Raw genomic sequence first — 195,519 nt, forward strand, 5'->3', positions numbered from 1 at the left:
GGGTCACTGACATCACGTATATCTCAACACACGAAGGTTGGCTGTATTTGGCTGTGGTGATTGATTTGTACTCTCGCCAAGTGGTGGGCTGGGCAATGGGCAGCCGCATCGATACGCAGCTTGCGCTCGATGCACTGCATATGGCTGTTTGGCGCAGAAGGCCTAGTGAAACAGTCATTGTTCATTCGGATCAAGGCTGTCAATTTACAAGCCATGAATGGCAGAGCTTTTTAGAGGACCACAACCTGTGCTGCAGTATGAGCAGACGCGGTAACTGCCATGACAACGCAGTGGCAGAAAGCTTCTTCCAATTGCTCAAACGCGAACGCATCCGTAAAAAAACCTATGCCACAAGGCAAGAAGCGCGCAGCGATGTCTTCAACTACATTGAAATGTTCTACAACCCGATTCGCAGGCATTCCTCTGCAGAAGGCCTATCTCCTGTAGAGTTCGAGAGACGCAATTCCATGAGGCTCAAAACTGTCTAGGAAATACTGGTCGATTCACCCGAGAGTCAGGTTGAGATCAATACCTGCTCGGTTTCTATTCAATGGCTTGCTAAACGCAACATCATCCGCCTTTCCATACTAGGCAATCGAAATATTGAGCCCGCCTTGAATCTCTTTTGCATCGCCCAAGCACGTCGCATGGGCAGCACTTTGCGAGCTGGTTATTTGTGTTGCGAGTTATCTCCACAATAGACAGACCAGTGCGTCATCAACGCTCTGCGTCTTTCCACCATGTCGGAACGTTGGTACGCACGCACTGTTTCATCCCCAATGACATGAGACAGAGCGACTTCTAGCATGTCGTGCTCATAGTGCCCCAGTTCTGCTCCCCAGGTGCGAAAGCTGGCCCGAAAGCCATGCATGGTGTAGTTCACTCCCATACGGCGCAACACCTGGGTGAATGTCATATCGCTTAATGGAGCTTTTTTCCTGCTGGGGAAAATTAGACCTGTCAGTTTTTTATCAAATTCGGGGCTCAATGCTTTGGCTTTTTGCAAGATTGCTAATGCCTGTTCTGACAAAGGAATACTATGGCTTCGGTTGGCTTTCATTCGCTCTTTAGGGATGATCCAAGCATTCGTGCGAAAGTCGATTTCCTCCCAGGTCGCTCCACGGGCTTCGCCTGAGCGACAGGCGGTCAAAACAATAAATTCAAAAGCCAGCTTAACTACCTGTGAGGCTGCTCCTTCTTGCACTTTGGTGACTAAGCTTGCTACTTCATGATGTGGGCATGATGCATGGTGAGTGACTTCGCGTTCAACGGTGTTTTTAGGCAGTGCAAGCTTCAATTGTTCCCATTGCTGTGAGTCTAAGCCCGTACAGTAGCCCATGGCTGCGGCGTGATTTATTACCGTACGTATCCGTTGAAGTACGCGAGAGGCCGTTTCAGCCTTTGTTTTCCAGATAGGCAGAAGAACTTCACGAATATGATCGCGGCTAATTTCTGAAACAGGCACCCTGCCTAACTTTGGGAAGGCATAGCTTGCCAATGTATTGATCCATTGAGCCCGATGTTTGACATTCTTCCATTGGGTCTGGTTCACTTCAAAGTACTCAGTTGCGCATTGTTCAAAGGTACGGGACTTGCGGTTTTTTTCTTCTTGCTCAATGCGTACTTGTGCTGCAGTCTCTTTGCGCATTTCAATCGGGTCGATTCCGTCACTGAGTGACTGCCGGAACTTGCGCGCTCTTTCTCGGGCTTCAGCCAAAGACCAATCAGAAATCGACCCTAAACCCATTTCACGGGTTTTCTTGTTGAGGGTGTAACGCAAAATCCACGTTTTACTACCACCCTTCGCAACTTGCAAATACAGCCCAGCGCCGTCATGGTACATGCCTGGCTCTTTGGTGTTTTTAACCGCGAGTGCGGTCAGACGATCACGGGCTTTGCTGATAGCTTGGGGCATGATGAAAAGCCTTCAGTATTTAATTGAATGATTATTTACCCACAATTTTACCATCAATTGTGGGTGCGCTTGCATGCGTTATTTTGATGCCTATTGATAGATTTTGATTGTTTTTAATTTTCATAAATATTTGATTAATAATGAATTAATTTGTTTTTGACAGATTTTGAATGAATTCAATGCGTCGATTTTGGCGGTCACCGCTTCCGCCAGAATCAATCTCGATTGATACCAATAAGCCCCGATCAGTCCCAACTGTCGGGGCTTTTTCTATGGGATTTCTCAATCACCATTGCTTCTAGTCTCATGCCATGTCCGTGCAGGCATCAGACGATCATGGCATCGTACATGGTACGAAAATGAAGCCGTACCATGGCCTTGACTGAGACAAGTGTTCAGGGCGCAAAAACCGCAGGTGACAAAACCATCTGCGGCGAGTTTTTGCTGATGGCGTAGCAAGGGGCGTGTGAGCGACTTTTAATACGACTGGCAGCTAAAGCTGTCGGCCAAGTTGACATCACCACTGCCTTTGTAGCGCGGCCAAGTGGGGTATTCGCACAGCGGTCGGGTGCGGCCAGGCACGCCAGCGGTGTCGCTGACCACCTGAGCGCCAGGGGCGCTGCCGGTAGTGACCCACTGGTCCAGCGCATGCAGCGAATCCCAGTTGGCATTGAATGCGGTACTGGCCGCATGGCCATAACCGGGCACTTCGTAATAACGCGCAAAGCGCTTGACGGCAGGTGCACCCATTGTCTGCTCCAGACGCTGCCAGTATTGCTCAGTTGCGCGGGTGCTGACGAGTACATCGGCCGTGCCGTGCGCCATGAGCAACTTGCCGCCCCGTTGGCTAAAAGCCGTGAGGTCGGTGCTATTGATGTCCTGCAGGCGGGTGAGTTCATTGATGCGCTCCGTCCATACGCCAGGATCTTGCGGGTTGAGTGAGAGCGCGTCGAAGCTGGCATCGCGGGTTACGAAGTAGCGCACCCACTGGTCCCAGAACACAGCCCAGTATGGGGCGGTGAGTGGGGCCGGACTGGCCGGTGGCGTGGTGTTCATCGCGAGCAGGTTGATGGTAGGCTGCAGTGGGCTGCTGCTTTCCTCACCCAACTCTGAGCCCCAGATGTTAAAGCCGGGGTACTGTGTTTCGCCACTGCCTAGTGGGGTGCTGAAGCGGATTGGGCTATTGTAGGTTTGCAGTGCCTCGATCATGGCATCCGACAGGCAGTGATCCTGGCTGGTGCCACCAGCGCAGCGCAGCGGCTGGCCATTGACGCTGGCTGTGGCTGGGTCAAACTGGCTGTTGCAAGCGGCCATGTTGCTGATCACTCCGTCCTGCACACCATCCAATGCATCGCAGGTCTCCAGAGCTGCCTGGCGTAGCAGCTTGCGCTGGCCCAGGCTCGGATATGCGTCTGGCTGGGCAAAGGCACGGCTAATGCGGCCAAACTGCAGATCCAGGCTGGCGGCATTCCAAGCTGGGTACCAGGCGATGACGCCGTCCCAGTCGGAGGGCCATTTCTGGGCCACGGCCAGTGCCTCGCGTCCCCCAGTAGAGCCACCGATGAAGTAGCGTCTGTCAGGCTTTTTGCCGTAGAAATGGGTGACCAGCACATCTGCTACGTCACTGACTTTCTTCAGTGCAGCCCCCGAGAAATTGGTGACCGCTTCGTCGTTCATGCCAAAGCTGCCATCGCGGCTGCCGGCCGCACCTGCCTGATGGCCAGAGTCGCTGCCAAACACCGCATAGCCCTGACTGAGCAGCGGGTAAGCGCCCTGACTGGCAGGCGCTGCTGGATAACTGTAAAGGCTGGGCACCACTCCGTTGTATCCGCCACCACCCACCATCACCACTTTGCCGTTCCACTCCTTGGGTAACAGCAGGCCCATCTTGATGGGGGGTGCGCCAGGGTCTACCGGAGCGATCGAGATATGGGCCAGCACGGATGTCGGAGGCTGCGTGCCAGTGGTGGCGCTTGGCGTTTCTGTCGAGGTCACTGTAGCGCCACTGGTGGGCAAACCAATTTGGCTGGCAGGCACCTGTTGGCGGGCCAACGCTTGGCTGGCATCGTCGAAATTGAAGCTGTGGTTATCGTCATCGCTGCCGCAAGCTGCGAGCGCGAATACTGCGCTGGTGATCGCCGTCAGTGGGATTAAACGCAGCCAAGGGGGAAGGCAGGCTGTTGTCATGGTGTCTCCTGGTTGTAATGGTGGGAACCGAAAGATATCAGTGCAATCCAGCTTGAATTATGGAAGTGAGTCAGCCAGTTAATCACAGGGTTTACGGTTAAGTAGTTCTACATAAGGTCGCGCTGCAATAGCCTATGTGTCCATGCCTTGGCCTCAACACGGTCTCGGGTGATCTGCTGCGTAAATGTTTCGCGCTATGGCTTGAAACAAACGCCTTGCTGCTAAGCTTGCTGCGTACACGTTCATATGGCGAGGGTTTTACAGAGATTCCTAAGAGCCTGTTTACGATTATTTCGCAGACCGCGTTGAAGATGATAAGCAAATACTAAGAACGTAAACACGTTCTAAGAAAGAGACAGCAAGCAATGACTATAAAAGACGCACCAATTCGCCGCTTGAATGTTGTGGGCTGCGGCCGCGTTGGCAAGACACTGGCCAGACTCTGGAGCCAAAGCGGCGCTTTGATGGTCCAGGATGTGCTCAATCCCAGCGCATCCAGCGCGGCCAACGCGGTCGAGTTCATTGGTGCCGGCAGGGCCGTGACCGATATGGCCGATCTCAGGCCTGCAGACACGTATTTGATCGCCGCTCCCGACGCGCTTTTACAGCCCATTGCCACTCAATTGGCCGAGCGTTGTGCGGCTGTGCCGCACGCCATTGCCTTGCATTGCAGTGGAGCGCTTGGCGCAGATGTGCTGGCACCGCTGCGCGCTTGTGGCTGGTCAGTGGCCAGCGCCCATCCGGTCATGAGCTTTGCTGATCCGGCATCGGCAGCCAAACAATTTCAGGGCACGCCATGTGGTGTGGAGGGCGATGCTGAGGCTGTGGCAGAGGCAACAAGAGCGCTTGTACACGTAGGTGCTGAATGCTTTGGCGTTGAGCCTGCGCACAAGCGCCTCTACCATGCGGCTGCTGTCTATTCGAGCAATTTCTTACCGGTGCTGCAGGCTGTCGCGATCGAGCTCTGGGAGCACAGCGGTGTGCCGCCTGAACTCACCAGGCACCTGATGGAGCGCTTGATGCGCAATGCAGTGGATAACATCAGCGCATTTGGCCCCGCTGCGGCTTTGACCGGGCCAGCAGCCCGTGGAGATAGTGCCGTTGTCGCCGCGCAAACCCAGGCGATTCAAGATTGGGACCCGCTGGCAGGCGAGGCTTATGGCGCGCTGAGTGCATTGGCCATGCGGCTTGCCAAGACGGGAAAAGTGGGCACACGCGAAGACACGCAGTGCTGACGCGGTGTGAGCAGCTGATTGGCGGTCTTAAGCACTCCAAACCCCAGCACCCAAAAGAGCCGCACGGCTCAACAAAGCGCATTACTGCGTTGTCCGTGTTGCTCATACAGACGTATACAGGCATATACAGAGGTACGAGCGGCAAAAGGCGCCTTGTACGGCCCCTTTTGGGTGCTTTGCGCGGCTGCGTGGCGATGGTGAGCAGGCTCTTAGCCAGGAATCATGCCCAATAGCTTGAACCAGCCATAGTCCAGAGGCACCAGCACCATCCACGTGATGGCTGCCAATGCTAGGCAGAGTCGGATGCCGTCCTTGGCCCTGACCTGGCCCATGCCCATCGCGACGACAATGGGCGATGCTTGGTAAGGCAGCAACGGGGTGGCATAGCCAATGACTTGCACCATGAGAACGGTGAGCAGAGGCAGACCGGATGCATCGGCTAAGGATTGCGCGAGCGGGGTGAACAAGGCCGGCACGCCATTGGCAGTGACGCTGAAGTTCAATGCACTGGTCAGTGCGACCAAGGCGGCGAAACTGCGCGTTGGACTGCCTGGCTCCAGCGGCAATACCTGTATCAGCCAAGCGCCCATCAGCGCCCCCAGCCCTGAATAGCCCACGAGTGCAGTCAAGCCCAGGATGCCTGCGACGTAGATACAGGTGCGGATGTTGACACCGGTGGCAAATTCATCGCCGCTCAAAAAACCGATGCGGGGCAATAAACAAACGCAGGCCGCACACAGGCCAATCCAGGCTGGCGAGATGCCATGCAGGCCGTCGCTGATCCACAGTGCCAGCGTTGCCAGCAGCAACATGCCCAGGCGTTTTTCAGCCGGGCTGAGCGGTTTGTCAGGCTCTGCGGGCAAGACCTCTTGTGGTTTGGCTGGAAACAGCAGACACAGACAGGCGACCAAGGCCAGTCCTTTGAGCACGCCGAGAATCGGCGCGTGCAGCACCAGGTAAGGCAGATACGACAGATGGATGCCATAGGCGCTCTCAGCTGCACCTGCCATGACCAGGTTGGGCACGTTCGCTGGCAGGATGCTGGCAGAAAGCTGGAAAGTGCCAAAGCCCACAGCCAAGGCCAGGGCAGTGCGGCCGCGGCTGCCTTCGCCCAGTCCGGCGCGTTCAGCCAGCGCCAGGACAATGGGCATGAGCAAGGCGATGCGTCCCATGTTGGACGGCATGACGAAGGCCAGTGCATAGGCCAGCGCCACCACACCCCCGACCAGGCGGGGCCATGAACCAGTCAGGCGGCTGGCCAAACTGCGGGCGATGCGATCGGCCAAACCGACCTTGCGGATCGCAACGCCAAGCACAAAGCCACTGAGCACCAACCAGAATGCCGCAGACGCAAAGCCTGAGAACAGCACTTCGGGTGGGGCCAGATTCAGCATGGCAGCGGCCGCAAAAAACAGCAATGCCACCAGGTACTCTGGCAGTTTGGCAGTCGCCCACAATCCAATCGTTAGAACAACCAGCCCTGCCGCTATCCATACCTCTACTGCCATCGCGCCTCCTGCCTGTTATATATTGCGCCACACTATATCGAATGAATCCTTCCATTCGCATGGTCGCCTTTTAAAAAAGAAGGAGTGAGATGGCCAGGCTTGATCTGGCCGACCTCCGGCTGTTTGTTGTGCCAAATCGCTAAAGCGGGCTCTATCACGGGAGGGGGCTGAGGTTGCGCGGAGATGAGGGGCAGGCTATGCCTCCCCTCATCTCTGATGGCTGTAGGCGCCATCCATGGCATAGGCCTCAGCCTGCACTTGCGCTAGCCTACAACGCCTCGATGACGGTGAACTGCTGCCGAGTCCCACCCACCAGAATCTCAACCTCATCACCGGCGAACTTGCCCAGCAGACTCTGACCTAATGGCGAGCGCGGTGTGATGGTGGTAATTGACTGCCCGTGCAAGTCGAGCTTCAGGCCCGCAGCATCGGGGGCTAGAAACAACCATTGCACGCGCTCTTGGGCGTCTTCCAAACACAGCAAGGCGCCGATTTCAATGCCACGCTGCGCATCGTAGGCGCGTACAACAAGGTTTTGGCAAACCTGCAGCGCTTGGCGAATTTCCTCCATGCGGCGCGCTTGCCCGGCTGCCAGGTAGGAGGCTTCCAGTCCCAAGGTGTCGTATTTGTTCTCGGGGGCACTCTCTTCGTGGGTTGCTGCTTCGTAGGCGGAGTGAACTGCGCGCGCTGTCATAGCCAGATCGGCGCGCAGGGCCTCCAGAATCAGTTGGTGGACTGTATTTTTGTGCATGGTCATGGGCCCATTGGCTGGCCGTCGGCGCGGTTGTACGCGGCTGGCCGGCCATTTTAAGGCAGTGCATGGCTGCTTGGCCGTTGGCCCGACGGCTTCCTATTTGGCTGCAATCATCGCGATGATTCGGTGGGCTTGGGCTGCATGGGAATAAGCATGTGAACCCGTTTGTCGCAGCCTATGCAGCCCAGCAGGCGTGCTGATGCGCTCGTCCATGGCCCTCATCCCAGGGGGGGCGTGAGAGCCTGTTCAAAGTCTCGACGCAGTCGCGCAAGGCACAAAAAAGAGGCAGTGCAAGGCGCTTGTTGCAGCTCATACGTCTGTATGAGCAAAACGGGCAACGCCGCAATGCGCTTTTTTGTGCCTTGCCCTTCGGGTTGGAGCCCAAAAGGCACGCTGCTTTGTTAAAAATCCTCGCCGGGCAGATAGCCCGACTGCGTTTTTTGCCGCGCATCGTATCCTTTTGGGCTCCAACGCGGTCTGCGTGGAGACTTTGAACAGGCTCTGAGAGCCAGTCAAGCACCACACCATGGCGTATTTGCGCTCAATACCAACAAGCATGCGCCCGATAAGTGGGCCAATGCTCTGATTAATGCAGCAGCAATTTGAAGCGCTCAATGCTTTGGGTGATCAGCGCCTGCGCCGCTGGTGACCACCTGCCCATGTCAAAGAAGCCGTGGATCATGCCTGGCCCTTCAATGAGTTCGGCTTGCCCGCCCGCAGCGCGCAGTGCTTGGGCGTAAGCGGCACCTTGGTCGCGCAGCGGGTCGAACTCGGCCGTCAACACCACCGCAGGTGGTAAGTTGGCCAGGCTGGCCGCTTGCAGTGGTGCGTAACGCGGGTCCTTGGTTTGGGCGTTGCTGCCCAGGTAGTGGTTGATGAACCAGGCCATCGTGTCCAGCTCCAGAAAATAGCCTTTGCCGTTTTGATCCATGCTGGGGTAGCTGGCCGCAGAATGGTCCACGGCTGGGTAGATCAGCAGCTGCGCGGCCAAAGGGGTGCCAGCATCGCGCAACTGCTGCGTGACTACCGCTGAGAAATTGCCGCCAGCGCTATCGCCTGCTACCCCCACGGTGCTGTTGCCGCCCAGTTCTTTGGCGTGGGCGACGATCCACTTCGCAGCCGCTACTGCGTCTTCAATGCCTGCGGGAAACGGGTGCTCGGGCGCGAGCCGGTAGTCGACCGAAACCACCACGGCTTGTGTGCCCCGGCAGATTTCGCGGCATATATTCTCGTGTGTCTCCAGGTTGCCAATCACGTAGCCACCGCCGTGGAAATACACCACCGTGGGCACCGGTCCTGCGGCTTCTGGACGGTAGATGCGTGCTGGAATCGCGCCTGCCGGGCCAGGAATCGTGATGTCCTGCGTGCTGGCAACGGGTACGCGTTGGTCGTCTGTGAGCGAGCCAGCGGTCAGTGCCAGATAGCCAGCGCGGCTTTCTGCGGGCGTGCTGTCATGGATGGGTTTGGCGCCAGAGTTGGCCATCATCTGCAAAACGCCGGCGAGGTGGGGGTCAAGTGGCATGGTCAAGGTCTCCTTGTGGTTGTTGTAGAGTCTGTTTGGCTGTCTGTTGGGCATTACAACGCGGTTGCGTCGAGACTATGAACAGACTCTTAGCGGTAGCTCAGGGTCTCATCGGCCTGTGGTTGCAAGGCCGGCAGCTCGGTGCGCTCGGTGCCGTATTCATGCATGTGTTTCCAGGGCGCTTGCCAGGGCGCGCGGCTGCCCTGGCGTGGCAGCTTGTCCTGTGCGCGCATCATGTAGCCGGCGCTGACGGTGTTGGGGTCGGTCCAGGGCTCGCGTGGCATGTCTGCCTCTGCCGCCTCCAGTGTAGGCACAACGACTGCAAGGCCATTGTCCCGCATGTGCGCCAGTACGCGGCAAATCAGGTCGCTGACCAGGTCGGCGCGCAGTGTCCAGCTGTAGCGGAAGTAGCCAATCGTGTGGGCCATATTGGGTATGCCTTGCACCATCAGGCCGCGCCAGGTCATGTGCTGCGTGAAGTCCACCGGCGTGCCGTCCAGACTGAACGGCACGCCGCCCAGGAACTGCATATTAAAGCCGGTGGCAGTGACGATGATGTCGGCATCCAAGTGCTGGCCGCTGTCCAATGTAATGCCTGTGGCGTCAAAGTGCGCGATGGTGTCGGTCACCACCGAGGCCTTGCCGCTGGAGATCGCCGCGAACAAATCGCCATCAGGGATCACTGCGATGCGTTGCTGCCAGGGTCTGTAGCTGGGGTTGAAATGGGTGTCCACGTCGTAGCCTTCGGGCAGTCGGTTGCGGGTTTCCTGCATCAGAAACTCGCGCAGCTCGCCGTTGTGCTCGCGTGCCATGCGCACTACCTCATCGGTCTTGGCGATGAAGGCGCGGCGCATGATCTCGTGCATCCAGTCTTCTGGCAAATTCAGTGGCTGCAGCTGCTCTTGCAGCGGATGGGCCCAGGGCTCACAGGCAAAAAATGTGGGTGAGCGCTGCAGCATGGTGATGTGGGCGGCATCTCTGGCCATATTCGGGATCAGCGTGGCAGCCGTTGCACCCGAGCCGATCACAACCACGCGTTTGTCGCTGTAGTCCAGATCTTTGGGCCAATGCTGTGGGTGCACAATCTGGCCTTCAAAATCCTGCATGCCCGGCCACTGAGGCGTATAGCCCTGGCGGTGGTCGTAGTAGCCAGCGCACATCCACAGAAACTGGGCGCTGTAGCTCAGTGTCTCACCAGTGTCGCCGCGCGTGACTTGCACAGTCCAGCGCTTGTCTTCTGAAGACCAGTTTGCAGATACGACCTGGTGCTGGAAGTGGATATGAGGGGCCAGCTCGTTTTCCGCGATCACCTCGTCCAGGTAGTGGCGGATTTCATCGGCTGTGGCGATGGATTGGCCGCGCCAGGGTTTGAAGCTGTAGCCGTAGGTGAAGAGATCACTGTCCGAGCGCGCGCCTGGATAGCGGTGTGTCCACCAGGTGCCGCCAATGCCGTCCATGGCTTCAAGAATGGCGAACGTGCCATTGGGAAAATTCCTGCGCAGATGGCAGGCCGCGCCTATGCCGGATACGCCGGCGCCGACGATCAAAACGTCCACAAGGTGTGCCATGGGCTTGTCTCCTGGTTGTTGTTAGCCAATTCATGGTAGGTTAAGCCCCCATGGACGACTTGTGTTTGCGCGACATAATTTTGATTCTGTGCGACACCCTAAGGCAAGCCCCTATGCGCGTCGATTCCCCTACAAGCCTGATTCGTGCTGCTGCGCTGGCCCACTACGAGGAGCTGGTGCACTCCTTGGGCGGCGATTCAGCCGCTTTGCTGGCGGACTGTGGCTTGTCACCCAGTGACCTCTGCGATCTGGACTACCAGCTGCCCTACCTTAGTGTGGCGCAGGCTATCGAAGGCGCGCCCAGGGCGCTGGCTGCGCCTGACTTTGGCTTGCGTCTGTGTGCGCTGCAAAGCGTTGAGACACTGGGCTTGATGAGTTTGGCGATTCAGACTGCGCCTACGGTGCGCGAATGCATGCTGCAGGTCGATAAGTACATCCACCTGCACAACCCGGCGCTGACGTTTCGCAACTTTATGGCTGCTGAAGGTGGTATGGAATGCCTGGAAGTGGTGCATCGCATACGGCCGCTGGCCGAGATGCCGCAGATCACTGAAATCTGCGTCTTCTACATGTGCCGGCTGATTGATGTACTGTCAGATGGGGCGCTGCGTCCTGCGGCCATTCATTTGCGCCATGCACCGGTTGGCAGCAGTGCGCAGTACCTGCGCCATCTGGGCCAATTGCCACGTTTTCAGGCCGCATTTGACGGCATCGCTGTGGATGCATTCGCCTGGCGGCGCCCCATGCCGCGCCACAACCGCTTGCTGCAGCAACTGATTGAGCGTTTTTTGCTAGGCCAGGCAGCTGGCGCCAACTTGTCAATGGCCGATCAGGTGCGTGCTGCGCTGGGCAGCTTGATGCGTGTGGGCACGACCGACTTGCATTCTGTGGCCAGGGTGCTGCGCCAACACCCTCGCACGCTGCAACGCCACTTGGCTGCGGAAGGCGTGGCATTTGAAGCATTGCGCGATGGCCTCAGACAAACCTGGGCGCGCGAATTGTTGAGCGGCTCGACCCTGAGCATTGGCGAGATCGCCAATCTGCTCGGCTTTGCGGACCAGTCGGTACTGACGCGGGCATGCCAGCGCTGGTTTGGGGCGACGCCGCGCCAATTGCGGCGTGGTCTGCCTTTTTGAGTCTTGTTGTGTATAAAATTTCTCTAACTGCAGTTAATTGCCGTTAAGTTGTCTTATTCGTGGGTGGTTCGGTCTTTGCCCGCAGGTGCATTCATGTGTGTTAAGCGGCGTTGCTGCATTTATCGCTTAAAAGCGATTATTTTCATTTAAAAGCGCATAAATCGCATTCAACGAAGGTGATATTCTTGCAATCCTGGTTGTATTGAATACTTTTGGTCCGATGGGCTGATCCGGCATTTTTTCGACTGACAATCACCGCAGCGATTGTTTTATGAGGATGCCATTCGTATGCCAACCACCATTTTTTGTGCTGTGGCCCAGCCAAGGGCTTCGACTCCGGGAGTGCCTTTCAGGGGCGCCTCTGCCAAGGGCCTGCCATGTTGAGAGAATCACTGGCTGAGCGCAGCTTGGCGGCGGTATGGCACCCGTGTACCCCAATGAAACGGCACGAGACAGAGCCCTTGCTGGCCGTGCAAAGCGCCCAAGGACCGTGGCTCATCGATACCGATGGCCGCCGTTATCTGGATGCGATCAGCTCCTGGTGGGTCAATCTGTTTGGCCACAGCCATCCGTATATGCGGACTGCGCTTGTCCAGCAACTCGAACAACTCGACCATGTGATGCTGGCCGGTTGCACGCATGAGGCGGTGGTCGAGCTGTCCGAACAGCTGGCCGCATTGACTGGTTTGGGGCATGCCAGCTATGGCAGCGATGGCGCATCAGCGACCGAAATGGCGCTGAAGATGAGTGCGCATTACTGGCGCAATGTGGGTCAGCCTGAAAAAAATGGCTTTGTTGGTTTGGCTGGCGGCTACCACGGTGAAACCGTGGGCGCGCTATCGGTCACTGATGTGCCTGTGTTCCGCAGCGCCTACGCGCCTTTGCTGCGCCTGTCTGCCACCGTGCCCAGCCCCGATGCCCGGCAAGCCCTCGCGGGTGAGTCGGCCGCCGATGTTGCAGGCCGTGCCGCTGCCGCGCTGCAGGCCTGGCTTGCGCAGCACCATGCGCAGACCGCCGCCCTGGTGCTTGAGCCCTTGATTCAATGTGCGGCCGGAATGGTCATGTACGACCCGCTGTATCTCAGGCTGGCACGGGCTTTGTGCGACCGTTACCAGGTGCACCTGATCGTTGATGAAATTGCAACCGGCTTTGGCCGCACCGGCAGTTTGTTTGCGTACCAGCAGGCCGGCATTCGGCCGGATTTTGTCTGCCTCTCCAAAGGCTTGACAGGTGGCACCTTGCCCTTGTCGGCGGTGTTAACGACAGATGCGGTCTACCAGGCCTTTTATGGCACGGACGCAGCGCGGGCGTTTTTGCATTCGCACTCCTACACCGGCAACCCACTGGCCTGCCGTGCAGCACTGGCCACGCTGGAGTTGTTTGAGCAGCTGGACGCTTTGCAGGCCAACCAGCAATTGGCCCAGCAGCTCAGCGCTGCGTTGGCCCCTTTGAATGCCCATACGCGTGTGCGCAACGCACGGCATATGGGCATGGTCTGGGCCTGGGACATTGACACCGCATTACCCGATTTTGCCCAGCGCTATCACGCTGCGGCCAAACAGCGCGGGCTGCTGCTGCGCCCGATTGGCCGCACGCTGTATTGCATGCCGCCGTATGTGCTGACATCGGATGACGTGCAGCACCTGGCTACGCACATGCTGGCCGCGCTGGAGGACTGCTTGCAGCAAGAGGCGCAGCCGCCTGCTGATTTTTCATTCGCTTGAAGGGGCGTTTGCCATGATTGCTTGTTTTGTGACCGGCACCGACACCGGTGTGGGGAAAACCTTGTCCAGTTGCGCTTTGCTGCATGCGCTGGCCCAGCACCACCGACGCGTGGTGGGGATGAAGCCGGTGGCCGCTGGCGCTGAACCGAACGGGCAGGGCGGCTGGACCAATTCCGACAGCCTGGCCCTGCGTGCTGCCAGTGGGCTGGTGGTCGCGCCGGCGCTGGACAACCCGGTCTTGTTGGCAGCGCCTGTGTCGCCGCATATTGCCGCCGCGCGTGAGCATTGCAGTGTGCGTTTGGAGCCGATAGTGGCCGCCTACCAAGCGCTAAGCCAGCAAGCCGATGCCATTGTGGTCGAGGGGGCGGGCGGCTGGCAGGTGCCGCTTTCGAATCATCTGCGCATTGCGGATCTGGCCATTGCGCTGCAGCTGCCGGTGGTGCTGGTTGTGGGTTTGCGTTTGGGCTGCCTCAACCATGCGTTGCTGACGGCCGATGCGATTCGCTCCAGTGGCCTGCCATTGGCTGGCTGGATAGCCAACCGTGTTGATCCGGACATGCTCGAGCCTGAGGCGAATATGGCGTATTTGCGCGAGCACCTTGGCGCGCCCTTGCTGGCTGACATCCCTTGGCAGGCCAGTCCCGATGCGCGCGCAGTCCGCGTCGATTTGCCCAAGGAGTGGCAATGAAAGCGCTGGCAGCCAACTCATGGCTGCAAGCGCTGCCGCAACAAGTGCAGGCGCTGCGGGACCAGCACCTGCTGCGCACACGCAGGCAGGTCGCGCCCCAAACAGGCGCGCACATCACCGTCAATGGCCAGCCCATGCTGCAGTTTTGCAGCAATGATTACCTGGGTTTGAGCCAGCACCCCGCGCTCGTAGCGGCGGCGCGCCACGGTGCGATGGAGCTGGGGGTTGGTGCGGGTGGCTCGCCAATGGTCAATGGCCACAGCACAGCCAATGCCGAGTTGGAAGAGGCCTTGGCTGCTTATTTGCAGCTGCCCCGTGTCTTGTACTTTTATGCCGGCTTTGCGACCAACGTCAGCGTGATTCCAGCACTGGTGGGCGCGGGTGATGCGATTTTCTCCGATGCCTTGAACCACGCCAGTCTGATTGATGGCTGTCGCCTCTCCCGCGCCAGCATCCAGCCCTATGCCCATGCCGATTTGGCCGACTTGGAGCGTTTGCTGGCAGCCAGCACCCAGGCGCGTAAATTGGTTGTTAGTGATGCAGTGTTCAGCATGGACGGCGATAGCGCCGATATCGCGGGCTTGCTGGCGCTGTGTGAGCGCTATGACGCGCTGCTGATGCTGGACGATGCGCATGGCTTTGGCATCTGTGGTCCAGAAGGGCGCGGCAGTTTGGCCGCCGCTGGTTTGACGGGTGCGCATGCCAGCCCACGCGTGCTCTACATGGGCACACTCAGCAAAGCCGCGGGCGTGGCAGGCGGCTTTGTCGCGGGCAGTGAGGCTGTGATTGAGTGGCTGTTGCAGCGGGCACGCAGCTACACATTTGCGACGGCAGCGCCAGGTTTGCTGGCGCGGGCCTTGCTGGCCAGTGTGGCAGTGATGCAGCAGGGCGATGGCTTGCGCGCCCAGTTGCAAGCGCGCATTGCGCAGCTGCGCGCAGGTCTTGCATCGGTGGTGTCTGCGACCGGCTGGCAGCTGCTGCCCTCCGAGACGCCGATTCAGGCTTTGGTGGTCGGGGACAACGAACGCGCACTAGAGCTGATGGCCGCACTCAGCGAACGCGGTATTTGGGTGCCCGCAATTCGGCCACCGACGGTGCCTGCAGGCACCGCCCGTTTACGCATTGCCTTGTCAGCCAGCCATACGGCGGCGGATATCGACCAGCTGATTGCCGCACTACACGCCATTATTTCCATGCGCCAGGGACGCTCTGCATAAGCCTCGCTGCTGGGATGGTGCTGGGATGGGTGTGGTTGCCGAGATGGGCTGCAAGGCGCCATTTGAAGGCCACCGCCATCGCCATCGCGACCGCCATCGCCACCGCTATTGGCGAAGAAAGGCTGCAAAGCCGATCGCATGGCACTGCGCTCATGCCCCAACACCGGGCAGCGCTGCCTATAGGGCCTTTCATCATCTCCACGCAGTTTCGTAAAGCACAAACAAGAGGCATTGCGGCCTTGCCCTTGCAGGTTGGAGTTCACAAGGCACGCTGCTTTGTTAAAAGTCCTCGCCGGGCAAATAGCCTGGCTGCGGGTTTTGCCGCGCATTGCATCTTTTTGGGCTTCAACGTGGTTTGCCCCGAGATGGTGAGCTGGCCTCCTAGGCTTGCTGAGCAAACCCTGCCCAGTTTTTTCGTTGGCTAGTGAAAACCCCATTCCATATTTTTGTATACAAAATCAGAATATCGGTACTGAATGATTTTTTGGATACAAAAATATGGGTTGCATACAAAACATGTATCGCGCATCAGCGCTGGGCCTGGCGGCTCATGCCCATCCACGCACAAAGGTCGCATCATGAATCGCGTATTGGGAGCCTATTGCAAAGCCTTGGAAGCGCTGTGTGGCCTGTTGATGGCTGCAATGGTGGTCTTGGTCTTTGGCAACGTCGTGATGCGTTACTTCTTCAATTCCGGCTGGTTGATTTCGGAAGAAATTTCGCGCTGGATGTTTGTCTGGATGGTGTTTTTGGGTGCCACGGTGGTGATGCGCGAGCGCGGCCATATGGGCACTGACATGGTGGTCGTGCGCTTGCCGGTCTGGGCCCAGCGTGTGTGTCTGGTGGTTGGGCAGCTGGTCATGCTCTACATCACTTGGCTGATGTTGACTGGCAGCTGGACCCAGGTGCTGGTCAACCGTGAGACGCTAGCGCCAGTTAGCGGCTTGTCGGTGTCGCTGTTCTACTTTGCCGGCATGGTGTTTTCGGTCTCGACCTTGCTGATCTTGCTGCAGCAAATGTGGCAGGTAGTTGCGGGCAAGCTCTCGAGCGAGGAGCTGGTGATGGTGCAGGAGTCTGAGGAGATGGCGCGGATTGTGCTGCCGCCCACGGACGATGCACAGCCGCCTTCTGCGAACCCACGCCAATAAGCAACCCCTGAAAAAATTCGGAGACGGACATGACGGTACTCATTTTTGTCGGTGCATTGCTGGGCGCAATGGCCATCGGCATCCCCATCGCTTACGCGCTGCTGTTCTCGGGCCTGGCCCTGATGCTGCATCTTGATTTGTTTGATGCGCAAATTCTGGCGCAAAACGTCATCAACGGTGCCGATAGTTTTCCTTTGCTGGCTGTGCCCTTCTTCATGCTCGCTGGCGAGATCATGAATGTCGGTGGTCTGTCCAAGCGCATTGTGAATCTGGCCATTACCTTGGTTGGCCATTTGCGTGGCGGCCTGGGCTTTGTGGCGATTCTTGCCGCATGCTTGATGGCGGCCTTGTCCGGCTCGGCCGTAGCCGATGCCGCCGCACTGGCGACCTTGCTGCTGCCCATGATGGTCAAGGCCGGTCATGACAAGGCGCGGGCAGGGGGCTTGATTGCATCGGCCAGCATCATCGCGCCGATCATTCCGCCATCGATTGGTTTTGTGGTGTTTGGTGTGGCTGCGAACGTGTCAATTGGCAAGTTGTTCATGGCCGGTATCGCGCCGGGCCTGTTGATGGGTGTTGCCATTGCAACTGCTTGGTGGCTGGTGTCCTCGCGTGAGAAAGTCGAGCTGCCTGCAGCCTCGACGTGGCGCGAGAAGTGGATTGCGCTGCGGGAGTCCTTGTGGGCGCTGGGCCTGCCCGTCATCGTGCTGTTTGGCCTGAAGTTCGGTATTTTTACACCGACCGAAGCGGCCGTGGTCGCTGCCGTCTACGCCTTCTTGGTGTCAAGCCTGGTGTACCGCGAAATCAATCTGCGCCAGATGTACCACGTGTTTGTCTCGGCTTCAAAAATCACCGCCGTCATCATGTTTCTGGTGGCCGCCTCGATGGTTTCGGCCTGGCTCATTACCGTGGCCGATATTCCAGACCAGGTGATTGCGCTGCTGCAGCCCTTTATGGACAACCCGACCTTGCTGCTGATTGCCATCATGGTGCTGGTGATGGTGGTCGGCACGGCGATGGACATGATGCCCACGATCCTGATCCTCACCCCGGTGCTGATGCCGGTGGTCAGAGAGGCAGGCATCGACCCGATCTATTTTGGTGTGCTGTTCATCATGAACAATGCGATCGGCCTGGTGACCCCGCCCGTGGGCTCGGTGCTCAACGTTGTGGCAGGTGTGGGCAAGATGCGCCTGGACGATGTCGCCAAAGGCGTGCTGCCTTTCATGATTGCCCAATTTATCGTCATGTTCTTGCTGGTGCTGTTTCCCTCCATCGTCATGGTGCCGCTGAACTTCCTGACCAAATGATCTCCCCACTACAACTATGAATAACAAGAACGCCTCTAAATCTACCAGCGCCGATGTTTTCGAAGCGGTCAGTGCCCACCTCAATGAGATGCGCTCAGCCATTACCGAGCCGATTCGTGTGCGTGAGGAAGACTTGGCCAACCAACTGGGAGTGAGCCGCACGCCGGTTCGCCAAGCGCTGATCCGGCTTGAGAGCACCGGCATGATCAGCTTGCGCCCAGGGCGCGGCGCGTTGCTAGAGCCCGTCAGTGACCGTGACTATATTGAATGGCTTCAACTGCGCGAGCAGCTCGAAGGATTTGCCGCCCGCGAAGCCACGCTGAATGCCTCGCAGCGCGATGTGATGGGACTGCGCGCGATCTTTGCGCCTTTCGCACAGCCGCATATCGCCGAGTCCAAGGCTGCTGAATATGCACAAGCGAACGTGGCGTTCCATGCGCAAATCATGCGGCTGGCCAACAACAGCCTCCTGGAGCGTGTCTGGGCTTCGTTTGGCCACACCCAAACCAGTTACCGACGCAAAACGATTTCACGCCTGCACCGTAGTGCAGATTCCTTGCGCGAGCATCTGCAAATCATTGATGCCATTGAGCAGCGTGATGCCGACTTGGCCGAGTCTTTGGCGCGCGCCCACGTGCGCGCCTTGCATGTCGCGTTTGAGCAGGCAGACGGCCAGCCGGACGCTTCCATTTCCTTTTCACAGAAATAAGCACCATGAAGTTTCTCAATTTTCTCCATGCCGGCAGTGAGCGCCTCGGGGCACTCGTTGCAGACCAGCATGTGCTGGATTTGACTGCAGCCTGGCCGAGTCAGCCAGCACCCAGCTCGGTGGACGAGTTGATTGCCGGCGGTGCGCATGCGCTGGAGTTGGCGCAGCAGGCCATTGAGCAAGCCCAGCTGGCCTGCGACAAGGGCAGCACCACAGCTTGCCTTGCCTATGACAGCATCACAGTCTTGCCGCCTGTTTCCATGGCTGGGCGCAATATCTTCAATGTGGGCCGCAATTACCGCGACCATATTATTGAGGGCAATTTGGCCAATGGTCGCCCTGCCGATGCGTTTCCCAAGGCGATTGAGTTTTTCACCAAACCCCGTACCAGCCTGGTTGGCCATCGCGGTGAGATACCACGCCACGGCCTGTTGACCAATAGCCTCGATTACGAGGTCGAGCTGGCGATTGTCATTGGCAAAGCCGGCCGAGATATTGCGCCTGAGCACGCCCATGAGCATGTGTTTGGCTACACGATTTTGAACGACATCACTGCCCGTGACTTGCAGCGCCTGCATGGTCAATGGTTCAAAGGCAAAAGCCTGGACGGCAGCTGTCCGTTGGGGCCAGTCGTCGTGCACGCCAGCGCAATTGACAACCCAGACAATTTGCAGCTGAGCCTGGAGATTGACGGTGAAGAGCGCCAAAGTGACAACACCAGCTCAATGATCTTCAATGTCGCCGCCATCATCGCCCAGCTGTCGGCGGGCATGACACTGCTGCCCGGTGACGTAATCGCCACTGGCACACCCAAGGGTGTGGGCTTTGCCCAGCAACCACCGCGCTGCCTGGAGATTGGGCAGACCGTGCGTGCCCGCATTGAAGGGATTGGCGAGCTCAGCAATACCGTGGTGGCTTGAGACCGAGCCAGTTCGCCTCCCGCCCTCACACATTTTGAATCAGCCCCCCTGCACTCACGCACTCACGCACTTTGAAGGAGACAACATGGCATTGATGACCCCTTTTCTGCCCAATGCAGACAAATATGGCCCACTGGATTCGCGCAACGTCGCAGTCGATGAACTTCCCTGGAAGCCGACCCCGACCCCTGGCATTGACATGAAGGTGCTGGTCAAGGACGACGACACGGGCTTGCTGACAGCCTTGTTCCGCTGGCAGCCTGGTTCCACGCTGGCGCTGCACGAGCATGTGGAAATCGAGCAAAGCTATGTGCTTGAAGGTGAGTTTGAAGACGACGACGGCGTCTACAAGGCGGGCAATTTCGCCTGGCGTCCTAAAGGCCACCGCCATGTCGCCCGTTCGCCCAAAGGCGCACTGGTTTTGTGCTTTTTTCTCAAGCCCAACAAATTTTTGGGCGGCGAGCTCGATGGCCAGGAATTGAAGTAATTGACCTTATCGACCCCCGTGCGAACACAACCATTTTGGAGACAAACATGAGCAACACCACCACTTCCCGCAAGCTGTGCAATCTGGCCCTGGCCGCTATCACCGGCCTGATCGCCTTGGGCAGCACCAGCGTGCATGCGCAGGACATCCAGGAGCGCAAAATCAAGTTCAGCTATCCGGTGACCAAAGACAACCCGATGGGCTTGGCGATTGACAAGTTCGCGCAAATCGTCAGCGACAAGACGGCAGGCAAAATGAAGGTCACCGGTTATGCCAACGCCACGCTGGGCAATGAAATCCAGTCGATGTCCAGTGTTCAGGGCGGCATGCTGGAGATGGCAGTCGTGTCCACCGCAGGCGCGGCTGGGAATGTCAAGGAGCTGGCGATCTTTGACTTGCCATTCATTTTCAACAACGAAAAAGAAGCCGATGCGGTGGTAGATGGCGAGGTCGGCCAGGCTTTGCTGGCCAAGTTTGCTGACAAGAATCTGATCGGTCTGTGCTATATGGACTATGGCTTTCGCCAAGTCACCAACAGCAAACACCCGATTACGCGCCTGGAGGACTTCAACGGCCTGAAGCTGCGTACCTTGCAAAACCGGGTTTACATCGACATCTTCACCGCGCTGGGCGCAACCCCGCTGCCACTGCCTTATCCAGAAACCTATACCGCGCTGGAGACCAAGGCAATTGACGGCCAGGAAAGTGCCTACCAGGTCACCAAGTCCAGCTCCTACCAGGACATTCAGCGTTACCTGACTGAAACCCGCCACGTTTACCTGCCAGCGGTGATTCTGGTCAGCAAAAAGCTCTGGGACAAAATGAGCCCCGCCGAGCATGAGGTGCTGCAGTCCTCGTGCAAGGAAGCCCAGACCTACCACCGCGAAGTCAGCCGCAAAATGGAAGCCGAGGTCGTCAACGACTTGGTCAAGGCTGGCATGCAGTTCAACACAATTGAGCCTGCAGAGCACGCGCGCATGGTCGAAGTCACCGCACCTGTGATTGAAAAATACAAGCCTGAGTTGGGTGCCGATCTGGTGAACAAAACCATGGAAACCATCAACCAGGTGCGCAAGTCCGCTCCTTGATTTGGGCTACATGGCTAGCCTGTGCTGCCTGCGCGGCGCAGGCTTTGGCCGATTTGAACCTCACAGCCAAACGGCTGTGAGTGAGCCACTTTTTACAACCCGCATCGCTGATCTGGCTGTTGCAAGCAGGTCGGCTGTGTCTACCTGCGCCTTGCAAACGACCATGCCTGCAAATTCTTCCCTTTTGCCATATGACTTGACAGGACAGCGCGTTCTGATAACCGGTGCTTGCGGGGGCATTGGCCAAGCCGCCGCTCGGCTTTGTGCACGCTTGGGTGCTGAGCTGGTCTTGACCGATTGCGTCGCTGCCCAAGACGACTTTCTGGCCCAGCTCGAAGCCAGTGGCGGCCGCCAGCACCGCATGCTGATGGCCGATGTGCGCAAGCGCGACGAGGTCGAGGCGCTGTGCACCGAGGCCGGTGCCATCGATGCGGCCATTTTGAATGCCGGCATTTATCCGGTGACCGACTGGGACATCGAGGACTGGTCCGAGCAATTCCATCAGGTGATGGACGTCAACCTCGCAGGCCCGGTGCATTTTGCCCGAGCGCTGCTGCCCGGCATGAAAGCGCGTGGCTATGGGCGTTTGGCGGTGGTCGGCTCAGTGGCTGCGCACACCGGTGGCACTTTCAGCCATGCGCCTTTGCATTACGCCGCCTCTAAAGGCGCGGTGCACACCTTTGTGCGCTGGCTGGCCAGGCGTGCCGCACCAGAGGTGATGGTCAACGCCGTTGCTCCCGGCGCGATTGCCACGCCCATGGTTGCGATGGCTGATCCCGCAACCTTGAAAAACGTGCCTGTGCCGCGTTATGGCTTGCCTGATGAAATTGCCTGGCCGCTGGCGTTCCTGTGCTCGCCCGGTGCCAGCTTTGTTTGCGGCGCAACCCTCGATGTCAACGGCGGCTCTTACATGCGTTAAGCCAAGGACAAGGTGAATTCCATGAACCAGCCACTTCAAGCATTGCGCGTCATGGTCAGTGCCGGCGCATCTGGCATCGGCCTGGCGATTGCTCAGGCTTTTGCGCAGGCCGGCGCGCGCGTACACATCAGCGATATTGCAGAGCCTGCGTTGGCCGCTGCACTGCCGAGCTTGCCCGGTGGGGGCGTTTGGCTTGCTGACGCCTCTGACCCTGCCGCCGTCGATGCCTGGTTTGCCCACGCACTCGCGGCGTTGGGCGGGCTCGATGTACTGGTCAATAACGCCGGCATTGCCGGGCCGACCGCCCATATTGAAGACATTGGGCCAGAAGCGTGGGACCAGACGATGGCCGTCAATGTGCGCAGCCAGTACCTGTGCGTGCGCCGTGCCGTACCTGCACTGCGCGCCTCAGCACGAGCCAGCATTATTAACCTGAGCTCGGTCGCTGGCCGCATGGGCTACCCCATGCGCACACCGTATGCCGCCTCCAAATGGGCGGTGATTGGACTGACCCAAAGCCTGGCGATGGAGCTGGGCAGCGATGGCATCACCGTCAATGCGATCTTGCCGGGCATTGTCGATAGCGAACGCTCACGCAGTGTCACCGCGGCCAAAGCGCAGCTGCGCCAGATCAGCGAGCAGGCCATGCTGGACGAAATTTTGCAGAACGTCTCTTTGCACCGCAAAGTCCCGCTGGAGGATGTTGCACAGACCGCGTTATTTCTCGCCTCCTCTGCAGGGCGCAGTTTTACTGGCCAGAGCTTCAATGTGTGCGCTGGCATCCAATCCTTGCGTTGAATTACCCATTTTCCTATGAACAATTATTTTGAACACACTTTTGGCCTAAGAGGCCGCGTTGCTTGCATCACCGGCAGTGCCTCAGGTCTGGGTTTGGCAATTGCCCGCCAGCTTGGTCAGGCTGGCGCGCGCATTGTCATCAACGATCTCGATGCTGGACGTTGCCAAGCGAGCGTGCAGCAGTTGGCCAGTGAAGGCATTGATGCGCGTTATGCGGTGTTCGATGTCTCGCAGGCTGAGGCCGTGGGCAGCGCGATGGAGCAACTGGCCACAGACGGCTGGGCGCCGGACATCCTGGTGAGCAACGCCGGCAACCAGAACCGCAAAGCCGTGACCGAGATGACGCTGGCGCAGTGGCAGTCGCTGTTTAACGTGCATGTCAACGGCGCATTCAACTGCGCGCATGCGGTGCTGCCGCATATGGTGAAAAAGGGCTTTGGCCGCATTATTTTGATGTCTTCGGTGGCTGGGCAGGCCTGTATGCCAGGCATTGCCGCCTATGCATCGGCCAAAGGCGCAGTGGCGGCATTCACGCGTGCGCTGGCGGTCGAATATGGCGCAGCGGGCATTACGAGCAATGCCCTGGCGCCGGGCTTTGTCCGCACGGCCTTTACACAGGGGCTGCAGGAGCGCGATGGTTTTGACAGTTTTTTGGAAACCGCCGTGCCTTTGGGCCGCTGGGCCGAGGCCGATGAAATTGCCCCAGCGGTGGTCTACCTCGCCTCCAAGGCCGGCAGTTTTGTGAATGGCCATGTGCTGGCCATTGATGGCGGCATGCTGGCGCGCATGTAAGCCTGAACCGTTTTGCAAGTCCGACCCACTCTTTAGAAAAAGTACCACGCCATGTATATGCACATCGTCATGATGGAGTTCACTGCCGCAGCAGGCCCTGAGTTTTTCGCGCAAGTGCAAGCCTTTGCCAAGCGGATTTTGCAGGAATGCACTGGCGTTCAGCTCTACCACTTTGGTGCCAATGAAGCAGACCGCTCCAGTGGTTACAGCCACGCGGTGGTGTCGGTGTTTGAGAGCAGCGCCGAGCACGACCGCTACCAGATCAGCCCGGCACACGTGGAGATGAAGGCCTATATGGGGCCTTTTATCCAGCGCATTGCCGTGTATGACGGCGGCGCTTTGTAGGCTTGCTCGGATTGGCTGTGCTGGACTTGATCCAGCCTCTGCGCAAAGAGTTGGGCGGTTTCGGATGCGTCCGGTGTTAGGCCAAAGTAGCAGCGCTCCAGCCACCCTGGGTATTTGATCGTTTGTCGATGGCGTTGCACTGGACGGGCTTTCCTCGTGGGCCTGACTGTGCTGGGCACCATCGCTGGACGCATGGCCGATAGCTGGGGGCCAGAGCGGCTATGGAGCTGCGCCGCAGCCTGTGCGCGGCAGCGCCAATGAACTCACGCATGCAACAGCAAGGAGTGGCCGCCACGCTAGCAAGCAGCCTTATGCGCATGCGCTACAACGCGTGGCCAAGCGCTCGGCTCAATGGGCATGTACAGTCGGGGTCTTGCACAAGGGCCTGCGCTAGGTGGTGCTAGGCCCGCACGGTCATAATAGATTTTTTTGCTGGGAACTGCCTGACATGCCCCTATTCACCAACGATTGCATTGTGCAAGCCGCACAGCGCTTGCAAGACCAGATTGTGCGCACGCCTTTGCTGCAGTCGCCGATGCTCAGTGCCAAGGCTGGCTGCCATTTATGGGTCAAGGCCGAGTCTTTGCAGACCACCGGATCTTTCAAGTTTCGTGGTGCACTCAACAAGGTCTTGCAGTTGGGCGAGCGTGCTTCGGCTGGACTGGTGGCGTTTTCTGCCGGCAACCACGGCCAGGGGGTCGCTGCGGCGGCACGTGCGGCAGGCTACCCTGCGGTGATTGTGATGCCCGAGACGGCCCCGCGCATCAAAATGGACAACTGCCGCTGGTGGGGCGCGCAAGTGCATACCTACAATCCGCACACCGAAGACAGGCAAGTGATTGCCCACCGTTATGTGCAAGAGCGCGGCATGTGCTTGGTACCACCGTTTGATGACCACGACATCATGGCGGGGCAGGGCACTTGTGGCCTGGAAATTGTCGCGCAGCTGCAAGAGCAGGCCGTCGTGCCTGAAGTGCTGGTGCTCAATTGCAGCGGTGGAGGACTGGCGTCTGGCGTGACCGAAGCGCTCAAGCAGGCTTTCCCTGCGGTGCAGGTGGTGATTGTGGAGATTGAGGGCTTTGAAAAAATGGCGCGTTCGTTGGTGGCTGGGGTAGCTTTGGGCAATCCCTCGGTGCCTGTCAGCATCATGGATGGCATTGCCGGGCCTGTAGCCGGTGCCATGCCCTTGGAGGTGCTGCGCCGGCATGGTGTTCAGGCCGTCAGTGTGAGTGATGCCCAGAGCCTGCACGCGATGGCCTGGGCCTTTAATGCCCTCAAACTGGTGATTGAGCCCGCTGGTGCTGCATCGCTGGCGGCCATTCTTGCAGGAAAAATCGATGTGCGTGGCAAGCAGGTGGTCACGGTGGCATCGGGCGGCAACGTGGATGCCGCTATTTTTATGCAGGCGTTAGACATGATGCCCCACCCGTGATGGCAAACGGACTGAGCACCCGCGCTGGCCGCACGCAGGGTGTCTTGGCCCAGCAGCATGAATAGGTCTGCATTGCGAGGCAGTTAATTGGCCGCTTGCAGATGCTGCAGAACGAGGCTTCTGAGCAGGGGGAGTTTGCCTGCGAACAAATGGTCTGAGCCTGGCAGTACAACCACTGGGTGCGCGCGGGGGCGGGCCCAGTCGAGAATATTGGCAAGCGGTACGCTGTCGTCGCGCTCACCATGCACGACCAGTGGCGCGGTGATCGCGTCAGGCGTGTCGTAATGTCGGCCCACGCTGACGGTGCCAGACGGCATGGCAGCCAAAATCACCTTGTCGGCAGGTGTGCCCTGGGCTTGCAGGTAAGCGGCCAATTGCGCTTGCACATAGGCCCCAAACGACACGCCAATCAAGGCCACTGGCTGTTGGTCTGCCAAGGCCTTGGCTGCTGCGTGGAGCACGCGCAAATCCAGGGCTTCGCCATGGCCCTGGTCGTGGCTGCCGGTGCTGTTACCCACGCCGCGAAAGTTCGGTCGTATGCTCGTCCAGCCAGCATCACGCAAGCTATGCGCTAAAAATTGCGGCAGTTTGTGTTTGGCGCTGCCGCCCAGCAAGGGCTGCGGGTGGGCAATGATGGCCAGGCCAAGACGCGCTGATGTGCTGGGCACATCGACGAAGACTTCCATGTGCCCGTCTGGCAATGTGAGTAACTGGGTGGATGTTTCGTCAAGCTGGAGCATGGTCGCGTTGGGGTATGTGAATGAGAAGCGGCGTTTATACCGCAGACTCCGCACGCATTGGGATGCCAGGATCGACCACGCGCTGGACGGGAGCTGTCAGCCTGCGCACGCAGCATGGCCTGCTTGTGTTTGCCCAGCGCCGGCATGGGGTGTGAGGGGGCGGCATAAGTCCGATGTCGCAAACGCTTTATTGGGCTTGCTGTGACCGGGCCGTGTAAGCGGCAATGCTGGCCTTGAAGACCTGTTCTGTATCGGCCAAAAAGCGCTCTGATAGCGTGCTGACGGGCCGGTTGAGCGGCGAGGCGACAAACACCGGAATGCGCAATTGAGGCTCCATGGGCACGATGTCGACCGTGTTGCTGGCCACGTTGGCAGCGGTCAGCTCGTCGACCAGCGCTACGCCAACACCAGCTTCGGCCAGCGAGCAGGCGGTGCGTGCAAAGCGCACTGTGGCCACAGGGCTGACTGGTGGTGTGGCTTTGGCAAGCGCTTGGGCCACCAGATGGCCTTGTGTGGTGTGGGCATCGAAGGCGATAAAGGGCAGTGCGCTGATGTCGTGCATACGCACGCTTGACTTGGCGGCCAGGCCGTAGCGACGCGGCGCGATGCAGACCATGCGCATGTGCCCGATGCGTTGGATGCGCAGCAGCGGGTGCTCGATCACGGCCGCACCCACGCCGACATCGGCGTGGCCCATGACCAGTGCATCGACCAATGCGACCGAGGGCAGGATTTCCAACTCAAAGCGCGCCAGTGGGGTGTGCTCAAGCTGCTTGGCAATCACACGTGGCACGACCTCCAGACTCATGCTGGGGCCGCAGACGACTCTGACGGTGGAGTGCGCGCCGTCGCTCAGCGATTGGGCAAAAGCCTGCACCGTTTGCACGCCCTGGTAGACCAGTTGGATGCGCTCGAACAACTGGCGCGCTTCTTCCGTTGGCAGCAGTCGGCCCTTGAGGCGTTGGAATAAGCGCACGCCCAATTGCTGCTCCAGGTGCTTGACGGCGCGGCTAATGCCCGGCTGCGTGACGTTCAGGGTGCGGGCGGCATCTGACACGCCGCCGCTGAGCATCACAGCGCGAAAGATCTCAATTTGGCGCAGATTCATGGCGCTAGTCCCATAACAAAGAGGCATGTATGTGGATTTTATCGGCAATAGACGTCATGGGTGATTGGCTTAAAAATACGCCTGCAACCCATGCAATGCCCTATGACCACAGTTTTTTCTACAACCGCCGCCGAGCCGCTTGGCGCTCACAACCCCAAGCAGTGCGTAGCCGTGATTGGCTACGGGCTGATTGGCGGCTCCATTGGTTTGGCGTTGCAGGCAACTGGATTGGCACGGCAGATTCGCGTGTGGGACCCGCAAGAAGCGGCCAGGCAGGTCGCGGCCGAGCAACTGGGCGCTGGTTCAGTGGCCGATTCACTGCAGGCTGCGGTTGCAGGCGCTGATCTGGTGCTGATCACCGTGCCTACGATGGCGTTTGCCGCCGTGCTGCAGCAAGTGCTTGCAGCTGCCAAGCCGTCTGCACTGGTCTCCGATGTGGCCAGCGTGAAGGGCGCCATCATGGAGGTGCTGGACCAGCTGCCGCCCGAGCAGCGCGCGCGCGTCGTGCCAGCCCATCCGATTGCAGGCTCTGAGCAGTCGGGCGCAAGCCACGCCAAAGCCGATCTTTTTTGGCAGCGTCAGGTGATTGTCACGCCCAGTGCTGGCACCGCTGCCCAGCATGTCCTGGTGATTGAGCACTTTTGGCAAGCTTTGGGCGCGCGCGTTGTCACGATGACGCCCCAAGCGCACGACGAAGTTTTCAGTGCAGTCAGCCACCTGCCGCACCTGATTGCGTTTGCATACCTGGGCGGCTTGGCCAGCGCCTCCACAGGCCATGACTACACGGCGATGGCCGGCCCCGGCTTTCATGACTTCACGCGTATTGCAGGCGCCAATCCCGCTTTGTGGGCCGATATTTGTGTGGCCAACCAGCAGGCTTTGGTGCGCGACCTGGAAGGCTTTAAGAGCCAGATCGACCAGCTCTCCAAGGCACTGGTGCAGGGTGACCGCAGCGCACTCACCGCGCATTTTGCAGCGGCAAAAACCATGCGATCAGCCTATGAGAGCTGCGTCCATCAGCGCATGCAAGCCAAACCCAACTAAGAGATTCTGAGCAGGTTCTAACGTAAATACGTTCTAAGGGGCCAGCTGGAGCGTCGGTGCCAACGCTTGAAGGGCATGTGCTGCTTGAATTGCAGCCATGCCTGCGTGTGTGAATTGCGTGCTTGAAAGAGTGAGCTTCACAGCCGGTCGATGGCGCAAGCCAGGACAGCCAAGGAGCAGCGCGCATGGAGGCCGCATTCGCAGCTTCGTATTGCCCATTGCACGGCTGTCGATGTCCCAGAATGCTCCTGCTGGTGCAGGGCCCAAGCTGCTGTAGCGCCTCATTGAATGCAGATAATTGTGGCGTCAGTGGCTGGTATGGTGTGTTTTTTGGGGGCTGTGCTGCTACACTTGCGCTGCTGCGCCATACAGGCGTGCGCAAAATCGGGAGAGTGCATGCACGGCAGCGCCGTGTGATGACGCCGAAGGAGCAACCGCCCCGGAATCTCTCAGGCAAAAGGACCGATTTTGCAAAAGCAACTCTGGAGAGGCACCGGTCGAAATCGTCGGACCGGAACACCGTAGGAGCAAACTGGCAGCGCGCGCTGCTTGTGAAATCTCTCAGGTACAGCACAGAGGGGGTGTTAGCCGTCATGGGTGTGACGGCTGGCCATTCAATCCCTCGACGTTGCGGAGAGCCCTCTTGAATCACTCAATTGCAATCATTGGCGGTGGCATCACCGGCATTACCACTGCGTACGCGTTGGCCCAACGCGGCTATGACGTCACGGTCATCGAGCGGCATCGCTATGCGGCCATGGAGACCTCGTATGCCAACGGTGGCCAGTTGTCGGCCTCGAATGCCGAAGTCTGGAACCATACCTCAACCATTTGGAAGGGGATCAAATGGATGCTCAAAAAAGATGCACCATTGCTGGTCAACCCCAAACCCACTTGGCACAAGCTGTCGTGGTTTGCCGAGTTCATTGCCAATATCCGGCACTACGAAAGCAACACCGAAGCCACGGCCCGTCTGGCCATTGCAGCGCGCAAGCATTTGCTGGCTTGGGCTGATCAAGAAGGGATTGATTTCGACCGCAAAGACCGTGGCATCTTGCACATTTACCGCGACAAGCAGTCATTCGAGCATGCGGCCTTTGTCAGCACCATGCTGGCCAAGGGCGGCTTAGAGCGCAGGCCAGTGACGCCGCTGGAGATGAAGCACATCGAGCCGACTCTGGCGGGCAACTACTACGGCGGTTTTTTGACCGAGAGCGATTTCACTGGCGATATCCACCGATACACCACCGGCTTGGCCGCAGCTGCTGTGCGCCTAGGGGTCAAAGTGCTCTACAACCAAGAGGTGGCCAGCGTCAAAGCAGTGCAAGATGGCGTGCGTATCACCACCCGCAGCAATGGCCAGGAGAGTCAAACCCACTATGGCCGTTTGGTGGTTTGTGCAGGCACGGCCAGCCGCAGTCTGGCTGCCCAGCTGGGCGACCGAGTCAATATCTACCCAGTTAAAGGCTATTCGATCACGGTCAACCTCGTCGATGAAGCCAGCCGCAATGCTGCGCCCCAGGTCAGCTTGCTCGATGACCAAACCAAAATTGTCACCAGCCGTTTGGGCGAGAGCCGCTTTCGGGTGGCTGGTACGGCCGAGTTCAATGGCATGGACAGGAATATCCGCGCTGACCGCATCAAGCCTTTGGTGCAATGGGTTGAGCAGTGCTTCCCCGGCGTCAGCACTGAAAGCGTTGTGCCCTGGGCCGGTTTGCGTCCGATGCTGCCCAACATGATGCCGCGCGTGGGTGCAGGGCGTTCGCCTTTTGTGTTCTACAACACCGGCCATGGCCATCTCGGCTGGACCTTGTCGGCCGCCACTGCGGACATGATCGCAACGCTGATTGCTGAGAGCCAATACGGTGCCATCAGCCACCGTGCCAGTGCGCAAATGGCCTGATCCAAGTGGCCCTGTGTGCAGTCGGTGTGATCTGCGCTGCACACTGAAAATTAAACTCTTTTTAAGACGGTGCTGTGAGGTGCCCGGATTGGCTTGGCGCTCTTCGATTAAGCACCGTTTGGCAACAGGCAAGCTGGGCATTGATGATTAAAAATTGCTTATATATAGGGGGCCAAAAGATGCATTGTCATGCCTCTTGCTAGCGCCTACTATCGAGTCCCATGGGCAATGGGTTGAAGTAGGTAAGCACATGGCACTCAGTGTTTTTGACATCTTCAAGATTGGCATTGGGCCGAGCAGCTCGCACACGGTGGGGCCGATGCGGGCTGCACGCATGTTCACGCGCGCGCTGCAAGAGGCTGCGCGTTTGCAAGAGGTGCAGCGCGTGCAGTCAGAGATGTTTGGCTCCTTGGGGGCCACTGGCAAAGGGCATGGCACGGATACGGCTGTGCTGTTAGGCCTGTCGGGCCACGAGCCCGACACGGTCGATGTGGATGCGGTCCCAGACATGCTCAGCCGCATCCGTGCGCAGCAGCACATCGATCTGGCAGGTAGGCACCGCATTGCGCTCAACGAGAAAAAAGACTTGGTCTTGCACGTTCTGAAATCGCTGCCTTTTCATCCCAACGGCATGCAGTTCAGGGCCTTTGATGGCGCAGGCGGTCTGATCCTTGAACGAACCTACTATTCGGTTGGCGGTGGTTTTGTTGTCAGTGGCAGTGTGGCGGCCAATCCTGCGCAGCAGAAAGTGGTCGCGCCCGGCCCGGACGTGCTGCCTATGCCGTTTCATAGTGGCCAAGAGCTGCTGGCGCTGACGAAGCGGCACCAGTGTTCGATGGCCGATGTGATGCGCAACAATGAGCTGCACTGGCGTACAGCGGCCCAAACGCAAGCGGGCTTGCTGCGCATATGGGAGGTGATGCAAGCCTGCGTGCAGCGTGGCATTCGATCACAAGGGCAATTGCCCGGCCCATTCAAAGTGCGCCGACGCGCCCACGATTTGGCACAGCGTCTGGGCAGCCCTACGGCGGCTTTGCAGGACCCGTTGGCGGTGATGGACTGGGTCAATCTGTATGCGATGGCCGTCAATGAAGAAAATGCCGCCGGTGGGCGGGTCGTGACGGCGCCGACCAACGGGGCTGCTGGCATTGTGCCTGCGGTGCTGCATTATTACGTGCGCTTTGTCACAGGCGCCCATACCAAGGGCATTGAGGACTTTTTGCTGACTGCGGCCGCAGTCGGTCTGTTGTACAAGGAGAACGCTTCAATTTCCGGTGCCGAGGTGGGCTGCCAGGGGGAGGTGGGGGTGGCGTGTTCGATGGCTGCAGCCGCTTTGTGCGCGGTCATGGGCGGCACGCCCGAGCAGGTTGAGAATGCGGCTGAAATTGGCATGGAGCACCATCTGGGCCTGACTTGCGATCCAGTTGGCGGACTGGTGCAAATCCCCTGTATTGAGCGCAATGCCGTGGCCGCAGTCAAAGCCATCAATGCGGCCCGGATGGCGTTCTACGGCGATGGGGTACACACCGTCAGCCTGGACCAGGTGATCAAGACCATGCGCGAAACGGGGGCGGACATGCTCACCAAATACAAGGAAACTGCACGCGGTGGGTTGGCCGTCAATATTGTTGAATGCTAAGAAGTCTGCCAACCGTGTGGTCTGCACCTTGCGTCTGATGCCTTGCCACTGGTTGCCGAGCAGCCTTGGCAGGCCGCGCTGACCTGCATTGCCGAGTGCCGCTTGGTGCCGCTTGGTGCCGTTCAGCGTGCAGGGTATTGGTGCAAACCGCCAACCAGCTTGGCCAGCAAGGCGCTGAGGTTGGCTTGCTCCGCCGCATCCAAGCCAGCCAGGGCCTGCTGCTCATTGGCCACATGCAGCGGCAAAATATGCTCGATCAGCGCCAAACCGGGCTCACTCAGGCGCACCAGAATGCTGCGCCTGTCACTGGGCGCAGGGATGCGCTCAATCAATCCTTTTTTCTCTAGCCTGTCCAAGCGGCTGGTCATTGCACCCGAGGACAGCATCAAGCCTTCATGCAGCTCTGTTGGCGTCAGTGCATAGGGCGCGCCTGCACGCCGCAGCGTTGCAATCACATCGAACTCGCCCTGGTGCAGCTCGAACTGCGCAGCCAGTGGACCAAACCAGTGGCGGTCCATCAAGTGGCAGGCTTCCAATAAACGTCCCACCAGCGTCATGACGCTGGCGTCCAGATCGGGGCGCTCCCGAATCCATTCGTCTTGTGCGCGTTGTGCTCGGTCTTTCATAGTGTGCTAGTGAGAAATGACTGGGTATAACGTGCATGATAAATCGGCGCGATCAATTGTTATAGAAATGATTTCATATAATTTGATATCAAGATACTTTATATTGAGATATGGCTGCAGATAAACACACTCCTTTGTTCGTCGTTGTTGCCGTAGTCGCGGTAGCGTTGAACTTGCGACCAGCGTTGGCGGCTATTGGCCCTTTGCTGGACATGCTTGAGTCGGCCACTGGCTTGTCGTCAACCAGCGCCAGTTTGCTGACGACGCTGCCGGTGTTGATGATGGGCGTGTGTGCGCTGGCAGGCGGCACGCTCAGCGCTGCACTTGGCGAGCGGCGCGGCATTGGTTTGGGCCTGGCTCTGATTGCTGTTGCCTGTGCTGCGCGCGCCTTGGCAGGTGTGGCCAGCCTGTTGCTGCTGAGCGCCTTGGTCGCTGGGGTCGGCATTGCTGTGGTGCAGACCTTGATTCCGTCTTTTATTAAACGGCGTTTTGCGGCTCAGGCCGGGCGCGTGTTTGCGCTCTACACCACCGCAATCATGGGCGGCGCTGCGGTGGCTGCGGCAAGCTCTGCGTGGCTGGCCCAGCAGTGGGGCTGGGCCTGGGCTTTGGCGGTCTGGGCACTGCCTGCGGCGCTGGCGTGGCCCATGTGGTTGTGGGCGTCACGCAGCGGCGCTGTGCCAGCTTCTGCTGCTGCACTGCATGGCCAGGCTGCCAAGCAGCCATCGACTGCTTTTTGGCGCAATCGCCGCGCCTGGGCTTTGCTGGTCTTTTTTGGCATTGGCACTGGCGCGTATACGCTGGTGCTCGCATGGCTGCCGCCTTACTACACCGGCTTGGGGTGGCCAGCATCTGAGGCGGGCATCCTGCTCGGTGGCGTGACGCTGGCCGAGGTCCTGGCTGGACTGGTGGTATCGGCCTGGATTGGGCGCTTTCCAGACCGACGCGCTCCATTGCTGCTGGCCTTGCTCTGCGTGATTGCTGGATTGGCGCTTTTAATAGTCGCCCCCTTGTCGATGGCTTTGCCAGCCAGCGGCTTGCTCGGGCTGGGTATTGGTGCGCTGTTTCCGCTGTCGCTGATCGTCACGCTGGACCATATCCAGGAGCCGACACAAGCGGGCCTGCTGGTGGCCTTTGTACAAGGCGGGGGCTACATCATTGCCAGCGGCATGCCGTTACTGGCGGGTGTGCTGCGCGACCATTTTGCCGACCTGAGCCAGGCCTGGGCCATCATGCTGGTTGGGGCGTTCGTGCTGTTGGCGCTGTGCTGGCAATTCTCGCCTGCGTCGTACAAGACAATCAATGTGTCGACGCGCTAGAGAAGCTTTGCGACACGCCCTGTGGTGGCCTGCAAAAGACGATTGGCAGCTGATCTTGATACCGCCTCGTTCCAGCCATGAGGCTCTTGCAGAGCCACCCTAGGCGGTGTTGGCGGCTGCAGGCAATGGGTTCTTTTTTATCGCAGCAGCCAGTGCTTGTGCGATAGTGCGCGCTTGCCAGACCCAATAGCTGGCTGATGTTGAAAGAGAAGGGCTTTAGTTGCGATGGAACAAATTCAGGACCTGTTTAAGTTGATCAGTGTTGGCTTTGCCTTGCTGATTCCGCTGGCCAACCCGATCACATCGATGACGATGCTGCTGACCTTGGGCGCGGGCCTGACTAAGCAAGAGCGTGCCAAGCAGGTGCGGCAGGCGACAATTTATGTGTTTTGCATCATGTGTGTGACCTATTTTGCTGGCCACGCGATCATGAGTCTGTTCGGCATTTCGGTGCCAGGCCTTGGTATTGCTGGCGGGCTGATTGTGGGCTACATCGGCTTTACGATGCTGTTTCCGACCTCGACCAGCCACGAGGTCGTCAAAGACATGCCCGAGGTCAGTCTTAAAGCCAATGACAAGCGCATGGTGCCCAATATTGCCTTTGTGCCGTTGGCGATGCCAGGCACCGCAGGGCCAGGCACGATTGCGATGATCATCAGTGGCTCGGCCAGCTTGCACTCGCCAGGCGGTACCGAGTACGCGCTGTGGTTGTTGTATGTGGCGCCGGTTGTGTTGTTTCTGATCGTCTCTGGGATTTTTTGGGCTTGTTTGAACTTTGCCGACAAATTGCTCAAGCTGCTTGGCGATGGTGGTTTGGAGGCTTTGGCGCGCATCATGGGCTTGCTGCTGGTCTGCATGGGGGTGCAGTTTGTGATCAATGCCGTCACGACCTTGGTCAAGGGCTTTGGGGGGCCGTGAGGCCACAGTCTGAATAAGTCGCACCAGGCTGGTTGTCGGCCAAAACCGATAGACCAAGGCTGTCGCCCATTTTTACGCCATTGCACGCGTTGGGGTGGCGCTGGCGCTGACGGCCAGTGCCCTGCATAGGCTCAAACGCCGCCTTGGCGGCGCACGGCTGATAAAGATTGCGCAGCGGCGTTATTTTTTGTAAGGTCTGGCCAGTTCAATCAGACGCGGATAGACCGATACATATGGCTGCTTCACCTCCCAGTTGGTTACGTACCTTGGTCAATGCCCATCCTGCGCTGTACTGGCCCTGGCGGCATTCGTTGCGGCTGGCCTTGCTCACCACTGTTCCGCTTGCCGTGGGCTTTTACACCGGGCATTTGACTCAGGCACTGTTTGTCTGTCTGGGGGGCTTGCTGTCTGCCATCACGGTACAAACGGACCCGTATTCCGAACGATTTCCGCGCATTTTTGCTGCTGTGCCGTTTGGCATGCTGGGTTTTTTTTGGGGCGCATTGATTGCTGGCAACCACTTGGCAACGATTGCTGGTGTGGTACTGGCCGCCTTGGTGTCGGGCTGGATCAGTTTTTGGGGCAAGACATTTTCGGCAGGAGCGCTGCAAATGCTGGTGCTGACGGTGATTGCTTCGCATTTGCCGCCAGGGTCGGTGTCGCTGTGGCTGCCCGTGCTGTTTGCTACGGGTGCTGTTTATGCTGCGACGCTGTTGGCCATTGAGGCTTTGCTCATTCCCAAGCAGCCAGAGAAAAAACTGGTCGCCCTGGTATTTGATTCTCTGGCCGAGTTCGCTCGAACTGCGGCGCTGTCAGACAGCAATGATTCTGCTGTCAAAGCCGCTTTGCACAATACGTTGCTCAACCAAGCCAACGCCTACGATGTGCTAAGCGACATCGATGTGCGCCAAGAAGGTTTGCCCAAGGCCAGGCGTGAAAGGCCCATGGGCCAGCAGTGCCTGACTTGGCTGGATGCTTTGACGGTCTTGATTGCCAAGCACCGCGGTGATGCAGCCAACTTACTGCCGTTAGCCGATTTTTTGAAGGCAACAGCCCATGCGGTGATGCACCCGCATGCCGCCAATTCGGCCGCCAGGCTGCAGGCTATGGCGCTGCCGCAGCAAGCCGAGATCGCCGCTGTGGTCCAGTCCATCGCGGTATTGTTCAGCCAGCCGCTGGATTTTGAGCGCACCCGGGCCAAATCGGTCGCGCGCCGCTTGGCTGATGACTGGCATGGCTTGTGTGCCGGCGGCTTGCGCGTCAAGCTGCAGGCCCAGCGCAGCAACTTCGTCAATATCCTGAGCCTGGCTTTGTGCATGCTGGTGGCGATGCTGGCCGAATTCAATTTGCCGGGCAATCGCTCTTACTGGATTCCGCTGACCGTCGCGGTGATTTTGAAGCCTGATTTTGGCTCAGTGTTCGTGCGTGCAGTGCAGCGCAGCTTAGGCACTTTGCTTGGGGTATTGATTGCCGTGGCGATTTTTTATTGGGTGCCCAAAGGCATGTGGCTGGTCGCGGTCGTTGGCTGCCTGAGTGTGATACTGCCATGGTCATCGCTGAAAAACTATGCATGGCAGTGCACGTTTTTAACGCCTTTGATTTTGATTTTGCTGGATTTGATCATTGCCGGGCCGACAGTCGATTACGGCCAGCAGCGTTTGATTGACACGGTCTTGGGCGCGCTGATCGTGCTGGTGTTTGGCTATTTCATTTGGCCTAAACCTGTCACCACCAGCTATGCACAGCACAGGCAGAGCTTGCGCAAAGCCGTGCTGGCCTATCTGGCGGCATTGCAGGCTTGGCAGCCCGGCGCCCAGGCCAGCAGCACAAGCGGCGGCGGTCTATTAGCTGCCACGCAGACCGAGCGGCACCAAGCCTATGCAGAGATTTTCAGTTTGCGCAAATGGCTGCAAAATTTTTTGGGTGAGCCGCCTGCAATCAGCCAGCAAGCCTTTGAGAAATTGCCGTGTATGGACGAGGCCGAAGCCTTGGTGGATGCAATAGACAGCTATGCGGTGCAATGCCAGACCAGCGGACAAGCTGTGGCTGAAGACCAGATGGCCCAATGGACCGAGCAAGCCAAGGTATTGGGCTGAAGCTGGGCCGCGTTGGACTCAAGAGGGGTGTAGTTGCCATGGCCATTGCGTCACCGTAGGGCAATAAAAAAGCCCGAATGCACACAGTGAAATCGGGCGAAATCGGTTTGTATAAGCATTGAAAACGCCAGCTTTTGCTGGCGTTACGACCCTGGTCGTATCGGCGAATTCGAATGGATTAGCGAATGGTCAGGTTGTTTTTAACGCCTTTGACGTTATCAACGCTTCTGGCAATCTCACCTGCGCGGGCTTTTTCTTGGGCATTTTTAGCAAAGCCTGACAGCTGCACTTCGCCATTGAGTGTCTCTACGCTGATCGCCATGGCCGAGGTGTCTGGGCTTTGGGCCAATTTTGCCTTGACTTGGGTAGTCAGGGTCGCATCGTCAATGTAGGAGCCCACTGTTTGCTGGTCACGGGCTACGGCGCAGCCAGTGCTGGCCAAAGCCGTCACGCCCAAAACAGAGGCCAGTGCGATAGCAGAAAGAAAGCGATTGGTCATGGTCTAGCTCCTTGGTGTTGGTATTGGAATAATGGTGGTAAATAGTGAATCGACTCTCAAGGGGCAGTTTGCATTGAGTCCCTCGAGTGAACTGTGTGTTTGGCAGGTTGGGCCTGCTAAACCATTGGCTATTTCCTCTGGATGAGGTTGAGCACAAAAGTGATCACGGCGATCACGATGAATACGAAGAACAGAATCTTGGCAATTTCAGTGGCACCTGCAGCGATGCCACCAAAACCAAACAAGGCTGCCACTAGCGCAATGATGAAAAAGATGACGGCGTACCTCAGCATAGGGTCCTCCTAGGTGTTGCATGCTCCAAAGAGCACCTCTCACTTTGAAATCGTTTCAGTGATGCTGTTTCGCTGCATCGCTAAACCGTGGCTCAATAGTAAAAGGCCCAGGGCCGGTCGTCTGTCAGCGCAAGGCGCTTTAACGCGTAGGACGGCTCCTACAGCCCAGGCGCAGGCCTGGCTTTGCCTGACCAGGCGGTGTAGAGCCCAGCCAGTACGATCAAGCTGGTGCCCAGATAAAAACCCAGATTGGGCTGTTCATGCCAGACCCACAAGCCCAATAAGGTTGCCCAGATCAGGGTGCTGTAGTCAAACGGTGCTACGGTGGACGCTGGGGCAATCCTAAATGCCTGGGTGATCAAACCCAGGCCCATGGTGCTAAAGAGGGCCAGCCCAGCCAAGTGCCACACATGCTGCCATTGCAGCGGCTGCCAGGACCAGGCAAGTGGCACAACGGTAAAGACCAGTTGGCACAAGACGATGTAGAGCATCGTGGTGAGCATGTGCTCGCCCTGGCGTATCCAGCGTGCGCTGACCATCATCAAGGCGTAGAAAAAAGCCGTTCCCACTGGTAGCAAGGCCGCCCATTGGATCGTCTCGCCAATGGGCTGCACAACGAATAAGACACCCACAAAGCCCAGTAAGACGGCAGCCCAGCCTCCAAAGGAGACGCGTTCTTTGAGCAATACCACCGAGATGGCGGTAATAAACAAAGGCGCGCAAAACGCAATGGCGGTGGCGTAGGCCAGCGGCAGGCGCGTCAAGCCCATATAAAAGCACACTGCAGCCACCACATTGATCGCGCCGCGCATCAGGTGGACTGGAAGGTTGCGGGTTTTGAGGGCAGTTGGCCCTAGCGTAGCCACAACCAGCAGAACCAGCACTGGCAAGGCCAGCGCGGTGCGCAGAAACAGCAGCTGCATCGGTGAGTAGAACGCGCCCAGCCATTTGGCCAGGCTGTCACTGAGCGCAAGCGACATGGCGCCGCACAGCATATAAGCAATGCCCGCCTTGATGCGGGTATGGGGGAGGTAGTCGTTCAAGGACATATACGGTAACAACGAGGGGATTTGGCGCATGGCCAAATATGTGACGAATTGTCGCGCAAGCGGTGTGTTGCAGCGCAGGCCGTGGCGCGAACACCCATCAAGCGTAGGGCATGGAGCAGGGCTTGACAGGCTGGCCCAGAAGGGCGTTTAGACAATCAAAGCCCGTCGCTAAAGTGCGGCCCATCACATGGCGACAGTTGTAGGGCCACTGGCGCGTTGCAAGCCTGTTTAGGGCTTGCAATGCCATCAGTGCCAAGCCAAAATGGGCAGGTTGGTTTCCAATTGAAACAATGTGGGCTCTCTGAGAGCCTGCTCATCGTGTTCTAAGGGGGGCTTTGCATGGGCTACAGCGGACAAGTTGTTTCAAAGGAAGCTGCGCGTGAATCGTGAGCTCGGGGCTGGAGAACGTTTGGCGCACTGGCAAGGTTTTGTTCGAGTCTGATCTTTACGGCCTCGTGCCAGAGCCTCTCAGCGGCATCGCAATTCTTTTTTTCAAAGCTAGAAAGCACTATATGACTATAAATCAACCATTGAGTGACCGTTTTTCCGATATTTTGGCCAGTGCATGGTGGCTGGTATTGCTGCGCGGTATTGCCGCAGTGGTGTTTGGTGTGCTGACGCTGATCCAGCCCGAAGCATCCTTGGTGGCTTTGCTGCTGATTTTTTCCATTTACGCGATTGCCGATGGTGTGATTGGCATTTGGACAGCCCTTAGCAACAAGAGCAGCAATGCCCAATGGTGGGTGTTGTTGCTATGGGGCATTGTCAGTGTGTTGGCTGGTATTTTAGCCTTGGTTGCACCTGGTGCGGTGCTTACTTTTGCGATGTACTACATCGCGTTTTGGGCGCTGATTACCGGTGTGCTGCAAATTGCCGCAGCGATTCGTTTGCGCAAAGAAGTGCAGGGCGAGTGGATGCTGATTCTGGCTGGCCTGCTCTCGGTGGTGTTTGGTGTGCTGGTGATTGTGCAGCCAATTGTTAGCTTGGTATCAATTTTGTGGCTGATTGGTTTGTATGCGCTGTTCTTTGGTGTGCTGCTGGTGGGCTTGGCATTCAAGGTGCGTCGCGCAGTGAAAGCCTAAGAATCCTTTTAAAACCTGGTTGCAGCAAAGCACTGCGCGAGCCGCGCGGTGCTACGCACACTCAATTGATCAAACCATTTTTCAGCGCATAGTAGGTCAGGTCGCTATTGGTGGATAGGGCCAGTTTCTCCAGCAAGCGGGTACGGTAGGTGCTGACGGTTTTGATGCTCAGCGCCAATTCGTCGGCAATGTCGCTGGGGCTTTGGCCTTGCGCTAGCCGGATGAAAACCTGGAACTCGCGCTCTGACAGTTGCTCGTGTGGCGCGGCGCTGGTGTCTTTGCTCAGCTGCTGTGCCAGCAAGTCGGCCACTTCCAGGCTGATATAGCGCTTGCCCATTGCGATCATGCGCACGGCTTTGACGATTTCCTCCGGATCGCTGTCTTTGTTGATATAGCCACTGGCTCCTTGCCGAATCAGATTGACCGCATAGTGTTCTTGAGGGTGGGTGCTGAAGATCAGAACGCCTAGATCGGGGGCTTTGGCTTTGACTAAAGGCAAGGCATCGAGGCCGCTGAGCTCAGGCATCGATACATCCATGATCAGCACGTCAAGTGCGTGTTGGCGCACGATGTCTATCGCTTCTTTGCCGTTGGCGCCTTCAGCGACAACTTGCAAGTCCACATGGTGCGAGAAAAATTCCTTCAGACCAGTGCGCACAATCGCATGGTCGTCGACGATTCCTACTTTAATCATTTTTGGGTTCCTCTGAAGGGGCTGGCTGGGCGGACCCTTGGATGCATGAGCCACCATTGTGTGGCATGTAAGCATGGTGACGCGCTGCCAACCAACAAGCATGGCACACTGATGTAGGCATTCCTCACTCAGGTGTCCGCATCATAAAGGGCTGCTTCAGGCGGCGCTGGCTGGTATGTTGGGGCGCTGCAGCAGATAAATTTTATTTGGTCCAGGTAACAATTACGCAGGGATTTCTCATGCGTTCTAAGCTAGAGTCGGATGCGCTGACTGCGCAGTTCGCCTTTGCTGGTCAAACACAAGGTGCTTGGTTCATCTACCAGCACTTTCGCCGTCCAGTCGTGTGCGCACCATTGGGATCCATGGTTTTTTTATCGCGGTTGTTGTGTCTTCCTCTTCCTCTTACAAATTTTTGCGACGCAGTGGTGCACTGATACGCAGCCCTTCGCTGCTGATGGCGATCGCCTCGTGCATTCTGTTAGGTATTTTGGGTGTTAATGAAGTGGCGTTTCGCGGCGCCAACAGCGCGCTTGAGCGCGGTATTCAATACCAGCGTGAAAACTTGCTGACCAACCATCTGGTGCAAAGCCTGTTGCAGGCCGAAGCCCAGCTCAAAGGCTATATAGCAAGTGCCGATGTGGCTGCTAAAGAGCAGTATTTGCGCGCGCGCGCAAGCCCAGAAGCAGCTCCAAGAGTTGGTACAAACTACCAAGCCCAGTTTGCCGGAGTTTGCGTTGCTACGCACAGAAGTCAGCGATAGCCTGGAGGAAATGCATACGCTGATGGACTTGTACAGCTCGGGGCAGCAGGAGGTGTTGCAACTGGCCATGAGCCATTACCGCGCAGGCCAGGGCATTGCCACTGTTCAGAACGTTGAGCAGCGTTACCAGGCTGCTCAAACTGCTCAGATTGAAAAAACCCATAAAAAAATAGCGTTTTTTCTGCGTCTTTCACAGTTGGGGGTGGCCTTGGTGAGTTTGGCTGCTTTGCTGGTGTTTTTTTTGTATTTGCGCAAGGTCAAAGCCGATCGCGCATTGCAGCTGGCGCGTCAGGAACGGCTGGAGTTGATTGTGCAGCAGCGTACCGCTTCGCTGTTTGCGCTGGCCAGCCATTTGCAGGATGTGCGCGACCAAGAACGGGCTGCATTGGCACAAGAGCTGCATGACGAGCTCGGAGCGTTGATTACTGTGGCTAAGCTGGATGTCGCCAGCTTGACCGCTACGATGCGCACGTTTGATGATTCAAAGCGCAAGGAGGTGGAGGATAAACTCACGCACTTGCAACAAATCTTGCTGCAATTGTTTGCGATAAAACGCCGCATTATTGACCGTTTGTTCCCGACGACATTGGCCAGTTTAGGTCTGAAGGAAGCTTTGCTTTTATTGGTGCAGCAGTTCGCCACCGCCAGCGGCATGGCTGTGCATTCACAACTCGATGATGGCATCGTGCTGCCTGAGAAAACCCAATTGATGCTCTACCGCATCGCCCAGGAAGCACTCAACAATATCAGCAAATATGCCGAGGCCACTGAGGTGCATGTCCAGCTCACGCGCAATATGAGCACACGCACAGTCAGTTTGGTCATTGAGGACAATGGCAAAGGTTTTGACGTCGACCGCATGCCTGCTACCACCTACGGCATCAAAGGCATGCAGCATCGCGCTCAAGCCCTGGGGGCAACCTGGAGCCTGAGCTCAGGCGCCCAGGGCACTCGCATCAGCGTCGAGATCGGCGAGTAGCCAGCGGGGGCGTGATGCCACCCCGCCTAGATCGATAAACAGGCTCTTGGAGCCTGTTCAGCAAGATTGGAAGAGGCGCTCAAACTGGCAACAGCCAGGGCCCGCTTGATGCTTATGCCGCCGGCTCAAGCAAACGTTCTTTGAGGGTCTGACGGGCGTGAGCATCCAAGCCGATGTGGTCTTCCAAAAACTGTGCGACACCACCGAAGTCGGTATCGATCTCATCGTAGGCCGCCTGCATGAAGCTGGGTGTGACGCGCCACAATACGCTCAACACTTCGGCTGGCAGTGGGTGGCCGCTGGCCTTGGCAACCGGCTTGTAGAAGTCATTGGTGAGCAGGTAGTCTTGCATGATGGTGTTGCGATCCACCCCCAACAGCTCCAGCAGCATGGCAGCGGCAAAGCCTGTGCGGTCTTTGCCTGCGGTGCAGTGAAACACCAGTGCTGATTCATTGGCCAGGACTTCATCAAAAAAATGGCGGTATTGCGCAGCATTGAAATGGACAAAGCCAACGTAAGTTTGCTCCATCAATTCATGGGCGGTGGCTGCGTTGAGGTCATTGCCCGTTGCCATCAGACTGGAGAGGCTTTGCACCACCTTGGGTTCGATGGGGATGGAGATACGCTGCAGATCTGCAATGTGGTAATTGCTGGCATCAGCCTCTGCTGTGCCGCGAAAGTCAATGCTGCGTGTGACCTGCAGTTGAGAAAAGCGCTGCAGATCTGCTTCGGTGAAATCCGAGAGCCGGTCGGAGCGGTATAGCTTGCGCCATTTCAGTGCGCGATTGTCGTGCGTGCGATAGCCGCCTAAATCGCGAAAGTTGCTCACCCCCTCAAAGGGGATGTGACGGTGTGTATCGTGCTTGGTCATGACGCTATTGTGGCTGGGAATATGAATAACTTGTGATAATTGAGTGACATGAAGGCTTTTATGCAGCGAGCTGAGCAGGGCGTGGTCAACACCCGTTTTGAGACGCTCTGTGCTGGCTTGTCGCACTCTGTGTAACACCTGTGGTTTCGTGCCAGACTAAGAGACTGTTAACGATCTTGTCGCAGACTGCGTTGAAGCCCAAAAGGATACGATGCGCGGCAAAAACCGCAGTCGGGCTATTTGCCCGGCGAGGATTTTTAACAAGGCAGTTTGCCTTTTGGGCGCCAACCCGAAGGGCAAGGAGCAAAAAAGCGCATATGGACGTTGCCCCTTGTGCGCGTGTCGTCGTACGCGCTAGTTACTGCTGCCTAGCGTTGCGTATTTTTTTTGTGCACTACGCCACGGCGTGGAGATGATCGGCAGGCATTGAATCCCGCCGTGGGGCCATTGATGATGTTTTCTTTTTGCGAACTGCTTTCTGAGCGTGCGGTTGCCAGTGGGCAGTACGTTGGTCGTTTTGCTCCTTCACCCACAGGGCCTTTGCATGTGGGCTCGGTGGTTGCAGCGCTGGCCAGCTGGTTGGATGCGCGTGCGGCGGCCGCACAGGGACTGCCTAGCACTTGGCTGGTGCGAATCGAGGATGTGGACAGCCAGCGCTGCTCCCCAGCTGCAGCACACACGATTGTGCGGCAGCTGCAATTGCTCGGGCTGCATGCCGATGGGCCGATTGTGTGGCAATCACAGCGCGATGCGGTGTATGCCAGTGCGCTGCAGCATTTGCAGCGCAGCCAATTGGCCTATGCCTGTCGCTGCACTCGCAAGGACATTGAAGCGGCCTGGCTGGCCAAGGGCGTGACTAAGGCCCGCTTTCAAACCCTGATCTATCCTGGCACCTGCCGCCATGCTGTTGCGGTAGAGCCGGTGCGGGCCTGGCGATTTGCGCTGCCTGAGCCAGACTGCACACTTGTGACTGAGGGGGAGCCAGGCGCACTGGCCAAGCTGCAGACACAAGCGGTGCAGTGGCACGATCGCCGCTTGGGGTTGCAGTCTCAGAACGTCTGCCAGGAGGTGGGCGACTTTGTATTGTTGCGTGCCGATGGGGCTTGGAGCTACCAGCTCGCGTGCATAGTTGACGATGCACTGCAAGGCGTCACGCACATTGTGCGCGGTGAAGATTTGTGTGATAACACTGCGCGACAATTGCTGTTGCAGCAAGCGTTAGGCGTGCCAGCGCCACAGTATTTGCATGTGCCGCTGGCACGCGATGCGCGCGGCGAAAAACTCTCCAAAGGCAACCACGCCCCCAGCATTGACGAGTCCGTGCCGCAGCGCAGTTTATTGGCGGCAGCCCACGTGCTGGGCCTGCCTACGCAAGGGCAGAGTGAGGCGCAGGCACCAGCACAATTGCTGGCGCCTTGGGTGGCTGCGTGGGCTGCACGGTATCCTTTGAAGCCACCAGGCGCACCACTGCGCTGACTTGGGGCGTGGTTGAACAGAGCTTCTTATTTGGCATCGGTGTTTGCCAGTGCTGGGCTGCTGTGGCCCATCAGCAGCGTGAAGCAGCAGCCATGCTCGGAGCTGTCGACCTGCATTTGCCAGCCCAGATGCTCGGCAATACGCAGCACGATCGACAAGCCCAAGCCTTCACCACCTTGCGACACGCTTGGTGCAAAGCGCTCGGCACCATGGGGGTTCAGCTCAGGCGGTAAACCCGGGCCTGTGTCGGCAATCGCCAGGCGCGAGGCGCTCAGGCTGATGCGCACCTGGCCTTGCTGCGTGTATTGGCAGGCATTGCGAAGCAGATTCCAAATCACACTGCGTGCCAATTCTGCATTGGTGTGAAGCGTGACTTCCTCAGGGGCATCGAGGTGTAGCGCGACAGGTTTTTGGCCCAGCCATGGGCGCGCGCGCGTGACGCATTCCTCGACCAATGGGCGCAAGCTGACCTTGGTATGCGCGATCGTCTCCGGTGCGCGCGATAGCAGCAGCAAGCAACTGAGTTGTCGCTGCATTTCTTCAGTGGTGCGCACAATGCGCTCGGCACTGCCCAACAAACGGCTGTCTGTGGGCAGCTGGTGTGCGATGGTCTCCGCCGCTCCGCCAATAATGGCCAGCGGCGTGCGCAGTTCATGACTGGCATCGCTGGCAAAGGCTTGTTCGCGTTGCAAGAATTGCTCCAGCGTATGCTTATGTGCGGCAAATGCGCGTGCCAGCTGGCCCATCTCGTCGCTGGCCTGCTCGAATGGCAATGGCTGGGCTTGGTGCTCTACGGCGTCAGCTAGCTGCTTAATCGGCGCAATCACGCGCGCTGAGGTCAGGCGACCAATCCAGAAGGCGCTGACAATGCACAGCACCACGATCAGCAGCATAAAAGCATCAACCATCGGCTCTAAATGCTCAAAGTATGTGCTGTCCTGAAGCAGGTAGTAGCGTTGGTCGTTGGACTCGAAAACCAGCAGATGCCATGGCTCTGGCTGATCGAGCTCGTGCACACCCAGCGGATAGTTGCGCAGTGCCTGCGGCACGCTCAAGGCGTCATAGAGCTGACGCCCAGGCGGGACCTCCAGCGCATAGCCTTGCTGCAGTGCTAGCGCTAGCCACTGCGCTTCATTGCGCATGCTTTCGCCAAAGATGTACTGCTCCATCGCTACGTAGGCCAGATGCGCAACACTGGCAACCAATAGCATCACGGCCGCCATCAGCAATACAAACGATATGGTAATGCGGGTTTTAAGCGTCATGGCAGCTTGGGTGGTGGGCGCTGATGGGCAGGTTCAGCGGGTTGCCGTGTTTGGAGGCTCTGGTGTGTGCATGCGCAAACCGACGCCGTGCACTGTCTCGATCAGTGGGGGCGTAAATCCTTTATCGATGTGTTGGCGCAAATCGTGGAGATGGGTGCGCAAGGCCCCGCCTTCTGGCGGTGCGTCCCCCCAGAGCAGGTATTCGAGCTGCTGCTTTTTGACCACGGCCGGGGCCGCACGTATCAAACTCAGCAGTATTTTATGGGTCGTGGGTGTCAGCGCAATGGTCTGTCCTTGCCGCCAGGCTTGAGGAACGCGGCTGTCAACTTGCAAGTCATGCCAGCTGAGCACGCCCTGTACTTGTCTGCCCTGTGCTCGCCGCACCAGAGCCTGGATGCGCGCATCCAGTTCTTTGAGTGAAAAAGGTTTGACGAGGTAATCATCTGCGCCTTGGGCCAGGCCCTCTACGCGGTCGTCGATCGGGTCCCTGGCGGTCAGCATGATGATGGGAGTGGCAATCTGAAATTCTTGGCGCAGCTTGCGGCACAGCGTCAGGCCATCAAGCCGAGGCAGCATCAGATCCAGCAAGATCACATCGTAATCCTGTTGCAGCGCCATCGACAGGCCAGTTGGGCCATCACGTGCCTCACTGAGCAGATATCCCAGAGGCTCGAAGAAATCGTACAGGTTCGCCAGCAGTTCGGGGTTGTCTTCAATGATGAGCAAACGTGTCATAAGCAGCTGTCTGGTCTTACTGACCGTATTGAAGTTTGAAATGCCGCTGGAATAGACAGCAGGTCAATTGTGAACAATTTTTAGATTATTGGATGGCCCTGGTGTCTTAACAAACTCCTCACATTCTCTTTTCGATACTAGCGGAATTTGATTCATGGGGAATTGTGTGTTTCATCGTTTAGCCTCCTTGCGACTTAACGCAGTGCAGCTGACCTGGCTGGCTGCGGCATTCTTCACCACGATTGGCAATTTTGTTCTATGGACGACGCTCAACGCTGTGGTCGAGCGCAATAGCCTCAACAGCAGCTTGTTTTATTTGAGTTTGCCAGTTTTTATTTTTTGCCTTTTAAACCTGATGTTCACACCAGTGATGGCCTTGCCCTATGTGCGCAAGCCTCTGTTGGCATTGGCGCTGGTCATCAGTGGCGCCTGCACTTATTTCATGTACCACTACCAGGTACTGATAGACCGCGGCATGGTGCAGAATTTTTTTGAGACGAACCAGGCTGAGCTGACATCTTATTTCTCTATTCCTTTACTGCTGAGCATTGTGTTGCTCGGCGTGGTGCCCGCTGCGGTTGTTTTGACACTGCGCACCAAGCCATTTGGCGGTCCGCTAAACACCTTGTTGTGGTGGCTGGGCAATGTGTTGGTGAGTTTGGCGGTGCTTGCGGTCATCAGCATGACTTTCTACAAAGATTACGCCTCGCTGATCCGCAATAACCGCTACATAATGAGCCAGGTTTTGCCTGTGAACTTTATTCGCAGTACGGAAAGTTATTTCAAGCGGCAGTACGCTGCCAAAACGCGAACTTTTGAGGCCGTGGGAGAGGATGCGTGGCGCCCTGCGCCAGCGCCAGGACAACGCCCGAAATTGCTGGTGGTCGTGGTCGGAGAGACCGCGCGGGCGCAAAACTTTCAGCTCAATGGCTATGCACGGGCAACCAACCCTTATCTCTCTGCGCGCGACGATATCATCAGCTTCCAGCAAGTGAGCTCTTGTGGCACAGCCACTGCGGTGTCACTGCCGTGCATGTTTTCACGCATGCCTCGCGCACAATTTAATGAGGTCACAGCAGCGACGGAGGAAAACCTTCTCGATATTTTGCAGCGCACTGGTGTGTCGATTCTTTGGCGCAACAACAACAATGGCGGCTGCAAAGGCGTGTGTGATCGCGTTGCGACGGACGATATGCCCAAATTGCGTATCGAGGCGCAATGCTCCAACAAGGACGGCACGTGCTATGACGATGTGCTGCTGAGCCAACTTGAGAATCGCATTGATGCCATGCCAGGCGATGGGCTCATTGTGCTACACCAGTTGGGCAGCCATGGGCCGACGTATTTCGAGCGCTATCCGGCACAAGACAAGGTTTTCTTGCCCACCTGTGACAGCAACCAGATTCAACAATGCAGCAATGAAGCGCTGACCAATACCTACGACAATACCTTGCTCTACACGGATCGCATGCTCAGCCAAACCATTGATTTACTGCAGAATTACGCAGGGCAACGCGATGTGGCGATGGTTTATATTTCAGACCACGGCGAGTCACTGGGCGAGCGCGGCATGTACTTGCATGGCACGCCTTATCTGCTCGCACCCCAGCAGCAAACACAGGTTCCCTTGGTGATGTGGTTGCCAGAGGCATTTGCACAAAGTACCAATCTTGATCTCGGTTGTTTGCGCAGCAATGCCGCTGACAAAAAATACAGCCAAGACAATTTTTACCACTCACTATTAGGGCTTTTTGATGTGCAGACCAGCGTCTACCAGGAGCCATTAGACCTGTTTGCTGAATGCCGCAGCCCCAGGAGCATGGCCGCGTCAGAGGCTGGCACAGACGATGCCTCCGGGGCGGCCAGCTAAGCGCCCCCGACCACACCTTAGCCACGCAACTACGCGGCACAAGCTGCTGCCTTGCTAGCTGCCCGGCGAGAGGTGATAGTAAAGCCGCGCCTTTATGGGATCCAAATCCCAAAAAATCAATGGGGCGGCAAGGCACACGAAACCACATGGTCACATTGTTGCCCCTACAGACAAATGCGTGGCACAGGCGCTTCGCACGGCCTCTCGGCTAAGCCTTGCGTGACTGCGTGCTTGCGTAAAGACCATGAACAGGCACTTGATGAGTCCAACGCTACAGCAAAGCCGGGCCGAGGTTGGCCGTGGCGTGTTTGGCCCATGTACAGCACTGGATAGGGGGCGGCCAATCGCCAGCACCCAGCAATCTTCGCCATCGCATCGATTGTGGGCTTCCCTAGGGTTTTCGATATGGAGCTGCTTTTATCGAAGATGGTACATTTGTTTTTAGTGAAAACATTTGTACCATTTCTTCAATGCATCTTCGAGAATTGACCATCGCCATTGAGACTGCGTTTCCCAGTCTTGGCCTGGAGCTCCAACGGGCGGCTACCTGGGTGCTCAACCATCCGCGTGAGGTTGGATTGATGTCCATGCGCAAACAAGCCGAAAGCGCGGGTGTCACAGCCAACACCATGATCCGGTTGGCGCAGTCGGTGGGATTCGAGAGCTACATCCCGTTTCGCAAAGTATTCCAAGATGGCTTGACGCATGAAGCGCCGCACTACACCGAGCGAGTCAAGAAACTGCAAGTGGGCATGGACCGCGAATTCGACGACGAACTTCTGCGTACCCATGTCAGCAATGTCCAGTCACCGACCTTGAGCAATTCGCCTGATGCCATTGCGCAAGCAGTTCATCGCATGAGCCAGGCCAGACGCATTTTCTTTCTTGGCGCGCGCTCGTGTTTTGCCATCAGCTACCACTTCTCATATGCCTACAGCATGATTGCTGACAACGGCGTGTTGGTGCATGGCTTAGGCGGAACCTACCCGGATCAACTCGACTCCGCAGGCCCTGAGGACTTGCTGGTGTGCATTACCCAAAATCCTTATGGACGCCAGGCGCTGGAAGCGGCCAAGCTGTGCAGCCAAGAAGGGGTGTCGGTGCTGGCATTGACCGATAGCAAGATTGCGCCCATTCAAGCGTATGCAAGCCAGTCTTTGTTGTTTGATGCAGGCACGCCTTCGTATTTCCATTCGATGGTGGGTTCGCTGGCCCTGGTGGAGCGACTGCTTGCCAAGTTGGCAGCCACAGGTGGCGAGCCCATGCTGCGGCGCATCGAAGCTTTTGAACAAAGACTGGGGGCCTCCAGCGCCTATCTCAGCCATCCCCAAGCGAAAACCAAACCCTCGAAGAAATCCCCATGAGCCACGTTTTTCATCGCAATTTGCGCGCCACTTTGCCCAAAGCTGTCAGCGCGTCTGGTATCCATATCGTCGATCAGCATGGCAAGCAATATATCGATGCCTGTGGTGGGGCTGCAGTGTCATGCCTTGGTCACAACCATCCCAGTGTGTTGGCTGCAATGCAGGAGCAAATGCACAAGCTGGACTATGCCCACACCAGTTTCTTCACCACGGATGTGGCAGAAGAGCTGGCGGAGCTGATGGTTGCCAATGGTCCTCAGAACATGCGTAAGGTGTACATGGTCTCCAGCGGTTCTGAGGCCATTGAAGCGGCATTGAAAATGGCACGTCAATATTTTTTGGAGCGCGGTGAATTCAAGCGTACCCAATTCATTGCACGCCGCCAAAGCTACCATGGAAATACCTTAGGAGCCCTTGCCGTGGGCGGCAATGCGTGGCGCAGAGAGCCATTCCAGCCGCTGCTGATGGATGCGACCCACATCGCACCGTGCTATGCCTACCGCAACCAGCGCGAGGATGAGTCAGCCCATGGGTATGGGCAGCGCCTGGTTGCCGAGCTGGAGAGCGAGATTGTGCGCTTGGGCCCTGACACGGTGATTGCTGTGTGCATGGAGCCTGTGGTGGGCGCCACGCTAGGGGCGGTGGCGGCTGTTGAAGGCTACTTTCAAGGCGTTAGAAGGGTTTGCGACAAATATGGCGTGTTACTCATTGCCGACGAAATCATGTGCGGCATGGGCCGTACTGGCACTTTATACGCGTTGGAGCAAGAGGGGGTTGAAGCCGATCTCATCACCGTTGCGAAAGGTCTGGGCGGTGGCTACCAGGCCATTGGGGCGGTTCTGGTGAGTGAGAAAGTGGCCAACGTTTTCTCGTCTGGCTCAGGACAATTCATGCATGGCCACACCTACATAGGACACCCGGTGGCTTGCGCTGCCGCACTGGAAGTGCAAAAAGTGCTGATGCGCGAGGAGCTGGTGACGCATTGCGCTGAGATGGGCCCGTATCTGCGAGACAGCCTGCACCAGGCCTTTGATGCCAATCCATTCGTGGGAGATATACGAGGCCGTGGACTCTTCCAGGCCATAGAACTCGTGCAATCCAGAGAGGACAAAAAGCCCTTCGACCCAAGATTCAAACTCAATGCACGCATCCGCGATGCGGCCATGGATCTGGGGCTCATGGTGTATGCGATGGGGGGGACGATCGATGGCCGGCTTGGTGACCACATTCTGTTGGCTCCTCCCTTTACGGTTTCGCCAGCGCAGGTACAGGAGATTGTCGACAAGCTCCAACAAGCAGTGCAGCTTGCGACTTCGTCCATTCCGTTGTCGACAGCGGCGGTGTAGCACTTTCAATGATTTTTCCAGGAGGTATTCCCATGTCTAGGTTTGCATCATGTTTGCTCAGCCGCAGAGGCTTTCATCTCAGTCTGGCAGCGATTGCCGTAGCTTGCGCCTCAGGCGCTGCGATGGCACAAGACTATCCGCAACGGCAGACCATTCGTATGGTGGTGCCCTTTGCCGCAGGAGGTACAACAGACGTTCTGGCAAGACTGGTCTCGCAAGGGATGACGACAGGTTTGGGACAAACAGTGATTGTCGACAACAAAGGCGGCGCTGGCGGGAACATTGGCGCGGCCGATGTCGCGCGGTCTGCTGCTGATGGCTACACCATCATGATGGCAACGCCTGGGCCATTGGCCATCAACCAATATATTTATGCCAAACCGGGCTACAACGCAGAAAAGGATTTTGTGGCCATCAATAACGTCGCCTTGGTTACCAATGTGTTAATGGCGAGCAACCAAAGCGGCATTCGATCGTTGGAGGATTTGATTGCCAAAGCCAAGGCCAATCCAGAATCAATCACATTTGGTAGTGCAGGGATGGGCAGCACCAGCCATCTGGCTGGTGAGATGCTGCAATCTGCGGCAGGCATCGAGATGACGCATGTGCCGTACAAGGGCGTGGCGCCGGCGATGAATGATCTTTTGAGTGGTCAGATTGACGTCATGTTCGATAACTTGCCCACGGCGCTTGCCCATATCAAGGATGGCAAAGTGGTGGCACTGGGGGTGAGCTCGCTGCAGCCAAATGGTGCGATCCCACAAACACCTGCCATTGCATCGGTTGTGCCTGGTTACGAGGTCGAGTCCTGGTTTGGTATTGTGGGCCCCGCAGGGATGCCAGCATCGGCTGTTAAGCAACTGGAGCAATCGATCGGAGATGCATTGAGCAACCCTGATTTGCGCAAGCGCATCGAAGGGCTGGGCGCACGTGTCGATGGCTCTGGTAGCCAAGCTTTTGCGGAATTCATCGCTGTAGAGCAAGAGAAATTTAAAAAGCTGATTGCAGATGCCCAGATTCGGATGGAGTGAGGCATGAAGGCAAAAAAGCGTTTGTTTGTGGCCAGGCTGTGGTATGAAGGTAATGCTTTTTGCCTGCAAGATGCCAAGAAGGCCGACTTTGAGCGGCGTGAGTGGAGGACAGGGCAAGCGGCCATTGATGCTGCAAAAGGCCATGCCACGGAGCTGGCCGCCGTGGCCGACTTTCAAGCGCATTACAGCGATGCATGGGAGGTTGTTGCTTCGCGCTGTGCTTCTGCACAGCCATCTGGTCCTATTGAGCACGCCTTGTATGCGCAGTTTGAAGCGGAAGTCCTACAAGATATTGCAGGACAGCACTGGGATGCGATTTATTTGAGCCTGCACGGCGCAGCCATCACCGATCAAGACAGGAGTCCAGAGCTGCGTTTGGTGCGGGCCATTAAAAAACTGCAGCCCCACACCCCAATCGGAGCCAGTTTTGACCTGCATGCCAATATTGCACCAGAGCTGCCTGCATTGCTGAGCATCAGCGCTACATACCGCACATACCCCCATATCGATATGCGCGAGACCGCGATGCGATGCTTGGAGAATTTGCGCCGCATCGTCCACGGCGAAATCACTCCAGTCGTTGCGTTTTGCAATAGCGGCCAATGGCTCCAAAGCGCGAATATGCGCACCGATGTGGGCCCCATGGCCGACCTGCAGCAACTCGCAATGCAGCATCTGGGTGGCAATGTGATTGATATTGCGCTGCAAGGCGGCTTTCCATACAGCAATGCACCCCAATGCGGCGCTGCGGTATGGGTGTGGGCAGACCAGGATCAGGGGGCCGCCCAGCAAGTGCTGGAGCGCATGATGCAGGCCTACCAGTCAAAGTTTATAGAGTTTGAGCCGACCTTGATTGCCCCTGCAGAGGGGATTGCGCAAGCGCTCAGTGTCGAGGGCTTGGTCGCTGTGACCGACCCTGCCGACAACCCACTGTCTGGTGGGATTGGCGATACGCCTGAGCTGCTAAGGGCGCTGCTTGAGTATGGGGCCGATGTACCCACTGTGTATGCCAGCTTGGCCGACCCTGCGGTGGTGAACGCCGCCTTGGCATTGGGTGTGGGTGGCTCGATGCAGGTGCGCCTTGGTGGACGGTTGACGCCTTTGTATGGAGCGCCCGTTGATCTGGCTGTCACTGTTGTGCGTTTCACACCAGGCCAATTCACCAATACCGGCCCCATGGAGACGGGTTTGAGCGTTGAGTGTGGGCCAACCGTGGTGCTGCAATACGGCCAGATTCAAATCATTGTGACGAGCCATGTGGCACCCTGCAATGATCCCGCTTTTTTTGAATTGCATGCAATAGATCTGCAAAGTACGCGGCTGCTGTGCGTCAAGGCGAAAAACCATTTTCGAGCCGCCTTCGACCCATTGTGCACCCGCATTGTGGACATCGATGCGCCCGGCCCTGCCATGCTGGATTTGAAAAAACTAAAGCGCTTGGCTGAACACGTACCAGCATCGTGAACGCGGGCTTAGGTCTAGGACTGCTCTACACCGCCATTGGGGCGGTGATGTGGGCATGGTGCTGGTAGTTGTCCAGCCAGAAATCGCTTGGTTCAATCTGCTCTAACCACTGCGGCTCGTACTGGCCGGTTTTGGCATAGTCAGGGATACGATCGGACAAGACCAGCTGCGGCGCCGCATACGGGCTGCGTGTGAGTTGCTCTTGCAGCATCTCCACATGGTTTTCGTAAATGTGTGCGTCGCCAATGAAGTAGGTGAACCAGCGTGGGGTATAGCCTGTGAGGCGGCCAATCAAATGCAGCAGCGCAGCGCCTTCGGTCAAATTAAACGGGGTGCCCAGGCCCACATCGTTGCTGCGAATATAGAGGCAAAGCGAGATTTCCCGGCGGCTTTGGTTCACCAGGAATTGGTAGAGCAGGTGGCAGGGGGGCAAGGCCATTTCGTCCAATTGCGCCCAGTTCCAGCCATGAAAGAGAATCCGGCGGCTGCCAGGGTCTTGCATGATGGTGTCCAGGCACTGGCGCAATTGGTCTATCGACTTGTACAACAACGTGCCATTGGTGGGAGTGCCGTTGATGCCGGTGTCACTGAACTCGCCAATGCGTTGGTAGCCGCGTGCCAGCGCATCTTGCAGTTGGGCCGCGCCTTGTGTGCTGCGGCTGTCAACCAGTTTGTAGGCTGGCCACTGGCGCCATTGCACTCCATATACTGGCCCTAAATCATCCTCGCCTAAGCGGTAGGGGTTGGCCAGCCACTGGCTGTTCTCGTTGGCGTTTTGGTCCCAGACCTTACAGCCCAGTTGGCGAAATTCGGCCGCGTTGCGGCTGCCACGCAAAAAGCCGACCATCTCACCAATGGCGGATTTAAAGGCCAGTTTTTTGGTTGTGACGGCGGGAAAGCCTTCTTGCAGGTCGAACTTCATCATCGCGCCGGGCAGACTCAGGGTACGCACACCAGTGCGGTTGTCCTGCCAGGAGCCATTGTCGAATATGTCCTGTACAAGTTGGAGGTACTGCTTCATGGGGCGAAAAAGGCGAGTGCAAAAGCGGGAATATAGCGCAAGCCTGCCGCTTGTGTTGCGAATACGGTCTTCTAAGAGCCTGTTCAACATCCCCGCGCAGCCGCGCTACAGCCCCAAATAACGCATTGCGGCGCTGCCCGATGTGCCCATGCAGACGTGTGGGCTGCAACAGGCTCTTCGCAGTGCATCAGCCGCCAATCACCCATTGGGTCAGGCTGTAAATGACCAGGCCCACCAAGCCGCCTACCAAGGTGCCATTGATGCGGATGTACTGCAAGTCTTTGCCCAGCTTGGTCTCCACTTCTTCAATCAGCTCGCGGGTATCCCATTCGCCAACACGCTGCTGGATATGACGTCCAATGGCCGGGCGGTAATACTCGACAATACGCGGGGCCAAATCCTGCACTTGCGCATTGACCCAGTGCTGCAACTCTGGATTGTGGGCCAGTTCACGGCCTAGGTGGCTCACGCCTGCCTCCAGGCGCTGGGCCAGTGGCGAGTCTGATTGACTCAAATCCTGTACCAGCCAGCGCAGCAAGTCGCTCCAGACTTGTTCCAGGTACTCGTTCAGGCCGGGGTGCTCCAGCAGTTCATCGCGAAAGTGGTTGGTTTTGGCTTGCAATTCCGGGTCGGCCTTGAGGCGAGAAATCCAGTCTTGAATCGCGCCTTCGAGTCTTTGGCGCATGGGGTGTTCTGGGGATTCACCCATGTCTTTGAGGTTGCGTGCTACCGCGTTGACAATTTTGCGGGTTGTCAGGCGCGCCGCTGCCTGGTCCAGGGCCAGGTAGCGCAGCGCCCGCAATTCCTTGGCAATGGCCTGGGTAATGTGCTGCTGTGTACTTTCGTTTTCCACGGCTTTGGCCAGTTGCGTCGTCAAATCGCTGAGCAACTGCTGGTGGCGCCCTTGCGCTGTGAGCGAGTCGAGAATCGCCGCCGAGCTGCTGGAGACATCAATCTGCTGCAGCGCAGTGCGCACATTGCGCGTGAAAAATGCCCGCACCTTCCGGTCGTCCATGGCTTCAAGGCCAAAACGCGTAGTGGCCAGCACGGGTTGCAATAAACGCTGGGCATTGTGTGGCACTTGCAGCCACTGGGCCAGCCACTGCGCGGCATCCCATTGCGCCAGCTTGTTGCGAATGTAATGGGCGCTGAGGAAGTTGCGGTCAATAAAGTCGGCCAGGCCTTGGCCCAGGCGTGTTTGGTTTTTGGCCAGCACTGCCGTGTGCGGAATCGGAATGCCCATTGGGTGGCGAAACATTGCCACCACAGCAAACCAGTCGGCCAAAGCGCCGACCATGCCGGCCTCGGCAAACGCGGCGACATAAGCCCAGGCGGGGTGCTGCGCGCGCAAGGCAATCGCCACGCAATAGGTCAGGGTAACGGCAATCAGCAGAAACAAAGCAAGTGGATGGCGCATGGTCGGTGCATTCCAGATGGGGAAATTAGGGTCAAGGAGAATGGGCTAATATGGGTTTCTTCGTTACAGTCAGGGCTTGCGCCCCTATTTCTTGGCACAGCATTTGCTCATGGGTGTCTTCGAGTTCAATGGCTTCAGCTGGCACGCCCAAGCCGGATGCGCGGCCGGTGCCGGCAACGCAAGCCCGCATGGGCATTGCCGTGGCCCAGTTGAAGACGAGCTACGACTTTAATCTGATCTGATAGCGCTGGATGGACCTTTTATGAAATTGATTGATTCTATTGTGGCCAAGGCCGATGCCTTGACCGCCATTCGCAAAGACATTCATGCCCACCCTGAGCTGGGCTATGAAGAACACCGCACCGCCAACCTGGTGGCCGAACAATTGACGCAGTGGGAAATTCCGATCCATCGTGGCCTGGGCTCAACCGGCGTGGTGGGTATTGTGCATGGCCGTGATGGCGGCGCCAGTGGCCGCGCAATTGGCCTGCGCGCCGACATGGACGCGCTGCCCATGCAGGAGGGCAATACCTTTGCGCACGCCAGCCAGACGCCAGGCAAAATGCATGCCTGTGGCCATGATGGCCACACGACCATGTTATTGGGCGCGGCCCAGCATTGGGCGCATGGCCAAAACCGTGATTTTGATGGTACGGTGTATTTGATATTCCAGCCGGCCGAGGAGGGCGGTGGCGGCGCGCGTGCAATGATCAAAGACGGCCTGTTCAAGCAATTTCCTATGGATGCAGTGTTTGGCATGCACAACTGGCCAGGCATGCGCGCAGGCACGATGGCCGTCAGCGCTGGTCCGGTGATGGGCTCGTCCAACGAGTTTCGCATCACCGTCACTGGCAAGGGGGGCCATGCGGCGATGCCACATATGGTGATCGATCCAATGCCGGTGGTCTGTCAAATGGTGTTGGGCTTTCAGACCATCGTCAGCCGCAATGTCAAACCGATCGAAGCGGCTGTGGTCTCCGTCACCATGATCCACGGAGGTGACGCCACCAATGTGGTGCCGGGCGCTTGCGAGTTGCAAGGCACGGTGCGCACCTTCAAAGTCGAGGTGCTGGATTTGGTTGAAGAGCGCATGCGCAAGATTGCGCACGACATCGGCAGTGCCTTTGGTTGCGAGGTGGAGTTTCACTTCAAGCGCAACTACCCAGCCACGGTGAACTCGCAGCCAGAGGCGGCCTTTGCGGCACGCGTGATGCAGGAAGTGGTCGGGGTGGACAACACCCTGGAGCAAGAGCCTTCCATGGGCGCCGAAGATTTTTCTTTCATGCTGTTGGAAAAACCTGGTGCTTATTGTTTTTTGGCCAATGGCGATGGCACACACCGTGCGCAAGGCCACGGCGGCGGCCCTTGCACCTTGCACAATGCCAGCTACGATTTCAATGACGACTTGATCCCTGTGGGGGCGACCTACTGGGTGACTTTGGCCAAGCGCTGGTTTGAAGAGCAAGGCCAGACTGGCTAAGTCCTGGCTGTTCAAGAGTCTGTCAATGCATCTAAAAAAGGAGGCTTGTCCTCCTTTTTTAGATGCATTGACATTTTTATCCGATGTTGGCTTTAATACACCGAAGTTTATTGTGCTGTCTTACAGTTCAGACGCTTGAGCAATGTCAGAATATCCGCCATGACCGAGACTTCACTATCTGATCTGACTCCGCAGACCGAATCCAAGCTGTGGCAGCGTGGCCGATTGGCGATGGCGGCGCTTGTCGCGGCCGTTTTCTTACAGGGCTGTGGGATTCTGGGCGGCTCCAAAGAATCGGCTCAGGACCCAGATGCTGTAGAGGTCAACGAAGGTCCGATTGCATTTGATGTCGAGGTGCACAGCGACCGCGACAGCAGCCGCATTGCTGATAGCCTGGAAAATTATTTGGAAATTCAGCGTTACCGCCGCTTTCCAGATCTGCGGGAAAACGAATTCAACCGCTTGCTGGTGGAAGCCGATAAGAATGCGCGCGATTTGCTCGCAGCGCTGGGCTATTTCAACCCCGAGCTGACGCTGACAGTGCGCACCAATGAAATCGGCAGCAAGGCTCCGCGTACCATTGTGGTGGATGTAACGACTGGGCCTTTGACCACCGTCAAAAGCCATGACATCGGCTTTTCCGAGCCTATGGCCAGCTACCCGGATGCACAGCGCCAGCGCCAGCGCATCGTGCGTGGTTGGAGTCTGCAAGATGGGGAGCCCTTTGTCTCCAGCGATTGGAACAGCGCCAAGAACGCCGGTTTGCGTGAACTGCAGAAATACCGCTACCCAACCGCACAAATCGCCAAGAGCCAGGCGCTGGTAGATGCCGATACCAACCAGGCTGATCTGAGCGTGCACTACGACCCCGGCCCTGAGTACCGCTTCGGTGAGGTGGAGCTCATCGGCGTCAAGCGCTACGACCCGCAGGGCATCAAGAACATCGCCCGCATCCCTTCCGGGGCCGTGTACAGCGAAGAAGAGTTGCTGGACGCCCAGCAACGCCTGGCTTCTAGTGGTTATTTCGATTCGGCCTTCTTGTTGCTCGATACAGAAAACTCTGATCCAGAGGCCGCCAAGGTCGTCGCCCAACTGCGCGAAGCCCAATTTCAGAAAGTGGTCTTTGGTTTGGGCTTTTCCACCGATGCGGGCCCGCGTTTGTCGATTGACCACTCGCATAACCGCATTTGGCCGCTGGATTGGCGCTCGGTCACCAATTTGAAACTCGATAGCAAAGAGCAGGAACTCACAAGCACCATCACCGCCATGCCTAAGGAAGACGGCTGGGCCTGGTTTACGGGCGGCAGCCTCAAGCGTGAAGACACGGGTGATGTCAAAACCAATAGCCTGGGCCTGAGGCTGGGTCAAACCAAATCGGTCGGGCACATCGACCGCAGCTACTACCTCAAGTACGACTTCAGCAAAGCATTAGGCGACAGCGATGTCAGCGGCAGTGCCTCCTCGCTGATGGCCGGCTACGAATGGACCGGAAGCTACTTCAACAACAAAATCAACCCGACCTCTGGCTATGGCTTGTCTGCCGAGTTGGGGGCTGGTTTCACGCTCACGCCTAGCCGCGAGCCTTTCGTGCGCACCCGCTTGCGCGCGATGCAGTTCATTCCATTTGGGCAGCGCAACAACGTCGGGCGGCGTAACCGGATATTGGTGCGCGGCGACGTAGGCGCTGTGTTTGCCGACAACAATGTCAGAGTGCCTGCATCCCTGCTGTTTTTGACCGGCGGCGACACGACCATCCGTGGCTACTCCTTTGACAGCATTGGCGCGCGCACCGACGACGGCACTTTGTATGCCGGTCGTTATATGGCTGTGGCCAGTGCGGAATGGCTGCGTCCCGTGACCTTGTTTGGCAATGCCACGGACTGGGGCCACGCGGTGTTTGTCGATACCGGCGCGGTCACTGATGAAGCGAAAAATGTCCGCATCTACACCGGCGTGGGTACGGGCTTGCGCTGGAGCAGCCCCGTCGGGCCGATGCAGGTCGATGTGGCCTACGGTGTCAAAACGCAGCAGTTGCGCTTGCACATGCGTTTGGGTTTTACGTTCTAAGAACCTGTTTATGATCTTTTCACAGTCGCGCAAGGCACAAAAAAGAGGCAGTGCAAGGCGCCTGTTGCTGCTCATACGTGTGTATGAGCAAAACGGGCAACGCCGCAATGCGTTTTTTTGTGCCTTGCCCTTCAGGTTGGAGTCCAAAAGGCACACTGCTTTGTTAAAAATCCTCGCCGGGCAGCTAGCCCGACTGCGGTTTTTGCCGCACACCGTATCCTTTTGGACTCCAACGCGGTCTGCGAAAAGATCGTAAACAGGTTCTAAGACGCTGCACTGCGCAGCCGCAATGGTTTTAATCTGGTTCAGTCGAGCTGGTGCGCCTGCATGGCAGCGCGCTGGCATATCCTCTGATACCGGCGCTGATAAGGCGCAGATACAAAGGTTTTGATGTCTATGGCTGTTCGTCATTCGGATTCCTCTGCCAAGCCCACTCCGACGAGCTCTGGCAAGCGCTGGCTCAAACGGCTGCTGTGGCTGGTGGTTGCTTGTGTGGCTGTGCTGGTGCTTGCCATTGGCGGTGTGCTGGTCTGGGCCTCTAGCGATGGTTCGTTGCCTCGGGCATTGCAGCTGGCGCAAAAATTCCTGCCCAAAGAGCAAAGCCTGGCGTTTGACAATGCGCAAGGCTCGATCACCGGTGGTGGCACGGTTGCGCAACTGCAATGGGCGATGCCGGGCGTGGCTGTTGATGTCGCGCAATTCAATCTCGACTGGTCTCTGTCGCAATTGCTCTCGCGCAGGCTGGATGTGCGCACCCTGGCCGCTGAGCGCGTGCATGTGCGCTTAAGCCCCACACCGACAATCGCAGAGCCAGACCCAACGCCTTTTGTGATGCCTGAACGCATCAGCTTGCCGCTACAGTTGTCTGTGCCATTGCAAGTGGGCCAGCTGGCCATTGAGCGTGTTGCAGTCGATGGCAGCAGCCACACAGAAACGATTGACAACATCGGCGCGCATTACCGCTTCGACGGTGTGCAGCATGCGCTGGAGCTGAGCAGTTTGCAGTACGGCCAAAGCCATTTGCAAGCACAGCTGAGCCTGGGGGCTGAAGATTTGGCCGTGCAAGCAGCAGTGGGGGCCTGGCTCAGCGACTTGGTGCCTGATGTGCCGCTGACCATGCATGCACGCCTGAATGCCAATGGCACCTTGGCTGGCGGCGATGCGGCCAGCCTGCAGCTCAAGCTGGATGGCCAAGAACAGCCAGCCGGTGCTGTGTGGTCGGCCGAGATGCCGCTGCTACAAGCACTGCCAACGGCTGTGCCAACTGCCCAAGAGGCCGCAGCACCTGCTGAGTCGGACATGACGCCCGAGGCAGCGCCTACCGAAGTGCCGCGTGCACACAATCGCCGCTTGGCCGGTTTGCAATTGGATGCCCAAGTCCATCCGTGGCGCAGCCAGCCCATTCAAACGGCCTTGCTGGCTTTGCAGCGCATCAATGGGCGTGCGTTTCATGCGGCTGCGCCCGAGACCGATTTGAATGGCACGCTGCGGGTCGACCCCGACAATGCTGCGGGCGCTGCCGTTGACCTTGCCAATGCCAGCTGGCAGTTGCAAGCGCAGCTGAGCAACCAGCTGCCAGGCCCTTGGGATCAGGCGCTATTGCCTGTTAAAACGCTAGACGCCCAGATCCATTACAGCGCCGACCGCATCGCGATTGAGCAAGCCCAAGTAGGGCTAGAAGGCAGTGCCGCTGCTGGCCAATTGCAGGCCAAGGGCACCATCAATCTGCAACACCTGGCCGATACCACGCTGGCGTTGGAATTGGTCGATGTGAACCTGCTGCCTTTGATGCAAGGTTTGCCGCAGACGGCATTCTCTGGTGCCATCGAACTGGCGCCACAAGCCAACAGCCTGCCCTTGGAGGTGACAGACCTGGCACAAGCGCATTGGAGTGTGCAGGCCGATCTGCGCAACAGCCAGGCGGGCATGGTTGACAAAGAGCGTGTGCCCTTGACGCAGTTGCTGGCCAAAGCCCAGATCGAGCCAGAGCGCTGGGTGTTGGAGACCGCTGAGGCCCATGTCGAGCAAGGCAAACTCCAACTGCAAGGCTATTTCGAGCCCAATACCCAGCAACTCGATGTCAGCGGTGAGGTATCACAGCTGCCACTGGTCTTGATGCACAGCGAGCTGGCCGCTGAGCAAGTGCCCAATTTGAACGGCAAGCTGGCCGTTGCTGGTCAGCTCGATAAACAGGTGCATTTTGATGTGGACATCGGCAACGCCCAAAGCGGCAGTGCCACTGCGAGCCGATGGAATATCAATACCTTGGCACTCAAAGGCCTGTGGTCGCCGACTTTGCTGGAAGTCGAGCGCGTGCAATTGGATGCGTTCGCCGCTAAGGTCGAGGGCCGCTCGATCAAAGTCACACTGCCTGAGGCCGACAGCATTGAGGCGGTGCTGCAGGCCACCGCGCCTGGCCTGAGTCTGAACGCCGACACGGATATGCAGCACAGCTCTGGACGTGGCCAACTGGCTTTGCAAGTGCTCTCAGCACCCCAGCTGCTTGAGTGGTTGCGTGGTCTGCCTGTGGTCGGCAGCCAATTGCCGGCGATGCGCGCCAGCGGCAAGGCCCAGCTAGAGGCCGAATGGCAAGGTGGCTGGCAGCAATGGCTGGCCGAGTTGCAAACGCCGACGGCCAACTCCAAAGTGCAATTCAATGCGAATCTGACCAGCGATGGCCTGCAATTCGCGATGGCGCCGACGCCAGCTGCGCCCACCAATGCAGCGCGCAACACCAAGGCCAAAGCCGATAAGAACGCCGCAGACAAAGCCGCTGCAGACAAGGCCCGTGTGGCCACTGCACAAGCGGCAAGCACAGCCACGGATATTGACGTGCGCCAGCTCGCATTGCAGCTCAGCGGCAATCCGACTGCCGCACAGCTGAGCATGAAAGCCGATGTGCTGGCCAATGGCACGCAAGCCCTGTTCAACACCCAGGCGCAACTGGCACAAATCACCCAGCGCAACGCTACTGGTCCGGTATGGCGCATCGTGCTCGAGCAATTGGCACTGGCTGCAACGCTGCCAGACGACAAGCAGGCTTGGAGCCTGCAATTGAGCGAGCCTTTGCAAGCCACGCTGCAAACGGGCAGCAACTTGCAACTCAATGCCTCAGCTGGCCAGCTGAGCCTGACTCCGCCCCCATCGGTCTCTCCTGATGGCGCAGCCATGCGCTTGCAATGGGAGCCGATTGTGTGGAGCCAACGCGCTAATGGCGCGATGAACCTGCAAACACAAGGACAGCTGCACGGTTTGGTGCTGACCTGGTTGGATGGCTTGTTGCCCAGCAACCCGCCATTGAAAACCGCTGGCATTGATACCGATTTGATTTTCAGTGGGGGCTGGAATGTGCGCATGGCTGAGACCATTGAGCTGCAAGCCTTTTTGAAGCGCGACAGCGGCGACATTTGGCTGGGCGATCCGGTGGTTGAACAAATCACCACTGGCCCGGCCGACAATGAAGGCCTAGTCAAAAGCATCAAGCCCTTGCCAGGCAAAGGCCAGGCCGTTGGTATCCAGGCCTTGGAGCTGCGCGCGCAGTCGCGCGGCAATGCACTGGAGCTGAGCTTTGATTGGGACACCCAAAAAGCCGGTGTGATCAAGGCCAATGCACAAACCAACCTGAGTCAACAAGCAGGCAGCTGGACCTTGGCGCCTGATGCGCCTTTGCGTGGCAGTGTGCAAGCCACCATGCAGGACTTGGGCATTTGGACGGGTCTAGCCCCACTGGGCTGGCGTATTTCTGGTGCCTTGGATGCCGACATCACATTAGGCGGGCAGCTCAACGCGCCGGTCTTGCGCGGCCCCATCACTGGCAATAACCTGAATCTGCGCTCCGTACTCGATGGGGTCGAGTTGCACGAAGGCCGCTTGCGCGCGGAACTTGCGGGCAACCGGCTCAATGTCAGCGAGCTGGTCTTTCAGGGCGGCACTGGCAGCAATGCCTATGTGCGCGGCTTGAGCGGCAACCGCACGCCCGCACCAACTGCGCGTGGGCAAATGACAGCCAGCGGCTTTGTCGACTGGAGCCAGGCTGCAACTGCTGACAACTCTGGCATTGCGATGGACTTCAAAGCCCAGCTCGATGCGATGCAAGTCTTGGTGCGCAGTGATCGGCAGATGAGCCTCAGTGGCAATTTGGATGCCACCTTGAACAATGGCCAAATGCGCGTGCGCGGCGATATCAATGTGGTGCGCGCCTCGATCACGCTGCCATCGTCTGGTGCGCCAACCCTCAGCAGTGATGTGGTTGTCGTGCGCCATGGCGAGCCGGTCGACGAGTCGCTGTTGGCACAGGCGCAACTGCAATCGGCCAAGCCGATGGATTTGAACCTCAAGCTCAACCTGGGGCGCGATTTTGCATTAGAGGGCTATGGCATCACAACCCGCCTTGAGGGCGAGCTGACCATTCGTAACAGCACCCGTGGCAACGACCCTGTCTCTATCGTTGGGGAGGTACGTACCGACGAAGGCCGCTACCGTGCCTGGGGCCAGGCCCTGGATGTGGAAACCGGTGAGGTGCTATTCAATGGTCCCTACGACAACCCATCGATCAACTTGCTGGCCGTGCGGCCCAATACGCCAGTCGATATCACGGCCGGCGTGCGTGTCACCGGCACGGCGCAGTCGCCGCGCGTGCAGCTGTACTCCAACCCGACCATGCCTGATTCGGAAACCTTGTCCTGGGTCTTGCTGGGCCGCGCGCCCAATGCCGGCAGTGGCGACAGCAACGCGATGCAGCAGGCCGCGTTAGGCTTGCTGGCCAATAGCGTGGGCAGCAGTCTGGCTGAAGGCTTTGGCTTTGACTCGGTCGGCTTGGGGCAAAACGGTCTGGAAATTGGCAAACGCCTCTCGGACCAATTGTATGTGAGCTACCAGTCCGGCTTGGCTGGCGCTGCCACGACCTTTTATGTGTTTTATGACATCACACAGCGCCTGACCTTGCGTGGCCAGACAGGCACCGACAGTGCCGTCGATTTGATCTACACCTTCTCCTACGATGGCAAGGAGTACTGATAACGGACTGTTGAGCCAGCATCGCTGGCCAATGCCCGCTTGTCCGAGCAGGCACCTAGCTGCTCAGTGAATGGTCGTGGCGTGTGTTGGCACATGTTGGCCCTGTCTGCAGGCCTGTTGTCATGCACAAGATCCACACTGCTTTAACGCCTTTGCTGGTCACCATGTGAGCGGCTAGCGAAGGCCATTGAACTGGTATTTATGCACATTTCTGCCGCACTGCAATTGGCCGCCTTGATCACGGCTGGTTTTTTAGCGCAATGGCTGGCTTGGCGGGTTCGCCTGCCCGCCATTGTTTTCTTATTGGTCATTGGCCTGGTGTTAGGGCCAGCGCTGGGTTGGCTGGACCCCGAAGCTGTGCTGGGCGAGCTGTTCTTCCCCATCGTGTCGCTGGGCGTGGCCATCATCTTGTTTGAGGGCGCCGCAACCTTGCGCCTGCGTGATGTGCGCGGCCTGCAAGGCACGGTAGTGCGGCTGGTCACGTTGGGCGCGCTGGTGACGATGGGATTGCTGGCGGTTGCCGCGCACTATATTGCCGGTCTGTCCTGGGGGTTGGCCGCCTTGTTTGGCGCGCTGACCTGTGTCACTGGACCGACCGTGATCGCGCCTATCTTGCGCACTGTCAGGCCGAATGTGCGCATTGCCAATGTGCTGCGCTGGGAAGGCATCGTGATCGACCCGATTGGTGCCTTGCTGGCGGTGCTGGTCTATGAAATTGTGCGCAACGGCCAGGGCGGCCAGTCGTGGTTGGTGTTTGGCGAGACCGTCTTGGTTGGCTCGGTGGTGGGCGCGGTCAGTGCCCTGGTATTGGCGACATTGCTGCGCCGCCATTGGATTCCTGAGTTCTTGCAAACCTATGGCACTTTGTCCTTTGTGTTGTTCACGTTTGCAGGGGCCAACCAGCTCGCCAGCGAATCGGGCTTGCTGGCGGTGACCGTGATGGGCATGATTTTGGCCAATATCAAAGGCCTGGCGATTGAGGAAATTGTCAACTTCAAAGAAAACCTCAGTACGCTGCTGATCAGTGGCCTTTTCATCATGCTGGCCGCGCGCATGCCCTGGCCGCTGCCGCCAGGTGCCTGGTGGATGGGCTTGGCGATTTTGTTGTTTGCGCAGTTCATCGTGCGCCCGGTGTCGGTGTGGTTCAGCACCGTGGGCGGCGGCCTGAGCTGGCGCGAACGCGCATTGATTGCCTGGATTGCACCACGCGGCATTGTGGCCGCAGCCGTCTCGGCCTTGTTTGCCTTGAAGCTGGAGCAGCAAAATTTGGCTGGCAGTGATTATCTGGTGCCGCTGACCTTTGCCTTGATCATTGGCACGGTGGTGCTGCAAAGCTTCACGGCCGGTCCATTGGCGCGCTATTTGAAGGTGTTGTCGCCCGAGCCACGTGGCGTCTTGATTGTGGGCGCGAATGCGCCGGCCAGAGCGGTGGCCAAAGCCTTGATTGCCCAAGGTGTGCCGGTGCGTATTGCCGATGACGACTGGTTTGATGTGCGCGCCGCGCGCATGGACAACCTGCCCACCTGGTACGGCGACCCGGTCAGTGACCGCGCTGAGGCAGATTTGGATTTGAGTGGCCTGGGCCAGTTATTTGCCATGTCGGCGCGGCGCGAATTGAACAACCTGGCCTGTGTCCATTACCGCAGCGAATTTGGCCGCCACGCGGTCTATGAGCTGGCGATTCGTGAGCCGGGCGAGGGGGCGGCCAATAATGGCGCGGCTCAAGGCATTCAGGCGCCTTATTTGTTTGGTGAGCAGGTCTCAATCGCCATGCTGCATGAACGCTTGCAGCAGGGCTGGCGCATCAAGACCACCCGTATCACCGAGACCTTTGGCAAAGACGCATTCTTTGCGCTGTACGGCCAGGAGACCACGCCACTGCTCTCACTGGATGACAAAGAGCGCTTGCGGGTCGTCGCGCAAGGTAAGCCCTTGGTGCTCAAACCCGGTTGGCTGCTGGTGGCTTTGGTGCCGCCCGGCCAGCAAGATGGGGCGGTGGATTATTCGGCCAAGTAAGTCGAGTTTGCTGTGGGCGCGAGTGTGTAGGGTGGGCAGCTTGGCTGCCCACGCGGGGGCTTTCACCCATTAAAAACCGCGCAATTGCAGCCAGTCTTGTGGCTCTACGCGGTCGGCACGCCATTGGTTAATGGGCGCATCCATGTCTGCATAACCCAAGGAGACGCCATAGGCGACCATGTACTCTTCAGGCAGATTCAAGAACGGTTTCAAACCTGTTTGGAAGCGGCGCCAAAAGCCTTGTGGGCAGGTCGCCAGCCCGTTTTCGGTCGCCAGCAGCATCAAGGACTGCAAATAAATGCCCAAATCGGCCCACTGGGCATTGCCCATGCGCTGGTCTACGCAAACCAGCACGCCAACGGGCGCGCCAAAGAACTGGAAGTTTTTGCTGAGCTGTTCGAGTCTGGCTGGCTTGTTGTCACGGCCAATACCGATGCTGGCGTACAGGTCTTCGCCGTTTTTGTAGCGGCGGCTGCGGTAGGGCTCCCACAGTGGGGCAGGGTAGGACTGGGTTTGCGCATTCTCGTCAGCGTTGCTTTGCTGCACTGTGGCGATCAATTCTTGCAGTGGCGCACCGCGCAGGGCAATCACTTTCCAAGGCTGCAAATTGCCGCCTGAGGCTGCTTGCGCAGATAAGCGCAAAATGCGCTCTACCAAGGCTGCATCGGGTTCTTGCGGTGTAAAAGCGCGTGCGGAGAAGCGCGCTTGCAAGGCTGATTCCACGGTCATCGGGCCATTCCTTTGTATCAAAGTCACGCGCAGGCTCGAAGCTACGCGTGTGGATGCAGAGCGACTGCGCACAGTCCGTTTGCAACGAGACGAGCTGTGGGCTAGCCCGCCAGCCTTGCTGCTGGCAGAATGCGCCTGAATTACACGCTGGCCAAGCCAGTCGCGGAAGTTAAAGCGTCGATTGTGGCAGGTAAATCGCCCATGTGCGTGATGAAGTGCCGCACGCCCAACGCACGCATGCCCGGGATGTAGCAGCCTTGCTTGTCGTAACCAATGACGGTAGCGCCTGCGGCCAAGCCTGCGGTGCTGCCTGGCAAGGAGTCCTCGACCACCAGGCATTGTTCTGCAGGCACGCCCACTGCCTGGGCGGCGGCCAAATACACATCCGGGTGCGGTTTATTGCGCGGTGTCACCTGGCCGCTGAACACACGGCCTTCAAAGTACGGCCACAGGCCTACGCGTTTGAGCTGCAATTCGAGCTTGAGTGGGTCACCACCCGAGGCGCAGGCAATGCGGCCATCAAAGCGTTGGTGCAGGGCTTTGATCGCTTCGACCGCGCCAGGCTCGGCTTCCAGCTCGGTGGACAAGCGGGCATTGCGTTTGGCGTAGAAATCGGCCATCCATGCTTCGGTCAGTGGCTGGCCCGTTTCTTGTTCAATGCGCTGGCGCTCGTCGCGCACGGCAATACCATGGAAAATCGCAAAGCATTCGTCGTAAGTCAAGGCCCAACCGGCTTCGTTGAACAGTTGGCACAGCACCTGGTTGGTGATGCCTTCGCTGTCGACCAGCACGCCGTCACAGTCAAACAAAATGGCTTGGAAATTAGATTCAATCACGGGGGAGTCCATCATCAGGGAAATCGGAGGGTAAAAACGACCATGCGCCTGTGCAGCCCATTTTCAGCGCAAGGCAAGCCAAGAGGCAGGCAATGCAAGGGGTATAGCCGATTGTGCCTCAAGCGCTGGAATTGCTTGCGCATTGGGGCCATGGCTACAGGCTCTCAGATCGTAAACACGTTCTAACAGGCGCCGCTGGTGGTTGCTGCGCTTTGTATCAGCGGACAGTGACATTTTGATGAAGCATTGGGAGCCCCGATCCTGTTGCAGCGCACGCTTGGGCCTAGTGCAGGCCAGCGGCACTCAAGCTGCGCTCAACCGTCGAAGCGAGCGACTGCTGCCGCGCTGCTCACATGGGGGGCAGTGGTGCGTGGGATGTGCACCCACACAGGCACTGCCATCTTGGCGTGTCAAACAATGGCGTGGTCTGTGTTCAGAGTTGTTTCAGTGCCTTGTGCCATAGCCAGCTCAATGCGCCTGCTCCCAGTTATCGCCCACACCCAACTCGGCCAGCAGTGGCACTTTGAGCTCGGCCACTTGGGCCATGGCTGTGGGGATATGTTCGCGCACCCAATCAATATCGCCCTCTGGCACTTCAAACACCAATTCATCGTGCACTTGCATGATCATTTGCACGCGCGGGTTTTCGGCGTCAATCAAGGCCTGCACAGCGACCATGGCTTTTTTGATTAGGTCGGCAGCCGTGCCTTGCATGGGTGCATTGATCGCGGCGCGCTCGGCACCGGCGCGGCGTGGACCGTTGGGTGAGTTGATCTCAGGCAGATACAGGCGGCGCCCAAACACGGTCTCCACATAGCCTTGCTCCTTGGCCTGGGCCTTGGTCTCGTCCATGTAGCGGCGCACGCCCGGATAGCGCTCGAAATAGCGGTCAATGAAGGTGCCGGCGGCGCTGTTGGTGATGCCCAGGTTTTTGGCCAAACCAAAACGGCCCATGCCGTAAATCAAACCAAAGTTGATGACTTTGGCGTAGCGGCGCTGCTCGCTGCTGACTTCTTCCAGCGCCACATTGAACACTTCAGAGGCAGTGGCTTTGTGGATGTCTTCGCCATTCCTAAAAGCATTGAGCAAGGCTGCATCATCGCTGAGGTGGGCCATGATGCGCAATTCAATTTGGCTGTAATCGGCGCTGGCAATGCGTTTGCCTGGCGCGGCAATAAAGGCCTCGCGAATGCGGCGGCCTTCGGCCGTGCGCACCGGGATGTTTTGCAGATTCGGGTCGGTGCTGGACAAACGCCCGGTGATGGCCACCGCCTGTGAGTAATGCGTGTGCACGCGCCCTGTGGCCGGCAGGGCCAATTGGCCGAGCTTGTCGGTATAGGTGCTTTTGAGCTTGATCAGGCTGCGGTGCTCAAGAATACGTGCGGGCAGCGGGTAGTCTTCGGCCAGTTTTTCCAGCACTTCTTCGTTCGTGCTGCGCGCGCCGGTCGCGGTTTTTTTCACTACCGGCATGCCCAGCTTGTCAAAGAAAATTTCGGCCAGCTGTTTGGGGCTGCTCAGGTTGAATGGCTGGCCTGCCAGCGCATAGGCTTCTTCTTCCAGCTCCACAATGCGTGTTCCCAGCGCCTGGCTTTGCTGGGCCAGCAGTGGCGCATCGACCAGCACACCTTCGCGCTCCATGCGAAACAGCACTTCGCTGCTGGCAATTTCCAGCTCGTAAATGCCGCGCAAGGCGGCGTTGTTTTCCAATTGCGGCCACAGCACCTGGTGCACATCAAAGGTCTGGTCGGCATCTTCGCAGGCGTAGTGGCTGGCGGTGTCGATATCGACCTGGCTGAATGGAATCTGCGACGCACCTTTGCCGCACAGCGACTCGTAGCTGGTGCCTTGGCGGCCGGTGTGGCGCTCAGCCAGGCTCTCGAGCCCATGCGGCTTGTGTGCTTCGAGCACATAGCTCTCCAGCATGGTGTCGTGCAAGTAGCCGTGCACCGCAATGCCATGGTTGGCTAACACATGGCGGTCGTATTTGATGTGCTGGCCTAATTTGGCGTGCTTGGCGTTCTCCAGCCAAGGTTTGAGGCGGGCCAGTACTTCCTCGCGTGGCAACTGCTCGGGCGCGCCGGGGTAGTCGTGTGCCAGCGGGATATACGCGCCTTCGCCAGGGGCGGTTGAGACGCTGATGCCGACAATCTCGGCGCGCATCTGGTCCAGCGAGGTGGTTTCGGTGTCAATGGCGACCAGCTCGGCTTGCTGCCAGCGCGCCAGTGCCGCGTCAAAATCGTCCCAGCTCAAAATCGTGGCGTATTGCACCGTGCCAGTAAAACCCTGGTAGCCACTGCCTGTCTCTCGCACAATCGATGGTGTGGCCGCAGCAGCAGCCGTGGCAGGGCCAGCCGCAGTAGATGCCGCCACAGGCGCTGCCGTTGGCGTATCAATGGCAAACAGGTCGCCATTGCCGCTGGATTGGGCAGTGATGGTCAAAGGCTGGGCCGCGCCGGTCTCACCCAGGTTGCGCAGCAAGGTTTTGAAGCCGTATTGGTCATACAGCTCGGCCAGTGCCGGTTTATTGGGCTCACGCATCGCCAAATCGGCCAGTGCCGGCAAGTCGGCCACGTCGCGCTTCATCGTCACCAGCTGAGCCGCCGTTGGCAACCATTCGCGGGCGTCGCGCAGGTTTTGCCCTGCAACGCCTTTGATCGCATCGGCGTTGGCCAGTAGATTGTCTAGGCTGCCCCATTCCTGCAACCATTTGGCGGCCGTTTTAGGGCCGACCTTGGTCACGCCTGGCACGTTGTCAACCGTGTCGCCGACCAGGGTTTGGTAGTCGATCATCAGGCTGGGTGGTACGCCAAATTCGGCCAGCACGCCGGCTTCGTCGCGGCGTTTGCCATTCATCGTGTCGTAGATCACGATGTTCTCTGTGACCAGTTGCGCCAAATCCTTGTCGCCGCTGGAGATCAGCACTTGCATGCCTTGCGCGGCAGCCTGGCTGGCCAGGGTCGCAATCACGTCATCGGCTTCGACGCCGGGCACGGCCAGCATGGGCCAGCCCATTGCCAGCACGACCTGGTGGATTGGTGCAATCTGGGCCCGTAAATCGTCGGGCATAGGCGCGCGGTTGGCCTTGTATTGCGGGTAAATATCGTCGCGAAAGGTCGGGCCGCTGGCGTCAAACACGCACACGGCATAGGCCGACGGTTCTTCCTTGCGCAGCGCTTGCAGCATATTGATCATGCCGCGCAAAGCGCCTGTGGCGGGGCTGTCTGGATTGCCCGGATCGGCCCGCAAATCGGGCATGGCATGGTAGGCGCGGTAGAGGTAACTGGAGCCATCGACCAGTACCAATTTATTTTGAGCAGTCATGGGCCGTATTGTGCACGTGCTGCAGTGCTGTTGCTGTAGTGGTACGCAAATGATCTGCTTGTATGAGCAGGGTCTTGCAATCTGAGACAATGCTGCCAAAGCGCCGTAAAACGATGGTTTATCGCTCGGCGACGGAGGACACTGCTATGGCTTCTACTACAACGCCTGTCATTTTTAAAAATTCTGCTCCTGGCTCAGCCGCAAAGACTGTGGCTAGTTTGTTGCTGGCCGTTTTGGTCACAGGGCCGTTGATCGCACAAACCCAGGTGGTGTCTGAGCGCCTCGTTTCCGACCCCCAGGTCAATGCGGCCAACACCAGCAATGTGGGCCAGGTTCAAGGTGCTGAGGTACTGCCTGAAGGTGAGCCTGCAACTGCGCGCAGCGCTGTGCGTTCGTACCAGCAAGACGCTGGCTCGCGCATTGAAGAGCTGCGCGTGCGCGGCCAAACGCGTGAGATCACTGTCACCCCTTCTGGCACCATGCCTTCGTATGAAGTGGTGCCTGGCAATAGCCAGACCAATCCGATCAGCTCAGGCCGCAGCCAAGAGGGCACCAATGGCCCACGCCGCTGGAAGATTGGCGAATTCTAAGCAAATGGCCCTGGTGGGCAAACGCTGTCGTTTGCAGCGAACGTTCAGCGTCACAAAGGTCATCTCACAAAAACCGCACACAGCTTTGGCTGTGTGCGGTTTTTTGTTTGCGTTTGGCTTTTAGAGTCTTTGCATCATCTGCGCGCCGCCAGGTTGAAGCCCAACAGCGTCGTGCTTTGCTAAAAATTCTTGCTTGGCAGAGCGTTCGACTGCGGCTTTATCTGTAATTCACCAATTGGTGAAAACCCGCTGATCAAAAAGCGACTGTTGGGTTGTAATAGCCATTAATTCACCAATGAGTGAATTAGCCGACGGCCAACAACGACAGGAGACATGCATGAAACTCGCTTTGATCGCCACCTGGGCAGTGGCGCTGCTTGCAGCCAGCGCGACGGCGCAGGCCCAGAACACAGCCAATTACCCCAATAAACCCATTCGCGTGGTCGTGCCGTTTGCGGCCGGCAGCACGACCGATTTGATTGCCCGTGCGATTGGCGACAAGATGGGCCAAAGCCTGGGTCAAACGATGGTGATTGAAAACCGTGGCGGTGCCAGCGGCACGATTGGTCAGATGGCGGTTGCCACAGCTGCACCCGATGGCTACACCGTCATGATCCACAGCTCCTCGCACACGGTCAGCCCATCGACCTTTACCAAGCTGCCGTTCAAAACGGAAGAAGATTTCATTGGCATCACGCCGATCGTCACCTCGCCCAATGTGCTGGTGATTGCGCCTGAAAAAGGCATGAAAACGCTGCAGGAGCTGGTCGATTTTGGCAAGGCCAATCCAGGCAAACTCAATTTTGCGTCCGCTGGCCAAGGCAGCGCCACGCATTTGAATGCCGAGAAATTCAAATTGGCAGCTGGCCTTGATGCCTTGAATATCCCATTCAAAGGCTCGGCCGAAGCAGTGGGCGAAGTCATGACGGGCCGCGTCGACTATTACTTCTCGCCAATTGCACCGGTGCTCAGCCAAATCAAGGATGGCCGCTTGCTGGCTCTGGCAGTGGGCTCGCCAACCCGCTCACCCGCTTTGCCTGATGTGCCAACGACTGGCGAAGCCGGTGTGCCAGGCTCTGAGCTGGTGTTCTGGATTGGCATGCTGGCCCCAGCGGGCACGCCCGAACCCATTGTGCAGCGCCTGCACGACGAAGTGGTCAAGGCGGTTGCAAGTCCGGAAGTCATAGCCCGCTTTGACGCCTTAGGCGTCTCGCCCTGGACGATGGAGCCCCAAGCCTTCAACGCCTATATCCACGACGAAATCGGCAGTTACTCCGAGCTGGTCAAAGCCGCCGGCATCGAACCCAACTGAGTGGGCATCAAAGCCACTCCTTCTCCTCTCCCTTCACCTAGACAAGCATCACTATGAGTACACAAAGACTTGGCATCATCATGCACGGTGTTACCGGCCGCATGGGCATGAATCAACACCTGATCCGTTCGATTGTCGCCATCCGTGCGCAGGGCGGCGTGCTGCTGGCCAATGGCGACCGTGTCATGCCCGACCCGATTTTGGTGGGCCGCAATGCCGAGAAAATGGAAAAACTGGCCGCAGCCCATGGCATTGCCCGCTGGGGCACGGATTTGGACGCGGCCCTGGCCAACCCTGATGACACGGTGTTCTTTGATGCCGGCACGACGCAAATGCGCCCACAGCTGCTGGCCAAGGCGATTCGCGCTGGCAAGCACGTGTACTGCGAGAAGCCGATCGCCACCAACCTGAATGAAGCCGTTGAAATCGCCCGCTTGGCCGAAGAAGCCCGTGCCGAGAAAGGCCTTAAAAGCGGCGCCGTGCAAGACAAGCTGTTTTTGCCCGGTTTGCGCAAGCTGGACATGCTGCGCCGCGCAGGTTTCTTTGGCGAAATGCTCAGCGTGCGCCTGGAGTTTGGCTACTGGGTGTTTGAGGGCGATTTGCAGCCGATTCAGCGCCCCAGCTGGAACTACCGCACAGAAGATGGCGGCGGCATGATTCTGGACATGATGTGCCACTGGCGCTATGTGCTGGACAACCTGTTTGGTGAAGTGCAGTCGATCTCCTGTCTGGGGGCAACGCACATTCCCAAGCGCTGGGACGAGTCTGGCAAGGAATACGTGGCGACCGCTGACGACGCCGCTTACGCCACAGCCGAGCTCAAAGGCCATAACGGCGAGCATGTGATTGCGCAAATGAACATGAGCTGGGCGACCCGCGTGCGCCGTGACGACCTGGTGACCTTCCACGTCGATGGCACGCATGGCTCTGCGGTAGCCGGTCTGCAAGAGTGCCGAGCCCAATCGCGCGTGGCCACGCCACGCCCGGTCTGGAATCCGGATGTCAAGCAAACCATGAACTTCAACGACCAGTGGCAAGAAATCCCGGACACCGAGTTCTACGACAACGGTTTCAAAATCCAGTGGGAGCACTTTATCCGCCATGTCGTCGAAGACGCGCCATACCGCTGGACTCTGCCAGAAGGCGCCAAAGGCGTGCAACTGGTCGAAGCTGCGCTGCAATCCTGGAAAGAGCGCCGCTGGATTGATGTGCCTGAATTGAAAGTCTAAGAGAGTGCCATGACCCATCGCATCGTTTTACCCACCGCTGATCGCAGCCTGCAAACCTACACCTTGCGCGCTACGCCAGTGCCCGCCCAGCCAGCTGCCGGGGCTTTTAACCGCATCGCCTATTCGGCCGCGCACGTGGTGGCCGACCCGCTGGCTGACAACGACCCGTGGCTGAGCTGCGCCGTGGACTGGGACAAGACCATTGCCTACCGGCAATACCTGTGGTCGCTGGGCCTGGGGGTGGCCGAGGCGATGGACACCGCCCAGCGCGGCATGGGCCTTGACTGGCCGACCTCGTTGGAACTGATTCGCCGCAGCTTGGATGCGGCCAAGGACGTGCCTGGCGCGATCGTGGCGTCGGGCTGCGGCACCGACCACCTCGATTTGGATTCGGTCAAAAGCGTGGACGATGTGATCCGCGCCTACGACACCCAAATGGAGGCGATTGAAGCCCTGGGCGGCAAACTGATCGTGATGGCCAGCCGTGCACTGGCGCGCGTGGCCAAAGGCCCTGAAGATTACGAGCGCGTTTACGGCCACATCCTGAGTCAGTCAGCACAACCGGTGGTACTGCACTGGCTGGGCGAGATGTTTGACCCGGCGCTGGCAGGCTACTGGGGCACGTCCAATGTGGACGCTGCGATGAACACGGCCTTGGATGTGATTGCGGCGCACCCGCACAAGGTCGATGGCATCAAGATTTCGCTGCTTGACAAGGACAAGGAAATCGCGATGCGCCGCCGCCTGCCCGCAGGTGTGCGCATGTACACCGGTGACGATTTCAACTACGCCGAGCTGATTGCAGGCGATGGCTATGGCAACGAGATCACCCATGGGCAAAGCGATGCCTTGCTGGGCATTTTTGATGCCATAGCACCGGCTGCGAGCACCGCGCTGCAAGCGCTGGCGCAGGGTGATGAAGCGCGCTTTCATGCGATTTTGGCACCCACAGTGCCGCTGTCACGCCACATCTTCAAAGCGCCAACGCGCTTCTACAAAACTGGCGTGGTGTTCATGGCCTGGCTCAACGGCCACCAGGACCATTTCACGATGGTAGGCGGCCAGCAAAGCACCCGCTCCTTGCAGCATTTGGCGCAATTGTTCCGCCTGGCCGATGCGGCCAATGTGCTGGTCAAGCCCGAGCTGGCAGTCGCGCGCATGCGCACGCTGACCGCTATGTATGGCATTGAGCAAGCGTAAAGGGCGGCACCATGCGTGACTTTTCACAGAACATTGATTGGCTCTCGATCAACACCGCGACGATTCGCAAACAGCACGGCCAGGAAGTCGCGCTGAACACCTTGCTCGACCAGTGCGCCGCTGCAGGCATTCGCGCGGTCAGCCCGTGGCGCGACCAGGTTGCCGCTATCGGCTTGCAAGCCACGGCTGCGCAACTGCGTGCCCATGGCATGTCCTTGTCCGGCTACTGCCGTGGCGGCTTTTATCCGGCTGCTGACAAAGTGGGTCTGCAAGCGGCGCTGGACGACAACCGCCGTGCGATTGATGAGGCCAAAACCTTGAATTCTGCCTGCCTGGTGATGGTCGTCGGTGCCTTGCCCGGCGCGCTGGAAGGCAAGCCGCACTACAAAGACATTGGCAGGGCGCGGCAGGAAGTGGTTGATGGCCTGGCCGCTTCGCTGGAATACGCCCGTGAGGTTGGCATGCCGCTGGCGATTGAGCCCCTGCACCCGATGCAAGCGGCCGACCGCGCCTGCATCAACACGCTAGAACACGCGCTCGACATTTGCGATGCGCTGGACCCCGAAGCCACTGGCGCATTGGGCGTGGCGCTTGATGTCTACCATGTTTGGTGGGACCCAAAGCTGGCGCAGCAAATCGCCCGCGCCGGCGCCAAGCGCCTGCTGGCCTACCATGTCTGCGACTGGCTGACCCCGACAGCCGACCTGCTGCAAGACAGAGGTATGATGGGCGAGGGCGTGATCGAGCTGAAAAAGATCCGCCAATGGGTCGAAGCAGCCGGCTTTGCAGGCTACAGCGAAGTGGAGATTTTCTCGCAGCGCAACTGGTGGCAACGCAGTGGCGATGACACCTTGCAAGCCTGCAAGCAAGCCCACCAGGCGGTGGTGTAGCGCCCAATTTATACAAATCTGAACAAGCGAGCGGCATGGTGAGCAAGCCCAAAAAAAAACACTGCGGAAGACAAACTGCGTGACGCCGAGCGTTCACGCAAGACCATCTTGGTCGCGGCCAAGCAGGAGTTTTCCGAGGCGGGCTTTGATGGTGCGCGCATCGACCGCATCGCGGAGCGGGCCGAGCTCAACAAGCGCCTGATTTATTACTACTTTACTGATAAAGAGGCGCTGTTTCAGGCGGTGCTGGAGGAGGCCTATGCCGACATCCGCCAGGCCGAGCAATCGCTGGCGCTGGCCAGCATGCAGCCAGCGCAGGCCATTGCGAAATTGGTCGAATTCACCTGGAACTACTACCTGCAAAACCCGGAATTCCTCAGCATCCTCAACAGCGCCAACCTGCACAAAGGCCGGCACTTGGAAGAAGAGGGCCGGGTGCAGCGCCTGAACTCGCCGCTGATGCAATTGCTGCGCGAAGTGCTGCACAAAGGCCAGCAGCAAGGCGACTTTCGCGCTGATGCCGATCCGGTGCAGCTCTACATCACGATTGCCGGTATGTCGTATTTTTATCTCTCGAACAACTACACGCTGTCGGCGGTTTTCGGCACCGATTTGGCGACGCAGACGGCTTATGCAGAGCGGCTGGCGCATATGTGTGATGTGGTGCTGGGCTACCTGAAGGCTTGAAGCCCATAGCCTCCTTGACAGGTGATCGAGCCTACGACACAAAAAGCACTGATGCGTGCTGCCATGACCGCAATATCATGCCAATCATTTCCCTACGCAAGCGGACTCAGATACGCAAAGGAATTGCCTTTGCAGAACGAAACGCCGCCATCGATGCATGTCGCCGTTTCTGACGTGCCTTTGGAAAGATTGGCGCGGTTATCACCGTGGATCGCTGGTTGAGGCCGCAATGAATTGCTTCAAAAAAGCTTGGTGAAAAAGTCAAGGCCAAGACCTTGGAGAGGCAAGTGTGGAGCTCAATGTGCGAGCAACCGTCTTGAAAGGGTTCACTCAATTGGGTTGTCAAAAAACGCTCGCCGTGGGATAACTTCGCCTGGGGTTGGGGCAGCGCGGCCATCGCTTTCTTTATGCAACAAAGCCGCTGAGCGTGCCATTGGGTGGTGCTCACCTTTCCACTCGGTATTTGAGCATGATGACGAGAATCGCCAGTAGCAGCACGATGGCATTGTTCAGCACGATTGGCAGGGCGCCGATCAGCAGCCCGTAGCACAGCCATAGCGCCACACCGCTGATGAAGCACGTGTACATGCCGTAGGATATATCGCGTGCAGAGCGCGTGCGCCAGATTTTCAGGACTTGGGGGATGAAGGAGATGGTGGTCAGCATGCCTGCTAATGCGCCGATGAAATCGATCAGGTTCATGGGGCCGCAGTCTCAGAAAAATCGGTCGAAGTAGATCTGCGACTTGTCCACGTTGTGGCGTGTCTGCAGGGTGTCTAGCACCGCTTGAATCATGGGCGTGGGGCCTGCCATGTAGTAGTCGTGGCCGTACAGATCAGCACCCAAGACTTCTTCAAGGTATTCATGGATGAAACCGATGCGGCCGTTCCAATTGCTGGCTTCGTGCTCATGCACGGACGAGATGGCAGGGTAGAAGCGGATGCGGTCGCCAAAGCCGGGTAGGGCCTCTAGCAGTGCTTCTCCGCACACGTCCCGTTGCGTTCTTGCGCCGTAGAAGAAATGCAGGCGGCGCGTTGCCAGTTGACCGGCATTGGCCATGGCGCGGGCGATCGAGACCATCGGAGCCAGGCCCGAACCGCCCGCGATGCAGACCACGTCACGTACCGAGTCTTCGCGCAGATAAGCCATGCCAAAGGGGCCGTCCAGCGTGATCTGGTCGCCTGTGTGCAGATGGTCGAACAAGGTGTTGGAGCCGTTGCCGCCCTGAACCCGACGTACTTGGAAATGCCATTCCCCTTCGCTGTTGGGCAGGTTGGACATGGAGTAGGCACGGGTGCCGTTCACGCCCGGCAGTTGTAGCGTAGCAAATTGGCCAGGACGGAAGGCGGCTGCGGTGTCCGTTGCGAAGCGGAATTCGCGTATGTCATGTGTGATCTCGTTGGTGGCAATCAGCGTGGCAGTCTGCTTGCGTGGGTTCACTTGCGGCACGCAGGCATCGTCCAGACGCATTTTGATGCGGCAATCGGTGAGTGGACGGCACTGGCAGGCCAGCTTGCGGTTCTTGGCGTGGTCGCGTGCAGACAGGCCCGGCGCGTTGTCCCAGAGGACCTCCAGGTGGCCTTCCAGCAGCTCGAACTTGCAGGTGCCGCAAGCACCGGCCGTGCATTCATACGGCATGCCAAGACCGGCGCGCAGGCCGCCTGCAAGCAGGGTGTCGTTGGGGGCGCAGGCGAATGTCTGGCCGCTGCCTTCAATGTGGATGGTTGTCATGTGGAGCCTCCTTCACTGATCGAAACGAACGCCCACCACGCCGTTTTCGATCACGACGGGGTAGGTTTTCAGATTCACCACGCAGGGTGCACCAACAGCCTCTCCTGTTCGGATATCGAATGCGCCTTGGTGGAAAGGGCACTCGACTACGTCGCCGTCGATCTCGCCATCGCACAGCGAGGCTTCGCCGTGGGTGCAGGTGTCGTCGGTGATGTGGAATTCTCCATTCAGATTGAAGATGGCCAATGGTGGGCGACCTGCGAGCTCAATGCGCTTGGGGCAACCCGGTGTTACTTCGGAGGCTGGACAAAGGAATTGGATGGTTTTTTCGGCGATTGCCATGAAATTGTCCCCTGTTGGATTCGTCAACGAATCATGGTGCCATCGGCAGCGGGTTGATCCACAACAGCTGCCAAGCGGCACTACTACGATGCGTTGATCGTATGTATTTCGCTTCGCTGCAGCTATTGGATTGATTGCTTAGCCACTACAGGTTTTTGCTTATGCACGGTTGGTCCCTGCACTCAGGAGCAGCGCGGCAACATGACGTGAAAGTTTGTGCCGGAGTTGTTGGCCGGACGCGTGAACCACAGGCGACCGCCATGTGTATCGACGATAGACTGGCACAGCGATAGCCCGATGCCGAGGCCTGAGTTCTTGGTGGAAAAGAACGAGGTGAAGATCTGATCCTGACTAACCTGGGGTAGCCCCGGACCTGTGTCCGCCACGGTGATCTGCACGCCTTTGTCTGTATGGCTGGCAATGCTGATGTGCAGCTTGCGCTGATTGATGGGTACGCTGGTCATGGCCTCGATGCTGTTAACAGCCAGATTGATGATGACCTGCTGGATGAGCACTTCATCGCACTCGACTTCACAACTCGCATCGCCGAGCGCGTAGCCAATCGAAACTGAGTGATCGCGCGCGCGCATTTCAATCAGATCACGGATGTCACCGATAAGTGCTCGCAGGTCGATCATTTGCCGCTGGAAGCTGCGGTTGCAGGTGAATTCACGCACCTTGTGGATGATGCGCCCGGCGCGCTCGGCCTCGTTCTGCGTCAGCTCCAGAACGCGGAGCAACTCTTCGTTGGTGAAGTTGCCTGAGCGAATGCGCCTGCGGCATCCGGCAACGAAGTTGACGATGGCAAAGAACGGCTGATTCAGCTCGTGCGCCAGCGCCGTGGCCATCTCGCCGGTGGTGGAGATGCGGGCGATGCGGCTAAGTTCCAGTGCTCGAGAGCGGGCCTTTTCTTCGGCCGCGATGCGTTCAGTAATGTCGCGGAAGTTGATGAGAATGCCTTTGATCGCAGGATCTTCCTGCAAGTTGCTGCACACGGCCTCGTGGATCCTCCATTCGCCACTGCGGTGACGCACCCGGTAGCTCAGCTGCACACTGTATTTGGCCTTGAGGCCGTTAAGTTCATTGAACGCGTTCCGCACATCTTCCACATCTTCCGGTTCGATGAAGGCGTATACCGAGCGGCCGATGAGCGAGCGAGCGGTGGCGCCGAGCAGCGAGTTGATGGAGGGGCCCACGAACTGTATTGCGCCGTCGATGGAGACGATGGCGATACCGTCTGACGAACGCTCAATAAGCTTGCGGTAGTAGCGCTCCCGCTCCTTGAGTATGGCGTGCGCCTCCTTGCGCTCGGAGATGTCGCGAGCCATGGCGATCACGCGCCCGATACCGTTGATGGTAATGCGTTTGAGGCTCACCTCCACGGGCGTTTCCTTGCCCTGCGAGTTGCAGATGACCCATTCGAAGATCACCGTCTCGCCGCTGTCGCGGGCGCTCCTGACGCGCTGCAGGCCGATCTCTGTATTGAACGGGGGATGGTTGCGCGTGAGCTCGCCGATGGACATGCCGCGCAGTTCTTCGATCGAGTGGCCATACAGCTCGCACGCCTTGCGGTTGGCGTCCAGGATCTCACCGGTGTCCATGTCATGGATCACCATGATGTCGGTGGCGAATTCAAAGACGTCCTGGTAACTGGTGCTGTTCAGCGGGCTGATGGCGTTCATGGTGCGCGCTTTCGAGTTCGGAGGGCATTGGTCAGCTTAGCACTGGGCGTGCCGCAGAGGCACTGAGGATATGCCCGTTAAGTGTTAGCACTTAACACGTTAGTGATCCGACCGGATAACGGGCACAGCCGCATTTTCTTACATTATGAGAACTGCACTAACGGATGTTTAACTGCAAGCCGAATTCCCACGTTTCGCACGCACTACAAGGAGACTTTGATGAACCCAACCACAGCCATGGCACCCGAGGACGTCGTCCGAGTGACCTCATTTACGCGGGGTGTCATTGGCCCCAGCCTGACCTTGCTGGGGCCTGTCAAGGATGGGGGGCGTATCGTGACCGGAACGCCGCCCGGATGCTGGGGCCCGATGATCACGCCGATCTTCCAGGGCGGCCATGAGGTCTCGCAACCTGTGGCTGTGGAAAATGCTGAAGTGGGCGATGCGGTAGCGCTGAAGATCGAGCGCTGCGCGGTCACGTCGCTTGCCACTTCGTCGGGTGTGATGGAATTCGTGGAAGGCCGTTACCTGGGCGACCCATTCGTTGCCAAGCGCTGCACCACGTGCGGCACTGAGAGCCCGCCAAGCCACGTGGAAGGCACAGGTGACGACGCCATTCGCTGCAACGTCTGCGGCGCGGAAGTGAATGCGTTCCGCTTTAGCCACGGCTACGTGATCGTGCTGGACAGCGAGAACCGCGTATCGCTCACCGTGGACAAGGATGCGGCGCAGCGCATCGCAGGCATGCCCGACCAACTGGCGCGGCTGCCTGAACTTTCCGAGCAGCACTCCATTCTCTCGCTCGCACGTTCGGATTTGAGCGGTCTGGCCGCGCACATGCAGCCTTTCCTTGGCAATATCGGCACCATTCCTTCGGTGGACATGCCCGACTCGCATAACGCCGGTGACTTTGGCTCGTTCCTGGTTGATGCGCCGCACGCCTTTGGCATGAGCCGCGAAACGCTTGAGGCCAATAAGACTGATGGCCACATGGACACCAACAGCGTGCGCGAAGGAGCCATTCTGATTTGTCCCGTGAAGGTGCCCGGCGCTGGTGTGTACATGGGTGATATGCACGCTCAGCAGGGCAATGGTGAGATCGCGGGTCACGCGACCGACGTGGCGGGCGAGGTAGAGCTGAATGTGCAGGTAATCAAGGGCCTGAAGATCGACGGCCCCATCCTGCTGCAACGCCCGGATGACCTGCCACCAATGGCTCGCCCGATGACCGCAGCACAGCGCGCACATGTGAAGGCACTGGGTGCGCGCTACGGTCAGCATCAGATCGAAGAGAACGCGCCGATCACGTTCATTGGATCGGCAGCCAACCTCAACGACGCCACCAAGAACGGCCTGCAGCGAGCTGCGGATGTTACGGGGCTGCCATACGACGAGATCCTGAATCGGGCAACGATTGCGGGCTCCATCGAAATCAGCCGTCTGCCTGGTGTAGTACGTGTCACGTTCTTGTGTCCCATGCCCATTCTGGAGCGTCTTGGCATTGCGCAATTGGCTCGCGCGCAATATGGACTCGATCACCAGGCCTGAGCCTGAAGAAGCATTACCAACCACCCCCCCCCTGGCCATTTGAGCCATTCCCATTTCTTGAAGAGGTATCGTCATGGAGACTAACAATTCAACCCTACGGTGGGCCAACAAGTTCCCTGATCTGGGCACCGACCCCATTCCGGTGGAGCCCTGCATCGCACCGGAATTCTATGACCGCGAAAAGGAGCGCGTGTTCGCACGGACTTGGCTGAAGGTCGGCCGTGTGGAAGAGATTTCCAACGTGGGCGACTACAAGGTCAAGAAGATTCACTTCGCCAAGACCTCGGTGATCCTCATCCACGGCAAGGACGGCGTGATACGCGGTTTTCACAATACCTGCTCGCACCGCGGAAACAAGGTGATCGTGGAGCACGGTGAAGAAACCTTTGGCCGTAACAAGGCCGCTGTTGTCACGTGCCGCTTTCACGGCTGGGTATATGACGCCAAAGGCGCGCTGGTACAGGTGCCCGAAGAAGAGCGCTTCCCACCGTGCTTCGAGAAGTCGCAGGGCAGTCTGACGCCTGTAAACACTGATGTCTGGGAAGGCTTCATCTTCATCAACCTGGCGGAAAAGCCAGATCGCTCGCTCAAGGAATATCTGGGCGGCATGGGTACGCACCTGGCTGGCTATCCGTTCGCCGAAATGAGCCAAGTGTTCAGTTACAACACCATGCTCGACTGTAACTGGAAGATCGCGCTGGACGCGTTCTCGGAGGCCTACCACGTCTCCACCATCCATGCGGGCTCGTTCCCCAACGTGTTCTCCAGCGGCTTGTCCGATGTGGAACTGTTCGGCGAACACCGCACGACCGGCATCTGCCTGTCACTGAACGCCAAGCCCACGCCAGTAGCAGGCATTGCCAATAGCATCACCGGCGCATCGCTGGTGTCGCAACGAGGCTCGTCGATGTTGCCCCCGGGTGTGAATCCAGGCCGCCAGAACGACTTCTCGTTCGAACTGAGCGTAGTGTTTCCCAGCATCCTGATCCACATCTCCGAAGGCATTTGGTTCACGCACCAGTTCTGGCCTGTTGCGCACAACAAGACGATGTGGGAGGGCAAGTACTACGTGAAACCCGCCAAGACCAACAGCGAGCGCTGGGCCACCGAGTTCGCTCAGGTGCTGCAGCGCAATGCGTGGTTGGAAGACACTGCGACGATGGAAGATACCCACGCGGCGCTCGAATCCGGTGCCAAGCAGCACATGTTCCTGCAGGATGAGGAAATCTTGCTGCGTCATGGCTACAAGGTGCTCAAACAGTACATCGAACAATGATGGAGACAATGGAAATGACTACACAGAATCTGCTTCCCGAAGGATTTGCGAGCCTGGAGCCACTGGTTGTCGCGTGGGCACTGCCTACGCAGAACGAGCGCCAGCGGCAACGCATCACCTCCACACGCTCACAGCTCAAGAGCTTCTACGACAGCATGCTGCCGCAACTGCCTGCTATTCTCAAGAAAGTGGACGAGTTCCCACTCGGTCAACTGCCGGAGAAGGAGGCCCGCCTGATGGCACTGGCACTGTCGCTCGCGGAGGTTGCACCACACATCGAACTGTATGGTGGTGACCCCAAGGTGCCATATGCGTTCGATGAGGCCCGCTTCGTGGCCGAGCACGGTGAGCTCGCTTACTGATCGCAGTCCTTGCGCGATCCGCTGCGCCATTGCGGAGCGGTGGATCACTCATCCGGAGACTTATTGATGGTCACCAGAACACTCAGTCAGCGCATCGCCCGCCTGGAGGCGATCACTGATATTCAGCAACTCGTGGGGCGTTATGCCCACGGCGCAGATCGCCACAACAATGCTGCCTTGATGGGGCCGTTGTTCAGCCACAAGGCTGAGTGGTCGGCCAGGGGCTTTGGTCGACATCAGGGTAGGGACGAAATCGCTGCAGAACTCGCACGCATCGGTCAGGAAGAGATCGTGTGGAGTATGCATTACATGACGGTCCCGATCATCGAGGTGGATGACGATCTGCGTAAGGCACGATGTCGCTGGCATCTGTGGGAACTCGCACAAATCAAGGATCCTTCCGACGGGAAAGCGCCCGCTGTTGCGCACTGGATCGGTGGCGAGTACGACAGCCAGGTCATCGTCGAAAAGGGGCGTTGGTGCTTCGAACGCGTTGAGCTCAACCTGCGACTGGTCCATCGCCACGATGCCGCGTGGTTGCCGCTTGGCTAAAGCAGCACACAAAGAGCAGACATAGACGCGCAGATCCGACCTGCGCATACCGCGAAATGACACTTGCCCGATATGCGCCGAAGGATGCGCAGGACATGCTGCACCCAAAAAACGATCTCACAAACGATCTGTACGAATTACAACCAAGGAGACAGAGAGATGAAAAACGCCAAATGGATTTTAATGATAGCCATTGGGGTGCCGTTAGCGGCGGCTGCGCAGAGCAACGTCACCATTTATGGCACGCTGGACGCGGGCATTACCTCCATCAGCAATCAGAATGGCTCGCGCAACACCATTTTTGCGACAGGCATGCAGATCCCGAATCTGCTCGGTTTCAAAGGCAGTGAGGATCTGGGCAGAGGCATAAAGGCCATCTTCAAGCTCGAGAGTCAGTTCGGTCTCGAGGAGGGCCAAATGATCGGCGGCACCGGCTTCACGCGCCAGACTTACGTGGGTTTGGCCAGTTCCGTGGGCACGCTCACCATGGGGTACCAGTATGAATTCATGTTCGAGTCACTGTCCGCCGCACGCCTTGCCGGATCGCTGCCTTACGTGAGTCTCTACAACCTGCAGCAGGGCCCATTCCAAGTACTCGGAACTCCTTATGGTGGGCTGGACTTCAACCGCGTTGCGGGCGCATTCCGCGTGCGCAACTCGGTCAAGTTCGTCACGAACGACTTCAACGGTTTCAACGCGGGCGTGCTGTACGGAATGGGCGAGAAGGTCGGATCGCTCGACACCAAGAGCACGGTCAGCGCAGCGATCAACTATGCACGCGGACCGTGGGGCGCAAACGCCGCATACACATATGCCAAGGATGCGTCCATCAATGATGGCAAGGACGGGATTCGCAACTGGGGTGTCGGTGGTCGCTACACGGCGCCTACGTGGCAGGTGGATGCGATCTACACCAACACTCGGAACACCTTCACCAACGCGCGCGTCGGTGTCTATCAGGTGGGGGCTGACTGGAAGATCACCCCCGCGACTATTCTGCGCGGCGACTATCAGCTCATGAAGGGCAATGCGCAGGTGGCGGACAACAAAGCACATCAGTTCGGTGTGACGCTGGATTACTGGTTCTCCAAGCGTACCGACATCTACACCAACGTGGTGTACCAGCGCACCAGCGGCAACGGCCAGACCCATGCCTGGATTGCCGGTCTGCCAGGTGCTTCCGACGGACGCAGCCAAACCGCATTGCGCATCGGTATGCGCCACTTCTTCTGATGGAAAAGGGGATTCATCATGCACAATGAAACGCAACTCAACTCCCGCACCGACGACCACGCGCTGGAAGCTGTGCCCGATAGCGAACGCCAGAACTGGCTCCAATTGTCTTGGAGCACAGCGGGCATCGTCACCACGCTGATCCAGTTGTTCGTCGGCGCGCTCGTGACATTCGTCGCGGGCATCAAGATCGGCATGTTAGCTGGCGTTTTCGTCGCCATAGTCGGCGCGCTGCTGGGCTGGGGAGCAGGACACATCGCGTACAAGACGGGGTTGGCCAGTACGGTGTTGTCGCGCGAACATGGCTTTGGCTACCGCGGATCGGCGTTGATGGCGCTGGTGTTCGGCTTCATGATCACTGGCTTCATCGCCTTGGAAAATGCGCTGCTATACAAGGGCTTTCTGTTCTATCTGAATCAGCCCGATACGGTGTCCATGCGCTTGCTGATCTATGGCATCTTGACGTTGGCATGGATTCTGCTCACGGCCTTCGGCTTCAAGCTGGTGGCGCGCGTATCGTCGATCACGCTGGTGGCCTTTCTCGCTGTGCTGGTGTACATGATGGTGGAAGTCATCACCTCTTCGGGGCAGAGTTGGGCATCCGTCACGCAGTTCGGCGCTCAGATGCCTGAAGAGATGCTGCGTGCAATGGGGGCGGATACTGACTTAGGCAAGTTCAGCTTTTGTGTGAACGTGATGATCGGTTCGGCGGGGGCGCTTGCATTGATCGATGCTGACCTGGGGCGCTATGCCAAGTCATCGCGCGACATCGCCATTGCTGCCGTCATCGGCAACGTGTTTATGGACATTGTGATGGTGGCGATTGGCGGCATCGTGATGTATGCGGGCATGGACCAGATCATCCAACACCATGTCAATATTGGGGGGCTGACCGAAGCCGCAGCACGTGCACTGGCTCTGCAAAGCCCTGATAGCGTGGCCGTGGCCTTCATCATCTTCGGTGGTGCGCTGGGTACCTTGCTGATGGTGTTTGCACAGTCGAAGGCGCAAGTGCTCAATACCTACAGCGCATCGTTGTCGCTCACCAATCTCGCCGACGTGCTGTTTAATTGGCGTCCCGGTCGTTTCACGTTCGTGATTCTCACCAATGTGTTTGCGTGCCTGATGCTGGTCGGGTCGATTCTGGATTGGTTCAACTCCTTCATCACTGTGTTGGGTGTGCTGACCACATGTTTCGCGGGAATCATCATTGCTGACTACCTGTTCGTCAAACCACGTCTAGGATATTCGGCGCCAGTGGGTGAAGATATCAACTGGGCAGGTGTGATCACTGTGGTGCTCGGGTTTGTGCTGGCGCACTATGTGTTGCAATCGTATGTGCCGATTGAGTTCTTTACTTCGCTTGTAACATCCTTTGTGCTCTATCCATTGCTCAGAATTTCCATGTTGCGCAAGATGAAAACCGCAGTCTGATTGCCTGATTGGCATGCGGGCCTCCACCTGAATCGACCAGGATTTCCGAGACAGTATTGAGCCTCATGGAGGGGTTTGCACCCTCAGGTGTGCGCCTATGCTGGGCACACAATTGAAAAACCCGGCCGCGTTTAAGGATCGGGTTTTTGTTTTTTTTCTGTGATGGTGATGCCAGCACTATGCCTATTGCCTGGGTTGTCGCTTTGGCCCCTGATTTCTTCAGTCCGCGCATCCACGACCAATGTTTTCAAGACTGCGCCGAGCTGCGCATACCTAGCCTTATCAACTCCGCCAAAGACGTGGCACCCAGCTTTTCGCGGATATGTGCACGGTGCACTTCCACGGTTTTGTAACTGATGTTCAGCCGAATAGCGATGACCTTGGAGGCGAGGCCTTCTACCAGCAGATCGAACACTTCGCGTTCGCGCGCTGAAAGCTGGCTGAGCAAGTCCGTGGTTTGGTCGTTGGCTCTGGCCTTGTAATACTCGTTCAGCCCCACTTTGATGGCACCTGCCACTTTGTCGAGCAGGTTCTGATCATTGAAGGGCTTCTCGATAAAGTCATACGCTCCGTCCTTCATGGCGCGCACGGTCATCGGAATGTCGCCGTGTGCGGTCAGGAAGATGATGGGCAAAGTGAAGCCCGATGTGCGCATGGTCTGCTGCAGCTCGAAACCGCCCATGTAGGGCATGCGCAGGTCCAGTAACATGCATCCTGGCTTCGTTGGATTGGCAGCGGCGAGGAACTCGCGACCGTTGGCGAATACCTCCACCTTATGACATACCGACTCCAGCAGCCAGCGCAGGGATTCGCGCACAGATTCATCGTCATCGACGACATAGACCCTAGGCTCGTGTTCGCGGTCGTTGCCAGTGTGGCAAGTTGGGTTCATGCAGCTGTCCTGATGGTTCTGTGTTGTTGGGTGAGCCATGTGAACACGTTCCCAGACCCGTGAGAGTGCTGTGCGCGGATTGGGATTGCCGAATTCATTGTGCTTCTTTCGTGGGGGCTGATCGTTCAGCGTTGTGCGAAAAATTCTAGTCTTGCTCGCGCTGCAACAACAATCGGGAAATTCCGGCCCCCCATGTTTTCTGAGTGCTGGAACCCCGTGGAATCGGCTCTGTACAAGGACAAACTGCGGGCGTACAGAATCCGAATAAGTGCTTTCATCTATCAGATTAGGTAGTCGATCGCATTTACCGCCTCGTCTTCCGCTCCTACGCTATACCCGTTCCATGCAGAGGACAGCCATCGTGACGAAAGTAGCAGTTATCGGTGGCGGATAGAGCGGCTTTCATCAGGCATTCTGACTGCTGGATAGAGGCTTTGACGTCACGCTGACATCTCTGGTTTGGGCAAGGACAACCAGATCGTCAATCGCCTGCGCGCTGAATTGGCGTGACGTGATTTAAAGTCAAGCGGGAGGGCGATGCAGCACTGCGACAAAACAAAATCACCCGCATTGTGCGGGTGTTGTCGTTTGGGAAGTGAGCAAACTGATTCAGTGTGGATCTCGCACAGCATGTGCTGCAAGTCAACGCGGTTGATGCCCAAGGTAAACCCAGCCATTGAGCGCAGCAAGTTCTTGCTATGGTGCACTCTATTATCAGCCAGGTGCTTGATTGTCATGGAAGATTGCGGCAGTGCACACCACTGGTGCAGGCAATTGCTGCGCATGCGGTTAGATGACTGGATGATTGCCGCAGCATTGGCTAGGCCATATTGCATGTGGGCAGTACTCGCTGGGAAGGAGGTAAGCTGAGGAGTCTATACTGTGCGCGCCGCAGTAGCGGATATGGGGCGGCGGCGCTGCCCTCATGCTGCAACGATCATTTCGCAGTTTTTAGATGCGTTTGGCTTTAGTAGATGATAAGTACTTGAAAATTTGTTGGTATTTTTGTTGGCATCTTTTTATAGCCTGGCATCAAGATCCTTTGTTTGTGAGGATTTGAGTGATTTTTCGATCCCCACCAGCCGGATCGAACAACTCCCTTCGCAGCCAGCAAACGACTAGGCATGGGCTTGCGCGCTGTATTGCGGCGGTGCAAGACGTGCTGATCAGGCGTATTTGAGGCGCCGAGTTTGTAGCCAACTTCTTTATTATTTTTTGAGGCAGATCAGATGACTACTCTTGATCCAACAACACCATCCCCTCTCAGCGCCGAAGCGCTCGCTGCTGCACGCCAACCCCAGCGCGTGCGCCATACCTTGCACATGCGCCGTGTGCAAGTCACGCAGGTCGAGCGTATTACCCCGCATTTGATTCGCATTGCTCTGGGCGGCGAGGCCTTGGCTGGATTTACCAGCCCCGGCTTTGATGACCATGCCAAGCTGATTTTTCCTGACCCCCAGACTGGCCAGTTGACGCTGCCGGTGGTGCGAGAGGACGGCAAAATCGATTGGGGTGATGCCGCGCAACGCCCGAATGCACGCGACTACACGCCGCGCCACTTTGATGCGCAGAGTCAGACTTTGACAATTGATTTTGCCTTGCACGAAGCAGGCCCGGCCACTGCCTGGGCTGAGCGCGCCAAGCCCGGTGATGAGCTGGGCGTGGGCGGGCCACGTGGCTCATTTCTGATACCGACCGAATATGACTGGCATTTGCTGGTGGGGGATGACACGGCATTGCCGGCCATTTGGCGCCGCTTGCAAGAGCTGCCAGCCAGTGCCACAGCGCTTGTCATTGCTGAGGTCGATTCGCCTGAAGACCGGGTTGAGCTGCCCAGTGCTGCGCAAGTGGAAATCGTTTGGGCATACCGCCAAAACGGCAGCGCCAATGCGCTGTTGGATGCACTGCGCGCCCAAACCTTCCCTGCTGGTGATTGTTATGCCTGGGTCGCTTGTGAGTCACTGGCAGCCAAGGCGGTTCGTGAGCATCTGGTTACTGAACGCCAGGCCAATCCGCGCTGGGTGCGTGCCTCGGGCTACTGGCGCAAAGGCTCGGCTGCGACGCACGAGACGCATGAGTGACCGCGTCTGCACGTAGGCTATCAGTGGCCCGAGTCAGCCGCTTGTGAATCGTCTTGATTGACCCAATGGCGCACTATGAGTCCCAGACCCAAGCCGATGGCAATGACCAGCCAGAACAGCACGGGCGAGGCCGCTTCCCAGCTTGAATGCAGGTTCATGCCCCAGGCCGCACCCAAGGCCATGATCGGGAAAGTGAGCGCGGCAATCGTGTTGAGTTTGCGCTGCGCGCGCGTGACCGCTTCAGTGGCGCGGGTTTGGTGCTCTGCGGCCTGCGCCAGCCGGTAGTCCAGCTCTAAGCGGGCATCGGCCAGCAATAGCTCGAAATTGCGCGCGAGTTCTACGACTTTGTCGCGCTGGTCGATCAGCCACAAATCGTCCTTGACCGCATCACGCCCGGCTTCAATGGCTTTTTGTAAGTTGGCAGCCGCGCGAGTGAGCGGAATGCAGTCGCCGATGATGGCAAACAAGGCCGCAGAGGTCTCGGCTTCGTCCAGCGCATCGCTGAGGCGGTCGTAGGCGCTCTGGTAGCGCGCGAGCAAATCGGCCATTGCTGCTTGCCCGCCTTTGCGGCCTTTATAGAGCCAGACACCACGGGGTTCATCGTCTGGCAGGCGCAAAAAGATCTCATGCTGGCGCGGTTGGCCGGTTTGGGGTGGTGCATGCAGGATCAGCAGCAATTGCTGGTCTTCAAAAATTGCACGCTGCGCACCGAAGCTGGCCGTGCCGATACGGCGCGTGATTGCTTCGGAAACAGGCCATTGATAACGTTCACGACTGGTCATGGCAATAGCTCGCAGAACAGGTTAGGGAGTGTGGCCAGCGCCACTTTTGAGATGATGAAATGGCTCTTGGTGCAGACTGTGAGCGCAAGAATTGTCGTTTCAATCATAAAACATGAATGGCTGCGTTTATTGCGCCTTTGTGGGGGGCCGAAGCACCAGCGGATGCATCTGGACATCATCTTGACAGGCCGACTCGTCGACATTGTTGACGAGGGCTTTGATGTGGCTGTGCGTGCCACCTCCAGCATGCCTGACTCCGATTGGGTCGCTCGCAAGCGCGCCAGGTGGATGGCAAACTAAACGCAAACCAAACGGCTTGCCGGCGCGGTTGAACGCTTCGCTCAAGCGAATCGAGTCTTGCGATGCAGCCAAGACCCACAGTGGGCTTTGGCCGCCTGGGTAGAGCGCGGTGTCAAAGTGGTTTGTGCATACTTTGGACAGCGCCGCGGTGTTGGGCAAGTCCTGTTGTACCGTAGCGCATTGCTAGAAACGCGGCGTGTATTTTCATATTAAGAAAATTACTCAAAGAGTGAGAAATCACACAGACCTGTGGCGCTGGTATAAACGACAATTGCCTCCGTTATGAAAAAGTGCTTGTCGCACTCATGAAGGAGTTTTTTTATGCGTAAAGTCTTGCTCGCAATTGCTTGTGTTGCCACTGTCATGGGCGCTGCAAACGCAGCCAATGCCGCTGAGCCATTAGCCGTTCAAAACAGCCAATCAACCACCCGCGCTGAGGTTCTGGCTGATTTGGAAATGTGGGACCGTGCAGGCATGAACCGTTACCCTAGCGAAGTTGGCTACACAGACGTCAAGCTCAATGCCGACTACCAAGCCAGTCTGAGCGAATACCACCGCCTGCGCAGCGGCCCTGAGTTCCAGCAGGCCGTGCAGAGGCTGCAGACAAAGCTGGGCAACCAGTAATGCAGGCGTGGCTTGGGCGCCCAACCCAAGCCAGAGTTTAAGCGCTTGTACTTATTGCTGCTGCAGCCGCTCTTTCAAGCCAGCTACATCCAGCAGTACCAGTGCATGTCGGCTGGAGCTGATCAGGCCTTGCTTGCGCAAGCGGGCCAATTCCCGGCTGACCTCTTCGCGCGATGCTGCAATGCGCGCGCCTAATTCCATATGCAATGGGGCAGGGCGGATCGTCGCTTGGTTGTTCACAATGCCGGCGCGTTCTGCAAGCTGCAGTAAACAGCTGTACAGGCGCCCTGAGATTTTCAAGGTGCCCAGCTCGATCAAGCGTTTGACCAAACGCTCGGTCACGCACTGCTGGGTTTGCAGCAGGCCTTCTCTGAATACGGTATCGTCACGAATGATCAGGGCAAGGTCTTCACGTGTGAGGCTGGCCAGCAAAGTAGGCTCCAGGGCCTGAACTTGCAAAGCTGCAGAGTCCGTATCCATGCGCGTGATCACACCAAAGTGCTCGCCCACGTCAAAGTCGGTCAAGATGATTTCACGGCCATTGGCTGACAGCGCTGATACCCGCAGCTTGCCGTGGCAAATGATAAAGAAGGTTTCGTCGGGACGGCCTTCTGCCATTTGTTCCGCCTCGAGTTTGTGCCACGTGCACAAGCGCGCGACTTCTGCCAGGCGGACATCGTCCATGCCATCAAACAGCTGACAGTTACGCAATCTCCGGATGGAGACATCCAATTGGCCATCTCTGGTCAAAAGCGTAGAGTGCATGATTGTGCATTAAAGGTTGACTGGGGGGTGACGCCATTCTATTTGAGCGGCTCAAACGGCTCCGTGCGCGGCAGGCAGAAGCCGTTGTGTCAGCCATGGTTTTGCTGTAACTGACTCAGTGAAGTGTTCCCTGATTTTTGGCGTGTTAAGTGGCTTGCTCTCGGGCTGTGAATTGCCTGCCGTGGACACATGCCGTCACACTTGCATTTGAGCATGACCGCTGTGTATCAAGCGCACTGCTTCCAATCTGCGCCAGCTCCAAAAAACTGCTCTCAGATAATGGCATACTCGCAGCCCTTTAGCCTCTTTGAACAGGCTCTCAGAGCCTATTCATAATCTCCACCCAGCCGCGTTGAAACCCAAAAGGATGCAATGCGCGGCAAAAACCGCAGTCGGGCTCTCTGCCCGGCGAGGCTTTTAAACAAAGCAGTGCGTCTTTTGGGCTTCAACCCCAAGGGCAAGGCACAAAAAAGCGCATTGCGGCGTTGCCTGTTGCAGCTCATACAGACGTATGAGCTGCAACAGGCGCCTTGCACTGCCTCTTTTTTGTGCCTTGCGCGGCTGCGCGGAGATTGAGAACAGGCTCTAAGGCTTCGGGGTTGGCAAGCAGTACATGGCATCAGGCAGTCGGAAAAATCGTTTGGTCACACGCAAGCGCAGCATGCTGCGACAAACCACAGGCTGGCTCGTAGGGGGCTTTTGGCGGGCTCTGGTGTTGTCGGTGCTGGTGTCATTTGTGGCTGTGAGTTGGGCGCTCAAGCTGCCATGGGTGGCCTCAGTTGAACAGCGCCTGGAGCCGCAGATAGCGCAACTCCGTGCGTATTGGCCTGCGGAACTGCCATTGGGCCAATGGCTGGATACTGTGCTGGCTGGCTACGAGGTCAGATCCGCAGGCACAAGTGGTGTGCCCGCACCAGCACCAGCACCCGCTGCGACAGCGGACTTTGCGCAATGCCGCCATTTTTTCCCAGACGGCGTGCCTCCAGTTGTGCATCGCGTCAAAGCAGTCAGCTATGCCTTGTGCTTTGATGCTTTTGCCATTCTTTATAACGCCGACACCAAAACCCCCGTGTATGTGGTGGAGCGGCTCAATCGCAACAGCTTGACGGCGGCCAAGGCAATCAGCCGCAGCGACCGCTTCTACCCAGAGGCGCGGCTGCCCAGCAGTGCGCGTGCCTTGCTCGAAGACTACCGCGGCTCGGGCTTTTCGCGTGGCCATATGGCGCCAGCTGCTGACATGCCCAGTAATGCGGCGATGGCGCAAAGCTTTAGTCTGGCCAATATGGTGCCGCAAAACCAAAGCCATAACAGTGGCCCATGGAGCAAGATCGAGCAAGACACCCGCCAATACGTGATGCGTGCCAGGGGCGATGTATTTGTGTTCACCGGCCCAGCATATGAGGCCAACCGGGTGGCACGCATTGGCCCTTCAGGCGTGGCTGTGCCCAGCCATTTGTTCAAGTTGGTTTATGACGCCAATACCCAGCGCTCATGGGCGCATTGGCAGCAGAACGCAGCCGGTGAACAATCAATGCGGCCCATTTCCTACCGCGAACTGTCACAGCGCATGCAGATTGATTTTTTGCCCAATCGCTAAGGAATGGCTCTGCAACAACCATGTTGCTCGGGCAGCAATTGGCATTGTGTGTAGTGCCACTCATGTGTTGCAGAGTCTTGTTTTTCTGAGAATAAATGTTAAATATTATTTATTAGCAGCCATTATTAGGGTTAATGCGGATTTGGCTGCATGGCCGTTGGAAGGGTTTGTTGCCTAGAATGGTGGCTTTTAAAATTGATTTAAATATGAGGTCGCTGAAATCCCATTGGGATAGATTTTGTATTTTAAATGTTAATTAATCATTAATTAATATTTTTTAACTTGTACCGATGTTTGGTCTTGAAGCCAAACGCAGTGCTTGAGTTGCCGCACACGAAGATAGGCTTGTTTTTCAGGGCAAGGAACTATTCGCACGCTACCTGCGTTGCAATGGTGCATAGGGCTAAAAGCCTGTTCATCACTTCCATGCAGCCGCGTTGAAGTGCCAAAAGGCAAGGCACAAAAAGCGCACTACTGGATTGCCTGTTGCAGCTTATACAGACGTATGGGCTGCAACAGGCGTCTTGTACTGCTGCTTTTCGTGCCTTGCGCGTTTGCGGGTGATTGTGAACAGTCTCTTGAAGGCTTGCGGCCTTTTAAAAATTTAATTCAATTTGATTTATTCGTAATTGCTGCACAGCAGGCCACGGCACTGCGTGCAGTGCATGCCCAGCCTGATGGCTTGGCATGATTAATAGGAGTGCGCGGTGTTAACCTTGATAGGTGTGTTGATTATTGTGGTGATTGTGGCATTGCTGATGGCTGGGAAAACCAGTCCCATCATTGCAATGGCGGTTGTTCCATTACTGGGCGCATTATTGGCAGGATTCAGCCTGGCAGAAATATCCCAATTTTTTGAGGCCGGACTGACCCGGGTCGCCAAAGTGGCGGCGATGTTTTTGTTTGCCATTTTGTTTTTCAGTATTTTGAAGGAGCTCCATGTCTTTGATCCGATGATCCAGGGCATGGTCACCATGACACGGGGCAATGTCGTGGTGGTGGCAATGATGACAACGCTCATTGCAGCAGCCGTGCATTTGGATGGTTCAGGGGCAACCACATTTTTGATTCTCATTCCCGCATTGCTGCCGCTTTACAAGCGTTTGGGCATGAGCCCGTATTTGCTGCTGCTGCTGATGGCTGGCAGCATGGGGGTGATGAATATGGTGCCCTGGGGAGGGCCGTTGGGGCGTGCTGCTGCCGTGACAGGCATTGATGCTTCGGTGTTGTGGCAAAGCCTGATTCCGGTTCAGATCTTTGGGGTCGCTTGTATGGTCGCTGTTGCGGCGGTGTTCGGGCTGCGTGAAAAGCGCCGCATTGCGGCAGCCCAATTGGCTGGCACTACGCCTTTTGAGCAAGACTGCATGTTGCCAGAGGTGCAAGAACAAGAGCGCCAGGCGCAGCAAGCCAGGCCCAAACACTTTTTTTATAACATCGCCGTCGTCATTGTGACTGTGGCCTGTTTGGCCATGGGGTGGCTGTCGGCACCTTACGTGTTTATGCTGGCGCTGTCGCTGACCTTGATTGTGAATTTCCCCAAACCCAAGGACCAGATGGCGGTCATTGGCCGCCACGCCCCACAGGCGTTGAGCATGGTGGCGATCATTTTTGCTGCGGGCGCTTTTTTAGGCGTCTTGTCCGAGTCCGGCATGCTGCAGTCGATTGCGCTGGACTTGATCACCGTCTTGCCTGCTGCATGGATTGGCAGTGTGCACATTGTGGTGGGGATGTTGGGCGTGCCACTGGACATTTTTACCAGCACCGATGCGTACTACTTTGCACTGTTGCCCGTGATTATGGAGGTGACGGCAACTGCCGGTGTCTCGCCTGAGGCTGTGGTGTATGCCATGGCTATTGGCAATAATGCGGGCACCTTTATCAGCCCCTTCTCGCCTGCGACTTGGCTGGCGATGGGGCTGGCGGGCATCGATATGGGCAAGCACCTGCGTTATTCGTTTGGTTGGATTTGGCTTTTTAGCTTTGCCTTGCTCGGTTGTGGTTATGTGCTGGGCCTGTTTTGATTAGCGCCTTGTGCTAATTGGCTGTGCGCAATGGCTTAAGCACCTGTTGGCGGCAAAACCGCCACAGGCCCATTGCGCCCGCCAACCGTGTTTGTTGTCGCATCAGGCATGTAGAACACAAGAAAAAAAAGTCCTGGCTGCCCGCAGCAGTTGGCTGTGGGTCTTTTACCGTTACCGTGGCCAGGCAAATCGCTTGGCTTTTTGCCATCGTAAAACCAGGCGCGGGGCGCGGGCACAGAGCCTGCACGACATGGCGGGCTTGCTCAGTCTGCGCACCCGCATGCGCTGAACAGCCATAGCTGTATCACGCTCGACGGGCCGTGCGGCCTCCATCACGTGGCTTCCTGGAGCGCAGCTGGCCTCGGTCGCGCCGCCGATGATCAATGTGACGGCAACTTTTCCAGGCGCTATCTCGCAAACCACGTCGGAGTCGGTGCTGCATTTGATGGAGCGCGAAATCGGCAGCGGCGTGCGAGGGGTTCTTGGTGCTGGTGTTTTGAGTTGCCGTGTTCAACCTGCTCAACACGCGCTCAGAACAAGCCGGTTCCGCGTCGAATGATCTTGGGCCGATGCACCATCTCAACGCGGCTGCGTAAAGATCGTAAAGAGGCTCTACGCCACTATGGTTGCGGCCATGCCCTCAAACCGGGCGGCGGCATTGAGCACTGCCAGCACCGCGGCTGTGATGGCATTGGCGTCTTGGCCCGCACCAAATTTCGAGCCCGCCACACCGGGCCAGACCACCTCGACAATCGCCAGTGCCTCATTGTCTGCACCTGTGCCCAGGCTGCGCTCTTCAAAGCTGTCGATGCGCAGCGGCAAGCCCAGCGCGTTGACGCAGGCGGCAATCGGGCCATTGCCCACACCTTGGCGCTGTACAGCCTGGCCTTGCGCATCGCGCCACTGCAGCACAATCCCCTGGCCTTGTGCCGCATCAAACAAACGGTAGCCGGTGAACTGCAGCGGCTGGCCCTGGCGGTGTGCCTGCAGGTACGTGGCCTCAAACAGGCTCCAGATCTGTGCGCTGCTCAACTCGGTTTCGCTGGCATCGGCCAGCGCCTGCACGATCGCGCTGAACTCGATTTGCATACGCCTTGGCATCACAATGCCCCGGTCTTGCTGCAGCAAAAACGCAATGCCGCCTTTGCCTGACTGGCTGTTGACGCGCACGATGCTGTCGTAGGTGCGGCCCAGGTCCTTGGGATCAATCGGCAAATACGGCACGCGCCAAGGCGCGCCGTCTTGCTGCGCGGCAAAGCCTTTGGCAATCGCATCCTGGTGCGAGCCTGAGAAGGCTGTGAACACCAGGTCGCCCACATACGGGTGGCGTGGGTGGATCGGCAAGGCCGTGCATGCCTCGGCAATGCGGGCAATGCCCGCGATGTCCGAGAAGTCCAGACCCGGCGCAATGCCTTGGGTGTAGAGGTTCAAGGCCAGAGTCACCACATCCAGATTGCCGCTGCGCTCGCCGTTGCCAAACAAACAGCCCTCGACCCGCTGTGCGCCAGCGAGCATCGCTTGTTCGGCGCAGGCCACGCCAGTGCCGCGGTCGTTGTGCGGGTGCACCGACAGCACGATGTGTTCACGCCGATGCAGGCGCGCATCCATCCACTCGATCTGGTCGGCAAACACATTGGCGGTGCTGACCTCTACGGTGGTGGGCAGGTTGATCACCATCGCGCGCTCAGGTCCTGCATCCCAGGCAGCGATGGCCGCGTTGCAGACGGCCAGCGAGACTTCCAGCTCGGCCATACAAAAAGTCTCGGGTGAGTACTGCAACACCCATTCGGTTTCGGGATGCAGTTCGCACTGGCTTTTGAGGAAGCGCACATGGTGCTCGACCATCGCGATAATCTCGGGCACGTCTTTTTGAAACACGATCTGCCTAAACGCAGGCGCAATCGCGTTGTACAAATGCACGATCACGCGCCGCGCGCCAGCTGCGCTTTGCACCGTGGTGGCAATCAAGTCCTCGCGCAATTGGGTGATGACCATTGGTGTGACATCGGGCGGGATCAGGCTGCCATCGATCAGGTGGCGCACGATGTCGTAGTCGGTCTGCGAGGCTGACGGAAAGCCCACTTCAATCTCCTTGAAGCCGATGCGCACCAGCTCGTCAAACAGGCGCAGCTTGCGCTCGCGATTCATCGGCTCGAACAAGGCCTGGTTGCCGTCGCGCAAATCGGTGGAGAGCCAAATCGGCGCTTGTGTTAACCGGCGCGATGGCCATTGGCGCTGGGGCAAGTCGACGACAGGGTAGGCAGGGTATTTGGTAGCTGGGTGAGTCAACATGGAAACCTCGGAGATGATGAACACGTTCATGAAATCTCTGGTTTCCCTGCTCCGGGCAGTGGGCTAGTGCAGTCGGGGTCTGGGGAAACCAGAGTGGAACAGATCGCACACGCATGCGAACGGACCCCGACGAATGGTCAGAGTGCATAGGCATAGCGCAAGCTGGTGCGAGAAGTTCATGGTCAAGGTCTCAAAAAGGCAATACAGGCACTTTAAGCGGATGGTGCATGGTTGATCTTTCTAAAATATCCCATTGGTTTTATCTTTTTGGACATTGATCATGGGTTTTGCATCTCCAGCGCATGGCGGCAATGCGCTGCCCTTGGAGCAGGCACAGTGCTCGGCATTGCCGGTCACTGGCGTGCTGGAGCACTATCCGCAAGGTTTTGTCGTGCCCAGGCACGCCCATGCCCGAGGCCACCTGATTTACACCTCCACCGGGGTCTTGCTGGTGCAGGCGGATTCGGGCCAGTGGCTGGTGCCACCCACCACGGCCGTGTGGCTGCGCCCCGGTGTGCCGCACCAACTGCAGGCGGTGACGGCTGTCAGCGCGCATGGCCTGCTGATTGATGAGGCGCTGTGCCAGCCATTGCCTGCTGCCGATTGCGTTGTGCATGTCTCGCCCCTGGTGCGCGAGCTGATTGCTGAGCTGGTGCAACTGCCGCACCAGGGACAGTCGCAAGCGCGTGAGCGCTTATTGGGGCTGTTGCTGGTGGAGGAGGTCGCAAGCGCAGCCCCTTTGCCGCTGTACTTGCCTTGGCCCGAGGAGCCGCTGCTGCGCGAGATCTGTGCGGCCTTGATGCAAGAGCCTGCGCAATCGTGGAGTGCCGAGCAACTGGCCGGCCATTACGCACTGACGGCCAAGACCCTGCAGCGCCGGTTTGTCAAAAGTACCGGCCTGACGCTGGGCAAATGGCGCCAAAGCATGCGCTTGATGCGCTCCATCCAATCGCTGCTGCAGGGCAGGTCGATGACACACGCCGCGTTTGAGAGCGGCTACGACAGCCTCAGCGCCTATTCGGTCGCGTTTAAAAAACAATTTGGCTATCCACCATCGCAGTTTGACAAGTCTTTAAAAAACAAGCTTGATGTGGCAGATCCCATGTCGCTGCGCCAGCCACTGTAAACAGTGTTGCGTTGGAGCAGTGGCAGGGTGGCCGTTTGCAATGGCTCTCACCATGCCCGCTTTGGCGGGCCATCCAACCACTGTGCTGCGGCCCGCGTTGGCCGCATGCGCAACCAGCGTGTTTAGCCGATGCGTCGTGTCGCCATGGCCTGCACCTGGCGCTTGGCGAGGGCCAGCTCAAACAGCTGCATGTAGCGCGGCGCAATTTTGGAGATGTGAAACGCCTCGCCAGTGCGGCGTGCAGCAGCACTGTAGCGTGCGCGCCGTGTTGGGTCCGCCTGCAACTGGCGAATCGCAGCCAGCCAGGCTTCGTCCGAATCGGGCGCCAGCATGCCATTGACATCGTGCTCAATCAGCTCGGGCACAAAGCCCCAGTTTGCGCCAATGATGCAGCCGCCACGCGCCAGAATCTCCATCAGACCCCAGTTGGCCACGCCCCAGCGCAGCGGGTAGAGAAACACATCAATGGAGCCCAGCATGGCCGAGAACTCTTCGTAGGGTAGCTTGCCATACAGCTCAATGGCTTTGGCCGCACGCGGGTAGATGCTGAACAAGTAGTCCAGAAAGCTCTTGATGGCCGGGTTGCGCAGCCGCTCGACCCATTGCTGTTCGTAGCCATAGGTCGATGCCTGCGGATCGCCAATCGCGACAAAGCGCATCGCCTGACCGTCGCCGTCTTGCACCAGCTTGTCTACCAGCCGCACAAAAGTCTCCAGTCCTTTGGCGCTGGAGAGGTCACGCGCGGCAAAGCCCACGGTAAAGCGGGTATCGACTCGATCGGCAGGTCTGGGCTGGGGCTGGATGTCAAAGCCTTCAAACTGCACGGCAATATGGGGCTTGAGGCTGTCAGGAAACAGGCTGCGAGCGTGTTGGCTGGGCACAATCGTCAAGTCACTGTTGAGCACCTGGTGAAAGTGCAGCATTTCCATATTGCGGTCGCCCATGCGCTGGGCCAGATCGGGCGGGTAGGCCGCATCCCAGCCGTGTGCCTTGTAACTGGGAAATTCGATATAGCTGACGATGGCGGCATTGGTCTCGCCGTATAAGAAATGCGGCGCACCCCATAGCGAGTGGGCAACGATCAGATCAATCGGCTGTTTTTTCTCAAACTCCTGGATGGCTTTGAGCACGCCACGGCCAATGCGCGCTGAGCGTTCGAGCTTGTCGGTGTAGTAGTAGCTTTGCGCCGCAACAATATTGCCATCGGGCTGAAAGCCCAGCAGGTTGCGGTAGGTGTCTGCGTATTTTTGTGCATGGCCGGGCGTGGTCAAATACCAGCTGTTGGCCAGGCCGGTCTCGTTCAAGTGCTGGCACAGCAGGCTGTGCTGTGCGGGGCACACGGCGCTGACGAAAACAATAGTTGGCTTTTTATTCACGGTGTTGTTCTGGTAGGTGTCTTGCCCTTCGGGGTGAAGCCCAAAGCGCGCACTGCTGTGTTGAAAAGCCTCGCCGGGCAGCCAGCGCGACTGTGGTTTTTGCCGCGCATGGCATCCTTTTATGTTTCAACGCGGCAGCATGGAGATGATGAACAGGCTCTTAAAGCTGCGCTGGAAAGTCCAGCGGTTGGCGCTCAGTCATGGGGACTTCTGGCTCACCATCGGTGATTTGGTATTTGCGCATCTTCTCCCACAGCACTTTGCGGCTGATACCCAAGTAGGCGGCCGTGTGCTGGCGCTTCCAGTCATTGAGATCCAGTGCGGCGATGATGCGGTTGCGCTCGTCTTGGTCCCAGTTGCGCCGATCGGCCAGCACAGGCTGCTCTATCGGAGCCGAAGGGTGCGTTGCCAGGTTTTGCGCCTGGTCCAGAATGCGTTGCACCGCGCCATGGCCTTCCCATTGGCCCAGCTGGCGCACGGTCACGCCAATGCGCTCGGCCAGATTGCGCAGCTCGCGCACATTGCCAGGGAAATACATTTGCGCGACCGCATCCAGGATGAAAAAGGGCGTGTCGCCCAGTTGCGCCAGTAGCTCGTCGCCAATGACTTGCTGCAGGATGCTTTGGAAAATGGCCAGCTTGTCGGCTTCGCCGCGCTCTTCCAGACTGGGAATATTCAGCTCAATCACCGCCAGTCGGAAAAACAAGTCGGCCCTGAATTGCCCAGCTTGCACCAATTGCCGCAGTGATTTGTTGGTGGCAGCTACCAGGCGGAAGTCCAGGCGCACCGCGGCAGCGGAACCCAGGCGGCAGATGGTGCGCTCTTCCAGCACGCGCAGCAGCTTGACCTGCTGGTAGAGCGGCAAATCAGCGATTTCATCCAAAAACAAGGTACCGCCGTTGGCTTGCTCAAAAAAACCTTTGTGCGCAGCGACTGCACCGGTGAACGAGCCCTTGGCGTGGCCAAAGAACAGCGATTCAAACAAACCATCTGGAATCGCGCCGCAGTTCACCACAATAAACGGGCCGCGCCCGTAATGGCTGTTGCGTTCGTGCAGGCGCTCGGCAATGCGTTCCTTGCCCACTCCCGTCTCGCCCATGATCAGCACACTGTGCTCGCAGTCGGCAAAGGTCTCTACGTCGCTGAGCAGGCTTTTCATGCACTCGGCATGCGCGATGATGTCGCCCGAGCGCTGCACCGGCGTCTGGTTGCTGTGCAGTCTTTGCAAAATGCGCACCAGCATCGCCCGCAGCTCCGCGCCGGTGAAGTCAAATGGCAGCACATGCGAGTACTCCATTGCATAGCTGCCGGGGCTGGTATCACGCTGCTTGGCACTGACCCAGAGCACTGGCATGCCAAATTTGCCTTCAATCCCCTGACGGGTAAAGCGCGCGCCTTCCAGCACCGTGACACTGATTATGGCAATCGCATTGCCGAATTCACCCGTCTCGGCTGACAGGTTCAAGCCATCGGCCCGAATCACATCCACGCCCAGGTTCATCACGCAGCGGTCGATCCGGTCGGCGATGTCTGCTTGTCCTTCCCAGACAAATATGACCAGTTCGTCAAGATTCATTGGGGGCTTTCTCTTTCTGTCTCATCGTTGCATGCATATGAATGCATATGGAGGATTTAATAAACAATTTCAGCCACATCGCATTGAATACCTAAGGCCTCTACATCTGAACGCCCCAGCTCAATGCCTAGCACATGCTCTAGCGTCAATGAAACAAGCTGACCTACGCCATTCAGGATTGGTTTTAGCAGACTTAAGACAGGTTTAAGCAGCATGCATAAAGCGCCATTGCACTGAACCGTATCAGTTTTTGGATTCATAATCTGATTAACGATGTTATTCAGCGTTGAGGAGTCCATGCCAACTTGGTTTTTGTGCTGGCGCAAAAGCTCCTTCAAATTATGTTTTATACAGTTGTTTCTGTTGATTAGTGAGGACAAGAGGCCTGCGCAACTTTGAAAGTTATTGCCAAGTGTTGGAATGCCTACAACATCCAATAGGCTGTAAGGCGTGTTTGAGTACGCATTGAATGCCTCACTGAATGTGCCTTGTGTCCACAAATTAGGTGGGCAAACAAATAAAACACAGGTAGTAGGGATGGCATGCTCAAAAGAAAAGTTACTCACGAGAGGATCAATTCTGATGGTCTCGCCTGCGCTCACAATGGTGGCCCCATTGAGCATCAGGTTTGTAATTCCCGCTACATTGTAGAAACCTGCATTTGTTTTTACGATGGAGGAAAGTTCAGGCATGCTTAGGTAGGTTTCAATTAATTGGTCAATAACGACGCTGTTGTCAAAGCTACCTTCAAAATTGGGGGTAGGCTCAGGCTTTCGAAATAAACCGCTTAAAAGATTAAGAAGCTCGATCACCAGATTTTCGGTGGTGTTTCCAAGTTGGATTTTGTTGGCGCGGCTGGAGCGAATATCCCCAACTTTCATTTCTAAACCTGAATCCATATCCGTGTATTGCAAACCTGGAACATGGAGCTTTCCTGCAAGTACAGGTGCGTGAAACAGCTTGATCAGTTGCACTTGCCCAAGACCTACTTCACAGCCATGGCGTTCAGACATGGCACTGCTGGCGGGAATATCGCCGACACAGGCATTCAGAATGCGTGAGTCGATTGATAGGTCTATGGTGGGGGGCATTGCTTTGCATTGAATGGCCTCCAACTCTGCTTGAGCTGTTGTGACATCAAGGGCAATAGGTAAATAGACGCGCGTGCCAAGCAGCCCTTCAATGAGAAAATTGACCACACCTCCTAGCAAGGAACGCGTATCTATATCAAGCAATACCCGTATTTGAGCACTGTAAGCGGTTGTGCCAACTGGCCCCACTGCAATTGTTGGAGGTTCAACAATACTGGCCTTGGCTTTGATTAATCCGCCAACATCGAGCCCAGGCACAGACAATGCATTGCGCCCTGAGCCAATTGCAATAGCAGTTTTAAGCAGCTCTCCCAAACCAATCTCCACATCCATTGCGTTGCCCAGCGGATCATCGCGGCCTGTGGCCAAAAAGGCAAATAAGCCGCCCGAATTGGTATTGCTGCCCAGTGGAATTTCCACATGGCCAAGCCCTAAATTGACGAGGCGTGCGCGCATCGCATTGAGGCTAACAGCCAGCGTCGAGTCGGTCACGGCACTGATCGAGGCGTCGATGATATTGAGCAAGCTGATATTGCGAATATTGGCCACACCATCAGGAGTGAGCAGACCCAGATCGCTGATGCCTAAATCGACACCCAGCAAGTTCAGCAGTCCTGCTGGTGTGATTTTGGCGCTGGCCAGGCCATCGCTGTCGAGCAGCCTGAGGTCATCGACGTTGAGCCCGACCAAACCCAAAATACTGCCCAACGGGGCATCTGGGTTAAACCGCAGCAGCTGCGCGCCGACTGAGAAAGCCGCGACCGGCTCGCCATTTTTGGCTGCAATGGCGTGTGCCTCAATCTCACGGTTGCCGGTAAAGGGCAGCAATTGAAGGGTTTGTCCGCGCAATGTCACTTGTACCGCATTGAGCGGGTTGGCCACGCGCGTGCCGTAGTTGCTGTTAAAGCGCTGCGCATCGGTTTTGCTTGCGTCCCAGTGGCCGCAGTCAAAATGGTTGTCGGTCGCCTCCAGCCCCACGCGCAATTGCTGTGTGACACTCAATTGCCCAGCCGTTTGTCCTGATGAGCAGGTCGAGGGAAGGCCGTAAGTCAGTGCATTGACGGCCTCAATGGCGGCAATGTCAGCCACGCGCTGTAAATCGCGTTTGGCGTAGTACATATAGCCAATTTGCACTGTGCCCAAAATACTGATGAGCACAAAGGCCAGCAAGGCAAACTGGACCAGGATGGCGCCGCGCTGCGCTGGTGGCATGGCGCGCGGCTGTGGATAGGCTGGAGTGGCTTGGGGCAGGGCGAGCGATGACACGGCAAGCTCCTTTCAAATGAGGGGTGCGAAATGCACCACGCTTTTTTCCGTCAGTTGCGCGGGCTCGAATTCCAGTGTGCCCTCACCCATCAAGGGCGGCAGTGTGTACCTGACCTGGAACGAAAACTGTCCGGTGCTGCATGACCAGCTTGGGGGGTCAAAGTGCAGATTGCTGCTGACCTGGCCTGGCATATCGCTGAGCTCCAGGCTGGTTTGCACCAGGCTTTGGATTGCCGACAGAATGTATTGCTGGTTGGTCGGTGCTTCTGTGACTCCGCACGGGTAGTACTTGCCTGCGGCAATCAGGCTGTGCGCCATACGCGCGCCATCACCGACGGCCCGCGTGAGCGACTGCTGGGCCTGGAAGGCGCGCCAAAATACAAACAAGCCCATCAGCATCACCAACATCACCGTGGCAATCAGCGCAAATTCGATCGCAGCCAGGCCTTGCTGCGCGTGCGGCGTTGACTGGCGTGGTCCTACAGTTGTGCGTGTCATAGCACACCTCGGTCGACCATGATGCTGGCATTCGCTTGCAGCGATGCCGGCAACACCAAGCCCAGGCCAGGCAATGCCGGCGCAATCGCATGGCTGCGGTAGTCGGCCACGCCATAACCAACCACGACCATGCACGGTGTAGCGGTGTTGCACACAATATTGGGGTTGAAGCTACTGCTGCTGCAGTTGGCTGTGCCCAGGTGGCAGACATTGAAGCGGATGTCAGCGGGTGCTGGGCGCAAATTGGCAGGCAGCCAGGCCAGCGCATTGGCCGTGGCGTTTTGCGCTTGCGTGCGGCGGTGCTCCCAGGGCGGGCTGGATGGGGCTGCCGCTTGCACACTGGAGCTGGGGTAACGCAAGGCCGCGCGTGCACCTTCTTCGACTGCATATTGCATCGATTCACGCACCAGAAAAGTCAGGCCGTAGCTGATGATCGCATATAGCAGTGCAAAAAATACCGGAAAGATAATCGCCCACTCCACCGCATACACACCGCGTTGCAAGCGGGCGTAGCGGCGGCTTGCCGGGCGCGCTTGGCAAGCAGACATTGCAGTGTGGTTGGTGGCCATGGTGGCTCTCCTTCGGGGTGCTGGCATGCGCTGAGAACGCATGCACCAGAGGATTACTTATTGCTAATATCGGTTTTCACGCCTGTTTCATATTTTTCGGGAATTTCTCGCTCAAAACTCTTCAAATAGCGTGCGTAGCTGCGGCTGGCTTGGTCGCCATCGATCCAGCGCGGTGTGTGTGCTGGGGCCTGGCGTTGCATCGCCAGCAGGCTTTGCGTGGCACGGCCAATGTCGGTGCGCTCGGAGGCGGGGCGAAAGCGCAGCGGCGCAGCCGCCGCCGAAGAATGGTCGGCGTCGCCCACATGCGGGTAGTGCGTCAGCGCCGCTTCGGCAGGTGTGGTGGACATTTCTGCCGGGTCTTCAACTTGCGCAAAGGCCAGTGCGCCTTGGCTCAGGCACACACCGATGGCAAGCCAGCGCAGTGGGGTCATTACAAGTGCGGTCATGGTGGCCTCCTTAGTTCTCAAAAGTGTTCGGCTGGGCTGCTGCCGTAACAGGGTTGGTGGTGACTGCATCGTCCGGCTCTGGTGCGATGGCCTGTGCACCGGGTACTTCGAATAACACGACGGTGCTCGTCTTGGCCTGTGGGCTGGATGCCGGATTGGCGCTGCGCTCCTGCGCGGCTTGCAACACCTGGTCCAGCTGGCTGCGCAACATCTGCGTGGATTGCTGGTCAATCAGTGGCGCCGCTCCTTTGGCTTGTGGCTGCGAGAGTCGCTGCAGCAGGCGCTGCGCGTCGTCTTGCTGGCCATTGGCCAGCCAATACAGCGCCAAATTGAGTTGCACCCTGGCATTGCCTGGGGCCAATTGCGCTGCTTGCAAGGCGGGAACGCGCGCCGCAGGCAAATTGCCGTCCAGCATCTGGGCGTAAGCGATGTCGCTCAGCAGGCTGGCATCAATCGGGTTGAGTTGCCTGGCCTGCTCCAGCTGTGCAATCGCTTCGCCGTACTGGCCTTGGCTGGCATACAGCAGGCCTAGCCCGCGCAGCGCCCGGCCTTTGCTGCTGGTCTCCAGCAGGCTCTGGTAGTCTCTTTGGGCAGCCTCGAGTTGACCGGTGTTGCGCAGTGCGTCGGCGCGCAGCAGGGTGGATTCGGGCCTGGCACCGTGCTGTTTCTCAAACGCATCGGCGTGAGCCAGCGACGCATACCACTGGCCCGCTTGCTGCATTTGGTTGATCAGGTCCAGATAGGTTTGCACCGTATCTGGCTGGTTGGCCTGCTCAGCTGCAGCCAGTTGTTCCTGGGCTTGGGCGGCCGTGCTTTGCGAGCCCATCAGGCCGTAGCCGGATGGGGCTTTGCCAGCGCAACCGACCAATAGCAGGCTCAGTGCCAGGCTGCCAAGCACACGGGTACGCACGTTCTTGCTTCGAACTGCTGCGGTTGGTATTGCTGCGGTTGGTATTGCTGCGGTGGGGACTGCCATGGTCTGGTGGCGAGGTGAGTACATGCTTATTGCCCTCCCATGCTGGACAGTGATCGGATCACGGCCATGAAGCCGGGGCCTGCGGTGATGACAATCAGCGCAGGCAACAAGGTCAGCACCATCACGCCGGTCATCTTGACGGTGATGTGGCCAATTTTTTCCTTGAACGAAGCCTGGCGTTTCTCGCGCAAACGGATGCCAAACTGGTTCAGCGGCTCTTGCACGGCGCCGCCGTGGCGATCGACTTGCACCAGCAGACCGACCACGGCCAGCATGTCGTCGTCTGCACTGAGGTTTGCGAGCCGTTGGAACGATTGCTCGCGCGTGCGGCCATTCGCATAGAGCTGGTTGGCAATGCGCAACTCGCCACTGAGCACGCGCAGCACGCTGCCAAATTCAGTGGCCAGAATTTGCAGGCTTTGGTCTATGCTCAGGCCCACGCCTTGCAGCAGGCGCAACAAGTCGACAAACAAGGGCAGCTCCTCAACCACCTGGGCGCGGCGCTTGCTGGCTTTGATACGCACATACCATTTGGGCAGCATCATCCCCAAAGCCAGGCCAAAGAAGGCCGCAAAAAGGGTTGTTGTGCCACTGGTGTTGAGCAGCAAGACCAGCAGCACGGGCAAGGCCAGTGCCAATACGAAGCGGCTGAGCACATACCAGGTGCTGCCATCACGCAGCGAGATGCCGGCCTGGTCGAGCAATTTGCGGTCCTCATCGGCCAGCAAGGCTTTGGCAAGGCCTGAGCTGAGCCAGGCTGGTGCTTGCAGTTGCGCGCCAGCGTCTGGCTCGTTGGTATTGGCAGATGGCTGTGCCAGCGGGTTCAGCAGGAATTGGTCGCGGCCATTGTGGGCTGCTGGCGCGCTGCCAGGCAGGCCAACCGGCTCTGCATGGGCCGTTGACAATTGGGCCTGTTGCAGTACATGCTGAATTTGGCTGCTGGCCTGGGCCTGGCGGCGCAAGCGCCACAGCAAGCTGCCAGCCCATAGCAGCAGCCCCAGGGCAGCCAGCGCCAGGCTGAGAATGAGGAGGCGATCAGGGGTCATCGGGTCTCTCCTTGGTGCGAGAGCCGGTCAGCGTGGGCCAGCGTGGGCAAGCGTTGCTGCGTCATTTGAGCCTCGCAAGCCGGTAGAGTAAAAATGAGCCAATCACCTCGAGTGCAGCGGCCAGCAAAATCATGTTCTGGCCCGATGGGTCTTGCCACATGCGCAGAAAATAACTGGCATTGAGTACCATGATCAGGCCGCCGACAACAATAGGCAGCAGCGCCAGTACCCAGGCCGAGAGGCGAATTTCAGCCGACAAGGCGTGCAATTCACGCTCAGCGGCCTGTCGGTCGCGGATGTAGGCACTGACACGCTCCAGTACCAGGTCGGTGCGCCCGCCATAGCGCACGCTCATGCGAAATACCGCAGCCAGCAAGCCAAATTCGGGCAGGCGCCAGGTCCGCTCCAGTTGCGCCATCGCCAGGCCCAGATCGGGGTTGGCGCCGAGCATCGCGCTGGCTTGTTGCAAGGCGTCGCCCAAAGGGGCTGGCACATTCGGCACGGCCATTTGGAAGGCTGCATGCGGCGAGTTGCCAATCGTGATCAGGCGCACCATATTGTCCAGAAAGCCCGGCAATTGCTGCAGCAAAGCGCGGCGGCGTTTGCTGATGCGCTGCCAGATGCCAAAGGTGGCAAACAAGCCGTAGCAGGCCAGCAACAACGCGCCCAGGCCCAAGCCTGCCTGGGTGCTGGCGAGCAGGAAAATCCCAAAAGCCAGGCCAAACAGCAGGTAGAGCTGGCGCATCGACAGGCCCCAGGCCGAGATGCCCAGCTTGTCGTCGAGCTTGCGCAGCAGCGGGTGGCTGAACACGCTGGAGAAGACGGTTTTGTCCTCTGTGCTGCGGCCAAGCAAGGCTTGCATCTGGTCGGTGGGCGCGGCCGCTCTGCCGCGTTGCAGGCTATGCTGCAAATGGCGTGCGGTCGACTCCTGCTGCTGTTTCTGGTGCGCCCGGCCGAGCAGCCACAACGCCAGCGCCAGCAGCACATTGGCCAGCGCAACGATGAGCAGTACAGCAGGCACCAAATTCGACATGGGTGTTAATCCTTTGCGTTATGAAAAAGAGGCAGTGGCATCATGGTGTTCACGCATTCCTATGGGTTTGTTGTTGCATGCGCCACCAGTTTTGCAGCTTGCTCGAATGCGGCGAGATGCCCAGCGAGACCCAGTGGTCCTGCTCCTGGCCATTAGGCCCGATGCTGGGCTCGTAGCGGTAGAGCTCTTGCATCGAAATCATGTTGTCGGTCATGCCAGTGACCTCGGTCAGTGACAAGAGGCGCCGGCGGCCATTGGAGAGGCGGCCAATTTGCACGATGAAGTCGACCGCGTTGGCAATTTGGCGGCGCAGGCTGACTTCGCTGCCTTGAAAGCCGGCAAAACCAGCCAGCATTTCGGCGCGGTACAGGCATTCGCGTGGCGAGCTGGCATGGATCGTGCCCATTGAGCCATCATGGCCGGTGTTCATCGCCTGCAACAAGTCCAGCACTTCGCCGCTGCGCACCTCGCCAACGATGATGCGGTCTGGCCGCATCCGCAGGCTGTTGCGCAGCAGGTCGCGGATGTTGACCATGCCTGTGCCATCAAAGCCGCCCGGGCGGCTTTCCAGCCGCACGACGTGGTTGTGGTTGAGCGAGAGTTCGGCCGTGTCTTCAATCGTCACAATGCGCTCGCTCTCGGGGATGAAGTTGGCCAGCGCATTGAGCAGTGAGGTCTTGCCCGAGCTGGTGCCGCCACTGACCAGAATGTTGCAGCGCGACTGCACAGCCATCTCCAGAATGCGGCATATGTCTTCATTGAAGGTGCCCAGCTGCACCAGCTCGCTGGGGGTCAGCGGGTCTTTGCGGAATTTGCGAATCGACACCGACGGCCCGTCAATGGCCAGTGGCTCAATGATCACATTGATGCGCCCGCCATCGGGCAGGCGGGCATCGACCATCGGGCTGGATTCGTCCAGGCGCCGGCCAATGGGCGCCAGAATGCGCCGCACAATGCGCAGCACATGCTCGTCGTCCTTGAAGCGCACCGATACGCGCTGCAGCATCCCGCCGCGTGAGACATAAATATTCTCATGGCCGTTGATCAAGATGTCTTCGACCTGCGGGTCTTCCAACAGGTCTTGCAGCGGCCCCAAGCCAGTCAGCTCCCTGGTCAAGGCGCGTGCGACGATCAAGGCTTCTTGCTCGTTCACCGCAATCGAGTGCAGGCGAATGAAGCTGTCGAGTTCAAGCAAAACGAACTGGGCAATCGAGGCTTGTGACCAACGGCCAAACTCCGCTCCCAGCTCCTCGATGCGGCTGAGCAAATGCTCATGCGCCCGGTACTTCAAGTCGGCAAACAGCGCCCCGCGTTCAAAATCGGACGCTTGCTGCTCTGTGGTCGGTAGGACTCCAATTGTGGACATGGGCTTAGGCGCTTGGGTGGCGGTTAAATAGTCGGCTCAGGCCACTTGGGGCTTTGAGGGCAGGTTGTAGTTGGTGCAGTTTGGCCAGGTGGTCGGTGAGCCGGTTGAGCTCTTGCACATAGGGCTCGCGGTGCTGGGTGGTGGGCAAAAGCGCACCCTGGTTGATCGCTTGCGTCAGTGGGATGCGGCGCTCAGGCACCTGGGCCAGCAATGGGATGTGCAGCTGTTTGGCGATGTGCTCGGGCTCCAGCTCCAGGCGTGCGTCGTAGCGGTTGACAATCAACTGGATGCGCCCCTGGTCGACTTTGTGGGCCACCAACTGTTCGAGCAATTGCGTGGTACTGACCACGCTGGCGACGGTTTGCTCGCACACCACCCAGATTTGGCTGGCGCGCACCGCCACGCGCAGGCCCAGGTCGCTGGGCTGCACTGCGCCCAGGTCGGCAATCACATGCCGAAAGTACTGGCGCAGGCGCAGCACGATCAGATCGGTGTCTGCAGGGGCTGGCTCGTGCTGGCTGTGCTGTTTGGGCAGCGCCAGCAAGCGCAGCCCTTGGGCCTGTCTGGCCAGTGCCGAGGCTGTCAGTTTGCGGTCAAAACGGCGCAGGTTCTGCACGGCGGCGAGAAAATCAAATTCACCAAAGCAGTTCAGGTACATCGCGCAGTCGCTGGCTGGCTGGCCCAGGTCAATCAGCAAGGTGTCCAAGGCGGCGTCGCTGGGATCTTGGCCTGGCACCGCCGCAGCGGCGCTGTGCGCATGCATACGTTGCTGCAGGTACAGTGCCAAATGGCTGGCCAGCAAGCTGCAGCCAGTGCCTGCGCGCGCTGCGACCAGTGCCGTCAGTGGGGCAGTGTGGCTCGTGTCGGCGATGGTAGCGGGGCTGCTGGCCATCAGCCCGCGCACGGTGTTTTGCACGCTTTGGCTCTGCTCGTCGAGATCCAGAAACTCTTTGACACCAGCGCGCAAGGCCGCCAGCGTGGACTGCGGGTTGCGCATGCGGCCCAGAGCGACAATGGCCAGTTGCGGATGGTTGCTGCGCAACTGCTCGACCAGGCGGGCTGCCAGATCCAGCACTGGCACATCAAAATGGACCAGTACCAGCTGGGGGTGCAGCAGCAGCACGTGCTCGCTGATATTGTCCTGAAAGCGCGCGCTGTGCAGGCTGGCGCCGTCGAGGACCTGGCGTATCCAGTGCGAGGCCTGCATGCCTTCTTCGGTGCCGGCATGCACCAGCAGCAGCTCGCCCTCCAAATCTGCGCAGGAGGTGGTGCGTACGGCTTGTGCCTGCAGCACCTCCAAGGCGCGAGCAGGTTTGTTGGGCATGCTGGCAGGCGGCTGGGGCGGTCTGGACAGCATCGCATCCAGGCTCACTGGGTTGGTGTCCATCTTGCTGCTGTCAGAAGGCGCACTGGCTTCTAGGGGGGGGCTACTGGATGCCTGGTCTGGGCGTGCGCCAGCCATCGCCAGAATGGGCGATGGGCCGGTGTCCAGCACCGGCTCTGTGCCGCGCTCTGACAAGGACAGGTGGGCGTTGTGGAGATAGGGTTGGGATGGCATGGCGGGCCTCTTGCTGCATCTCTCAGTACGAAAAGCCCGGCAGCGCGGCGTCAGGTTTGAGACCTCCGGCCAAGAACGGCTCCCACACCTGGGCGGCATTGCGGCGCTCGGATTGCGCGCCGGGCAGCAGCGGCTGAAAGTCCGTGCCAGGCGGCAGTGGGTTGACCAGGGTCGGCGTGACGATGATGACCAGCTCGGTTTCTTCCTGTGAGTAACTGAGGTTTTTGAAAAACGCGCCCAAAATGGGCAAGTCGCCCAGCAGCGGCACTTTGTTGACGTTGGAGGCGGTGCTGCGGCTGACCAGGCCACCAATCACAAAGCTTTCGCCATCGGCCAGCTCGACCATGGTGTCGGCACGGCGGGTGCGAATGGCAGGCACGGACACGCCACCGACCGAAACCGAGTTGGTGAAGTCCAGGTCACTGGCCTCTGGCGCGACCTTCAAGGCGATGCGCTCGTCAGACAGAATGGTTGGCGTCAGCTGCAGGCGCACACCGAATTCCTTGTACTCAATGGTGATATTGCCGTCTTTTGCTGCGACCGGGATGGGCAGCTCACCGCCGGCCAGGAAGCTGGCACTTTGGCCCGAATGGGCCAGCAAGGTCGGCTTGGCCAATATGCGTGCCAGGCCATTGCCTTCGAGCACGCTCAGGCGTACATCCAGGCCGGCACCGCTGAACGCATTGCCAAAGCCCATGACCAGGTTCATCGCGTCGGCAATCGGCGACTGGCCTGTGCCGGTGCTGGGGTTGTAGAGTCCAAAGTTGAAGCCGTGGTCGTTCGCACCCAGACTGGCGATATTGATGCCAGCACGCTTGAGTGCGGTTTTCTTGAACTCGACCACCTGCACATCGACTTGCACGGTGTTGCTTTTGACTGCGATGCGCGAGCGATCCTGCAGCGGTGTTCCTTCTGCAGCTTGTGTGCGCAAGCTGGCTGTGGCCTGGGCGTGCTCACTCAGGCTGGTGAGTTTGCGCTCCAGGATCAGGTTCTGCGCCAGCACCTGCACTTGCCAGTACTGTGGGGCGCCTTTGCCGCGTGGCCAGACGGTCAAGCTCGTGCGGCCCGGACTTTTGGCGGTCACCAAGAGCTCGGCGATGTCGGAGTTGCTCCCTGGTGTCTGGCGCAGCACCTGCACATCCAGTAGCTCTGGGTTGCCGACTGCGATGCGGCTGACGCCGTAGCCTGGTCTGAGCACCTGCTGGCTGCCGCTGTGCAGTTGCAATGCTTGGCTGCCTTCTGCAAAGGGGGGGCTGGGCGTATCCTGTGGTGCAGCAATGCTGTCTGAAGCCGCAACCGGGAAGCTGGTGGTTTGGGCCTGCACTGGCAGGCTGCTGGCGGCCACGCCGATCAGCGTGCCCATCAGCGACAGTGCCAGGCACTGGCGTGGCGAGCGTGCGCGACCTTGCGCGGCTGGCAGTAAGAGGGAGTGGTTCATAGGGGCCTTTCCTGCTCGCATCAGTAATGCACGGTTTGCACGTTGGCGCCGTTGTAGATCTGTACCGGGCGCTGTTTCGGGCCTTGCTGGCTGCTGGAGATGGGCGCGGGCAACGGCGGGGCGGCGGCGCGCTTGCGGTTTTTGTCATCGCCGCCGGTGGCCAAATCATGCAGGCGCATGCCGGCAAACGCCCGGTCAGCGCCTTGCAGCTCTTGGTCCTTGGCGAGCGCGCCGGTTTTGGGGCGCAGCACGGCTGGCAGCGCGGTGAACAGTGCGGCATCGGGCACGGCCAGGTCGTCGGGGTGGCGCAGCGCCAAGGTCAGTTGGCCGTATTTTTCTGCCAGACTCAGGCGCTGCACATCGTCCAGCGGCACGGCCAGCACGGCGGTTTTGGCGTTTTCCGGGCGTTGGTTGTGTTCGTCACGGCCGGGCTGGTTGCCCGTGCGGCGGTTTTGGTTGGCTGGGTCTTGCTCGGCTCTTTGTTGCTGGGCCAGCGTTGGCGGTGGGTTTTCTACTGTGGCACCCCCATAGGCCAGCACGCGTGAGCGCGCCATCAGCAAGCGGTTTTGTGTGTCGACTGGGCTTTGGTCATTGGACTCGGCATCCAGGGTCACAAACACATCAACAAAATCGCCTGGGCGCACGCGGTGGCCGGCGGCCATGGCCTCATTGACAGCAATCGCAACTGCTCGCTGGCCAGGCTCCAATTGCAGCGCCAGGCCACTGATCACATTCTGCTCAAACAAAGGCGCATCGCTGGCCATGGCCAGTGTGGTGGTCTGGCCCACAGCCTGGCTGGTGCTGGCAAAGCTATTGGCCACTGGCATAGGCAATTGGGCAATTTTCAGGTCTTCAGCACTGAGCTTGTGGCCCGCTGGTACATCTTTGGCCAATACCACCAGGTCATACAACACCGGTGGTGGAGCGGGTGCGGCTTGGCTGGGACTGCTGGATTCGGCCAGCATTGCGGCTGGCGCAGGGGCGACTTGCCGCTGGGGCTGGCGCATCAGCTGCCAGGCCAGCAGAGCCAGGGCCAGGGCCAGCACAATCAATATGCCGGCAATGATTTTGGTCAGTCTCATGGCGTGGCCTCCTGCGGGGTGACAGTGTGTCTGGGTAGTGCGAGATGCATGGCGAATCTAAAAAAGTATCGGTGCGAGCCAAGATGCGGATACTTTTCTTTCAGTGCCAAGCGGCAGCATGGCTGCAGCAGTCGCCTTGAGAGAAAAATACCTGCGGTACATAGCGGTGGAGCAGCAATGACTCCATCAGGGATAGGAGGTTGGTCAATGGTGCTTCTGCATCGTTTGCGGCTCCGGTTGGTTGACCTGGTTGGTGTTCATGCGCGACTCCAAAGCATCAGCCCAATGGCAGCAATCGCCATATAACCGGCATAAGGAATGGAACGCGTGCGATTGCGGGCGACAAAATTCAGCTGCAGCTCCAGCGGTTTGGCAGGTGCCCCCACTGAACCCAGCTGTGTTTGTAGCCACACGCCCAATGGACGGTGTTGCAGTGCAGACCAGGCCAGCACAATGAGGCCGTGCAGACCGGCGAGCACACTGCCACCCACCCAAATGGCGAGTAACGCTGGGCTTGGGCCCAGCCACAGACCGATGACGGCAGCGAACTTCACGTCACCAGCCCCCATCCAGCCCAATGCGTAAAACGGCAACAGCGCAATGGACGCCACCAGCATGCCAAGCACGCCGTTCAACGGCGTGACTTGGAAGGGGTGTGCGCCACTGAATAGCGCCACAGTGCCTATCGCTAGGCCCAGCAGCACCATCCAGTTGCGCACTTTGCGAATACGCAAGTCCATCACTGCTATGACGAGGAGCCATAGCAGTGAAAAGACTGCTAAGAGTACCGTTGCAGCCATGCTGGTTAGTACCGCTTTTTAAGGGGTTCCAGGTGTTTGTAGTCCTTCGCTGATTTTTTCAAAAATTACTTTCAAATATGTACCAATGTCAGTTACCGCAGCGAGAATCCCTACTGCAATCAAACCAGCAATCAGCCCGTACTCAATAGCTGTTGCGCCTTCTTCGTCTTTCCAGAACTTTTTGATGATGTTGGTCATGGCATCTTCCTTTTGACTTAAAACGCCCATCTGTTGAAGGAGTGCAATGGCTGGCGATGGGTGAACCGGCTATTGCTTGTGAAGACTGTGTTGTGGCTACCACCAGCTCGCTGCTGTGGTGTGTGGGTAGGTGTCGATGTGCCGTGCAAAGCGCAGCTGCAGTGCAGGGCGCTCGGTCAGCAAGGCCAATGGCTGGCTGTGCTGCGGTGAACGGGCCATGCTCTCGGTCCTGTCAGGCACCTGGGCGTGCAGAAACAATTGGTGCATGCGCAACGCCGAGCTGCCTTCAGGCAACAAGCTGCCGGTTGTGCGCACCAGCTGCAGCTCGTTGATGCGTTGGTCGTGCTGTGCATCGGCCAGCTCCAGCATCAGGTTTTGCATGTCCAGCTGCGCATCCAGCACTTGGGATAAGCTGCCGCGGCCTGCTTCGAGCAAACGGCGCCGGCCGTCGAAAGCGCCGCCGGCCTCTGCCACGGCCGCTTGCAGCTCGCTGACGCGCGCGCGTCCTGCTTGCACACGGCCCCAGGATGAAGCGGCAGTCTCGCGCACCTGGCGCAGCACGGCCTCTTGCTGGGCCTGCTGGCTTTGCAGCTCGTTCATCGCCTTGCGAATGCGGTCACGCACTTCAAAGCCGTTGCCAAAATTCCAGTTCAGCTCCAAGCCCATGCGTGTGCCGTCGTTGAACAGTACGCCTTTGGGGTCGTAAGTGTGGCTGGCAACGGCTTCGAGCGTAGGGAAGCGCTCGGCCTCGCTGCGTTCGACCTCGGCCTGGGCTTTGGCGATTTGCTGGGCGATTTCTTGCAGCTCGGGACTGCTGGCTTCCGATTGCTGCAGTGCCTGTGCCTGGCTGTTTGGCAGCCACTGGGCAGGCACGCTCAAATGGGGCAGGTGGCCTGTTGCGGGGCTGAAGCTGTAGTAGCGCGTAAAGCGCGCCAGCGCCACTGCGCGCTGCGACTCGAGTGACAGCTGCTGCGCGCGCGCGCTGGATTGGCGTGAGGCGGCTTGGCGCAAGTCGTTGCGGCCCACTGCACCCAGCTCGGCGCGGCGCTCTTCAATCTTGGCCAGTTGCGCGATGATGTTGGCCGACTCGGCCGCAATCGCGGCTTTTTGCTCGTAGCGCGACAGCTCCAGCAGTGCGGTCAGGGCTTCGAGTAAGGTATTTTGGCGCGTGCCCTGCAGGATGCTGGCCTGCGCGGCTTGTTGGTACTCGGCCGAGCGCACATTGGCACTGATGGCGCCGCCGTCCAGCAAGCTCATGCGCACTTCTGCATTGATGGCGTTGTAATTTTCTTTGCCACTGCTGCGGTTGACGCTGCCTGAATTGGTGCCGACTTTGAAGTTCGGCCAGCGCGCATGTTCTGCGGTATTGAGGTCTTGGCCGGCGGCGGCAAGGGCTGCCTTGGCCCTGAGGATTTCAGGGTAGTTGTCGACCATGGTTTGCAAGGCCTCCAGCAGGCGTTGCTGGCTGCTGTTGCCAGCCAGGCTGTTGGTTGAGAGCCGTTGGGCCAATTGCAAAGAGGGCGGCGGCGGCGCACTGGGGGTTTGGGCAAGAGCAGGCAGGCAGCCCAGCACCAAAGCGGCAGCAACGGTCCATGTCAGGCCGGCAGGTTGCATGCTGGCACAGCCTGGGCGTGATGGAGTGGGGCACAAGCGCGTTAACCTGGACATGTCATGGCTCCCGGAACGCTTCACTCTGGATGCGCAGCACCGGTCTGAGCAAATACCAGATGAATGGCTCATGGCCCAGCAGCAAGTCGACCTCGGCTTGCATGCCGGTGGTGATGCGGTTGTCTGTGCGGCCCACCCAGGGCTGCTCGACGCTGGCCAGAATGCGGAAATACGACGGTGCATCAGGCACATCTTGGTCTCGGTCGGCATCAGCGGCCACCAGAGTGACTTTGCCGGGGACTGAGCCGTAACGCAAAAAGTCGTAGGCACTGACTTTGACCTTCACTTCCTGGCCGCTGCGCACATAACCGCGGTCAGACGGATTCAGGCGTGCTTCGACCAGAATTTCCTCTTTGTCGGGCACGATCTCCATGATGGGCTCGCCCGGTTTGACAACCCAACCTGTGCCACTGCTGCGCAAGCCCTTGATGATGCCATCGGTGGGGGCCAGCACGACTGTGCGGGTGCGCTGGGTGCGTGCGCGGCTCAGGTCCTGGGTCAGGCTGTGCAAGTCGCGCTCAACACTGGCCAGTTCTTGCGAGGCGCGGCTGCGAAAGCTGCCTTGGGTTTCTTGCTGTTTGGCTTGTGCTAGCGCGACCTTGGCGTTGGCGCTCAGCAGGCTCTTTTGGGCGGCAGCCAGTTCGCTGCGCACTTGCTCCAGCGCGCGTTGTCTATCCAGCACTTCAAGCTGGCCAATCAACTGCTCTTGTGCCAGCTGCTGGGCGATATTGGCCTCTTGCTGGAACAGGTCCAGGCGTGTTTGCAAGCCTGTGATGCGTGTCTGGGTTTCGGCCACTTCGGCACGCGCTTGCTGCAAACTGGCCTGTGCGGCCGCGAGGCTGCCTTGGTGTTCCAAAGCGCGTGCTTCAAACGCGCCCAGCTCGGCGCTCACCACCTGGCTGTCGAGTTCTTTGGAGAAGTCGCTGGCCTGTAGTGTTTTGCCCATGCTCTCGGCACTCAGGCGCACTTTCATGGCCTGCGTGGCCGCGTGTCTGGCAGTCAGTTGCTCCAAGTTGAGGCTGGTGCTGCCCAGATCGATTTCCAGCAAGGGCTGGTCCCGCTCGACAGCCTGGCCTTCGCGCACATGCACGGCGCTGACAATGCCGCCTTCCAGATGCTGCACGGTTTGCACACGGTCCGAAGGAATCACCTTGCCTGGCGCGACGACTGCATTCTCAACGGGATAAAACAGGCCGGTCAGTGTCAGCGCTGCTAGCAGCAGCAAGCCCCATTTGTGTTTGCCGCTCCAGCGTTTGGTGGCGGTGGCCAGCGTGGCCTGGTCAACGCCTGCCTTGCCCTGGGCTTGGCGCAGTACCTGCGGCAGCTGATGGTATGGGGGCAGCTTGTGTGTCATGCGGCCTCCTGCTGGGCTGGGCCGTGTCCGGCGGCACTGGCGTGCTCAGTGGCTGGAGCCACACCAAAGAGTTTGGGCAAGAGCTCGGTGGCGGTGCCTTGCTCGATCTGGCCATCGCCACAGACATGGTAGATGCGCTGGGCAATCGAGGCCACCCGCACTGAATGGGTGATGACAATGACCGTGTGCTTTTGGGCGATTTTGTGCAGCGTGTGCAGCAGTGTGGTTTCGCTCTCAAAATCCAAATCACTGCTTGGCTCATCCAAAATCAGCACAGTGGGGTTGCGCAAGAACAATTGCGCCAATGCCAGTTTGCGCAGCTCACCGGCCGATACACCGGTGCCCCCTTCGCCCAGCACAGTTTGGTAGCCCTGTGGCAGGCGTGAGATGAACTGGTGCGCGCCAGCAACCTGGCAGGCTGCGACAACCTGTGCATCGCTGGCCTGGCCGTTGACCATGCGCAAGCTGTCGATGATTGGGCCGCTGAACCAGTAAATTTGCTGGCCTAAACAGCCAATCCATTCGCCAATGTCGCCGCGCGAGAATTGCGCCAGATCGTACTCGTCAATGAATACATGGCCATCTGTGGGCGCATACAGTCCCGCCAGCAGTTTGCCCAGGGTCGATTTGCCTGCGCCGTTGCGGCCCACGATGGCATGCAGACCGCCTGGGCCCATCGACAGGCTCACCGCGTCCAAGGTGTGGTGGCCATTGGCATACTGGAAGCTGGCTTGTTTGAGCTGCATATGCCCCTTGGGGCGTGGTAGTGACAGGTTTTGCGAGGCCGGCTCGACCGGCTCTTGCAGCACCGCCTGCAGGCGTTGGGTGGCTTCGTTGGCACGTGCCAGCGAGCGCCAGTTGCCCGCCAGCTGGGCAATCGGGCCCAGCGCTTTGCTGGCCAGCAGGTTGACGGCCATCAGACTGCCGATGCTCATCCATTGCGAATTGATGGCTACGGCACCGACAGTAATCACCGCGATGGTGAAGAAGGACAGCAATATGGTGTTGGCTTCACGTGTGTTTTCCAACTCACCGTTTTTGCTAAAGCTCTCACTGAGCCAGGTGTCGTAATCGTTTTGCCAAGTTTGGCGCACCGCCTCATCATGGCCCAAGAGCTTGAGGGTGGCGCGTGCATTGCAGACCTCGGTGGTTTGGCGATCGAGTGATCTGGCTTGCGCCAGCTCTTCGACACGGCCGCTGCGCACCTCATCGGCCCACCACCAGGCCAGCACACCTAGGATCACCATGGCCACCAAGATCACAGGCAATACGGGCAAGGCCACGATGCCAATCACAATCAAGGCCAGAATGACCATGGGCAAGTCCATCAAGGCACTGGCCAGACCGCCTGAGATGCTGGAGCGCATGGCTGGAACATCACGGAATAACTGCAGCCATTGGCTGGTGGGGCGTTGCTCCAGGTCTTGCAAAGGCCGTTGCAGCATCGAGGCCATCAAGGCCCTGGAGACGCGGTAGTCGATCTCCGCGCCCGCTTCACGCAGCGCTTTGGCGCGCTTGCGGCGCAGCCACCATTCAATGCACAGAAAGCACAGCACACCTGCAACCATGGCGATCAAGGTGGAGTTACCGCCGCGCGCAATTACCCGGTTGTAGACCTGTAAGACAAAGATGGAGGGCAGCAAACCCAGTAAGCCAATCGGCACAGACAACCATGCGGCCGCGCGCACATGCTGCCAAGCGCCAGTGCACGCGTCGGCAATGGCCGCTGCATAAGGGCTTGTTGTGCTTGCGTGGTGTTTCCCTTCAGGCGGACTGAGGGGCTGCAAGCGGCTTGGCATCAGGTACTTAAGCATTGGGTACCTTTCGGTTGTTCTCGCACATCAGGTTTGCAACCGGTGTCGAGGGGCGTAGCACGGAACCATTAAAGTTGTTACAAACTGAGCTAATCAAAATGTAAGTAATGTCAACTAAATCATAGTTTATGACATTTTTCTGATCTCTGAGAGCGGTCGAATTCATCCATTTCACAATCTGATATTTTATGTGATTGTTTTTAAAAGAAGTTAACAATGTTTTGAATATTGGACTTCCGTTGAGCGATTAACAGTTATTTGTAGGGAAATGAAAGTTTTTTGTTGAAAAATGGCAGGTAAATGTCTTTTTTTAGATACGTTTAATGGCATATCCATTTATTTTTTGCGGCTATTTGTATGTGTATTTCAGGCTGCGAGCTCGCGAATTGCAACTGCAACAAGGTTGAGATTGACTATTGCCCGACCAAACAGCAATACCGTGTCATGCGGCTGCAATGTGCGCAACAGCGAGTCAATCAGCTGGTTCAAGTCCTGGTACCAGCTCACCTGATGCAGTCCATGGAGCTGCTGCGCCAGGTCGGCCATCGCTTGGCCGTAGAGCAGGATGCGCCGTGCGGGGGTGCTTTGTAGCAGTGGTGCAAGCAGCATCTGCGCCTCTACTAAGCTGCCCGTTTGCTCAGCGCAAGCCTTGATGCCACCCAGGACGATCAAGCGCTGGCTCGGATCGGGGGCATGGCTGAGCAGCTGGGCAAATGCCGCGTGCGCTGCCAGGAGTTCGCTGGTGTTGCTGTGGTCGAGCATGACACGGTTGCCCGGCAGGTACTCTGACTGTCCGGCCCCTGGCAGTGGGCTCCAGTGGCGCAATGCGCTGGCGTGGGTGGCCAGTGGCAGCTGCATGGCCTGCAACGCAGCCAAGGCTGCCTGGGCATTGAGCGCCATGTGGTGCCCGTTGGCTTGCAGCTCAACGCGCATGACAGGGGCTGAGCTGGATGTGTCTGTATTGGCGCAGGGCTGTAACTGGATATGCAAATGACCGCTGTTTTCCCAGCCATATTCATACACGGTGGCGCCAGGCTGCGGGCCAAAAGTGCTGAGCCTTATGTGTGCACGGGCGGCCAGCGCCTGCAAGGTCTCCGGTGGCAGCAAGCAGGCATTCAGAATGAGTAGACTGCCTGGGCGCATGGCGGACATCAGTTCCTGCAGGGCTTGCTCAATCTGACTGGCCAGTGGCGGACCAGCATCGCCCGTGGGGGCGGGCGGCAGATTGGTCACAACCAGGATATCGGGGGCAAGCATTTGCAATTGTTCAGGCACGCTTTGCCAGGGCAGCTCGGCCAAAAGCCAGGGGGCGGTCTCGCTCCAGTGGAGCATTTGCAGGGCGGGGGCGTGTTGCACGATGGCATCTTGCTGCGCTGAGCTGCTGCCAAACAGGCACTGGGCCAGCATGCGCAGAGTCGATGTTTTGCCAGTGCAGCCGGTCACGCCAATGACTTGGCCTTGTACGCGTTGCCGAGCATGCCCGGCCAGGCGCTGCAAGGCTTCATGCAGCCCCGCTACCTCCAGTACTGGCAAGTCCGGGGGGATTGGGTGGCCAGTCACTTGGATCAAGGCGCTGGGCTGCAACGATGCAGCAACTGCGGCCGGAACGCCGAGTGCATCGCCTGTGTGGCGCACCAGCACCGCTGCGCCTTGCGAGTGGCTTTGGCGCGTCACGCTCAAGCCGGTAAGCGCAGCTGGCACAGACATGCCTTGCGGCAGATGCCACTGTCCGGCCATCAACGAGGCCATGCTCTGGCCACTCCAGGGCATTGGCGCAGCGGGGCTGGCAGTATGCGCTGTATCGGAGTTGCGCGCAGCGTTGGGGGCCGGCGCTGTGGGCGCCAGGCCGTGTAGCAGCGCCACACAGGCACTGGCCTGGTTGAGCCAAAGCGCTTGCTGTGCCAGGCCTGGTTGCGACTGCTCAGCCTCTGACGGCCAAGGGGCTGTTGTGAACAGCATGTGCATTTGCTGGCGCTGCTGCATGTACATCGCCGTCTCAGGCCAGGCAAAGTGTTGGTGCAACGCATCGAGTTGCTCCAGCGTGCGCTTGCGCTCCAGCGGGCAAAGTGGGCTGGCAGAATTGCGTGTGGCCGGGTCCTGGCAGGCTTCTACCAACGCACAGCTCAGCCATGGTGGACTGTGGCGGTGGGCGTTCACAAATGGCTGGGCCAGCAGGTGCAGCCAGTTCTCGGGCCAGTCCAAGTGTGGCAGAGCGCTGGCAGAGCTGGCGCGCGTCGTGCAGGCGCTGCTGCTCGCATAGGCACGCAGTGCCAGTCGTTGCAGCAGAGCCAGTGCAGTGGGGCTGTGCTGGCTGGGGGCAGGCGATTGGGGGGGCGTGCTGGCCAATGCCTGTTCGGTGTGCTGGGCCAGCTTGTGCAGCGCCGCTGCCACTGGTGGCTGCGCTGCTGCGTTGTGCTCAAGTACGGTGGTGCTCAAACTCAGCACCAGCAATGCCCAGGCTTGCTCTTGTGCATCTTGGGGCACGGCATTGGCTGCGTAATTGCTGGCACGCGCGAGTGCCGACACCAAGGGAGCGAAGGTGCTGGCGTTGCGTGGTGCTGGCCCGGTGCGTAGTAATTGCAGCAGGCTGTACTGAACCTGCAAGTGTTCGGCCAGGGTACTGCTTTGCGGCCAGTGGCCTGCAGGCATTTGCTGGGCAATCAGGCCCACAAAGGCCGCTTGCCCCGCGTGGTGCAGCTGCATATCCATGCCTGCAGGGGCCGTGGTGCCTTGCAGTGGCGCTAATGGGTTTCTGGGCAGATGGATAGGGGCCGTGCTGTAGGGGTCTAGAAAAATGCCGCGCATGCGCAGCACCAGCCAAGACTCACGTGCGGCATGGCCAGCCAGGATGGCGCCAGCCCAAGCCGGCAAGTCTGCAGCAGGTGCCAACAGTGCTTGTTGCAAGAGCAGCGTGTGCTCACAGCCCAGATCCGCGATAGCGCTGTTGCTGCGTCGCAGTTGTTCTACGTCATTGGCACTGAGCTGGTGGCCGGCTGGGTAGACCAGGACTTCTTCAGCCCAGTCAATGCGCAGGGCGGCGCTATCGAGTCGTCTGGCCCAGGCCCACTGCCGCACACGGATGGAGCCTTCGCGCCAAGCCGATTTAAAGGTATGGGCCTTGATAGGAAATACGGTGGCCAATTCGTTGGCATGGGCCACCGAAAAAACCAGCACGCAGCCTGGCCATGGCTCGGGCAGGCCTTGTAGCCTGAGTGCCAGGTGCTGGCGGGCGTGCTCCAGGATTTGGTCCAGCACCACCGGGCCTTGGGCCAAGGCCGCAGACGCGCTCCAATGCGCCCTGGGCACTTCTGTGCGAACTGGCGGGCTGTTGGAGTGAAAGGATGGAACCGGTAGGCTCATGGCTAAACCTTTGCAGACAATCAATGCGCAGGTGCTACAACGCACGCTCACGGCTTTGGCATAGACCAGCTCTGCACAAAGCCCTGTGGTGGCTGAGCACGACCTCAGACGGTCTGGCGTGCACGTTTTTTTCGTCCATATCGATGGCTATGGCGTTCAAAAGAGCGCCTGGAGCGCACCGTGGGGCTATACGCATTTCAGCAGCGGGGGCAATAGCAGCGGTCTAGCGATAGTCGAATTCCACCCGGCGGTTGCGCTGGTGGGCGGCCTCATTGCTGCCGACATCGGCCAGTTGTTCTTTGCCGTAGCTCACCGCTTCCAGTTGTTTGGCATCTACGCCCAGGATCTGCAGCGTTTGTTTGACGGTTTGTGCACGTCGCTGGCCCAGCGCCAGGTTGTACTCCGAGCCACCACGGGCATCGGTATGGCCGCGCAAGACGACTGCCCGCTCAGGGTGCTGTCGCAGCCATTGCGCATGGGCCTCGACCACGCTGCGGTCGCTGGGGCGAAGTGCATCGGAGTCAAAATCAAAATACACCAAGGTGGCGACATTTTCGGGGCCCCGGCCTGCCGGGGCAGTTTGAGCGACGACCGAGGCGACGCTGTTGGTGGCGCGCGGTTTGCCAAACGCATAGGTATGCGATGACTTTTCGGAGCTGCTGGCGCCTGTGTTGGCACAAGCCGATAAGGCCAGCGCCAACAACGCGCAGACTGGTAAGGTGATTCGAAGCATGGACATAAGGCTCTCTCGATAAGGTTGCCACTGCGTTGCAGTGGCAACCAAGGGGCTTGCGCGTGTTTAGGCGACTTGGTGGTGCTGCAGTTGCTGCGCCAAAGACAGACCGGTGTCGCTGTCGGCAATGCTGCTGATCGGCGCTGTGATGGACTCCAGTCCATCATTGCTTGCTGTGGCCAGTGGCGCGATTTGGGCCTTGCCCAGCAAACCGCCGAGCAAGCCGCCGCCGCCCAGCAAGCCGCCGAGCAAACCGCCGTTGCTGCTGCCACCCAACAGGCCGCCATCACCACCGGTGATGCCGCCCACCAAGCCGCTGACCAGGCCGTTGTTGCCCAGTAGTCCATCGAGCAAGCCTGCGTTGCCTCCGGCAACTCCACCGAGCAAACCGCCGACCGGACCGTTTTCGCCCAGCACGGTGCCGACCACGCCGCTGACCAGACCGGTTTCACCGACCAGGCCATTGAGCAGGCCACCGTCGCTTCCGGTCACGCCGCCAAGCAAACCGCCGACCAGACCGTTTTCGCCCAGCACGGTGTCGACCACACCACTGACCAGACCGGTTTCACCGACCAGGCCATTGAGCAGGCCACCGTCGCCACCAGTGACGCCGCCGAGCAGGCCACCGACCAGACCGTTTTCGCCCAGCACAGTGTCGACTACGCCACCGACCAGACCGTTTTCACCGACCAGGCCACCGAGCAGGCCGCTGTCACCACCGGTGATACCGCCGAGCAGGCCGCCACCAGTCACACCGCCTACCAGGCCACCGACCAGGCCGTCTTCGCCAAGCACGGTGTCGACCACGCCACCGACCAGGCCGGCTTCTCCGACCAGGCCATCGAGCAGGCCGCCGTCGCCACCGCTGACGCCACCGAGCAGGCCGCTGTCGCCACCGGTGACGCCGCCGAGCAGGCCGCCACCTGTTACACCGCCGACCAGGCCACCGAGCAGGCCGCCACCTGTTACACCGCCGACCAGGCCACCGAGCAGGCCGCCACCTGTTACACCGCCTACCAGGCCACCGACCAGACCGTTTTCGCCAAGCACGGTGTCGACCAAGCCACCGACCAGGCCGGTTTCTCCGACCAGGCCATCGAGCAGGCCGCCGTCACCACCGGTGATGCCGCCAAGCAGGTCGCCACCGACCAGGCCACCGACCAGACCGTTGTCGCCCAGCACCGTGTCGACCAAGCCACCTACGAGGCCGTTTTCACCGAGCAGGCCATCGAGCAAGCCGCTGCCGCCGCCGCCGGTGACGCCGCCGAGCAGGCCCCCACCGGTCACGCCGCCGAGCAGCCCACCGAGCAGACCGTTCTCACCCAGCACGGTGTTGACTAAGCCGCCAAGGCCGGCTGCACCACCTGTGCCATTGCCTAAACCTGCGATTAAATCGTTGAGCACGCTGATCACTGGTGCCAGCGCCTGGTCTGGCACATTGACCAAGCCGTTGACCAGCTCAGTGAGTACGCCCAGTGGCCCGCCATCGACGTTGGTGAGGTTTTCCAGCGCGCCAGTGACCGTGCTCAGAGCGCCATCGCTTGGGTCGAGCAAGCCAGCCAGCAAGTCGCTGACTGGTTGTGCGACAGTGCCGCCCAACAGGCCGTTGACCACGTCATTGACGGAGGTCACCAGGCCAGTGCCTGAGCCAGAGCCGTTGTCTGGAGTGGGCAGCAGGCCGCCGAGTACCGACTCGACCAAGCCGCCCAGACCTCCCAGGCCAGTTGCGCCGCCGCTGCCACCTAAGCCAGCAATCAGATCGTTGAGCGTGCCAATCACCGGTGCCAGTGCCTGGCCAGGTACGTTGGTCAGGCCATTGACGAGTTCTGTCAAGACACCCAGTGGGCCACCTTCAACGCTGGTCAAGCCCTCCAGAATGCCGGTGACAGCGCTCAAAGTGCCATCGCTTGGGTTGGTCAAACTGGCCAGCAATTCGCTGACCGGTTCTGCAACAGTGCCGCCGAGCAGGCCGTTGACGACGTCGTTGACCGTGGTTACCAGGCCAGTGCCAGAGCCATTGCCTGTGTTAGGCAGCAGACCACCCAGGACCGAATCGACCAGTTCGGACAAACCGCCAGCGCCGCTGCTGTCAATCAAGCCAGCAATCAACTCATTGAGGGTACCGATGACTGGTGCCAGGGCCTGGTCAGGCACATTGGCCAGGCCATCGACGAGCTCGGTCAAAATGCCCAGTGGACCGCCATCGGCACTGGTCAAACCTTCCAAAATGCCTGTAACAGAACTGAGTGTGCCATCGCTTGGGTTGAGCAAGTTGTTGAGCAGCTCGCCCACTGGCTCTGCCACTGTGCCATTGGCCAGGCTATTGATTACATCTTGCAAGGCCGTTACAACGCCATCGCCTGGTTGGGTGGGAGGGGTGCCTGAGCCGCCCAAACCGCCGCCCAGTAGTCCACCCAGCAGGCCGCCCAGCAAGTCGCCAACGCCTGTCAACAAGCCGCCAAGCGCGCCGTTTTCACCCACGATACCGCCGAGCAGACCACTCTCGCCCAGTACGGCTTCGACTACGCCTGACAGTCCGCCTTGTCCACTTCCATCGAGGCCGTTGATCAATTCATTGAGGGTCAGCAACAGCGGGTTGAGTGCGTCACCTGGGATCAGCGTCAGGCCATTGACCAGCTCGGTCAATGGGCCCAGAGCGCCACCGTTGGTATTGGTCAGGTCTTCCAAAATGCTGGTCACTGAGCTCAGGGTACCGGTGCTTGGATTGAGCAAACTGTCGAGCAGGTTGGTCAAAGGCTCAACCAAAGTTCCGTCACCAACAGTGCCCAGCACATCTTTTACAGATGTGATCAGGCCACTTCCGTCGGTCGGATCAGTAGGGCCAGTCGGATCAGTAGGACCAGTCGGATCGGTTGGGCCAGTTGGATCAGTAGGGCCGGTAGGGTTTGTCGGATTAGTAGGGTCGGTAGGATTAGTCGGATTAGTTGGGTCAGTCGGATTAGTAGGATTAGTAGGGTCAGTCGGATTAGTAGAGTCCGTTGGATCAGTAGGGCCAGTTGGGTCTGTAGAGTCGGTGGGGCCAGTCGGATCTGTTGGCTCTGTGAAGTCAGTGGGTTCCGTTGGCTCCGTTGGATCGGTAGGGGCGGTAGGGTCTGTAGGAGTGGTGGGGTTGACCACTGGGTTGTCATCGTCGTCGTCCGATGAAGACGCTATCAAAGCAATTGCGCCAACGCCCAGCAAGCCAGCGAGCAGATAGTCACTGGCATCAGAGCCTGCAGTGGCCGATTCTTTGTTCACAATCAATCCGACTGCGCTGCCGTCGTCGTTGGCGGCGGCCACATCGACATTGCCAGAGGCCAAGTCCAGCACCATGGCAGCTGCGCCGTCGTCATTCTTTTGGGTTGAGAGCGTTGCGTCCGTGCCACCTGCAAATGTCGCCACCAGAGACTGGCCGCCAGGACCCTGGAAGTTGGCTTGGGCACTGCCGTTTTCTGGCACGGTGATGCGATCGCCAATGAGCAGTTGGCTGCCGATTTGCGCGCTCATGGTCTGCCCATTGCGCACGATGAGCACGCCTTCAGAGGCCTGTGTCAAGGTTGCGATTGGCGCTGCGTTGGCCATGGCAGCATTGTTTGCAGGCATGGCCATAGTCGCTGGCGCACCAGCTTGTGCCAGTGTCACAGTGGCTGGTTGGTCCAGAGACTCAAAGGAACGGCTCAGGTTCGTTGATGTGTTGGCAGAAGAGGTGGTGACCGACATGATGTTTCTCCAGAAAACCCAAAATCTAAAAATGCACGCCGCCGTTGTGACCGCTGCAATCTCGCATGGCTTTGATTTCTGCAACTTGTATGCCACCACAAATTTTTTTGTAGTTGTGTTTTTTTTATTTTAAATATCTGATTTATATTGGTTTTTTATTTTGTTGAACAATTCCATTACAAGGCGTTACGCCGTGTGTTACGTTACGTTCCGCCCAAATCTACGTTACGGCACATGCTGTTTGCAGCAGTTGTGAGGCATGTGGGTGGCCGCTTGTATGCTGCAAGATGGCCTTGGTGGGGCATGGCCTGCCAAGATGTGTTGTAGATGACGCACGCCTGAAACAGCGTGAGGCAGCTCCTATACAATCGGCATCCTTGCACTGCCACAGTTGCCTTAGAGCCTGTTCACAATCTCTACGCAGACCGCGTTGGAGCCCAAAAGGATATGATGCGCGGCAAAAACCGCAGTCGGGCTAGCTGCCCGGCGAGGATTTGTAACAAAGCAGCGTGCCTTTTGGACACCAACCCGAAGGGCAAGGCACAAAAAAGCGCATTACTGCGTTGCCCGTTTTGCTCATACAGACGTATGAGCGGCAACAGGCGCCTAGTACTGCCACCTTTTGAGTCTTGCGCGACTGCGTGGGGATTTTGAACAGGCTCTTGGAGAGCTGTAGTGGTGAAGTCAACGGATGTTTTTGAACCTAAAGGGCCTGTATGTCTATTGCGTCTAAGAGAGTGCTGTTTTCACTGAATCCCACAACAGCCCTTTCTTCCATAACAGCTCGGCAAGGCACCGGCTCTTTGCGTCAGCAATTCAAGTTGTCTATGGCCGCGCGCTTGATGGCGCTGGTGGTCGGTGCTTGCGCTGTGTATGGCAGCGGTGCTGCCTGGGCTGACCAGGTAGTCGTGGATGAAATTTCTGGTTTGTTAGAGCAAGGCAGACTGGAGCAGGCAGCCAAACGCGCTGACGCGTATGTCAAGAGCAATCCCGGTGATGTCCAGGTGCGTTTTTTGCAAGGTGTGATTGCCACGGAGCAGGGCAGTAACGCCAAGGCGATTGATATTTTTACGGCGATTTCGCGTGAGTATCCACAGTTGCCAGAGCCGTTTAACAATTTGGCTGTACTGTATGCGGCCCAAGGTGAAGAGCGCAAAGCCGTTGAAGTGTTGGAGTCGGCGATTCGCACCAACCCCAGTTATGCGACCGCACACGAGAATTTGGGCGATTTGTATGCCCGCATGGCCAGCGAAGCCTATACCAAGGCCTTGCAGCTTGATGATTCGCGCAAGGCTTTGCAGCCCAAGCTGTCCATGATTACGCAGATTGTGCCGCTCCAAGATGGGGCAGGTGCTGCGCGCACTAACGAGGCCGTGCAGGTGGCCCAAATGCCTGCTCAGGCACAAACGCCAGCACACCTGCGTCAAACGCAGGCGCGTGAAGCTGCGCAAGAAGAGCAGCAACGCCTGGCGCAGCAAAAACAAGAGCAAGAGCAAGCCCGCCAGCTTCGTCTGGAAGCCGAGCAGGCCGCCCAGCGGCAATTGGCTGATAAAGCGGCGGCAGACAAAGCCGCAGCAGACAAAGCCGCAGCAGACAAAGTGGCCACTGAAAAGGCTTTGGCTGAGAAAGCGGCAGCTGAGCAGGCTGCGCTTGCACAAGCGACGGCAGACAAAGCCGCAGCTGAGCAGGCTGCCGCCGACAAACTGGTCGCACAACAGCGCTTGGATGACGCGAAAAAGGCCGCTGAACCAGCCAAAGCAGAGCCGTCTGCGCCGCAAGCACAAGCAGCGACAAAACCAGCCGAGCGCCCTGCCAATTCGACGGCCAGTGCGGTTGCAGACATCAATGCTGTAGTCAAGGCCTGGACCACGGCCTGGGAGGCGCAGGACATGCCGGCTTATTTTGCTGTTTACAGTGCCGACTTCAAGCCAGCCGATGGCAGCACAGTGGCGCAATGGAAGGCACAACGCACGGAGAGAACCGTGGGACGGCCCAAGATCACGGTGCAACTGCGCAATCTGAAAGTTACCGGCGTCAGCAACGACGCGGCTACTGTGCGCTTTCACCAAACTTACACCGCCGGTGGATTCAGGGCGGCGACACAGAAAACCTTGACGATGAAAAAAGAAGGCGGGCAGTGGCGCATTGCTAGCGAAAGAACAGGTGGTTGATGTCGTCTCCAATTGCAGCTGCGCATCGCCGCAGCGGGGTGGGCGCCGTGGCCCAAAGGCGCCCTCGCCCGGTGCTGCGTAGCCTGGTTGTAACCCTGGGCATATGGCTGGCGCTGTTGGGTGGATCTCAGGCTCAGCGCGCCCAGACTTTGCCAGAGAGCGCGCAGACCGACAGCTTGCAGGCCGAGTCGCGCCTCGTGTATGTGTTCCAAAAGATCGAGCAAAACCAACTCAATGAGGCGTTGGCCGAGCTGGACGTGCTGCTGGCCAGCACCCCCAATTTCCGCTTGGCACAGCTGGTGTATTCCGACCTGCTGCGCCTGCGCAGCGGTTTGTCCTTGAACCAGGCCAGCGAGGCCGAGCGCGCAAGCCTGCAAGGGCTGCATGACGAGCTGCGGCTGCGGCTCTCAGCGGTTGCCGCGCCGCCACCGCAGGGTGCAGTCCCTGCGCAGTTTCTCAAACTCGACCCCAGCGTGCGCCACGCCATTGCTGTCGATGCAGCCAAGTCGCGCCTGTACCTGTTTGCCAATGGTGAGCAAGGCCTGAGCCTGGTTGGTGACTTTTATATTTCGGTGGGCAAGCAAGGCGTGGACAAACGCGAGGAAGGCGATCAGCGCACGCCACTGGGCATGTACTTCACCACGCGCATGATCCCTGGCGCGAAGCTGCCTGATTTGTATGGCGTGGGGGCCTTGCCAGTCAATTATCCCAATGACTGGGATCGCTTGCATGGCCGCACCGGCAGCGGCATTTGGTTGCACGGCTCGCCCTCGGACCAGTTTGCCCGCGTGCCGCAGGCCAGCGACGGCTGTGTCGTTTTGTCCAATCCCGATATGCAATTGTTGCTGCAAACCGTGGATCGGCGCACGCCTGTGCTGTTTGCGCCCTATTTGGATTGGGTGCAGCCCCAGGCGCTGCAGCCAACAATGGCTGCATTTGATAAAACCGTCCACGCCTGGGCTTTGGCCCGCTCCAGCGCCGCGGGCATGGGCGGCTTGGACATTTTCTACACGCCTGAGTTGCGTGAGTCGGCCAGCCAGCGCAAACTGTTTGAGCGGCAGGCCAAACACTATGCCTCCAGAGACTTTCGCCTCGCTGAGACCTCACTCTACGAGTGGCGTGATGCGATGGGAGAGGTGCGCATTGTGAACGTGCGCTCGTTCAGCCCTGAGTTTCCCAATGGCCTGTCGCTGCGCCAATATTGGCGCCAAAACAATGGCCAATGGCAGATCTTTTCGGAAGATGTGCTGGCTGAACTCCAGCCTTGACAGGGGCTCTGCAGCACTCTGCGGTGTCTTTCCTTTGGGCCGCTTGCCAATTCGGCTGATAATGTGGCCTTCCATGTGAGGCGCATCCGTCCAGCTCGCAGACCCAGCAGCGGCGCTTCGTGTTCTCCTGTTTTTATTATTTGTAGCCATACTGCTTAGATGCGGGTGTTTTTTGGCTGCAAATGCCTGCATCACACTTGAATCTGTCAATGACCACCGAAAATCTGCTCGTTGAACTGTTTGTCGAAGAACTCCCTCCCAAAGCCCTGCGCAAGCTCGGTGACGCGTTTGCCCAGGGCATCGCCGCCAGCTTGGGCAGCCAAGGCTTGCTGACTTCAGACAGTGCCATCCAAGGCTTTGCCACACCACGCCGCCTGGCCGTGCATGTCAGTGGCGTATTGGACAAAGCGCAAGACAAGCCTGTCTCGCAAAAGCTGATGCCGGTAGCCGTCGGTCTTAAAGACGGCGCAGCCAGTCCTGCGTTGCTCAAAAAGTTGGCCTCGCTGGGCTTGGATGAGAGCGCCGTGGCGCAACTCAAGCGCGAAGGCGAAGGCAAAAATGAGGCCTTGTTTCTCGATGGTGTGCAAGCCGGTGCCACTTTGGCTGAGGGCTTGCAAAAGGCCCTGGAAGAGACCATTCGCCAGCTGCCTATCCCCAAGGTCATGACCTACCAGCTCGAAACCGGTGTGGATTTGCCCGGTTGGGACAGCGTGCAGTTTGTGCGGCCTGCCCACGGCCTGGTGGCCTTGCATGGCGCCAGCGTCGTGCCCGTGCATGCACTGGGCTTGCAAAGTGGCAATACCACGCACGGCCATCGCTTTGAGGCCAAAGTCAGCCAGATCGTGCTGGAGCATGCGGACCGCTATGCCGAGCAGCTGCGTGAGCAAGGTGCGGTGATTGCGCATTACGACACGCGTTTGGAGTCGATCAAAAGCCAGTTGCAAGCCGCAGCCGCGCAAGTGGGCCAAGGCAGCCAACCGGTGCAAGATGAGGCTTTGCTGGAAGAGGTCAACTCCTTGGTCGAGCGTCCGCATGTGCTGACTTGCCAGTTCGAAGAGGCCTTTTTGCAAGTGCCGCAAGAGTGCCTGATCTTGACAATGAAGGCCAACCAGAAGTATTTCCCGCTGCTGGCTGCCGATGGTACTTTGACCAACCGCTTCCTGCTGGTCTCCAACATCAGCCCGCAAGACGCCAGTGCGGTGATCGAAGGCAATGAGCGTGTCGTGCGGCCACGCCTGGCAGACGCCAAGTTCTTTTTTGACCAGGACCGCAAGAAAACCCTGGCCTCGCGCCTGCCACAGCTGGACAAGGTGGTCTACCACAACAAGCTGGGCACACAGGGCGAGCGCGTCGAGCGCGTGCGTGCGATTGCGCGTGCGATTGCCGGCTCTTTGGGGGTCGATGCCGCGCAAGCCGATCTGGCCGCGCAATTGGCCAAAACCGATCTGGTCACCGACATGGTCGGTGAATTCCCTGAGTTGCAAGGCACGATGGGCCGCTATTACGCGCTCAACGATGGTTTGCCTGAGCCGGTCGCCGATGCGATCGAAGACCACTACAAGCCGCGTTTTGCTGGTGATAGCTTGCCACGTGGTGATGTGGGCGTGGTGGTCGCGTTGGCCGACAAGCTCGAGACCCTGGTTGGCATGTTTGGCATTGGCAATTTGCCAACGGGCGACAAAGACCCGTTTGCGCTGCGCCGCCACGCGTTGGGTGTGATTCGCATGCTGGTGGAAAAAGCACCGCAATTGGCCTTGGCCGATGTGCTGGCCCATGTGCAGGCCAGTTTTGCGGGCCGTATTCCGGCGCAAACCGAGTTCAGCGACGTCACCGCGTCGCTGAGCCAATTCATCTATGAACGTCTGGCTGGCAGCTTGCGTGAGCAAGGCTATAGCGCGCAAGAGGTCGATGCTGTGCTGGCGCTGCAACCGCAACGCCTGGCGGATGTCGCGCAACGCCTGCAAGCGGTGCGCGCATTTGCCCAATTGCCTGAAGCCCAGGCCCTGGCCGCAGCCAACAAGCGCGTAGGCAATATTTTGAAGAAGGCCGGCGGCGCAGTCGATGCGCAGGTCAAGCAAGAGCTGCTGCAGGAAGAGGCCGAGCAACAGCTTTACGCGGCCTTGCAAGCGGTGGCTCCAGTGGCGCAGGCCGCTTATGCAACCGGTGACTACACCAACAGCTTGCAAGCTCTGGCGGCGTTGAAAGCACCGGTCGACGCTTTCTTTGACTCGGTGATGGTCAATGCCGATGATGCAGCCCTCAAAGCCAACCGTCTGGGGCTGCTCAAAACCCTGCAAGAGGCCATGAACCGCGTGGCTGATCTCTCGCGTCTGGCCAGTTAAACTGGGAGTTGATGGCGCACACGGCCTTCGGCCGTGCAGCAGGCGCCGGGCTGGCGCCGCTTGCAGCGGTGCAGGCCTTGGCCTGTATCGCGCAAGCATTTGATGAGACTGCTGAGCCCTACCACTGGTACAGGCAGTTTGTATTGGCAGGCGCCGTCGCGCATGGTTTGCCTGCACCTGATGTAGCCCCGATTCAGTCCACTGTTCCACAAGATGGTTTAGACACTGAGCGCCAGCGCTTCAACTCCGCCACCCTGGGGCTGCTGCTGCCGTATGACATGCTGGGCTGCTTTTTTTAAGCACCATGATCGGTGTCGATCTGGTGGTTTTCGCTATCTAACTTTGTCACGGCTATGGGTAGGATCGCCTCTGGCGTGCAAGTTACGGATGCTGCGTTGCTGCAGTAGGGCCTAGCTTTTGCACATTCCACCCTCCGTCGTGCCAAGTATGAAGAACGCATTGGAGAATTGCATGTTTAAGAAAGTCCTTACCGCTGCAGCCATTGGCTTGACGCTCACTGTGGCCGCAGCGCAAAGCTGGCCAACCAAGCCGGTGCGCATGATTGTGCCTTTCCCCCCAGGGGGCGGTACCGATATTTTGGCGCGTCTGGTCTCGGCCAAGTTGTCCGAAGCCCATGGCTGGAATATCGTGGCCGACAACCGCCCAGGCGTTGGCGGCACCTTGGGGATTACGGAGGCTGCACGCGCAACGCCAGATGGCTACAACTTTGTATTTGGCCAAAAAGACAATCTGGTGATTGGCCCTTGGCTGTATAAAAACCTGACCTGGAATCCAGTCAAGGACTTCGCGCCAGTGGCCCATGTGGCGTACTCACCCGTTCTGATTGCGACCAGTGCCGACTCGCCTTACCAAACATTGGCTGATGTGGTCGCTGCCGCTAAAAAAGCGCCAGACTCCATCACCTACGGCTCGCCAGGCAACGGCACGTCCATCCATTTGGCGGCGACTATTTTGGAAAAGGAAGCGGGCATCAAGCTGGTGCATGTGCCCTACAAAGGCTCGAACCCAGCGATGCTGGATGTGATTGCCGGTAATGTGCAATTGCTGTCGTCGTCAGTGCCGTCGGCGCTGGGCCAGATCAAAGCTGGTAAGCTGCGTCCTTTGGCTGTGACCTCGGCCACCCGCAGCTCGTCCCTGCCTGATGTGCCCACGGTGCAAGAGTTGGGCATTGAAGGCATTGGGGAGTTTGATGTCGCCACGTGGTATGGCGTGATGGCGCCAGCAGGCACGCCCGAGGACGTGGTTAACAGCGTCAACGCAGCCGTGAACACGCTGTTGACCGATGAGGCCGTGCGCTCGGCGATGCAGGCCCAAGGGGCGGAGCCATTGGCAATGGGAGTGGCTGAGTTTGGCGAGTTTCTGAACAAGGACTACACCGCTTGGGAGTCGGTCGTCAAAGACTCTGGCGTACAGCTCGATTGATCGTGCATGCATGGCCAAGGCAGTATTGCCGCCGTGGCCATGCATGTGTGGTGCAATGGCAATAAGAACCTGTTTACGATCTTTTCGCAGAGCGCGTTGGAGTCCAAAAGGGTAGGGTGTGCGGCGAAAGCCGCAGTTGGGCTTTTTGCCTGGCGAGGATTTTTAACAAAGCAGCATGCCTTTTGGGCTCCAACCCCCAATACCAAAAGGAACTGCAAGGCACAAAAAAGCGCATTGCGGCGTTGCCCGTTTTGCACAGACAGATGGTTGAGCGGCAACAAGCGCCTTGCACTGCCTCTTTTTGTACCTTGCGTGACTGCAAAAAGATCGTAAACACGTTCTAAGAACGTCTTCAAAAGCCTGTCTTTGCATCAGAGACAGGCTTTTTTTATGGCACTGCAGGCACAATAGTGCGCTCTGGACTAGTCAATGGGAGTACATGCAATGGCGGATGGCACAACAACGAATACCGAAATTACCTGGGCAGATTTCACCAAAGTCGAGCTGCGCGTCGGCAAGGTGGTGCACGCCGAGGTATTTGCGCAGGCGCGCAAGCCGGCGTACATCTTGCAAGTTGATTTTGGCCCTGAGCTGGGGCTGCGCAAATCCAGCGCCCAAATCACCGACCACTACCGGCCTGAAGAACTGGTCGGTCGTTTGGTGGTGGCGGTGGTGAACTTTCCTAAGAAACAAATTGGTCCTATCCAGTCCGAGTGCCTGGTCACAGGCTTTCATGATGCCAACGGCCATGTCGCTTTGTGCGTGCCAGATTTGGATGTTCCGCTGGGGACGCGATTGCTATGAAAACGCCTCTGCCTGATTATTTGGCCCGTTTGCTGGCCCAGTGTGACAGCGGCGATGGTGGTCAGCTGGCCGACTACATCCCTGAGCTGGCCCAGGCCGACCCTCACAAAATGGCGATTGCGATCTGCACGACCGATGGCGTGGTGTATGCGGCTGGCGATACCGACTACGAGTTCACCATCCAGTCGATCTCCAAGCCCTTTGCTTACGCCCTGGCGCTGCGCGAGCACGGCTTGGATGCGGTGCTGCGAAAAGTCGGCGTCGAGCCCTCAGGCGAGGCCTTCAACGAGTTGTCGCTGGATGAGCGCACCGAACGGCCACTGAACCCGATGATCAATGCTGGCGCGATCACCACGCACGCACTGTTGCCGGGCTCGCCAGGAGCAGGGCGGGCGCAGGCATTGCAAGCATTGCTCGAGCGCATGACGGGGCGCTCGTTGCAGGTCGATGAGGCCGTTTACAACTCCGAGCTGGAGACGGCGTTTCGCAATCTCTCACTGGCCTATATGCTCAGAAACGTCGGCGCTGTGCAGGGCGATGTCTCCGAGATCGTGGCCGGTTACACGCGCCAGTGTGCGATCAAGGTCAACGTTCAGGATTTGGCGCGGATGGCCGGTATTTTGGCCAACCAGGGACGCTGCCCGCGCACGCGCGAGCAGCTGTTTGACCGCAAGTTGGTGCGCCAGGTGCTCAGCGTGATGACCAGTTGCGGCATGTACAACGGCGCTGGCGACTGGCTCTCGCGGGTTGGTATTCCGGCCAAAAGCGGTGTCGCAGGTGGTATTTTGGGGGCCTTGCCAGGCCAGTTTGGTGTGGCGGTGTTTTCACCCAAGCTGGATGAGGCGGGCAATAGCGTGCGGGGCGTGCGCATGATGGAGCGCCTCTCTGGTGATATGGGCTTGCATGTGATGGAGGCCTTGCCTACGGCGCGGGCCTCGTTGCGCAATCCAGAAGTGCAGGTGCGTGCCGACATTGACCTGTATGAGCTGCAAGGTGATATCCATTTTGCCCAAGGCGAGCTGCTGCTGCGCAATTTGCAAGACCGAGGCCAGCGTTTGGGCCCCGTCATTCTGGACGTCAGCCGGGTCATTGAGCTCAACGCCATTGGTGGGCGTTTGCTGGTCGATGCGGTGGCGCATATGCAGCAAGAGGGGGTGTGGGTGGGCTTGGTTGATCCAGGCCAGCTGTTACAGCAAGGCATCAACGCGAAGTCTTTGCGCGTGAATACTTTTAGTCAATTGCAAACAGCCATTGAGGCTGCTTGCAGGCAATAAGCCGATTGCGATTCGCGCCAGCTGATCTGTCATGCGGCGGCCTGCCTCGTTGGCGCTGCGCTATGGGGGTACAGAACTTCTGGATTCACGACTCAATGCTCGCTTCTTGCATGGGGTGCAGCTGATCTGGGCTTGACTCCCACACCCAGCGTGTGACAATTGAAAACCTTTGGCGATCCTCTTTGCGTTTGGCGCGGCTTGTTAAGTCCTTGCATTGAGGCATTGCACGGGCTTTAAAACCCGCATCTGAAATGGGGTCCTAGCCCGTGCGCGCTGCGTAGCGTTGTTGGAGTGCAGGCCCCCTGCTTATGCCTTGTGCATCAAAGACACGCTTGCATGCCTTCAAAAATATCCCCCTCCACAGCCTTGCTGCTCACTGTCGCGCCTTTGATGTGGGCTGGCAACGCCGTTGTAGGCCGCATCATGGCGCCGTTGGTGCCGCCAGTGACGTTGAATTTGCTGCGCTGGCTGCTCGCTGCGCTGATCTTGCTGCCTATAGGCTGGCGCGTGTTTCGGGCCAATAGTGGCTTGTGGCAGGCCTGGAAGCCGCTGGCCTTGATGGGCTTTTTTGGCATCGGTTGCTACAACGGCTTTCAGTACTTTGCGCTCAGGACCTCCACACCACTGAACATCACCTTGGTGGCTGCCAGCATGCCGATCTGGATGATGGTGGTTGGCGCCTTGTTGTTCCGTGTGTACCCGAGCCGGCGGCAATTGCTTGCTGCACTGTTCTCGATTGCCGGTGTCTTGGTGGTGCTCTCGCGGGGTGATGTATCGCAACTGTTGGCCTTGCGCCTAGTGCCAGGTGATTTGTTCATGCTGGTAGCGGCATTGTGCTGGGCGATATACAGCTGGCTATTGATGCGTGCGGTGATTCCTGCTGCGCTGCGCAATGACTGGGCGGCCTTTTTGCTGGGGCAAATGCTGTTTGGCGTGATGTGGTCGGGCGTAGCCACTGCGTTGGAGTGGCAGCTCACGGATGCTCGCATTGTCTGGGGCTGGCCGTTTATTGGCGGCCTGCTGTTCATTGCGCTGGGGCCTGCCTTGGTGGCTTACCGCTGCTGGGGCCTGGGAGTGCAGCGCGCCGGACCGACCATTGCAGCTTTTTTCAGCAACCTCACGCCACTGATCACGGCCTTGCTATCGGCCTTTTTGTTGGCCGAATGGCCCAAGCTCTACCATGCGGTAGCCTTTGCGCTGATTGTGTCGGGTATTTACTTGTCCGCGCAACGGTAAGAACCTGTTTACGATCTCCGCAGAGTCGCGCTGGCTTTTTCACAATGAACATGAGCGCAGGCGGGAGATTGCTGCTACAAAGGCAGGTAGAAAAGCGTATATTGGCGGGCTTGCTCGATAGCTTCAATGGCACTGTGTAATGGATTCTCCTCAAACTCCCACTTCTTCCCCAAGTCCTGATGCGTCTGGCCAGGCCGCTGCGCCGGTGGTGCATGCGTCTGCGCGTGCACGCCAGCGGCCTACGGGGCTGGCTTATGTGATCGCCGCTGTGCGTTCGTTCTTGCACCTGCTGGTGATGGGCAGTACCTTGGTGGTGTATGCCTGCACGCTGATGCTGACAGCCATATTTGTGCGCGGCGAGCCGCTCTACCGCATCGGTGTGGCATGGCTGTCCATTTGTGTCACCAGTGCCAAGTGGCTGTTGGGCATTCGCTACCAAGTGCAAGGCTTTGAGAATTTGCCTGCGCATACCCGTGAACAAAAAGTCGTGGTGCTGGCCAAGCACCAGTCGACCTACGAAACCTTTTTAATGCCTTTGATCCTGCGCAAGCAGGTACTGGCCTATGTGTTCAAGAAAGAATTGCTATCGATCCCATTCTTTGGCTGGGGCATTGGCCGCATGGACATGGTGTACATCGACCGCACGCAAGGCGCAAAGGCATTTCAGAAAGTGATGGCGCAGGGCCGCAAACTCACCGACATGGGCAACTGGATCATGATGTTCCCTGAAGGCACACGCGTTGAGCGAGGTGAAGTTGGCAATTACAAAGTCAGCGGTGCGCGCCTGGCCATTGATACTGGCGCCGTGGTGGTGCCGGTGGCGGTCGCATCGGCGCGTTGCTGGGGCCCTAAAGCGATTGTCAAGTTTCCTGGTGTGGTGCAAGTCTCAATAGGCAAGCCTATTTCCAGTGCAGGCAAATCCCCCAATGCGCTGATGGAAGAGGTGCAGCAGTGGATCGAGTCCGAGATGCATCGGCTTGACCCAGAGGCTTATGAATTCTCTGTGCCAGCGGCCAAGCCAATTGCGCCGCCTGCAGCCACTGGCAACGCCAGCCATAGCGAGTAACACCGCAGCTGGATGTCTGTGCATACAACACCGCCAGGCATGGCGCTTGAGCAGCACACGCTGAGCCTATTGGCGGGCGATGAGCAGCGCGCGCTGGACCAGCGCAACCAGCTGTGGATACACCCTAAGGCCAATCGCACGGTCGCCTTGCAATTGGCAGGGGAGTTCGTGCATGTAGGCTACCACTGGATTGCCGCGCAACGCCGCACGATTGGCATGCAAATCAGTGCCCAGGGCTTGCAAGTGCGCGCGCCGCGCTGGGTAGGCCAGGCCGAGATTGATGCCTTGCTGCAATCAAGGGCGCGTTGGATTGTGCAAAAGCTCAGGCAACTGCAAGCCTTGCCGCAGGATGCAGGCCATGTGCGGCTGGCGTGGAGCGATGGCGCCTATATCGCCTGGCAAGGGCAATGGCTGCGTCTGGCCTTGGGCTTCGCTGGGCGCCGTGCCAATTTGCAGCAGCTCAGCGAGCCCGAGCCCGTGCTGCCTGGCAAGCACTTGGCTGGTGCAGCGGCGGTCATGCCAGCCAGTGTCACAGAGACAGAGGCACAGCAGGCGCCACAGGTGCGGCATGTGCTGCATCTGCCTTTGCCGCTGCATGCGACTGAGGACGAGATTGCTGCAATGGCCCAGCGCTGGTTGCGCCAGCAAGCCCAGGCGCAACTGGCGCTGCGCAGTGCGCACTTTGCGCCCATCATGGGCGTGGCCCCTTCACGCTTGTCGCTGACCAGCGCGAATACACGCTGGGGCAGTGCCAGCAGCGGCGGTGCGATTCGCCTGCATTGGCGCTTGGTGCAAATGGACCCTGTGCTGTTTGATTATGTGCTGGTGCACGAGCTGGCCCATTTGCATGAGATGAACCACAGCGCGCAGTTTTGGGCCTGGGTGGCCCAGGTATTGCCCGATTACGCCCAGTACCGCCAGCGGCTTAAACAAGTGCGGCTGGAGTCGTGGACTTTGTAAGCGTCTACAGGCTCTAAGATCGTAAACACGTTCTAAGACACAAGTGCGCCATGCTGCAGTGACCGCATGCGTTCTGTAGAGCTCAAGTATGATGCTTTGAAGGGGCACTGGTGGGGCTTCTACAATAGCCTGCACGGCACGTCCAGGCGATGCCTGCCGCACACTCTGGGGCCGCAAGGCCCTTGCCGTCCATTTTTTATTTAATCCGCATTTTTCAGCTGTATGAATTCACATTCCGCTCGCCCACAGACGGCTATTGCCCACCAACAAGCCAGCCCATTTTGGCGCTGGTTGGCCATTGCAGCCATCGTGGCCATGCTAGACCAACTGATTAAATGGTGGGTCGTGTCTGCGTACCAATGGGGCGACTCGACCTATGTGACGAGTTTTTTCAATCTGGTGCGGGCCCATAACACCGGTGCGGCATTTTCTTTTTTGGCTGACCATAGTGGCTGGCAGCGCTGGTTTTTTGTCGCGGTTGCCGCCTTCGCAACGGTTTTTATTGTTTGGCAACTGCGCGCGCACGGCTCGCAAAAGCTCGCGTCTTTGTCGCTGGCCTTGATTTTGGGCGGCGCGATTGGCAATGTGATTGACCGCGTACACCGTGGCTATGTGGTCGATTATTTGGATTTTCACTGGGCGCAGACGCATTTTCCGTCGTTCAATTTGGCCGATGTGGCCATTAGCTGCGGCGTGATTGGCATGATCCTGGCTGAGATCGTGCGCTGGCGCCAGGAGCGCCGCCAAGCCGCGCAGTAGAGTAAGCAGGTTTTTAGAGAGGCTTGGGTGCCGCTGCTGGTGCCTGATTTTTTTGTTTATCACTTTTGCCGAATAAAGGACCTACAGGTTATGACCACTCCTTCACTGACTAATGATTTGCTTGAGCAATTGCGCGCCAGCTCGTTAGGTCCACTGTCGCAACAATTGGGTGTCTCAGAAGAGCAAACCGACAGCGCAATGACTGCGGCCTTGCCTTTGCTTTTGGGCGCTTTGGGAGGTAACGCGCAAAACCCCGCTGGCGCACAAGCCCTGTTTGGCGCGCTGCAGCGTGACCACCAACACACGGACAAGAGCACGCTGCAAGGTGGCGATGCCGGTGGTTTTGATGTCGCCAGTGTGCTGGGCGCCTTGGTTGGTGGCGGCTCGCAAACAGGCGGTGCTGCAGGTGGCTTGGGCGGCTTGCTGGGCGGTTTGTTAGGCGGCAGCCAGCCACCTTCGGGCGAGCAGCTCAATGGCGGCGGCATCTTGGACCATATTCTGGGCAACAAGACTGCGCAAGTGGAGGGGGCTCTGGGGCAGGCGACCGGTCTGAGCAGCGCCAACATCAGCAAATTGCTGACGATGCTGGCCCCGATTGTGATGGCGTATTTGGGCCGCCAGGTCAGCACTGGCAAGTTGTCCTCGCCCGATGAGTTGGGCCAGGTCTTGGGTCAGGAAAAAGCCCAGGCGCAGCAGCAAGGCGGCATTGCAGGGGGCTTGCTGGGCGCCGTGTTTGACCAAAATGGCGATGGCAAACTGGACATGGGCGATTTGCTCAAACTGGGTGGTCAGTTTTTGAATCGCCGTTAATCGCTGCATTGGCCTGGGCCATGTCCTGGGCCATGTAGAACGCCTTGCATGTGCAAGGCGTTTTTCGTTTTGGCGCAGTCGTGCGAAGTGTGAGACTTTATTCTTGTGCTGGCGGCTCTGGCCTGCGCCACAAATATACGGCCACGCAGGCCATGCAGCCAGAGGCCAGCAGCAAGGCCCAGTGAGGCACACCGGCCAGCAGCATGACCAGCACCGAAATCAGCATTGTCAAAATGGCGGCACGTTTGGCCTTGGCGCTGACAAAGCCGCCGGCTTCCCAGTTGCGCAAAATAGGCCCAAACAGCGTGTGCTGCAGCAACCAGTTGTGCAGTTTGGGCGAGCTGCGCGCCGCTGCCCAGGCCGCAATCAGCACAAATACCGTGGTCGGCAGGCCCGGCACAAAGACGCCAACAATACCCATGCCCAGCGAGCAAATAGCCAGAATGTACAAGCACACGCGGCCCAGCAGGCTGGGGCAGCGCCGCGGCTGAGACATCCTCAACTGGGGCTGCGCATCCTGTGCTTGCGCTTGCAGTTGCACTGCCAGTGGACAGCGGGCAGGCCCATCCTGACCCGTCAGCGACGGGGCTGCTGGGGTGTCATCGGATTGGCTGGTCTGGCTGGATTTGGCCGTCATGGTGTGGCTTGCAGGGGCTGAGTTGATGTTAGGGAGCTGTAATGGTTGTTGTGATGCGATTGTAGGCTGCTTCATCCATAGGGGTGCTGGCCAGCCATTCATTGCGGGTGTTGAACCAGTCGATTTGGTAGTGCGGTTTGCCTATGAGATGGGCGATCAGGCTGGCGCCATTCGCTTGTTTGATCAGCAGTTGCAGGCTATTGCGCTGTAGCAAGGCCAGTGGTTCAGGCAACTTGTTGGGCTGGGGCAGGGCGACTGCTTGTTGTGCCAGCGGCTCCAGCAAGCTGAGCAGGGCAGTCGTTTGCGCTGCGTTGAGCGCAGCGAACAAGGAGCGTGCATTGGCTCGCCAGGCGATGCCATCGCTTGCCTGCAATTGAGCCAGCAGAGCATGGTTTTGCTCGCTCGCGATGGCGTTGGCGATATCGGCTTGACCACCGTACAAGGTGACGCTTGCGGACGGCGCCTCATGCGTGCGCGCAGCCTCTGCCAGTGGGGCAGGCATGGGCGGCGCAGGCTCGCGCAACTGGTCCTGCGCCTGAGTGGCCGCTTTGCTGGCCGGTGCTTTTGCCATGGGCGCGCTGGGTGCCGTTTGCAGGTGCGCGTCAGGCGCTTTTCTGGCTGCAGCGACTGCCCGCTCGTTGGCGCTGGCTGAGGCGCGTGGGGCCATGGCCGCTGCTAGTGCCCGCTCTGCCTGCGGCGCTGGTGCGACAGCCTGTGCAGGCGCAGCAGTGTGCCCTACCGTGGCGCTGTCAAAATCCCATGCGGGCTCAGGCATGCGCTCATACCAAAGCACCAGAACCAGGCTGGCCAGGGTGATGGAGGCCAAGCCAGTTGCCCAGCGTGGCGGTGCAAAGCCTTGTGCGCCTGCAGACCACCAGGTCTTGAGCGCATGCCATGGATTGCGTGCGCTCCGCTTATTGGTTGTGCAGTGCTGCTCGGCGGCAGCGAGAATTGCCGCCCGTGCAGCGGCCAGCTTGGTGCTGTCGATCGGGGCCTCTGGAGCCGCAGCCAGTGCTTTGCGCCAAAACGCATCTAGGCGTTGTGCGTCGCGGTTGTGGTTGGATGGTGCATTGCTGCGCTTGTGTGAGTGCTTCATCGCGCGCCCTCCAGTGCTTGCAGGTAACTGCCCATGCACTGCTTGAGTTTGTGTGTGCCGTAACGCAGTCGGCTGCGCAGCGCTTCAAAGGCAATGCCCAGGTGCTCGGCCAGCTCGTCCATTGAGCGATCATCTTCGTGCTTGAGCACAAACGCCGCGCGCTGCTCATCAGGCAATTCGTCCAGGCAGTGCAATAAGCGCTGGCCTGCTGCACGCCAGAAGGCTTGTTCTTCTACCGAGCCCGCGTGTTGCAGAGACAGGGCCGCATCACTGATGTGCAGGGCTGCCTCGTCTGGCGACAGTCCCCATTCTTGGTCATCGGCGTGGGCTGGGGCCAGCTCGGCGATTTGGGGGCTGCGCTGGTGGTTGCGTAACCAGTCGATGCTGGTGTTATAGGCCACGGTAAATGCCCAGGTGCGCCATGTCGCGCCTTGGGGCACAAAGCTGTCTTTGGCGCGGATGATGCGCAGCCATGCCTCTTGAAACACTTCTTCGCAGTGCTGCTGGTGCGCGCGCCCCAGCGTGCGGGAAATAAAACGCAGCAGGCTTGTTTCATGGCGGCTGTAGAGCGTGTTGAAGCTGGCTTGCTTGCCGGCCGCATAGCTCTGCATCAGCGCCTCATCGGATTCTTCTTGCGGCAAAGTCATGGGTTCAATTGATCTGGATGCACCATAGCGCCCTGTGAGCGGGGTCAAGCGGACCCCGTATGCGTTGGGCGATTCTGGCTGGCAGTGTAGCTGCGCTGCACGGGGTTGGGATGTATCCAATGCATGCATTGCACAGTGATTGATACGACGGCTGAGTGCATTTCGGGTTGGGCGCAGCGTATTTCTGCGCTAGGATGGGCCTATCGTTTCTTATGGAAAGACTGTTGGATGGCCTTGTCTCACCTTATTTCCGCGTCCGCATTGGCGCAGGCTCTTGAAGATTCGCGCGCTGCAGGCGCGCCGCGTTTGGTTGTCGTGGATTGCCGCTTTGATTTGATGGCGCCAGCTTGGGGGCGTGAGGCCTTTTTACAGCAGCATGTGCCCGGCGCGCTGTATTTCTCGCTCGATGACGATCTCTCGGGTCCACACACGGGCCGCAATGGCCGCCATCCGCTGCCCGGTATTGAGGCGTTTGCACAGCGTTTAGGCCAGGCCGGCATCGACGCCGACACCACCGTGATTGCCTATGACCAAGGCGCGTTGATGATGGCTGCACGCCTGTGGTGGATGCTGCGCTGGCTCGGACACGGCAAGGTCAATGTGCTCGATGGCGGCATGCCTGCCTGGCTGGCAGCCGGTTTGCCGACAGAGTCGGGCGCTGCGCAACCAATCGCTGCACGCCACTATGCGGCTCAGCCTCGCAGCGACATGCTGGTGACGGCCGTGCAAGTGCAAGCGGCGTTAGGGCAAGGCCAGCAGCGCCTGATCGATGCGCGTGCGCCAGAGCGTTACCGGGGTGAGGTCGAGCCATTGGACCGCGTTCCAGGCCATATTCCAGGAGCCCTCAATCGCCCGTTTACCGCCAATTTGGAGCAAGGCCTGCTCGTGCCTGTTGCGCGTTTGCGCGCCGAGTTTGCACCTTTGCTCGATGGCGTCAGCCCCGCGCAAGTCGTGCACACCTGCGGCAGTGGTGTGTCCGCTGCGGCCAATGTGCTGGCGATGGAAGAGGCCGGTTTGACGGGCAGCCGTTTGTATGCGGGCAGCTGGAGTGAGTGGTCGTCTGATCCTGAGCGCCCGGTGGAGACTGGCAACGCGCCTTCAAACGCGCTGTAGTTTTTAGAGCGATTTTTTGTCGCGGCTGCGTCGAGATGGTGAACACGCTTAGTGCTGGCACTGCGCGCAGTAATACGTGCTGCGCTGGCCTTGCACAATGTGCTTGATGGGGGCGTGGCATACGCGGCAGGGCTGACCAGCGCGGCCGTAGACTTGCGCGCTGAGTTGAAAATGGCCATGGCTGCCGTCTGCTGCGACAAAATCGCGCAGGCTGCTGCCGCCTTTTTCTACCGCCTGCGCAAGCACTTGCACCACGGCTGCATGCAACTTTGCCAGGCGCGCTGGGCCAATGCGGCCAGCTGCTGTTTTGGGATGGATGCCGGCAAGAAACAAGGCTTCGCTGGCGTAAATATTACCAACTCCAACGACCACATCGCCAGCGAGCAAAGCTTGCTTGACGCTGACCGAGCGGCCTTGAAAGCCGGTTTTCAGGGTCTGTGGGCTAAACTGCTCTGACAATGGCTCAACCCCGAGCTTGACAAGCAACTTATGCACATGCGGCGCATCGCTGCTGTCTGCATAAATCAAGGCGCCAAAGCGGCGTGGATCGTGCAGGCGCAACAGGCGGTCAGCAAAGACCAGGTCGACATGGTCGTGTGGCCCCGGTGGGTTGTCTTTGTCCAGAATGCGCACACTGCCGGACATGCCCAGGTGCAAAACCAAGACAGCGCCTTGGTCCAAATCCAGCAACAAGTATTTGCCGCGCCTGCGCACGCCAGTGATGACGCGCCCATGCAAGAGCTCTGGCGCACAGCCCAGCGGCCAGCGCAGCGGTTTTCCCAGGCGAACGCGCTGCAGGCGCAAGCCCGTGATGGCTGGCGCAATGCCCAATCGGGTGACTTCAACTTCTGGCAATTCAGGCATGGGCAATCAAAGCAAATAAGAAGAGTAAGTAAGGTCTTGTTCAGATGGGAACGATTTGCCAAGAAATCAATCCCATCCATCTCAGTGGCAGTGTTCTCTGGCTATTGTAAAAACAGCTTATAAGAGCTGCCCATCATCTCTGCGCAGCCGCGCTGAAGCCTAAAAAGCGCATTGCGGCGTTGCCCGTCTTGACCATGTCGGCGTATGCGCTGCTACAGGCGCATTGCGGTGCCACTTGTTGGTGGCTTAGGCGACTGCGTGGAGATTGCAAACAGGTTCTAAGGAAAACGGGCACACTTGCCATCATCCATTGAGCAATTAGATTATTATCTTCTGATGCAAAAAAATCACCAGCGTACCTTGTTCTCACTGAGTCTGATGGCGGCGTTCCTGCTATCGGGTTGCCAGGCTGCGCCTAGCCCTGTTAGTGCGCAAACGCAGGCCGCCGAGACGGTCGAGTCAGTGCCAGACAATGCGCTCTCTCCCAGAGCGACTGCAGAGAGTTTCTATGAGGCGCTGGTGGCCGAAATCCTGGTGCAAGAGGGGGATGCAGGCTCGAGCTTTGAACTGATGCTGCGTTCTGCCCAAACGCGCAAGCAGGAAGATTTGTTCAGGCGCAGCATGCAAATTGCCTTTTTGCTTGGTGACGGGGAGCGTGCTTTGCGCGCAGCCAATGCCTGGTTGGCGGCCGTGCCTAGCTCACGCGATGCCAATAAAGCGGTGCTGCAGGTATTGGTCAACCTCAACCGCATTCCGCAGTCGCAATGGCATTTGCGCAAAGAGCTGAATGTCGCCGCTGAGAGTGAGATGGCCGAGAATTTGTACGCGATCCCACTGGTCTACCAACGCACGCCCGATAAGGCAGTGGTCTACCAAGTCGTGCAAGCGGCGATGGTTGATCAACTCCAAGAAGATTCGCCTTGGCGTGCCGATGCTTTGGCTGTGCTCGGCCGTATTGAATTGCAGCGTGGGCAACAAGACGCCGCACTGGATAGTTTGCGCCAGGCTTATGCGGTCAATCCGCAGTCGGTCGGCGCGGCCTTTTTGGCGCTGGAGCTGTATGCGCAGGGCAATCCCAAGGCAGGCGCGATGTTGCATGCCTACGCCAACAGTGACACAGCCAATACCTTGTTCCTAATCGCGTATGGCCGACTTTTGGCCGCCCAGAACAATGACCAGCAAGCCTTGCAGGTGTTTCAGCGCGTGACCTCGTCTGTGCCGGACATGCCCGATCCGTGGCTGGCGCAAGGCGCGCTGCAGGCCAGTTTGGAGCAGTTCGCCGATGCCAAGAAGTCCCTGGACCAATTTGACCGCTTGATTGAGGAGCTGCCCGAGTCAGACTTGCAGCTGCGCGGCATGGATGAATCCTTGGTCATTCGGGCACAGATTGCCGAAGCCGAAGGCGATTTGGCACTGACGCAGAGCTTGCTCGATGAGGTGGGCGACCCTGGCTTGGTCATGCGTGTACAAGTTCAGCGTGCCAGAAGCAAAGCCCAACAAGGGCATATCACTGAAGCGCGAGCGCTGATTCAAGCGCTGCCAGCGCCCAATGATGAGATCAAACAGCTCAAACAACGCGCTGAAGTGCAGTTGTTGCGCGATTACGGCGACACACAAGGCGCCTACGATTTGCTGGCGCAACTGGTCAAGAGCAACCCCGACGATGACGATCTGGTATATGAGTACGCGTTGATGGCCGAGCGCCTGGGCAAGGTCAAGGAGATGGAGACGCAGCTGCGCCGCATCATTGACCGCTCGCCTGGCCACTTCCATGCGCTCAATGCGCTGGGCTACTCGTATGCCGATCGCGGCATTCGTTTGGCCGAGGCGCGCCGCCTGATTCAGGCCGCCCTGGCGTTTGAGCCAGAGAACCCCTATGTGCTTGACAGCATGGGCTGGCTCGAATACCGCCAAGGTAATTTGGCAGCGGCGCAGCGTTTGCTGGAGCAGGCCTATCGCATTGATGCCGATGCCGAGATTGCTGCGCATTTGGGCGAGGTGCTGTGGGTGCGTGGTGAACGCTCCCAAGCGCTGAAAGTGTGGCGTGAAGGACTGGCTGACAATGCGCAGAGTCAGTCATTGCTAGAGACCATCGAGCGTCTCGATGGTGCAGGTAGTGTGTTGCTGCTGGAGTTGCCCGGTCATACCGGCCAAGCCGCTCCTGAGGCAGTGAAGGCGCAGCCATGAACCTATCGGCGCACACAAGTGCTGGCCATGGGAGCCAGACCTCTGCATCGCTGGGTCTGACGCGGCGCGCACTGGGGGTTGCCGCGGCTTGTCTTTTGGCCGCCTGCACGACCCCAGCCTTGTACAAACCGCAACCAGGCTTGTGGCGTGGCCGTATGTCCTTGACGACTGAAGAAGCCAGGCCACAGTCGTTCTCCGCGAGCTTTGAACTCACTGGCAGTGCCCAGCAAGGTGAATTGGAAATCTACAACCCCTTGGGCAATATTGTCGCCAGGCTGTTCTGGTCACCTGGTCTTGCTACCGTCCATACAGGCTCAGAGCAGCGCAGCAGCGCCTCATTGGACGAGCTGATTGCGCGGGTGGTCGGCACGCCGATTCCTGTACAAGCACTGTTTGCTTGGCTGCAAGGAGATGCGCAAGCGGTGGTGGGCTGGCAGGTAGATTTGTCGCGCTATGCGCAAGGCCGCATCAGCGCTGTGCGCGAGCAGCCATTGCCACGTGCCAACTTGCGCCTGGTCTTGCAGTCGCCAGACGCTTGAATGCAGCTGGCTCGTCGCTCAATATCCGTTTCTCTATATATATGCATGCTGTGGAGCACCTGGTGCGGCTTGAAAATGTGCTGGCACCTGCCAAATTGAATTTGTTTTTGCACATCACAGGGGTGCGCAGCGATGGCTACCATTTATTGCAATCGGCTTTTGTGCTGATTGATTGGTATGACGTGCTGCATTTTGAGTTGCGCCCCAACTCGAATCAGATCAGCCGCGAAGACCTGACCCAGGTTTTGCCTGAGCGCGATTTGATTGTGCGGGCGGCACAGGCACTGCAACAAGCCGCAGGCGTGCAGCAGGGAGTGCATATACAAGTGGAGAAAAACATCCCAGCCGAGGCAGGCATGGGGGGCGGCTCCTCGGATGCGGCCAGCACCCTGATGGCACTCAATCGCTTATGGCAGCTCAACTGGTCTTCCGCGCGCTTGCAGCAATTGGGCTTGACTCTGGGGGCTGATGTGCCGTTTTTTATTGGCGGCACGAATGCCTGGGTGGAAGGCATTGGCGAGCAATTGACGCCACTGACAGGAGCGCTGGCATTGCCCGAAGCGCGCATGTTGGTGGTCAAGCCTCAGGCAGGTTTATCAACTTCTGCAATTTTTTCTGATCCTAATTTAAAACGCTCAAAAAGCTGTGCTACAATTTCATCTTTCACTGATTCACCATATGACTTTGGTTGTAATGTGCTTCAGGAAGTAGCCGAGAGAAAATGTTCTGAGATAAAAAAATTAATTTTTTTCTTAAAACAACGAAAATTTCAGGTTACAATGACAGGCTCAGGTTCAGCGGTTTTTGCAAAGATTGATGATACAATCTCTGATGTTAAACTAAACGAAGTGTTGATGCAAATTAATACTGAGTTTATTGGCAGCAAAGCCAAGATCTGTAAAGTTTTGTCAGTACATCCTTTTTTGGATGTGCGCTAAGTTTTTAAGCATCAGAGTAATCTGGTGTTTGTGTAGGGGAGTCGCCAAGCTGGTTAAGGCACCGGATTTTGATTCCGGCATGCGAAGGTTCGAATCCTTCTTCCCCTGCCAAGTTGTATAAAACGCCGCTATGCGGCGTTTTCCTTTGGGCGTTTGTATTGTTGCGCTGTATGTCCGATAATAACGCCTGGTGGCTTTAAATCTATCTGGATTAATGCAAGTCCAGATGCTGTCTTAAAGCTGATTGATTGCCCCGCCATCCTCCCCACGTTCTGCGGTCCTCTTATGACATCCTCTCATCACCCTGATTTCATGGTGTTTACTGGCAATGCTAATCCTGGCCTTGCTGAAGAAATTGCACAGCATTTGGGAATTCAATTGGGGGCGGTGCAAGTCGGTCGTTTCTCCGATGGCGAAGTGACTGTTGAGGTCAAGCAGAACGTTCGCGCACGAGACGTGTTTGTGGTGCAGTCCACTTGTGCTCCCACCAATGACAGCTTGATGGAGTTGCTGATCATGGTCGATGCACTCAAGCGCGCATCGGCTGAGCGTATCAGTGCCGTGATTCCTTATTTTGGATACGCCCGTCAGGACCGCCGTCCACGCTCGACACGCGTGCCAATCTCTGCCAAGGTCGTTGCCGATTTGCTGCAAACCGTTGGTGTAGCACGCGTGCTGACAATGGACTTGCATGCAGACCAAATCCAAGGCTTCTTTGATATTCCGGTCGACAATATCTATGCGTCGCCAATTTTGCTCAACGACCTGAGCCAAAAGAAATACGAAGACCTGATTGTGGTCTCGCCCGATGTCGGTGGCGTAGTGCGCGCTCGTGCGCTGGCCAAAGAGCTGGGTTGTGATTTGGCCATTATTGACAAGCGCCGCCCCAAGGCCAACGTCAGCGAAGTGATGAACGTCATTGGCGATATTGAAGGCCGCAACTGTGTCGTCATGGATGACATGATCGACACCGCAGGCACTTTGGTCAAAGCCGCAGAAGTGCTCAAAGAACGTGGTGCCAAAAGCGTGCATGCATACTGTACGCACCCGATTTTCTCGGGCCCTGCGATTGAGCGCATTGCCAATGGCGCCGCGCTGGACGAAGTGGTGGTGACCAACACCATTCCGCTGTCAGAAGCGGCTCGCAACTGCAGCAAGATTCGCCAGCTGTCAGTTGCCCCGCTGTTTGCCGAGACCATCCAGCGCATTGCGCGCGGTCAATCGGTGATGAGCCTGTTTAGCGACGACTGATCGCTGGTATTTTTGGCGCAGCTTCAAGCTGCGCCTTGTCATTTTTACCCAGCGCGGCCTTGCCGCGCTTTATCAACCGGAGCATTGCTGGTCGCGGCATGTTCCAATCTGGAGAAAACCATGCAAGTAAATGCATTTGAACGTGAAAAGCAGGGAACGGGTGCGAGCCGCCGTCTGCGTCATTCTGGCCGCACACCTGGCATCATCTACGGTGGTGCTGCTGAGCCACAACTAGTCGAATTCGACCACAACCCACTGTGGTTCGCATTGCAAAAAGAAGCTTTCCACTCCAGCGTACTGGACTTGGAAGTGGCTGGCAAAACACAAAAAGTGCTGTTGCGCGATGTGCAATACCACCCATACAAGCAATTGGTTTTGCACGTGGACTTCCAACGCGTGAACGAAAAAACCCGCATGAACATGAAAGTCCCAGTGCGCTTCACTGGTGGCGATGAGTCCCCAGCAGTCAAAACTGAAGGCCAGTTGATCAGCACTGTGATGACCGAGCTGGACGTGACTTGCATGCCTGCTGACTTGCCAGAAGCCATCGTAGTTGACCTGAGCAAATTGGCTAAAAACGGTGTTGTGCGTCTGCGCGACATCAAATTGCCACGCGGCGTTGCTGCGCTGAAGCGTTTGTCTGCACAGAACCCTGTGTTGGCTACTGCCACTGCTGCTCCTGCAGCAGAAGAAGACGCAGCTCCAGCAGCTGAGTAATTGGCGCAGGCCGAATGGCCTTGGGCTTAACCAGGGCCGCTGCGGCTGATACTGCCGCTAAGCAAATGGCTGAATGCAAAAACCCGCTAACATCGTATGTTGGCGGGTTTTTCTTTGTCCGCACACAGCTGCTGTGTGCCGCGCAGAGTGCTCACTGCATTGGCATTCTTGAAAAGAGTAGCGAAGTTATGGCTTTGAAATTATTGGTGGGCTTGGGCAATCCGGGGCCTGAATACGAAGCGACCAGGCACAATGCTGGTTTTTGGTGGATTGACGCAGTCGCTCGCAGTAGTGGAGTGTTTTTACAACCAGAAAAAGGTTTTTTTGGCAATGTAGCTAAGGCACGCATTGCCGATCAGGCCGTCTGGCTGGTTGAGCCGATGACGTTCATGAACCGTTCGGGCCAATCGGTGGCCGCTTTGGCGCGTTTCTACCGCATTGAGCCGCAGGAAATTCTGGTCGTGCATGACGAGCTGGATTTGCTGCCAGGGCAGGTCAAGTTGAAAAAAGGTGGCAGCCATGCTGGGCATAATGGCCTCAAAGACATCCAGGCGCAGCTCGGCAGTGCTGATTTCTGGCGGCTGCGCATAGGCGTGGGCCATCCGGGTGTCAAAAGTGAAGTGATTAACTGGGTGCTGAAAAAACCTTCGCGTGAGGATATCGAGGCCATTGAGGTGGCCAGCGAGCGTGCGATGAGCGCCTTGCATGAGTTGGTGCAAGGTGACATGGAGTTGGCGATGCGCAAAATCCACAATACAGCCGCTGGAGTTAAAGGCCCGAAAGTGGACAAGCCCAGCCAGAGCTAGTTGGGCATGGCCTGCTTGAAGCAGATGCGAGCAGCTCTGCTTCGGGTTTTTCTTGGCGACTGCCCGGCAGTGGCCAGCAAGCGCAATCGAACACACAAAGGCATTGGCTATGACGGCACAACAGGGGCAAACACCACAGGCGCACACGACGGAGTTTGTCGGCAAACTCGACTGGTTGCATGTGGTGCAGTGGTTGCACCAGGATGCGGTGATTGCTGCCGAAGCGGCGCAGCACACGATTGCGCGCTTTTCGCGTGCCGAGAGCGCGCAAAATCCTCTGGTGCGTTTGGCTGCCATTGGCCTGGCAAAGGCCGACGGCAGCGGTGTGCTGAATCTGGATGAACTCTCGGCCTTTGTCGCCAGGCGTGCCCAATGCGAATTTGTCACCATCGATCCGCTCAAAGCCGATGTGGGCCGCATTGCTGAGGTCATGGGCGCAGCTTATGCGAGCCGCTACCAGGTGCTGCCTATCAAGGTGCTGGCACATGAAGTGGTGATTGCCACCAGCGAGCCTTTTGCGATCGACTGGGTGCGTGAGATTGAGCGCCAAGCAAGGCGCACGGTGCGGGTGGTGATGGCCAATCCGCTAGAGTTGAAAAAATACATCGGCGAATTCTATGCACTGGCCAGCTCGGTCAGCTTTGCGCAAAAGACCGGCAGTAGCAGCAATAGCTCTTTGGCCAGTTTTGAGCAATTGGTCGAGTTGGGCAAAGGCAATAAAGCCCTGGATGCGAACGACCAGGGCGTGGTGCGCGTGGTGGAATGGCTGTGGCAATACGCGTTTGACCAGCGCGCCAGTGACATCCATTTGGAGCCACGGCGAGAGCAGGGCGCCATTCGCTTTCGCATCGACGGCGTGCTGCACACGGTCTACCAGATGCCTATTGGGGTGCTGAACGCAATGATTGCCCGCGTCAAATTGCTGGGCCGCATCGACGTAGTGGAAAAACGCCGCCCACAAGACGGCCGAATCAAAACCCGCAGCACCAACGGTGAAGAGATCGAGATGCGGTTGTCGACCTTGCCAACGGCCTTTGGCGAGAAAATGGTGATGCGGATTTTTGACCCAGGCAATACGATCAAAAGCCTGCCTGAGCTGGGTTTTACACCGCATGATGGGCGTCGCTGGGAGGAGCTGATTCATAAGCCGCACGGTATTATTTTGGTCACCGGCCCGACTGGCTCGGGCAAAACCACGACGCTGTATTCGACGCTCAAGCGGGTTGCCACCGATGAGGTCAATGTCAGCACCGTGGAAGACCCGATCGAGATGATCGAGGCCAGCTTCAACCAAACCCAGGTGCAGCCGCAAATTGATTTCAATTTCGCCGAAGGACTGCGGGCCTTGATGCGCCAGGACCCAGACATCATCATGGTCGGCGAAATCCGTGATCTGGAAACTGCCGAGATGGCAATCCAGGCGGCACTGACTGGGCATTTGGTGTTCTCCACCTTGCACACCAATGATGCGCCATCGGCAGTCACCCGTTTGATGGAGCTGGGTGTGCCTGCCTATTTGATCAATGCCACGTTGCTGGGCGTGCTGGCCCAGCGCCTGGTGCGAACCTTATGCAAAAACTGCAAAGAGCCCGATGAAGGCTTTGAGGTGGCGACTTTGGAGGAGGCTGTCAAGCCCTGGAGGTTCAATCTGGAGGGCAGGAAGATCATGCCCTACAAGCCAGTCGGCTGCACCGAATGCCGTATGAGCGGCTATCGTGGCCGCCTGGGACTTTATGAGTTGCTCACAGTGAACGGCCAGGTGCGCGAGCAGATTCATGCGCAACTGGTTTTGCCCCAGTTTCGCCGTGAAGCAGCTGCCGCTGGCATGCGGCCTCTGCGTTTGTCGGGCGCGCAAAAAGTTGTCGATGGCACCACGACGTTGGAGGAGGTGTTGATGTCAACGCCAGAGCCGGGGTGATGGAGCTTTTGGAGTAGGTGCGGTTTTTCTGCTGGAAATAACGCATGAATGATTGGTGCGCTGGTAATCAGTTGTGATAATGCTTCCCAGGCAGCTGCATGGTTTGTAATCAATGAATTGAAAGTGACGTAATGGATATCGCTCAGCTATTGGCATTCAGTGTTAAGAACAAGGCCTCTGACTTGCACTTGTCTGCAGGCTTGCCGCCCATGATTCGTGTCAATGGCGATGTGCGCCGCATCAACGTGGAGCCACTGGATCACAGAACGGTGTTTGCGATGGTCTATGACATCATGACCGACTCGCAACGCAAAACATATGAAGAGTTTCTGGAGGTCGACTTCTCTTTTGAGATCGATGGGCTGGCGCGTTTTCGTGTCAACGCGTTCAACCAGAACCGCGGTGCGGCGGCGGTGCTGAGGACCATTCCCAGCAAGGTGCTGAGCCTGGAGCAGCTCAATGCGCCCAAGATTTTTGGCGATCTGGCCTTGAAGCCGCGTGGTTTGGTGCTGGTGACAGGTCCAACTGGCTCGGGTAAATCGACAACGCTTGCTGCGATGATCAACCACCTCAATGAAGCCGAATACGGCCACATTCTGACGGTGGAAGACCCGATTGAATTTGTGCATGAGTCCAAGAAATGCCTGATTAACCAGCGTGAAGTCGGTCCAATGACGCACTCGTTTACGGCGGCGCTGCGCTCGGCCTTGCGGGAAGACCCTGACGCTATTTTGGTGGGCGAATTGCGTGACTTGGAAACGATTCGCTTGGCGTTGACGGCGGCTGAAACAGGCCACTTGGTGTTTGGAACCTTGCACACCTCCAGTGCAGCCAAAACCATTGACCGTATCATTGACGTGTTTCCAGCCGAAGAAAAAGAGATGGTGCGCTCGATGCTGTCGGAGTCGCTTGAGGCCGTGATCTCGCAAACCTTGCTCAAAACCAAGGATGGCACAGGCCGCGTGGCCGCGCACGAGATCATGCTGGGCACACCAGCGATTCGCAACCTGATTCGCGAGGCCAAAGTCGCGCAGATGTACTCGACCATGCAGACCAGCCAAAGCATGGGCATGCAAACCCTCGATCAGAATCTGATTGAGCTGGTGCGCCGCAATGTCATCAGTGCCAAGGATGCGCGCTTCAAAGCCAAGAACCCCGATAACTTCCCCATCTAAGCGGCTCGCAGCCCGCAAGGAGTCTGGCAAGTGTGGTGGCGTCGTAACAATCAACCTGAGCAGACTGGCAGCGACAGTGCTGCTGCTGCTGCTGAGGTTCGTCCTGCCGTGCCATTGGACGATGAGTTCGCGTACTTGCAGTCAATGGTCGATGGGCGTATGACGGCGCAAGAGCTGGTCATTCCCTGGCGGGTGCGGGCCCAGGAGTTGGGCGCGCGCAGCTTGGCGTTGGGGCGCGGCGTGGCGTTGCTGCAAGAGGCCTGGTCGTACCAAGGACCGAATCAGCCGTTTGGTCGCGAAGAGTTATTGGTGATGGGGCCATTTTTTGAGTATTACGCACTAGCTGCTGGTCTGCACATCGTGCACCAGAGCGAATATGGAGACTATATGCTGGTGCAGCTCACCGGCGTGATTGCGGTTGAACGTGCGCAAACAGCCGGGCCGCCAGTGCGCATGGCACAGACCAACATTGGCGATGTGATTGGTGAGATGTCATTGCTCGACCAGGGCCAGCGCTTTTCTTCTTGCGTGACACTCACGCCGTGCGATGTGGCCGTGCTCACACGCGCAGGGCTGGAGCGCATGTTGGCCGAGCAGCCACTGATGGCCGCAAACGTGTTGTTGATGCTGGCGCGCAAGTTGTCGATTCGTTTGCGCTCAATCAGTGCCAAAATCCGCTAAATGCTGCGGTTGGCGCTTGTTGGGCTGATCAGCAATGTATGAGATGGACGAACAAGTCCTAGCGATTCAATCTGAAGGGACATGAGTATGGAGAGAGACCAGGCCAGTAAATTCATCAACGACTTGCTGCGTTTGATGGTCAGTAGAAATGGCAGTGATTTGTTTATCACCGCCGATTTCCCCCCAGCCATCAAGGTCGATGGCAAAGTGACCAAAGTCTCACAGCAGGCCTTGACGCCGGCCCATACGATGGCCTTGGCACGCTCGATCATGAGCGACAAGCAAGCCGCAGAATTCGAGCGCACCAAAGAAGCCAATTTTGCGATTGCGCCTGCCAGTGTCGGGCGCTTTCGGGTCAATACCTTCATGCAGCAAGGCCATGTTGGCATGGTGCTGCGGGTGATTCCGCTGGAAATCCCCACCATTGACGCGCTGGGCTTGCCGCAAGTGACCAAAGACATTGCGATGCAAAAGCGTGGTTTGTGCATTCTGGTGGGCGCGACGGGCTCAGGCAAATCGACCTCGCTGGCGGCAATGGTGGATTGGCGCAACCAGCATTCGTTTGGCCACATCGTCACGATTGAAGACCCGATCGAATTTGTGCATGCGCATAAAAACTGCGTGATCACCCAGCGCGAGGTTGGCCTGGATACGGATTCGTGGGAGGCTGCGCTGAAAAACTCGCTGCGCCAGGCGCCCGATGTGATTTTGATGGGCGAGATACGTGACCGTGAGACCATGGAGCACGCCATTGCCTTCTCGGAAACCGGGCATTTGTGTTTGGCCACATTGCACGCCAACAGCGCCAACCAGGCGATGGACCGGATCGTCAACTTCTTTCCTGAAGAGCGCCGCGCGCAGCTGCTGATGGATTTGTCTCTGAACCTGCGCGCGATTGTCTCGCAGCGCCTGTTGCCGCGCCAGGACGGCAAAGGCCGTGTCGCAGCGTTGGAAATTCTGATCAATAGCCCGCGCATTGCCGATTTGATTTTCAAAGGCGAGGTCAGCGAAATCAAGGAAGCGATGAAACTCAGCCGCAACCATGGCATGCAAACCTTCGACCAGGCCTTGTTTGACCTGTTTGAGGGCAATCTGGTCAGCTACGAGGATGCGCTGCGCAATGCCGATTCGGTCAATGATTTGCGCCTGCAAATCAAACTGCACAGCGCGCGTGGGCGCTCCAGCAACCTCAGCGCCGGCACCGAACACTTATCGGTGGTGTAATGGCCACTTTGCCCTTTTCTCAGTCCCAGATTTGTACCTCTATGACAGCACAGACGCCCTCTATCAACACCCGCCCATATCCCAGCAGCAGCAGCGCCAAAGTGGCCTTCATTGGCTTAGGGGTCATGGGCTATCCCATGGCCGGCCATTTGGCCGCCGCTGGCCATGAGGTCGTGGTCTATAACCGCACACGTGCCAAGGCACAGCAATGGGTTGAAGAGTTCGCTGCAGTGCAGGCCAAAGTGGCGTTTGCTGATACACCGGAAGCCGCAGCCAAAGACGCCGATATCGTATTCGGTTGCGTGGGCAATGACGATGATTTGCGCGCTGTGACCATCGGTGCTGGCGGCGCTTTTGCTGGCATGAAGCGCGGTGCGATCTATGTCGATCACACGACAGCTTCTGCCGATGTGGCGCGCGAGCTGTACGCCGCAGCCAAGGCCCAAGGCCTGCAGTTTATCGATGCCCCGGTCTCCGGCGGTCAGGCCGGTGCGCAAAACGGCCAGTTGACCGTGATGTGTGGCGGTGACCAGGAGGTTTTTGACCACGTTGCGCCAGTGGCCCAGGCATTCTCGCGCGCGTTCACCTTGCTGGGTGGATCAGGTGCTGGGCAGTTGGCCAAAATGGTCAACCAAATTGCCATTGCGGGAGTGGTGCAAGGCCTGTCAGAGGCTGTGGCGTTTGCGATGCAAGCTGGCTTGGATGTGCCTGCGGTGATCGACGTCATCAGCAAAGGCGCAGCGCAAAGCTGGCAAATGGAAAACCGCGCCAAAACCATGGCGCAAGGCCAGTTTGAATTCGGTTTTGCTGTGGACTGGATGCGCAAAGACTTGGGGCTGGTGCTGGAGGAGGGCCGCCGTAATGGCGCGCACCTGCCTGTTACGGCCTTGGTGGACCAGTTTTACTCTGACGTGCAGGCCATGGGCGGACAGCGCTGGGACACCTCCAGCCTGATCGCACGCTTGGTCAAGCCGGCTGCGAAGTAAGGGGCTTGCCATGGCAGACACGCCCACTAAGACATTGCATCTGTATGTACTCAACGGTCCCAACCTGAATTTGCTGGGCACGCGTGAGCCGCAGGTATATGGTCACCAGACCCTGGCCGATGTTGAGGCGCTGTGCCAGCGCACGGGGCGCGGCTACGGCTTCGAGGTGCATTGCCACCAAAGCAACCATGAAGGCGATTTGGTCAGCTGGATCCATGAAGCGGGCTTGCACCACCGCAGTGGCCATCTCGCTGGCATTGTGCTGAACGCTGGCGCGTACACACACACCAGCGTGGCATTGCTCGATGCGATCAAGGGCACGGGGGTGCCATTGATCGAGCTGCACATCAGCAATGTGCATGCGCGTGAGAGCTTTCGCCACCACTCCTACATTGCCAGTGCGGCCAAGGCGGTCATGTGTGGCTTTGGTGTGATGGGCTATGGCTTGGCCATTGATGCGATTGCGCGGTGGCAGGAAACCACTACGTAAAGGGTTGGGCTGGTATATGGTCAACGGCACTGAGGGCGAGCCTTGCCATACAAGGAAAACGCGAACGAAACCATCAATTGGTTCCACCCTGCTGGTGCTGGGTGTATCATCAGTTGACGGCCATAGTAAAATACCATGTTCCTCCCCGCACGGCTTGGTAGCCGTAACATAGCGGTATCTTATAAAAACGCAGTACAAATCTGATTTGTACGCATGAGAAGTTAGGCCAGCTATGACAAACGATCACGAAGCCCCTTTTGAGATCCATGTTCACGGACAGGTCTTTGTCCGTCCTGATGTGGTGTTTGCCGACATTGAGCAAGCCCTGATGCCGATGTGGCGCTACGCCGGAGCCCGCTCTTTAGCCGGCGCGGCAGTGGGCTACTACGAAGAGGAGCCCGGTATTGAGTTTGTCGCCCGCGAACATGCGCTGCAAATTTGCTGGACCGTGCGTGGCAATGAGGCCTTTCGCCAAGTGCTCAACGATGTCTGCATGAACCTCAACGAGTTGGCTGACCGTGGTTGCGCCATCGAGGTGACGTTTTACGACCGCGCCTTCGACGAAATGGACGAAGATGAGGACGAAGACCAAGCGCCTGAGCACGAGGGTGAGTCACGCGATGATTTCTTCTTGTTGTTTGTTGGTCCAACGCCTTCGGCCATCATGCAAGTGCAGCGCGATTTGCTGGTGCAGGATGTGGTGAGCTTGATGGAGCGCCATTTCGATGCCTCCGAGTTGACCGGGGTGGTTGCTGAAGTGGACCGCTTGTTCACAGGCCGCTTTGATGCCTTGGTCAGCTCTTTGGAGTTGGGCAAGCCGCCACGCGGTGAGTCCGGCCCGGGTGGCGGGCATGGCGGCGGTGGCAGACGCCCGCGCCATCAGCATTAACAGGCTTTAAGCGGTCTGTCGCTGGGGCAGGCAGCGCTTTGCAATCGCATGTAAAAGATCGCTGTCACCACTGGTTTGTAGCCAAGTATGGCCTTGCTGTGTCGGCGGGGCCAGCAGGTCCAGCGCTTGGAGTTTTGCCTCGGTTTGCTTGGCAACAGCCGAGGCCGAGTCCAGCCATTGCACAGAAGCGGGCGCATGCTTTTGCAAGAGCGGTAAAACCAATGGATAGTGCGTACAACCCAACACGAGCGTGTCGACTGCTGGCTGCTGCTCTGTGCGTGCCAATGCCTGGGCAATATACAGGGCAGACAGTGCCTCAATAGCTTGCGTATCTTGTTGCTCAATGGCTTTGGCCAAGCCATTGCAGGCCACGTGGCGAACCAAGGCGGATCCCTGCAACTGGGAGACCAGGTTTTGGTATTTAGGACTGGCGAGGGTACGTGCCGTAGCCAGCACTGCAATATGGCCGCTGGTGGTGCTCGCCAAGGCCGGCTTGATCGCAGGCTCAACGCCAATGATTGGCATGGTTTGCCAACGCGCGCGCAGCGCATGGATCGCCACAGTCGTTGCGGTATTGCAAGCCACGACCAAGGCTTTGATCTGGTGCTGGCTTTGCAGTCCTTCGCTGATGTACAGGCTGCGCTCAGTGATAAAAGCATCGCTGCGTTCACCGTACGGGGCAAAGCCCGAGTCGGAGAAATAGACAAAGGTCTCATGCGGCAATTGCTGCTGCAGTGCTTGCAAAATGCTCAGGCCGCCGATGCCGCTGTCAAATACGCCGATTGGCAAGGAGGAGTGCGTACTCATAGTGGGCAGGAAAAGACGCGCATCGCGTAGTGGATGAATCAGTGGAGTAAAACCGAAGTCTTCAGCGCATTGTATGGCCTGGTACGTGTGACTACAGCCACCTGCAGGAAACTGGCTGGCCTGCAGTAACAATGTGTGCAGGATTGATGCATGTATTTTTTACAAGCATGGGATGTATTTGTCTTTAGAATCATTTAATCGATATGCGCATCAAGTATGCTTAAGCACGATCGGGCACTAGCCTGAAAAATCCTCGCTGCTAGCTGGGGATCTGCCGGGTATTGTTACCGCAGCTGGGCCGCGTATGCCACATTGGCACACAGTGCATTTTTACCTCTAAATTAAATATTAATAAACCATGGGTGCTACGACTCCAGCTCAAATTCATGCCCGGCTGAAGGTGTTTGTGATTGCTGCGCGCAGCTTGTCTTTTACCGAAGCGGGTGAGAGTCTGTGCATCACCACGGCGGCTGTGAGCCAGCAAATCAAGGCGCTGGAAGAGTGGCTGGGATTTAAGCTCTTCCAGCGGTTTTCGCGTCGCCTGGAGTTGACGGAGGAGGGCGAGCGCCTGCTGGCCACTGTGAGCCCGGCCTATGCCAACGTCGACTTGGCGATTCACCGTTTGCGCGGTGGGCCGCTCTCTGGCATTGTGCGCATCCGCTCACTGCCCTCATTTCTTGGCATTTGGTTGGTGCCGCGCTTGCCACTGCTGATGCAGCAGTACCCGCATATTGAATTGAGTCTGGAAGCCGAAGACAGCGCCCACTCATTGCGTGAGGGCGAGTTTGACATCGCCATCGATTTGAACGATGGCGGCATGCCTGGTTTTCAAAGCACGGTGCTGATGCAAGAGGCGATTTTTCCAGTGATTTCTCCCAAATTGCTGGCCGCAACAGGGCGGCCTTTGGCGAGTGTGGACGACCTGCAGCATTTTCCGGTGCTGCACGATGTCACCGCCTGGCGTGGCAGTGAGCCGTATGGCGAATGGGAGAGCTATCTGCGTGCGATTGATGCGGCCCATGTCGATGTGCGCCGTGGTTATATGTTCAACCGCCACCAAGCAACCATTGATGCAGCGAAGGTCGGCATGGGTGTGGCGATTGCTCGCCAGCGCCTGACTTTGGATGAGTTGGCCTCTGGGCTGTTGATTGAGCCATTTGGCAAGCGCGTGATGACCGGCAAAAGCTATTGCCTGGTCTATGCTGCCGGTGCCTTGGATGACAGACGGGGGGCCGCCGTGCACAACTGGCTGGTGGAACAATCCCAAGGCGAAGATATGGCTCGTTTGGTGCAGGCCAGCTGAGTGAGCATGCATTGAACAAGAGCGCTAGCGACCAAGCGCTTCCAGCATCGCCTGGCGAATTTGCAGCCCTACTTTACAGATCCAGGTGAGTGCGTTGGGCCAGCCTGCGGTCATGCAGGCAGGCCGCCATGGCGCAGCCAGCCAGCCCCAGCCCCAGCCAGCACACGGCCGACCAGCCACCGATGTCCCAAGCAACGACACCCAGCGCAGAGCCAGCCGAGGCACCCAGAAAATAGCCGGTCATGTAGATCGCATTGGCGCGTGAGCGGGCCTGGCTGGCCAATTGAAAAATCACGCTTTGGTTGCAAATATGCACGGCTGCAATCGCCACACCCAGCAAAAGCAAACCCATGGCAAAAATGCTGGCGCTGTGGGTGGCCAGCCACATGGGGGGCCATACGACCAATAGCAAGATGGCCGAAGCCAGCGAGGTGTTGGGCTCCAGTCCTCGGTCGGCCCATTGGCCAACCGGTTTGGCCACCAAGGCACTGGCCACACCGACCAGACTGAGCAAGCCAATTTGCATGTCATTGAATTGGTGGGGCGCTTTGCCAAGCAACAAGGCCATGGTCGAGAACAACACTGCCAGGCTGCCAAAGCTGAACGCGCCCATCAGGGTGCGGCTGCGCAGGCGCGGCTGGTGAGCGAACAAATCCACCAATGAGCGCATGGTGCTGGCGTAGCTGGCTTGGCTGCTGACCTGTGCTGCCTTGGATTTGGCAGGTGCTGCGAAGGCCGCTTTGGAGGGCAGGGTTTTGGCCAGGGCTGCTGCGACTGCCAGCATGAGTACAGCGGTCAGCACATAGACCGATTGCCAGCCCGCAGTGCCCGAGAGAATGCCGGCAATGCTGCGAGCCGACTGGATGCCAATCAGCAGGCCAGTCATCAAGATGCCCACGGCGCGACCAGCTTGCTGGGGGGCGACCATCAGCGTAACCAAAGGCACCAGCACTTGTGCGGCCACCGAGAATATGCCTGCAATGGCAGAGCCCAGCCAGAACAATGCAATGTTGTCAGTGATCGCACACAGCAGCAAACCGGCAGCAGCCAGTGCCATCAATGTCACAATCAGCTTGCGGCGATCTAGCAAGTCGCCGAGCGGAACCAGAAACAACAAACCGCCGGCATAGGCCAGCTGGGAGATCGTGACGCTATAGGCCGCTTGGGCTTCACTGACGTTGAGCCCGATGGCAATCGAATGCAGCAGCGGCTGGTTGATGTAGTTGCAGCCTGCGCACAGGCCGCAGGCAATCGCCATCAGCAGCAGCAAGGTGCCAGAGGCTTGCACCGGTGGCGCAGGAGTATGGGTGGGAGAGGAAGTCATGAAGAAGCCAGAGTGCGGGAAACCGGCCAAGTCTAATGACTTTATGCCAAACGTGCTGGCAGAGCCTGCGCGCATGCTTGAACGTGTGTTTCAAGCGCATGTGGTCAGCCTGTAAGAACCTGTTGACGATCTATTCGCAGTTGCGCAAGACACAAAAAACAGGCAACGCAGTAATGCGTTTTTTGCGCCGCATTGCATCCTTTTTGGTCTCAACGCGGTCTGCGAATAGATCGTCAACAGGCTCTAAGGCTCGCTGGCACAGTCGGCGTGTGCTGTGCAGCGTACTTCTTTTGAGTTGATCCTGGCTGGCAGGAACTACCTGCGGCGAATAATAAAGTGGTGAATCCCTGCCTCATCGGTGCGCTGCTCGACCAGCGCATTGCCAGTTTGTTTGGCAAAGGCGCTGAAGTCTTGCAGTGAGCCACTGTCAGTGGCAGTGACCAGCAAGAGTTGGCCGCTTTCCAGTGTGGCCAGCGCCCGCTTGGCCCGCAGGATCGGCTGTGGACAGCGCAGGCCTTGGGCATTGACTTCCAGGGCGATCTCCATCAGTGCTTTCCTTCCAGCGTGTTGCTGCTCAATGGTGCTGGCGTATGTGTCAGCGGTGCGGTCGACTCTGGCGGGCGACCATTCGGATAGCGCTCAATCACCTCGGGTTCATGGCCTTGGCTGCGCAGCCATTTTTGCAGTGCGCGGCCAGTGCCAGAAGTCCACACGGTGGCCTTAGCAGGCTCGACCAGTTTGTATTCTGACAGCTCTGGCGAGAGGCGAATGTCGCCAGTGGCCACTACATGGTAGGCAATCAGCACCTGGTTCATGCGCAGAAACTCCGACACGTCGATCAGGCGGCACGAGTGCACATCGAGGTTGATTTCTTCCTTGACTTCGCGCGCAATGCCGTCTTCAGGCGACTCGCCCGCTTCCATGAAGCCGGTGATCAGGCCAAAGAAGCGGTCTTTCCACAGCGCGTTGCGCGCGAGTACCAGCAGGCCGTTGTATTCGACCACAGCCGCCAGCACCGGCGTAGGGTTGTTCCAGTGGGTCCAGTTGCAGGCAGGGCAGCGCAGGCGCTCAACCATGCCGCTGTCTTCTTGCGATGCGGTCCAGGCCAGTGGCGAGCCGCAATGGGTGCAAAATCGAACTTCGTAAGCCATCGTATTCTTGGTCTTTCGGGTCTTGGTCACGCCAGGCGTGGGAGCTGTTTAAGCTGGAAACACACCGGTTGAGAGGTAGCGGTCGCCACGGTCGCAGACCACAAACACAATCGTGGCGTTTTCCACTTGGGCATTGATCTGGGTTGCGACCCACAAAGCGCCAGCGGCTGAAATACCACCAAAAATACCTTCTTCGCGTGCCAGGCGGCGGCACATCTCCTCGGCATCGTCCTGGGTGACGGAAATCTGGGTGTCTATCCTGCTGGGATCATAAATCTTTGGCAGATAAGCTTCAGGCCACTTGCGAATACCCGGAATGCGCGAGCCCTCGGCCGGTTGCGCGCCAATGATTTGAATGGCAGGGTTTTTTTCTTTCAGGAAGCGCGACACGCCAGTGATCGTGCCGGTTGTGCCCATCGCGCTGACAAAGTGGGTGATCTGGCCGCCTGTTTGCTCCCACAGCTCAGGGCCAGTGGTTTCGTAGTGGGTGCGCGGGTTGTCCGGGTTGGCAAACTGGTCGAGGATGACGCCCTGGCCTTGCTGCATCATGGTGTTGGCCAAATCGCGCGCCGCTTCCATGCCGCCGCTCTTGGGTGTGAGAATCAGCTCTGCGCCAAACGCCTTCATGGTTTGGGCGCGCTCAATCGACAAGTCCTCAGGCATGATCAGAATCATCCGGTAGCCTTTGATTGCAGCGGCCATTGCCAGCGCGATACCGGTATTGCCCGAGGTCGGCTCAATCAAGGTGTCACCTGGTTTGATCTCGCCACGCGCTTGCGCGCGCTCAATCATGGACAAGGCCGGGCGGTCCTTGACCGAACCAGCTGGGTTATTGCCTTCGAGTTTGGCCAAAATCGTATTGCCTCGTTGGCTGCTGGTGGCACTGTCAATGCGTTGCAAGGCAACGAGCGGCGTATTGCCTATGGTATTTTCAATGGTTTTGTATTTCATGCCATAAATATGCCATATAATGCGTGCTTCGACGCCTGCCGGAGTGGTGAAATTGGTAGACGCAGGGGACTCAAAATCCCCCGGGGTAAAACCCGTGCCGGTTCGATTCCGGCCTCCGGCACCATCTCAATCACAGTGTGAGTAAGGATGGTTAGCGGCAGGTAGTTCGAAACACAACAAAGTGCATGGATGCCACCAACAAGCGGTGGCATTTTTGATGCGAACTTTGACTCCTTGCCGGAGTGGTGAAATTGGTAGACGCAGGGGACTCAAAATCCCCCGGGGTAAAACCCGTGCCGGTTCGATTCCGGCCTCCGGCACCATCTTTTCAGATGGTTCAAAAGCAGGTCTTGCAAAGATCAGTAGCACATCAAAGCCACCTTTTGGGTGGCTTTTTGCGTTTGAGCACTTGGAGCCTGTTCAAAGTCTCCACGCAGACCGCGTTGGAGCCCAAAAGGCAAGGCACAAAAAGCGCATTACTGCGTTGAAGCCTCCTAAAGCGCCTTGAGGCGTTGCCCGTTTTGCCCATGCTCGGCAACAGCAGGCACCGGGATGTTCTTGGCACAAAGCCCCAGGGCAGGGCGTCTGCATCTGGGGCTTGTTTGCGCGTTTAACCGCTGCGGTGTGCCTGGTGTCTTACCGCTCTGCGGTGGGGGACGCAGCTGTTGCCATTACAAGCATTAAAAACTGTAGCGCACGCCGAGTGTGATTTCGTTGCTGACCAGTTTGGCTCGCATTTGCTCGTCCTGCAGGCCGCGCACGTTGGTGAAATTGTTGGCGCCACTCTTGGCTTTGCCCATGTCGACGTAGCGGTAGCCCAGGTCAATATGGACTTTTTGGACGGGTGAATATGTCACGCCAAAGCCAAGTGAATAAGCCAGATTGTTTTCGGTGCCACTGAAAAATTGGCGGCCTTCATTGCCTTGCCAACCACTCGACTGCAGGCGCGCCATACCCAGGCCGGCCATGCCGTACAAAGAAAATTGCGTATTCAGTGGGAGGTCTTTGTAGCCGTTGAGCATCAGGCGCTGTGAACGGATTTTGTGGTGGTTGAAGCTGGTTGGAAAGTTGGTCGAGCCGCTGGTGAATTCGTTGCTCTTTGGCAGTGTGTACTCTGCTTCTACGCGCCAATTCGAGGGTAGCAGGTAGCCCAGCGCCACGGAGCCGCTGGTGGCCTTGTTGCTGTTGTCGCCCGGCACAAACTGGCCAAGGCCGGGGCGGGCGCTGGAGTCCATGTCGCGTGCTTTGAACTCTGAAGGGTTGATTCGCAGCGCGCCGTACCAGCCATCATCGGCAAAAGCGCTGCCAGATGCAGCCAGGATCAAAAAGGGGATCAGGTGTTGGATTTTCATGGTGGATTGTCTATGCGTCGATTGCAGCAGGTGCCTTGCAGGGCATGTGCACAACTATAAAAAAACACCATGGGCATGCCAATGCGGCGCGCTACGTTCGTGCCTGCGTATAACTACGTAGTCGTTGTATCGGTTGTGTCGACCAATTTCGCATAGCGTCGAATGAGCTGGGCCAGTGAGTCGGTTGCCAATTTGACCAATAGGTTGGCGCGGTGCGTCTCTACGGTACGTGGCGAGAGGGCCAAGGCGCGGCCAATTTCTTTGTTTGTGAGGCCTTCGACGATCAGGCCCAGTACTTCCCGCTCGCGGTTGGAGAGCTGTGCGAAGCGCTCCTTGGCTTGCTGGTCTGCCTGGTGGCGCTCGCGCGAGCGTACATGTTGGCGCACGGCGCTTTGCAGCGCTTCTATGAGTTGCTCGTCGTGTACCGGCTTTTCGAGAAACTCCACCGCGCCTGCTTTAAAGGCGCGGCGGCACATCTCTATCGTGCCATGGCCTGTGAGCATGACCACGGGCTGTGTGACATGTTCGCTCACCAGCGTGTCCAGCACGGCCAAGCCACTGATGCCAGGCATGCGCACGTCAAGCACAATAGCGCCCACACTATGGCGGTCGAATTCGGCCAAAAAAGTTTGCGGATTGTCCCAGGTTTGCACCCGTAAGCCAACGGTGCTCAGCAGTAGTGCCAGGCTGTCGCGTACGGCGGCATCGTCATCGACCAGGTGAATAAGGGGCGAGAGGGAAGAGGGCATAGCGTATTCATTGCGTATCGGCGACCGCAAGCAGCAAATGGAATTCAGTGCCTGTCGCCCGAGTGGGTGGGAGGGGTGATGAGGCCGGTCGTGGAGGGGCCAGCGTGAGTTCGCCTCCCATGGCCTGCGCCAGACTCTGCGACAGCGACAAACCCAAGCCAAGCCCCCCCGCCCGTGTGGTGTAGAACGGTGTAAAGAGCTGCGCACGTGCTTCTGGGGCCACGCCGGGGCCGGTATCTCGCACGCTGAGCAGCACTTGTGTGCCGTGTAAGCGCAGACTCAGTTGCAGGCGGCGCTGGTCTTGCTCCGTTTGCTCCATGGCCTGTATAGCGTTCATCACCAGGTTGTAGATGATTTGCTGCAAGGCCACTGGCTCGGCGCGAACCGCTGGCAGGTGGCCTGGTGTTTCGACTTGCACGGCAATGCGGCAGCGGCGTATTTCAGGCTCTAGCAAATGCAGCGCGTCATGCACAGCGTCGGCCAGTACCAAGGGCTGTGCTTGCCCGGACAGCTCAGGCCTTTCCACGACACGACGCAAGCGGCCGACGACCTCGCTGGCGCGGCGCGCCTGATTGACGGCTTGGCCCATTGCATGGCGCGCGGTGGTGAGATCGGGCTCTTGCTCATCCAATAAACGTTGCGCCGCCTGGGTGTTGGCTAGCATGGCTGTGAGGGGTTGGTTGAGTTCGTGCGCCAAGCCCGCTGCCAGCTCGCCTAGCTGGTTGAGCCGGGCGACTTGGCCTAAGTGCAGCAACTCCTCGGCGCGGCGAGCGGCAACGCGCTGGCGTAGCAGTGCATGGAGTGCAGCCAAGACTGCCGCACTGAAGCTGGCCCAGGCCAGCATTGAAATCCACGGTAATTCTTGCCAGCCGACGTCGCGCTCTAATACGACATCAAAAGCTTGGCTTTGTGATGCCAGTTCTTTGCGAAATGCGTATTGCCTGCCGCGCTCAAGACGCTGTCCAGCTTGCACGATGAAGGCCTGGCCTTGGTACTCCAGCCGCACGCGCACAGGGCTTATGCTGGCATCCATTGGCCATTCGCTCCATGGGATGGAGGTTTGCAAATCCAATCGCAAGCCGTGGTCGTTGTGCTGGCCTCGGCTGTGGTCTGCCAGTGCCAGCCACACTTTGCCTGCAGGCATATCTGCCAGTGCGAGCTCTGCATGGTGGCTATCGCGTGAGCGCTCTAAGGCGCTGTCCAGTGCCTGGCGCAAAGCCTCCGGCCAACTGGTGGGCCATTGGCCTTCAGGCGGGCGGCGCACCACGGCTTCTATTTCGGGGTAGGTGGACCTCAGATGCGGCAGCGCCATGCTGGCCTGGTCGCTGGTGTTTGGCTTGTCTGCAGCGGGGTACAGCAGGGGCAGCATGGCCATCACGGCATCGTGCTGGGCCGCGCGCTGGCTGAGCAAGCGGTGTACGATGCGTGCATCTGTCGCAAACGCATTCTCCAGCGCGACCAAGCGCGCATGCGCCAGCCAGGCGACGCCCAGACCAGCGACCAAGGCCCACAGCAGCAACCAAGTCCAAAAACCGCGCCAGTTCGAGATCGTCATGGCGAGAATTTTGCCATGTCCGCACGAGAAGGCTATGGGAGCCTTGTAATTGACGCTGCGGTTCGGGTAAAACCGCATGCTTGCAGGCCGCAAGCCTTGGATGCGGGCTTCTACAATTGACTGATGGCTGTGGTCTCTCATCACGGCGTAGCACACCATAACCAGGAGATGAGCGCATGCTTTTGAATGAAGACCAGCTGATGATTCGCGATGCCGTTCGCGCTTTTGTGCAAGACGCCATCGTCCCGCATGCTGCGCAATGGGATCGTACACACCATTTTCCGCGCGAGGTGCACCAAGGTTTGGCGGCTTTGGGGGCGTATGGCATTTGTGTGCCAGAGGAGTACGGCGGCGCAGGTTTGAATTACATGAGTTTGGCGCTGGTGCTGGAAGAAATTGCCGCAGGCGATGGTGGCACCAGCACGGCCATCAGTGTGACCAATTGCCCGGTCAATGCGATTTTGATGCGCTATGGCAATGACAGCCAAAAGCGCCAATGGCTTGAGCCGTTGGCTCAGGGGCAGATGCTGGGCGCGTTTTGCCTGACCGAGCCGCATGTGGGCTCCGACGCATCGGCACTGCGCACTACGGCGCGCAAGCAAGGCGGCGATTATGTGCTCAACGGCGTCAAGCAATTCATCACCAGCGGCAAAAATGGCCAGGTGGCGATTGTGATTGCCGTGACCGATGCGCAAGCCGGTAAGAAAGGCATGAGTGCCTTTATCGTGCCTACCGACAATCCGGGCTACCAAGTGGAGCGTTTGGAAGAGAAGCTGGGCCAGCATTCCAGTGATACCGCGCAAATCCGCCTGGACAATTGCCGTATTCCTGCCGAGAATTTGATTGGCCAGGAAGGCGAGGGCTACAAAATTGCGCTGTCTTCGCTAGAAGGCGGGCGCATTGGCATCGCTTCGCAAAGCGTGGGCATGGCGCGTGCCGCATTTGAGGCGGCTGTGCAATACGCGAAGGAGCGTGAGAGCTTTGGCACTGCCATCATCAACCACCAGGCCGTCGGCTTTCGCTTGGCCGAATGCGATATGCAGATTGAGGCGGCACGCCAGCTGATCTGGCATGCCGCCAGCCTGCGCGATGCCGGCCAGCCCTGCTTGCGCGAGGCGGCAATGGCCAAATTATTTGCCAGCGAAATGGCCGAGCGGGTATGCAGCGCAGCGATCCAGACTCTGGGCGGCTATGGCTATGTGAATGATTTTCCTGTCGAGCGCATTTACCGCGATGTGCGCGTGTGCCAGATTTATGAGGGCACCAGCGATGTGCAGAAGATTCTGATTCAGCGCGCGCTGGGTTGAGCGGCTGCAGCTGGCGTGTACAAGCTGCCAGGGCTGCAGGGCGACTTGCTCGCCTGCGCGCCTTGGAATATGTGATTTACTGGTAAAGCCATCCGCCTTGGCTGATCGACTTGATGGCTGCGTTGCTGGCGCCTGCGCCAAATGATGCGCCTAAGCGCTTGGCAATCGAGTCGGCCAGGCCACGTTTATAGGTGTAGTCGACCAAGGTGTCTGCGCCCACGACATCGCGTGCGACGCTGTAGAGCGAGCCGATGTGGTCGGCCAGGCCCAGTTCAATCGATTCTTCGCCAGTCCAGACCCAGCCAGAGAAGGTGTTGGGCGTTTCTTTTAGCCTGTCACCGCGGCCAGCACGCACCACTTCAATGAATTGTTGGTGGATTTGGTAGAGCATCACGCGTGCGTGCTCCACATCGGCCGGATTCTCGGGGCTGAACGGGTCCAAAAAGCCTTTGTGCTCGCCCGCTGCGATCAGGCGGCGTTGCACACCCAGCTTGTCCATCGTGCCGGTAAAACCAAAGCCATTCATCAGCACGCCAATGCTGCCTACCATGCTGGCTTTGTCGACATAAATTTCATCGGCCGCCACGGCGATGTAGTAGGCCGCCGAAGCACCCAGTTCACCAATGGCGGCATAGACTGGTTTTTTGTGCTTGTCTTTGAGGCGGACGATCTCGTCGTGAATAATGCCAGCCTGCACGGGGCTGCCGCCGGGTGAATTGATATGGAGCACCACCGCCTTGGCGTTGGGGGCTTCAAATGCTTCTTTGAGTGAGCGCAGCACATGCTGCGCACTGGCTTCGCTGTCATCCGAGATCGCGCCTTTGATGTTGACAACGGCGGTATGGCTGCGAGGCTCAATGGCGCTGAGCGTATTGCTGCGCATCACGCTCCAGGTGATAAAGCCGATATAGCCAAAAAACAAAATGGTGAAAAACAGCTTCCAGCGCCGGGCACGGCGTTGCTCTTTGAGGCTGGCAAAGGCCAGCTTTTCTAAGACCGAGCGCTCCCAATCGCCCTCGGGCTTGCCTTTGCGTTTTTTGGCCGCCAGCTGCGCTTCGCGCGATGCCAAAGGGCTTTGTTCTTGGCGTGTGCCGCCAGGTCGTGTCGTCCACACGTCTTCGGCCGAGGGGCTGGCTGCGGCGTCTTTGCGTTCATTGGCGCCAGATGAATTGGGCTCCTCTTGGTACGGGCTCATGCGTTTTCTCTCCATCCATTCAATTGTCAGTGCATCAGTGCATCAGTGCCTGCGCCAAGGCCAGACAGCGGCAGCGGCAGCGGCCATTATGACGGCGCTATGGACTCTGGCATAGCGTGGTGAGGCAGTTTGTGCAGGGTCGACGCAGATTTCACACACCCAGGCGGTGGTGCATCAGCGCTGGTGCTGTGCGCGGCTTGGCTGGCATTGCTCCAACCAAGCTGCCAGCTCTGGCACGGTGTGGGCGGTGAACAGCGGGCCGTAGGCCTGCTGCCCTTGCGCGGCATGCGCGCCGTAAGTGACGGCCACGCTGGCGCAGCCAGCATTGAGGGCCATTTGCAAATCATGGCTGGTGTCGCCAATCATCAGCAGGCGCTCGGGGCGAACATCCCAGATCTGCATCAGCTCTTGCAGCATCAAAGGGCTGGGCTTGCCGGCGGTTTCGTCGGCTGTGCGTGAATCATCAAACAGGCCATGCAAGTCATGGCTGGCCAGTACCTCATTCAGGCCTCGGCGGCTTTTGCCGGTTGCCACTGCCAGCAAAAAACCTTTGGCCTTGAGTTGTTTGAGCATCTCCAGCGCGCCATCAAACAACACGATGTCGTCTTGGTGCTGCAGATAGTGGTAGCGGTAGCGCCGACCCAGCTCTGGGTATTGCTCGGGCGGCACATCGGGGGCCGCTTTGGCCAGCGCCGCGTGCAATTCCATGCCAATCACCCAGCGCGCCTGCTCTTCTGATGGCGGTGTGCCGCCGACATCGGCCACGGCCGCCTGGATGCTGCGGGCGATGATGGCTGTTGAGTCAAACAGCGTGCCATCCCAGTCAAAGGCCAGCATGTCATAGCCGTGTGGCTGCGAGGCGGTAGGTGTCATGGTCAAGGGGGGTGTGGTTTGCGTGGGGTAAATGGGGGGCAGGGCGCGCAGCGCCTAGGCGCTGCGCGCGGATGAATTTGGAAAGCCGGCTCAATACGCTGGCTCATCCCCCATTGCCAGGTTTTCAAAGCGGGTCTGGTTTTTCTGGAAGTACAGGTGCACGGTGCCTGTCGGGCCGTTACGCTGTTTGCCAATGATGATCTCGGCCTGGTTTGGAGCCTTGCTGGCCTCTTTGAGGTAGTAGTCATCGCGGTAGATGAACATGATCACGTCGGCATCTTGCTCAATGGCGCCCGATTCGCGCAAGTCACTCATCATCGGGCGCTTGTCGGTACGCTGCTCGACCGAGCGGTTGAGCTGCGACAGGGCAATCACTGGGCATTGCAATTCTTTGGCCAGCATTTTCAGGCCCCGTGAAATCTCGCCCAACTCTGTGGCGCGGTTGTCTTCGGAGGAGTTGCCCGAGCCGCTCATCAGCTGCAAGTAATCGACCACAATCAGGCCCAGCTGGCCGTATTGGCGGGCCAGGCGACGGGCGTTGGCGCGCAGCTCGGTGGGGGTCAGGCCTGGGGTTTCGTCGATGTGCAAGGACACGGTGCGCAGGCGCTCGACGGCTTCGGTCAGGCGTGGCCACTCGTCGTCGTTGAGCTTGCCGGTACGCAGGCGGCCTTGGTTGATACGGCCAATCGAGCCGACGATACGCACCGCCAGCTGGGCCGCGCCCATTTCCATCGAGAAGATCGCGACAGGCAGGCTTTCATTGAGCGCAACGTGCTCGGCAATGTTGATCGCAAAGGCGGTTTTACCCATCGAAGGGCGCGCAGCCAGCACAATCAAGTCGCCTTTTTGCAGGCCGGAGGTCATGCGATCGAGGTCTGAAAAACCAGTTGGCACGCCCGTGATGTCGCTGGTGGTCTGGGCCATTTCCTCGACCTGGTCGAGCAGGTTCACCACCAGGCTTTCCATGGACTGAAAGCCTTGCTTCATGCGCGAGCTTTCCTCGGCAATGCCAAAAATCTTGGCCTCGGCTTCATCCAAAATGCCGCTGACTTCGCGCCCACGCGGGCTGAAGGCGTTCGAGGCAATTTCGTCGCTGGCAGCAATCAGCTTGCGCAAGATGCCGCGCTCGCGGATGATCTCGGCGTAGCGGCGGATGTTGGCTGCACTGGGCACATATTGCGCCAGCATGTTCAGGTAAGGAATGCCGCCAATCTCTTCGGCTTTGCCAATACCGCGCAAGTGCTCAAACACGGTCACTACGTCAGCGGGGCGGTCGTTTTCCAGCAGTGCAGCAATTGCAGCAAAAATTTCCTGGTGTTCAGCGCGGTAAAAGTCCGATTTTTTCAGCAGGTCCGAGACGCGCTCCCACACCTGGTTGTCCAGTAGCAAGCCGCCCAAGACACTTTGCTCGGACTCCACAGACTGGGGGGGCAGACGCAAGTCGGCCACTTGTGGGTCGTGTTTGATTTCCTGACCCCGCGAACCCGCAATCTGAATCACATCTACGCTCATGGTTTTTCTTTCCTTCACTTCACGATTTTATTGGTCAGCTGGCATGGGCGGCTGTTGATAGCCTGGCGCGTTTACGCAGCTGCCAAAACGCCTATCTTACGCGGCGCAGCGCGGCGTGGCAATGCATGGCAAACCTGGTGGACATGCTGTGGATAAGCTCTGCATAAGCACTGTACAAGTGCTGCATAAGTACTCGGGTGGCCCATGGCTGAGCCGATAAAAAAACCGCCTGTGAGGCGGTTTTTTTTTGAACTGGTTGGCCGTGCCAGCCGGCGATGCACTTCTGGGAAGTTGTGCAGCAGACTCGGTGGCAGCCCCCAGAGAATTTAGGCTGTTTCGCCGTAGACAGCCACAGTGATTTCTGTGTTCACGTCGGTGTGCAAGGCCACGATCACCGTGCTGTCGCCAACGACCTTGATAGGGCCGTTTGGCAATTGCACTTGCGATTTGTGCACGTTAAAGCCTTGTTTAACCAGCTCAGCAGCGATGTCGCCATTGGTCACGGAGCCAAACAAACGGCCATCCACGCCGGCTTTTTGGCTCAAACGCAGGGTTTGGCCGTTGAGCTTCTCGCCCACAGCTTGTGCTTGGGCCAGCTTTTCTGCGGCAGCTTTTTCCAGCTCGGCACGGCGTGCTTCGAACTCGGCTTTGGCAGCAGCAGTGGCGCGGCGTGCACGACCTGTAGGAATCAGGAAGTTACGCGCATAACCGTCTTTGACAGTAACGATTTCACCCAGGTTGCCCAGGTTGACAACTTTGTCCAAAAGAATGATTTGCATGGTGTCGTTCCCTATCAGATTTTGTGCTGGTCGGTGTACGGCACCAAAGCCAAGAAGCGTGCACGCTTGATAGCCGTATTCAGTTGGCGCTGGTAAATAGCGCGAGTGCCTGTCAAGCGAGCAGGGATGATTTTGCCGTTTTCGGCGATGAAGTCGCGCAGAGTATCGACGTCTTTGTAGTCAATCTCTTCTACGCCGGCCACTGTGAAGCGGCAGAAACGCTTGCGGCGAAACAGCAGGTTTTGGTTGTTGCGCTTTGGGCGACGGTCTTTATTGAAACGTTTTGGTCCGGCCATGATTGGCTCCTGATGAAATCGTGAATGCAAAAATGAGGGCTGTGGGCTAGCGCGGCAAACGGTGCGGGCAGCCAGGCAACAGAGGCCTCAAGACAAAGTGATCAGTCCTTTTGGGCTGCTTGTTCAGCGGCTTGGGCAGTTTTGCGTGCTTCTTCACGCTCAACTGTCTTCATCATCGAAGATGGACCTGTATCAGCTTTTTTCTTTTGCACTGTCAATTGACGCAGCACTGCATCGTTGAAGCGGAACGCGTGGTCGAGTTCGTCCATCACGGCTTGGCTGGCTTCAATGTTCAGGCACAGGTAGTGCGCTTTGACCAGCTTGTTGATTGGGTAAGCCAGTTGACGGCGGCCCCAGTCTTCTTCACGGTGGATTTTGCCGCCGCCTTCGACGATCATGCCTTTGTAACGCTCCAGCATTGCTGGGACTTGTTCGCTTTGATCGGGGTGGATCAGCAAAATGATTTCGTAGTGACGCATCGTTGAACTCCCTTATGGAATGAACTGCCACCCGCAGCGTCAAACAGCGAAAAGTGGCAAGGAAACCGCGCATTATATCTGCATACCCTCCCCTTGTCTAATTATTTGGCATGGGGATGGTGTTTGGGGCAGCGCTTGCAGGCTGGGATGGGCTGCTAGATGGCGAGGCTTGTGCGCTGCTTGCTGCCAACCCACAAAGTGCGTGCCAGCAGCAGCTGGCGGCCCAATGAATTGATGGGCACTCTATACAGGGCGCGTATTAATGGCTATACTTTGCGCCGTCATGCCAATGCTGCACCTTTTTACTGCCCACACCAACGCTGCTCACGAAGCCAGTGCCAGTGTGGTCGCGTGCGCCTGCATGTGCACCACCATCACAACTAAGACGATTAAGGGCTAAACAGCTCCGGATCGTCCTGCCCGCAAAAATACCGGCCAGACGAGCCGGAGCAGGAAAAGTCTTTTTTTTCTGCAATTCATTTTTGTAAAGGCATTCCCATCATGGCAAAACTCACAGGACTGGTCGGCTGGCGCGGCATGGTCGGCTCGGTATTGATCGACCGTATGCAGGCCGAAGGCGACTTCGACGTCATTGAGCCGGTGTTTTTCTCGACCTCCAACGCTGGCGGCAAAGCCCCAGCCCAGGCCAAGAACGAAACCACACTGCAAGACGCCTACAACATCGAAGCGCTGAAAAAGTGCGAGATCATCATCACCGCCCAGGGCGGCGATTACACCAAAGCTGTCTACCCCCAACTGCGTGCCGCTGGCTGGACTGGCCACTGGATTGATGCGGCTTCATCGCTGCGCATGGACAAAGACTCGGTGATCATCCTCGATCCGGTCAATATGCCAGTGATCAAAAATGCGCTGGCCAATGGTGGCAACACCTGGGTTGGCGGCAACTGCACCGTCAGCTGCATGCTGATGGGCGTGGGCGCTTTGTACAAAGCCGGTCTGGTCGAGTGGATGAGCACCCAGACCTACCAAGCCGCATCGGGCGGTGGCGCGCAGCACATGCGTGAGCTGCTGACCCAGTTTGGCACGTTGAACAGCGAAGTTGCCGGCTTGTTGCAAGACCCGAAAAGCGCAATTTTGGAAATCGACCGCCTGATTGTTGCCAAGCAACGCGCGTTGACTGCCGAAGAAACCGCCAACTTCCTGGTGCCGCTGGGTGGTTCGTTGATTCCTTGGATCGATTCCGATCTGGGCAATGGCGTCAGCCGTGAAGAGTGGAAAGGCATGGCTGAAACCAACAAGATTCTGGGCCAGGGCGACGGTTTTGGCTCGGCAGCCATTCCGGTGGATGGCTATTGCGTGCGTATTGGCGCAATGCGCAGCCACAGCCAGGCTTTGACGTTCAAGTTGAAGAAAAACGTGCCGCTGGACGAGATCGAAGGCATGATTGCTGCCGACAACCAGTGGGTCAAAGTGGTGCCTAACACCAAGGAAGCCACTATCCGTGATCTGACCCCTGTGTCCACCACTGGCACGTTGACTATCCCGGTGGGTCGTATCCGCAAACTGGCCATGGGTGACGACTACCTGGGCGCATTCACGATTGGCGACCAATTGCTGTGGGGCGCTGCCGAGCCACTGCGCCGCATGCTGCGTATTCTGGTCGACTAAAGGCGCAGAGCATCAGCGCGCCCGAAGGCCGCTGATGGCAGAAAAAAAACCACTGGACCTTTGCGGGGCCAGTGGTTTTTTTCTATGTCTATATTGAGGGCTTACTGCGCTTGGGCATTACGGCCAGCGGTTTTGTTGGCCAGTGCCGTCCAGCCTTTGGTGGCCACAGGCACGAAAGCCAGTGCCATTGCCAAAACGCTGACCACAGTCACGTAATGGGCTGCGGCCATGCGGTCATGCTGCAGCCACATCTGGGTCAGCACTGGGGTCAGGCCGCCAAAAATGGCATAGGCGACGTTGTAGGAGAAGGACAGGCCTGAGAAGCGAATCACCGGTGGGAAAGCACGCACGCCGACAATCGGCATCGTCGCAATCGCGCCAACGAAAAAGCCCATCACGCCGTAGTTCAGCATCAGTTGACCATCACTGATGCCTGGCAGGCTGCTGAAGAAGTGGTAGGTGCTCAGTGCCAAACCGCCCCAACTGACAAGCAAGGCTTTGCCAGTGCCAAAGCGATCGGAGAACCAGCCAAACACTGCACAACCAATCACCAGCAGCAAAGTGGCGATGCAGTTGGCCTGCATCGCCGTGGTGGCAGGAATCTTGTAGGCTTTTTGCAGTACCACCGGGGTCATCAAAATCAGCACGACTACTGCAGTCGACAACGACCAGGTCATGGCCGCGGTCACCAGGCTGGCAGCGCGGTGCTCGCGCAGCACGGTTTTGACCGGCAATTCCTTGGCGACAGCGCGGGTAGCTTCCAGCTCTTTGAAGACTGGTGTCTCCGACAGGAAGCGGCGCAAATACACCGACAACAGGCCAAACACACCGCCCAAAATAAACGGGATGCGCCAGGCCCAGGCGTGGATTTCGTCGGTGGAGAATTGGTGGTTGATCGCAATGGCCACCAGCGAGCCCAGCAAAATGCCGCCGCAAATGCCCGAGGTCAGCACACCAATACCAAAGCCAAAGTTTTTGGCAGGCACGTGCTCGGCTACAAACACCCAGGCGCCTGGCATTTCGCCGCCAATGGCTGCGCCTTGCAGCACCCGCATCGCCAGCAGCAGCAGTGGTGCGGCAATGCCAATGCTTTCATAGGTCGGCAGCAGGCCAATGATCAGCGTAGGTGCGGACATCAGAAAAATCGACAGTGAGAACATGCGCTTGCGCCCGAGCTTGTCGCCAAAGTGCGCAATCACAATGCCGCCGACCGGGCGGGCCAGATAACCGGCGGCAAAAATGCCCAGGGTTTGCAGCTGCACCATCCAGTCGGGCATGCTGGGTGGGAAAAACAGATGGCCCAGGGCCACCGAGAAAAACACAAACACGACGAAGTCGTAAAACTCCAGCGTGCCGCCCAAGGCGGAGAGTGAGAGGGTTTTGTATTCTTCACGTCCCAAGGAACGTGGCGCGGCAGCTGTGGCTGTCGATGGGGGATTGCTCATGGTGAGTCCTTGCAAATTGGCATCAAGCGGTGGTATGCATGACAGCTCCAGGAGGGAGTGCGAAGGCGTTGACTCTGGTCTTGCCAATGGCGACACCAAAACGGCTCGGGTTGAGCGGAGCGCATGGGGCGTTGCAGCAGAGCGGGTGCAAACGGCAAGATGGCTGCCGGGGTGCAGGCGGGCTCCAAAGCGCTGGGTGTGTCATGGCAAAGGCGGTTGTGAGCGTCTATCGAAACAGGGAGCTTGGTCATCAGTGCCAAAAAAAAAGCCCGCAAGCAGATGGCTTGCGGGCTTTTTTGGAAGATCAACGAATCAGCTGACGGGCTGTCTCTCAACAGCGGGAACGCGATTGGCACCTACCAAGCCCGAAAGCCGGTAGGGTGTTAATCGAAATCAGGAGAGTGCTGGTCTTCATGGCTCAGCGATTATAGGGTAAATACTGAATGCGTGTGCCAAGGCGCTTTGCAGGCAGTCGTGCGATGGTGATGCACAGCCATCCCATCAGCCCAGAAAACGCGGCAAAAACAGCGAGATAACAGGAAACGCAATCAACACACCAAGGCGGACCAAATCAGCTACTACGAATGGCATCACTCCGCGGTACATGGTGCGCATCGGCACCTCGGGCAATAGGCTGCGCAGCACAATCACATTCATACCAAAGGGCGGGGTGATAAAGCTGATTTCGGTGACCACGACGACAATGATGCCAAACCAGATCAGATCAAAACCCAAGTATTGCACCAGCGGATAAAAGATTGGCACCGTTAGCAAGATCATCGACATGCTCTCGAGCACCATGCCCAAAATGATATAGAGCACGCAAATGGCCAGGATGACTGCAAATGGATTGAGTTCCCAGCGCATCACCAGATTCTTCAGGTCATCGGGCAGTGAGGTGAAGTTGATGAAGTTGGCAAACAACATCGCGCCAATCAAAATCATGAACAGCATGCCTGTGGTGCGCACCGATTCGACCAACACCTCGGACAGGCCGCGCCAGTTCAAAGTGCCGCGCAGCAATGCAAACAGCATGCCGCCTACTGCGCCAATGCCTGCGGCTTCGGTGGAGGTGAAGACGCCGCCGTAAATGCCGCCCATCACCACGCCAAACAGCAACAATATGCCCCAGACTTGTTTGAGGGCATGCAGACGCGCACCCCAGCCCAGGCGCTCACCGGCCGATGGGCCAGCTTCTGGGCGGCGCCATGTGACCCATTTGGCCGCTAGCAAGTACAAGGCTACCGCCAGGATGCCTGGCAGCAGGCCCGCAGCAAACATCTTGCCAATGCTCTGCTCGGTCAGGATGCAGTACACCACCATCACAATTGATGGCGGCAGCAAAATACCTAAAGTGCCGCCGGCCGCAATGGAGCCACTGGCCAACCCCGGATCGTAGCCAAAGCGGCGCATTTCCGGGTAGGCGACTTTGGACATGGTCGCAGCGGTGGCCAAGCTGGAGCCGCAGACTGCGCTAAAGCCGCCGCAGGCCACAATCGTCGACATGGCCAAACCACCGCGCTTGTGGCCTAAAAAGGCGTGGGCTGCGCCATAGAGGTCCTTGGAGAGTTTGGCTTGCGTGATGAAATTGCCCATCAGAATAAACAGCGGGAGTACCGACAAGGTGTACTGGAAACCACTTTCGTAGACCATTGAGCCGGCCATCGCATAGGCTGCATCCCAGTTGCGAATCAAGGCCATACCACCCAGGCCGACAGCGGCCATTGCAAAGGCCACCGGCACCTGCAGCATGATCAGTAGCAGCATCACGGCAAAACCAATCAGTGCTTCAGTCATGCTCGAACTCCTTGGCGCACGGTGGCGATGCATTGGGCCAGGTGGTAGAGCGTGGTCAGGCTCAGCATCACAGCCATGAAGTAAGCCGCTGGCGCAATGGGCATCAGTAGCACGGCCGTGCGGTCACCAAAGTCGGCGATCTCGGCGGCTTTGCTCCAGCTGACAGCAGCCAGCAAGCCCATGATGGCCAGCGAGATAACATCGCCCAGCAGGCGCTGGGCAAAGCGCAGGCGGCCATTGAGCGCCATCGCGATCAAATCGACCGTCACATGCGCGCGCGCAGCCGAAGACAGGCAGATGCCTGAGAAAATCACGGCCACCATCAGCAACTCGGTCAGCTCGACTGCGCCTTTGACTGGGTAGCTCAGCAGGTAACGACCCACCACATCCAGCAGCGTCAGCAGCATCATTGCAAACATCGCCACCTCGGCAATGCGGCGCACTATCCAGGCCAGCTTGTTTAAAAAAGCGTCCATCTGTTGATTCCTTGTAGGGCCCAGGCAGCCCCATCAGCAGGCCAGCGACTCAAGCGTGCTGGCTGCGGATGGGCTCGTGGGCGATGGCTTATTCGGTTGGACGTGCGGCAATTTCCGCATCCAACTCTTGGAGCATGCTGCGGTATTCGGCCATCACGGCCGGGCCGTCGATGTTGTGCTTGCTGGCCGCATCCAACCAGGCTTGCTCAAAGGGCGCAGTGCGGTCTCGCACGGCCTCTACCAGTGCGGCATCGGCATCAATGATTTCAATCCCTTTGTCTTTGGCCAGTGCCAGGGATTTGTTGTCCGCGCCGCCCCAGGCGGCGCCTGCCAGGCGGGCTAGATGCTCACCGGAGAGGCGATCGATGATGGCGCGGTCCTGCTCGCTCAGCTTCTTGTAGCTGCGCTCGTTCATGATGAAACCGTGCGAGTCGCCGTACAGCCCGCCAGGAAAGCGGGTGATCGATTGCACGACCTCATCCAGGCGGAATGCCACCAGCGATTCAGCCGGCAGAAATACCCCATCGACAACGCCTGTGCTCAGTAGCTCGTAGGACTCAGGCGCGGGCTTGACCACGGCGTTGACGTTCAGCACCTTGGCCACATCAGCGGCCATGCCGCCGCCCAGGCGCACTTTGAGGCCGTTGAAATCCTCAATCTGACGCACGGGTTTTTTGCCCGACATCACCATTCCCGGGCCATGGCCGTACATGCCCAGCAATTGCACGCCGCGGTGCTCGCCTGCGCTTTTGAGGTATTTGTCGTAAATGCGCCAGGCCGCAACCGAGCGGGCTTCACCGTGCTCGCCGGTCAGTGGCAGTGTGCCCAGCTTGGTCAGCTCAAAACGGCCGGGGTAGTAAGCGTGCGAGATAAAGGCCAGATCGACCAGGCCATTGCGCACTGCGTCGTAGTGGCCGGCGGCATTGGTGACGGCTTTGGGCAGCAGGCGCGGTTTGACTCGGCCTTCGGTTTCCTTCTCGACTTCGGCCATCCACGGCACGATAAAGCCTGCGACCAGTGAATGGGTGGGCGGCAGCCATGATGAGACCGTCAACTCGACGGTTTCGGCGTGGCTGCTCAGCGGCATCACCATGCCGATGGCGATGCTTGCGGTAAGGACTAGTTTTTTCCAGATGGTCATGGGTGTCTCCTTCGTTATGCTTGAGTGAAAATCTCAGGGGGGCAATGCGTCTAAGAACGTGTTTACGATCTTTTCGCAGACCGCGTTGGAGCCCAAAAGGATGCAATGCGCGGCAAAAACCGCAGTCGGGCTATCTGCCCGGCGAGGATTTTTAACAAAGCAGTGCGCCTTTTGGGCTCCAACACTAAGGGCAAGGCACAAAAAAGCGCATTGCGGCGTTACCCGTTTTGCTCATACACACGTATGAGCTGCAACAGGCGCCTTGCACTGCCTCTTTTTTGTGCCTTGCGCGACTGTGAAAAGATCGTAAACACGTTCTAAGCCGTTTGTAAGGCTGCGGCCACCAGTTGCTGGCCACTGCCGTCATGCACAAAGCCCAGCGCGTTGGCTGCGGGTGTGTCTAGCTCTGGCCAGTTGGCAAACTGAGCTTCTATTTCAGGGACTGGTGCCCAGTCCACCAAATGGGCCAGTGGACGGCCCAGGTGTTGCTCCAGCGCTTGCACCAGCGCATTGGTGGTGAGGCGTTGGGCGGGCAGCGTGACGGCGCGGCTGCTGGGCCAGTGCGCGGCATCGGATTGCAACGCATGGATCAGTTGGGCCACGCAGCATGGCCGTGACAGCAGCCAATTGGTCGATTGTGGCGAAACGGGGCAGGTAAATCGCTGGCCTGCGGCCAGGCAGTGCAGGATGTCGCTGGAGAACGCTGACAGCGGACGGATCGATTGCTGCGGCCTGGCAAGCACTCCGGGCAAACGCACCGTGCGGCCATCGACCAGACCGCGCCGGGCGTAGTCGGCCACCAGCAGCTCGATCATGCGTTTTTGCACGCCGTAGCTCATGGTTGGGGCAATTGGTGTGTCGTCATCAACCCGTGCAGGCAGTGGCACGCCAAACACGCCAATCGAGCTGGCAAATACCAGGCGTGCCGGTTGTTGCTGCGCGGCCAGTCCTGCCAGCAAGGCCATTGAACTGTGCACATTGACCGCCAGTCCCAGTGCCAGGTCTTCTTCGGCGCGCTTGCTGGTGATGCCTGCCAAATGGAACACCCAGTCCAGTGGTTGGGCCAGCAACTGCGCCAGAATGTCTGGCTGATCCAGTGGGCCGGTCACGCGGCGCAGACGCGCGTCGCCTGTGCTCAGGCCACTGAGGTTGATGTCGTTGGCGATGATCTCGGTGATTGGCAGCGCTTGCTCACACAAGGCCTGCACCAAACCTTGGCCAATAAAACCGTTGGCACCGGTGATAAGTATGCGCATCAGTGCTCTCCTGATAAAGAGGGGTGTGGCGCCAATGGGGTGACCGTGCCGTCCTGTTGCAAAGGGTTTAGCCATGCAAGACCGGCTTCAAAGCTGTGGGCTGGGCGGTATTCACAGCCCAGGAAACCGTCGTAGCCGGTGGCGACCAGCGCATGCAGTGCCTGGGCGATGCCGTCTTCCTGCAGCTTGGGTTCACTGCGCAATGGGCCATGGGCGATTTGCACATGGCCAATGGCGGTGCGACAGGCTTGCAGTGTGGCCAGCAGAGGCAGCTGTTCGCGCAGGCTGTGGTAGATGTCGAACTGCTGGCGCAGCTGGGGGTGTGCAAAACTTTGCACAATCCGGTGGACCTCGTGTGGGTCGTGGTAGAGGTAGTGCGGGATGTCGTGGCGGTTCAGCGCTTCGAGCATCAGCACCAGCCCGGTGCCTTCGACCTGGCGCAAGGCCCATTCCAGATTGGCCAGTAACACCGATTCACTCAAGCGGTGCTGGGGCGAAGCTTGACCGGCCATCACGTGGATGGCTGTGGCGCCCAGCGCCTGGGCGGTGGCCATGGCACGCTGCAGGTCGCGCTTGAATTGGTTCTCTGCACCATCTACCGCTGCCAGCCCAAAATGGTCATCAACCGGGGTATTGATCAGAATGGCTTGCAGGCCTGCCTGACGCAATGCCGCGTCGTAGTAGGTCGCTGCGCGATCGTAGGGAAACAGAATTTCTGCATGGCGAAAGCCGGCGGCGGCGGCGCGTTCGCAGCGTTCGGGCCAGGCGGTAGCGGGCTCGAACAACAGGCTCAGGTTGGCGGCAAGTTGCATGGGCATGGCATCACTCCTTTGCGAAATCGGCTTGGCTGGCTGGGTGGCTGATGCAAACCACGGCCGATAAATCGGCCTCTGCCAGTCCCATGGCGACGGCTTGCCGCAGGCTTTGCTGCACATTCGCTGTCACCGGCATCGGCACGGCCCGTGCCTGTGCCTGGGCCATCACCGTGTCTACATCTTTGAGCATGGTTGCGACTGTGCCCAGCACGTTGTCCGGTGCTTGCAACATGCGCGGAGCAAACACGCGCAGCGGTGCTGAGTCGGCCCAGCCACCGGCAAACGCGGCTGGCAAACGCTCGGCTTGCACGCCCGCTTGGCGCGCCAGGCTCAAAGCTTCAGCCACGGCGGCCACGCAGGCCGAGACAATCACTTGGTTGCAGAGCTTGGCGGTTTGGCCGGCACCGACGGGGCCCAGCCAGGTCACGTTGGCTGCGTAAGCCTTGAGCGTGGCTTCTAGCTGTGCCAGCAAAGCGGCATCGCCGCCCACCATGATGGCGAGCTGGCCCGCTTGGGCGCCAGCGACGCCGCCGGAGACCGGTGCGTCCAGCCATTGCGCGCCATGGCCAGCGCGCAGGCGCTGGGCCAGTTCGCGGGTCGTGTCGGGGTTGATGCTGGAGTGGTCGACCAGCCACTGCCAGCCAGCCGTCTGCGTCAGGCCATCTGGGCCAAACACCACCTGCTCAACCGCTGCTGCATCGAGCAGGCATAGCAGTACACCGTCGACGCCTTGCGCGGCTTCGGCCGGTGTGGCGCAGGCCACGGCACCGGCGCTGACCAAGGCGTGGGCTTTGGCAGGCGAGCGGTTCCAGACACGCAGCTGGTGGCCAGCTGCCAGCAGGCGCTGGGCCAGTGGCGCTCCCATCAGACCCAGGCCACACAGTGCGAGCTTCATACGTCTTGCTCCGGTGTTTCGTACTGCCATTGCACGCCGCCGCTGTGGGTGACTGCGCCCTCGTGCGCGGGGCCGACCAGCTTCGCGTATTTCTCCATCGCGCCGCCCAATGGTTTGCGCGTTTGCACATGGGTGAGCGGTTCGGCCTCGCGCTGGGCCCATTCGGCGGCGCTGATCTCCAGGTTCAGCGTCCCGGCAACGGCATCAATGTGGATCAAATCGCCGTCGCGCACCAGCCGGATTGGCCCGCCAGCGGCGGCTTCGGGGCTGGCATAGCCAATGCACATGCCGCGCGTGGCGCCAGAAAAGCGCCCATCGGTCAGCAGCGCGACCGACTCGCCCTTGCCTTGGCCATAGATCGCTGCGGTGACGCTGAGCATTTCGCGCATGCCGGGGCCGCCTACGGGACCTTCGTTGCGCACAATCAGCACCTCTCCATCGTGGTATTGCTGGTTGGAAACGGCGCGCATACAGGCTTCTTCGTTCTCAAAAACGCGTGCTTTGCCGGTGAATTGCAGTTGTTTGAGACCGGCAATTTTCAGCAGCGCACCGTCTGGGCACAAATTGCCGGTCAATACAACTACGCCACCAGTCGGGTGCAGGGCTTGGCTGCAGGGCATGACGATTTGCCCGTCGGGCTCGGGAAAATCCTCGAGTGCTTCGGCCAGCGTTTGCCCCGTCAAAGTCAGGCAGTCGCCATGCAGGTAGCCTCCAGCCAGCAAGGATTTGAAGACCACAGGCGCGCCGCCAATGCGGTTCAAGTCTTTGGCCAGGTACACGCCACCGGGCTGCAGATTGGCCACCAGCGGCGTGCGTTCAAACACCTCGCCGACGTCCTTGAGTGTGAAGCGGATGCCGGCTTCGTTGGCAATCGCAGGGATATGCAAGGCCGCATTGGTCGAGCCGCCAGTGGCCGCAACAATCGCGCAGGCATTCTCCAGGCTTTTGCGGGTGACCAGGTCGCGTGGCAGTGGCCCGCCTTGCTCCAGAATCTGCATCACACGCAAGCCTGCTTGCCGCGCCACTGCCAGGCGCTGGCTGTACACGGCCGGCAGCATCGATGTGCCCAGTGGTGACAAGCCCAGTGCCTCGCCCACCATCGCCATGGTGTTGGCGGTGAATTGGCCGGGGCAGGCACCCGCTGTGGGACTGGAGCTGCATTCAATGCCGCGCAACTCCTCGCGGGTGATTTGGCCGGTTTGGTAGCGGCCCACGCCTTCAATCGCTGTCAGAATTGTGCGCTCGCTGCCATCGGGGCCGTGGCCTGGCAGCATGGCGCCGCCATAGACGAAGACCGAAGGCACATTGGTGCGCACCATGCCCATCATGATGCCGGGCAGGGTTTTGTCGCAGCCGGCAAAGCCGACCAGCGCGTCATAGGCGTGACCGCGAATCACCAGCTCGACGCTGTCGGCGATGGTCTCGCGTGAGATCAGGCTCATGCGCATGCCCAGGTGGTTCATCGAGGTGCCATCCGAGACGGAGATGGTGGAGAACATGATGGGCACGCCGCCGCCTTCGGCCACGCCCAGTCGGGCATTGTCCGCTTGCGTGCCCAGCGCCATGGAGCAGGGCGTGTTTTCGCCGGCGGTGCTGACAATGCCCACAAAGGACTTTTGCAGCGCGGCATCGTCCATGCCAGTGGCGCGCAGGAATGCGCGGTGGGGGGTGCGGCTAGCACCTTCTGTGACCATGCGCGAACGGTGTTTGTGCAGCATGTTTGTCTCCTTCTATCGTGGGCTTGCTTGAATGGCTTGTTGTTCAGTTGCGCCTGCCGCGCGCGAGGCGCTGGCTGGCGTAGGAATGCACTGGCAGCTGTCTGGCTGCGCGTCAATCTGATGGGCGATTGCACAACTGGTCAAATGGCCAGCTGATATCGGCTTGCAGGGCTTGTTTGGCGCCTTCGCTGTCGCCCGCGCGCAGGCAGGCAACAATCGCGTGGTGGTGGTCATCGACCGCCTCCCGTTCAATACCGCATTGCTCGCGTGCAGCGCGCAGGTAAGGGCCCGATTGCAGCCACAGGTTCTCAATCACCGCCAGCAAGACCTGTGAGTGGGCTGCGCGGTAAATCAAAAAGTGAAACTGCAGATTGAGCGCCAGGCTGGCGGTCAGGTCTGTGCGCACGCGCTGGATGTCAATGGCCAGTGCCTCGAGCGTGCTCAGCGCGGCGGCATCGAGCTGTGCGCAAGCCCATTCAATCGCCTGGCCTTCAGCCAGCAGGCGCACGCGGCGCAGGTCGAGCAGGCGATCTGCGGTGATCAGCGGCACGCGCATCGAGCGGCTGCGCATCGGCTCCAGCGCTTTTTGCGCGACCAGGCGGCGCAAGGCTTCTCGCACCGGCATCGTGCTGGTGTGCAAGTCGTCGGCCAACTCCTGAATGCCCAGCACTTGGCCCGCTTGGTAGACGCCGTAGATGAGCCGCTGGCTCAGCGTTTGGTAAACCGCATCGTTGACCGAGGTTGGGCTGATCGGTTTGAGCAAGGGCGAATAATCTGCTGGGTCGCTGTCGCGCTGCTGGAGTGGCTGCATGGTCAAATCTTTAGATTTTTGATGTTTGATCAAAGATCATAAAGACATTGTGCGAACTGTCACGCAGGGATTTCCCTTGATCCGTGTGAAAGGGGGCGTGGTGGCTGTGCCGCGCTGACTTGGCAGGATGATGGGCTTGTTGGTGCAGCACTTGGCTTGCCCTTGCCCTTAGCTGCGTACTGCGTGAATGCACGCGAAAACGACAATGCCTGTGCAATTGGCCTGGCGAGCCAAGCCAGTTGCACAGGCATTCAAAGGAGGGGGGCTGCGTGGATGCATCCCATGGGTTGGGAGGCTCAGCGCGGCGCTCTGCGATGGCCCGAGCGCGGCCTGGACTGACTTGCCACGCAAGCCTATCAAAAGACCGCGCGCATCCCAGCAGCGAGAATTGGCAGAGTTGCTCCCGGCTTAACCCACCAAGGTGGCGGGGCTGCCTTGCTTGCCAATCAGCAGGTATTCCATCAGTGCTTTTTGCACATGCATGCGGTTTTCTGCTTCGTCCCAGACGACCGATTGCGGCCCATCGATGACATCGGCATCGACTTCTTCGCCGCGGTGCGCGGGCAGGCAGTGCATGAACAAGGCGTCGGCCTGCGCCTGGGCCATCATTGCCGCATCCACTTTCCAGTTCGCAAAGGCTTTCATGCGCTTGGCGTTTTCTTCCTCGTAACCCATCGAGGTCCAGACGTCGGTGGTCACCAGGTGCGCGCCAATGCAGGCTTCTTGCGGGCTCTCAAAAGTCTGAAAGTGGGCTGGATCGGCCTTGGCGCCCAGCGCCAGTTTTTCGTCCAGCTCGTAGCCGTTAGGCGCGCTGATATGGAGTTTGAAATCCAGCAACTGCGCTGCCTGCAACCAGGTGTTGGCCATGTTGTTGCCATCGCCAATCCAGGCCACGGTCTTGCCTTTGATCGAGCCGCGGTTTTCGATGAAGGTGAAGATGTCGGCCAGAATCTGACAGGGGTGGAATTCGTTAGTGAGGCCATTGATGACTGGCACACGTGAGAATTCAGCGAATTTCTCCAGCTTTGTTTGCTCGTAGGTGCGGATCATCACCAAATCGACCATGCGGCTGATCACCCGCGCGCTGTCTTCAATTGGCTCAGAGCGGCCCAGTTGGCTGTCGGTGGTCGTCAGGTGCACGACCGAACCGCCCAATTGGTACATGCCGGCTTCGAAGCTCACGCGTGTGCGGGTGCTGGCTTTTTCAAAAATCATCGCCAGCGTGTGGTCGCTGAGGGTTTTGTGGTTGGTGTATTGCTTGAACATCTGCTTGAGCTGGGCGGCGCGAGCGAGCAGATAGGTGTATTCCTCGGCGCTGAAATCGCTGAATTGCAGATAGTGTTTGATGGTGCTCATGGCTAACCTTTTGGGGGGCGAGGCGCTGGCCGCGGCGCTAAAAGCGGGGCCAAGCGCCGGGCGGTTATTGCGGCTGGGCGAGAAATTGTTTGACGACAGGCAAAAGGCGCTCGGCCAATTCGTCGGCTTCTTGCTCGGTCATGATCAAGGCGGGCAGCAGTCGGATCACGCGATCAGCAGTGACACTGATCAACAGGCCTGCATCCGCCGCTTGCTGGATCAAGGCGCCGCAGGAGCGATTGAGTTCAATGCCGATCATCAGGCCTTCGCCACGAATTTCTACAAATTCGGGCAGCGCACTGAAACGCTCACGCAGCGCTTTGTGCAAGTGCGCACCGACGCGGACGACGTTGTCCAGCAGCTGGTCTTGCTCAATGATCTTGATCGTTTCCACGGCTGCGCGCATGGCCAGCGGGTTGCCACCGAAGGTCGTGCCGTGGTTGCCAGGTTGGAAAATGGTGGCGGCTTTGGGGCCGGCGATGACGGCACCAATAGGCACGCCAGAAGCCAGTCCTTTGGCCAGGGCGATGACATCGGGTTTGATGTCAGCCCATTGGTGGGCAAACCATTTGCCAGTGCGGCCCATGCCGCATTGCACTTCATCGAGCATCATCAGCCAGTTGCGCTCGTCACACAATTGGCGCACTTGCTTCAAGAATTCGATGCGGGCGGGGTGGATGCCGCCTTCGCCTTGGATGACTTCAAAAAATACCGCCGTGATTTCAGTCTCGTTGGCCGTGATGGCTTTGAGCGCTTCGATGTCATTGAGCGGCACGCGGATAAAACCTTCGACCAAGGGCAGAAAGCCGGCGTGAATTTTGGGGTTGCCAGTGGCCGACAGCGTGGCCAGTGAGCGGCCATGAAAGGCGTGTTCGCAAACTACGACCTTGGGCTGTTTGTAGCCGCGGTCATTGCCCAGTTTGCGTGCGAGCTTTAGCGCTGCTTCGTTGGCCTCAAGGCCTGAGTTGCAGTAAAAAACATTGGTCAGGCCCGATAGCTCAACCAGTTTCTTGGCCAGCTCTTCCTGACCAGGTACATGGTAGTAGTTGGAGCTGTGAATCAGTTTGGCCACTTGGTCTTGCAGGGCCGGCACCAGCTTGGGGTGGTTGTGACCCAGCGTGTTGACCGCGATGCCGCTGAGGCCATCCAGATACTCTCGACCGTTGGTATCCCATACTCGCACGCCTTGGCCTCGCTCCAGCGCGATGCTGACGCGGCCGTAAGTGTTCATGACATGGGGGGATGCAACGGGGGCATCGTGGCTCATAGCGTAGCTCCTTCAGCTGTGTGGCAAAAGAGCCATTCTATGCGAGGCATTCGCCTTGTTTGCCAATCTATTTGCAGGTGTTGGCGAACTGGGCGTCCATTGGCGTAGTGTCAGGGCGCTGCCATGCGAGATGCAATAACGGATGGGGTGTGTAGCAGGCATGCGGGGGCTTGCGGGTGCTTGGGAGAGCGGATCTTTAACGGGGCGTTGAATGGGCTGCTCGTCGCAGAAAGGCGACAATGCAGGCGACTTGGTTTGTCTGAACCATAGGGGCCACTTGCGAGCGGGCCAAAGTCGTGGGATAATTGCCGGCTTTTCAGCCTTATTGTGGGTTGAGAATTTGCTTTTGCTATGGGTTTTTGGGCGCTGCTGGTTGATTGAGGCTGGCGCGCTAGACGCCAGCGGCAGGGGCAAACGCTTGGGGCCTTGGCGCTGTGTGTATTTTTGCTTGCACAAGGCGTTTGGGTTTCAAGCACTGTTTTGAAATCACGTTTAGGAACTCGATTCAATGCCAACTATCAATCAGTTAGTCCGTCAAGGGCGCTCTGTTGAGACAGTTAAGTCCAAGAGCCCTGCGATGGAAGAGTGCCCACAACGCCGTGGCGTTTGCACTCGTGTGTACACAACAACTCCGAAAAAACCAAACTCCGCTCTGCGTAAAGTGGCCAAAGTGCGCTTGACCAACGGTTTTGAAGTGATTTCGTACATCGGCGGTGAAGGCCACAACCTGCAGGAACACAGCGTGGTGCTGGTTCGTGGCGGTCGTGTGAAAGACTTGCCGGGTGTTCGCTACCACATCGTGCGCGGTTCGCTCGACTTGCAAGGCGTGAAAGACCGCAAGCAGTCGCGCTCCAAATACGGTGCTAAGCGTCCTAAGAAAGCCTAATTGGTTTTTTGTTTTTCTCCGGTTCGCTCTAGGGCTGTCCCGGTTTTGTCATAGTTTTGTTTTACGGTGTCTGTCTGTTTTGACGAGCAGATGGGCGTAGTGGCCCAATTCAGTCAGTTGTGACTGGGGCCGAGTAAGTGCAGTACCTCGATGGTGCTGCAGGGCGCAAGCCAACTGAAGCAAATGTTTTGAGGTGAAAAATGCCACGTCGTCGCGAAGTTCCCAAACGTGAGATCCTGCCGGATCCAAAATTCGGCAATGTAGAGCTGTCCAAATTCATGAACGTGATCATGGAAGGCGGCAAAAAAGCGGTGGCCGAGCGCATCATTTATGGTGCCTTGGACATCATTGGTGAGAAGCAAAAAGACAAAGATGCGCTGGAAGTGTTTACGACCGCCATCAATAACGTCAAACCGATCGTGGAAGTGAAGTCCCGCCGTGTTGGTGGTGCTAACTACCAGGTTCCTGTTGAAGTGCGTCCTGTTCGTCGCTTGGCTTTGTCCATGCGCTGGATCAAAGAAGCTGCCCGCAAGCGCAGCGAAAAATCCATGGCTCAACGCTTGGCTAACGAGCTGATTGAGGCGACTGAAGGCCGTGGCGGTGCGATGCGCAAGCGCGATGAAGTGCACCGCATGGCTGAAGCTAACAAGGCGTTTAGCCACTTCCGCTTCTGATCTGACTTTTCTTTTTTTCAGACCTCAAGCCCGACCTGGCGGTTTCTTACGCTGGCGGGCTTTTGGTGATTTTTGGAGTAACTCCTTATGGCACGCAAGACCCCCATTGAGCGCTATCGCAATATTGGTATTTCTGCCCACATTGACGCGGGCAAAACCACAACGTCTGAGCGCATTTTGTTTTACACCGGTGTGACTCACAAACTCGGTGAAGTGCATGACGGTGCAGCGACTACCGACTGGATGGAGCAGGAGCAAGAGCGCGGTATTACGATCACCTCCTCCGCGGTGACCGCATTCTGGAAAGGCATGGACATGTCTCGCCCAGAATACCGTATCAACATTATTGATACTCCTGGCCACGTCGACTTCACGATTGAGGTTGAGCGTTCGATGCGCGTGTTGGACGGTGCTGTGATGGTGTATTGCGCCGTGGGCGGTGTGCAGCCACAGTCTGAGACTGTGTGGCGCCAAGCCAATAAACACAAAGTGCCTCGTCTGGCTTTTGTGAACAAGATGGACCGCACTGGTGCGAACTTCTTCAAAGTAGTCGAGCAGATGAAACTGCGTCTGAAAGCCAATCCTGTGCCAGTGGTAATCCCAATTGGTGCGGAAGATGGTTTTGAAGGCGTGGTCGACCTGATCAAAATGAAGGCCATTATTTGGGATGAAGCATCCCAAGGCATGAAGTTTGAGTACAAAGACATTCCAGCTGAGTTGCTCGACACGGCCAAAGAGTGGCGCGAGAAGATGGTTGAGTCGGCTGCAGAGGCCAGCGAAGCGATGATGGACAAATACTTGGAAGAGGGTGACCTGTCCGAGAAAGACATCATTGCATGCTTGCGTCAACGCACGATTGCGACTGAAATCCAACCAATGCTGTGCGGCTCTGCGTTCAAAAACAAAGGCGTTCAGCGTATGTTGGATGCGGTGTTGGACTTCCTGCCATCGCCTGTGGACATTCCAGACGTGGCCGGTGCTGATCCAGATGACGAAGAGCACAAACTCACACGCAAAGCCGATGACAACGAGAAGTTCTCTGCCTTGGCATTCAAATTGATGACTGACCCGTTTGTGGGCCAGCTGACCTTTGTGCGCGTGTATTCGGGTGTGCTGACCAAGGGCGATACGGTTCTCAATGCCACCAAAGGCAAAAAAGAGCGTATTGGCCGTATCGTGCAAATGCGCGCGAACGAGCGTATTGAAATCGAAGAGATTCGCGCTGGTGATATCGCCGCTTGCGTGGGTTTGAAGGACGTGACAACTGGTGAGACTTTGTGTGACACCGCCGCTCCAATCGTGTTGGAGCGCATGGTGTTCCCTGAGCCTGTGATTGCACAGGCGGTTGAGCCTAAAACCAAAGCTGACCAAGAAAAAATGGGCATTGCTTTGTCGCGCCTGGCCTCTGAGGATCCATCGTTCCGCGTGCGTACTGATGAAGAGTCTGGTCAGACCATCATTGCAGGTATGGGCGAGTTGCACTTGGACATCATCGTTGACCGCATGAAGCGTGAATTCGGCGTTGAAGCCAACGTAGGCAAGCCACAAGTGGCGTATCGCGAAACGATTCGCAAGACTGTGGCCGATGTAGACGGTAAATTCGTACGTCAGTCCGGTGGTAAAGGCCAGTACGGTCACGTGGTGTTCACATTGGAGCCACAAGAGCCAGGTAAAGGCTTTGAATTCGTCGACGAAATCAAAGGTGGTGTGGTTCCTCGCGAATACATCCCTGCGGTTGAAAAAGGCGTGATCGAAGCCCTGACATCCGGTGTTCTGGCTGGCTACCCAGTGGTGGACGTGAAAGTGCGTTTGACTTTCGGTTCCTACCACGATGTGGACTCGTCCGAGCAAGCGTTTAAGATGGCTGCTATCTTCGGTTTCAAAGAGGGTGCGCGTAAAGCCCAGCCGGTGATTCTGGAGCCAATGATGGCCGTTGAAGTCGAAACACCTGACGACTATGCTGGTACCGTGATGGGTGACTTGTCCTCACGCCGCGGCATGGTTCAAGGTATGGAAGCGATTGTCGGCGGTGGTCAAAACATCAAAGCAGAGGTACCTCTGTCTGAAATGTTTGGTTATGCGACCCAGTTGCGCTCGATGACCCAAGGTCGTGCCACTTACACAATGGAGTTCAAACACTACTCCGAAGCGCCGAAAAACGTGGCTGATGCCATCGTTGCAGCACGCGCTAAATAAATGTTTCTTTTGGTCTTTTGTATGCAGTGCGCTGAGTCGCGCTGCATACGGGACCGGTCTGCGATCAAGCGCCCTCGATGTTGCCCGTGGCGTGAGATCAGGCAGTTTGATGCAGACCTAAAACCGTATCACGGGCATGTTCTTTAATTCAAAGGAATCACAATGGCAAAAGCAAAGTTCGAACGTACGAAACCGCACGTTAACGTAGGTACTATTGGTCACGTTGACCACGGTAAAACCACTC

At 58.2% G+C, this 195,519-nt stretch carries 166 protein-coding genes, 3 tRNA genes, 1 pseudogene and 1 riboswitch; of the genes and pseudogenes, 90 read left to right on the plus strand and 80 right to left on the minus strand.

Annotation, left to right across the window (positions count from 1 at the left end; genetic code table 11):
* Positions 1-488: IS3 family transposase (locus E8K88_RS05755; RefSeq protein WP_136405710.1), on the plus strand; the 488-nt coding region annotated here is incomplete at its 5' end.
* Positions 489-670: 182 nt separating this feature from the next.
* On the opposite strand, the gene E8K88_RS05760 is transcribed toward E8K88_RS05755, so the two are convergent.
* Complete coding sequence (locus E8K88_RS05760; protein WP_136405711.1) at positions 671-1,915, minus strand: tyrosine-type recombinase/integrase; 1,245 nt, start codon at positions 1,913-1,915, stop codon at positions 671-673.
* 477 nt (positions 1,916-2,392) lie between these two features.
* On the minus strand, positions 2,393-4,102 hold the full coding sequence (locus tag E8K88_RS05765) for a tannase/feruloyl esterase family alpha/beta hydrolase (RefSeq protein WP_136405712.1): 1,710 nt from the start codon (positions 4,100-4,102) through the stop codon (positions 2,393-2,395).
* Positions 4,103-4,467: 365 nt separating this feature from the next.
* Between E8K88_RS05765 and E8K88_RS05770 the strand changes: the two genes are divergently transcribed.
* Positions 4,468-5,337, plus strand: a complete 870-nt coding sequence (locus tag E8K88_RS05770) for a Rossmann-like and DUF2520 domain-containing protein (RefSeq protein ID WP_240754351.1) — start codon at positions 4,468-4,470, stop codon at positions 5,335-5,337.
* Positions 5,338-5,546: 209 nt separating this feature from the next.
* On the opposite strand, the gene E8K88_RS05775 is transcribed toward E8K88_RS05770, so the two are convergent.
* From E8K88_RS05775 to E8K88_RS05790, 4 genes are all read right to left on the minus strand, one after another.
* The gene (locus E8K88_RS05775) at positions 5,547-6,845 is read right to left on the minus strand and encodes an SLC13 family permease (protein WP_136405713.1); all 1,299 of its coding nucleotides are present in this window, start codon (positions 6,843-6,845) and stop codon (positions 5,547-5,549) included.
* Positions 6,846-7,113: 268 nt separating this feature from the next.
* A complete protein-coding gene (locus E8K88_RS05780; protein ID WP_136405714.1) occupies positions 7,114-7,596 on the minus strand; it encodes a GreA/GreB family elongation factor in 483 nt (160 codons plus the stop codon).
* A 589-nt stretch (positions 7,597-8,185) separates the two neighbouring features.
* Positions 8,186-9,121, minus strand: coding sequence for an alpha/beta hydrolase (locus E8K88_RS05785; protein WP_136405715.1), 936 nt, complete (start codon positions 9,119-9,121; stop codon positions 8,186-8,188).
* 89 nt (positions 9,122-9,210) lie between these two features.
* Positions 9,211-10,689, minus strand: coding sequence for a flavin-containing monooxygenase (locus E8K88_RS05790; RefSeq protein ID WP_136405716.1), 1,479 nt, complete (start codon positions 10,687-10,689; stop codon positions 9,211-9,213).
* 113 nt (positions 10,690-10,802) lie between these two features.
* Between E8K88_RS05790 and E8K88_RS05795 the strand changes: the two genes are divergently transcribed.
* The 15 genes from E8K88_RS05795 (at position 10,803) to E8K88_RS05865 (ending at position 25,402) form a co-directional block, all read left to right on the plus strand.
* Complete coding sequence (locus tag E8K88_RS05795) at positions 10,803-11,825, plus strand: AraC family transcriptional regulator (protein ID WP_136405717.1); 1,023 nt, start codon at positions 10,803-10,805, stop codon at positions 11,823-11,825.
* A gap of 377 nt (positions 11,826-12,202) precedes the next feature.
* Complete coding sequence (gene bioA, locus E8K88_RS05800) at positions 12,203-13,549, plus strand: adenosylmethionine--8-amino-7-oxononanoate transaminase (protein WP_205880032.1); 1,347 nt, start codon at positions 12,203-12,205, stop codon at positions 13,547-13,549.
* 13 nt (positions 13,550-13,562) lie between these two features.
* Positions 13,563-14,237, plus strand: a complete 675-nt coding sequence (gene bioD, locus E8K88_RS05805; protein WP_136405718.1) for a dethiobiotin synthase — start codon at positions 13,563-13,565, stop codon at positions 14,235-14,237.
* Positions 14,234-15,454, plus strand: coding sequence for an 8-amino-7-oxononanoate synthase (gene bioF, locus E8K88_RS05810; protein ID WP_136405719.1), 1,221 nt, complete (start codon positions 14,234-14,236; stop codon positions 15,452-15,454). The genes bioD and bioF overlap by 4 nt, the downstream gene beginning before the upstream one ends.
* A 578-nt stretch (positions 15,455-16,032) precedes the next feature.
* Positions 16,033-16,602 carry a TRAP transporter small permease gene (locus E8K88_RS05815; RefSeq protein ID WP_136405720.1) on the plus strand — a complete coding sequence of 190 codons (570 nt, stop codon included), beginning with the start codon at positions 16,033-16,035 and terminating at the stop codon, positions 16,600-16,602.
* A gap of 29 nt (positions 16,603-16,631) precedes the next feature.
* Positions 16,632-17,912, plus strand: coding sequence for a TRAP transporter large permease subunit (locus E8K88_RS05820; protein WP_136405721.1), 1,281 nt, complete (start codon positions 16,632-16,634; stop codon positions 17,910-17,912).
* A gap of 16 nt (positions 17,913-17,928) precedes the next feature.
* The gene (locus E8K88_RS05825) at positions 17,929-18,621 is read left to right on the plus strand and encodes a GntR family transcriptional regulator (RefSeq protein ID WP_136405722.1); all 693 of its coding nucleotides are present in this window, start codon (positions 17,929-17,931) and stop codon (positions 18,619-18,621) included.
* Between the two features lie 5 nt (positions 18,622-18,626).
* The gene (locus E8K88_RS05830) at positions 18,627-19,541 is read left to right on the plus strand and encodes a fumarylacetoacetate hydrolase family protein (protein WP_136405723.1); all 915 of its coding nucleotides are present in this window, start codon (positions 18,627-18,629) and stop codon (positions 19,539-19,541) included.
* 85 nt (positions 19,542-19,626) lie between these two features.
* Positions 19,627-20,028 carry a cupin domain-containing protein gene (locus tag E8K88_RS05835; protein ID WP_136405724.1) on the plus strand — a complete coding sequence of 134 codons (402 nt, stop codon included), beginning with the start codon at positions 19,627-19,629 and terminating at the stop codon, positions 20,026-20,028.
* A 47-nt stretch (positions 20,029-20,075) separates the two neighbouring features.
* A complete protein-coding gene (locus E8K88_RS05840) occupies positions 20,076-21,116 on the plus strand; it encodes a TRAP transporter substrate-binding protein (RefSeq protein ID WP_136405725.1) in 1,041 nt (346 codons plus the stop codon).
* Between the two features lie 163 nt (positions 21,117-21,279).
* Positions 21,280-22,035: an SDR family NAD(P)-dependent oxidoreductase gene (locus E8K88_RS05845; RefSeq protein WP_240754352.1), complete on the plus strand. Its 756-nt coding sequence runs from the start codon at positions 21,280-21,282 to the stop codon at positions 22,033-22,035.
* Positions 22,036-22,056: 21 nt separating this feature from the next.
* Positions 22,057-22,833, plus strand: a complete 777-nt coding sequence (locus tag E8K88_RS05850) for an SDR family oxidoreductase (RefSeq protein ID WP_136405726.1) — start codon at positions 22,057-22,059, stop codon at positions 22,831-22,833.
* 15 nt (positions 22,834-22,848) lie between these two features.
* Positions 22,849-23,625 carry an SDR family NAD(P)-dependent oxidoreductase gene (locus E8K88_RS05855; protein ID WP_136405727.1) on the plus strand — a complete coding sequence of 259 codons (777 nt, stop codon included), beginning with the start codon at positions 22,849-22,851 and terminating at the stop codon, positions 23,623-23,625.
* A 69-nt stretch (positions 23,626-23,694) separates the two neighbouring features.
* Positions 23,695-23,970, plus strand: a complete 276-nt coding sequence (locus tag E8K88_RS05860; RefSeq protein WP_240754354.1) for a Dabb family protein — start codon at positions 23,695-23,697, stop codon at positions 23,968-23,970.
* A gap of 448 nt (positions 23,971-24,418) precedes the next feature.
* The gene (locus E8K88_RS05865; protein ID WP_136405729.1) at positions 24,419-25,402 is read left to right on the plus strand and encodes a threonine ammonia-lyase; all 984 of its coding nucleotides are present in this window, start codon (positions 24,419-24,421) and stop codon (positions 25,400-25,402) included.
* Positions 25,403-25,485: 83 nt separating this feature from the next.
* On the opposite strand, the gene E8K88_RS05870 is transcribed toward E8K88_RS05865, so the two are convergent.
* Complete coding sequence (locus E8K88_RS05870) at positions 25,486-26,142, minus strand: alpha/beta hydrolase (RefSeq protein ID WP_136405730.1); 657 nt, start codon at positions 26,140-26,142, stop codon at positions 25,486-25,488.
* A 187-nt stretch (positions 26,143-26,329) separates the two neighbouring features.
* Positions 26,330-27,250: a LysR family transcriptional regulator gene (locus E8K88_RS05875; protein WP_168797254.1), complete on the minus strand. Its 921-nt coding sequence runs from the start codon at positions 27,248-27,250 to the stop codon at positions 26,330-26,332.
* Between the two features lie 102 nt (positions 27,251-27,352).
* Between E8K88_RS05875 and E8K88_RS05880 the strand changes: the two genes are divergently transcribed.
* From E8K88_RS05880 to E8K88_RS05890, 3 genes are all read left to right on the plus strand, one after another.
* Entirely contained in the window at positions 27,353-28,294 is a 942-nt protein-coding gene (locus E8K88_RS05880) for a prephenate dehydrogenase (protein ID WP_168797255.1), read from the plus strand.
* A 375-nt stretch (positions 28,295-28,669) separates the two neighbouring features.
* A riboswitch (glycine riboswitch) is annotated at positions 28,670-28,769 on the plus strand.
* 168 nt (positions 28,770-28,937) lie between these two features.
* On the plus strand, positions 28,938-30,197 hold the full coding sequence (locus E8K88_RS05885; RefSeq protein WP_136405733.1) for a D-amino acid dehydrogenase: 1,260 nt from the start codon (positions 28,938-28,940) through the stop codon (positions 30,195-30,197).
* A gap of 250 nt (positions 30,198-30,447) precedes the next feature.
* The gene (locus tag E8K88_RS05890; protein ID WP_136405734.1) at positions 30,448-31,836 is read left to right on the plus strand and encodes an L-serine ammonia-lyase; all 1,389 of its coding nucleotides are present in this window, start codon (positions 30,448-30,450) and stop codon (positions 31,834-31,836) included.
* A 122-nt stretch (positions 31,837-31,958) separates the two neighbouring features.
* On the opposite strand, the gene E8K88_RS05895 is transcribed toward E8K88_RS05890, so the two are convergent.
* Positions 31,959-32,462 (minus strand): MarR family winged helix-turn-helix transcriptional regulator, encoded by a 504-nt coding sequence (locus E8K88_RS05895; RefSeq protein WP_136405735.1) that lies wholly within the window; start codon positions 32,460-32,462, stop codon positions 31,959-31,961.
* A gap of 110 nt (positions 32,463-32,572) precedes the next feature.
* Between E8K88_RS05895 and E8K88_RS05900 the strand changes: the two genes are divergently transcribed.
* The 3 genes from E8K88_RS05900 to E8K88_RS05910 all read left to right on the plus strand — a co-directional run bounded on the left by E8K88_RS05900 (position 32,573) and on the right by E8K88_RS05910 (position 36,792).
* Entirely contained in the window at positions 32,573-33,778 is a 1,206-nt protein-coding gene (locus E8K88_RS05900; protein ID WP_136405736.1) for an MFS transporter, read from the plus strand.
* Positions 33,779-34,003: 225 nt separating this feature from the next.
* Entirely contained in the window at positions 34,004-34,696 is a 693-nt protein-coding gene (locus E8K88_RS05905) for a MarC family NAAT transporter (RefSeq protein ID WP_276606656.1), read from the plus strand.
* Between the two features lie 233 nt (positions 34,697-34,929).
* Positions 34,930-36,792 (plus strand): FUSC family protein, encoded by a 1,863-nt coding sequence (locus tag E8K88_RS05910; RefSeq protein WP_136405737.1) that lies wholly within the window; start codon positions 34,930-34,932, stop codon positions 36,790-36,792.
* A 178-nt stretch (positions 36,793-36,970) separates the two neighbouring features.
* Here E8K88_RS05910 and E8K88_RS05915 read toward each other — a convergent pair whose 3' ends face one another.
* From E8K88_RS05915 to E8K88_RS05925, 3 genes are all read right to left on the minus strand, one after another.
* Positions 36,971-37,291, minus strand: coding sequence for a BON domain-containing protein (locus tag E8K88_RS05915; protein WP_136405738.1), 321 nt, complete (start codon positions 37,289-37,291; stop codon positions 36,971-36,973).
* Between the two features lie 128 nt (positions 37,292-37,419).
* Positions 37,420-37,584: a DUF1328 domain-containing protein gene (locus tag E8K88_RS05920; RefSeq protein WP_136405739.1), complete on the minus strand. Its 165-nt coding sequence runs from the start codon at positions 37,582-37,584 to the stop codon at positions 37,420-37,422.
* 158 nt (positions 37,585-37,742) lie between these two features.
* A complete protein-coding gene (locus E8K88_RS05925) occupies positions 37,743-38,633 on the minus strand; it encodes a DMT family transporter (protein WP_136405740.1) in 891 nt (296 codons plus the stop codon).
* Positions 38,634-39,145: 512 nt separating this feature from the next.
* Between E8K88_RS05925 and E8K88_RS05930 the strand changes: the two genes are divergently transcribed.
* Positions 39,146-39,715, plus strand: coding sequence for an HdeD family acid-resistance protein (locus E8K88_RS05930; RefSeq protein WP_136405741.1), 570 nt, complete (start codon positions 39,146-39,148; stop codon positions 39,713-39,715).
* 61 nt (positions 39,716-39,776) lie between these two features.
* Here E8K88_RS05930 and E8K88_RS05935 read toward each other — a convergent pair whose 3' ends face one another.
* Entirely contained in the window at positions 39,777-40,409 is a 633-nt protein-coding gene (locus tag E8K88_RS05935) for a response regulator (protein WP_136405742.1), read from the minus strand.
* Positions 40,410-40,794: 385 nt separating this feature from the next.
* Here E8K88_RS05935 and E8K88_RS17995 point away from each other — a divergent pair, with 385 nt between their 5' ends.
* Together E8K88_RS17995 and E8K88_RS05940 are read left to right on the plus strand one after the other, a co-directional pair.
* Entirely contained in the window at positions 40,795-41,169 is a 375-nt protein-coding gene (locus E8K88_RS17995; RefSeq protein ID WP_168797256.1) for a hypothetical protein, read from the plus strand.
* Complete coding sequence (locus E8K88_RS05940) at positions 41,105-42,148, plus strand: sensor histidine kinase (RefSeq protein ID WP_168797257.1); 1,044 nt, start codon at positions 41,105-41,107, stop codon at positions 42,146-42,148. The genes E8K88_RS17995 and E8K88_RS05940 overlap by 65 nt, the downstream gene beginning before the upstream one ends.
* 112 nt (positions 42,149-42,260) lie before the next feature.
* On the opposite strand, the gene E8K88_RS05945 is transcribed toward E8K88_RS05940, so the two are convergent.
* Entirely contained in the window at positions 42,261-43,019 is a 759-nt protein-coding gene (locus E8K88_RS05945; RefSeq protein ID WP_136405744.1) for a tyrosine-protein phosphatase, read from the minus strand.
* A 453-nt stretch (positions 43,020-43,472) separates the two neighbouring features.
* Here E8K88_RS05945 and gluQRS point away from each other — a divergent pair, with 453 nt between their 5' ends.
* A complete protein-coding gene (gluQRS, locus tag E8K88_RS05950) occupies positions 43,473-44,495 on the plus strand; it encodes a tRNA glutamyl-Q(34) synthetase GluQRS (RefSeq protein WP_136405856.1) in 1,023 nt (340 codons plus the stop codon).
* Between the two features lie 26 nt (positions 44,496-44,521).
* Here the strand turns inward: gluQRS and E8K88_RS05955 are convergent, their stop codons facing one another.
* On the minus strand, positions 44,522-45,760 hold the full coding sequence (locus tag E8K88_RS05955) for a sensor histidine kinase (protein ID WP_136405745.1): 1,239 nt from the start codon (positions 45,758-45,760) through the stop codon (positions 44,522-44,524).
* Between the two features lie 33 nt (positions 45,761-45,793).
* On the minus strand, positions 45,794-46,495 hold the full coding sequence (locus E8K88_RS05960) for a response regulator transcription factor (protein WP_136405746.1): 702 nt from the start codon (positions 46,493-46,495) through the stop codon (positions 45,794-45,796).
* 166 nt (positions 46,496-46,661) lie between these two features.
* Between E8K88_RS05960 and E8K88_RS05965 the strand changes: the two genes are divergently transcribed.
* From E8K88_RS05965 to E8K88_RS05985, 5 genes are all read left to right on the plus strand, one after another.
* Positions 46,662-48,365 carry a phosphoethanolamine transferase gene (locus tag E8K88_RS05965; RefSeq protein ID WP_205880033.1) on the plus strand — a complete coding sequence of 568 codons (1,704 nt, stop codon included), beginning with the start codon at positions 46,662-46,664 and terminating at the stop codon, positions 48,363-48,365.
* A 470-nt stretch (positions 48,366-48,835) separates the two neighbouring features.
* Positions 48,836-49,729, plus strand: a complete 894-nt coding sequence (locus E8K88_RS05970) for a MurR/RpiR family transcriptional regulator (protein WP_136405748.1) — start codon at positions 48,836-48,838, stop codon at positions 49,727-49,729.
* Positions 49,726-51,075, plus strand: a complete 1,350-nt coding sequence (locus E8K88_RS05975; RefSeq protein ID WP_136405749.1) for an aspartate aminotransferase family protein — start codon at positions 49,726-49,728, stop codon at positions 51,073-51,075. Before E8K88_RS05970 ends, E8K88_RS05975 begins: the two co-directional genes overlap by 4 nt.
* Before the next feature lie 32 nt (positions 51,076-51,107).
* Complete coding sequence (locus E8K88_RS05980) at positions 51,108-52,106, plus strand: Bug family tripartite tricarboxylate transporter substrate binding protein (RefSeq protein WP_168797258.1); 999 nt, start codon at positions 51,108-51,110, stop codon at positions 52,104-52,106.
* A 3-nt stretch (positions 52,107-52,109) separates the two neighbouring features.
* Positions 52,110-53,570, plus strand: a complete 1,461-nt coding sequence (locus E8K88_RS05985; RefSeq protein ID WP_136405751.1) for a M81 family metallopeptidase — start codon at positions 52,110-52,112, stop codon at positions 53,568-53,570.
* Between the two features lie 25 nt (positions 53,571-53,595).
* Here E8K88_RS05985 and E8K88_RS05990 read toward each other — a convergent pair whose 3' ends face one another.
* Positions 53,596-54,591, minus strand: coding sequence for a thymidylate synthase (locus E8K88_RS05990; RefSeq protein WP_136405752.1), 996 nt, complete (start codon positions 54,589-54,591; stop codon positions 53,596-53,598).
* Between the two features lie 187 nt (positions 54,592-54,778).
* Positions 54,779-56,008, minus strand: coding sequence for a DUF445 domain-containing protein (locus E8K88_RS05995; protein ID WP_136405753.1), 1,230 nt, complete (start codon positions 56,006-56,008; stop codon positions 54,779-54,781).
* A 262-nt stretch (positions 56,009-56,270) separates the two neighbouring features.
* Here E8K88_RS05995 and E8K88_RS06000 point away from each other — a divergent pair, with 262 nt between their 5' ends.
* The 4 genes from E8K88_RS06000 (at position 56,271) to E8K88_RS06015 (ending at position 66,587) form a co-directional block, all read left to right on the plus strand.
* Entirely contained in the window at positions 56,271-57,488 is a 1,218-nt protein-coding gene (locus E8K88_RS06000) for a M20 aminoacylase family protein (RefSeq protein WP_136405754.1), read from the plus strand.
* 159 nt (positions 57,489-57,647) lie between these two features.
* The gene (locus E8K88_RS06005; RefSeq protein ID WP_240754359.1) at positions 57,648-59,555 is read left to right on the plus strand and encodes an autotransporter assembly complex protein TamA; all 1,908 of its coding nucleotides are present in this window, start codon (positions 57,648-57,650) and stop codon (positions 59,553-59,555) included.
* Positions 59,556-59,951: 396 nt separating this feature from the next.
* The gene (locus E8K88_RS06010) at positions 59,952-64,571 is read left to right on the plus strand and encodes a translocation/assembly module TamB domain-containing protein (RefSeq protein ID WP_168797259.1); all 4,620 of its coding nucleotides are present in this window, start codon (positions 59,952-59,954) and stop codon (positions 64,569-64,571) included.
* Between the two features lie 201 nt (positions 64,572-64,772).
* Positions 64,773-66,587 carry a cation:proton antiporter gene (locus E8K88_RS06015; RefSeq protein WP_136405756.1) on the plus strand — a complete coding sequence of 605 codons (1,815 nt, stop codon included), beginning with the start codon at positions 64,773-64,775 and terminating at the stop codon, positions 66,585-66,587.
* Between the two features lie 69 nt (positions 66,588-66,656).
* Here E8K88_RS06015 and E8K88_RS06020 read toward each other — a convergent pair whose 3' ends face one another.
* From E8K88_RS06020 to polA, 3 genes are all read right to left on the minus strand, one after another.
* Entirely contained in the window at positions 66,657-67,316 is a 660-nt protein-coding gene (locus E8K88_RS06020) for a nitroreductase (protein ID WP_136405757.1), read from the minus strand.
* Between the two features lie 140 nt (positions 67,317-67,456).
* The gene (locus E8K88_RS06025) at positions 67,457-68,164 is read right to left on the minus strand and encodes an HAD family hydrolase (protein WP_136405858.1); all 708 of its coding nucleotides are present in this window, start codon (positions 68,162-68,164) and stop codon (positions 67,457-67,459) included.
* 456 nt (positions 68,165-68,620) lie between these two features.
* Positions 68,621-71,473, minus strand: coding sequence for a DNA polymerase I (polA, locus tag E8K88_RS06030; RefSeq protein WP_136405758.1), 2,853 nt, complete (start codon positions 71,471-71,473; stop codon positions 68,621-68,623).
* Between the two features lie 146 nt (positions 71,474-71,619).
* Between polA and E8K88_RS06035 the strand changes: the two genes are divergently transcribed.
* From E8K88_RS06035 to E8K88_RS06060, 6 genes are all read left to right on the plus strand, one after another.
* Entirely contained in the window at positions 71,620-72,063 is a 444-nt protein-coding gene (locus tag E8K88_RS06035; protein WP_136405759.1) for a hypothetical protein, read from the plus strand.
* Positions 72,064-72,400: 337 nt separating this feature from the next.
* Entirely contained in the window at positions 72,401-73,375 is a 975-nt protein-coding gene (locus E8K88_RS06040; RefSeq protein WP_136405760.1) for a tripartite tricarboxylate transporter substrate binding protein, read from the plus strand.
* 53 nt (positions 73,376-73,428) lie between these two features.
* Positions 73,429-74,604 (plus strand): Gfo/Idh/MocA family protein, encoded by a 1,176-nt coding sequence (locus tag E8K88_RS06045; RefSeq protein ID WP_136405761.1) that lies wholly within the window; start codon positions 73,429-73,431, stop codon positions 74,602-74,604.
* A 9-nt stretch (positions 74,605-74,613) separates the two neighbouring features.
* On the plus strand, positions 74,614-75,804 hold the full coding sequence (locus E8K88_RS06050) for a dihydrodipicolinate synthase family protein (protein ID WP_136405762.1): 1,191 nt from the start codon (positions 74,614-74,616) through the stop codon (positions 75,802-75,804).
* Between the two features lie 11 nt (positions 75,805-75,815).
* Entirely contained in the window at positions 75,816-76,694 is an 879-nt protein-coding gene (locus tag E8K88_RS06055) for a sugar phosphate isomerase/epimerase family protein (protein WP_136405763.1), read from the plus strand.
* 108 nt (positions 76,695-76,802) lie between these two features.
* Positions 76,803-77,381, plus strand: a complete 579-nt coding sequence (locus E8K88_RS06060) for a TetR/AcrR family transcriptional regulator (protein ID WP_420813561.1) — start codon at positions 76,803-76,805, stop codon at positions 77,379-77,381.
* Between the two features lie 106 nt (positions 77,382-77,487).
* Here the strand turns inward: E8K88_RS06060 and E8K88_RS18170 are convergent, their stop codons facing one another.
* From E8K88_RS18170 to E8K88_RS06085, 5 genes are all read right to left on the minus strand, one after another.
* Positions 77,488-77,829, minus strand: a complete 342-nt coding sequence (locus E8K88_RS18170) for a hypothetical protein (RefSeq protein WP_136405765.1) — start codon at positions 77,827-77,829, stop codon at positions 77,488-77,490.
* Positions 77,826-78,083 carry a SemiSWEET transporter gene (locus E8K88_RS06070; RefSeq protein ID WP_136405766.1) on the minus strand — a complete coding sequence of 86 codons (258 nt, stop codon included), beginning with the start codon at positions 78,081-78,083 and terminating at the stop codon, positions 77,826-77,828. The genes E8K88_RS18170 and E8K88_RS06070 overlap by 4 nt, the downstream gene beginning before the upstream one ends.
* A 12-nt stretch (positions 78,084-78,095) precedes the next feature.
* Complete coding sequence (locus E8K88_RS06075) at positions 78,096-79,112, minus strand: 2Fe-2S iron-sulfur cluster-binding protein (protein ID WP_136405767.1); 1,017 nt, start codon at positions 79,110-79,112, stop codon at positions 78,096-78,098.
* Positions 79,113-79,124: 12 nt separating this feature from the next.
* Positions 79,125-79,454: a non-heme iron oxygenase ferredoxin subunit gene (locus tag E8K88_RS06080; RefSeq protein ID WP_136405768.1), complete on the minus strand. Its 330-nt coding sequence runs from the start codon at positions 79,452-79,454 to the stop codon at positions 79,125-79,127.
* Between the two features lie 182 nt (positions 79,455-79,636).
* Entirely contained in the window at positions 79,637-81,136 is a 1,500-nt protein-coding gene (locus E8K88_RS06085) for a PAS domain-containing sensor histidine kinase (RefSeq protein WP_136405769.1), read from the minus strand.
* Between the two features lie 219 nt (positions 81,137-81,355).
* Here E8K88_RS06085 and E8K88_RS06090 point away from each other — a divergent pair, with 219 nt between their 5' ends.
* The 6 genes from E8K88_RS06090 to E8K88_RS06115 all read left to right on the plus strand — a co-directional run bounded on the left by E8K88_RS06090 (position 81,356) and on the right by E8K88_RS06115 (position 87,541).
* Positions 81,356-82,684, plus strand: a complete 1,329-nt coding sequence (locus tag E8K88_RS06090) for an acetamidase/formamidase family protein (RefSeq protein ID WP_136405770.1) — start codon at positions 81,356-81,358, stop codon at positions 82,682-82,684.
* Between the two features lie 73 nt (positions 82,685-82,757).
* Complete coding sequence (locus E8K88_RS06095; RefSeq protein ID WP_136405771.1) at positions 82,758-83,960, plus strand: aromatic ring-hydroxylating oxygenase subunit alpha; 1,203 nt, start codon at positions 82,758-82,760, stop codon at positions 83,958-83,960.
* Positions 83,961-83,974: 14 nt separating this feature from the next.
* Positions 83,975-84,322 carry a hypothetical protein gene (locus E8K88_RS06100; protein ID WP_136405772.1) on the plus strand — a complete coding sequence of 116 codons (348 nt, stop codon included), beginning with the start codon at positions 83,975-83,977 and terminating at the stop codon, positions 84,320-84,322.
* Positions 84,323-84,388: 66 nt separating this feature from the next.
* A complete protein-coding gene (locus tag E8K88_RS06105) occupies positions 84,389-84,874 on the plus strand; it encodes a nuclear transport factor 2 family protein (protein ID WP_136405773.1) in 486 nt (161 codons plus the stop codon).
* A 159-nt stretch (positions 84,875-85,033) separates the two neighbouring features.
* Entirely contained in the window at positions 85,034-86,107 is a 1,074-nt protein-coding gene (locus tag E8K88_RS06110; protein ID WP_240754360.1) for a porin, read from the plus strand.
* A gap of 18 nt (positions 86,108-86,125) precedes the next feature.
* Positions 86,126-87,541, plus strand: a complete 1,416-nt coding sequence (locus E8K88_RS06115) for a purine-cytosine permease family protein (RefSeq protein ID WP_136405774.1) — start codon at positions 86,126-86,128, stop codon at positions 87,539-87,541.
* A 247-nt stretch (positions 87,542-87,788) separates the two neighbouring features.
* On the opposite strand, the gene E8K88_RS06120 is transcribed toward E8K88_RS06115, so the two are convergent.
* Complete coding sequence (locus E8K88_RS06120; RefSeq protein WP_136405775.1) at positions 87,789-88,433, minus strand: response regulator transcription factor; 645 nt, start codon at positions 88,431-88,433, stop codon at positions 87,789-87,791.
* Positions 88,434-89,662: 1,229 nt separating this feature from the next.
* On the opposite strand from E8K88_RS06120, the gene E8K88_RS06130 reads away from it, so the two are divergent.
* Positions 89,663-90,514 (plus strand): siderophore-interacting protein, encoded by an 852-nt coding sequence (locus tag E8K88_RS06130; RefSeq protein WP_136405776.1) that lies wholly within the window; start codon positions 89,663-89,665, stop codon positions 90,512-90,514.
* 20 nt (positions 90,515-90,534) lie between these two features.
* Here E8K88_RS06130 and E8K88_RS06135 read toward each other — a convergent pair whose 3' ends face one another.
* Positions 90,535-91,296, minus strand: coding sequence for a hypothetical protein (locus E8K88_RS06135; protein WP_136405777.1), 762 nt, complete (start codon positions 91,294-91,296; stop codon positions 90,535-90,537).
* 621 nt (positions 91,297-91,917) lie between these two features.
* Between E8K88_RS06135 and E8K88_RS06145 the strand changes: the two genes are divergently transcribed.
* Positions 91,918-92,220 carry a DUF4148 domain-containing protein gene (locus E8K88_RS06145; RefSeq protein ID WP_136405778.1) on the plus strand — a complete coding sequence of 101 codons (303 nt, stop codon included), beginning with the start codon at positions 91,918-91,920 and terminating at the stop codon, positions 92,218-92,220.
* Positions 92,221-92,271: 51 nt separating this feature from the next.
* Here the strand turns inward: E8K88_RS06145 and E8K88_RS06150 are convergent, their stop codons facing one another.
* On the minus strand, positions 92,272-92,985 hold the full coding sequence (locus tag E8K88_RS06150; protein WP_136405779.1) for a Crp/Fnr family transcriptional regulator: 714 nt from the start codon (positions 92,983-92,985) through the stop codon (positions 92,272-92,274).
* Between the two features lie 661 nt (positions 92,986-93,646).
* Here E8K88_RS06150 and E8K88_RS06155 point away from each other — a divergent pair.
* Together E8K88_RS06155 and E8K88_RS06160 are read left to right on the plus strand one after the other, a co-directional pair.
* On the plus strand, positions 93,647-94,582 hold the full coding sequence (locus tag E8K88_RS06155) for a DNA/RNA non-specific endonuclease (protein ID WP_136405780.1): 936 nt from the start codon (positions 93,647-93,649) through the stop codon (positions 94,580-94,582).
* A 707-nt stretch (positions 94,583-95,289) separates the two neighbouring features.
* A complete protein-coding gene (locus tag E8K88_RS06160) occupies positions 95,290-96,603 on the plus strand; it encodes a CitMHS family transporter (protein ID WP_136405781.1) in 1,314 nt (437 codons plus the stop codon).
* Between the two features lie 612 nt (positions 96,604-97,215).
* Here the strand turns inward: E8K88_RS06160 and E8K88_RS06165 are convergent.
* Positions 97,216-98,895 (minus strand): 2-isopropylmalate synthase, encoded by a 1,680-nt coding sequence (locus E8K88_RS06165; protein WP_136405860.1) that lies wholly within the window; start codon positions 98,893-98,895, stop codon positions 97,216-97,218.
* Positions 98,896-99,175: 280 nt separating this feature from the next.
* Between E8K88_RS06165 and E8K88_RS06170 the strand changes: the two genes are divergently transcribed.
* Complete coding sequence (locus E8K88_RS06170) at positions 99,176-100,021, plus strand: AraC family transcriptional regulator (protein ID WP_136405782.1); 846 nt, start codon at positions 99,176-99,178, stop codon at positions 100,019-100,021.
* Positions 100,022-100,143: 122 nt separating this feature from the next.
* On the opposite strand, the gene E8K88_RS06175 is transcribed toward E8K88_RS06170, so the two are convergent.
* The 21 genes from E8K88_RS06175 to E8K88_RS18465 form a co-directional block, all read right to left on the minus strand.
* On the minus strand, positions 100,144-101,397 hold the full coding sequence (locus tag E8K88_RS06175) for a glycosyltransferase (RefSeq protein WP_136405783.1): 1,254 nt from the start codon (positions 101,395-101,397) through the stop codon (positions 100,144-100,146).
* Between the two features lie 160 nt (positions 101,398-101,557).
* Positions 101,558-102,973 carry a sigma 54-interacting transcriptional regulator gene (locus tag E8K88_RS06180; protein WP_136405784.1) on the minus strand — a complete coding sequence of 472 codons (1,416 nt, stop codon included), beginning with the start codon at positions 102,971-102,973 and terminating at the stop codon, positions 101,558-101,560.
* A gap of 56 nt (positions 102,974-103,029) precedes the next feature.
* A complete protein-coding gene (locus tag E8K88_RS06185) occupies positions 103,030-105,276 on the minus strand; it encodes a TadE/TadG family type IV pilus assembly protein (RefSeq protein WP_136405861.1) in 2,247 nt (748 codons plus the stop codon).
* A gap of 66 nt (positions 105,277-105,342) precedes the next feature.
* Positions 105,343-105,828 (minus strand): TadE/TadG family type IV pilus assembly protein, encoded by a 486-nt coding sequence (locus E8K88_RS06190; RefSeq protein WP_136405785.1) that lies wholly within the window; start codon positions 105,826-105,828, stop codon positions 105,343-105,345.
* A complete protein-coding gene (locus tag E8K88_RS06195) occupies positions 105,825-106,397 on the minus strand; it encodes a TadE/TadG family type IV pilus assembly protein (protein WP_240754362.1) in 573 nt (190 codons plus the stop codon). Before E8K88_RS06195 ends, E8K88_RS06190 begins: the two co-directional genes overlap by 4 nt.
* Before the next feature lie 53 nt (positions 106,398-106,450).
* Positions 106,451-106,843 (minus strand): DUF3613 domain-containing protein, encoded by a 393-nt coding sequence (locus E8K88_RS06200; RefSeq protein ID WP_136405786.1) that lies wholly within the window; start codon positions 106,841-106,843, stop codon positions 106,451-106,453.
* Between the two features lie 10 nt (positions 106,844-106,853).
* A complete protein-coding gene (locus E8K88_RS06205; RefSeq protein ID WP_240754363.1) occupies positions 106,854-107,843 on the minus strand; it encodes a tetratricopeptide repeat protein in 990 nt (329 codons plus the stop codon).
* Between the two features lie 2 nt (positions 107,844-107,845).
* Positions 107,846-108,865, minus strand: coding sequence for a type II secretion system F family protein (locus E8K88_RS06210; RefSeq protein ID WP_136405787.1), 1,020 nt, complete (start codon positions 108,863-108,865; stop codon positions 107,846-107,848).
* A 61-nt stretch (positions 108,866-108,926) separates the two neighbouring features.
* Positions 108,927-109,898 (minus strand): type II secretion system F family protein, encoded by a 972-nt coding sequence (locus E8K88_RS06215; RefSeq protein ID WP_136405788.1) that lies wholly within the window; start codon positions 109,896-109,898, stop codon positions 108,927-108,929.
* 49 nt (positions 109,899-109,947) lie between these two features.
* Positions 109,948-111,264 carry a TadA family conjugal transfer-associated ATPase gene (locus E8K88_RS06220; protein ID WP_136405789.1) on the minus strand — a complete coding sequence of 439 codons (1,317 nt, stop codon included), beginning with the start codon at positions 111,262-111,264 and terminating at the stop codon, positions 109,948-109,950.
* A gap of 4 nt (positions 111,265-111,268) precedes the next feature.
* Positions 111,269-112,822, minus strand: coding sequence for a pilus assembly protein CpaE (locus tag E8K88_RS06225; RefSeq protein ID WP_136405790.1), 1,554 nt, complete (start codon positions 112,820-112,822; stop codon positions 111,269-111,271).
* A gap of 22 nt (positions 112,823-112,844) precedes the next feature.
* Entirely contained in the window at positions 112,845-114,260 is a 1,416-nt protein-coding gene (locus tag E8K88_RS06230; RefSeq protein ID WP_240754364.1) for a type II and III secretion system protein family protein, read from the minus strand.
* A gap of 20 nt (positions 114,261-114,280) precedes the next feature.
* Positions 114,281-115,342, minus strand: coding sequence for a Flp pilus assembly protein CpaB (gene cpaB / locus E8K88_RS06235; RefSeq protein WP_136405791.1), 1,062 nt, complete (start codon positions 115,340-115,342; stop codon positions 114,281-114,283).
* A 257-nt stretch (positions 115,343-115,599) separates the two neighbouring features.
* Complete coding sequence (locus E8K88_RS06240; RefSeq protein WP_136405792.1) at positions 115,600-116,142, minus strand: A24 family peptidase; 543 nt, start codon at positions 116,140-116,142, stop codon at positions 115,600-115,602.
* An 18-nt stretch (positions 116,143-116,160) separates the two neighbouring features.
* Positions 116,161-116,340 carry a Flp family type IVb pilin gene (locus E8K88_RS06245; RefSeq protein WP_136405793.1) on the minus strand — a complete coding sequence of 60 codons (180 nt, stop codon included), beginning with the start codon at positions 116,338-116,340 and terminating at the stop codon, positions 116,161-116,163.
* 96 nt (positions 116,341-116,436) lie between these two features.
* Positions 116,437-117,954 (minus strand): TolC family protein, encoded by a 1,518-nt coding sequence (locus E8K88_RS06250; protein WP_240754366.1) that lies wholly within the window; start codon positions 117,952-117,954, stop codon positions 116,437-116,439.
* 55 nt (positions 117,955-118,009) lie between these two features.
* Positions 118,010-119,362: an HlyD family type I secretion periplasmic adaptor subunit gene (locus E8K88_RS06255; protein WP_136405795.1), complete on the minus strand. Its 1,353-nt coding sequence runs from the start codon at positions 119,360-119,362 to the stop codon at positions 118,010-118,012.
* Positions 119,359-121,176: a peptidase domain-containing ABC transporter gene (locus tag E8K88_RS06260; RefSeq protein WP_136405796.1), complete on the minus strand. Its 1,818-nt coding sequence runs from the start codon at positions 121,174-121,176 to the stop codon at positions 119,359-119,361. The genes E8K88_RS06255 and E8K88_RS06260 overlap by 4 nt, the downstream gene beginning before the upstream one ends.
* A 366-nt stretch (positions 121,177-121,542) precedes the next feature.
* Complete coding sequence (locus E8K88_RS06265) at positions 121,543-124,536, minus strand: UDP-N-acetylmuramoyl-tripeptide--D-alanyl-D-alanine ligase (protein ID WP_136405797.1); 2,994 nt, start codon at positions 124,534-124,536, stop codon at positions 121,543-121,545.
* Positions 124,537-124,759: 223 nt separating this feature from the next.
* Positions 124,760-125,275 carry a peptidoglycan-associated lipoprotein Pal gene (gene pal / locus E8K88_RS06270; protein ID WP_240754367.1) on the minus strand — a complete coding sequence of 172 codons (516 nt, stop codon included), beginning with the start codon at positions 125,273-125,275 and terminating at the stop codon, positions 124,760-124,762.
* A gap of 60 nt (positions 125,276-125,335) precedes the next feature.
* A complete protein-coding gene (locus tag E8K88_RS18465; protein ID WP_168797261.1) occupies positions 125,336-128,851 on the minus strand; it encodes a hypothetical protein in 3,516 nt (1,171 codons plus the stop codon).
* On the opposite strand from E8K88_RS18465, the gene E8K88_RS06280 reads away from it, so the two are divergent.
* The 13 genes from E8K88_RS06280 (at position 128,850) to E8K88_RS06340 (ending at position 143,122) form a co-directional block, all read left to right on the plus strand.
* Positions 128,850-129,122: a hypothetical protein gene (locus tag E8K88_RS06280; RefSeq protein ID WP_136405798.1), complete on the plus strand. Its 273-nt coding sequence runs from the start codon at positions 128,850-128,852 to the stop codon at positions 129,120-129,122. The genes E8K88_RS18465 and E8K88_RS06280 overlap by 2 nt on opposite strands.
* A gap of 670 nt (positions 129,123-129,792) precedes the next feature.
* The gene (locus E8K88_RS06285) at positions 129,793-131,160 is read left to right on the plus strand and encodes a nuclear transport factor 2 family protein (RefSeq protein WP_240754368.1); all 1,368 of its coding nucleotides are present in this window, start codon (positions 129,793-129,795) and stop codon (positions 131,158-131,160) included.
* A complete protein-coding gene (locus E8K88_RS06290) occupies positions 131,160-132,428 on the plus strand; it encodes a L,D-transpeptidase family protein (RefSeq protein ID WP_136405799.1) in 1,269 nt (422 codons plus the stop codon). The genes E8K88_RS06285 and E8K88_RS06290 overlap by 1 nt, the downstream gene beginning before the upstream one ends.
* A 209-nt stretch (positions 132,429-132,637) precedes the next feature.
* Entirely contained in the window at positions 132,638-134,770 is a 2,133-nt protein-coding gene (gene glyS, locus E8K88_RS06295; protein WP_136405800.1) for a glycine--tRNA ligase subunit beta, read from the plus strand.
* Between the two features lie 11 nt (positions 134,771-134,781).
* Entirely contained in the window at positions 134,782-135,069 is a 288-nt protein-coding gene (locus tag E8K88_RS06300) for a hypothetical protein (RefSeq protein ID WP_136405801.1), read from the plus strand.
* A 172-nt stretch (positions 135,070-135,241) separates the two neighbouring features.
* Complete coding sequence (locus E8K88_RS06305) at positions 135,242-136,213, plus strand: Bug family tripartite tricarboxylate transporter substrate binding protein (protein ID WP_136405802.1); 972 nt, start codon at positions 135,242-135,244, stop codon at positions 136,211-136,213.
* 429 nt (positions 136,214-136,642) lie between these two features.
* Positions 136,643-137,017 (plus strand): tRNA-binding protein, encoded by a 375-nt coding sequence (locus E8K88_RS06310; RefSeq protein WP_240754369.1) that lies wholly within the window; start codon positions 136,643-136,645, stop codon positions 137,015-137,017.
* Entirely contained in the window at positions 137,014-138,291 is a 1,278-nt protein-coding gene (locus E8K88_RS06315) for a glutaminase (RefSeq protein WP_136405803.1), read from the plus strand. Before E8K88_RS06310 ends, E8K88_RS06315 begins: the two co-directional genes overlap by 4 nt.
* Positions 138,292-138,627: 336 nt before the next feature.
* On the plus strand, positions 138,628-139,527 hold the full coding sequence (locus E8K88_RS06320) for a DMT family transporter (RefSeq protein ID WP_136405804.1): 900 nt from the start codon (positions 138,628-138,630) through the stop codon (positions 139,525-139,527).
* Between the two features lie 259 nt (positions 139,528-139,786).
* Complete coding sequence (locus E8K88_RS06325) at positions 139,787-140,593, plus strand: lysophospholipid acyltransferase family protein (RefSeq protein WP_136405868.1); 807 nt, start codon at positions 139,787-139,789, stop codon at positions 140,591-140,593.
* A 12-nt stretch (positions 140,594-140,605) separates the two neighbouring features.
* A complete protein-coding gene (locus E8K88_RS06330; protein WP_136405805.1) occupies positions 140,606-141,553 on the plus strand; it encodes a M48 family metallopeptidase in 948 nt (315 codons plus the stop codon).
* Between the two features lie 222 nt (positions 141,554-141,775).
* On the plus strand, positions 141,776-142,312 hold the full coding sequence (lspA, locus tag E8K88_RS06335; RefSeq protein WP_136405806.1) for a signal peptidase II: 537 nt from the start codon (positions 141,776-141,778) through the stop codon (positions 142,310-142,312).
* 90 nt (positions 142,313-142,402) lie between these two features.
* Entirely contained in the window at positions 142,403-143,122 is a 720-nt protein-coding gene (locus tag E8K88_RS06340; RefSeq protein ID WP_136405807.1) for a DUF937 domain-containing protein, read from the plus strand.
* Between the two features lie 97 nt (positions 143,123-143,219).
* On the opposite strand, the gene E8K88_RS06345 is transcribed toward E8K88_RS06340, so the two are convergent.
* From E8K88_RS06345 to E8K88_RS06355, 3 genes are read right to left on the minus strand one after another with little or no spacing between them, the layout of a single operon-like run.
* The gene (locus tag E8K88_RS06345; protein WP_240754370.1) at positions 143,220-143,759 is read right to left on the minus strand and encodes a YbaN family protein; all 540 of its coding nucleotides are present in this window, start codon (positions 143,757-143,759) and stop codon (positions 143,220-143,222) included.
* A gap of 28 nt (positions 143,760-143,787) precedes the next feature.
* Positions 143,788-144,855, minus strand: a complete 1,068-nt coding sequence (locus E8K88_RS06350; RefSeq protein WP_136405808.1) for a hypothetical protein — start codon at positions 144,853-144,855, stop codon at positions 143,788-143,790.
* Positions 144,852-145,502: a sigma-70 family RNA polymerase sigma factor gene (locus E8K88_RS06355; protein WP_136405809.1), complete on the minus strand. Its 651-nt coding sequence runs from the start codon at positions 145,500-145,502 to the stop codon at positions 144,852-144,854. The genes E8K88_RS06350 and E8K88_RS06355 overlap by 4 nt, the downstream gene beginning before the upstream one ends.
* Positions 145,503-145,730: 228 nt before the next feature.
* Between E8K88_RS06355 and E8K88_RS06360 the strand changes: the two genes are divergently transcribed.
* On the plus strand, positions 145,731-146,615 hold the full coding sequence (locus E8K88_RS06360) for a sulfurtransferase (RefSeq protein ID WP_136405810.1): 885 nt from the start codon (positions 145,731-145,733) through the stop codon (positions 146,613-146,615).
* A 48-nt stretch (positions 146,616-146,663) separates the two neighbouring features.
* Here E8K88_RS06360 and mutM read toward each other — a convergent pair whose 3' ends face one another.
* On the minus strand, positions 146,664-147,479 hold the full coding sequence (gene mutM, locus E8K88_RS06365; RefSeq protein WP_136405811.1) for a bifunctional DNA-formamidopyrimidine glycosylase/DNA-(apurinic or apyrimidinic site) lyase: 816 nt from the start codon (positions 147,477-147,479) through the stop codon (positions 146,664-146,666).
* Positions 147,480-147,815: 336 nt separating this feature from the next.
* On the opposite strand from mutM, the gene E8K88_RS06370 reads away from it, so the two are divergent.
* The 14 genes from E8K88_RS06370 (at position 147,816) to E8K88_RS06435 (ending at position 161,280) form a co-directional block, all read left to right on the plus strand.
* A complete protein-coding gene (locus E8K88_RS06370; protein WP_136405812.1) occupies positions 147,816-149,666 on the plus strand; it encodes a tetratricopeptide repeat protein in 1,851 nt (616 codons plus the stop codon).
* Positions 149,667-149,821: 155 nt separating this feature from the next.
* Positions 149,822-150,205, plus strand: a complete 384-nt coding sequence (locus tag E8K88_RS06375; RefSeq protein WP_240754371.1) for a lipoprotein insertase outer membrane protein LolB — start codon at positions 149,822-149,824, stop codon at positions 150,203-150,205.
* Between the two features lie 59 nt (positions 150,206-150,264).
* On the plus strand, positions 150,265-151,143 hold the full coding sequence (ispE, locus tag E8K88_RS06380; protein ID WP_136405870.1) for a 4-(cytidine 5'-diphospho)-2-C-methyl-D-erythritol kinase: 879 nt from the start codon (positions 150,265-150,267) through the stop codon (positions 151,141-151,143).
* A gap of 34 nt (positions 151,144-151,177) precedes the next feature.
* Positions 151,178-151,254: transfer RNA gene (locus E8K88_RS06385), tRNA-Gln, on the plus strand.
* Between the two features lie 174 nt (positions 151,255-151,428).
* Complete coding sequence (locus E8K88_RS06390; RefSeq protein ID WP_136405814.1) at positions 151,429-152,394, plus strand: ribose-phosphate pyrophosphokinase; 966 nt, start codon at positions 151,429-151,431, stop codon at positions 152,392-152,394.
* 120 nt (positions 152,395-152,514) lie between these two features.
* A complete protein-coding gene (locus E8K88_RS06395) occupies positions 152,515-153,111 on the plus strand; it encodes a 50S ribosomal protein L25/general stress protein Ctc (RefSeq protein ID WP_136405815.1) in 597 nt (198 codons plus the stop codon).
* A gap of 188 nt (positions 153,112-153,299) precedes the next feature.
* Complete coding sequence (gene pth / locus E8K88_RS06400) at positions 153,300-153,917, plus strand: aminoacyl-tRNA hydrolase (protein WP_136405816.1); 618 nt, start codon at positions 153,300-153,302, stop codon at positions 153,915-153,917.
* Positions 153,918-154,026: 109 nt separating this feature from the next.
* Complete coding sequence (locus E8K88_RS06405) at positions 154,027-155,835, plus strand: GspE/PulE family protein (RefSeq protein WP_136405817.1); 1,809 nt, start codon at positions 154,027-154,029, stop codon at positions 155,833-155,835.
* Between the two features lie 131 nt (positions 155,836-155,966).
* Positions 155,967-157,010 carry a type IV pilus twitching motility protein PilT gene (locus E8K88_RS06410; RefSeq protein ID WP_136405818.1) on the plus strand — a complete coding sequence of 348 codons (1,044 nt, stop codon included), beginning with the start codon at positions 155,967-155,969 and terminating at the stop codon, positions 157,008-157,010.
* 30 nt (positions 157,011-157,040) lie between these two features.
* On the plus strand, positions 157,041-157,691 hold the full coding sequence (locus E8K88_RS06415; RefSeq protein ID WP_136405819.1) for a Crp/Fnr family transcriptional regulator: 651 nt from the start codon (positions 157,041-157,043) through the stop codon (positions 157,689-157,691).
* An 87-nt stretch (positions 157,692-157,778) separates the two neighbouring features.
* On the plus strand, positions 157,779-158,915 hold the full coding sequence (locus E8K88_RS06420) for a PilT/PilU family type 4a pilus ATPase (RefSeq protein WP_136405871.1): 1,137 nt from the start codon (positions 157,779-157,781) through the stop codon (positions 158,913-158,915).
* Between the two features lie 41 nt (positions 158,916-158,956).
* On the plus strand, positions 158,957-159,901 hold the full coding sequence (locus E8K88_RS06425; RefSeq protein WP_136405820.1) for an NAD(P)-dependent oxidoreductase: 945 nt from the start codon (positions 158,957-158,959) through the stop codon (positions 159,899-159,901).
* Between the two features lie 10 nt (positions 159,902-159,911).
* On the plus strand, positions 159,912-160,391 hold the full coding sequence (gene aroQ, locus E8K88_RS06430) for a type II 3-dehydroquinate dehydratase (protein ID WP_136405821.1): 480 nt from the start codon (positions 159,912-159,914) through the stop codon (positions 160,389-160,391).
* A 232-nt stretch (positions 160,392-160,623) separates the two neighbouring features.
* Positions 160,624-161,280, plus strand: coding sequence for a DUF6806 family protein (locus E8K88_RS06435; RefSeq protein ID WP_136405822.1), 657 nt, complete (start codon positions 160,624-160,626; stop codon positions 161,278-161,280).
* Positions 161,281-161,286: 6 nt separating this feature from the next.
* Here E8K88_RS06435 and murI read toward each other — a convergent pair whose 3' ends face one another.
* Entirely contained in the window at positions 161,287-162,087 is an 801-nt protein-coding gene (gene murI, locus E8K88_RS06440; protein WP_136405823.1) for a glutamate racemase, read from the minus strand.
* Positions 162,088-162,445: 358 nt separating this feature from the next.
* On the opposite strand from murI, the gene E8K88_RS06445 reads away from it, so the two are divergent.
* A complete protein-coding gene (locus tag E8K88_RS06445) occupies positions 162,446-163,390 on the plus strand; it encodes a LysR substrate-binding domain-containing protein (RefSeq protein ID WP_136405824.1) in 945 nt (314 codons plus the stop codon).
* 73 nt (positions 163,391-163,463) lie between these two features.
* On the opposite strand, the gene E8K88_RS06450 is transcribed toward E8K88_RS06445, so the two are convergent.
* The 4 genes from E8K88_RS06450 to cysM all read right to left on the minus strand — a co-directional run bounded on the left by E8K88_RS06450 (position 163,464) and on the right by cysM (position 166,816).
* Positions 163,464-164,714, minus strand: a complete 1,251-nt coding sequence (locus E8K88_RS06450; RefSeq protein WP_136405825.1) for an MFS transporter — start codon at positions 164,712-164,714, stop codon at positions 163,464-163,466.
* Between the two features lie 315 nt (positions 164,715-165,029).
* Positions 165,030-165,260 carry a sulfurtransferase TusA family protein gene (locus E8K88_RS06455; protein ID WP_136405826.1) on the minus strand — a complete coding sequence of 77 codons (231 nt, stop codon included), beginning with the start codon at positions 165,258-165,260 and terminating at the stop codon, positions 165,030-165,032.
* Positions 165,260-165,865, minus strand: coding sequence for an NUDIX domain-containing protein (locus E8K88_RS06460; protein WP_136405872.1), 606 nt, complete (start codon positions 165,863-165,865; stop codon positions 165,260-165,262). The genes E8K88_RS06455 and E8K88_RS06460 overlap by 1 nt, the downstream gene beginning before the upstream one ends.
* A gap of 48 nt (positions 165,866-165,913) precedes the next feature.
* Positions 165,914-166,816 carry a cysteine synthase CysM gene (gene cysM, locus E8K88_RS06465; RefSeq protein ID WP_136405827.1) on the minus strand — a complete coding sequence of 301 codons (903 nt, stop codon included), beginning with the start codon at positions 166,814-166,816 and terminating at the stop codon, positions 165,914-165,916.
* A gap of 37 nt (positions 166,817-166,853) precedes the next feature.
* On the opposite strand from cysM, the gene E8K88_RS06470 reads away from it, so the two are divergent.
* Positions 166,854-166,940 (plus strand) — tRNA-Leu (locus tag E8K88_RS06470).
* 112 nt (positions 166,941-167,052) lie between these two features.
* Positions 167,053-167,139: transfer RNA gene (locus E8K88_RS06475), tRNA-Leu, on the plus strand.
* 357 nt (positions 167,140-167,496) lie between these two features.
* Here E8K88_RS06475 and E8K88_RS06480 read toward each other — a convergent pair.
* The 3 genes from E8K88_RS06480 to E8K88_RS06490 all read right to left on the minus strand — a co-directional run bounded on the left by E8K88_RS06480 (position 167,497) and on the right by E8K88_RS06490 (position 170,472).
* Positions 167,497-168,168 (minus strand): outer membrane protein, encoded by a 672-nt coding sequence (locus E8K88_RS06480; RefSeq protein WP_136405828.1) that lies wholly within the window; start codon positions 168,166-168,168, stop codon positions 167,497-167,499.
* A gap of 113 nt (positions 168,169-168,281) precedes the next feature.
* Entirely contained in the window at positions 168,282-168,917 is a 636-nt protein-coding gene (locus E8K88_RS06485; protein ID WP_136405829.1) for a response regulator transcription factor, read from the minus strand.
* A gap of 7 nt (positions 168,918-168,924) precedes the next feature.
* On the minus strand, positions 168,925-170,472 hold the full coding sequence (locus E8K88_RS06490; RefSeq protein ID WP_136405830.1) for a sensor histidine kinase: 1,548 nt from the start codon (positions 170,470-170,472) through the stop codon (positions 168,925-168,927).
* Positions 170,473-170,648: 176 nt separating this feature from the next.
* Between E8K88_RS06490 and E8K88_RS06495 the strand changes: the two genes are divergently transcribed.
* Complete coding sequence (locus E8K88_RS06495) at positions 170,649-171,779, plus strand: acyl-CoA dehydrogenase family protein (protein ID WP_136405831.1); 1,131 nt, start codon at positions 170,649-170,651, stop codon at positions 171,777-171,779.
* 76 nt (positions 171,780-171,855) lie between these two features.
* On the opposite strand, the gene E8K88_RS06500 is transcribed toward E8K88_RS06495, so the two are convergent.
* The 6 genes from E8K88_RS06500 to rpsF form a co-directional block, all read right to left on the minus strand.
* On the minus strand, positions 171,856-172,974 hold the full coding sequence (locus E8K88_RS06500) for a S49 family peptidase (protein ID WP_136405832.1): 1,119 nt from the start codon (positions 172,972-172,974) through the stop codon (positions 171,856-171,858).
* Between the two features lie 174 nt (positions 172,975-173,148).
* Complete coding sequence (locus E8K88_RS06505; protein WP_136405873.1) at positions 173,149-173,847, minus strand: HAD family hydrolase; 699 nt, start codon at positions 173,845-173,847, stop codon at positions 173,149-173,151.
* 90 nt (positions 173,848-173,937) lie between these two features.
* Entirely contained in the window at positions 173,938-175,359 is a 1,422-nt protein-coding gene (gene dnaB, locus E8K88_RS06510; RefSeq protein ID WP_136405833.1) for a replicative DNA helicase, read from the minus strand.
* Between the two features lie 326 nt (positions 175,360-175,685).
* Complete coding sequence (gene rplI / locus E8K88_RS06515) at positions 175,686-176,138, minus strand: 50S ribosomal protein L9 (RefSeq protein ID WP_136405834.1); 453 nt, start codon at positions 176,136-176,138, stop codon at positions 175,686-175,688.
* Positions 176,139-176,152: 14 nt separating this feature from the next.
* Positions 176,153-176,434: a 30S ribosomal protein S18 gene (rpsR, locus tag E8K88_RS06520; RefSeq protein WP_136405835.1), complete on the minus strand. Its 282-nt coding sequence runs from the start codon at positions 176,432-176,434 to the stop codon at positions 176,153-176,155.
* Between the two features lie 101 nt (positions 176,435-176,535).
* The gene (gene rpsF / locus E8K88_RS06525) at positions 176,536-176,913 is read right to left on the minus strand and encodes a 30S ribosomal protein S6 (protein ID WP_136405836.1); all 378 of its coding nucleotides are present in this window, start codon (positions 176,911-176,913) and stop codon (positions 176,536-176,538) included.
* Between the two features lie 501 nt (positions 176,914-177,414).
* Between rpsF and asd the strand changes: the two genes are divergently transcribed.
* On the plus strand, positions 177,415-178,542 hold the full coding sequence (gene asd / locus E8K88_RS06530; RefSeq protein ID WP_136405837.1) for an aspartate-semialdehyde dehydrogenase: 1,128 nt from the start codon (positions 177,415-177,417) through the stop codon (positions 178,540-178,542).
* Between the two features lie 101 nt (positions 178,543-178,643).
* Here the strand turns inward: asd and E8K88_RS06535 are convergent, their stop codons facing one another.
* From E8K88_RS06535 to E8K88_RS06585, 11 genes are all read right to left on the minus strand, one after another.
* Positions 178,644-179,987, minus strand: coding sequence for an MFS transporter (locus E8K88_RS06535; RefSeq protein WP_136405838.1), 1,344 nt, complete (start codon positions 179,985-179,987; stop codon positions 178,644-178,646).
* 501 nt (positions 179,988-180,488) lie between these two features.
* Positions 180,489-181,784 carry a TRAP transporter large permease gene (locus tag E8K88_RS06540; protein WP_136405839.1) on the minus strand — a complete coding sequence of 432 codons (1,296 nt, stop codon included), beginning with the start codon at positions 181,782-181,784 and terminating at the stop codon, positions 180,489-180,491.
* A complete protein-coding gene (locus tag E8K88_RS06545) occupies positions 181,781-182,260 on the minus strand; it encodes a TRAP transporter small permease (protein WP_136405840.1) in 480 nt (159 codons plus the stop codon). The genes E8K88_RS06540 and E8K88_RS06545 overlap by 4 nt, the downstream gene beginning before the upstream one ends.
* Before the next feature lie 88 nt (positions 182,261-182,348).
* Positions 182,349-183,401, minus strand: coding sequence for a TRAP transporter substrate-binding protein (locus E8K88_RS06550; protein ID WP_136405841.1), 1,053 nt, complete (start codon positions 183,399-183,401; stop codon positions 182,349-182,351).
* A 317-nt stretch (positions 183,402-183,718) separates the two neighbouring features.
* The gene (locus E8K88_RS06555) at positions 183,719-184,657 is read right to left on the minus strand and encodes an NAD-dependent epimerase/dehydratase family protein (RefSeq protein WP_168797262.1); all 939 of its coding nucleotides are present in this window, start codon (positions 184,655-184,657) and stop codon (positions 183,719-183,721) included.
* Positions 184,657-185,475 carry a hydroxypyruvate isomerase family protein gene (locus E8K88_RS06560; protein ID WP_168797263.1) on the minus strand — a complete coding sequence of 273 codons (819 nt, stop codon included), beginning with the start codon at positions 185,473-185,475 and terminating at the stop codon, positions 184,657-184,659. The genes E8K88_RS06555 and E8K88_RS06560 overlap by 1 nt, the downstream gene beginning before the upstream one ends.
* 4 nt (positions 185,476-185,479) lie before the next feature.
* On the minus strand, positions 185,480-186,367 hold the full coding sequence (locus E8K88_RS06565) for an NAD(P)-dependent oxidoreductase (protein ID WP_136405844.1): 888 nt from the start codon (positions 186,365-186,367) through the stop codon (positions 185,480-185,482).
* Positions 186,364-188,085 (minus strand): dihydroxy-acid dehydratase, encoded by a 1,722-nt coding sequence (gene ilvD / locus E8K88_RS06570; RefSeq protein WP_136405845.1) that lies wholly within the window; start codon positions 188,083-188,085, stop codon positions 186,364-186,366. Before ilvD ends, E8K88_RS06565 begins: the two co-directional genes overlap by 4 nt.
* A gap of 112 nt (positions 188,086-188,197) precedes the next feature.
* Positions 188,198-188,896: a GntR family transcriptional regulator gene (locus tag E8K88_RS06575; RefSeq protein ID WP_136405846.1), complete on the minus strand. Its 699-nt coding sequence runs from the start codon at positions 188,894-188,896 to the stop codon at positions 188,198-188,200.
* Between the two features lie 408 nt (positions 188,897-189,304).
* Positions 189,305-190,252, minus strand: coding sequence for an ornithine carbamoyltransferase (gene argF, locus E8K88_RS06580; protein ID WP_136405847.1), 948 nt, complete (start codon positions 190,250-190,252; stop codon positions 189,305-189,307).
* 64 nt (positions 190,253-190,316) lie between these two features.
* A complete protein-coding gene (locus E8K88_RS06585) occupies positions 190,317-191,519 on the minus strand; it encodes an aspartate aminotransferase family protein (protein WP_136405848.1) in 1,203 nt (400 codons plus the stop codon).
* Between the two features lie 508 nt (positions 191,520-192,027).
* Here E8K88_RS06585 and rpsL point away from each other — a divergent pair.
* From rpsL to E8K88_RS18175, 4 genes and pseudogenes are all read left to right on the plus strand, one after another.
* Entirely contained in the window at positions 192,028-192,405 is a 378-nt protein-coding gene (gene rpsL, locus E8K88_RS06590) for a 30S ribosomal protein S12 (protein WP_136405849.1), read from the plus strand.
* A 200-nt stretch (positions 192,406-192,605) separates the two neighbouring features.
* Positions 192,606-193,079, plus strand: coding sequence for a 30S ribosomal protein S7 (gene rpsG / locus E8K88_RS06595; protein WP_136405850.1), 474 nt, complete (start codon positions 192,606-192,608; stop codon positions 193,077-193,079).
* 87 nt (positions 193,080-193,166) lie between these two features.
* Positions 193,167-195,275, plus strand: a complete 2,109-nt coding sequence (gene fusA, locus E8K88_RS06600) for an elongation factor G (RefSeq protein WP_136405851.1) — start codon at positions 193,167-193,169, stop codon at positions 195,273-195,275.
* Positions 195,276-195,437: 162 nt separating this feature from the next.
* Positions 195,438-195,519 (plus strand): annotated as a pseudogene (locus tag E8K88_RS18175) (GTP-binding protein); the annotation flags it as partial.

The organism is Lampropedia aestuarii (assembly GCF_004803635.1).
Lineage (GTDB): Bacteria > Pseudomonadota > Gammaproteobacteria > Burkholderiales > Burkholderiaceae_C > Lampropedia > Lampropedia aestuarii.

Coding starts and splice junctions, on each gene's coding strand:
- E8K88_RS05955 (WP_136405745.1), bottom strand. CDS start 45,760: ATGACGCTTAAAACCCGCATTACCATATCGTTTGTATTGCTGATGGCG.
- E8K88_RS06555 (WP_168797262.1), bottom strand. CDS start 184,657: ATGCGCATACTTATCACCGGTGCCAACGGTTTTATTGGCCAAGGTTTG.
- E8K88_RS06110 (WP_240754360.1), top strand. CDS start 85,034: ATGAAAAACGCCAAATGGATTTTAATGATAGCCATTGGGGTGCCGTTA.
- E8K88_RS05820 (WP_136405721.1), top strand. CDS start 16,632: ATGACGGTACTCATTTTTGTCGGTGCATTGCTGGGCGCAATGGCCATC.
- E8K88_RS06210 (WP_136405787.1), bottom strand. CDS start 108,865: ATGACCCCTGATCGCCTCCTCATTCTCAGCCTGGCGCTGGCTGCCCTG.
- cpaB (WP_136405791.1), bottom strand. CDS start 115,342: ATGAGACTGACCAAAATCATTGCCGGCATATTGATTGTGCTGGCCCTG.
- glyS (WP_136405800.1), top strand. CDS start 132,638: ATGACCACCGAAAATCTGCTCGTTGAACTGTTTGTCGAAGAACTCCCT.
- mutM (WP_136405811.1), bottom strand. CDS start 147,479: ATGCCTGAATTGCCAGAAGTTGAAGTCACCCGATTGGGCATTGCGCCA.
- E8K88_RS05905 (WP_276606656.1), top strand. CDS start 34,004: ATGGAACAAATTCAGGACCTGTTTAAGTTGATCAGTGTTGGCTTTGCC.
- E8K88_RS06155 (WP_136405780.1), top strand. CDS start 93,647: ATGCTGCGACAAACCACAGGCTGGCTCGTAGGGGGCTTTTGGCGGGCT.
- E8K88_RS06170 (WP_136405782.1), top strand. CDS start 99,176: ATGGGTTTTGCATCTCCAGCGCATGGCGGCAATGCGCTGCCCTTGGAG.
- E8K88_RS05850 (WP_136405726.1), top strand. CDS start 22,057: ATGAACCAGCCACTTCAAGCATTGCGCGTCATGGTCAGTGCCGGCGCA.
- E8K88_RS05980 (WP_168797258.1), top strand. CDS start 51,108: ATGTCTAGGTTTGCATCATGTTTGCTCAGCCGCAGAGGCTTTCATCTC.
- E8K88_RS06375 (WP_240754371.1), top strand. CDS start 149,822: ATGTCCTTGACGACTGAAGAAGCCAGGCCACAGTCGTTCTCCGCGAGC.
- E8K88_RS06075 (WP_136405767.1), bottom strand. CDS start 79,112: ATGACAACCATCCACATTGAAGGCAGCGGCCAGACATTCGCCTGCGCC.
- E8K88_RS06540 (WP_136405839.1), bottom strand. CDS start 181,784: ATGACTGAAGCACTGATTGGTTTTGCCGTGATGCTGCTACTGATCATG.
- E8K88_RS05935 (WP_136405742.1), bottom strand. CDS start 40,409: ATGATTAAAGTAGGAATCGTCGACGACCATGCGATTGTGCGCACTGGT.
- E8K88_RS06560 (WP_168797263.1), bottom strand. CDS start 185,475: ATGCCCATGCAACTTGCCGCCAACCTGAGCCTGTTGTTCGAGCCCGCT.
- E8K88_RS06550 (WP_136405841.1), bottom strand. CDS start 183,401: ATGACCATCTGGAAAAAACTAGTCCTTACCGCAAGCATCGCCATCGGC.
- E8K88_RS05860 (WP_240754354.1), top strand. CDS start 23,695: ATGATGGAGTTCACTGCCGCAGCAGGCCCTGAGTTTTTCGCGCAAGTG.
- rpsF (WP_136405836.1), bottom strand. CDS start 176,913: ATGCGTCACTACGAAATCATTTTGCTGATCCACCCCGATCAAAGCGAA.
- E8K88_RS18465 (WP_168797261.1), bottom strand. CDS start 128,851: ATGGCCAACGCAGCGCCAATCGCAACCTTGACACAGGCCTCTGAAGGC.
- E8K88_RS06480 (WP_136405828.1), bottom strand. CDS start 168,168: ATGAAAATCCAACACCTGATCCCCTTTTTGATCCTGGCTGCATCTGGC.
- E8K88_RS05770 (WP_240754351.1), top strand. CDS start 4,468: ATGACTATAAAAGACGCACCAATTCGCCGCTTGAATGTTGTGGGCTGC.
- E8K88_RS05970 (WP_136405748.1), top strand. CDS start 48,836: ATGCATCTTCGAGAATTGACCATCGCCATTGAGACTGCGTTTCCCAGT.
- E8K88_RS06240 (WP_136405792.1), bottom strand. CDS start 116,142: ATGGCTGCAACGGTACTCTTAGCAGTCTTTTCACTGCTATGGCTCCTC.
- argF (WP_136405847.1), bottom strand. CDS start 190,252: ATGAGCACCATCAAACACTATCTGCAATTCAGCGATTTCAGCGCCGAG.
- E8K88_RS05920 (WP_136405739.1), bottom strand. CDS start 37,584: ATGCTGAGGTACGCCGTCATCTTTTTCATCATTGCGCTAGTGGCAGCC.
- E8K88_RS06190 (WP_136405785.1), bottom strand. CDS start 105,828: ATGACACGCACAACTGTAGGACCACGCCAGTCAACGCCGCACGCGCAG.
- aroQ (WP_136405821.1), top strand. CDS start 159,912: ATGGCAGACACGCCCACTAAGACATTGCATCTGTATGTACTCAACGGT.
- E8K88_RS05960 (WP_136405746.1), bottom strand. CDS start 46,495: ATGACACGTTTGCTCATCATTGAAGACAACCCCGAACTGCTGGCGAAC.
- E8K88_RS05790 (WP_136405716.1), bottom strand. CDS start 10,689: ATGGCACACCTTGTGGACGTTTTGATCGTCGGCGCCGGCGTATCCGGC.
- E8K88_RS06505 (WP_136405873.1), bottom strand. CDS start 173,847: ATGACACCTACCGCCTCGCAGCCACACGGCTATGACATGCTGGCCTTT.
- E8K88_RS06435 (WP_136405822.1), top strand. CDS start 160,624: ATGACAAACGATCACGAAGCCCCTTTTGAGATCCATGTTCACGGACAG.
- E8K88_RS06095 (WP_136405771.1), top strand. CDS start 82,758: ATGGAGACTAACAATTCAACCCTACGGTGGGCCAACAAGTTCCCTGAT.
- E8K88_RS06215 (WP_136405788.1), bottom strand. CDS start 109,898: ATGTCGAATTTGGTGCCTGCTGTACTGCTCATCGTTGCGCTGGCCAAT.
- E8K88_RS05760 (WP_136405711.1), bottom strand. CDS start 1,915: ATGCCCCAAGCTATCAGCAAAGCCCGTGATCGTCTGACCGCACTCGCG.
- E8K88_RS05910 (WP_136405737.1), top strand. CDS start 34,930: ATGGCTGCTTCACCTCCCAGTTGGTTACGTACCTTGGTCAATGCCCAT.
- E8K88_RS06145 (WP_136405778.1), top strand. CDS start 91,918: ATGCGTAAAGTCTTGCTCGCAATTGCTTGTGTTGCCACTGTCATGGGC.
- E8K88_RS06565 (WP_136405844.1), bottom strand. CDS start 186,367: ATGAAGCTCGCACTGTGTGGCCTGGGTCTGATGGGAGCGCCACTGGCC.
- E8K88_RS06205 (WP_240754363.1), bottom strand. CDS start 107,843: ATGTACTCACCTCGCCACCAGACCATGGCAGTCCCCACCGCAGCAATA.
- E8K88_RS05890 (WP_136405734.1), top strand. CDS start 30,448: ATGGCACTCAGTGTTTTTGACATCTTCAAGATTGGCATTGGGCCGAGC.
- E8K88_RS06340 (WP_136405807.1), top strand. CDS start 142,403: ATGACCACTCCTTCACTGACTAATGATTTGCTTGAGCAATTGCGCGCC.
- rpsL (WP_136405849.1), top strand. CDS start 192,028: ATGCCAACTATCAATCAGTTAGTCCGTCAAGGGCGCTCTGTTGAGACA.
- E8K88_RS06450 (WP_136405825.1), bottom strand. CDS start 164,714: ATGACTTCCTCTCCCACCCATACTCCTGCGCCACCGGTGCAAGCCTCT.
- cysM (WP_136405827.1), bottom strand. CDS start 166,816: ATGAAATACAAAACCATTGAAAATACCATAGGCAATACGCCGCTCGTT.
- E8K88_RS06455 (WP_136405826.1), bottom strand. CDS start 165,260: ATGGAGATCGCCCTGGAAGTCAATGCCCAAGGCCTGCGCTGTCCACAG.
- ilvD (WP_136405845.1), bottom strand. CDS start 188,085: ATGCTGCACAAACACCGTTCGCGCATGGTCACAGAAGGTGCTAGCCGC.
- E8K88_RS06055 (WP_136405763.1), top strand. CDS start 75,816: ATGCGTGACTTTTCACAGAACATTGATTGGCTCTCGATCAACACCGCG.
- E8K88_RS06250 (WP_240754366.1), bottom strand. CDS start 117,954: ATGCAACCTGCCGGCCTGACATGGACCGTTGCTGCCGCTTTGGTGCTG.
- E8K88_RS06225 (WP_136405790.1), bottom strand. CDS start 112,822: ATGCCATCCCAACCCTATCTCCACAACGCCCACCTGTCCTTGTCAGAG.
- pth (WP_136405816.1), top strand. CDS start 153,300: ATGGCTTTGAAATTATTGGTGGGCTTGGGCAATCCGGGGCCTGAATAC.
- rpsR (WP_136405835.1), bottom strand. CDS start 176,434: ATGGCCGGACCAAAACGTTTCAATAAAGACCGTCGCCCAAAGCGCAAC.
- E8K88_RS05900 (WP_136405736.1), top strand. CDS start 32,573: ATGGCTGCAGATAAACACACTCCTTTGTTCGTCGTTGTTGCCGTAGTC.
- E8K88_RS05870 (WP_136405730.1), bottom strand. CDS start 26,142: ATGCTCCAGCTTGACGAAACATCCACCCAGTTACTCACATTGCCAGAC.
- E8K88_RS06115 (WP_136405774.1), top strand. CDS start 86,126: ATGCACAATGAAACGCAACTCAACTCCCGCACCGACGACCACGCGCTG.
- E8K88_RS05765 (WP_136405712.1), bottom strand. CDS start 4,102: ATGACAACAGCCTGCCTTCCCCCTTGGCTGCGTTTAATCCCACTGACG.
- E8K88_RS05780 (WP_136405714.1), bottom strand. CDS start 7,596: ATGCACAAAAATACAGTCCACCAACTGATTCTGGAGGCCCTGCGCGCC.
- E8K88_RS05785 (WP_136405715.1), bottom strand. CDS start 9,121: ATGCCACTTGACCCCCACCTCGCCGGCGTTTTGCAGATGATGGCCAAC.
- E8K88_RS06255 (WP_136405795.1), bottom strand. CDS start 119,362: ATGACACACAAGCTGCCCCCATACCATCAGCTGCCGCAGGTACTGCGC.
- E8K88_RS06445 (WP_136405824.1), top strand. CDS start 162,446: ATGGGTGCTACGACTCCAGCTCAAATTCATGCCCGGCTGAAGGTGTTT.
- E8K88_RS06360 (WP_136405810.1), top strand. CDS start 145,731: ATGGCCTTGTCTCACCTTATTTCCGCGTCCGCATTGGCGCAGGCTCTT.
- E8K88_RS06005 (WP_240754359.1), top strand. CDS start 57,648: ATGACCGAGACTTCACTATCTGATCTGACTCCGCAGACCGAATCCAAG.
- E8K88_RS06390 (WP_136405814.1), top strand. CDS start 151,429: ATGACATCCTCTCATCACCCTGATTTCATGGTGTTTACTGGCAATGCT.
- E8K88_RS06420 (WP_136405871.1), top strand. CDS start 157,779: ATGGAGAGAGACCAGGCCAGTAAATTCATCAACGACTTGCTGCGTTTG.
- E8K88_RS06495 (WP_136405831.1), top strand. CDS start 170,649: ATGCTTTTGAATGAAGACCAGCTGATGATTCGCGATGCCGTTCGCGCT.
- polA (WP_136405758.1), bottom strand. CDS start 71,473: ATGACTGCTCAAAATAAATTGGTACTGGTCGATGGCTCCAGTTACCTC.
- E8K88_RS06185 (WP_136405861.1), bottom strand. CDS start 105,276: ATGCCACCAGCGCAGCGCGGCGCCATCCTGGTCCAGTTTGCCTTGCTG.
- E8K88_RS06070 (WP_136405766.1), bottom strand. CDS start 78,083: ATGAACCTGATCGATTTCATCGGCGCATTAGCAGGCATGCTGACCACC.
- E8K88_RS06025 (WP_136405858.1), bottom strand. CDS start 68,164: ATGGACTCCCCCGTGATTGAATCTAATTTCCAAGCCATTTTGTTTGAC.
- E8K88_RS06300 (WP_136405801.1), top strand. CDS start 134,782: ATGGCGCACACGGCCTTCGGCCGTGCAGCAGGCGCCGGGCTGGCGCCG.
- E8K88_RS06105 (WP_136405773.1), top strand. CDS start 84,389: ATGGTCACCAGAACACTCAGTCAGCGCATCGCCCGCCTGGAGGCGATC.
- E8K88_RS06035 (WP_136405759.1), top strand. CDS start 71,620: ATGGCTTCTACTACAACGCCTGTCATTTTTAAAAATTCTGCTCCTGGC.
- E8K88_RS06485 (WP_136405829.1), bottom strand. CDS start 168,917: ATGCCCTCTTCCCTCTCGCCCCTTATTCACCTGGTCGATGACGATGCC.
- E8K88_RS06265 (WP_136405797.1), bottom strand. CDS start 124,536: ATGAGCCTACCGGTTCCATCCTTTCACTCCAACAGCCCGCCAGTTCGC.
- E8K88_RS06290 (WP_136405799.1), top strand. CDS start 131,160: ATGTCGTCTCCAATTGCAGCTGCGCATCGCCGCAGCGGGGTGGGCGCC.
- E8K88_RS05990 (WP_136405752.1), bottom strand. CDS start 54,591: ATGAAGCAGTACCTCCAACTTGTACAGGACATATTCGACAATGGCTCC.
- bioD (WP_136405718.1), top strand. CDS start 13,563: ATGATTGCTTGTTTTGTGACCGGCACCGACACCGGTGTGGGGAAAACC.
- E8K88_RS06395 (WP_136405815.1), top strand. CDS start 152,515: ATGCAAGTAAATGCATTTGAACGTGAAAAGCAGGGAACGGGTGCGAGC.
- E8K88_RS06000 (WP_136405754.1), top strand. CDS start 56,271: ATGAAATTGATTGATTCTATTGTGGCCAAGGCCGATGCCTTGACCGCC.
- E8K88_RS06135 (WP_136405777.1), bottom strand. CDS start 91,296: ATGACCAGTCGTGAACGTTATCAATGGCCTGTTTCCGAAGCAATCACG.
- E8K88_RS05815 (WP_136405720.1), top strand. CDS start 16,033: ATGAATCGCGTATTGGGAGCCTATTGCAAAGCCTTGGAAGCGCTGTGT.
- E8K88_RS05795 (WP_136405717.1), top strand. CDS start 10,803: ATGCGCGTCGATTCCCCTACAAGCCTGATTCGTGCTGCTGCGCTGGCC.
- E8K88_RS06355 (WP_136405809.1), bottom strand. CDS start 145,502: ATGACTTTGCCGCAAGAAGAATCCGATGAGGCGCTGATGCAGAGCTAT.
- E8K88_RS05845 (WP_240754352.1), top strand. CDS start 21,280: ATGCCTGCAAATTCTTCCCTTTTGCCATATGACTTGACAGGACAGCGC.
- E8K88_RS06280 (WP_136405798.1), top strand. CDS start 128,850: ATGGCAGCATTGTTTGCAGGCATGGCCATAGTCGCTGGCGCACCAGCT.
- E8K88_RS06195 (WP_240754362.1), bottom strand. CDS start 106,397: ATGGCCACCAACCACACTGCAATGTCTGCTTGCCAAGCGCGCCCGGCA.
- E8K88_RS06180 (WP_136405784.1), bottom strand. CDS start 102,973: ATGAATCTTGACGAACTGGTCATATTTGTCTGGGAAGGACAAGCAGAC.
- E8K88_RS06305 (WP_136405802.1), top strand. CDS start 135,242: ATGTTTAAGAAAGTCCTTACCGCTGCAGCCATTGGCTTGACGCTCACT.
- E8K88_RS06500 (WP_136405832.1), bottom strand. CDS start 172,974: ATGAGCCCGTACCAAGAGGAGCCCAATTCATCTGGCGCCAATGAACGC.
- E8K88_RS05945 (WP_136405744.1), bottom strand. CDS start 43,019: ATGACCAAGCACGATACACACCGTCACATCCCCTTTGAGGGGGTGAGC.
- E8K88_RS06245 (WP_136405793.1), bottom strand. CDS start 116,340: ATGACCAACATCATCAAAAAGTTCTGGAAAGACGAAGAAGGCGCAACA.
- E8K88_RS05775 (WP_136405713.1), bottom strand. CDS start 6,845: ATGGCAGTAGAGGTATGGATAGCGGCAGGGCTGGTTGTTCTAACGATT.
- E8K88_RS06040 (WP_136405760.1), top strand. CDS start 72,401: ATGAAACTCGCTTTGATCGCCACCTGGGCAGTGGCGCTGCTTGCAGCC.
- fusA (WP_136405851.1), top strand. CDS start 193,167: ATGGCACGCAAGACCCCCATTGAGCGCTATCGCAATATTGGTATTTCT.
- E8K88_RS05830 (WP_136405723.1), top strand. CDS start 18,627: ATGAAGTTTCTCAATTTTCTCCATGCCGGCAGTGAGCGCCTCGGGGCA.
- E8K88_RS06345 (WP_240754370.1), bottom strand. CDS start 143,759: ATGACGGCCAAATCCAGCCAGACCAGCCAATCCGATGACACCCCAGCA.
- E8K88_RS06460 (WP_136405872.1), bottom strand. CDS start 165,865: ATGGCTTACGAAGTTCGATTTTGCACCCATTGCGGCTCGCCACTGGCC.
- pal (WP_240754367.1), bottom strand. CDS start 125,275: ATGTCCATGCTTCGAATCACCTTACCAGTCTGCGCGTTGTTGGCGCTG.
- E8K88_RS06020 (WP_136405757.1), bottom strand. CDS start 67,316: ATGACCGTGGAATCAGCCTTGCAAGCGCGCTTCTCCGCACGCGCTTTT.
- asd (WP_136405837.1), top strand. CDS start 177,415: ATGGCAAAACTCACAGGACTGGTCGGCTGGCGCGGCATGGTCGGCTCG.
- rplI (WP_136405834.1), bottom strand. CDS start 176,138: ATGCAAATCATTCTTTTGGACAAAGTTGTCAACCTGGGCAACCTGGGT.
- E8K88_RS06490 (WP_136405830.1), bottom strand. CDS start 170,472: ATGACGATCTCGAACTGGCGCGGTTTTTGGACTTGGTTGCTGCTGTGG.
- E8K88_RS06535 (WP_136405838.1), bottom strand. CDS start 179,987: ATGAGCAATCCCCCATCGACAGCCACAGCTGCCGCGCCACGTTCCTTG.
- E8K88_RS06120 (WP_136405775.1), bottom strand. CDS start 88,433: ATGAACCCAACTTGCCACACTGGCAACGACCGCGAACACGAGCCTAGG.
- E8K88_RS05975 (WP_136405749.1), top strand. CDS start 49,726: ATGAGCCACGTTTTTCATCGCAATTTGCGCGCCACTTTGCCCAAAGCT.
- E8K88_RS05840 (WP_136405725.1), top strand. CDS start 20,076: ATGAGCAACACCACCACTTCCCGCAAGCTGTGCAATCTGGCCCTGGCC.
- E8K88_RS06150 (WP_136405779.1), bottom strand. CDS start 92,985: ATGCACTCTACGCTTTTGACCAGAGATGGCCAATTGGATGTCTCCATC.
- E8K88_RS05855 (WP_136405727.1), top strand. CDS start 22,849: ATGAACAATTATTTTGAACACACTTTTGGCCTAAGAGGCCGCGTTGCT.
- E8K88_RS05865 (WP_136405729.1), top strand. CDS start 24,419: ATGCCCCTATTCACCAACGATTGCATTGTGCAAGCCGCACAGCGCTTG.
- bioA (WP_205880032.1), top strand. CDS start 12,203: ATGTTGAGAGAATCACTGGCTGAGCGCAGCTTGGCGGCGGTATGGCAC.
- E8K88_RS06370 (WP_136405812.1), top strand. CDS start 147,816: ATGCAAAAAAATCACCAGCGTACCTTGTTCTCACTGAGTCTGATGGCG.
- E8K88_RS05930 (WP_136405741.1), top strand. CDS start 39,146: ATGACTATAAATCAACCATTGAGTGACCGTTTTTCCGATATTTTGGCC.
- E8K88_RS06165 (WP_136405860.1), bottom strand. CDS start 98,895: ATGTTGACTCACCCAGCTACCAAATACCCTGCCTACCCTGTCGTCGAC.
- E8K88_RS05985 (WP_136405751.1), top strand. CDS start 52,110: ATGAAGGCAAAAAAGCGTTTGTTTGTGGCCAGGCTGTGGTATGAAGGT.
- E8K88_RS06315 (WP_136405803.1), top strand. CDS start 137,014: ATGAAAACGCCTCTGCCTGATTATTTGGCCCGTTTGCTGGCCCAGTGT.
- E8K88_RS06015 (WP_136405756.1), top strand. CDS start 64,773: ATGCACATTTCTGCCGCACTGCAATTGGCCGCCTTGATCACGGCTGGT.
- E8K88_RS05995 (WP_136405753.1), bottom strand. CDS start 56,008: ATGCGCCATCCACTTGCTTTGTTTCTGCTGATTGCCGTTACCCTGACC.
- E8K88_RS06350 (WP_136405808.1), bottom strand. CDS start 144,855: ATGAAGCACTCACACAAGCGCAGCAATGCACCATCCAACCACAACCGC.
- E8K88_RS06260 (WP_136405796.1), bottom strand. CDS start 121,176: ATGCTTAAGTACCTGATGCCAAGCCGCTTGCAGCCCCTCAGTCCGCCT.
- E8K88_RS06320 (WP_136405804.1), top strand. CDS start 138,628: ATGCCTTCAAAAATATCCCCCTCCACAGCCTTGCTGCTCACTGTCGCG.
- E8K88_RS06045 (WP_136405761.1), top strand. CDS start 73,429: ATGAGTACACAAAGACTTGGCATCATCATGCACGGTGTTACCGGCCGC.
- lspA (WP_136405806.1), top strand. CDS start 141,776: ATGAATTCACATTCCGCTCGCCCACAGACGGCTATTGCCCACCAACAA.
- E8K88_RS06090 (WP_136405770.1), top strand. CDS start 81,356: ATGAACCCAACCACAGCCATGGCACCCGAGGACGTCGTCCGAGTGACC.
- E8K88_RS06230 (WP_240754364.1), bottom strand. CDS start 114,260: ATGAACCACTCCCTCTTACTGCCAGCCGCGCAAGGTCGCGCACGCTCG.
- E8K88_RS06405 (WP_136405817.1), top strand. CDS start 154,027: ATGACGGCACAACAGGGGCAAACACCACAGGCGCACACGACGGAGTTT.
- E8K88_RS06575 (WP_136405846.1), bottom strand. CDS start 188,896: ATGCAGCCACTCCAGCAGCGCGACAGCGACCCAGCAGATTATTCGCCC.
- E8K88_RS06330 (WP_136405805.1), top strand. CDS start 140,606: ATGTCTGTGCATACAACACCGCCAGGCATGGCGCTTGAGCAGCACACG.
- gluQRS (WP_136405856.1), top strand. CDS start 43,473: ATGTTTTCTTTTTGCGAACTGCTTTCTGAGCGTGCGGTTGCCAGTGGG.
- rpsG (WP_136405850.1), top strand. CDS start 192,606: ATGCCACGTCGTCGCGAAGTTCCCAAACGTGAGATCCTGCCGGATCCA.
- E8K88_RS06050 (WP_136405762.1), top strand. CDS start 74,614: ATGACCCATCGCATCGTTTTACCCACCGCTGATCGCAGCCTGCAAACC.
- E8K88_RS05925 (WP_136405740.1), bottom strand. CDS start 38,633: ATGTCCTTGAACGACTACCTCCCCCATACCCGCATCAAGGCGGGCATT.
- E8K88_RS06130 (WP_136405776.1), top strand. CDS start 89,663: ATGACTACTCTTGATCCAACAACACCATCCCCTCTCAGCGCCGAAGCG.
- E8K88_RS06220 (WP_136405789.1), bottom strand. CDS start 111,264: ATGTCCACAATTGGAGTCCTACCGACCACAGAGCAGCAAGCGTCCGAT.
- bioF (WP_136405719.1), top strand. CDS start 14,234: ATGAAAGCGCTGGCAGCCAACTCATGGCTGCAAGCGCTGCCGCAACAA.
- E8K88_RS06100 (WP_136405772.1), top strand. CDS start 83,975: ATGACTACACAGAATCTGCTTCCCGAAGGATTTGCGAGCCTGGAGCCA.
- E8K88_RS06010 (WP_168797259.1), top strand. CDS start 59,952: ATGGCTGTTCGTCATTCGGATTCCTCTGCCAAGCCCACTCCGACGAGC.
- E8K88_RS06585 (WP_136405848.1), bottom strand. CDS start 191,519: ATGAGCCACGATGCCCCCGTTGCATCCCCCCATGTCATGAACACTTAC.
- E8K88_RS06545 (WP_136405840.1), bottom strand. CDS start 182,260: ATGGACGCTTTTTTAAACAAGCTGGCCTGGATAGTGCGCCGCATTGCC.
- E8K88_RS06425 (WP_136405820.1), top strand. CDS start 158,957: ATGACAGCACAGACGCCCTCTATCAACACCCGCCCATATCCCAGCAGC.
- E8K88_RS06200 (WP_136405786.1), bottom strand. CDS start 106,843: ATGACCGCACTTGTAATGACCCCACTGCGCTGGCTTGCCATCGGTGTG.
- E8K88_RS06410 (WP_136405818.1), top strand. CDS start 155,967: ATGGATATCGCTCAGCTATTGGCATTCAGTGTTAAGAACAAGGCCTCT.
- E8K88_RS06310 (WP_240754369.1), top strand. CDS start 136,643: ATGGGAGTACATGCAATGGCGGATGGCACAACAACGAATACCGAAATT.
- E8K88_RS05835 (WP_136405724.1), top strand. CDS start 19,627: ATGGCATTGATGACCCCTTTTCTGCCCAATGCAGACAAATATGGCCCA.
- E8K88_RS05880 (WP_168797255.1), top strand. CDS start 27,353: ATGACCACAGTTTTTTCTACAACCGCCGCCGAGCCGCTTGGCGCTCAC.
- E8K88_RS06080 (WP_136405768.1), bottom strand. CDS start 79,454: ATGGCAATCGCCGAAAAAACCATCCAATTCCTTTGTCCAGCCTCCGAA.
- E8K88_RS05875 (WP_168797254.1), bottom strand. CDS start 27,250: ATGAATCTGCGCCAAATTGAGATCTTTCGCGCTGTGATGCTCAGCGGC.
- E8K88_RS05915 (WP_136405738.1), bottom strand. CDS start 37,291: ATGACCAATCGCTTTCTTTCTGCTATCGCACTGGCCTCTGTTTTGGGC.
- dnaB (WP_136405833.1), bottom strand. CDS start 175,359: ATGAGCGTAGATGTGATTCAGATTGCGGGTTCGCGGGGTCAGGAAATC.
- murI (WP_136405823.1), bottom strand. CDS start 162,087: ATGAGTACGCACTCCTCCTTGCCAATCGGCGTATTTGACAGCGGCATC.
- E8K88_RS05895 (WP_136405735.1), bottom strand. CDS start 32,462: ATGAAAGACCGAGCACAACGCGCACAAGACGAATGGATTCGGGAGCGC.
- E8K88_RS05825 (WP_136405722.1), top strand. CDS start 17,929: ATGAATAACAAGAACGCCTCTAAATCTACCAGCGCCGATGTTTTCGAA.
- E8K88_RS06085 (WP_136405769.1), bottom strand. CDS start 81,136: ATGAACGCCATCAGCCCGCTGAACAGCACCAGTTACCAGGACGTCTTT.